General features: G+C 57.7%; 216 protein-coding genes, 1 tRNA gene, 2 other RNA genes and 1 riboswitch (2 of these 220 only partly in view). Of the genes, 93 read left to right on the top strand and 126 right to left on the bottom strand.

Translation table 11 applies throughout. From position 1 onward, the window contains the following. Nucleotides 1–95 carry the 5' portion of a hypothetical protein gene (locus ASU33_RS21270; RefSeq protein ID WP_149867164.1) on the bottom strand. 319 nt of this gene lie to the left of the window's left edge, so the window shows 95 of its 414 coding nt (coding positions 1–95); it begins with the start codon at nt 93–95; its stop codon lies beyond the left edge, outside the window. Nucleotides 96–215: 120 nt separating this feature from the next. Continuing rightward, nucleotides 216–1,307, bottom strand: a complete 1,092-nt coding sequence (locus tag ASU33_RS10870; protein ID WP_059071450.1) for a mechanosensitive ion channel family protein — start codon at nt 1,305–1,307, stop codon at nt 216–218. Between the two features lie 301 nt (nt 1,308–1,608). Between ASU33_RS10870 and ASU33_RS10875 the strand changes: the two genes are divergently transcribed. Continuing rightward, nucleotides 1,609–2,172, top strand: a complete 564-nt coding sequence (locus ASU33_RS10875; RefSeq protein ID WP_059070883.1) for a cupin domain-containing protein — start codon at nt 1,609–1,611, stop codon at nt 2,170–2,172. Between the two features lie 8 nt (nt 2,173–2,180). Here ASU33_RS10875 and pncA read toward each other — a convergent pair whose 3' ends face one another. The 3 genes from pncA to ASU33_RS10890 form a co-directional block, all read right to left on the bottom strand. Next, nucleotides 2,181–2,804, bottom strand: a complete 624-nt coding sequence (gene pncA / locus ASU33_RS10880; protein ID WP_059071451.1) for a bifunctional nicotinamidase/pyrazinamidase — start codon at nt 2,802–2,804, stop codon at nt 2,181–2,183. 81 nt (nt 2,805–2,885) lie between these two features. Further along, nucleotides 2,886–3,401 (bottom strand): 2'-5' RNA ligase family protein, encoded by a 516-nt coding sequence (locus ASU33_RS10885; protein WP_059070884.1) that lies wholly within the window; start codon nt 3,399–3,401, stop codon nt 2,886–2,888. Between the two features lie 209 nt (nt 3,402–3,610). Beyond that, nucleotides 3,611–4,474, bottom strand: coding sequence for a nuclear transport factor 2 family protein (locus tag ASU33_RS10890; protein WP_149867165.1), 864 nt, complete (start codon nt 4,472–4,474; stop codon nt 3,611–3,613). A 211-nt stretch (nt 4,475–4,685) separates the two neighbouring features. On the opposite strand from ASU33_RS10890, the gene ASU33_RS10895 reads away from it, so the two are divergent. After that, nucleotides 4,686–5,801, top strand: coding sequence for a spore photoproduct lyase family protein (locus tag ASU33_RS10895; RefSeq protein WP_286130487.1), 1,116 nt, complete (start codon nt 4,686–4,688; stop codon nt 5,799–5,801). Nucleotides 5,802–5,941: 140 nt separating this feature from the next. Here ASU33_RS10895 and ASU33_RS10900 read toward each other — a convergent pair whose 3' ends face one another. Then, nucleotides 5,942–6,223, bottom strand: a complete 282-nt coding sequence (locus ASU33_RS10900) for a hypothetical protein (protein WP_059070886.1) — start codon at nt 6,221–6,223, stop codon at nt 5,942–5,944. A gap of 141 nt (nt 6,224–6,364) precedes the next feature. Here ASU33_RS10900 and ASU33_RS10905 point away from each other — a divergent pair, with 141 nt between their 5' ends. From ASU33_RS10905 to hutI, 3 genes are read left to right on the top strand one after another with little or no spacing between them, the layout of a single operon-like run. Then, on the top strand, nt 6,365–6,808 hold the full coding sequence (locus ASU33_RS10905) for an ATP-binding protein (protein WP_059070887.1): 444 nt from the start codon (nt 6,365–6,367) through the stop codon (nt 6,806–6,808). Nucleotides 6,809–6,860: 52 nt separating this feature from the next. After that, nucleotides 6,861–7,295 (top strand): hypothetical protein, encoded by a 435-nt coding sequence (locus ASU33_RS10910; protein WP_059070888.1) that lies wholly within the window; start codon nt 6,861–6,863, stop codon nt 7,293–7,295. A 24-nt stretch (nt 7,296–7,319) separates the two neighbouring features. Continuing rightward, nucleotides 7,320–8,588, top strand: a complete 1,269-nt coding sequence (gene hutI, locus ASU33_RS10915) for an imidazolonepropionase (protein ID WP_059070889.1) — start codon at nt 7,320–7,322, stop codon at nt 8,586–8,588. Nucleotides 8,589–8,727: 139 nt separating this feature from the next. Here the strand turns inward: hutI and ASU33_RS10920 are convergent, their stop codons facing one another. Genes ASU33_RS10920 through ASU33_RS10930 form a run of 3 tightly spaced genes read right to left on the bottom strand, consistent with a single transcriptional unit; the run spans nt 8,728 to nt 11,916 of the window. Beyond that, nucleotides 8,728–9,696 carry a hypothetical protein gene (locus tag ASU33_RS10920; RefSeq protein ID WP_059070890.1) on the bottom strand — a complete coding sequence of 323 codons (969 nt, stop codon included), beginning with the start codon at nt 9,694–9,696 and terminating at the stop codon, nt 8,728–8,730. Nucleotides 9,697–9,709: 13 nt separating this feature from the next. Further along, complete coding sequence (locus ASU33_RS10925) at nt 9,710–11,371, bottom strand: outer membrane beta-barrel protein (RefSeq protein WP_059070891.1); 1,662 nt, start codon at nt 11,369–11,371, stop codon at nt 9,710–9,712. Nucleotides 11,372–11,376: 5 nt separating this feature from the next. Next, complete coding sequence (locus ASU33_RS10930; RefSeq protein ID WP_059070892.1) at nt 11,377–11,916, bottom strand: RNA polymerase sigma factor; 540 nt, start codon at nt 11,914–11,916, stop codon at nt 11,377–11,379. Nucleotides 11,917–12,160: 244 nt separating this feature from the next. Here ASU33_RS10930 and ASU33_RS10935 point away from each other — a divergent pair, with 244 nt between their 5' ends. The 7 genes from ASU33_RS10935 to ASU33_RS10965 all read left to right on the top strand — a co-directional run bounded on the left by ASU33_RS10935 (nt 12,161) and on the right by ASU33_RS10965 (nt 16,832). Continuing rightward, the gene (locus ASU33_RS10935; protein WP_078063063.1) at nt 12,161–13,060 is read left to right on the top strand and encodes a DMT family transporter; all 900 of its coding nucleotides are present in this window, start codon (nt 12,161–12,163) and stop codon (nt 13,058–13,060) included. Nucleotides 13,061–13,216: 156 nt separating this feature from the next. Beyond that, nucleotides 13,217–14,017 carry a PhzF family phenazine biosynthesis protein gene (locus tag ASU33_RS10940; RefSeq protein WP_059071453.1) on the top strand — a complete coding sequence of 267 codons (801 nt, stop codon included), beginning with the start codon at nt 13,217–13,219 and terminating at the stop codon, nt 14,015–14,017. Nucleotide 14,018: 1 nt separating this feature from the next. Next, the gene (locus tag ASU33_RS10945) at nt 14,019–14,420 is read left to right on the top strand and encodes a DoxX-like family protein (protein WP_059070893.1); all 402 of its coding nucleotides are present in this window, start codon (nt 14,019–14,021) and stop codon (nt 14,418–14,420) included. 3 nt (nt 14,421–14,423) lie between these two features. Continuing rightward, nucleotides 14,424–15,158, top strand: coding sequence for a DUF2071 domain-containing protein (locus tag ASU33_RS10950; protein WP_059070894.1), 735 nt, complete (start codon nt 14,424–14,426; stop codon nt 15,156–15,158). Continuing rightward, a complete protein-coding gene (locus ASU33_RS10955; protein ID WP_286130490.1) occupies nt 15,146–15,910 on the top strand; it encodes a class I SAM-dependent methyltransferase in 765 nt (254 codons plus the stop codon). Before ASU33_RS10950 ends, ASU33_RS10955 begins: the two co-directional genes overlap by 13 nt. Further along, nucleotides 15,894–16,289 carry a hypothetical protein gene (locus ASU33_RS10960; RefSeq protein ID WP_059070895.1) on the top strand — a complete coding sequence of 132 codons (396 nt, stop codon included), beginning with the start codon at nt 15,894–15,896 and terminating at the stop codon, nt 16,287–16,289. The genes ASU33_RS10955 and ASU33_RS10960 overlap by 17 nt, the downstream gene beginning before the upstream one ends. Nucleotides 16,290–16,439: 150 nt before the next feature. Next, a complete protein-coding gene (locus ASU33_RS10965; RefSeq protein ID WP_059070896.1) occupies nt 16,440–16,832 on the top strand; it encodes an MmpS family transport accessory protein in 393 nt (130 codons plus the stop codon). Between the two features lie 81 nt (nt 16,833–16,913). Here the strand turns inward: ASU33_RS10965 and ruvC are convergent, their stop codons facing one another. After that, a complete protein-coding gene (gene ruvC / locus ASU33_RS10970) occupies nt 16,914–17,558 on the bottom strand; it encodes a crossover junction endodeoxyribonuclease RuvC (protein WP_078063133.1) in 645 nt (214 codons plus the stop codon). A gap of 66 nt (nt 17,559–17,624) precedes the next feature. On the opposite strand from ruvC, the gene ASU33_RS10975 reads away from it, so the two are divergent. The 6 genes from ASU33_RS10975 to ASU33_RS11000 all read left to right on the top strand — a co-directional run bounded on the left by ASU33_RS10975 (nt 17,625) and on the right by ASU33_RS11000 (nt 23,292). Next, nucleotides 17,625–18,587, top strand: a complete 963-nt coding sequence (locus ASU33_RS10975; RefSeq protein WP_160328177.1) for a lysylphosphatidylglycerol synthase domain-containing protein — start codon at nt 17,625–17,627, stop codon at nt 18,585–18,587. Further along, nucleotides 18,584–19,795, top strand: a complete 1,212-nt coding sequence (locus ASU33_RS10980; protein ID WP_059070898.1) for a glycosyltransferase — start codon at nt 18,584–18,586, stop codon at nt 19,793–19,795. The genes ASU33_RS10975 and ASU33_RS10980 overlap by 4 nt, the downstream gene beginning before the upstream one ends. A gap of 10 nt (nt 19,796–19,805) precedes the next feature. Beyond that, nucleotides 19,806–20,390 (top strand): c-type cytochrome, encoded by a 585-nt coding sequence (locus tag ASU33_RS10985; RefSeq protein WP_286130492.1) that lies wholly within the window; start codon nt 19,806–19,808, stop codon nt 20,388–20,390. Nucleotides 20,391–20,472: 82 nt separating this feature from the next. Next, complete coding sequence (locus tag ASU33_RS10990) at nt 20,473–20,730, top strand: hypothetical protein (RefSeq protein WP_059070900.1); 258 nt, start codon at nt 20,473–20,475, stop codon at nt 20,728–20,730. After that, a complete protein-coding gene (locus ASU33_RS10995; RefSeq protein WP_059070901.1) occupies nt 20,730–21,902 on the top strand; it encodes an ABC transporter permease in 1,173 nt (390 codons plus the stop codon). The genes ASU33_RS10990 and ASU33_RS10995 overlap by 1 nt, the downstream gene beginning before the upstream one ends. Nucleotides 21,903–22,023: 121 nt before the next feature. Then, nucleotides 22,024–23,292, top strand: a complete 1,269-nt coding sequence (locus ASU33_RS11000) for a PP2C family protein-serine/threonine phosphatase (RefSeq protein WP_059070902.1) — start codon at nt 22,024–22,026, stop codon at nt 23,290–23,292. Between the two features lie 71 nt (nt 23,293–23,363). Here the strand turns inward: ASU33_RS11000 and ASU33_RS11005 are convergent, their stop codons facing one another. Together ASU33_RS11005 and ASU33_RS11010 are read right to left on the bottom strand one after the other, a co-directional pair. Next, the gene (locus ASU33_RS11005; protein ID WP_059070903.1) at nt 23,364–24,833 is read right to left on the bottom strand and encodes an O-antigen ligase family protein; all 1,470 of its coding nucleotides are present in this window, start codon (nt 24,831–24,833) and stop codon (nt 23,364–23,366) included. After that, on the bottom strand, nt 24,830–25,957 hold the full coding sequence (locus ASU33_RS11010) for a GumC domain-containing protein (RefSeq protein WP_059070904.1): 1,128 nt from the start codon (nt 25,955–25,957) through the stop codon (nt 24,830–24,832). Before ASU33_RS11010 ends, ASU33_RS11005 begins: the two co-directional genes overlap by 4 nt. 181 nt (nt 25,958–26,138) lie before the next feature. Between ASU33_RS11010 and ASU33_RS11015 the strand changes: the two genes are divergently transcribed. From ASU33_RS11015 to ASU33_RS11025, 3 genes are all read left to right on the top strand, one after another. Next, on the top strand, nt 26,139–27,524 hold the full coding sequence (locus ASU33_RS11015; protein ID WP_059070905.1) for an oligosaccharide flippase family protein: 1,386 nt from the start codon (nt 26,139–26,141) through the stop codon (nt 27,522–27,524). 76 nt (nt 27,525–27,600) lie between these two features. Then, the gene (locus ASU33_RS11020) at nt 27,601–28,737 is read left to right on the top strand and encodes a glycosyltransferase family 4 protein (protein WP_160328178.1); all 1,137 of its coding nucleotides are present in this window, start codon (nt 27,601–27,603) and stop codon (nt 28,735–28,737) included. 247 nt (nt 28,738–28,984) lie between these two features. Then, the gene (locus ASU33_RS11025) at nt 28,985–29,614 is read left to right on the top strand and encodes a polysaccharide deacetylase family protein (protein ID WP_059070907.1); all 630 of its coding nucleotides are present in this window, start codon (nt 28,985–28,987) and stop codon (nt 29,612–29,614) included. A gap of 60 nt (nt 29,615–29,674) precedes the next feature. On the opposite strand, the gene ASU33_RS11030 is transcribed toward ASU33_RS11025, so the two are convergent. Then, nucleotides 29,675–30,487 carry a Cof-type HAD-IIB family hydrolase gene (locus ASU33_RS11030; RefSeq protein WP_059070908.1) on the bottom strand — a complete coding sequence of 271 codons (813 nt, stop codon included), beginning with the start codon at nt 30,485–30,487 and terminating at the stop codon, nt 29,675–29,677. 63 nt (nt 30,488–30,550) lie between these two features. After that, the gene (locus ASU33_RS11035; protein WP_078063066.1) at nt 30,551–30,892 is read right to left on the bottom strand and encodes a hypothetical protein; all 342 of its coding nucleotides are present in this window, start codon (nt 30,890–30,892) and stop codon (nt 30,551–30,553) included. 94 nt (nt 30,893–30,986) lie between these two features. On the opposite strand from ASU33_RS11035, the gene ASU33_RS11040 reads away from it, so the two are divergent. From ASU33_RS11040 to ASU33_RS11055, 4 genes are all read left to right on the top strand, one after another. After that, nucleotides 30,987–32,117: a glycosyltransferase gene (locus ASU33_RS11040; RefSeq protein ID WP_160328179.1), complete on the top strand. Its 1,131-nt coding sequence runs from the start codon at nt 30,987–30,989 to the stop codon at nt 32,115–32,117. A 138-nt stretch (nt 32,118–32,255) separates the two neighbouring features. Further along, nucleotides 32,256–33,023 carry a TatD family hydrolase gene (locus tag ASU33_RS11045; RefSeq protein ID WP_059070911.1) on the top strand — a complete coding sequence of 256 codons (768 nt, stop codon included), beginning with the start codon at nt 32,256–32,258 and terminating at the stop codon, nt 33,021–33,023. A gap of 4 nt (nt 33,024–33,027) precedes the next feature. Further along, the gene (locus tag ASU33_RS11050) at nt 33,028–34,149 is read left to right on the top strand and encodes an asparaginase (protein WP_286130496.1); all 1,122 of its coding nucleotides are present in this window, start codon (nt 33,028–33,030) and stop codon (nt 34,147–34,149) included. Between the two features lie 36 nt (nt 34,150–34,185). After that, a tRNA-Ser gene (locus ASU33_RS11055) sits at nt 34,186–34,273 on the top strand. 223 nt (nt 34,274–34,496) lie between these two features. On the opposite strand, the gene ASU33_RS11060 is transcribed toward ASU33_RS11055, so the two are convergent. From ASU33_RS11060 to ASU33_RS11070, 3 genes are all read right to left on the bottom strand, one after another. Further along, complete coding sequence (locus ASU33_RS11060) at nt 34,497–35,792, bottom strand: acyltransferase family protein (RefSeq protein WP_059070912.1); 1,296 nt, start codon at nt 35,790–35,792, stop codon at nt 34,497–34,499. A gap of 387 nt (nt 35,793–36,179) precedes the next feature. Then, on the bottom strand, nt 36,180–37,235 hold the full coding sequence (locus ASU33_RS11065) for a response regulator (RefSeq protein WP_059070913.1): 1,056 nt from the start codon (nt 37,233–37,235) through the stop codon (nt 36,180–36,182). Then, entirely contained in the window at nt 37,213–38,826 is a 1,614-nt protein-coding gene (locus ASU33_RS11070) for a sensor histidine kinase (protein ID WP_059070914.1), read from the bottom strand. Before ASU33_RS11070 ends, ASU33_RS11065 begins: the two co-directional genes overlap by 23 nt. 171 nt (nt 38,827–38,997) lie before the next feature. Here ASU33_RS11070 and ASU33_RS11075 point away from each other — a divergent pair, with 171 nt between their 5' ends. Beyond that, nucleotides 38,998–39,345, top strand: coding sequence for a thioredoxin (locus ASU33_RS11075; RefSeq protein WP_216818563.1), 348 nt, complete (start codon nt 38,998–39,000; stop codon nt 39,343–39,345). Between the two features lie 318 nt (nt 39,346–39,663). Here the strand turns inward: ASU33_RS11075 and ASU33_RS11080 are convergent, their stop codons facing one another. Continuing rightward, the gene (locus ASU33_RS11080; protein ID WP_059070915.1) at nt 39,664–40,365 is read right to left on the bottom strand and encodes a Crp/Fnr family transcriptional regulator; all 702 of its coding nucleotides are present in this window, start codon (nt 40,363–40,365) and stop codon (nt 39,664–39,666) included. Between the two features lie 164 nt (nt 40,366–40,529). On the opposite strand from ASU33_RS11080, the gene ASU33_RS11085 reads away from it, so the two are divergent. After that, complete coding sequence (locus tag ASU33_RS11085; protein ID WP_059070916.1) at nt 40,530–41,249, top strand: hypothetical protein; 720 nt, start codon at nt 40,530–40,532, stop codon at nt 41,247–41,249. Between the two features lie 83 nt (nt 41,250–41,332). On the opposite strand, the gene ASU33_RS11090 is transcribed toward ASU33_RS11085, so the two are convergent. Then, entirely contained in the window at nt 41,333–41,590 is a 258-nt protein-coding gene (locus tag ASU33_RS11090; protein ID WP_149867166.1) for a hypothetical protein, read from the bottom strand. A 497-nt stretch (nt 41,591–42,087) separates the two neighbouring features. Here ASU33_RS11090 and ASU33_RS11095 point away from each other — a divergent pair, with 497 nt between their 5' ends. After that, nucleotides 42,088–42,363, top strand: coding sequence for a hypothetical protein (locus ASU33_RS11095; protein WP_059070918.1), 276 nt, complete (start codon nt 42,088–42,090; stop codon nt 42,361–42,363). Between the two features lie 55 nt (nt 42,364–42,418). Beyond that, nucleotides 42,419–42,727: a hypothetical protein gene (locus tag ASU33_RS11100; protein ID WP_059070919.1), complete on the top strand. Its 309-nt coding sequence runs from the start codon at nt 42,419–42,421 to the stop codon at nt 42,725–42,727. Nucleotides 42,728–42,835: 108 nt separating this feature from the next. On the opposite strand, the gene ASU33_RS11105 is transcribed toward ASU33_RS11100, so the two are convergent. Then, a complete protein-coding gene (locus ASU33_RS11105; RefSeq protein ID WP_059070920.1) occupies nt 42,836–43,075 on the bottom strand; it encodes a hypothetical protein in 240 nt (79 codons plus the stop codon). Nucleotides 43,076–43,341: 266 nt separating this feature from the next. Next, nucleotides 43,342–43,473 carry a hypothetical protein gene (locus ASU33_RS21805; RefSeq protein ID WP_286130497.1) on the bottom strand — a complete coding sequence of 44 codons (132 nt, stop codon included), beginning with the start codon at nt 43,471–43,473 and terminating at the stop codon, nt 43,342–43,344. Between the two features lie 283 nt (nt 43,474–43,756). Here ASU33_RS21805 and ASU33_RS11110 point away from each other — a divergent pair, with 283 nt between their 5' ends. Further along, nucleotides 43,757–45,193 carry an MFS transporter gene (locus tag ASU33_RS11110; protein ID WP_059070921.1) on the top strand — a complete coding sequence of 479 codons (1,437 nt, stop codon included), beginning with the start codon at nt 43,757–43,759 and terminating at the stop codon, nt 45,191–45,193. Between the two features lie 114 nt (nt 45,194–45,307). After that, nucleotides 45,308–45,814, top strand: coding sequence for a DinB family protein (locus ASU33_RS11115; RefSeq protein ID WP_059070922.1), 507 nt, complete (start codon nt 45,308–45,310; stop codon nt 45,812–45,814). 105 nt (nt 45,815–45,919) lie between these two features. Here ASU33_RS11115 and ASU33_RS11120 read toward each other — a convergent pair whose 3' ends face one another. After that, nucleotides 45,920–47,584 carry an amidohydrolase gene (locus ASU33_RS11120; protein WP_059070923.1) on the bottom strand — a complete coding sequence of 555 codons (1,665 nt, stop codon included), beginning with the start codon at nt 47,582–47,584 and terminating at the stop codon, nt 45,920–45,922. Between the two features lie 147 nt (nt 47,585–47,731). Then, nucleotides 47,732–48,505: an AMP nucleosidase gene (locus tag ASU33_RS11125; protein ID WP_059071457.1), complete on the bottom strand. Its 774-nt coding sequence runs from the start codon at nt 48,503–48,505 to the stop codon at nt 47,732–47,734. A gap of 131 nt (nt 48,506–48,636) precedes the next feature. Between ASU33_RS11125 and ASU33_RS11130 the strand changes: the two genes are divergently transcribed. Continuing rightward, entirely contained in the window at nt 48,637–49,119 is a 483-nt protein-coding gene (locus ASU33_RS11130) for a type I restriction enzyme HsdR N-terminal domain-containing protein (protein WP_059071458.1), read from the top strand. Between the two features lie 211 nt (nt 49,120–49,330). Here ASU33_RS11130 and ASU33_RS11135 read toward each other — a convergent pair whose 3' ends face one another. The 5 genes from ASU33_RS11135 to ASU33_RS11155 form a co-directional block, all read right to left on the bottom strand. Beyond that, a complete protein-coding gene (locus ASU33_RS11135; RefSeq protein ID WP_059070924.1) occupies nt 49,331–51,265 on the bottom strand; it encodes an LTA synthase family protein in 1,935 nt (644 codons plus the stop codon). 96 nt (nt 51,266–51,361) lie between these two features. Further along, nucleotides 51,362–51,961 (bottom strand): SMI1/KNR4 family protein, encoded by a 600-nt coding sequence (locus tag ASU33_RS11140; RefSeq protein ID WP_059070925.1) that lies wholly within the window; start codon nt 51,959–51,961, stop codon nt 51,362–51,364. A gap of 143 nt (nt 51,962–52,104) precedes the next feature. After that, entirely contained in the window at nt 52,105–53,232 is a 1,128-nt protein-coding gene (gene ald, locus ASU33_RS11145) for an alanine dehydrogenase (protein ID WP_059070926.1), read from the bottom strand. Between the two features lie 84 nt (nt 53,233–53,316). After that, entirely contained in the window at nt 53,317–53,811 is a 495-nt protein-coding gene (locus ASU33_RS11150; RefSeq protein ID WP_149867167.1) for a hypothetical protein, read from the bottom strand. 143 nt (nt 53,812–53,954) lie between these two features. Next, nucleotides 53,955–54,746 carry a DUF1573 domain-containing protein gene (locus ASU33_RS11155; protein WP_059070928.1) on the bottom strand — a complete coding sequence of 264 codons (792 nt, stop codon included), beginning with the start codon at nt 54,744–54,746 and terminating at the stop codon, nt 53,955–53,957. A 252-nt stretch (nt 54,747–54,998) separates the two neighbouring features. On the opposite strand from ASU33_RS11155, the gene ASU33_RS11160 reads away from it, so the two are divergent. Next, nucleotides 54,999–57,419, top strand: coding sequence for an alpha-ketoacid dehydrogenase subunit alpha/beta (locus ASU33_RS11160; RefSeq protein WP_059070929.1), 2,421 nt, complete (start codon nt 54,999–55,001; stop codon nt 57,417–57,419). Between the two features lie 92 nt (nt 57,420–57,511). Here ASU33_RS11160 and ASU33_RS11165 read toward each other — a convergent pair whose 3' ends face one another. Further along, nucleotides 57,512–58,057 (bottom strand): hypothetical protein, encoded by a 546-nt coding sequence (locus ASU33_RS11165; protein ID WP_059070930.1) that lies wholly within the window; start codon nt 58,055–58,057, stop codon nt 57,512–57,514. Between the two features lie 117 nt (nt 58,058–58,174). Here ASU33_RS11165 and ASU33_RS11170 point away from each other — a divergent pair, with 117 nt between their 5' ends. Continuing rightward, on the top strand, nt 58,175–59,191 hold the full coding sequence (locus ASU33_RS11170; RefSeq protein WP_059070931.1) for an acyl-CoA synthetase family protein: 1,017 nt from the start codon (nt 58,175–58,177) through the stop codon (nt 59,189–59,191). Nucleotides 59,192–59,295: 104 nt separating this feature from the next. Beyond that, a complete protein-coding gene (locus tag ASU33_RS11175; RefSeq protein WP_149867168.1) occupies nt 59,296–59,664 on the top strand; it encodes a hypothetical protein in 369 nt (122 codons plus the stop codon). A gap of 73 nt (nt 59,665–59,737) precedes the next feature. Here ASU33_RS11175 and ASU33_RS11180 read toward each other — a convergent pair whose 3' ends face one another. After that, nucleotides 59,738–60,895 (bottom strand): sigma-54-dependent transcriptional regulator, encoded by a 1,158-nt coding sequence (locus ASU33_RS11180; RefSeq protein WP_059070933.1) that lies wholly within the window; start codon nt 60,893–60,895, stop codon nt 59,738–59,740. A gap of 258 nt (nt 60,896–61,153) precedes the next feature. On the opposite strand from ASU33_RS11180, the gene ASU33_RS11185 reads away from it, so the two are divergent. Further along, on the top strand, nt 61,154–62,437 hold the full coding sequence (locus ASU33_RS11185; protein ID WP_059070934.1) for a PQQ-dependent sugar dehydrogenase: 1,284 nt from the start codon (nt 61,154–61,156) through the stop codon (nt 62,435–62,437). Continuing rightward, complete coding sequence (locus ASU33_RS11190; protein ID WP_059070935.1) at nt 62,438–62,911, top strand: c-type cytochrome; 474 nt, start codon at nt 62,438–62,440, stop codon at nt 62,909–62,911. Between the two features lie 238 nt (nt 62,912–63,149). Here ASU33_RS11190 and rnpB read toward each other — a convergent pair. The 5 genes from rnpB to ASU33_RS11210 all read right to left on the bottom strand — a co-directional run bounded on the left by rnpB (nt 63,150) and on the right by ASU33_RS11210 (nt 68,283). After that, an RNA gene (gene rnpB / locus ASU33_RS14070) (RNase P RNA component class A) lies at nt 63,150–63,551 on the bottom strand. An 18-nt stretch (nt 63,552–63,569) separates the two neighbouring features. Then, a complete protein-coding gene (locus tag ASU33_RS11195; protein ID WP_059070936.1) occupies nt 63,570–63,977 on the bottom strand; it encodes a hypothetical protein in 408 nt (135 codons plus the stop codon). 63 nt (nt 63,978–64,040) lie between these two features. Beyond that, entirely contained in the window at nt 64,041–65,927 is a 1,887-nt protein-coding gene (locus ASU33_RS11200; RefSeq protein WP_059070937.1) for a M1 family metallopeptidase, read from the bottom strand. Nucleotides 65,928–66,032: 105 nt separating this feature from the next. Beyond that, complete coding sequence (locus ASU33_RS11205) at nt 66,033–67,169, bottom strand: Smr/MutS family protein (RefSeq protein ID WP_059070938.1); 1,137 nt, start codon at nt 67,167–67,169, stop codon at nt 66,033–66,035. Between the two features lie 151 nt (nt 67,170–67,320). Beyond that, complete coding sequence (locus ASU33_RS11210; RefSeq protein ID WP_216818564.1) at nt 67,321–68,283, bottom strand: YfiM family protein; 963 nt, start codon at nt 68,281–68,283, stop codon at nt 67,321–67,323. Nucleotides 68,284–68,430: 147 nt separating this feature from the next. Between ASU33_RS11210 and ASU33_RS11215 the strand changes: the two genes are divergently transcribed. After that, nucleotides 68,431–71,262: an alpha-amylase family glycosyl hydrolase gene (locus ASU33_RS11215; RefSeq protein WP_059070939.1), complete on the top strand. Its 2,832-nt coding sequence runs from the start codon at nt 68,431–68,433 to the stop codon at nt 71,260–71,262. A gap of 236 nt (nt 71,263–71,498) precedes the next feature. On the opposite strand, the gene ASU33_RS11220 is transcribed toward ASU33_RS11215, so the two are convergent. The 4 genes from ASU33_RS11220 to ASU33_RS11235 all read right to left on the bottom strand — a co-directional run bounded on the left by ASU33_RS11220 (nt 71,499) and on the right by ASU33_RS11235 (nt 78,426). Next, nucleotides 71,499–72,359: an N-acetylglucosamine kinase gene (locus ASU33_RS11220; protein ID WP_059070940.1), complete on the bottom strand. Its 861-nt coding sequence runs from the start codon at nt 72,357–72,359 to the stop codon at nt 71,499–71,501. A gap of 273 nt (nt 72,360–72,632) precedes the next feature. Then, nucleotides 72,633–73,691, bottom strand: a complete 1,059-nt coding sequence (locus tag ASU33_RS11225; protein WP_078063069.1) for a SusE domain-containing protein — start codon at nt 73,689–73,691, stop codon at nt 72,633–72,635. Between the two features lie 99 nt (nt 73,692–73,790). Next, on the bottom strand, nt 73,791–75,401 hold the full coding sequence (locus tag ASU33_RS11230) for a RagB/SusD family nutrient uptake outer membrane protein (RefSeq protein WP_059070942.1): 1,611 nt from the start codon (nt 75,399–75,401) through the stop codon (nt 73,791–73,793). A 13-nt stretch (nt 75,402–75,414) separates the two neighbouring features. Further along, nucleotides 75,415–78,426 carry a SusC/RagA family TonB-linked outer membrane protein gene (locus tag ASU33_RS11235; protein ID WP_059070943.1) on the bottom strand — a complete coding sequence of 1,004 codons (3,012 nt, stop codon included), beginning with the start codon at nt 78,424–78,426 and terminating at the stop codon, nt 75,415–75,417. Between the two features lie 440 nt (nt 78,427–78,866). On the opposite strand from ASU33_RS11235, the gene ASU33_RS11240 reads away from it, so the two are divergent. The 12 genes from ASU33_RS11240 to ASU33_RS11295 all read left to right on the top strand — a co-directional run bounded on the left by ASU33_RS11240 (nt 78,867) and on the right by ASU33_RS11295 (nt 91,897). Continuing rightward, a complete protein-coding gene (locus ASU33_RS11240) occupies nt 78,867–80,291 on the top strand; it encodes an alpha/beta hydrolase-fold protein (RefSeq protein ID WP_059070944.1) in 1,425 nt (474 codons plus the stop codon). Between the two features lie 392 nt (nt 80,292–80,683). Continuing rightward, nucleotides 80,684–82,165 (top strand): anthranilate synthase component I family protein, encoded by a 1,482-nt coding sequence (locus tag ASU33_RS11245; protein WP_078063070.1) that lies wholly within the window; start codon nt 80,684–80,686, stop codon nt 82,163–82,165. Nucleotides 82,166–82,207: 42 nt separating this feature from the next. Next, nucleotides 82,208–82,795, top strand: coding sequence for an anthranilate synthase component II (locus ASU33_RS11250; RefSeq protein ID WP_059070945.1), 588 nt, complete (start codon nt 82,208–82,210; stop codon nt 82,793–82,795). Nucleotides 82,796–82,837: 42 nt separating this feature from the next. After that, entirely contained in the window at nt 82,838–83,830 is a 993-nt protein-coding gene (gene trpD, locus ASU33_RS11255) for an anthranilate phosphoribosyltransferase (protein ID WP_059070946.1), read from the top strand. Nucleotides 83,831–83,930: 100 nt separating this feature from the next. Next, the gene (gene trpC, locus ASU33_RS11260) at nt 83,931–84,764 is read left to right on the top strand and encodes an indole-3-glycerol phosphate synthase TrpC (protein WP_059070947.1); all 834 of its coding nucleotides are present in this window, start codon (nt 83,931–83,933) and stop codon (nt 84,762–84,764) included. 14 nt (nt 84,765–84,778) lie between these two features. Then, nucleotides 84,779–85,471 (top strand): phosphoribosylanthranilate isomerase, encoded by a 693-nt coding sequence (locus tag ASU33_RS11265; protein WP_059070948.1) that lies wholly within the window; start codon nt 84,779–84,781, stop codon nt 85,469–85,471. Nucleotides 85,472–85,485: 14 nt separating this feature from the next. Further along, on the top strand, nt 85,486–86,670 hold the full coding sequence (gene trpB, locus ASU33_RS11270) for a tryptophan synthase subunit beta (protein ID WP_059070949.1): 1,185 nt from the start codon (nt 85,486–85,488) through the stop codon (nt 86,668–86,670). 46 nt (nt 86,671–86,716) lie between these two features. Next, entirely contained in the window at nt 86,717–87,529 is an 813-nt protein-coding gene (gene trpA, locus ASU33_RS11275; protein WP_286130500.1) for a tryptophan synthase subunit alpha, read from the top strand. A gap of 68 nt (nt 87,530–87,597) precedes the next feature. Continuing rightward, a complete protein-coding gene (locus ASU33_RS11280) occupies nt 87,598–88,626 on the top strand; it encodes a bifunctional 3-deoxy-7-phosphoheptulonate synthase/chorismate mutase (protein ID WP_059070950.1) in 1,029 nt (342 codons plus the stop codon). Between the two features lie 75 nt (nt 88,627–88,701). Further along, complete coding sequence (locus ASU33_RS11285; protein ID WP_059070951.1) at nt 88,702–89,946, top strand: helix-turn-helix domain-containing protein; 1,245 nt, start codon at nt 88,702–88,704, stop codon at nt 89,944–89,946. 60 nt (nt 89,947–90,006) lie between these two features. Then, nucleotides 90,007–90,897, top strand: a complete 891-nt coding sequence (locus tag ASU33_RS11290; protein ID WP_059070952.1) for a DoxX family protein — start codon at nt 90,007–90,009, stop codon at nt 90,895–90,897. A gap of 265 nt (nt 90,898–91,162) precedes the next feature. Further along, nucleotides 91,163–91,897 carry a phenylalanine 4-monooxygenase gene (locus tag ASU33_RS11295; protein WP_059070953.1) on the top strand — a complete coding sequence of 245 codons (735 nt, stop codon included), beginning with the start codon at nt 91,163–91,165 and terminating at the stop codon, nt 91,895–91,897. Nucleotides 91,898–91,966: 69 nt separating this feature from the next. Here ASU33_RS11295 and ASU33_RS21000 read toward each other — a convergent pair whose 3' ends face one another. The 9 genes from ASU33_RS21000 to ASU33_RS11335 all read right to left on the bottom strand — a co-directional run bounded on the left by ASU33_RS21000 (nt 91,967) and on the right by ASU33_RS11335 (nt 101,788). Continuing rightward, the gene (locus ASU33_RS21000) at nt 91,967–92,113 is read right to left on the bottom strand and encodes a PID-CTERM protein-sorting domain-containing protein (protein ID WP_286130501.1); all 147 of its coding nucleotides are present in this window, start codon (nt 92,111–92,113) and stop codon (nt 91,967–91,969) included. A 147-nt stretch (nt 92,114–92,260) separates the two neighbouring features. Beyond that, a complete protein-coding gene (locus ASU33_RS11300) occupies nt 92,261–95,359 on the bottom strand; it encodes a DUF8693 domain-containing protein (RefSeq protein WP_059070954.1) in 3,099 nt (1,032 codons plus the stop codon). A 235-nt stretch (nt 95,360–95,594) separates the two neighbouring features. Beyond that, nucleotides 95,595–96,071 carry an Mpo1 family 2-hydroxy fatty acid dioxygenase gene (locus tag ASU33_RS11305; protein WP_059071461.1) on the bottom strand — a complete coding sequence of 159 codons (477 nt, stop codon included), beginning with the start codon at nt 96,069–96,071 and terminating at the stop codon, nt 95,595–95,597. Nucleotides 96,072–96,194: 123 nt separating this feature from the next. Then, entirely contained in the window at nt 96,195–97,061 is an 867-nt protein-coding gene (locus tag ASU33_RS11310; RefSeq protein WP_059070955.1) for a dienelactone hydrolase family protein, read from the bottom strand. 42 nt (nt 97,062–97,103) lie between these two features. Next, on the bottom strand, nt 97,104–97,646 hold the full coding sequence (locus ASU33_RS11315) for a HEAT-like fold family protein (protein ID WP_059070956.1): 543 nt from the start codon (nt 97,644–97,646) through the stop codon (nt 97,104–97,106). Nucleotides 97,647–97,713: 67 nt separating this feature from the next. Next, nucleotides 97,714–99,063, bottom strand: a complete 1,350-nt coding sequence (locus ASU33_RS11320) for an ABC1 kinase family protein (protein ID WP_059070957.1) — start codon at nt 99,061–99,063, stop codon at nt 97,714–97,716. Continuing rightward, entirely contained in the window at nt 99,063–99,701 is a 639-nt protein-coding gene (locus ASU33_RS11325; protein WP_059070958.1) for a TetR/AcrR family transcriptional regulator, read from the bottom strand. The genes ASU33_RS11320 and ASU33_RS11325 overlap by 1 nt, the downstream gene beginning before the upstream one ends. Before the next feature lie 45 nt (nt 99,702–99,746). Next, nucleotides 99,747–101,072, bottom strand: coding sequence for a cryptochrome/photolyase family protein (locus ASU33_RS11330; protein ID WP_059070959.1), 1,326 nt, complete (start codon nt 101,070–101,072; stop codon nt 99,747–99,749). Nucleotides 101,073–101,074: 2 nt separating this feature from the next. Then, nucleotides 101,075–101,788 (bottom strand): SDR family NAD(P)-dependent oxidoreductase, encoded by a 714-nt coding sequence (locus ASU33_RS11335; RefSeq protein WP_059070960.1) that lies wholly within the window; start codon nt 101,786–101,788, stop codon nt 101,075–101,077. 321 nt (nt 101,789–102,109) lie between these two features. Between ASU33_RS11335 and ASU33_RS11340 the strand changes: the two genes are divergently transcribed. Both ASU33_RS11340 and ASU33_RS11345 read left to right on the top strand, forming a co-directional pair. Next, a complete protein-coding gene (locus ASU33_RS11340; RefSeq protein ID WP_059070961.1) occupies nt 102,110–105,565 on the top strand; it encodes a pyruvate carboxylase in 3,456 nt (1,151 codons plus the stop codon). 27 nt (nt 105,566–105,592) lie between these two features. After that, nucleotides 105,593–106,351, top strand: coding sequence for a hypothetical protein (locus ASU33_RS11345; protein ID WP_149867169.1), 759 nt, complete (start codon nt 105,593–105,595; stop codon nt 106,349–106,351). A gap of 469 nt (nt 106,352–106,820) precedes the next feature. Here ASU33_RS11345 and ASU33_RS11350 read toward each other — a convergent pair whose 3' ends face one another. Next, nucleotides 106,821–107,636, bottom strand: coding sequence for a transporter (locus ASU33_RS11350; RefSeq protein ID WP_059070963.1), 816 nt, complete (start codon nt 107,634–107,636; stop codon nt 106,821–106,823). 192 nt (nt 107,637–107,828) lie between these two features. Between ASU33_RS11350 and ASU33_RS11355 the strand changes: the two genes are divergently transcribed. Then, complete coding sequence (locus ASU33_RS11355; protein WP_059070964.1) at nt 107,829–108,758, top strand: DUF3078 domain-containing protein; 930 nt, start codon at nt 107,829–107,831, stop codon at nt 108,756–108,758. A gap of 62 nt (nt 108,759–108,820) precedes the next feature. On the opposite strand, the gene ASU33_RS11360 is transcribed toward ASU33_RS11355, so the two are convergent. The 4 genes from ASU33_RS11360 to ASU33_RS11375 form a co-directional block, all read right to left on the bottom strand. Next, a complete protein-coding gene (locus tag ASU33_RS11360; protein WP_059070965.1) occupies nt 108,821–109,033 on the bottom strand; it encodes a hypothetical protein in 213 nt (70 codons plus the stop codon). A 220-nt stretch (nt 109,034–109,253) separates the two neighbouring features. Further along, the gene (locus ASU33_RS11365; RefSeq protein ID WP_059070966.1) at nt 109,254–110,165 is read right to left on the bottom strand and encodes a hypothetical protein; all 912 of its coding nucleotides are present in this window, start codon (nt 110,163–110,165) and stop codon (nt 109,254–109,256) included. An 84-nt stretch (nt 110,166–110,249) separates the two neighbouring features. After that, the gene (locus ASU33_RS11370; protein WP_059070967.1) at nt 110,250–110,522 is read right to left on the bottom strand and encodes a hypothetical protein; all 273 of its coding nucleotides are present in this window, start codon (nt 110,520–110,522) and stop codon (nt 110,250–110,252) included. Nucleotides 110,523–111,099: 577 nt separating this feature from the next. Beyond that, entirely contained in the window at nt 111,100–111,441 is a 342-nt protein-coding gene (locus tag ASU33_RS11375) for a hypothetical protein (RefSeq protein ID WP_059070968.1), read from the bottom strand. 73 nt (nt 111,442–111,514) lie between these two features. Between ASU33_RS11375 and ASU33_RS11380 the strand changes: the two genes are divergently transcribed. The 4 genes from ASU33_RS11380 (at nt 111,515) to ASU33_RS11395 (ending at nt 114,837) form a co-directional block, all read left to right on the top strand. Continuing rightward, on the top strand, nt 111,515–112,252 hold the full coding sequence (locus tag ASU33_RS11380; RefSeq protein WP_059070969.1) for an electron transfer flavoprotein subunit beta/FixA family protein: 738 nt from the start codon (nt 111,515–111,517) through the stop codon (nt 112,250–112,252). 130 nt (nt 112,253–112,382) lie between these two features. After that, entirely contained in the window at nt 112,383–113,360 is a 978-nt protein-coding gene (locus tag ASU33_RS11385) for an electron transfer flavoprotein subunit alpha/FixB family protein (RefSeq protein WP_059070970.1), read from the top strand. Between the two features lie 109 nt (nt 113,361–113,469). Then, the gene (locus ASU33_RS11390; RefSeq protein ID WP_059070971.1) at nt 113,470–114,096 is read left to right on the top strand and encodes a bifunctional nuclease family protein; all 627 of its coding nucleotides are present in this window, start codon (nt 113,470–113,472) and stop codon (nt 114,094–114,096) included. Nucleotides 114,097–114,279: 183 nt separating this feature from the next. Next, nucleotides 114,280–114,837: a YfiT family bacillithiol transferase gene (locus ASU33_RS11395; RefSeq protein ID WP_059070972.1), complete on the top strand. Its 558-nt coding sequence runs from the start codon at nt 114,280–114,282 to the stop codon at nt 114,835–114,837. 116 nt (nt 114,838–114,953) lie between these two features. Here ASU33_RS11395 and ASU33_RS11400 read toward each other — a convergent pair whose 3' ends face one another. Next, the gene (locus ASU33_RS11400) at nt 114,954–115,760 is read right to left on the bottom strand and encodes an ABC transporter ATP-binding protein (protein ID WP_059070973.1); all 807 of its coding nucleotides are present in this window, start codon (nt 115,758–115,760) and stop codon (nt 114,954–114,956) included. Between the two features lie 90 nt (nt 115,761–115,850). Further along, nucleotides 115,851–116,582 (bottom strand): MlaE family ABC transporter permease, encoded by a 732-nt coding sequence (locus ASU33_RS11405; RefSeq protein WP_059070974.1) that lies wholly within the window; start codon nt 116,580–116,582, stop codon nt 115,851–115,853. Between the two features lie 97 nt (nt 116,583–116,679). On the opposite strand from ASU33_RS11405, the gene ASU33_RS11410 reads away from it, so the two are divergent. Then, nucleotides 116,680–117,393 carry an SDR family oxidoreductase gene (locus ASU33_RS11410; RefSeq protein WP_059070975.1) on the top strand — a complete coding sequence of 238 codons (714 nt, stop codon included), beginning with the start codon at nt 116,680–116,682 and terminating at the stop codon, nt 117,391–117,393. A 282-nt stretch (nt 117,394–117,675) separates the two neighbouring features. Here ASU33_RS11410 and ASU33_RS11415 read toward each other — a convergent pair whose 3' ends face one another. Further along, complete coding sequence (locus ASU33_RS11415; RefSeq protein ID WP_286130556.1) at nt 117,676–118,464, bottom strand: GIN domain-containing protein; 789 nt, start codon at nt 118,462–118,464, stop codon at nt 117,676–117,678. Nucleotides 118,465–118,483: 19 nt separating this feature from the next. Between ASU33_RS11415 and ASU33_RS11420 the strand changes: the two genes are divergently transcribed. The 5 genes from ASU33_RS11420 to gldG all read left to right on the top strand — a co-directional run bounded on the left by ASU33_RS11420 (nt 118,484) and on the right by gldG (nt 123,012). Then, a complete protein-coding gene (locus ASU33_RS11420) occupies nt 118,484–119,182 on the top strand; it encodes an SDR family oxidoreductase (protein WP_059070977.1) in 699 nt (232 codons plus the stop codon). 6 nt (nt 119,183–119,188) lie between these two features. Then, complete coding sequence (locus ASU33_RS11425) at nt 119,189–119,386, top strand: hypothetical protein (RefSeq protein ID WP_059070978.1); 198 nt, start codon at nt 119,189–119,191, stop codon at nt 119,384–119,386. A gap of 56 nt (nt 119,387–119,442) precedes the next feature. After that, a complete protein-coding gene (gldA, locus tag ASU33_RS11430; protein ID WP_059070979.1) occupies nt 119,443–120,369 on the top strand; it encodes a gliding motility-associated ABC transporter ATP-binding subunit GldA in 927 nt (308 codons plus the stop codon). Between the two features lie 154 nt (nt 120,370–120,523). Next, nucleotides 120,524–121,249 (top strand): gliding motility-associated ABC transporter permease subunit GldF, encoded by a 726-nt coding sequence (gene gldF / locus ASU33_RS11435; protein WP_059070980.1) that lies wholly within the window; start codon nt 120,524–120,526, stop codon nt 121,247–121,249. 20 nt (nt 121,250–121,269) lie between these two features. After that, complete coding sequence (gene gldG / locus ASU33_RS11440; protein WP_059070981.1) at nt 121,270–123,012, top strand: gliding motility-associated ABC transporter substrate-binding protein GldG; 1,743 nt, start codon at nt 121,270–121,272, stop codon at nt 123,010–123,012. Nucleotides 123,013–123,017: 5 nt separating this feature from the next. On the opposite strand, the gene ASU33_RS11445 is transcribed toward gldG, so the two are convergent. Continuing rightward, entirely contained in the window at nt 123,018–123,281 is a 264-nt protein-coding gene (locus ASU33_RS11445; RefSeq protein WP_059070982.1) for a hypothetical protein, read from the bottom strand. 216 nt (nt 123,282–123,497) lie between these two features. Further along, the gene (locus ASU33_RS11450) at nt 123,498–123,941 is read right to left on the bottom strand and encodes a BLUF domain-containing protein (protein WP_078063071.1); all 444 of its coding nucleotides are present in this window, start codon (nt 123,939–123,941) and stop codon (nt 123,498–123,500) included. 372 nt (nt 123,942–124,313) lie between these two features. Here ASU33_RS11450 and dnaN point away from each other — a divergent pair, with 372 nt between their 5' ends. Together dnaN and gldC are read left to right on the top strand one after the other, a co-directional pair. Next, entirely contained in the window at nt 124,314–125,438 is a 1,125-nt protein-coding gene (gene dnaN / locus ASU33_RS11455; RefSeq protein WP_059070984.1) for a DNA polymerase III subunit beta, read from the top strand. 176 nt (nt 125,439–125,614) lie between these two features. After that, on the top strand, nt 125,615–125,953 hold the full coding sequence (gene gldC / locus ASU33_RS11460; protein ID WP_059070985.1) for a gliding motility protein GldC: 339 nt from the start codon (nt 125,615–125,617) through the stop codon (nt 125,951–125,953). Nucleotides 125,954–126,031: 78 nt separating this feature from the next. Here gldC and ASU33_RS11465 read toward each other — a convergent pair whose 3' ends face one another. From ASU33_RS11465 to dgt, 5 genes are all read right to left on the bottom strand, one after another. Then, nucleotides 126,032–126,529: a DUF4890 domain-containing protein gene (locus tag ASU33_RS11465; RefSeq protein WP_149867172.1), complete on the bottom strand. Its 498-nt coding sequence runs from the start codon at nt 126,527–126,529 to the stop codon at nt 126,032–126,034. A gap of 186 nt (nt 126,530–126,715) precedes the next feature. After that, nucleotides 126,716–127,252: a dCTP deaminase gene (gene dcd / locus ASU33_RS11470; RefSeq protein WP_059070987.1), complete on the bottom strand. Its 537-nt coding sequence runs from the start codon at nt 127,250–127,252 to the stop codon at nt 126,716–126,718. Between the two features lie 88 nt (nt 127,253–127,340). Continuing rightward, nucleotides 127,341–128,243: a hypothetical protein gene (locus ASU33_RS11475; protein WP_059070988.1), complete on the bottom strand. Its 903-nt coding sequence runs from the start codon at nt 128,241–128,243 to the stop codon at nt 127,341–127,343. A gap of 230 nt (nt 128,244–128,473) precedes the next feature. Next, nucleotides 128,474–129,787 (bottom strand): glutamate-1-semialdehyde 2,1-aminomutase, encoded by a 1,314-nt coding sequence (gene hemL / locus ASU33_RS11480; protein WP_059070989.1) that lies wholly within the window; start codon nt 129,785–129,787, stop codon nt 128,474–128,476. A gap of 323 nt (nt 129,788–130,110) precedes the next feature. After that, nucleotides 130,111–131,514: a dGTP triphosphohydrolase gene (gene dgt / locus ASU33_RS11485; protein ID WP_059070990.1), complete on the bottom strand. Its 1,404-nt coding sequence runs from the start codon at nt 131,512–131,514 to the stop codon at nt 130,111–130,113. Between the two features lie 138 nt (nt 131,515–131,652). On the opposite strand from dgt, the gene ASU33_RS11490 reads away from it, so the two are divergent. Both ASU33_RS11490 and ASU33_RS11495 read left to right on the top strand, forming a co-directional pair. Next, on the top strand, nt 131,653–132,093 hold the full coding sequence (locus tag ASU33_RS11490) for a nuclear transport factor 2 family protein (protein ID WP_059070991.1): 441 nt from the start codon (nt 131,653–131,655) through the stop codon (nt 132,091–132,093). A 229-nt stretch (nt 132,094–132,322) separates the two neighbouring features. Then, nucleotides 132,323–132,697: a hypothetical protein gene (locus tag ASU33_RS11495; protein WP_059070992.1), complete on the top strand. Its 375-nt coding sequence runs from the start codon at nt 132,323–132,325 to the stop codon at nt 132,695–132,697. 468 nt (nt 132,698–133,165) lie between these two features. Here the strand turns inward: ASU33_RS11495 and ASU33_RS11500 are convergent, their stop codons facing one another. From ASU33_RS11500 to ASU33_RS11520, 5 genes are all read right to left on the bottom strand, one after another. Further along, entirely contained in the window at nt 133,166–134,662 is a 1,497-nt protein-coding gene (locus ASU33_RS11500) for a TolC family protein (RefSeq protein ID WP_059070993.1), read from the bottom strand. Then, nucleotides 134,659–136,062, bottom strand: coding sequence for an HlyD family secretion protein (locus tag ASU33_RS11505; RefSeq protein ID WP_078063072.1), 1,404 nt, complete (start codon nt 136,060–136,062; stop codon nt 134,659–134,661). Before ASU33_RS11505 ends, ASU33_RS11500 begins: the two co-directional genes overlap by 4 nt. A 108-nt stretch (nt 136,063–136,170) precedes the next feature. Beyond that, nucleotides 136,171–137,907: a peptidase domain-containing ABC transporter gene (locus tag ASU33_RS11510; protein ID WP_059070994.1), complete on the bottom strand. Its 1,737-nt coding sequence runs from the start codon at nt 137,905–137,907 to the stop codon at nt 136,171–136,173. A gap of 130 nt (nt 137,908–138,037) precedes the next feature. Further along, nucleotides 138,038–138,718: a TetR/AcrR family transcriptional regulator gene (locus tag ASU33_RS11515; RefSeq protein WP_059070995.1), complete on the bottom strand. Its 681-nt coding sequence runs from the start codon at nt 138,716–138,718 to the stop codon at nt 138,038–138,040. A 199-nt stretch (nt 138,719–138,917) separates the two neighbouring features. Then, entirely contained in the window at nt 138,918–140,420 is a 1,503-nt protein-coding gene (locus tag ASU33_RS11520) for an NADP-dependent isocitrate dehydrogenase (RefSeq protein WP_059070996.1), read from the bottom strand. A gap of 250 nt (nt 140,421–140,670) precedes the next feature. Here ASU33_RS11520 and ASU33_RS11525 point away from each other — a divergent pair, with 250 nt between their 5' ends. The 4 genes from ASU33_RS11525 (at nt 140,671) to ASU33_RS11540 (ending at nt 146,864) form a co-directional block, all read left to right on the top strand. Next, complete coding sequence (locus ASU33_RS11525) at nt 140,671–142,638, top strand: ABC transporter substrate-binding protein (RefSeq protein WP_149867173.1); 1,968 nt, start codon at nt 140,671–140,673, stop codon at nt 142,636–142,638. 187 nt (nt 142,639–142,825) lie between these two features. After that, complete coding sequence (locus ASU33_RS11530) at nt 142,826–145,207, top strand: TonB-dependent receptor (RefSeq protein ID WP_059070998.1); 2,382 nt, start codon at nt 142,826–142,828, stop codon at nt 145,205–145,207. Between the two features lie 178 nt (nt 145,208–145,385). Next, nucleotides 145,386–146,495 carry a PepSY-associated TM helix domain-containing protein gene (locus ASU33_RS11535; protein ID WP_078063074.1) on the top strand — a complete coding sequence of 370 codons (1,110 nt, stop codon included), beginning with the start codon at nt 145,386–145,388 and terminating at the stop codon, nt 146,493–146,495. A gap of 39 nt (nt 146,496–146,534) precedes the next feature. Beyond that, the gene (locus tag ASU33_RS11540) at nt 146,535–146,864 is read left to right on the top strand and encodes a DUF6686 family protein (RefSeq protein WP_059071000.1); all 330 of its coding nucleotides are present in this window, start codon (nt 146,535–146,537) and stop codon (nt 146,862–146,864) included. Here the strand turns inward: ASU33_RS11540 and ASU33_RS11545 are convergent. The 3 genes from ASU33_RS11545 to guaA form a co-directional block, all read right to left on the bottom strand. Continuing rightward, nucleotides 146,861–147,565 (bottom strand): type 1 glutamine amidotransferase, encoded by a 705-nt coding sequence (locus tag ASU33_RS11545; RefSeq protein WP_059071001.1) that lies wholly within the window; start codon nt 147,563–147,565, stop codon nt 146,861–146,863. The two genes, ASU33_RS11540 and ASU33_RS11545, sit on opposite strands and share 4 nt — an antisense overlap. Nucleotides 147,566–147,568: 3 nt before the next feature. Then, nucleotides 147,569–148,327: a hypothetical protein gene (locus ASU33_RS11550; RefSeq protein WP_059071002.1), complete on the bottom strand. Its 759-nt coding sequence runs from the start codon at nt 148,325–148,327 to the stop codon at nt 147,569–147,571. 387 nt (nt 148,328–148,714) lie between these two features. After that, a complete protein-coding gene (gene guaA / locus ASU33_RS11555) occupies nt 148,715–150,247 on the bottom strand; it encodes a glutamine-hydrolyzing GMP synthase (RefSeq protein WP_059071003.1) in 1,533 nt (510 codons plus the stop codon). 245 nt (nt 150,248–150,492) lie between these two features. On the opposite strand from guaA, the gene ASU33_RS11560 reads away from it, so the two are divergent. The 6 genes from ASU33_RS11560 to ASU33_RS11580 all read left to right on the top strand — a co-directional run bounded on the left by ASU33_RS11560 (nt 150,493) and on the right by ASU33_RS11580 (nt 154,230). Continuing rightward, nucleotides 150,493–151,218, top strand: a complete 726-nt coding sequence (locus ASU33_RS11560; RefSeq protein ID WP_059071004.1) for an outer membrane beta-barrel protein — start codon at nt 150,493–150,495, stop codon at nt 151,216–151,218. Between the two features lie 67 nt (nt 151,219–151,285). Continuing rightward, nucleotides 151,286–151,382, top strand: an RNA gene (ffs, locus tag ASU33_RS21005) — signal recognition particle sRNA small type. Between the two features lie 103 nt (nt 151,383–151,485). Continuing rightward, nucleotides 151,486–152,142, top strand: coding sequence for a fructose-6-phosphate aldolase (fsa, locus tag ASU33_RS11565; protein ID WP_059071005.1), 657 nt, complete (start codon nt 151,486–151,488; stop codon nt 152,140–152,142). 100 nt (nt 152,143–152,242) lie between these two features. Continuing rightward, entirely contained in the window at nt 152,243–152,446 is a 204-nt protein-coding gene (locus tag ASU33_RS11570; RefSeq protein ID WP_059071006.1) for a hypothetical protein, read from the top strand. Nucleotides 152,447–152,547: 101 nt separating this feature from the next. Then, nucleotides 152,548–153,252: a cell division ATP-binding protein FtsE gene (locus ASU33_RS11575; RefSeq protein WP_059071007.1), complete on the top strand. Its 705-nt coding sequence runs from the start codon at nt 152,548–152,550 to the stop codon at nt 153,250–153,252. A 60-nt stretch (nt 153,253–153,312) separates the two neighbouring features. Continuing rightward, nucleotides 153,313–154,230, top strand: a complete 918-nt coding sequence (locus tag ASU33_RS11580) for a glycosyltransferase family 2 protein (protein WP_059071008.1) — start codon at nt 153,313–153,315, stop codon at nt 154,228–154,230. Between the two features lie 42 nt (nt 154,231–154,272). Here the strand turns inward: ASU33_RS11580 and ASU33_RS11585 are convergent, their stop codons facing one another. Continuing rightward, nucleotides 154,273–155,250 (bottom strand): DUF6565 domain-containing protein, encoded by a 978-nt coding sequence (locus tag ASU33_RS11585; RefSeq protein ID WP_149867174.1) that lies wholly within the window; start codon nt 155,248–155,250, stop codon nt 154,273–154,275. A 198-nt stretch (nt 155,251–155,448) separates the two neighbouring features. Between ASU33_RS11585 and ASU33_RS11590 the strand changes: the two genes are divergently transcribed. The 3 genes from ASU33_RS11590 to ASU33_RS11600 all read left to right on the top strand — a co-directional run bounded on the left by ASU33_RS11590 (nt 155,449) and on the right by ASU33_RS11600 (nt 158,641). After that, nucleotides 155,449–156,606, top strand: a complete 1,158-nt coding sequence (locus tag ASU33_RS11590; protein WP_286130505.1) for a DegT/DnrJ/EryC1/StrS family aminotransferase — start codon at nt 155,449–155,451, stop codon at nt 156,604–156,606. Nucleotides 156,607–156,670: 64 nt separating this feature from the next. Continuing rightward, nucleotides 156,671–157,477, top strand: a complete 807-nt coding sequence (locus tag ASU33_RS11595; protein WP_059071010.1) for a M48 family metalloprotease — start codon at nt 156,671–156,673, stop codon at nt 157,475–157,477. 117 nt (nt 157,478–157,594) lie between these two features. Further along, nucleotides 157,595–158,641: a Gfo/Idh/MocA family protein gene (locus ASU33_RS11600; RefSeq protein ID WP_173664840.1), complete on the top strand. Its 1,047-nt coding sequence runs from the start codon at nt 157,595–157,597 to the stop codon at nt 158,639–158,641. 3 nt (nt 158,642–158,644) lie between these two features. On the opposite strand, the gene ASU33_RS21010 is transcribed toward ASU33_RS11600, so the two are convergent. Next, nucleotides 158,645–159,139 carry a nuclear transport factor 2 family protein gene (locus ASU33_RS21010; RefSeq protein WP_078063075.1) on the bottom strand — a complete coding sequence of 165 codons (495 nt, stop codon included), beginning with the start codon at nt 159,137–159,139 and terminating at the stop codon, nt 158,645–158,647. 144 nt (nt 159,140–159,283) lie between these two features. Here ASU33_RS21010 and ASU33_RS11610 point away from each other — a divergent pair, with 144 nt between their 5' ends. The 3 genes from ASU33_RS11610 (at nt 159,284) to ASU33_RS11620 (ending at nt 163,048) form a co-directional block, all read left to right on the top strand. Continuing rightward, on the top strand, nt 159,284–160,006 hold the full coding sequence (locus tag ASU33_RS11610) for an EcsC family protein (RefSeq protein WP_059071012.1): 723 nt from the start codon (nt 159,284–159,286) through the stop codon (nt 160,004–160,006). Nucleotides 160,007–160,097: 91 nt separating this feature from the next. Next, nucleotides 160,098–160,190: riboswitch (SAM riboswitch) on the top strand. Nucleotides 160,191–160,553: 363 nt separating this feature from the next. Then, nucleotides 160,554–162,035, top strand: a complete 1,482-nt coding sequence (locus ASU33_RS11615; protein ID WP_059071013.1) for an amino acid permease — start codon at nt 160,554–160,556, stop codon at nt 162,033–162,035. 116 nt (nt 162,036–162,151) lie between these two features. Continuing rightward, complete coding sequence (locus tag ASU33_RS11620) at nt 162,152–163,048, top strand: CPBP family intramembrane glutamic endopeptidase (RefSeq protein ID WP_078063076.1); 897 nt, start codon at nt 162,152–162,154, stop codon at nt 163,046–163,048. A gap of 50 nt (nt 163,049–163,098) precedes the next feature. Here the strand turns inward: ASU33_RS11620 and ASU33_RS11625 are convergent, their stop codons facing one another. The 11 genes from ASU33_RS11625 to pseB form a co-directional block, all read right to left on the bottom strand. Then, nucleotides 163,099–164,577 (bottom strand): lipopolysaccharide biosynthesis protein, encoded by a 1,479-nt coding sequence (locus ASU33_RS11625; protein WP_059071015.1) that lies wholly within the window; start codon nt 164,575–164,577, stop codon nt 163,099–163,101. A 30-nt stretch (nt 164,578–164,607) separates the two neighbouring features. Then, nucleotides 164,608–165,996, bottom strand: coding sequence for a DUF7033 domain-containing protein (locus ASU33_RS11630; RefSeq protein WP_059071016.1), 1,389 nt, complete (start codon nt 165,994–165,996; stop codon nt 164,608–164,610). A gap of 71 nt (nt 165,997–166,067) precedes the next feature. Next, complete coding sequence (locus ASU33_RS11635) at nt 166,068–167,336, bottom strand: glycosyltransferase family protein (RefSeq protein ID WP_286130509.1); 1,269 nt, start codon at nt 167,334–167,336, stop codon at nt 166,068–166,070. A 35-nt stretch (nt 167,337–167,371) separates the two neighbouring features. After that, complete coding sequence (pseI, locus tag ASU33_RS11640; RefSeq protein WP_059071017.1) at nt 167,372–168,412, bottom strand: pseudaminic acid synthase; 1,041 nt, start codon at nt 168,410–168,412, stop codon at nt 167,372–167,374. 18 nt (nt 168,413–168,430) lie between these two features. Next, nucleotides 168,431–169,114 carry a DUF4328 domain-containing protein gene (locus tag ASU33_RS11645; protein ID WP_059071018.1) on the bottom strand — a complete coding sequence of 228 codons (684 nt, stop codon included), beginning with the start codon at nt 169,112–169,114 and terminating at the stop codon, nt 168,431–168,433. Nucleotides 169,115–169,133: 19 nt separating this feature from the next. Beyond that, on the bottom strand, nt 169,134–170,627 hold the full coding sequence (gene pseG / locus ASU33_RS11650; RefSeq protein ID WP_078063078.1) for a UDP-2,4-diacetamido-2,4,6-trideoxy-beta-L-altropyranose hydrolase: 1,494 nt from the start codon (nt 170,625–170,627) through the stop codon (nt 169,134–169,136). A 3-nt stretch (nt 170,628–170,630) separates the two neighbouring features. Next, nucleotides 170,631–171,374: a cytidylyltransferase domain-containing protein gene (locus tag ASU33_RS11655; RefSeq protein ID WP_059071020.1), complete on the bottom strand. Its 744-nt coding sequence runs from the start codon at nt 171,372–171,374 to the stop codon at nt 170,631–170,633. Further along, a complete protein-coding gene (locus tag ASU33_RS11660) occupies nt 171,359–172,123 on the bottom strand; it encodes an SDR family NAD(P)-dependent oxidoreductase (RefSeq protein ID WP_216818565.1) in 765 nt (254 codons plus the stop codon). The genes ASU33_RS11655 and ASU33_RS11660 overlap by 16 nt, the downstream gene beginning before the upstream one ends. A 14-nt stretch (nt 172,124–172,137) precedes the next feature. Further along, nucleotides 172,138–173,031 (bottom strand): aldo/keto reductase, encoded by an 894-nt coding sequence (locus ASU33_RS11665; RefSeq protein ID WP_078063079.1) that lies wholly within the window; start codon nt 173,029–173,031, stop codon nt 172,138–172,140. Next, nucleotides 173,028–174,197, bottom strand: coding sequence for a UDP-4-amino-4,6-dideoxy-N-acetyl-beta-L-altrosamine transaminase (gene pseC, locus ASU33_RS11670; protein ID WP_059071022.1), 1,170 nt, complete (start codon nt 174,195–174,197; stop codon nt 173,028–173,030). The genes ASU33_RS11665 and pseC overlap by 4 nt, the downstream gene beginning before the upstream one ends. Before the next feature lie 123 nt (nt 174,198–174,320). Then, a complete protein-coding gene (gene pseB, locus ASU33_RS11675) occupies nt 174,321–175,340 on the bottom strand; it encodes a UDP-N-acetylglucosamine 4,6-dehydratase (inverting) (RefSeq protein WP_059071023.1) in 1,020 nt (339 codons plus the stop codon). A 197-nt stretch (nt 175,341–175,537) separates the two neighbouring features. Here pseB and ASU33_RS11680 point away from each other — a divergent pair, with 197 nt between their 5' ends. Next, the gene (locus ASU33_RS11680; protein ID WP_059071024.1) at nt 175,538–177,385 is read left to right on the top strand and encodes a hypothetical protein; all 1,848 of its coding nucleotides are present in this window, start codon (nt 175,538–175,540) and stop codon (nt 177,383–177,385) included. A 129-nt stretch (nt 177,386–177,514) separates the two neighbouring features. Here the strand turns inward: ASU33_RS11680 and ASU33_RS11685 are convergent, their stop codons facing one another. After that, nucleotides 177,515–178,819 (bottom strand): glycosyltransferase family 4 protein, encoded by a 1,305-nt coding sequence (locus ASU33_RS11685; RefSeq protein WP_286130512.1) that lies wholly within the window; start codon nt 178,817–178,819, stop codon nt 177,515–177,517. A gap of 168 nt (nt 178,820–178,987) precedes the next feature. Between ASU33_RS11685 and ffh the strand changes: the two genes are divergently transcribed. Further along, nucleotides 178,988–180,328: a signal recognition particle protein gene (gene ffh / locus ASU33_RS11690; RefSeq protein WP_059071025.1), complete on the top strand. Its 1,341-nt coding sequence runs from the start codon at nt 178,988–178,990 to the stop codon at nt 180,326–180,328. Between the two features lie 507 nt (nt 180,329–180,835). Here ffh and ASU33_RS11700 read toward each other — a convergent pair. Further along, nucleotides 180,836–181,348, bottom strand: coding sequence for a hypothetical protein (locus tag ASU33_RS11700; RefSeq protein ID WP_059071027.1), 513 nt, complete (start codon nt 181,346–181,348; stop codon nt 180,836–180,838). 274 nt (nt 181,349–181,622) lie between these two features. Continuing rightward, complete coding sequence (locus tag ASU33_RS11705) at nt 181,623–182,099, bottom strand: nucleoside deaminase (protein WP_059071028.1); 477 nt, start codon at nt 182,097–182,099, stop codon at nt 181,623–181,625. A 564-nt stretch (nt 182,100–182,663) separates the two neighbouring features. Between ASU33_RS11705 and ASU33_RS11710 the strand changes: the two genes are divergently transcribed. From ASU33_RS11710 to ASU33_RS11730, 5 genes are all read left to right on the top strand, one after another. Beyond that, nucleotides 182,664–183,704 (top strand): hypothetical protein, encoded by a 1,041-nt coding sequence (locus ASU33_RS11710; protein ID WP_059071029.1) that lies wholly within the window; start codon nt 182,664–182,666, stop codon nt 183,702–183,704. A gap of 100 nt (nt 183,705–183,804) precedes the next feature. Then, on the top strand, nt 183,805–184,368 hold the full coding sequence (locus tag ASU33_RS11715; RefSeq protein ID WP_059071030.1) for a hypothetical protein: 564 nt from the start codon (nt 183,805–183,807) through the stop codon (nt 184,366–184,368). A gap of 12 nt (nt 184,369–184,380) precedes the next feature. After that, nucleotides 184,381–184,710 (top strand): hypothetical protein, encoded by a 330-nt coding sequence (locus ASU33_RS11720; protein WP_059071031.1) that lies wholly within the window; start codon nt 184,381–184,383, stop codon nt 184,708–184,710. A 93-nt stretch (nt 184,711–184,803) separates the two neighbouring features. Further along, the gene (locus ASU33_RS11725; RefSeq protein ID WP_059071032.1) at nt 184,804–185,076 is read left to right on the top strand and encodes a hypothetical protein; all 273 of its coding nucleotides are present in this window, start codon (nt 184,804–184,806) and stop codon (nt 185,074–185,076) included. Between the two features lie 61 nt (nt 185,077–185,137). Further along, nucleotides 185,138–185,548: a DUF5675 family protein gene (locus ASU33_RS11730; RefSeq protein WP_059071033.1), complete on the top strand. Its 411-nt coding sequence runs from the start codon at nt 185,138–185,140 to the stop codon at nt 185,546–185,548. 85 nt (nt 185,549–185,633) lie between these two features. Here ASU33_RS11730 and ASU33_RS11735 read toward each other — a convergent pair whose 3' ends face one another. The 25 genes from ASU33_RS11735 to ASU33_RS21275 all read right to left on the bottom strand — a co-directional run bounded on the left by ASU33_RS11735 (nt 185,634) and on the right by ASU33_RS21275 (nt 208,661). After that, nucleotides 185,634–185,816: a hypothetical protein gene (locus ASU33_RS11735; RefSeq protein ID WP_059071034.1), complete on the bottom strand. Its 183-nt coding sequence runs from the start codon at nt 185,814–185,816 to the stop codon at nt 185,634–185,636. Nucleotides 185,817–185,833: 17 nt separating this feature from the next. Further along, nucleotides 185,834–186,757 carry a LamG domain-containing protein gene (locus ASU33_RS11740; RefSeq protein WP_059071035.1) on the bottom strand — a complete coding sequence of 308 codons (924 nt, stop codon included), beginning with the start codon at nt 186,755–186,757 and terminating at the stop codon, nt 185,834–185,836. Between the two features lie 87 nt (nt 186,758–186,844). Beyond that, nucleotides 186,845–188,944 (bottom strand): hypothetical protein, encoded by a 2,100-nt coding sequence (locus tag ASU33_RS11745; RefSeq protein ID WP_149867175.1) that lies wholly within the window; start codon nt 188,942–188,944, stop codon nt 186,845–186,847. Between the two features lie 30 nt (nt 188,945–188,974). After that, entirely contained in the window at nt 188,975–189,700 is a 726-nt protein-coding gene (locus ASU33_RS11755) for a hypothetical protein (RefSeq protein ID WP_059071038.1), read from the bottom strand. Nucleotides 189,701–189,765: 65 nt separating this feature from the next. Beyond that, nucleotides 189,766–189,960, bottom strand: a complete 195-nt coding sequence (locus ASU33_RS11760; protein ID WP_059071039.1) for a hypothetical protein — start codon at nt 189,958–189,960, stop codon at nt 189,766–189,768. Between the two features lie 4 nt (nt 189,961–189,964). Further along, nucleotides 189,965–190,237 carry a hypothetical protein gene (locus ASU33_RS11765; RefSeq protein ID WP_059071040.1) on the bottom strand — a complete coding sequence of 91 codons (273 nt, stop codon included), beginning with the start codon at nt 190,235–190,237 and terminating at the stop codon, nt 189,965–189,967. A 6-nt stretch (nt 190,238–190,243) separates the two neighbouring features. After that, a complete protein-coding gene (locus ASU33_RS11770; RefSeq protein WP_059071041.1) occupies nt 190,244–190,750 on the bottom strand; it encodes a DUF6712 family protein in 507 nt (168 codons plus the stop codon). A 26-nt stretch (nt 190,751–190,776) separates the two neighbouring features. Then, nucleotides 190,777–191,265 (bottom strand): hypothetical protein, encoded by a 489-nt coding sequence (locus tag ASU33_RS11775; RefSeq protein WP_059071042.1) that lies wholly within the window; start codon nt 191,263–191,265, stop codon nt 190,777–190,779. After that, a complete protein-coding gene (locus ASU33_RS11780; protein WP_149867176.1) occupies nt 191,255–192,586 on the bottom strand; it encodes a phage portal protein in 1,332 nt (443 codons plus the stop codon). Before ASU33_RS11780 ends, ASU33_RS11775 begins: the two co-directional genes overlap by 11 nt. Before the next feature lie 14 nt (nt 192,587–192,600). Continuing rightward, nucleotides 192,601–193,503, bottom strand: a complete 903-nt coding sequence (locus tag ASU33_RS11785; RefSeq protein WP_149867177.1) for a hypothetical protein — start codon at nt 193,501–193,503, stop codon at nt 192,601–192,603. After that, a complete protein-coding gene (locus ASU33_RS11790) occupies nt 193,503–193,799 on the bottom strand; it encodes a hypothetical protein (protein ID WP_059071045.1) in 297 nt (98 codons plus the stop codon). Before ASU33_RS11790 ends, ASU33_RS11785 begins: the two co-directional genes overlap by 1 nt. Before the next feature lie 94 nt (nt 193,800–193,893). After that, the gene (locus tag ASU33_RS11795) at nt 193,894–194,448 is read right to left on the bottom strand and encodes a hypothetical protein (RefSeq protein WP_149867178.1); all 555 of its coding nucleotides are present in this window, start codon (nt 194,446–194,448) and stop codon (nt 193,894–193,896) included. 85 nt (nt 194,449–194,533) lie between these two features. Then, nucleotides 194,534–195,379, bottom strand: coding sequence for a hypothetical protein (locus tag ASU33_RS11800; RefSeq protein WP_059071047.1), 846 nt, complete (start codon nt 195,377–195,379; stop codon nt 194,534–194,536). Between the two features lie 30 nt (nt 195,380–195,409). Continuing rightward, on the bottom strand, nt 195,410–195,943 hold the full coding sequence (locus ASU33_RS11805) for a hypothetical protein (RefSeq protein WP_059071048.1): 534 nt from the start codon (nt 195,941–195,943) through the stop codon (nt 195,410–195,412). A 117-nt stretch (nt 195,944–196,060) separates the two neighbouring features. Continuing rightward, nucleotides 196,061–196,702, bottom strand: a complete 642-nt coding sequence (locus ASU33_RS11810) for a hypothetical protein (RefSeq protein WP_059071049.1) — start codon at nt 196,700–196,702, stop codon at nt 196,061–196,063. Continuing rightward, nucleotides 196,686–197,324, bottom strand: a complete 639-nt coding sequence (locus ASU33_RS11815; protein WP_059071050.1) for an XkdF-like putative serine protease domain-containing protein — start codon at nt 197,322–197,324, stop codon at nt 196,686–196,688. Before ASU33_RS11815 ends, ASU33_RS11810 begins: the two co-directional genes overlap by 17 nt. Nucleotides 197,325–197,340: 16 nt before the next feature. After that, nucleotides 197,341–200,067, bottom strand: a complete 2,727-nt coding sequence (locus ASU33_RS11820; RefSeq protein WP_149867179.1) for a coiled-coil domain-containing protein — start codon at nt 200,065–200,067, stop codon at nt 197,341–197,343. A 134-nt stretch (nt 200,068–200,201) separates the two neighbouring features. Further along, a complete protein-coding gene (locus tag ASU33_RS11825) occupies nt 200,202–202,832 on the bottom strand; it encodes a hypothetical protein (protein ID WP_059071052.1) in 2,631 nt (876 codons plus the stop codon). Continuing rightward, nucleotides 202,832–203,953, bottom strand: coding sequence for a hypothetical protein (locus ASU33_RS11830; RefSeq protein ID WP_059071053.1), 1,122 nt, complete (start codon nt 203,951–203,953; stop codon nt 202,832–202,834). The genes ASU33_RS11825 and ASU33_RS11830 overlap by 1 nt, the downstream gene beginning before the upstream one ends. 77 nt (nt 203,954–204,030) lie before the next feature. After that, nucleotides 204,031–204,465 (bottom strand): hypothetical protein, encoded by a 435-nt coding sequence (locus ASU33_RS11835; RefSeq protein ID WP_149867180.1) that lies wholly within the window; start codon nt 204,463–204,465, stop codon nt 204,031–204,033. A gap of 137 nt (nt 204,466–204,602) precedes the next feature. Further along, nucleotides 204,603–205,091 (bottom strand): hypothetical protein, encoded by a 489-nt coding sequence (locus tag ASU33_RS11840; protein ID WP_059071055.1) that lies wholly within the window; start codon nt 205,089–205,091, stop codon nt 204,603–204,605. 41 nt (nt 205,092–205,132) lie between these two features. Continuing rightward, entirely contained in the window at nt 205,133–205,951 is an 819-nt protein-coding gene (locus tag ASU33_RS11845) for a hypothetical protein (protein ID WP_059071056.1), read from the bottom strand. Nucleotides 205,952–205,975: 24 nt separating this feature from the next. Beyond that, nucleotides 205,976–207,586 (bottom strand): phage terminase large subunit, encoded by a 1,611-nt coding sequence (terL, locus tag ASU33_RS11850; RefSeq protein WP_059071057.1) that lies wholly within the window; start codon nt 207,584–207,586, stop codon nt 205,976–205,978. Nucleotides 207,587–207,609: 23 nt separating this feature from the next. Beyond that, nucleotides 207,610–208,074, bottom strand: a complete 465-nt coding sequence (locus tag ASU33_RS11855) for a hypothetical protein (protein ID WP_149867181.1) — start codon at nt 208,072–208,074, stop codon at nt 207,610–207,612. A 134-nt stretch (nt 208,075–208,208) separates the two neighbouring features. Next, entirely contained in the window at nt 208,209–208,661 is a 453-nt protein-coding gene (locus tag ASU33_RS21275; protein ID WP_149867182.1) for a hypothetical protein, read from the bottom strand. Nucleotides 208,662–209,507: 846 nt separating this feature from the next. On the opposite strand from ASU33_RS21275, the gene ASU33_RS11865 reads away from it, so the two are divergent. Next, complete coding sequence (locus ASU33_RS11865) at nt 209,508–209,693, top strand: helix-turn-helix domain-containing protein (protein ID WP_059071060.1); 186 nt, start codon at nt 209,508–209,510, stop codon at nt 209,691–209,693. Between the two features lie 257 nt (nt 209,694–209,950). Continuing rightward, entirely contained in the window at nt 209,951–210,424 is a 474-nt protein-coding gene (locus ASU33_RS11870) for a hypothetical protein (RefSeq protein ID WP_149867183.1), read from the top strand. A gap of 124 nt (nt 210,425–210,548) precedes the next feature. Here the strand turns inward: ASU33_RS11870 and ASU33_RS11875 are convergent, their stop codons facing one another. The 14 genes from ASU33_RS11875 to ASU33_RS11925 form a co-directional block, all read right to left on the bottom strand. Next, nucleotides 210,549–210,929: a hypothetical protein gene (locus ASU33_RS11875; RefSeq protein WP_059071062.1), complete on the bottom strand. Its 381-nt coding sequence runs from the start codon at nt 210,927–210,929 to the stop codon at nt 210,549–210,551. A gap of 48 nt (nt 210,930–210,977) precedes the next feature. Further along, entirely contained in the window at nt 210,978–211,637 is a 660-nt protein-coding gene (locus tag ASU33_RS11880) for a recombinase family protein (RefSeq protein ID WP_059071063.1), read from the bottom strand. Nucleotides 211,638–212,245: 608 nt separating this feature from the next. Continuing rightward, a complete protein-coding gene (locus ASU33_RS11885) occupies nt 212,246–212,500 on the bottom strand; it encodes a hypothetical protein (protein ID WP_059071064.1) in 255 nt (84 codons plus the stop codon). Between the two features lie 6 nt (nt 212,501–212,506). Continuing rightward, nucleotides 212,507–212,734, bottom strand: coding sequence for a hypothetical protein (locus tag ASU33_RS11890; protein WP_059071065.1), 228 nt, complete (start codon nt 212,732–212,734; stop codon nt 212,507–212,509). An 11-nt stretch (nt 212,735–212,745) separates the two neighbouring features. Further along, a complete protein-coding gene (locus tag ASU33_RS21810) occupies nt 212,746–212,874 on the bottom strand; it encodes a hypothetical protein (RefSeq protein ID WP_286130513.1) in 129 nt (42 codons plus the stop codon). A 33-nt stretch (nt 212,875–212,907) separates the two neighbouring features. Further along, complete coding sequence (locus ASU33_RS21280) at nt 212,908–213,093, bottom strand: hypothetical protein (RefSeq protein ID WP_160328180.1); 186 nt, start codon at nt 213,091–213,093, stop codon at nt 212,908–212,910. Nucleotides 213,094–213,188: 95 nt separating this feature from the next. Next, nucleotides 213,189–213,344 (bottom strand): hypothetical protein, encoded by a 156-nt coding sequence (locus tag ASU33_RS21475; RefSeq protein WP_160328181.1) that lies wholly within the window; start codon nt 213,342–213,344, stop codon nt 213,189–213,191. 22 nt (nt 213,345–213,366) lie between these two features. Next, on the bottom strand, nt 213,367–213,867 hold the full coding sequence (locus ASU33_RS11895; RefSeq protein ID WP_059071066.1) for a hypothetical protein: 501 nt from the start codon (nt 213,865–213,867) through the stop codon (nt 213,367–213,369). Beyond that, nucleotides 213,855–214,259, bottom strand: coding sequence for a hypothetical protein (locus ASU33_RS11900; RefSeq protein WP_059071067.1), 405 nt, complete (start codon nt 214,257–214,259; stop codon nt 213,855–213,857). The genes ASU33_RS11895 and ASU33_RS11900 overlap by 13 nt, the downstream gene beginning before the upstream one ends. Before the next feature lie 71 nt (nt 214,260–214,330). Continuing rightward, nucleotides 214,331–214,846 carry a hypothetical protein gene (locus tag ASU33_RS11905; protein ID WP_059071068.1) on the bottom strand — a complete coding sequence of 172 codons (516 nt, stop codon included), beginning with the start codon at nt 214,844–214,846 and terminating at the stop codon, nt 214,331–214,333. Nucleotides 214,847–214,888: 42 nt separating this feature from the next. Continuing rightward, nucleotides 214,889–216,406 carry a hypothetical protein gene (locus tag ASU33_RS11910; protein ID WP_059071069.1) on the bottom strand — a complete coding sequence of 506 codons (1,518 nt, stop codon included), beginning with the start codon at nt 216,404–216,406 and terminating at the stop codon, nt 214,889–214,891. Nucleotides 216,407–217,163: 757 nt separating this feature from the next. Then, entirely contained in the window at nt 217,164–218,690 is a 1,527-nt protein-coding gene (locus ASU33_RS11915; RefSeq protein ID WP_059071070.1) for a phage integrase SAM-like domain-containing protein, read from the bottom strand. 562 nt (nt 218,691–219,252) lie between these two features. After that, nucleotides 219,253–220,218, bottom strand: a complete 966-nt coding sequence (locus ASU33_RS11920; protein ID WP_149867185.1) for a PorP/SprF family type IX secretion system membrane protein — start codon at nt 220,216–220,218, stop codon at nt 219,253–219,255. A gap of 69 nt (nt 220,219–220,287) precedes the next feature. Beyond that, complete coding sequence (locus tag ASU33_RS11925) at nt 220,288–225,027, bottom strand: DUF8696 domain-containing protein (protein WP_059071072.1); 4,740 nt, start codon at nt 225,025–225,027, stop codon at nt 220,288–220,290. 799 nt (nt 225,028–225,826) lie between these two features. Between ASU33_RS11925 and ASU33_RS11930 the strand changes: the two genes are divergently transcribed. After that, nucleotides 225,827–228,108, top strand: the 5' portion of a protein-coding gene (locus ASU33_RS11930; RefSeq protein WP_078063082.1) for a SusC/RagA family TonB-linked outer membrane protein. The gene runs 754 nt beyond the window's last position; 2,282 of the gene's 3,036 nt are visible here — the first part of the coding sequence; the start codon lies at nt 225,827–225,829; its stop codon lies off the right edge, out of view.

Here is a 228,108-nt window from a genome sequence, read left to right on the forward strand (position 1 = left end):
TAACGAACCTTGCCAACGAGTTGAATGGGAAACCAGAAGCTCGGTTTACCCAATTGGCTGTTTAAATCGGGCTCGTGTACAAGTTGAGCTGACATAAAAAGAAATGCGTGGATGAAAAATAAATGGGAACCAAGATATGGGTTGGATTGCACTTCTCCTTCTAATGGAGGCAGAACCGAATCCGCGGCCGGTCAAGCAAAGGCTGCCGAGCCGGTTTAGTCTACTATTGTGGCTGGCTGACCTAGCGTGTCGGTTACGGCGCGCGTTTTGGGCAGGCACTGTGGGTAGTGCTGCTGCACAAAGCCGAGCAGCTTTTCTCGCACTTCGCAGCGCAGCTCCCAAATGTCGCCCGAGCTAGCGGCGCTTACCAGGGCGCGCAGCTCCAGGGTGCGGTCTTTGGAGTCGGTTACGTGCAGCACGCACACGCGCTTATCCCAGTACTGGCTTTGCTCTACAATCCGTTGCAGGGCCGTTCGCACCTCGTCTACCGGAATGGTGTAATCGGTTTGCAGGTGCACGGTGCCGAGCAGCTGCGAGGTGGTGCGCGTCCAGTTCTGGAAGGGTTTCTCGATAAAGTAGTTGAGTGGCAGCACCAAGCGGCGTTCGTCCCAGATGCGCAGCACCACGTAGGTAAAGGTAATTTCCTCTACGCGGCCCCACTCGCCCTCCACCACTAGCACGTCGTCGAGCCTGATAGGCTGCGTAAAGGCTATCTGAAAGCCAGCTAGCAAGTTGCTGATGGAGCGCTGCGCCGCAAAGCCCACGATAACGCTGGCAATACCCGCCGAGGTGAGCAAGCCCGTGCCAATTTTGCGCACGGTGGCAAAGCTCATCAGCACCAAAGCCACGGCCAGAAACACAATCAGCGACACCACAAACTTGCGCACGAACTGCAGCTGCGTGAACAGCTTGCGCACCCGTAGGTTGTCGCCGCTGTCGAGGCGGTAGTGGTGCTGCACCATATCCTGCACCACGCTCACCAGCCGTACCAAACACCAGGCAAACGAAGCAATCAGGCAGGTTTCGACGATGCGGCGCAGCACCTCGAACGGCTTGGGAGCCAACGGGGCCAGCGGCAACACAAACGACAGCACCAAAATGGGCAAAAAGTAGCCGCTCGGGCGCGTGAGGCGCCGCACCACTGATTGCAGCAGCTTTGGGTCGTCGGGGCGGTGACTGTAGGTGCGTAGCACCGCGAAAATGGCGAACTTCAGCAGCAGCCCGGCCGCCAAGCCGCCCAAAATTACGGCGGCCGTGCGCAGGGCAAGGTCAAGCTGATAGGGGAGGTCTAGGCCTAGATCGGACATAAGCAGAACAGCATAGGTAGGCCACTGCCGGCCAGCGGCAGGCTCCATTCTGTACCCCGTGGCAGCAGCAAAGGTTGTGGCTGCCGCACCTCGGCTACATGGCTATGCGAGGCGCAAGCAGAGCAGTTTCACATGATTATGTGGATGACAGGCCTGCTGCGTGTGGTATTTTTGCATGCTGAAGTTGGACGAAGCTCTAGCTGTTTACATACAAGCTGCCTAGTTGCCGGGGTTTACAAACCCGTCACCTAGGTCCTCCGAACTCGCAACCTCCTATCCGCCTATTTACCTGTGCAACGCCATGGCTTATCAAGGTCAATTCATCGAGAATCCCATTACCGGTCAGAGCATCTATTTCCTGACAACTACCCGCCAAAGCCAAGGTGCCGAACTGGTAATCGAGTCGAGCTACCGCGGGCATAGCACCGAGCCGTTGCCGCACTACCACCCAGCTCAGGAAGAATACTTCGAAGTGCTGCAAGGCGAAGTAACCGTGCGCCTCGATGGCGAGCTACACACCCTGCGCCGCGGCGAAGAGCTGCGCATTGCGCCCAAGCAGGTACACAGCATGTGGAACAACTCCGAAGCCCGCGCCACCGTGCGCTGGACCACCCGCCCCGCCTTGCGAACCGAGGAGTTTCTGGAAACCGTGTTTACCATGGCGCAAGCCGGCTTGGTTACTCCCAGTGGCGTGCCCGGCGTACTGCAGTCGTCCTTGCTGGCAGGCGAGTTCGATGGCGAATTTCGGTTGGCCAAGCCGCCGCGCTGGGTGCAGAAGCTGGTGTTTGGCTTGCTGCGGCCCTTGGCGCGCGTGTTGGGGCTGCGGGCCGTATACAGCCCCGTGCGCAAAGCCAAAGTGGCCTAGGTAGCTGCCTACTGGGCGTGCTGGTGCAGCACCTCGGCGGCCTTCACCAGCCGGCCACTTAAGCGCTCAATGTCAGCCTTGGCGCGCTCGTAGCCCTCGGCCGAAATGGGCCGGGCGGCGTCTTCAATCAAGTACGTCTCAAAGCCCTCGTGCAAGGCATCTTTGGCCGTGAAATACACGCAGTAGTCGCCGGCTAAGCCAGCTACATACACCTGCTGCACGCCCTTGCCGCGCAGGTAATCGGCCAGGCCCGTCGACTTCTGGTGGCCGTTATCGAACAGGCCGCTATAGCTATCGATTTCGGGGTTGGTGCCCTTCCGAAAAATGGCCTCGATGCGCTGCGTATCGAGGGCGGGGTGCAACTCGGCGCCGGGCGTGCCCTGTACGCAGTGTACCGGCCACAGTACCTGCTCCAGCCCGTGCAGCTCAATAGTTTCGAACTCCGTTTTGCCCGCGTGGTTGGCCGCAAAGCTTTTGTGCGTGCGCGGGTGCCAATCCTGGGTAGCCACTACTAAGTCGAAGTGCGGCTGCAGCTCGTTGGCCAGCCCTACAATTTGGTCGCCCTCGGGCACGGCCAGCGCGCCACCGGGTACAAAGTCATTCTGAATATCGATGAGCAGCAGAGCTTTCATGGGCATGGCAAGAATGGAGGAGCACCTAGGAACGCGCGCGGCCGGGCATGGGGTGGCCTAGAGCAGGTACGTGGCGCAAACCTAGGCGCCAAACGCAAAACTACGCAGCAGCTCCCAGGGCCCGTTGCGGTACGCCCACAGCTGCAAGCCCGTACCGGTAGCCTCGAAGGGCTCAAAGGAGGCGCTTAGCTGCTCGTGCAGCTCGCGGGCGGCGGCGGGTGTTACCTTGTTTTGGATGGTTACGTGAGGCCGCCGCCGCTGCTGATCTTGCGGCGTTAACTGCTCGCGCCACACGGCCTGCAGCTCGCGGTGCAAGGCTTCGGCCTCGGGTGCCTCAAGCGCAAACGCCACCCCGCGCCCCAGAAACTGCAGCCCCGCTACGCGCATAGCCATGGGGTGCTGCGCGTGGGCCCGAGCGGCCAGGGTAGCCGCAATGCTGTCGAACTCCGAGCCGGGCAGATGATGAAACAAGGTGAAATGCGCATCGAGGTAGTTGCGCTCCGGTGGGAAGTGCTTCTGGCGCAGGGTGTTGAAGTACTCAAACGTTTTCTCATCGAGCGAGAGGGTAAGGATAAGGGGAGCGTCGATAGCAGGCATAGTGCCTTAACTAAGAGTACGTAGTTATAGTTGTGGTTTGATAAGTACAATGTTGTTATTCAAATACTTGCTATGTAATTGTTGAAGTAAAAGTGAAAACGAATGTGGAATGAATGAAGATGACGAGCTATTCACTAGTGCACAGATAAAAACCCGCACCAGTAAGTAGTACCTACTGGTGCGGGCGAGCTAAAAAGCGGCAATACCACCTAGGGTTTAGCGGGTTTGGTAGGGTTCAGCACTTCGGCCACCAGACGCCAGCCTTTCGCCTCGTGCTTCCAAACGTGCGCGTAGCCACCTTTCGGCCCGTCGGGTGTGGCCGAGGTGTAGGTGCCGTACACGTAGCCCAAGTCGCCGGCGGTCGAAATTTGGCTACCCAAGGGTTGAAACTGCATAGCCGACTCAGCCTTAAGCTTTTCCTGCATGGCTGCGGCGGTGGTTAACGGCATTAGCCCGTCGCGGTGCAGGCGGCTTTGCTGGCTTAGCATGGCGGCGTAAGCCGGGGCCATGCCGTTCTGCCGAATGGCTTCGCTGAGCTGCTTATCGAGGGCCAGCAAATCGGCGGGGCGTTGCTTGCTGGGGCGGCTGGGGGTGTTGCCAAATGTAACTTCTGTTGGAATACCGGTTTGCTGCGGCGCGGCGTGCGGAATGCCAATGTCGGTCAGGAACTTGAGGCTGCCATCGGCCTGCCTGCCCCACACCGTGAAGTAGTGCCCGAAGGCCACGCGCCTGCCATCGGGCTGCTCCAAGTAGTACGGGCCGGTGGTGTAGCCTAAGTCGGCGCTGCGGGCGGCATCGGCAAATTCGGGGCCCCACACCAGCTTGGGGCTGCCGGCCGGGGCCTCGGGTTGCTTTTGCCAAACGGGTTTACCTAGGGCTGGCTGCCCGTTCTGGAACACGATGCCCGAGTCGGCAATGCTGCCCAAAAAGGCCACTTTCACGGAGGCCTCAACCGCCGTGCGGGCAAAGTCGCGTTCGGCTTGCACGAAGGCATCGGCGGGGCGCTGGGCCTGGGCACTGCTAGTCCAGGCCAACAGCAAGGCAGCAGGTAATAACAAGCGGGGGAGGAGCATGGCTTGGCGGTTGTTTCCGGACTGCAAGCTGGTGGCTGACAGAGGCTTCTGCAATCACACAATCATGCGGCGCGGGCTGCTCAAGCGGCTAGCAAATAGTTTAGCACGGTGGTTGGAAAATTAGCGCATAAGTTGTTGTAAGTCAATGTGTAAATATTGTGTATTTAACGTACTGGATGGAGCTTATGACGTCTGCCTGGTGTTGTAGCTAATGATGATCGAACAGCTCACGTTACCCGTTCTAAACGCTCCAGCCACCGCCCAACCCGAGCCCTTGGTGCGCACGCACAGCGCCAAGCTTTGGCTGCCCAAGCGCGTGCTCTTCACGCCCGATGCCCTCGACGAGGAGTTCGGGCAGCAGATCTATCAGCGCGTGCTGCAGCACGACCTCGAGGTGGAGGTGCTCAAGAGCAACCGCCTGACGGGCCTGCGAGGTACCGACGACCGCGACACTTACCGCCGTGCCAAGAGCACCCTGGCCGTGGTGAAGGCCCCGCCGAGTGCGCTGCGCCTGCAACCCACGCCGCCCTCGGCCGATTGGCAGATGAACCTGGCCGAAGGCTGCCCCGCGCACTGCCAATACTGCTACCTGGCGGGCTCGTTGCAGGGCCCCCCGGTGGTGCGCGTGTTTGCCAACCTGCCCAACTTGCTGCAGAACACCGCCAGCTACGAGCAAGCCGGCCGGCTTACCAGCTTCGAGGTCAGCTGCTACACCGATGTGCTCGGTATTGAGCACCTTACCGGCAGCCTAGCCGAGTGCGTGCGCTACTACGGGCAGCGCGAGGGTGCCCGCCTGCGTTTTGTGTCGAAGTACGACCAAGTGGGTTCGTTGCTCGACTTGCCCCACAACGGCCGCACGCGGGCCCGGGTAAGCCTCAACGCCGAGTCGGTAGCCCGCAAGCTCGAGGGCGGCACGGCTTCCATCGAGGCTCGTTTGCAGGCTTTGCGACAACTGGCCTTGCCTAAGGAGCTAGGCGGTGGCGGCTACCCCGTAGGCGTGGTGCTGGCGCCCATTATGCCCATTCCTAACTGGGAGCAGGAGTACCGCCAGCTGTTCGAACGCCTGGAGGCCACGCTTGATTTTGAGTGCGACCTGACGGCCGAGTTCATCAGCCACCGCTTTACGCCTGGCTCTAAGGACGTGCTGCTGCAGTGGTACCCCAACACCTCCCTCGACTTCGACGAGGCCAAGCGCGCCGTTAAGCGCAACAAGTTTGGCAGCCACAAGTACGTGTACCAACCCGACGACATGCGCCGTCTCAAGGAGTTCTTCTACAGCGAGTGGCAGCAGCGCTTCCCGCAGGCCCCCGTTAAGTACTGGACCTAGGCCCCCGGTGCCGCCAGTAGCAAATGCGCCCAACTGCAGCCGCCACAATGGCGGTAGCAGTTGGGCGTACGAGCAAAGAGGGAGGGAGAAACTGTAAAAGGTTTGCGTTAGGCAAAGCGGCGGCTGTAGGAGAAAAAGAGCTAGGCGCGGTTCATGTAATCCAAATAGAACTTCACGAACTCGTCGTACTTGTGCAGCTTGGGGTTGGAGGCTTCCGGTGGCGGGGTCGGCTCGTTCGACGAGGCTACCATGAAGCTGGTAGTAGCAGGCGAGCTTTTCGGGCTCGTGGTACTTACCTGCACCTTTAGGGAGCTAACTGTAGCAATGGGCTGATCGTCGGGGCGGATCGAGCGTTCGACGGCTTCGTTGGGCAGCGCAGAGACTATCGTGAGCAGGGGCAGAGAGTTTGCAATAGGTCTCATAGGCTCTTGCGGTTAGGTTGCTGTATAATAATAATCAGATGAGCTATTGAAAACCAAAGACGAGTTGGAAAAAGTATACGAAACTCTTCTTCAGGACTACCAATAGCTCGTCGAGGCTAACCTCCTCTGTTTCTTAACGCTATGCAAGCAGTCGTTTTCTGCGGAATTCAGGCCACGGGCAAGTCCACGTTCTACAAGCAGCGGTTCTTCAACTCGCACGTTCGCATCAGCCTCGACCTGCTCCGTACCCGCCACCGCGAGCGGCGCCTGCTGCAGTTTTGCCTCGAAACCCAAGCCCGGTTTGTGGTCGATAACACCAACCCCTCGGCAGCCGAGCGGCAGGTATACATTGCTGCCGCCAAGCAGGCCGGATACCAAGTGGTGGGGTACTATTTTCAGTCGGTGCCGCGCGAGGCCCTGCTGCGCAACCAACAACGGCCCGCCCCGGAGCAGGTGCCGGCCAAAGGCATTTACGGCGCTAGCGGCCGACTCGAGTTGCCTGACTACGCGGAGGGCTTCGATGAGCTCTACTACGTGCGCATTGTGCCTGGCGGCAGCTTTGAGGTGAGCCCCTGGCAGACGTAAAGGTCTTGTGGTACCTAGGGCGGCGCGGCGTTCTTCTGCTACCTTTAGCCTCATGAAGTCAGCCGTTGAGAAAATGCTCCTGAAGCCCGGCGCGGTGGTGCTGGTGCTCGGGCTACCCGCCAATTTGCAGCCCCTGCTTGCCGACCTGCGCACCCACTGCACCGTGGTGGAGCATGCTGCCGATAAAGTTGATGCGGCCTTGGTATTTGCCACCATGCAAACGGAAATCGATCAGTTGGCACCACAGGTAGCTGCTTTGGCTGCCGGCGACGCAGCCATATGGTTTGCCTACCCCAAAGGCACCAGCAAAAAGTACCGCTGCGACTTCAACCGCGACACCGGCTGGGCTCCGCTGCACGCCCTCGGCTTCGAGCCCGTGCGGCAAATTGCTATTGATGACGATTGGTCAGCGCTGCGGTTTCGCCGCGTTGAGTACATCAAGCAGATGACGCGCGCCACCCGCCGCGCCACCCAGCCTCAAGCCTAGGTACTACACTCGCTCCGCTCCGCAGTGCCCACCACCCAACCCTACTCGCTGCTCATCCGCAACGCCGCGCAGGTGCTCACGCTGGCCGGCCCGCCCGCCGATAAGCCGCTGGCCGGCGCTGCCATGGCAGAGTGGCGCATCATCAACCTAGGGTACGTAGCCTGCCACAGCAGCACCATTGCCGCGGTGGGTGCCATGCACGAGCTCGACGAGGCGCTGATTGGCCCCGAGACCCGCATCATTGATGCCACGGGCCGCGTGGTGATGCCCGGTTTGGTAGAGTGCCACACGCACCTGGTGTTTGGCGGCAACCGCGCCGATGAGTTTCAGCGCAAGCTGCAAGGCGAGTCGTACCTCGATATTCTGGCTTCGGGTGGAGGCATCCTGAGCACCGTGCGCAAAACCCGCACTGCTTCCGACGCTGAGCTGCTCGCCCAAGCCCTGCAGCACCTCGATGGTTTTCGGCGCTACGGCGTAACCACCCTCGAAGCCAAAACCGGCTACGGCCTCGATAAGGAAACTGAGCTGCGCCTGTTGCGCGTGGCCCGGCAAGCAAGCCGGCAGCAGCCCGTGCGCATCGTTAATACCTTCCTGGGTGCCCACGTGCCCGGCCCCGAGTACAAAGGCCGCCCCGCCGATTACCTCGATTACCTGGTGGCCGAAGTACTGCCCGAGGTGCGTGGCGCGGCCGAGTTTGTGGATGTGTTTTGCGAAGAAGGCGCATTTGGCGTCGAGGATTCGCGCTGCTACCTGCAGCATGCCCGCGACCTAGGATTCAAGCTGAAAATCCATGCCGAGCAACTACACGACCTAGGCGGCTGCCTGATGGCCGCCGAGCTGGGTGCCATCAGCGTCGACCACTGCGACTACCTCACGCCCGAAGGCGCTGCGCAGGTAGCAGCAGCGGGCCAGGGCCGCACCGTGGCGGTGCTGCTGCCGCTGGTGCCCATGTTTTTGCGGCAGGATAAATACGCGCCCGGCCGGCAATTTATCGACGCGGGCTTGTCTGTGGCCATCAGCACCGATTTTAATCCCGGCTCGTGCCCCAGCAAAAACCTGTGGCTGGCCCTGCAGGTAGCTTGCCTGAAAATGGGCCTGACGCCGCGCGAGGCTTTGACTGCCGTAACCATCAACGCCGCCTGGGCCATCGACCGGCAGCAGGACTGCGGCACTTTGGAGCCCGGCAAGCGCGCCGATGTGCTGCTGCTGCGCGTGCCCGACTACCGCGAGCTGCCGTACTGGTTGGGCGAAAACCCGGTGGCGCAGGTGGTGATTGGCGGCAAGGTAGCCTAGGTTACAGGGCGCGGCTCTGCAGCGCGGAACGAATTTCCGCGCTGCAGAGCCGCGCCCAGGGTCAACCAAAAAGGGCCGGCCCCTAGGTGCTAGGAGCCGGCCCGTATCGAACACCGGAATAGGTAATAGATTAAGCTGGCTATAGGGTGCGGATGTCGGCCACCATAGCCGTAACATCGGTTTCCGTGGGCGTTAGGGTTACGGCCGTAGCGGAGCCCACCACCAGGCTTTGCTTGGCGTAGTACACCCGCTCGTTATCAACGTGGATTACCAACACTTTCACCTTGGCTCCGGTGGGCAGTTGGTTGGCGGTGAATTTGTTGTTGCTGTCGGCGCAAAGCTGCAGCACCGCGTTCAGCTCATCGAACACCACAAACACGGCGGTTTTGGTCTTGTCAACGGTTGGGGCATTAATCGTGATGGGCAGGGGTGGCGAGGTGGGCAGGCCCACAAACCGGTCGCAGTTAATCCAGCCCAAGCCCGCGTTCATCAGGCTGCCTTGCACCGAACCCGAAAAACCGCCGCCAGTGGGGGCAAAGGCCGCCGTGGGCAGCGGTATCCAGCTAAAGCAACCGGCTGCGCCGCCACCTACACCATTACCCACGAACAGCTGCATGCCTTGCTGCGAGGTGAGCACCGGCGGTAGCACCGTCTGGAAACGCACCTGCGTGGTGTCGTTGATGCGCAGCGGCACGCTATCCTGGGTGGCCTGAATCTGAAACTCGCCGGCTGATTCGAGCAACTCGCCCTGCTGCGCCACCGTGGGCATGGCCGAAAGCACCATATCGGCCTTGCCCATCACCTCGCGGATACGCACCCGCACGGGGCTGTTCGACAGCGGCTGGTTGTCGGTTCGGATGAAATTGTTTGCCGCGAAGCTGAAGCGGTTGCCTTTGGCGGTTACCACGGTTTGCGCGGTGCGCGCCGACAGCGAAAAAAGCTGCGGCGCAGCGCCGTACCGGGTAGTAAAATCCGCAATGCTGGTGAACTTGGTAGGGTTCGTGACTGGTGGAGTTACACCGCCGTCAACTTCACAAATAACAATGTCTTCTTTGGCGCAGCCGAACATGCTAGCAGCCAGCGCGGAGAGGAGAAGGATACGCTTCATAAACCAGTCAGAATTAGTGTTTAGCAATGGCCGGGACGGGACGCTTCGGCTCTTTTAAGTTGAAAGACACACCGGTTTGCAGGCCCACCGACATGGGGCGGCGCTGCAGCAGCCCCGAGTTGGGGGCGGTGAGCGAAGTGAGTTGGTATTGCAGCGTGGGGCGCAGGAGCAGGCGCACGTCGGGCGTAAGGTTGTAGTCGACGAAAGCGCCGGCGGTGGCGGCTACCGTCCAGGTGCGGTAGCGGGCGTCGGTGGTGGGGTCGTTGTTCTGCGTGCAGTTGCAGGCGCTGCCTTCGGTGGTGCGGCCGCCGGTGTACACCCCCAGCGTACCTCCGGCCAGCCAACCTAGGGCGTAGCGGTGGTTGCCAGCGAGTTTGTATTGCAGCTGCACCGGCACCACCATAAAGCGGTACACATCGCGCTGATCTACTTTCAAAATGTTGCCGTTGCTCTTTTGAACCTGGTAACGGTAGCGGGTAGCGTAGTCGGAGTAGCCCAAGCCCACCGAAACCTTCGCCTGGCGGTTGAGGGCGTAAGCCACGTTCAGCTGACCCGAGTAGCCCACTGCCGGGCGCTCCAAGCTGGTAAGCTGCCGTTGGGCTTTGCTACCGTCGCCCAAGAGGTGACGATAGGAGTAGGCGGCGCCGGCCACCATTTCCACGCTCAACCCTTTGATGATGCGGGCTCGGCGGCTTTGCGGCTTGCGGCTGCTGCGGCGGGTACGGCGTACTTCCGGCTCGTCGGGCTCGGTTAGGGCCACCCCAGGGGCAGTAGGCTCAAGCGGCTGACTAACTCCCTTGATGCGGCCGCTAGTACCCGTGCCAGCAGAGGCTAGGTTGGTAGTAGTGCCAGCTTCCGAAAGGCTAGCCAAGGCTTGGCCGGTTTTCGGGCGAGCGGCGCGGCGCAGGCTCTTGCGCGTCAAGCCCAATTTGCGAGAGGCTGAGGCATTGGAGGCCGCGGCAAAGGTGTTGCTGCCGGCTCGGCTGGTAGCAGTCCGGCTACCCAAGCTAGCTACGCTTTGCTCTTTGCCTAGGCGCCCGGTGCGGGTACGGGCAGCCGTGCTGGCAGTGGCCGCAGCCGCCGAGCCCAAGATCTTAGCTCGCGCCGAGCGCGCAGTGCGGCGGCTGCCTTTGCCGGCCGTAGCTGCAGCGTATTCGGAGGGAGCCGCTGCGGGCGCCAGGCCGTTGCTGACTTCCGGGGCACCTAGGGCGTTGCGCTTGCGTGCCGACGCCGAGGTATTGCTTGCATAAGTACCAGTGGCTGGGTTGGCAACTGCTCCTTCCGGAGTGGCTTGTGCAGCATTGGTTTCCGCATCAACAACCCCGGCGTTGTTGCTACCCGCGGAGCCAGGGTTGCCGGGCTGCTCGTTCGGTACTATGCCAGCTTGGCCAGCTTGCCCGCTGCCATTGGCAGCGCGAGCGGCAACCGGCTGCGCAGAGCCAGCAGCACTTTTGCCGAAGGGCAGGTTGAAGCGGTGAAAGCCACCTAGGAGCGCCACGCCAAGCAGCAGAATGGCAGCCGCGGTGCTGAGGTAAAAAAACAGGCGGCGGTCTTTCTTCTGCTGGGGCAGGCGGCTCTGGATACCTGCCCAAGCATCACTGGGTGGTTCGGCACCAAAGTCGTGGAGCTTATCGTGCAGCTCCCGAAAAAAATCTTGCTGATCGTGCTCAGTCATGGCAATTAGGCGATTTTGTTGGAGGCCACCAGTCGTTCTTCGAGTAAGTGGCGGGCGCGGGATAACTGAGATTTGCTGGTGCCCTCGGAGATGCCCAGCAACTCCGCGATTTCGGCGTGCGAGTAGCCTTCCACGGCGTAGAGGTTCAGCACGGTGCGGTAGCCCAGGGGCAACGTCTGCATCAGGCTAAGCACCTCGTGCGCCGAAAGCTGCTCGAGCGGGGTGCCGTCGGGGTGGGCTTGGTCGGCCGCTTCCTCGCAGTCGACGTGCGGGCCGCGCTGCTTGCGTTGGTGGTAAGCGTTGATGGCGGTGGTAACGGCAATGCGGCGCGCCCAGGCTTCAAAGGGGCCTTGCCCGGCGTACTGGTGCAGGTTGCTGAAGATTTTGACGAAGGCGTTTTGCAGTGCGTCTTCGGCTTCGGCGCGGGTGGGGCTGTAGCGCAGGCACACGCCCATCAGCCGGTAGGCCAAGTGGTCGTACAACTGCCGTTGGGCCGCCGGGTGGTTGCGGCGACACCCGGCTAAAATCTCTTCGATTGGCGGCATACAGTACTTATAGAGCAGGGTAGCAAAGCTGATATTCCGGAATATGACAACCTTCTGCACGCTTGACCGGGCACCTGTTTGCGCGGTTGCACGGCTCCTGAAATAATTATTCAAACCTTCGAATGAAGCTATAAAGCACCGATTTATCAGTATGAATTGTCGGGCTTTGGGCACGCAGCAAGCGCGCCGCGAGAAATGTGGTAGCCAAGCCACGCCTCGGCTTGTCGCCGTACCTTCGCCCTGTATGAATCCGCGTCTGCTGCTGGTAATCGGCATTGTTTGCATCTCGCTTTCGCCGATCTTCGTGAAGGGCATGCCGGTGCCGGGGCTTACCTCAGCCTTCTACCGCATCGTGGTGGCGTGGGCAGTGCTGGCGCTGTATGTGCTCCTCGCCCGCAAGCTCAAGCCCATCAGCCGCAAGGACTTGCTTATTTCCCTGCTCGGCGGCTTAGTATTCGCCTCCGATATTGCTGTTTGGAACATCTCCATCAGGCTGTCGTCGGCTACGGTAGCAACGCTGCTGGCCAACCTCGCGCCCGTGTGGGTGGGCTTGGGCAGTGTGTTGTTCCTGAAGGCGCGACCCGGCGTTTCGTTCTGGAGCGGCACCTTGGTTGCCCTGTGCGGCATGGGGCTGCTGGCCGGGCTGCCCGCGCTGCTGGCATTGCAGTTTGACCTAGGTTTTCTGCTGGCCGTGCTTTCCAGCGTCTTCTATGGCATCTACATCCTGCTGACCAAAGACGTACTGCGGCGCATCGATACGCTCACGTTCATGTTCTGGAACATGCTGGCTGCCAGTATATTCTTGCTGCTGCTTTGCCTGAGGTATCAAGAGCCGCTGTGGCATTTCGCTTCCGAAACTTGGTTGGGTTTATTGGGCCTAGGCTTGGTGTGCCAGCTGATCGGGTGGCTTACCATCAACCGATCAATTCAGCACCTCGAGCCCACCAAAGTGTCGTTGAGCCTGCTAAGCCAGGCGTTTGTAACGGGGCTGATGGCTCGGGTATTTCTGGGCGAACAAGTTACAGGCACCACCATTGTAGGCGGATGCATTGTATTGCTCGGCATAGCCATTACCTACATCAGGCCCACGTCACCTGGGCGGTGGCGCCTGCCGAGGGAAGCTCCCAAGGCACCCCATCCCTGATCGGGCGCCGGAAGAGCTGTACGAATAGGCGGAATTTTGGCGGAAAGCAGAGGAAATAGTTGCCAGCGAATGGGTTAGCCACAAACGCCTGCTATGGGCTGCAACTATGATAAGCCGGGTGCTACATTAGCCCCGCTTAACCTGCCTTTCCCGCTCATGACGCTCCCCATCTACCAGGTCGACGCCTTTACCGATAAAGTATTTGCTGGCAACCCCGCCGCCGTGTGCCCGCTGCAAGAGTGGTTGTCCGCCGAAACCATGCAGGCCATTGCCGCCGAAAATAACCTCGCCGAAACCGCCTTTTTCGTGCCGCGCGCCGGCACTGAGGCCGAGTACGAGCTGCGCTGGTTTACGCCCGCCGTGGAAGTAGCGCTGTGCGGCCATGCCACCCTGGCCACGGCCCACGTGTTGTTTCGGCACCTAGGTGCCACGGCCGAGGAGCTTACCTTCCACTCAAAGAGCGGCCCCTTGCGCGTGCGCCAACAGCCCAACGGCCAGCTCACCCTCGACTTTCCGGCCCAGCCGCCGCAGCACCTGGAGCACCACCCCGACGGTTTGCTCGACGGCCTGCGCGCCACGCCCCTGAGCATCCACGCCGGCCCCGACCTGATTGCTGTATTCGATTCCGAAGCCGAGGTGCGTGCCCTGCGCCCCAGCATGACGCACCTGGCCAAAGTGGAGTACCGCGGCGTAATCGCCACCGCTCCCGGCTCCAACGGCGTCGATTTCGTATCGCGGTGGTTTGGCCCCCGCGTTGGCGTGCCCGAAGACCCCGTTACCGGTTCGGGCCACACGCAGCTGGTGCCGTATTGGGCCGAGCGCCTGGGCAAAACCACCTTCCACGCCCGGCAAGTGTCGCCCCGTAGCGGCGACCTGTGGTGCGAGCTGCGCGGCGACCGAGTGCTGATGAGCGGCTACGCCGTTACCTACCTGCGCGGCGAGATTGATTTTAGCTAGGATGTCGACGGCAGCTATTCGGCAAGTGCATACAGCCCTGACCTGGGGCCTGGCTGCGGTATGGCTCATCAACGGCTTGGTATGCAAAGTGCTACTGCTGGTGCCGCGGCACCAGCAGATAGTGGGGCGAATACTGGACGACGAATACGCCGCGCCGCTCACGCGCGCCATTGGGGTGGCCGAAGTAGGCATGGCCCTGTGGGTGCTAAGCGGCATTAAGCTGCGTTGGTGCGTGGCGCTGCAGATGATTTTGGTAACGAGCATGAACGTGCTGGAGTACGGTCTTGCCCTAGATCTACTGCTTTGGCACCAGCTCAATGCGCTGTTCGCTGGCTTGTTTGTACTGCTGCTTTGGTACTACGGCTTTGTGCTGACACCCGCACGCCAGCAGCTAGCCCAATAACCTATGCAGTGGCTAAAGCATCATCCGTTTGCCGTGGAGGCGGTGCTCGCTCGCACAACGGTCCTCACTTATGCCGTACCCGCGCCCGAGCTGCAGCGCTTGCTGCCACCATGCCTTACCCTCGATAACCTAGGGCAGTGCGGTTTTGTGGCTGTGGCAATGGTGCAAACCAATTCGCTGCGGCCGAAGGGCTTGCCGGCGTGGCTAGGGCAGAGCTTCTTCCTGATTGGTTACCGCATATTTGTTCGCTACACCTCCGCGGCTAGTAAGCGTTTACGCGGCTTGTACATTTTGAAGTCAGAAACCGATAAGCGGCAGATGGCCTTGCTCGGCGACGTGTTCACGAGCTACCGATACAGCACCATCGATATTCAGGAGCAAACCACCAGTGCAGGGCAACTGATTACCTCTGCTCAAGCCAACCTGCATATTGAAACTGCTACTGAGTTTGACGGTCCGGACCTACCAGGCAGTTCGCCATTCACCAGCTGGGCCCAAGCCAGGCGTTTTGCGGGGCCGTTGCCTTTCACGTTTTCCTACCACCCGACGCAGCAACAGGTAGTAATTGTGCAAGGCCTACGCGAAGAGTGGAAACCGCAACCGGTAGCCGTACGGGCCGCGCGCATCGGCTTTCTCGAAGAGCTTGGGTTTTCGGAGTTGCGGTTGGCCAGCGCCTTCACCATGTCCGATATTCCATACGAGTGGCAAAAGGGCCGCGCCGAGCTATGGAAAGCATAAGGCAACCGCTGCAAGGTGTGCGCAACATCCTGCGCTTCAACTGGCATTTCTACGCAATTGCGGGAGTAGGAGTGGGCTTGCTGTTGGCGCTGAGTTTCTTAGCTGATACATTCCTAGGTGCTTACCTAGGGCTAGTGGCCTTGGCAGTAGGGTGGGTAGTGGTGGTTTCGCTGGTGGTGTCGGCCTACGTGTACGATTTCTCGCCGCTGTACCGGCTGCGTTGGCTCACAGAATTAAACCTTGCCAGCCAACCGGTGGTAGCGAACATTCACGCCGGTTTCGACGAATCGAGTGCTTTGTTGCAGCAGCGGCTCAACCCAGCCAAGCTCTGGGTGTTCGATTTTTACAACCCCAACGCGCACACGGAGGTGGCGATTAAACGGGCGCGGCAAAAGTATCCAGCATACGCGGGTACGCAGGCCGTTGGAACCACCTACCTGCCGCTGCCCGACAACACTGCCGAATTGGTAGTGCTTATGCTCGCCGCGCACGAAATTAGAAACGAGCAGGAGCGCACCGCTTTCTTCTCGGAAGTGCGACGCATCACCGCTCCGGGCGGTAAGGTTGTGGTGATAGAGCACCTGCGTGATGCTGCCAACCTGCTGGCGTACAACCTAGGTGCGTTTCACTTTTACTCGCAAAAGGCGTGGTACCGCGTGTTTGGGGCGGCCAGCTGGCAGCACGTGCAAGAGCGAAAAATTACTCCCTTTGTTTCCGTTTTTATCCTGACAAACAATGGAGCAGGGGCTTAAAATAGCGGGCGGCCTGTTGGTGGTGCTGGCCATGGTACACGCGGGCTTTCCGCGCTATTTCAGGTGGACCACGCAGTTTGCCAGCGTAAGCCTGATTAATCGGCAGATGATGTATATCCACACCTTATTCATCGCGTTGGTGCTTCTGCTGATGGGGCTGCTGTGCCTTACCAGCGCACCCGAGTTAACAGGCACCGCTTTCGGCCGCAAAATAGCGTTGGGGTGCGGCGTTTTTTGGTTGGTGCGGTTAGTGGTGCAGTTTGTCGGCTATTCGCCCAGCTTGTGGCGCGGCAAGCCGTTCGAAACGGCCGCGCACCTAGGGCTGACGATGCTTTGGATGTATTTATCAGCCGTGTTCCTGATGGCAGCGTGTGGATAATTTAAGATTTATAATACCGCAACGCCAGGTGGTTAAAGTATATATGAAACGGTATGTTTCAGCAACTTCTCACATATTCGGCCCCCGAAACAGCTGCTCGGCTTCGGCTGAAAGTTGCTGCGACGTATTCGTTCACCCATTTACTTGCTCATGAAACAGCTTACCCGCGTACTGATTGGTAGTTTTTGCTTGGCCGCAGCAGCAGGTTGCGCCAAGGAAGACAACAGCAAGCCTACGGGCCCCAAAGAGTATCAGGTAGAATACCGCATCAGCTCGCCCAGCGCCACAACGGCCAACTTCGTGTTGTACGGCAACGAAACCGGTGGCAACACGCAACTGTCGAACGTGGCCTTGCCCGCTACTTATACGTTTAAGCGCACCATGAAGTACGGCGATGCCGTGAACGTGCTAGCCAACCTGAACACCAACTCCGCCACCGCCGAAATTACCACGGTTATCCTGCTGGATGGACAAGAAAAGAAGCGCGAAACCGGCCGCGGCAACAACGCGCAAGCCAATACGGTATTCGTGATTGGGCAGTAAGCCAAAGGTTATTCAAGCAAACAGCCCCGGCCCTAGGTTGCTAGGTGCCGGGGCTGTTTGTTAAGATGAAACGTTGCAAACCTAGGCCTTAGCCACCGGCTTCTTGCGGGCAACTACGGCTTTCTTGCCGGCTACCGGAGCGGCTACTTTATTGGGGTTTTCAGCCAAAAACTTACCCCAGCTCTTGCCGCCGGCCTTTACGTTGTTGCCTTTTTGGTAGTGGTGGCACAGGGCCACAGCCAGGGCATCGGTAGCGTCGAGCAGCTTTGGCGCCTCTTCGATGGGCGGTAGCGTAAGCGTTTGGCGCAGCATGTGAGCAACTTGCTCCTTGCTGGCCGAGCCCGAACCCGTAACCGACTGCTTTACTTTGGTGGGGGCGTACTCCACAAACGGGATGTCGCGCGAGAGGCAGGCGGCAATGGCTACGCCCTGCGCCCGGCCCAGTTTGAGCATACTTTGCACGTTGGCGCCGTAAAAGGGAGCCTCGATGGCCAGCTCGTCGGGGAGGTACTCCTCAATGAGCTGAATCATCCGGTCGAAGATCTTCTTTAGTTTTACTGCGTGATTCGAGCCAAACGCCTTGAGATTGATGACGTCGTAGCGCAGCACCTGCACCCGCTGGCCGGTGACCTCAATCACGGCGTAGCCCATAATCTGGGTGCCGGGGTCGATGCCCATAATGATCTTGGGCAGGTCGAGCGGAGCGGGGGAGGGGTAAGTAGCCATTCAGTACAAAGCTACACACATAAACCCAGTGCCGGTTCCCGCCGGCGCAACCTTAAGCCGTGGGTGGTGCTTGGCAAGCTGGCCGTAACGGGCCTTACGCTGTGGCTGCTGTGGCAGTCGGTAGTGGCCGATGCGGCTACTTCGGCGGCATGGCGGGGCCTGATTACCGATGCGCAGCGCGGCCCTGCAGTAGCGGCCTTGCTGCTGGTGCCCCTCAACTGGGCGTTGGAAGCCTGGAAGTGGTGGCGCTTGGCTCAGCACCTCGAGCCCGTATCGTTTGCCCGCAGCTTTCGGGCGGTGCTGGTGGGGCTCACCCTAGGTTTTGTAACCCCCAACCGCGTAGGCGACTACGCCGGCCGCTTGCTCGAGCTGAAAAACCGCCGGCCCGAAGCCCTAGGTGCCGTGTTTCTGGGGCGCTATTGCCAGCTGATTATTACCCTACTGGCCGGTGCGGCGGGCGTGCTCTACTTTGTGGCGCGCTACATCGGCCATACGTACCCCTTGGTAGTAGGCGGACTGGCGCTTACGGCCGTGCTGGGCTCGGGCCTGCTGCTGTTGCCACTTTACCGCAGCCGCTACCTGCTCGAGGCTGTGCTGCAGTGGCGGCCCCTAGGTAGGTTTAGGCGCTACGTGGCCAACCTGCCGCACTACCCAGCTAGGGTGCTCAACGAGGTGCTGTTGGTTTCGGGGCTGCGCTACGCGGTGTTTACGGCGCAGTTTGGTTTGTTGCTTTGTGCCTATGGTGCGCAGGCACCCCTAGGCGCCGCGCTGGCCGCCATTGCCGGCACGTTTCTGCTGAAGTCGTTGGTGCCCTCGCTCAATGCCCTTACCGATGTAGGCGCCCGCGAGCTGTCGGCCACGCATCTGTTTGGCTTGCTCGGTTTGCCGGTGCTGCCCGTGCTCAGTGCCAGCCTGAGCCTGTGGGTGCTGAATATTGCCTTGCCAAGCGCTGCCGGCCTGCTGTTTGTGCTGCGCCTGAAAGTGCTGCGGCGCAACCGCAAACGGCGCAAGCACCTACGCGTGGTATGATGCTAGCCTACTGGTTGGCTGCCGCCGCGTGCCTGCCCACGGTTGTCTACGCCGCCGCTTTTTGGCAATACCGCCACCACTGGCTGAAGCTCTCCAGAGCTGCCGATCAGCCCCAAGTACCTAGGGTACATGCCCTAGCAACAGAAGAGGCGCCCGTGGTATCGGTGCTTATAGCTGCCCGCAACGAGGCTGCGAACCTGCCGCTGCTGCTCACCGACCTAGGCCAGCAAACGTGGCTGCAGCAAGGTGGCCGCTTCGAGGTAATTGTGGTTGATGACCATTCGACCGACAACACCGCTGCCGTAGTGCAGGCTGCCGCTGCCAACAGCCCTTATGTACTGCGCTTGCTGCGCCTAGCCGAGCAGCCTGGCCAGCCCGCGGGCAAAAAAGCGGCTATTGTGGCGGCCATAGCGCAGGCTCGCACGCGGTGGGTGCTCTGCACCGATGCCGACTGTCGCGTGCCCGCGGGTTGGCTGGCGGCCTATACACAGGCGTTCGGCAATCCGCAACTGCAATTTGTAAGCGGCCCGGTGCTGCTTACCGGCAAGGGATTGTTGGCAGGACTGCAGGGCCTCGAGTTAGCAGCTTTAGTTGGTACCGGCGCAGCCAGCATTGGCGCCGGATCAGCTACCATGTGCAACGGGGCCAACCTGGCTTACCAACGAGCCGCGTTCTACGAGGTCGGTGGTTTTGGCGGCAACGCCCACGTGCCCAGCGGCGACGATGAATTTCTGCTGCATAAGATGGCCGAGGCCTACCCACAGGGCATCCGGTTTCTCAAGCACCCCGAAGCCACGGCGCACACCGCCGCACAGCCTACCCTAGGTGCCTTGCTGCAGCAACGGGTGCGGTGGGCCAGCAAATGGCAACACTACCGCAGCGCGGCCTCGAGGTGGTTGGCCGTGTTGGTGCTGGCAGCCAACGTATGTTTATGGGCGCTGGTTGGGCTGCTGCTTTGGCACGCTTCGGTGTGGCCCTGGGTGCTGGCGGGGTGGGGGCTGAAACTTGGTGCCGACGTGGCATTTCTGAACCCAGTGCTGCGCTTTTTCGAGCGCCGAAAGTGGCTGATGCTGGTGCCGCTACTGCAGCTTGTGTACTCCCCGTACGTCTTGGCTGTAGGCCTCCTAGGTTTGCGCGGCGGGTACCGTTGGAAAGGGCGCCAAATGGCCGCAAAAACAACAGAAATACCTAGGTCGGCAACGGTCTGAGGAGTACTTTTTGGCCGATCAGTATAGTGCCAATCTACTCCCCAAAACCATGTCCCGTAACGCCCTAGAGCTGGTATTTCCGGCCGCCGCGATGTTGCTTGTGTGCAGCTTGGTTGTGTTGTTTCTAACTGGTACCGGCCTGCAGCCGGGCCTTACTTTCTCCGACGAAAGCAGCGCTGATAAAAGCGAGCAAATGAATGACACTACGCAGGCATTTGCGTCCGCAGAAAGCGATTCGCTTGATACAGCCACGGTTCAATTCAGCCTACAAGATTTGGAGGCCGCTGCCGCCGGCGACGCCCTTTTCAAAAACAATTGTGCCCAGTGCCACGCCATCAACGATGTGGTGGTAGGGCCTGCTTTGGCTGGCTTAACCCAGCGCCGTGCGCAGCCTTGGGTTGTTAAGTGGGTGCAGAATTCCAGCAAGATGGTGGCCAGCGGCGACGAGTATGCCGTTAAGATTTTCAACGAATACCAAAAGCAACAAATGCCCAGCTTCGCACTAACGGAAGAGCAGATAGGGCAGATAATAAAATACATCGAAGTGGAGGGTAGCAAGGGGATGATCCGAGAAACATTTGCCGTCGCTGATTGATCCTCCAGGCCGACACCAGTGACTTTTCCTTCGCATTCAGGTTAGCTGATGATACCTTTGTTAACCATCAGCTGAGCCCACCGTGACCGACGCCGAATTCGACATCCTCGACGAACTCTACTTCGTCACTTCTTTCCGCGATTTGCAGCAGCGCACCAGCCTCGGTGCCAACGACCTGGAGCAGCATTTGCGCGACATGCTGGAGCAAGGCCTGGTCCGGTGCTTTTGGCCCGACCCCGATACGGAGTTGGCCTACGAGCCCACTTCGTTCGGCGCCGTGCGGCAAGACTGCTTTTTCTTGGCCAGCAAAGAGGGCCTGCTTCAACACAATACCCGCTAATGGCGGCTCCCGTAGCAACTAACCCGGCCGCGCCGGTTCGCACTCCCGGTTATTACGTACGGCAGCGCCTGCTCGGCAACACGCCGGCTATGGTCGGCTTGTTGTTTATTGCTCTGTGCACGCTGGTAGCGTTGCTGGGCTACCTGGTGTTGCCCGATGCCACGCCCAATGCCAACAACGGCTTGGTGCAGCTGCAAAAACAGCCGCCGGGGTTTCGGGCTACCATTCTGCGCTTGCCCCTTACCGATTCGGTTGCTGAAAGCTCTTCGTTGCTGCAGCGCTGGTTGGTAGGCACTCCCGCTCGCTACGAGGAGGTGCCCATTGGTGGCTGGCGCGTGGTAGGCGATACGCTCATTGCACAGCCCTACCAAGCCACAGGCGCCTTGGCAGAAGCTCCTCGGCGCTACCTGCTTAGCCAAGTTACTGGCCACCTAGGGCCAGCCGCCGAGCTGCGCCAGCAAATCGAGCAAGAGCACATTATCGAGCGCACGTACTGGCTGGGTACCGATAAAGCCGGCCGCGACGAGCTAAGCCGCCTGCTGCTGGGCACGCGCATCTCCCTAGGTATCGGCTTAGTGGCGGTGCTCATCTCGTTAGCTATCGGCGTGGCCGTTGGTGCCATTGCGGGCTATGCCGGCGGTTGGCTCGATTCGCTGCTGCTTGGCGTGATGACAGTGGTCTGGAGCATACCCGGCATTATGCTGGTTATTGCCATTTCGCTGGCGTTCGGCTCCAAGGGCGTCTGGACATCCTTTGTGGCTGTAGGACTTACGATGTGGGTTGATGTGGCACGCGTGGTGCGCGGCCAATTGCTAAGCCTGCGCGAAAAAACCTTCGTGGAGGCTGGCCGCGTATTAGGGTTGCCAACTGCGAGGTTGTTGGTGCGTCACTTGCTGCCCAATTTGCTAGGTCCGCTCATCGTAATTGCAACCTCCAACTTTGCCGCAGCCATCTTGCTGGAGGCGGGCCTGAGCTTTCTGGGCTTGGGCGTGCAGCCGCCAGCGCCCTCGTGGGGCCTTATGGTAAACGAAGGCTTTCAGCTGCTGGGTACCCAAGCCGGCTTGTGGCTTACGCTGCTGCCTGGGCTTGCCATTAGCCTGCTGGTGCTTAGCTTTAATTTACTTGGCAACGGCCTGCGCGACGCTTACGATCCTAAAACGCCTTTACAGTGAGGTGAGATTAAGAGTTTAAAACGATATGAGTTAAGCCTGCGCCCTGGGCACTTTTCTTCATTTGCTTAGCTCGGTTCTTAACTCTTTAGCTCGATACCTCGCTCATTCATAAACTGCCACCATGCCCGATACCCTGCGTCCGCTCACCAAAGAAGAGCACTTGCTGCTCAAGCTCAAGGAGCGGGAGTTGGCTGCGCTGCTGGAAATTACCCAGGCCATCAACGGCGAGCCTAACGACGAAAACCTTTATAAGATATTTCAGTTTACGCTGCTCGGCCAGTTAGGCGTGCGGCAGTTGGCCGTGTACGTAGTTGAGGATGAGCAGTGGCGTTGTGCCGTTGCGTTCGGCCCGGGCATGCCCGACTTCCGGGGTATTACGCTGCCCGACCAACTGCAACGCTTTCCGCCCGAGCACCCCGTCGATGTAATTGACCTGGAGCTGGGCAAGCCTTGGGATTTCTTTGCCACGGTAATGCCCGTGCGGCAAAGCGAACAGCTGCTGGGCCTCGTATTTATTGGCCCATTGCACCAGAACTATACCAGCTCGTTGGAGGCGCGCCGCGAGGCCGTCACGTTCATCGATTCGCTGAGCCAGATTTTGTTCGGAGCGGTATCGTCGCGGCGGTTGATGCGCCAGCAGGTGCAGGCAGCGGCCGTGCGCAAGGAAATCGAAATTGCGCAGGAGGTACAGGCTATGCTCTTCCCGAGCAAATTGCCCAACGATCAGCACGTGGCGGTGCACGCCACCTACGTGCCCCACACGGCTGTGGGCGGCGACTTTTACGACGTAGTGCCTATCAACAAAAACCGCTTCCTGTTTTGCGTGGCCGATGTGTCGGGCAAAGGGGTAGGGGCTTCGTTGCTGATGTCGAACTTCCAGGCTGGGCTGCGCACGCTGCTGCGCCAGCAGGTTGACCTGGCCACGGTGGTAGGTGAGCTGAACAACCTCATCTTCCGCAACTCCGGCGGCGACCGGTTCATCACGGCCTTCTTCGGCGAGTACGACCGCACCACGCGCGAACTGCGCTACGTAAACGCCGGGCACAACGACCCCATGCTGCTGCCCGACCTAGGGCACGGCCCAATCCAATTGCTGAAGGACGGTACCATTATGCTGGGGGTGATGGACGAATTGCCCATGCTGAAGGTAGGCCAAGTGCAAGTACCCATTCACAGCATGTTGTTGTGTTACACCGATGGCCTCACGGAAGTCTTTGATGCGCAGCACGAGGAGTTTGGCGAACCTGGCGTGCTCGAGACGCTGCAGACCAACCGCTACCTGCCGCTGCCCAAGCTGCACGACGAGCTGTTGCGCCGCATCGAAGCCTTCAACGTCAACGGTAACCACTTCGCCGATGATATTACCATTCTGAGCTGCCGCTTCCGTTAAGCGTAATCAGCAAGGCACGAAAAAGCCCGCCAGCATTTACGCTGGCGGGCTTTTTCGTGTTAAACCGTTGGCTATTCCGGCTTGGTAGCGTTTGTACCCATGCCGTTGGCCAGCCATTCCTGGCACTTCATCAGCACGGCCAGGCCAATGAAGAAGAACGAACCAATTTTGTCTACTTCAATCAGCTCGTTAAGCGTGAGGTGAAACACAATCACAATCAGCGAAAGCGAAGCAGCCAAAATTACTTGCCGTATTTCGGGGCGGTTGACTGCTCGGTGGTATAAGTGCTCGGCCAGCAGCAGCGTAGCCGATAGCAGCGCTACGAACAACAAGCAGCCCGGCACACCTTGCTCGGCCAACTGCAACAAGAAGTAGTTGTGCGTGGTGGAGCGTTCGGGGTTATCCGAAACAAAGGTGCGGAAGCTTTTGAGTGTGTAACGTTTGTACTCGGGGTAGAACGTAGCCGGGCCACTACCGGTAATGGGCTTGTCGCTTACCATGCGGGCAGCGGCAACCCAACGGTACACCCGCTCCATGCCCGAGAGGTCTTGTAGGTTGTAAGTGGCGGCGATGTGCTTCCCGAAGTCGTCGCCGTTGAAGATGGTCTTCTCGTAATCGGGCGCGTACAGCATGAAGTTGTTCTGCTGCACAAAGTACAGTACGCCCGCCGACACCGTGAGCAGCGTAGCAATGAGGGCCACCCGCGTATAGCGCCAGCGCAGCACCAAGTAGTACATGGCCGCAATGGGTATCGACATGATGGACGCCCGGGTGTACGACGTGAGCAACCCAAACACCATTACGCCCACCGCAATGCGCCACAGCCAGCGCCAAATGCCTTGCGTGCTGCGCGCCGCGTACCACGCGTAGGGCAGCATCATGGCTAGCACCGTGGCGTAGATAACGTGGTTGATGTAGAACGGCTGCAGCGCCCAGTTAATGTCGGCAAAGCTGAAGCCTTTGGTGGCGTGCCTAGGTGCTGCATAGATGACCGTAGCGCAGGCCGAGGCGGTGTGGCAAGCCGCGATACGCCATACATCGGTAGGCGTACGCACCAGCATCAGGGTTACCAGCAAAAAGGGCCCGATGTACCAGGTTTTTGCCAGCAGGTACTTAACCGACTTGGTGGTATCAACCGAAAACAGCATCGACACCGTCGACCACAGCAGCATCAGCAGCAGAATGATTACCAGCGGATGCGTGAGCTGCTTTGTGGTAAGGCCGCTGCGCCCGGTTAGCACCGCTACCCCCAAGCACCCCAGCAGCACCAGCATCATGGGCTCGGAGGGTACGTCGAGGCTGAGGCCACCGGGCAGCGGAATCTCGCGCGAGAAAGCCAGCGTGCACAGTAGCGTGTAGTAGGTCCAGCGCCAATCCACGAGCAGTACCCCAACGCCGATGGCCGCCAGGGCGGGGGCCAGGCCAAGGGGCGACTTCAGGCCCAGGCTAATGGCGCCGCCCACCACGAGCAGCAGCACAAAGCCCATGAAAAGGCGTTCGGCAGTATCGCGCGGGCGCAACCGCGCCAGCAGCTGCATCATAGGCTATTGGTGAGAACGGGGTCCTCGGTGTAGGTGCGGCGGTTGGCACCTAGGTTGCGGCGGTACAGCTCCAGCAGGGTAATTACGATAACCGACAACACGAACGTAATCAGCACCGACGAAGCCACGATCAGCCAGCGCACCGGCTGCGATTTACGGGCAGCCGGAATGGCTTTTTGCACCACGTACAGCGACGATACACGACCCTTCAGGGCTAGTTCGGCGTTTTCGAAAGCGGCCTGGGCTTGTACCAGGCGCAGCTGTAGATCTTCGAAACGGGCTTCGAGAGTGCTGATGGAATCGGCACCTTGCACGTAGTTTTCGAGGTTGATCAGGCTCCCGCTTTCGGCTTTGGTGAGGGCACGCAACGAACGGCGCAGGGCAGCGGCGCGGCCAGCATCGCCGGCGCTTTCGGCGCGGTACATGTCGGCCTGCGTCTGGATAATTTCCTGGGCCAGGAAGCGCGATTCGCGGTCCATGCCATAGATGCCGTAGCGCTGGCGGGCTGCGAGCAACGCACGCTTGGTGCGGGTGTACTCCTTGTTGAGGTAGTTGTAGCGCGTGCCGTACAAATCGAGCACGCGGCGGCGGTTTTCGAGCGTCAGCTGCTGGTTGATGGAATCGATCATGCCAACGAGGTCGTTGGCAATGCGCGCGGCCAGCTTCTTGTCTTCATCGAGGAAGGTTAGCTCGATAGCGTCGCGCTCGTTGTGCACGATGCTCAGGTTCTCGCTGAACTCTTCCAACGCATCCTGGTCGTCGAACTCATTGCCGGGCGTGCCCACATCGTACCGCTCGTGCAGGTTATACTTCAGAATGATACGCTCGGCCACGGGCTGCGAGTTACCGATGGTAATCAGGCGGTCGAGGTCTTCGGGACGATTACTGATTTCGCGCTTGTTGCCCTGTTCCGTGATAAAACGGTCGAGGTCCGAGGTTTCGGTGTTCGTGGGATAAACGGCGTTGGTGGGGTAGAACACCGCCGTCGACTTGTAGATATTCGGCAGAATGAGCGCAACAATCAGGCTGACAGCGGCTGCAAAGCCGACGGCCGCTAGCACCAAGCGTTTCCAACGGTTAATGATCGGCCACAGGCCTAATAGCGAATAAGTGCGTGCGGACATGCGGGTTATTGAGAGAGGGGAAGCGGCAGCACAGGGCCAACAGCCCATTTGTAACACGCAAAGCTACCATAAAAACCGTGCACGCGCGTCTTTTTGGTAGCTTTGCGGCCCACCTTAGCCTTATTGCCGCATCAAACGCTTTTTTGGAAATATTGGGCTTGCAGTACTGCTGAACCTGCTGGTGAAACCGGGTTGGGTAGTGCTCGAGAACGTGGTGCAAGACCGCATCGGGCACGCCGCGTTCGGCACGTTTGCGGCGTTGCTCAACTTTGCTTTGGTGCTGGCTTCGGTTTCCGACCTAGGGCTTACCCAGCACACCACCAAGCGCGTAGCCGCTGAACCGAGCTTTTTGCCGGAGTATTTCCCTACCGTTTTGCCCTTGCGCGGAGCTTTAGGGGTGCTGTTTTTGGGCCTGATGATTGGCGGTGGTTGGCTGATTGGCTACCGCGGGCACACCCTTCTGCTACTAGCGGTTATTGGCCTGAGCTTGTTGTTAACCCAATACGCGCAGTTTTTGCGGGGTGCCGTGCAGGCCCACCAGCACTTTAATACCGATGCGTGGCTATCGGTGCTGGAGAAACTGCTGCTGTTTGGCCTTGTGCTTTCGTTGTTGCCCATCGGCATCAACCTCGAGAACTACGTGGGCGCCCGCACCGTGGCCGCGGCTTTCACCTTTGTGTTGCTGTATGCCTTGGTTACAAGGCTGTTCGGCAAGCTGCCTTGGCGGCCTAAGTGCGAGCACGCCGGCGAAATGCTCCGGGGCAGCTTGCCGTTTGCGCTGATCACCTTGCTCTACGGCATGAACGAACGCATCGACATGCTGATGGTAGAGCGGTTGTCGTCGGCGCAGGAAGCAGGCTACTATGCCGGTGCCTACCGTTGGGTTGATGCCGTGATGATGTACCTCTGGACGGTGCTGCCGCTGTTCTTTGCCAAGTTCGCATACTCCCTGGGCAACCGCGAGGAGCAAAAGCAACTGCTCTGGTTTGGGCAGCGCGTGGCTACCGTGCCGCTCCTGTTCGTGTGCGCCTTCGTACTGTTTCGGGGCGAGCTGCTGTTTTTTCAGTACAAGCATAGCAGCTTCGAGGAGCTGCAACGCATGACGTGGTGCGCCAAGCTGCTCTTCCTGAATGTGCTGGTGCACGCTTTCTTCGCCATTTACAGCACCTTGCTCACAAGTACTAACTACGAGCGGCCGGTAAGCTGGCTGGTGGCTGCAAGCATTGGCCTAAACATTGGCCTCAACTTCGTGCTGCTGCCGCGTTATGGCGCCGTTGCAGGTGCGCTCAACACGCTTATCTGTGCCGTAGCTATTTCGGCGGGCTATCTGTGGCTGGTACAGTTCCGGGCAAAAATTGCGGTGCCGTGGGGCTGGCTTGTTCGCCTGCTGGTGGTGTTTGTACTGCTGTGCGGCGGCTGGTACGCGTTGCAAACCTGGGCGGCGTTGCCTTGGCTGATCGAGAGCGTGATGGCAGGGCTACTGTTTGCGGGGCTGCTGTTTGCCGCCGGTGTGGTGCGCGTGCAGGAGCTCAAGTCATTGCTCAAACGCAAGCAAGCAGCGCCCTAGGTGCCGCAGCCAGCGGGTGCTGATGAGAGCCTGCAGCACCCGGTTTCAGAACGTTAAACAAACTTCCACTTCGCGCGTGCACATAGCCGTTAACACCCGCTTCTTGCTGCCTGGTAATTCGCTCGAAGGTATTGGCCGGTTTACGTATGAAACGTTGCGGCACATGGTGGCCCAGCACCCCGAGCACACGTTTCATTTCTTGTTTGATCGGGCTTTCGACAAGCGGTACTTGTTTGGGCCCAATGTGGTGCCGCACGTGCTGTACCCGCCCGCGCGCCACCCGTTTTTGTTTGTAGCTTGGTTTGAGGGAGCAGTAGCGGCGTGGCTGCGGCGGCACAAGCCTGCCGTGTTTCTGAGCCCCGACGGCTTTACCACGCTCAACACTTCGGTGCCGCGCCTTACGGTGGTGCACGATTTGGCCTTCGAGCATTATCCGCAGGATGTAGGTTGGCTGGTACGCAAGTACTACCATTACTTCACGCCGCGCTACGTGCAAGCCTCGCGGTGCATCGTGGCCGTTTCGGAGGCCACTAAGCAGGACTTGGTGCGTACCTACGGTACAGCCGCTGCCAAAATTGATGTGGTGTACAACGCTGCCGATGCGCACTTCCGGCCGCTGCCAGCGGCGGAGCAGGAGGCGGTGCGGCAGCAGTTCAGCGGAGGGCGGCCTTACGTTTTGTTTGTGGGCGCGCTGCAACCCCGCAAAAACCTCGTCAACCTGCTGCGGGCTTTCGACCAATTCAAGCAGCAAACCGGCTCCAAAACCCAACTGCTGGTGGTAGGGCGCAAGGCCTGGAGAGCCGGTCCTATTTTCGACGCCTACCAGCAGATGCAGCACCAGCAAGCTGTGCACCTTACCGGCCGCGTTACCGACGAGGAACTGGTGCAGCTGTACGCAGCGGCCCGCGCTTGCGCCTACGTGCCCTACTTCGAAGGCTTCGGTATCCCGATTGTAGAGGCCCAGCAAAGCGGCTGCCCGGTACTCACTTCCGACCGCAGCTCCATGCCCGAAGTGGCTGGCCCTGGTGGTGCTTGGCTAGCCGACCCGTTCTCGGTAGCGCAATTAGCCGAAGCACTTACCAAGCTCGATACCGATTCGCAACTTCGCGAGCAGTTGATACAGCAGGGTTTGCTAAACGTGCGCCGCTTTTCGTGGGAAGAAAGTGCACGCCGCCTTTGGGAAGCAGTAGAAGCCACGGTTTCTGCTCCCTAATAACCATTCTCAAGGGTTAATACCCATGTTTACTAATTTCGTAAACTTGTTTACTAACACGGTAAATAGTTGAATAACAAGCCCTTCGTTAAGGGAAGGCGAAGGCATGCACCTAGGGTAGGTGTGAGGCGGCAACAAGTTAGCTAAAGGCGGCCCCTAGGTAGCTGGGGGCTGTAGGTGCGAGCACGGCAAGGAGGCAACTGGCTAGTCCGCTTACTTTTGTGTTTTCCACCACTCAAGCGTGCCTATGCGTCTTCACCGTTTGCCCGAAGTCATGCAGCGTTGGCTGCCCGGTGCTATTTGGCAAGGCCCAGCTTCCGCCGAGCCCACCGTGTACCTGACTTTCGACGACGGTCCCATCCCGGAAGAAACGCCTTGGGTGCTCGAACAGCTGGCGGCGCACGATGCCAAAGCCGTGTTTTTTTGCGTGGGCGACAACGTTGAACGCCACCCCGATGTAGCCCAGCAAGTAGTGGCTGCGGGGCACCGGCTCGGCAACCACACTCATCATCATATCAGCGGTTGGTCGAGCTCCCGTGATGCATACTTCGGCGAGGTAGCGCGTTGTCAAAAAGCCCTCGATGCGGTGCAGCCCAACGCTCCTAAGCTGTTCCGGCCCCCTTACGGGCGCATAACGCCGGCGCTAAGTCGGGCGTTGCAACCCACCTACGACATCGTGATGTGGGATGTGCTTACCTGCGACTACGACCGTAGCTACGACCCCGAGCGCTGCCTCCGCGACTCGTTGCGCTTAACCCGCTCGGGCTCGGTGGTGGTATTCCACGACAGCATCAAAGCCAGCCGAAACCTGCGCTATGTGCTACCTCGCTACCTAGGCGAGCTGGCCGAGCAAGGCTACCGATTTGGCCTGCTGTAATAACCCTAGGTGCTTTGGGCTACGTGAGGTAAAAGGGGAGGAGGCTGCCCGGAAAGCCGATTATTCGCCGTTCATGGAAGCCACAACCTGCTCCAGCACTGCCGCCACTCCAAAATCGTCGTTGCTGGCGGCCTCGTAGCGCGCGGCTTGCTTTACCTCGGGATGGGCATTGGCCATGGCGTAGCTGAACCGAGCTTGGTGCATCATATCCAGGTCGTTGAGGTAGTCGCCAAACACCATGGTTTGGGCCGGGGCAATGCTGTATTGCTGCTGCAGCACCGCCAAAGCGCGGCCTTTGCTGGCGAGGCCGTGGGCAATGTCGAGCCAGTGCAAGCCCGAAACCGTAACCTGCAGCTCGCCTTGCAGATGCTCGAAATGCGGTAGGATGTTCGTTTCGGCCCCTTGTTCGTTCCAAAGAGCAACCTTCAGAAACTCGTCGTTGGTTACCTGCAGCAAATCGGGCACCAGTTCTATGGCTTCGTAGTACTTGCTGATCAGAGCCAGGAAACAGGGAGCGGCGTAGTCGATGTAGGCCGTACGCTTGCCGCACAGCACTGCTTGCACGCCGGGTAGCTGCCGGGCCTTGCGCAGCAGCTCCATGGCCACGATGGGCGGTAGGGCTTGCACCAGCACTTGCTCATCCTGCTGCACTACGTAGCTGCCGTTTTCGGCGATGAACACCACCCGATCGGCAATGGTGGCAAAGCGCTGGCGTAGGTTGTGGTATTGCCGGCCGCTGGCCACGGCAAACACTACTTTGTTGGCATGCAACTGCTCAAACAGCGGAAAGAAATTGGGGCTGAGCTCGTGCCGCGAGTTGAGCAGGGTGCCGTCAACGTCGGTAGCAATCAGCTTGATGTCAGCAAATGGCATGTACACAATTCTAATTCCGGGCAAAGGAACGGCATTTCGGCGGCCCGGCCTGTAGGTGGCTTCTTAGCGCACCGGCAGCGCACGTACTTCGCCGGTGCTTTTGTCAATCTCGAAGGCGGCGCGGTTGGGCATGCGGTCGGCCCAATCGGTGCGGGGCACCAGCACTTGCCAGGTGTTATCGTTTACGTTTACTAGCTCCGCCGAATCGACGACGAACAGCTCCGCGTTTTGCTGCGCCTGAAGGAAGGTGCGTAGGGCCGCACTTGCCTCGCCTTCGGTAGCGGCCCCAGCCGTGGGCGGTGCGGCCGAAGGCACCACGGGCGTAGCGCGGGTGTTGGGGTTGGTTTGGCAACTGCCCAGCAGGGTAGCAACCATCAGCAACGCAAGTGTCGGCAACGTTTTCATGTTCCTGATACGCGCCGCTTTGCCTAGCGGCTGCCCCGTGGCGGCGGATCAGCCTATCTTTGCCCGCTCGGCACGGCGGCTACTCCCTAGGTCGATGCCCTTCTGTGATATGGTGCTGGCTCATCAGCTGCTGCTCGGTTATTTCATTCTGTGGTTTGGTATTCTGCTTACCTCGTGGTGGCTGTTTGCGCGGCGGCGCCCGCCTAGGCCGCAGCCGTTGCCGCAGCCGGCGCCCCGCGTGAGCATTCTGATTGCCGCCCGCAACGAGGAGCAAGCCATTGGCCGGTGCCTGAGCAGCATACGGCAGCTGAACTATCCGCACGAACAGCTAGAAGTACTCCTCGGCGACGACGGCAGCGTAGATGCCACGGCCGCTATTGCCGGCGCTACCATGCTGGGCTTTGCGGGCTCCTTCAAAATCATTCGCATTGAAGAGCACCTAGGCACGGCGCGCGGCAAAGCCAACGTGCTGGCCCACCTGGCCCGCCAGGCCACCACCGATTTCTTCCTCATCACCGACGCCGACATTGCCGTGCCGCCCACTTGGGTGCAGGGTTTGCTGGCGTACTGGCGGCCGGGCATGGCTACCATCACCGGCCTCACGGTGGTGCGCGGCCCTAGGTTGTTCGATCGGCTGCAGGGCCTGGATTGGCTCATGTCGTTGTCGTTGGTGCAAATGGTATCCGACCGCGGCCAACCCGTAACGGCCATGGGCAACAACATGCTCATCACCCGCGAGGCGTACCAAGCTACCGGCGGCTACGAAAACCTGCCCTTCTCGGTAACCGAAGACTACGAGCTGTTCCAGGCCATTCTGCGCCGCGGCTATGGTTGGCTGAACGTGTACGACCCCATGGTGCTGGCCGAGTCGCTGCCCATTGCTACCTGGGCCAAACTGATGCACCAGCGCCGGCGCTGGCTGCGGGGGGTGGAGCAACTGCCCCTGGGCATTCGGATAGGATTGCTGCTGTACGCGGGCTTCTACCCAGCTTTGCTACTGGCGGCTTGGTGGTGGGGCTTGCAGGTGGCCCTAGGTATATTGGGCGCTAAGATGCTGGCACAAGGGCTGCTGGCTACCAGTGCTTTTCGAAAGGCAGGTCTGAAACCGCCTTTGTACTTACTGCCTTTGTTCGAGCTGTACACCGTAGGCGTTACGGCCGGCATGACGTGGTTCCGCCTCAGCCGCAAGCCCTTCGATTGGAAGGGGCGGCAATACCGCGAATAAGCGGCTCTCGGGGCCGTCCTCCGCAACCGTCAGGCTAAAGCGCCCGACAAGCTGTTTCTTTGTGCCAGCACGCAAGGCTACTGGCAAACGTAAGGGACTACCGTACTCCGTGCAATCCGCTTAACCCGCTTTACACCCGTGATTCTTACCGATTCCCACGCCCACATTTACGCCGAGCAGTTCAAAGAAGACCGCGACGAAGCCCTCGACCGCGCCTATGCCGCCGGGGTAAGCACCATCCTCATGCCCAACATCGACCATACCAGCATCGATGCTATGCTTGAGACCGAGGCGCGCCACCCGCAGCACTGCTTTGCCATGATGGGCCTGCACCCGTGCCATGTGCACAAAGGCTTTGAGCGCGAGCTTTACCAAGTAGAGGATTGGCTGAACAAGCGCCCGTTTGCGGCAGTGGGGGAGTGCGGTGTCGATTTGTATTGGGATAAAACCACCCTAGGCTGGCAGCAAGAGGCCTTGCGCGTGCAGCTCGACCTCGCCAAGAAGCACAAGCTGCCCATTGTGCTGCACACCCGCGACGCCTTCGCCGAAACGGCCGAGCTCGTAGAGCAAGCCCAGGATGGTTCGCTGCGTGGCGTATTCCACTGCTTTTCCGGCACCAAAGAGGAGGCCGAACGCGCCATCAAGCTCGGTTTCAAGCTGGGCATCGGCGGCGTGGCTACTTTCAAAAACGGCGGACTCGACCAAGTACTGCCGCACCTAGAGCTGGAGCATCTGCTGCTCGAAACCGATTGCCCGTACCTAGCGCCAGTGCCGCACCGCGGCAAGCGCAACGAGCCCAGTTACTTGCCTTTGGTAGCCAAGCGCGTAGCCGAGCTGATGAAAAAGGATGTTGAGGAAGTGGCCGAAGCCACCACCCGCACCGCTCGCGAACTATTTAACCTGTAGCACCGTGGCCGAGCAAGTTCTTCAGCCCAGCGTGATAGTGGAGGTGGAGCCTACCACGGATGAGCTAGCGTCCATCAGATCGGTGCTGGTTATTTATACCGGTGGCACGGTGGGCATGTCGGTAAACCGGCGTGGCGAGCTGGTGCCGATGAAGTTTGGGCAAATTCAGAAGAAAATGCCCGAGCTGCGCCAGCTGGGCATGCGCGTATCGGTGCTGAGCTTGCCCGAGCCCATCGACTCGAGCAATGTAACGCCCGCCGAGTGGCTGCAGCTGGCGGCCATTCTGGAGGAGCACTACCCGCACTACGACGGCTTTGTGGTGCTGCACGGCACCGATACCATGGCCTATTCGGCTGCCGCCCTCAGCTACCTGCTCGAGAACCTAGGCAAACCTGTGGTGTTCACGGGGGCGCAGGTACCAGTGGGCCGCATCCGTACCGATGCCCGCCGCAACCTCGTTACGGCCCTCGAAATAGCCGCTGCCCGCCACCCCCGCGCTGGTACCGTGCGCGTACCCGAGGTATGCGTCTTCTTTAACGATGTGCTTATTCGGGGCACGCGCGCCAAAAAGGTTGAGAGCCAGCACTATTCCGCTTTCAAAAGTGAAAACCTGCCGCCGCTGGCCCGTGCTGGTATCGAGTTGGAGTTCAACGACAATCTGATACGCTTGCTGCCCAGTGGCCCCTTACGCGTGCACCAGCACCTCGACGACCGCGTGGCCGTGCTCAAACTGTTTCCTGGCATCACCGAGCGCATGGTGCGCGCCGTCCTAGGTGCCGACAACCTCCGCGGCTGCGTGCTCGAAACCTACGGCTCGGGCAACGCGCCTACCGCGCAGTGGTTTTTGAATTGCCTCCGCGAGGCCCACGCCCGTGGCGTTCACGTGCTCAACGTAAGTCAGTGCGAAGAAGGCCGCGTAATTCAGGGTCGTTACGAAACCAGTGCCCACCTCACCGACCTAGGCGTAATCGGCGGCGAAGACCTTACCACTGAGGCTGCTATCACCAAACTCATGTTCGTGCTGGGCCTGGGTTTGGATGTGGTAGCTACCCGCCGTTTGCTGATGCAAGACCTCCGCGGCGAAATCTCACCGAGCCAACCTACGTATACCGGGTTGCGTTTCTGAGAAAAGCCGCGTTACTTTGCGCAGCTTTCCGCATCCAGAGAGGTGTCCGAGTGGTCGAAGGAGCACGCCTGGAAAGTGTGTATGGCCCAAAAGGTCATCGTGGGTTCGAATCCCATCCTCTCTGCTAAAAACCCCATTTCTTTTCTGGAAATGGGGTTTTGCTTTTCTGGGGGTACAGCTATGTGTATACCTAGTGCAAACTCGGCTTATTTTCTACTCTTGATAGTGCTCCGTAAAGGTAGTGCCAGCGTTCAACAGGGCGCTAAAAAACGCTGCCTAGTCAATAGGAGCCGAACTCCTGGAAAAAAGATGTTTTCAAAGGTGCAGCATATTCACTAGCTGCACCTTCAATCAGTTAACTTCTTTATTCGCGGCTGAAGCACCCGCTCCAAAACATAGGCCAACGCAACGGAAGTGGCAAGACACAACACAGAGCGCAGCAAAAATGACCCTACAGTTCCTGATGGTAGCGGCAGCAAAGCAATTAAGCATACCAACGGAAAGTGGATCAGGTAAATAGCGTAAGAAATCTTCCCGGTTTCAGCGGCAGCATTCATTACGTGCTTGAAGCTGGGCTCAAGCAGACCGCCAAAGAAGTATACTGCCACTGCGGCCAAGTAGCACACAATGAACGGTAGTTCTTTCGCAAACAAAGAAGGCTCGTAGTTTTTGTAAATCGACAGGAATGTCGCTGCTGGTACTAAGAAGAGCAGTTTAATCACCCACGGGCGATAAGGGAAGTCGCGGTTGCCAAACACCGCCACGGCCGCTACACTAATGGGCAACAAGCTGAGTTCCTGAAATGGAATCACGCGTTCGTTCCAAACTTGAGTTTGGGGCAGCGTAAGAACGTTATTCAACAAGAACGGCTCGATTCGGCTCAAAACTGCAGCCAGCACATTGAATCGCCCCATGCTGAGCACCAGCAAAATCATGGCCATCATTTCCGTGTAAGAGAGATGGTGCTCTTCACGACTGGAATAGCTGGACAACCACAGCCCGCTAAGCCAAAAAACATAACCGAAGCAGATCGACGACAGCACCGCCGGACCGAGATAGGGATATAGCAACGTGTTGAGTACTCCAAAACCCAAGACTGGCAGCATCAATTTTTTGGCATTGAGCCGGTAAAGCGAAACTGGAATGAATAGGGCATAAAAGAGGATTTCGTAGGCTAGCGACCAACTCGGGCCAAACTCCGGAATGCACTTTGTAACCCAGCCCTGCACAAAGAGTAAATGACTGAGGATTATCTGCCACGAATACGCTGGTGTCGCCACCCACAAAGCCAAAGCAAGGCAGAGTAAGTAGATGGGATAGATGCGCACCACGCGCTTCTTGATGTATGCTGTGATTGTGCTAAGTTGAAGCGGGCGCTTGTTGGTGAGGCCGATAACGTATCCGCTTAGCACGAAAAAAATCAGCACGCACAAACGCGCGGGCGGCTCAACGCCCCAACTGCCACCGGGTTGATAATCGGGGTCAAGCAATCGGAAAGCAACAAAGTGCCCCCACACCACGAACAGTGCCACCAAGCCTCGCAACGCCTCGATGTTTAAATCAATTTTCTTTTTGTTGGCAACCTGGATGCCAGGTGCGGATGGGGAAAGCGCTAAGCTTGCCGCCGGGTCTTGAGTTTGCAAAGGACAGTGGGAGAATTACAGCTTTGGCCACATAATTATTTTACAAAAATACAACAGAATACTTGTCGCGTTAGCCTATCATTGACTCAGCGCCAATCCTAGCAATATCTCCTAGCAAGGTGCTCTAACGCTTATAGTTCCACCTAGAGTTGAGGATGAAAGCGCTCATGCGTTCATGCTCCTGTATCTGCTGCAGAGGGGCATGAACAAACCAGGCTCATCAATGAATAGTGATGAGCCTGGTTTGGTGGTGCAACTCGGCAAGCAGCAGCGCCAAATTCCCCTCGGGCTGGCCAGCAAGCTTCGGTAGGGTAGCTGCTCCTAGGCGCTTCGCACTAGGTTCAAGCAAAGAGGGGCCGCCCACGTGGGCGGCCCCTCTGAGTTAACTTACCAGTTGGAGCGGCGCAGCTTATCGGGCTGCAGCACCCGAATGGTTTTGTTGGTCAGCTCAATCAGGCCATCGTGCTTGAACTCGCTGAGCGTGCGAATCAGCGACTCAGGCGCGGTGCCCACTACGGCGGCCATGTCGTCGCGCGAGAGTTGAATTACGGCCGCGCCATCGGAGCCGGGTTGCTCGTTCATGCGCAGCAGCACATCGGCCACGCGGCGCCGAATGCTGTTGTAGGCCATGCCCAGCAGCTGCTGTTCCCGCTCGTTTACGCGGCCGGCCAACAGGCGAATAAACAGCTGGCCTACCTCGGGGTTGCGCAGCAGCAACTGCGTGAAGTCGTCCTTGGGGATGTACACCAGCTCCGAATCGTCGACGGCCACGGCCGAGTCGCCGTGCTTGGTTTGCTCAAGCAGGGCCATGTAGCCGAAAAACTCGCCGGCGTTGTAAATGCCCGTAATCAGCTCTTTGCCGCCGGCAGTGGTTTTCACCGTTTTCACCCGGCCCGATTTCACGAAGTACAAACGGGTGGGCTCGTCGCCTTCGGAGTAGATTTCCTGCTTTTTGCGCACGGCGTGCACTTTGCGGTCGGTCGAAAGGCTCTCGAGGTTGCCCACGGCGCGCGCGTCGTCCAAGAACTCGTTCAGGCCGCTTTCGCTCTGCAGGTCGTACTCGGGCTTGAGATGCTTGAAGCGGTTGAGGCGGCCGGTTACGGCGCTTAGCAGCTCGGCCTCGTCGAAAGGCTTGGTAAGGTAGTCGTCGGCGCCCAGCTCCATGCCCTTGCGCATGTCGGAGCGCTCGGTTTTAGCCGTCAGGAAAATAAATGGAATGCCGGCCAGCTGCGGGTTCTGGTTGAAAATGTTGAGCACGCCGTAGCCATCGAGCACAGGCATCATGATGTCGCAGATGACAAGGTCGGGGCGCGAGGCCAGTGCTTTTTCCACCCCCACCTTGCCGTTTTCGGCCGTGAGCACGTTGTAGCCGGCTAGCTCCAAAATTTCGGCGGTGTTCTCACGAATGAGGTCGTTGTCCTCAATCAGCAGGATGGTTTTCATAAGGGATGGTGATGGTAACGGTGGTGCCCACGTTCAGCTCGCTTTGCAGCTCGATGCTGCCGCCCATTAGCTCCAAGTACTTGCCGATAATATAGAGACCTAGGCCCGTACCCGGCACGTTGGTAACGTTGCGGGCCCGGAAGAACCGCTCGAACAGGTGCTCCTGGTCTTCGCGCGAAATGCCCACGCCTTGGTCTTGCACCTTCAGCAGCAAGCGGTTGCGGTTGCAATCGGCGTGCACTGTTACTACTGAATTCTCGCCCGAGTACTTAATGGCGTTGGAAAGCAGGTTGACGAGGATTTTGCGCAGCAACGACGGATCGAGGCGAACGGGCCCGGGGCAGCTCACGGCTTTGTCGATGGTTTGCCCAGCCTTCAGCATGCCCTGCACGTCGGCAACGGTTTCGTTCAGCAGGGTGGCAATGTCGAGGCTTACGGGGCGGGCCTCAATCTTTCCTTCTTCAATTTTACCCACCGATAGAAACTCCTCAAGGATGTCGTTGAGGTGGTTTACGGAGGCACGAATGCGCTGCAAGTGCTTCAGGCGCTTGTCTTGCTGGTCGCCGCCGGGATATTTTTCGATGAGCGCGGCCGAGGTAAGCACGGCCGTGAGCGGGGTGCGGAATTCGTGTGAGGCCATCGACACGAAGCGCGATTTCAGCTCGCCTAGCTCTTGCTCGGCGGCCAAGGCTTGCGTGAGTTCTTCGGAGCGTTGCTCCAGCTGTTCCAGGGTGCTGAGTAGGGCATGGGTGCGGTCGGCTACCTTTTGCTCCAGCTCGGCGTTGAGGCGCTCTACGCGCTGGCGCTGCGCCACAAGCTCGCGCTCGGCTTCTTTCTTATAAGTAATATCGATGATGTACGACACCACGTACAGCTCTTCGTCGAGGTTGAAGTAGCTGAGGCTGACTTCGACCGGAAACACCGAGCCGTCTTTGCGCTGGGCTTCTAGGTCGCCGCGGTGGGCACCCATGGCCCGTACCGAGGGGTGCGCATTAAACGACTTGCGCAGCGACTCGTGGTGGCGGCTAATCGCACTGGGCACCAGCATTTCGATGCGCTGGCCGGGCAGCTCGCCGGGTGTATAGCCGAATAGCTGCTCCGACAGCCGATTGGCCGATACGATGGTGCCGCTCCGGTCGCACACGATGATACCGATGGTGGCATTGGCTACCACTGCCTGAAAGCGGTTCACGCTCTGGGCCAGTTCACGTTCGGCGCGCTGCAAGCGGCCCTGCTCGCTTAACCTGACGAGGTAGTACGGATGTGACTCCGATTGGAAAAAGGTAACCTCGAGCAAGCCGTTGCAGATTTCGCCGGTTTGGCGGGTTATGCGGGCCTCTGCTTCGAGGGGGCCGTGTTGCTGCGCTTGTTGGAGCAGGGTGGGCCAAGTGATAGGAGGCGGCAGTTCCAGCTGCAACGCTTCGGGGGTGCGCTCCAGAAATTCCTTTTCGGTGGCGAAACCCAGCAACCGTGCACCTGCTTGGTTGGCGCGGATAAACTTGCCTTGCTCCGCATCATAAATGCCAATGAACTCCTGCGCCTGATTGATGAGCAGGTCGGTTAGGGCACTGGTATAAGGGTTGTTGGGCATGGGCAGAATAGAAGGTAGCTGTGCGGGAGGGAGACTACCTGAGCACTAGAGTACGAAGGTTTGCCGCAAAAATGCCGAACTGACCCTTGTCAACCGCAAAGCATGACGAATGTCATAGCGGAGGTTTGCCCGAAACCCCAATTTTACTTCCGCAATATTACCTCAGCCGCAATGACCATCCCCTCCTCCAAATCGATGCCTCCGCCCTCCGATGCGGCGGTGTTGCTGGTGCTGCTGCCGGTGGTTAGCGCTAAAAGTCAGCAGCATCAGACTTCGCTACAAGCTCTGCTCGATGTATTGCAAGGGCAATTGGGCTCGGCCATCAGGGTGCTGAAGATTGACGAAGTAAGCCACCCCACGGTAGTGCGCAGCTTTCATGCCGCCGAGCTGCCCTCGTGCGTGCTGGTGCAACGCGGGGTAGAACTCTGGCGCCAGCAAGGCCTGCCCGATGGCGACGGCGTTGCCGACGAGCTGCTCAGCAAACTGAATGCCCCGTTCAGCGCTCAGGCTGTGCTGTAGCGCCCGATCCTAGGTTACCGGAGCATCAGCGCCGGCAATGGTTCCACCGCTTTACCGCATGCTGGCGGCCGAGCCCTTGCGCCTGGCCCGAGGATGCAAGCAAGCAACCCGATACCGATGCTATTTCGTCCCCAAATAGCATCGGTATCGGGTTGCTTGCTGAGTGTTGATAAATAAGGCAGAAGGTATAGGCACGGGTACAACACTACCCTATGTGAGAGCAAGGCGCGGCAGCCCTCGAAGCAACGGCTTCCTTGCCTAGGTCATCCGCCATAACATTCGTCATCAATGGCTTGAATGCGCTAGCTGCTGGGCTGCCTACTCGGCTACGGCTGCCAACTCACCTAGGGTAGCGGGCTTCAGCACCCGAATGCCTTGGCGCTCGGTCGTGAGCATGCCTAGGTCCTTCATGCTCGTGAGCAGCCGGCACAGGGTTTCTTTGGTGGTGCCCACCAGCGCAGCTAGGTTGTCGCGCGAAATCACAAGGGTGTTTGGCTCGCGGGTAGCGTGCTGGTTAGTGCGCAACAACTGCAGCAGGGCCTCGGCCAAACGGGCCCGTACGGGCTTGTAGGTAAGTTGCAGCATGCGCGCCTCGGCGGTTGCCAAGTCGGCAGCCAACAAGGTGCCCAGCGCGTTGGCCAACCTAGGGCTGCTGGCCAGCACACGCCGCAGGGTGGTGCGCTCAATCAGGCAGAGGGTGGTTTCTTCGAGCGCCACGGCGGAGTTGGCGTGCGGCGTATTGGCCATTAGGCAGCGGTAACCTAGGGCGTGGCCGGCTTGGGCCAGGCGCACAATTTGTTCTTTGCCATCGTCGCTCCATCGGCTCACTTTTACCCACCCGCGCAGCAGCAAGTACAAGCCCACGGGCTCGGAGCCCGCGGTGTACAGCATCTGATCTTCGGCGTAGGTGCGGCAGGTAAGGCTGGCCTCGAGCGCGGCCAGCTCCTCGGAGCTACAACCTTGCAACACGGCAAACTGCCGGCTCAACGAAAGGGCGTCGGGGGCAAGGGCGAGCTTCATGGCACAAACATGCTGATAAGCCTGGTAATGAATATAAGCAATTGGTAATAAATACTATGTATTGGGGGTGCGGCCGCAGCGGCGGCGCTCAGATGGGAGCCTGCAGGTGTAACATTGCGGCGCGTGCGGCGGTAGACAAGGAACTGACCAACGACCTAAACACCATGGCATATTATTCTGATTACATCTTCGACGAACCCAATAATCAAGGCAACCGCGGCAATGAGCGCCGTTACCCCGACCAGCGCTACCCCGAAAACAACCGGCAGGGCGCTGGCCGCTCCGACCAGGACGATGAGTACGACCGCGGCTTCAGCCAGAGAGGCGGCAACTCGTACAGCCCATCGGGGGCGGGCTCGGGCCGCCGCACGGGCCTGGGTCCCAGCTATCAGCCCAACGAAATGGATGAGCGCTACGACGGCCGGCGCCGCGACATCGGCCGCCCCGAGGAGCGCCCGCGCGAGCACTACAACGACAACTACGGCCGCGGCGCGGCCATGGGCAGCTCGGGCTACGGCGGCTCGGAGTACAGCGGTGCCAACCGGGGCTACGGCCAAGGCTTTGCCGGCTTCAACGGCAACCTCGACCGCGGCTACGACGAAAGCGGCATTAGAGGTGGCCTAGGTAGCGGTGGCCGCGACAGTTTTTCGGACCGCAATTTTGATGTAGACCGCAACCCGTTCAGGGGCGGCTATGGCGGCGGCGATTACGACCAAGGTGGCCGCAACCGCACCGATAGCCGCAACATGAACATTGGCATGAACAGCCGCGGGCCGATGGACGAGCAAAACCGCCGCAACCAACCGCCCAATGCCGATTACCACGACCGTTTTGGCCGCCGCGACCGAAACCAGCACTACCGCCACTTCGATAATGAAGAGTAGCCCCCATAGGCCGTTTCGCCTTGCAAAAACGCGGGCCCGGAGCAATGCCCCGGGCCCGCGTTTTGTATCGGATGGCGTTGTGATTAACCCGTTTGGGCAGTGCAGGCTTCGAGCTGGAACCCGCCGCTCTCAAGGGCTTGACGGATGCCCTCGGGGCCGGGATTAGTACCTTGGGCCACGGCTACTTCGGCTTGCCCTTGCCCAACCTGATCGACCAGCAGACCTAGGCTCGTGAGCAGCTCGCGCACTCGGCCAATGCTGGTATTGTCGGTCATGTTGCCAATTTGCAGCACGTAGCGGATTAGCTGCGTGGGGGGCGGTGCAGGGGTTTCGTGTTGCATAGGCGTAGCGGTTGGTTTCAGTTGAAAGTACGCAAGCCGGCGCCCGATGATGCTACTGCCGAGCAGTTTTCCGTGCATTTACGGAGGCTGGAAGTTGCTTAGAAGACCTACCTGAGTATTTTATGGCTGCTTGTGTAAGTGCTTAGCAGACAACTGTATGTAAGCTCGACGATGACACGCAGTAAGTTTTAGTTGTGGCGTCCGTATTTGTTCAGCTTAAAAACAGTACTTACCGCCGCAACCTTGGTGTGCATTGCTCCGAATTAGGAAGCAAGCAACTGTCTGTTTCCGGGTTGTTGTCATTTTCCGGGGTGCCAAACGAGGCGCCAGTAAGTTAACGGCTACTACATCAGCTTTTGGGGTGAGAGCATACCAGCCTTGCCTTGCTGCATGGATTGGCAGCCACAAGCCTGCGAAGTAGTAGCTCAACAATATTCAATGGAACAATGACAACAAACCATTATCTTAAATTTAGAAACGAGTAACTTTTTTCGTGCATGGGCAACAGGTACACTCTGCGGGCGGTAGCCGAGGCCGACGGGCCAGTGGTGAGCCTAGTGCTCGTAACCCTCGGGCACGACCACCCCGAAGTTTGGGAGATGGACCTGCCCTACATGCTTTGGGAAAGCATGGGCACCAGGGCTGCCGCACAACTGGTGGCCCGCTTGTTTCGCGAACGGCATCCGATGGCAGCCCGTTTATTGGGTAACTGCCACACCAACCGCATCATCGCCAATGCCTTGCAGCAGCACAGCACCGAACGGGTGCGCTAGTGCAGCTGTCTGTTTTGCACCTGCAGCCTTTGGGCTGTTCCTCCACCTATTTTATATGAGCAACACCATTTCGTACGTCATTCAGGCCGATGCCGAACCCGACATGGCCATTGTAACGGTGCGCATACAGTGCAAGCTGAAAATTTTGCGGGTGCGTACTCGGTCGCACTCCTGGCGGCTCGATATGCCGCGGCTGCTCTGGGCCTCGATGGGCACCGAAGACGCAGCCGATTTTGTAACGGAGCAGTACTTCGAGGCCTACCCCGAAGAGCTGGAGTACGTGCAGCAGCACCAAATTGCGGCGGCTGTGGCTACCTCGCTCGAAGACGCCGGCTTTTTCTTCGGCGACCCAGTTTCGGATTAAACCTTCTCGTCGGTTATAAACCAGCGGGCCCCACGAACCAAGTTGTTCGTGGGGCCCGCTGGTTTTGCTATAAAGGCTTGTGAGCAAGGTTGCTGCACAAAGCCGCGCTTAAACTTTCAGGATGCGTTGCAATTCATCGAGCGAGGGCACGGGGCCCCGGTGATGAACGTTGGGGTTGTATAAGTCGCCCGAGGAAATTTCGATGTCGGAGGAATCGAGGGGTACAAACACGCGCATGGAGCCAGTGGTAGACATGCGCACGTACAACTGACCTTGGGTATAGGTAGTACCCGATGGCACCCAGTCGGCAGGATAAAAGCCGGCTTGCGCTAATTCTTCGGCAGTCATGGTAATGCGGCGGTAAGAGCAGAAGATGCGACAACTAAGTTGTGCCAGCCCATGCGCGAGGTTACCTGTTTCTGCTGCCCTTTCTACAACAGGCCTTGCTCTGCAAGGGCTCACTCCAGCGTCCCGCACACACGCAGTTCAACACGGCTAGCTTAACGCGGTATGTTACCCCTAGGTTACGTTCGTTGTAACATTTGTTGAGTACTTGATTTCTTTAATGATTAGTGCTTAAAGAGTTGGGTTAACCGTCGGCCCGCATCGCGTTCTTAACGCAAATGCTTGATCTGGCCATTTACCTGTACACCGTAGATGCCCAAATGGCCCGAAACCAAATAGGCCATGATGCAAACCAAGGGCAGATACAGCGCCGCGGCCCCACCAAACGCCTCGGTGCTCATGAGCGTGCAAGCGCCAGCACGCTTACCACCGCGCAAATCAGCAACCAGCGGCCTGCAAACAGCAGTTGCGGTACTAGGTCGGCCAAAGGCTTGCGGCGCGCAGGAGCGGAGTTCACACTGAAAGGTTGGGGCTGATAAGGCGGCAAAGTGAGCACAGCGCCGCCTAGGTGCGGGCACGTCTCGGCAACGAATGGTAGGAAAGCAGCTGGCTGACTTTACCGTGGGGCGAAGACCGCAATAAGTAAAACTGCGTAGTTTGGGCAATCTTATACTGCCTTGCTTTATGACAACTGCCTCGGCCGCGGCCGCCACACCCGTTGCGGTGCCGAAAAACGACAAGCGCATCACCTCGGGCTGGGCCATGTACGACTGGGCCAACTCCGTGTATCCGCTCGTGATTACCTCGTCCATCTTCCCGATTTACTGGAGCGGCGTGGTGTCGGAGATAACCGGCCGCGACGGCAACAGCCACGTTGATTTCTTGGGGTTCCAGGTGCCGGGTTCGTCGTTGCTCACCTACGCCATTTCGGCGGCCTTCCTCATCATTGCCCTTATCAGTCCGTTCCTCACGGCACTGGCCGACTTCTCGGGGCGTAAAAAGCTGTTTCTGCAGTTCTTCTGCTACCTAGGGGCGGCCTCCTGCGCAGCGCTGTACTTCTTCACGCCCAGCACGCTTACGGCTTCTACGGTCGTGTTCATTGCCGCCACGGTGGGCTTCTCGGGTTCCATCGTGTTCTACAACTCCTACCTGCCCATCATCGCCACCGAAGACCAGTACGACCGCCTTTCGGCCCGTGGGTTTTCCATGGGCTACATCGGTTCGGTAATTCTGCTCCTGCTGTGCCTGGGGCTGATTATGGGCCACCCCGCCCTAGGGCTGGATAAGTCGTTGGGCCTTACGGCAGGCAAAGCCACCCAATTTGCGTTCTTGCTAACGGGCATCTGGTGGGCGGGCTTTGCCCAAATTCCCTTCGCGCGCTTACCCGCCGACGAGGGCCGCGCCGCCGATGCCGGCACCGCCGATAGCGGCTGGTTGCTCAACGGTTTCAAAGAGTTGGGCAAGGTATGGGACGAGCTGAAGCACCTGCCCAATTTGAAGCGCTTTTTGCTGGCCTACTTCACCTACAACATGGGCGTGCAAACCGTGATGTACGTGGCCACCATCTTCGGTAAAGACGAGCTGCACCTGCCCGATCAGGACCTGATTATCACCATCTTGCTGCTGCAGCTGGTGGCCATCCTAGGTGCTTACTTGTTCGCGCGGCTATCGGAGCGCATTGGCAATACGCGTGCCCTCAGCTGGGCGGTGGTTATTTGGGCGCTCATCTGTATTGCGGGGTACTTCGTGCAGGCTGACTGGACGTTCTACGCCCTGGCTTCGGTAATTGGCCTCACCATGGGCGGCATCCAAAGCCTCTCGCGCTCTACCTATTCCAAAATCATCCCCGAAGACACGCACAACACGGCCGCTTACTTCAGCTTTTTCGACGTAACGGAAAAGCTCAGCATCGTAATCGGCACCGCCACGTGGGGCATTATCGGGCAGTGGTTTGGCTCGATGCGCTACAGCATTTTGGCCCTCATCGTGTTCTTCATTTTGGGCTTACTGTTTCTGCTGACGCTGCGCGGTAAGAAGCTGCGCGAGCCGCACCCACAGGAAACCATCAACCAACCACCGCCAGCGGCGCCGCACGCCGGCACGCCGCTGCAGGCGCACTAAGTGGCCGCTACCGAAAAGCCCGATCTAGCCGATCAAGCTTTTTGCTACCCAAGGGCAACCATTCCGGCTAGGAGCGGTCAAAAGCCCGTTCTTCGCCTTCTTCTTCCTACCCACATGAACCAAGCTCCGAACTCGTTACAAGCCGCCTTTAGCCAAGAGCTGAAGCGCGAACTGGCGCTTACGCGCAGGCTGCTCGAGCGTGTGCCCGATGATAAACTCGAGTGGGCACCGCACCCCAAATCAATGCCCATTGGCAAGCTGGCTGCCCACGTAGCCGGGCTGCTGGGGCTGCTCGAGATTTCGTTTAGCGGCCCCGAAACCGATATGGCGACTGTGCAGTGGCCCGCTGCCCCTACCAACAATGCGGAAATTCTGAGCCGCTTCGATGAAAACGGCGAGAAAATTCATCAGTTGCTGAGCACTGTCGACGACGCGACTTTCAACAGCCCCTGGACGATGCGCCACGGCGAGCGTGTAATTGCCAACCTGCCCCGCACCGCCGTTACGCGCACCATGGTACTCAATCACTTCATTCATCACCGCGGCCAGTTGTCGGTTTACCTGCGCCTGCTCGATATTCCGGTGCCTAGCATCTACGGCCCCTCTGCCGACGAGCGGTAGCGGGCACCTAAGGCTGATAAAACGAACGGCCCCGCCTGCAACTGCAGGCGGGGCCGTTCGTCTTGCTCTCAGTGCGAGTAGCATCTAGGATGTGACAAACAAGTGTTACTTCCGCGAGTACACTTTCTCACCGCTGATGTAAGTGCTCAGCACTTTGATGTTGCGGAGCTCTTCGGCGGGCGCAGTCATTAGGTCTTGCTCCAGAATTACAAAGTCGGCCCACTTGCCACCCTGCAACGTGCCTTTTTTCTCCTCTTCGAAAGCTGCCCAGGCGGCCCACTCCGTCATGCCGCGCAGAGCCTGTTCGCGGGTAAGGGCGTTTTCGGGCTGGAATCCGCCCTTGGGGTAGTTTTTGGCGTCTTGGCGAGCTACGGCCGCATGAAAGCCGAACAGCGGGTTCAGGGCTTCTACCGGGAAATCGGAACCTAGGGCTAAGCGGCCGGTGGCTTTCAGCAGATCCTGGTAGGCGTAGGCGGTTTTCAGGCGCTCGGCACCCAGCCGCTCGCCAGCCCAGTACATATCGGAGGTGGCGTGGGTGGGCTGCACCGAGGGCACCACGTTGTAGCGACCGAACTTGGCCACGTCGGGGCGGCTCACCACCTGCGCGTGCTCGATGCGCCAGCGGCGGTCGGTTTGGCCGCGCAGTACTTCGGCATAAATATCCAGCAAGGCGCGGTTGGCCGAATCGCCAATGGCGTGCGTGTTCATCTGAAACTTGCTTGCTGCCAGCTCTTTGGCCAAGGCCCGATATTCGGCTACCGATTGCAGCAGAAACCCGGTTTGCTTGGACCTATCGGAGTAGGGGTGGAGCAAGCAAGCCCCGCGCGAACCTAGGGCGCCGTCGGCGTACACCTTAAAGGAGTTCACCGTGAGGCGGTCGGTGAGGTAAGGGCCGCGCCCTAGGTAGTACTGCCGGTTGGCAGGCGTGGGGTTGATCATGCAGTCGAGGCGCAGCTTTAGCTGGTTGGCCTTCTGCAGGGAGTCGAGGCGTTCAATCTGGCTGCGCTCCAAGCCGGCATCAGCCAAGCTGGTGAGTCCCAGCTCCACGCACTGCTCCTGGGCTTGCAGCAGTAGCTTGGCGGCCTCGATGGGCGTGGGCTCCGGTATTTTAGCCGACACCAAATCCACCGCGTTGTCAACCAACAATCCCGTCAGGCGACCCTGGGCGTCTTTTTCAATCACGCCACCCGAAATGGGCGTGCTGGCTGTAACGCCGGCTAAGTCGAGCGCCTTTTGGTTGACAAGGGCCGCATGGCCATCAACCCGCACAATAAACACGGGCACATTCGGGAACTGCCGATCAAGCGAGTCTTTCGTCGGAAACTGCTTTACGGGCCAGTCGTTTTGGTCCCAGCCACGGCCCGTGAGCCACGCGCTTTGCGCGTACTGCCGGTGTTGGGCGCGCAGCTTGCCCAGCACCGCGCTCCACGATTCGGTGCCTACCAAATCGGCATCGCGCAAGCCTAGGGCGTAGCGGTAAAAGTGGCAGTGCGCATCGTAAAAACCGGGGTAAACGAACTTGCCTTGGGCGTCGACTTCCTCCTTGCCGCGGTAGCGCTGCCGCACGTCGTCGGAGCTGCCCACAAACATGATTTGGCCATCCTGCACGGCAAACGCTTGCGCTTTGGTAAACGCCGAATCAACGGTGTACACGGTGGCGTTGTATACGATGAGGTCGGCGGGGTACTTGGTGGTGGGGCAGGCGGTAAGGCCTGCGAGCAGTGGCAGCGCCGCAAGCGGAGCCAGTAAGGGGCGTAGTCGTTGGAGCATGAGCAGGTGAAGAAAGGCGGCAAGTTAGGGCGCGGCATGCCACCAACGAAAGCCCCCGAAAAAAGCACCGCCACGGCCGGGAAGCCGTGGCGGTGTAAGGTTGGATATCAGCCGATGCTAAGAAGGCAATCGGCCTAGGTGCGCTACCTATTCAAAGCGCATGTGCTTCACCGATTCGCCGGAATTCTTGAGCTCTAGCAACGATTCGATGCCGATTTGCAAGTGCGTAGTAACGTAGTTCGACGTTACGCTCTTGTCGCTCTCGGCGGTTTTCACGCCTTCGGGCGTCATCGGCTCGTCGGATACCAGCAGCAGCGCACCGTGCGGAATCTCGTTCACGAAGCCCACCACGAAAATGGTAGCCGTTTCCATATCCACGGCCATGGCGCGGATCTGGCGCAGGTAATTCTTGAAGTTCTCGTCGTGCTCCCACACGCGGCGGTTGGTGGTGTACACCGTGCCCGTCCAGTAGTCTTTCTCGTGTTTCTTGATCATCGAGGAAACCGAGCGCTGCAAGCGGAACGAGGGTAGGGCGGGGATTTCTGGCGGCAGGTAGTCGTCGGAGGTACCTTCGCCGCGAATGGCCGCGATGGGCAGAATCAGGTCGCCTACTTTGGTTTTGCCTTTCAGGCCCCCGCACTTGCCCAGGAACAATGCAGCTTTCGGCTTGATGGCCCCGAGCAGGTCCATTACGGTAGCAGCCATGGCCGAACCCATGCCGAAGTTGATAATGGTAATGCCGTTGGCCGTAGCCGTTTGCATGGGCTTGTCGATGCCCTTAATCTCGACGCCGAAATGCTCGGCGAACATGGTTACGTAGTTGATGAAATTGGTCAGCAGAATGTACTGGCCAAAGTCTTCGAGCGGCACCCCGGTGTAGCGGGGCAACCAGTTCTTGACGATGTCTGATTTGGTCTTCATGGTGTATTGATGGGAAATGCCGGGTACGTTGGGGTACGGATGCAAAAAAACCGTCGTGCATGGTAATGAACGACGGCTCTGCGGAGCGAAAAAGCGGGTGCAGGAGCCTGTAAGCAGTACCTTTGGAGGTGATGCAAGCGTTGAACCTGCCGCCTTTCGCCTACAAAGTTACGCAATCGGGCCCGAATCTGTTGATCTGGGACGTGCTCCGCCGCCGCAACGTGGTGTGTACACCCGAAGAATGGGTGCGGCAACACGTTGTAAACTACTTGGTTGAGCACCTGGGTTACCCGCGCGGCCTGCTAAGCTTGGAGCGAGGCCACACCTACAACCAACGCCGCAAGCGCACCGATTTGCACGCCCTAGGGCCCGACGGCCAGCCGCTGCTGCTGGTGGAGTGCAAAGCCGCCAGCGTGCCGCTCACCGCCGATGTGGCCATGCAAATTGCCACCTACAACCAGACGATTGGCGCGCCGCTTCTGCTCGTAACCAACGGCGTGCAACATTGCTGCTGGCGCGTGCACAGCATCGAGCGCACCACGCAGGCGCTTACGTTTATCCCCACTTATACCGAAGCGTTGGAGTTGCTGGAGGTAGCGCGGACGGCGGAGTAGCGTGGAGTCTTCCGGTTTGCGTCCGCAGATAGTAAACCAAATCGTCGCGCTGTGTAGGGCGAAATGTAGCGTGGGCTTCAACCCGCGATTGTTTGAACGACCTCGTTGGTGCGTTTGCCGTTCAGCGACACAGCTCTAGCAAACGCGGGCTGAAGCCCACGCTACATTTCGCCCTGCGCAGCTATTAGATATTACTATCCGGGGGCGCGGACTACAAAGTCTGCGCTACCGCTGGACCGTGCTTTGAATACAATGTGTTGTCCAATAGTCCATTGGTGAAGAATTGCACCAATGCACGAAGCTCGTTGCCGTAGGCCTGCTGTTTGTCCCTAGGTGGCTGAGCCAGCGGCTGGGCAGGCAGGTTGTGGGTGCGGTAGGGGTAGAGGCGTACCTGATTGTCGGTCGTCAGCTCGGTTACGTAGTCGCGGTGCACCAAGTAGTAGGTGTTGCCCGAAAGGAATACCGCACGACCCGTTACCCGATTGTCGAACACCGAATACCCAAACGGCAGCAGCTGGCTGGCATCGGCCCCGAAGCCTAGGTAATCGAGTACGGTGGCGGGCACATCGGCTTGCTGCGTAATGCGGTGCACATCGGCGGCGGGTAGTTGCCGGCCGGGGTGGAATAGCAGCAGCGGCGTTTTGTACGAGCCCAGCAGGTTCTGATAATCGGGCTGCAGGCTTTGCGAGGTGTGGTCGGCGAGCAGAACGAACAGCGTGTTGCGGTACCAAGGCTGCTTGCTGGCCGTTGCAAAAAAGCGCTTCAGGGCAAAATCGGTGTAGCCGATGGAGGCATGAATTGGCAACTTGCCCGGCGAAAACCGCCCTTGGTACTGCGAAGGCACCGGAAACGGCTCGTGCGAGGTAAGTGTGAACACCGTTGAGAAAAAAGGCTGCCGCTGCTGCGTTAGCTGCTGCGCGAAGTACTGCAGATAAGGCTCGTCGAAGATGCCCCAGTGCCCGTCGTAGTCGGGACTTTTAGCGCCACGAGGGTATTCTTCGAGGCCGTAGTACTGCTGAATGCCGGCCTTGCTGGCAAACACATTAAAGCCCATGGTGCCGTTTTGGGCGCCGTGGAAGACCGACGTGGTATAGCCACGGCGCCCTAATAGCTCACCCAAGCCGTGCAGCTCGTTCGTCTGGAAGTTGGAGGTGATGTAGGGCGACTCCATCAGGGCAGGCAAGCCGGCCAGTATGGCGGGCAACGACTCGATGGAACGGCGGCCGTTGGCGTAATGCTCCCGGAACAGCAGCCCCTGCGTCGCCAGCGAATCAAAGAACGGCGTGTAACTGCGCTGGCCGGGGTTTTCGATGCCGTTGTACTCCGAGGCAAAGCCTTCCACCAGCAAAACCACCACGTTATCGGGGCGGGCGGTGGGCTGCGGGCGTGGCGCGGGGTAGCTAGCACCTAGGGCCTGCTGCAACGCGGCAGAAGTCGAGAAAAACTCGCGCCGCTCCAACACCTTTTGGCCAATGCTTTTGATGAAGGTGAAGGTGCTGTTGAGGGCTAAGTGACCTAGGCTCGGCGGCGTTTGCACAAAGGCATGGCCCGGCCGCAAGGGCTTCAACTGCAGTCCGCCGCGGATGCCCAGCACGGCCAGGCCGGCCACCAGCGTCAGCTCCAGCATGGCTACCGTCATGCGGCGCAGGGCACCGCGTGGGTTGGTTTGCACCGGCGCGGCTTTGGGCATTGGGTAGAAGTACCACAACAAGCCAAACAGCAGCACAAAGGGCGGCACCAAAAACCAGTAATGCCACACCAGTTGTCCGGCTTGGCGTTCGATGTCGCCGGTAATGGTAAACAGCTCATCGGAGGTGCGCCGGCCGATGAACTTGAAGTACTGGCTGTCGATGATGTTCAGGGCCAGGCCTGGGGCGTTGAGCGTGAGGTACACGCCTCGCAAGGTGCGCTGCCAAATGCGCCCGTACGCCGGTATCAGCGACAGGAGCAAAAACGGGAAGTTCAGCAGCAGCAGCGCCGATAAATCGAACCGGAAGCCGTGCCAGAAAGCCAGCAACGTTTGCTCCACCGAAGCCTCGGCAAATACGCTGTGGTTGGCCATGTAAAACCCGCCGCGCAGCAGCAAGTAAGCGGCCAGCAGCAGCGCAAAACGCCGAAGCAGCAGTTGCAGCAAAAGTGAGGGCATAGCAGCAAAAGCGAGGTGGTGAAACGCTGACGCACCGAGCCGGCACGGTAGCCTTAACTCAGCTTATCAGCGTTTCACCACCCAACTAGGTAGTAATTAGTAATCCTTGCGCAGGCGAATCTTCTGGCCTGGCTTGAGGCGGCGGATTTGCTGATAGAGGTTTGCCAACGAGCCAAGGCGCACATCCACAGGCATGCGCGTTAGGTTGAAGTTTTCATGCTCAGCCTTGATGCAGTTGGGTGGGTACACGGCCAGCAGTTCGCCGGGCTGCAGCACCGCGCCTAGGTTGGTGAAGGTGGCTACAGCCTGAAGGTCGAGGGCTTCGGTGGGGTACAGCTCCACGCCGCGGATAAACCGCACGAAGTCGACACCCAGGTTTTCTATCTCGCCGGTTTCGGTATCGAGCCACCACACCTCGCCACGGCGGAGCAGAAACTGGTTGCCCACTGCATCCTGGGCAAAAGGAAGGTCGCTTTGCTTTACGCTGGAGTAGGTGCGCCAAAATGCGTTTTCGCCCTGCCAAGCCTCGCGCAACGAGTGCCAGGCGGGCTCGTGGCAGCAACCCCGAATGTGCAGGCCGCCCAGAAAAGCAACCATGCCGTTGTGCTGCAGCATGAAGGCTTGCATCTCAAAAGGCAGCAGCTTAAAGGTAGCCGAATCGGAAACTGGCTCGCCGATATAGGTGATGTCTTGCATCGCGGAAAAAGAAGGTATTCGAGTTAGCAAAAAGCCTTCCCGACGCTAAAGGTCGGAAAGGCTTTTTCGAAGGTAATCGTTGCGGGCGAAATGCCGAATCGAAAAGCCGATTCAGGTACCGTGCCCGCTACGCTAATCGGCGATTAAGCGTGGGCATGCTCGAGGATCTTGCTCACGTTGGTGAGCGGCAGGCCCCAAGCCTCAGCTACGCCTTTGTAAACTACCTCGCCGTTTACCACGTTCAGGCCAAGGCGCAACGAAGCGTCGCGCAAGCAGGCCTCGCGCCAGCCCAGGTTGGCCAGCTTGATGGCGTAGGGCAGGGTAGCGTTGGTGAGGGCCAGGGTAGAGGTGTAAGGCACCGCGCCGGGCATGTTGGCTACGCAGTAATGCACCACATCATCGATGATGAAGGTGGGGTTCTCGTGCGTGGTGGGGGTGCAGGTTTCGATGCAGCCACCCTGGTCAACGGCTACGTCAACCACCACAGCGCCGGGCTTCATGTCCTTCAGCATGTCGCGCGTAACGAGGTGCGGAGCCTTAGCGCCCGGAATCAGTACGGCACCGATGATCAGATCGGCCTCCTTGATGGCAGCGCGGATGTTGTAATCGTTCGAGTACTGGGTTACCACGTTCTTTGGCATGATGTCGTCGAGCTCGCGCAGACGATTCAGGCTGATGTCCATGATGGTAACCTGTGCACCGAAGCCAGCGGCTACTTTAGCAGCGTTGGTGCCTACTACGCCACCGCCCAGGATGAGCACATTGGCAGGGCGCACGCCGGGTACGCCACCCAGCAGAATGCCGCGGCCTTTCAGCGGCTTCTCGAGGTACTTAGCGCCTTCTTGCGGAGCCATGCGGCCGGCTACTTCGCTCATGGGCACCAGCAGGGGCAGCGAGCGGTTGGGCAGCTCTACGGTTTCGTAAGCCAAGCAGGTAGCCTTGCGCTCGATCATGGCGTGCGTCAGCTCCTCCGACGAGGCAAAGTGGAAGTAGGTGAACAGCAGTTGGCCTTCGCGGATGAGCTGGTACTCCTCCTGAATGGGCTCCTTCACCTTCACGATCATCTCGGCTTGGCCGTACACGTCGGCGATGGTGGGCAGCAGCATTGCGCCAGCCTGCTCGTAATCGGCATCGGAGAAACCGCTGCCTTCGCCAGCACCGGTTTGTACATATACCGTGTGGCCCGACTTGCGGAATTCGGCCACGCCGGCGGGCGTAACGCCCACGCGGTTTTCGTTATTCTTAATTTCCTTCGGTACGCCGATGATCATGGGAAATATGGTGGGATGTGATGACGGGGAAAAGTGGCCGCAAATATAGGTAATGCCCGCCGCCTACCGTTCTGTTGAGCTAACTCAAAAGGCTAGCTTGTTGCTCTGGATTTCGACGAACGTGGAGCGGTGCCCTTTGGGGCCATATACCTTGGGGTGGTAAAGCAGCTGGAGCTGATATTGTTTGCCGGCCTCGCGCCGCTCGCCTGCAAAGGCGCTCATGGGCAAATCGTAGGTGGCGCGGTAGGTGCCGCGGGCTGGTATGGTAATGCGCACATCCTTGCCGCGGCGCATGTGCATTTGCCAAGCCCTAGGTGCGCCGTCGATGTACGCTACGGGGAGGGTGGCCTGGGGCCGTGCCGGGCTGGATACCACGTAGGGCTCGTCGTTGGTATTGGTAAGCTCCATGGCTACTCGTACCGTATCGAGCGTAGTAGCCGGCGTGATTTTCGGTAGCCGAATGCGCAACTGCAAGCCGTACTGCGGCGTGGCCTGGGGCACCTGAATGTTGCGGACGCAACCGCTGCCCAGCATTGCCGCACCAGCTAAGCCTAGGAACAAGGGTAAAGAAACACGCATCGGGTAGGGAAGAGGTTGTTGAGAGAGGAAAGCGCAAATGCACCTAGGCGGGCTCTACAAAAAATGATGCCACGACTGTTGAGGTCGTGGCATCAGCAAGAAATTAGCTTGGCTTTGCGGCTCGGTATAAGCAGCCGACGAGCCTACTTAAACGGTACCGCCGCGGCACCTTCCTTCAGCATGCTTTGCTGCGAAAGATTTTGCACCACGTTGGCTTTGAGCGTAATGGTGGCGTCGGGGCCGGTAATGTCGTTGGAGTGCAGCGTAACTACATCGGCCATTTGGCCAATCTGGCGCTGAGCGTACTGCAACTCGATGGTAGCCGATTCGCCGGGCTTCAGTGCTTTGGGTTGGTTGCGCAGCGATACGCAGTAGCAGTTGGAGGTAATCGAGCCCAGTTGTAGGTCGCTCTTGCCGGTATTTTTCACCGTGAACTTGGCCGTGAGCTGCTGGCCCGATTCCATCTTGCCGAAATCGTGCAGCTTGCGGTCGAGGGTGAGTTTGGGCGACTTGGCAATTTGCGCAGCCGTGTAGCTCTTGGCCATTTCGGCTTTATCCACCACCGCGCCTTTAATGGTAAGCACCATGGTGGGCGTAGCAGCGTTGCTGGTTACCGTTACGGTTTTATTGAACTGCCCAGGGCGACCAGCGCTGTTGTAGGCGGCCCGGATAAAGCCCGTTTTGCCCGGCATTACGGGCGTTTTCGTCCAATCGGGGGTGGTGCAGCCGCACGAGGCCTGCACGTTGGCAATTACCACGGGCTGGTTGCCGGTGTTCTTAAACTTGAACTCGTGCGTGGCCATGCTGCCTTCGGCTACGTTGCCGAAGTCGTGCATGGTTTGGGTGAACTCGAGCACTCCCTGCGCCGAGGCACCTAGGGCCGTGAGGAGCAGCAGGCACAGGCCCAGCAGCGAAGTAGTAAGGGTACGGGTCATAACAGAAAGGCGTGGATGAAAAGCGAAAGGCTGCTTGCTCAACGGCTAAACCGTGCGCATTGGTGCCCGCAAAAACGGGCCAAATCAGCCTCAGCAAATATAATCAGAAGCCCGAACCTAACGCTCGTTTGCCTGGCTTCGACTTTACGTGCCGCTTTTACGTACTTTTGAGGGCCCGCCGGCCTCGGCGGGCCGCCCGCATCCATCCGGCGGGTGCCCGCTCCGTCTATATTTTCCCCGACGACCAACTGCATGTCCACTGCCGAATCGGCCGTAGCTTCGGCCGCCGCCACGCTTAGCAAAGAAGAACTGCTCCGCGACTACCGCCTAGGGTGGGAAAGCCGCCAGGCCTCGCTCACAGGCCGCAAGGAAGTGTTTATGGGCAAAGCCAAGTTCGGCATTTTCGGCGACGGCAAAGAGCTGCCGCAGCTGGCTATGGCGCGTGCTTTCCGCCCCGGCGACTTCCGCTCGGGCTACTACCGCGACCAAACCTTTATGTTCGCCACCGGCGAGCTTACGCTGCAGCAGTACTTCGCCCAGCTTTACGCGCACCCCGATGCCGAAGCTGAGCCCGCCACTGCTGGCCGCGCCATGAACGGCCACTTCGCCACGCGCTTCCTCGACGAAGACGGCAACTTCAAAGCCCTCGTCGACAGCAAAAACTCCTCGGCCGATATTTCGCCTACCGGCGGGCAGATGCCACGCCTGCTGGGCCTGGCCTACGCCTCTAAGCTCTTCCGCCAAAACCCCGAGCTGCAGCAGTTCACGCAGTTTTCGCGCAACGGCGACGAAGTAGCTTTTGGTACCATCGGCAACGCCAGCACCTCGGAGGGCATGTTCTTCGAGGCCATCAACGCGGCCGGCGTGCTGCAAGTACCCATGCTCATGAGCGTGTGGGACGACCACTACGGCATTTCGGTACCGGCCGAGTACCAAACCTGCAAGCAAAGCATTTCCGAAATCCTGGGTGGTTTCCAGCGCAACGCGCCGGGCGAGCAAGGCTTTGAGATTTTTGTGGTGAAAGGCTGGGACTACGCCGCCCTCGTCGACACCTACCAGCGCGCCGCCGAGGTGTGCCGCCGCGAGCACGTGCCCGTGCTGGTGCACGTAACCGAACTCACGCAGCCCCAAGGTCACTCTACTTCGGGCTCGCACGAGCGCTACAAGAGCAAAGACCGCCTCACCTGGGAGCAAGAGTTCGACTGCATGCGCCAAATGCGCCAGTGGATTTTGCAAGAAGGCCACGCCACCGAGGCTGAACTCGACCAGATTGAAAACGAAGCCAAGGATGCCGTGCGCAAAGCGCGGGCCGCTGCTTGGGAGGCGTTCTTTAATCCCATCGTTGCCGAGCGCAACGAGGCGGTGCAATTGCTCAACAACCTCGCTACCGAAACCGGCCGCGAAAACGAGCTGCACGAGCTGATTCACCAGCTTGAGCACAACCCCACGCCCATCCGGGCCGACATCATGCGCGCCGTGCGCCGCTCGCTGCGCCTTGTGCGCGACGTGAAGCGCTCCAGCGCCCGCGGCGAGCTGCGCCGCTGGCACGAGCAAGCCGTGGCCGAAAACGCCGACCGCTACAACTCGCACCTGTTCAGCCAGAGCGAAGAATCGGCCCTGAACGTGGAAGAAGTGAAGCCCGAGTTTGCTGCCGACGCCCCGCAGGTTGATGGCCGTGAGGTGCTGCAAGCCTGCTTTGATGCCATCCTAGCCCGCGACCCACGCGTGTTTGCCATCGGCGAAGACGTAGGGCGCATTGGCGACGTAAACCAAGCTTTTGCCGGCCTGCAGGAGAAGTACGGCGAGCTGCGCGTAACCGACACCGGCATTCGCGAGTGCACGATTGTGGGCCAAGGCATTGGAGCCGCCATGCGCGGCCTGCGCCCCATCACCGAAATCCAGTACCTCGATTACTTGCTGTACGCCATCCAGATTTTGTCTGACGACCTGGCCTCGCTGCAGTACCGCACCAAAGGCGGGCAAAAAGCTCCTTTGATTGTGCGTACCCGCGGCCACCGCCTCGAGGGCATCTGGCACAGCGGCTCGCCCATTCAGATGATTTTGGGCTCGATTCGGGGTATGCACCTGTGCGTGCCGCGCAACATGACGCAGGCCGCCGGTTTTTACAACACTTTGCTGAAGAGCGACGAGCCCGCCATTGTGATTGAGCCCCTGAATGGCTACCGCCTGAAGGAGCGCATTCCGAGCAACATCGGCGAATTCACGCTGCCCCTAGGCGTACCCGAAGTGCTAAAGCAAGGCACCGACCTCACCATCGTAACCTACGGCTCCATGTGCCGGATCGTGCTCGATGCCGCTGCTCAACTGGAGCAAGTAGGCATTTCGGTAGAGGTAATTGACGTGCAGACGCTCTTGCCCTTCGACCGCGAAGGCGTAGTGCTGGAGTCGATCAAGAAAAATTCGCGCGTGCTGTTCGCCGACGAAGACGTGCCCGGTGGTGCCTCGGCCTACATGATGCAGCAAGTGGTTGACGAGCAAGGCGGCTACCGCTACCTCGATTCGCAGCCGCGCTGCCTCGCGGCGCAGGCCCACCGCCCGCCCTACGGCTCCGATGGCGACTATTTCTCGAAGCCCAACGCCGAAGACGTGTTCGACACCGTGTACGAGCTGATGCAGGAGGTTGAACCGCAGCGCTTCCCCGACATCTACTAGCCCCTTTGGCCTAGGTGCCTACAGCAAACCGCCCCGCTGCCAGCATTGCCGGCGGCGGGGCGGTTGTATTCGGGGGCCTAAGCAGCGAGTACCTAGGGCAGCGTAAGCTCGTCGGTGGTGATGACGTTGCTCTCGTGCAGGGCGCGGTCGACGATTTGAATGTTGAACTTGATTTTGGTACCGGGCCGGAAGTTCGGGTCGGTGATGCTGAAGCCGATGCCTTTGTAGATTTCGTACGTCAGGTCGCCCCGTATGGGCTGGCTTTTCTCGTTGGGCTCGAGCATGCGCGGAAAGCGCCCGTTGAAGGGAATAAACGGCACATATTGCTCAAACACGCCGCTGCTGTTTTGCCGGAACATCGTGATGAAGTAGTTCTGGCTGTAACGGCCCGAGTTGAAGGGTGGCGACTGAATGTCTTCTTCCGATAGGCCTAGGTCGCCGTCGCCATCTTTGTAGGCAACAGTTACATAAATGCGGTTGTAAGGCGTTTCGCCGGTGGTCGGCGTTACGCGCTCGGCCGTAATGCTCTTAAATTGAATAGAGGGGGTGTCCGGGTAATCCGGCGCATCCTCGCAGGCCGTAAGCGCCGAAACAGCGGCCACTGCCAAAAAGCTCGTGAGTAAACGTATGCGCAGCATAGAGAAAAAGCTAAGCAGGTGCTGCCGATATCCGGCCCGAAAAAGTACGCATTTTACTACCACACAACGCAGCGCCAGCGCATTTGTTATGCCATTCCTAAACCCACCATCGGCCCGATGAGTTTCCGCGCTGCTTACCTCCGCGAACTTACTGCCGTAAGCCCCGCAACGGCCGAAAGTCTAGCCCTGAAGCTGTTTCGCCATCAGGCGCAATACTGCGCGGCCTACCGCAACTGGCTGGCCGCCCTAGGTTGCCAGCCTGCCCGAGTGCAGCGTTTGATTGATGTGCCGTTTCTGCCCATTGAGTTTTTCAAAACACAGGAGGTGGTTACCGCGGAGCCCGGTGATGAATGGCAACCCGCGCAGGTGTTTCGCAGCAGTGGCACCACGCAAATGCAGCGCAGCCGCCACCTGGTGCGCGACCCTGAACTATACCATCGGCACGCCCAGCGCTTATTCGAAGAGCAGTACGGTTCATTGACGGGCTGGACGTTTCTGGCTCTGCTGCCCTCGTACCTCGAGCAGGGCGAGTCGTCGTTGGTAGCCATGGTAGAGCACTTTGTCCGTGCCTCGGGTCAGCCGCAGCAAAAGGCGTTCTTCCTGCACGACCATGCCGCGCTGCTGCGGGCATTGGAGGAAGCCCAACACCTAGGCGGCCGCAACATCATGTTGATAGGGGTGACGTATGCCTTGCTTGATTTGGCCGCTGCCTACCCCAACCACCCGGCCCTGCGCATGCCCAGTGCCGTGCTGGAAACCGGTGGCATGAAGGGTCGTCGGCGCGAAATGATTCGCGAAGAGTTGCACGCCGAACTAAGTGCTGCGTTTGGCAAGGACGTAATACACTCTGAATACGGCATGACGGAGCTGCTGTCGCAGGCTTACAGCCCCGGGCACGGTCGTTTCTATACCTCACCGGCTTTGCAAGTGCTGCTGCGCGAACCCACCGACCCGTTCAGCGCCAATTTCGAACGTGCCTCGGGTGCCATCAACGTAGTCGATTTAGCCAACATTGACAGCTGCGCCTTCATTGAAACCCGCGACCTAGGGCGCCGCCACTCCGATGGCAGCTTCGAGGTGCTCGGCCGCCTGGATAACTCCGATATCCGGGGTTGTAGCCAACTGGCTGGCTAAGCATACCACCTAACAGCACGATTAATTGCTTTTTACTAGACTTTGTGATTGTAAAAGCTTATATTATAAATAGTTGTAGGTGTTGAAGTAAACTACGTGGCGACATGAAAACTCTCGGAACGGCTGTCGGCCTATCAGTTTTGCTGCTCTGCGGCACGCAGGCCCTCGGGCAAACCACTGCCACGGACACCGCGCAGGCCCGCTTGCTCATGCAAAAGCAGCGCACCGAAGCCACCAAAGAAGCCTTGGCTGCCCAGAAGCGCCAAACCGAAGCAAGCCGCGAGTCGGCCAAGGCCGCCAAAGCCGAGCTCAACAAGCAGGAAGAAGCTATGGAGCAGCAAAAACGCGAGCTGAAAGAGCAGGAGCTAGTAGCCAAACAGCAGCGCCAGCAGCAAAAAACCGTGGAGCAGCAACTTAAGGAGGAAAAGCGCCAATTGCGTGAGCAGAAGAAACGCGCGAAAAACGAGCTCTGATGTTGCCCGCATAGCACGCAAAAACGCCAGCCGCTAGGACTGGCGTTTTGTGTTTGAAAGGAGCAGCGGGCGGCTATTTGCCCGAAAAGCTGCGGGCGTCGTCTTCGCTGATGGGGTCGCCGCCCATAATCACGAGGCGCTCCACCACGTTGCGCAGCTCGCGGATGTTGCCGCGCCAATCTAGGCTTTGCAGGTACTGCATGGCATCGGGGGCGATGCGCTTGGGCTTGTTGCCGTAATCGTTGGCAATGTCAGCCAAAAACTTCTCGGCCAGCGCCGGAATGTCCTCGCGGCGGTCGTTCAGGGCCGGCACCTGAATCAGGATTACCGACAGGCGGTGGTACAAATCTTCGCGGAAGTTGCGGTCGGCTATTTCCTGCAGCAGGTTTTTGTTGGTAGCCGCCAGCACGCGCACGTTCACCGAAATTTCCTTTTCGCCGCCCACGCGGGTAATCTTGTTCTCCTGCAGGGCGCGCAGCACCTTGGCTTGAGCCGACAGGCTCATGTCGCCGATTTCGTCGAGGAACAGCGTGCCGCCATCGGCCTGCTCAAACTTGCCGATGCGCTGCTTTACGGCCGAGGTAAACGAGCCTTTCTCGTGGCCAAATAGCTCCGATTCAATCAGTTCCGACGGAATAGCGGCGCAGTTTACTTCAATCAGCGGGCCGTTGGCGCGGTTGCTTTGCTCGTGTATCTGGCGAGCTACCATCTCCTTGCCGGCGCCGTTGGGGCCGGTAATCAGCACGCGGGCATCGGTGGGGGCTACTTTGGCAATGGCCTTGCGCACGCCCTCCAACGCTGCCGAGTCGCCCACCATCTCGGAGTTCTTGGCAATCTTCTTCTTCAGCGTTTTGGTTTCGGTAACCAGCTTGGTGCGGTCGAGGGCATTGCGCACGGTTACCAGCAGGCGATTCAGGTCGGGCGGCTTCGGAATAAAATCGAAGGCGCCTTTTTTAGTGGCATCCACGGCCATTTCGATGTTGCCGTGCGCCGAAACCATAATAAAGGCGGTGTCAGGCGAAATTTTCTGAGCACGTTCCAGCACCTCGAGGCCGTCCATCTTGGGCATTTTTACGTCGCAGAGCACCACATCGTATTTGTCCTTGATGAGCATATCTAGGCCCGCGGGTCCGTCTTCGGCTTGGTCGACGGTGTAGTTCTCAAACTCCAGGATTTCCTTGAGCGTGTAGCGAATAGCTTTTTCGTCGTCGATGATAAGGATGCGGGGCATGGAATCAGGGTAAGTCAGTCGGGGCTCGAAAGTAACGAAAAGGAGGGCGTTGTAATTATACGGCGAAAACCTCCACCATCGTGGTCAACTACTACCTTCGCCTGCTGTTTGCCCGCTGGCAAGTGCCTGCAGGTGCGCTCCGACCTAGTGCTACGGGGGGGCATTTCTGCGAAACAGCCCGAAAAACTCGGCTGTTCGTTTTGACCGGCCGGCCGTATTAGTCAGCACTCAACCACCTTTTTCGAATCCTATTACCCCATGAAAAACGCTGTTTCGCGTTACCTGCTGCTGCCCGCGGCACTGGTCGGGAGCCTGTCTTTGTTTGCGCTTCGGCCCGAGGAGCGCGTAGTGGCCGATGCCAACAACGCCGGCCTTAAACTGCCCGAAGGCTTTGGTGCCTTGGTAGTGGCCGAAACTGGTGGCCGCGCCCGGCACATTGCCACCACGCCGCAGGGCACCATCTTCGTAAAGCTAAACCGCCCCAATGCAAGCGGCAACGGCATTCTGATGCTGCGCCCCAGTGCGGGCGGCAAGGCCGAAGTAGTGAGCGGGTTCGGCAAATACGGCGGCACGGGCGTCGTGGCCAAAAACGGCTACCTCTATGCCTCGTCCGACCAGGAAGTGTTTCGCTACAAGCTGAACGAGAAAGGCGAAGTAACCAACCCCGACAAGCCCGAGAAGATAGTAACGGGCCTGATTAACCGCCGCCAGCACGAAAGCAAATCCATTGTGCTCGACAACGACGGCAACCTGTACGTGAACATCGGGGCGTACTCCAACTCGTGCCAGGTGAACGATCGGCAGAAAGGCTCCCTAGGTATTCCTAACTGCCCCATCCTCGACTCGGCAGGCGGCATTTGGCAGTTTCGGGTTGATAAGTTGAACCAGAGCTACAGCAATGGCACGCGCTATGCCACCGGCCTGCGCAACGTGGTGGGGCTCGACTGGAGCCCGCAAGCCAATCAGTTGTTTGTAATGCAGCACGGCCGCGACCAGTTGCACGACATCTTCCCGGCCATGTACGACACCAAGCAATCGGCTGAGTTGCCAGCCGAGTGCATGTACGCGCTAAAGAAGGGCGACAACGCCGGCTGGCCCTACATGTACTACGACGGCTTGCAGAAGAAGAAAATGCAAGCGCCCGAGTACGGCGGCGACGGCAAGAAGGAAGCCACCGGCAACTTCATCGACCCCGTGGCGGCTTACCCGGCCCACACCGCACCCAATGCGCTGCTGTTTTACACCGGTACCATGTTCCCCGAAAAGTATCGGAACGGGGCCTTTATTGCCTTTCACGGCTCCTGGAACCGCACCCCCGAGCCGCAGAAAGGCTACTACGTAGTGTTTCAGCCTTTCAAAGACGGGAAACCTTCCGGCGATTGGGAAGTGTTTGCCGACAACTTTGCGGGCGATGCAGCCAAAGCCGCTGCCGGCCGCCCCGACCACAAACCCTGTGGCCTAGCGCAAGGCCCCGACGGCTCCCTCTACATCACCGATGATAAGAAGGGCACCGTATACCGCATCGTGTACAACAAAAAGTAAATGGCTTCAACTAAGCTGATCATTGCGGCCCTAGGTCTTTTGGCAGTAGGTGCTACCTCGGCAGCCGCTCAACAAAAGCCGGCCGTGAAGGCCAAGTCAACCGCTACCAAAGCTAAACCCGCCGGGGCAACTGTTTCGGCGGCTACCCTGGCCGCGGGCAAAACGGTGTACACCCAAAACTGCCTCACTTGCCACATGGCCGATGGGGGCGGGGTTGAAACCATGAACCCACCGCTAGGCAAAACTACATGGGTGCTGGGCGATAAAACCCGTTTGGTGAAGGTGCTGCTGAACGGCCTCGAAGATGTTGAAATCGACGGCGAAGAATACCGCAACGTGATGCCCGCGCAGCCCCACCTCACCGACCAACAGATTGCCGACGTACTGACGTACGTGCGCAACAGTTTCGGCAACAAAGCCTCGGCCGTAACGCCCGCCGAGGTAAAAGCCATTCGCGCCGCAAATAAGAAGTAGTGTGTTAAGCTACAGGCTAGTTCCCCTCCTCAGATGAGGAGGGGTTAGGGGTGGTTGACCTAGGCGCTGAACGTTAACTAGAGCTAGTTCTTAATCCTAGCTTTTCAACCACCCTTGCCCCTCCTCATCTGAGGAGGGAAACTAGCTTCTTAGCTTCGTTAATAGTGTTAGTTCCCCCTACTGCCGCTAAACCAAAACCGGCCGCCGCTGCACTTGCAACGACGGCCGGTTTTGTGTTTTTGGTGATGCGCCTGTAAGCCGGGTTCTGTCCGCCACCCCGAAGGGCAGCGGCCCCACCATTTATCTAGGCCCACACTCGCGCGTGGGCTCCATCAGCCTACCCGCCGACAACGAACGAGCCGCCCGTTGCAGGGCCGAAGCCCCGCCTGCCGGCCTATTTGGCCTTTCAACCCCTGAGGTTTACCCAGCCGGAACGGTTGCCCGCCCGCTGGTGCGCTCTTACCGCACCTTTTCACCCTTACCGGCTGCCCGAGGGCAGCTTAGGCGGTAGTTTTCTGTGGCACTGGCTGTCCGGCGGCCGTCTCCCGCCGTCGTCCTTCCCGTTAGGAAGCAGGGTGCTCTGCGTTGCCCGGACTTTCCTCTCCGCCCTTGCGGGCGCAGCGGTGGGGCGGCGCATCACTTGCAGGCAAAGGTACGGTTACTCTTCGTCTTCGTCGGCATCTTCGCCCTCATCGGGAGTAGGATGGTAGTAGCTGACTTCCAAATCGGCCTCTACTTCAGCCAGCAAGAGTAGAAACTGAAAGGGAAAACGAATGCTTTCTGACCATACATCTTCGCTGAAAAGTGTTGACTCCAGGCCAAAGTCAAAGCAAAAGCTTACGCGGGACGCAACTTTGCTTAATGTCAGCAAGGACTGTTTGTGCTCCGTAACAAAGGCAGTCACGTCTGCCAGCTGACCTTCAAAATTGTCGAAATCGGCTTCGCTCACGGTGGCCGTGAAACCTGGGTGTTCGACGATGAACGTTTCCACCGGGTTTTGCACGTAATCCCCCGGTTTGTTTATCGTGTGGGGTTCAAACGTCAGCGTCGGCAGCGCGGCATCCACGTCAAAGCCTCGGGCAGAAAATCGGAGTTGGCAAGACATAGGCTTGTGTTAAACAGTACCGGCCTATTTCCCCTCCCACACATTATCCTTCGGATAGCTATCTGGCACGTAGGTGCTGCCTAGCTTCACCTGCTTCACGGCTTTGTCGCCGGGCACGTTTACGGTTACGGTGCGGGCGCCCGATTCCCATACGCTAATGTTGCGGTGCACTTGCTGGGTGGTACCGTCGGCGTAGGTGATGGTGAGGTCGACGGGCACGGGCTTGCTGCCTTTGGCTTCCACTACCACGTCATAGCCCGCGCCTTGCTTGGTTACGCTTGCAATGCCTAGGTCGGGGTAGCCGCCGTCGAAGAACCAGCTCTGCCAGAACCAGTTGAGGTTGCGGCCCGCCCCGGCGTTCATCGAGTTGAAGAAGTCGTAGGGCATGGGGTGCTTGCCATTCCAGTTCTGGATGTAGGTGTGCAGAGCTTTCGTGAACAGTTCGTCACCTAGGAGGTCGCGCACGTAGAGGTAACCCAGGGCCGGCTTGGGGTAGGAGTTCAGGAAGAACGCCGTGCCGGTTTGCTGCGTGCTGAGCGTGGTAATGGGCATGTCGGCTTCGGTGGCGGCGGCGCGGGCGTACGGCAGCACGCCGTAGTCGTCAACCAGCTTCGGATCGATGATGCTTGAAATAACCCACTCGCCGATGGTTGCCCAGCCCTCGTCCATCCAACCGTACTTCGTTTCGTTGATGCCCATGTAGAAGGGGAACATCGTGTGGAAGATTTCGTGGTCGGTGAGGGTGATGGCGTCGGCGCGGGTTTCCACGGGGTTGTCGTTCACCATCATGGGGTATTCCATCTGGTCGAGGCCGTCGAACACGGTTTCGTGGGAATAGGGGAAGGGCCACTTCGGAAAGGTGTAGCTCATGGCCTCCACGGTTTTGCGGCCGAACTGCACCACCTCCTCAAAGTCCTTGTGCTTGGGGTTGTACACGGCATCTACGCGGGTGCGGCGCTTGGTTTTGGGGTCCACTACCAAGCTTGTCGACTGCCACACGTAGTGGTCGGAGGCAGCGAAGGCGAAGTCGGGCACGTTCTTGGCCTCGAAGCGCCAGGTGTTTTGGGCGTTGCTGGCAGTAATGTCGCGGCGCTGGGCATCGGCTTCGTCGATGATCTTCACCACGTCGTCCTTTCGTTCGGCATCGCGCAGGCGCTTGGCGTACTTTTTCGTGAGTACCTCGTTCGCGTTCTGCAGGTCGCCGGTGGCCCACACCACGTAATCCTTGGGCACGGTTATGGCCGCCGAGAAGTTGCCGAAGTCGTTGTAGAACTCCTGCTGGCCATTGTAAGGCAGCTTGTTCCAGCCGTCGATATCGTCGTACACGGCGATGCGCGGGAAGAAGTAAGCCAGGAAATGCGAACCAGGCTCTACCTCGCCGGTGCGCGTGTGCGAGCCTTTGTTCAGCGTGTAGGAGTATGTTACCGATACCTTGGCCTGCTGCCGGGCACCTAGGGGCTGCGGCAGCATTACCTGCATGTTGGTGGCACTAATGTTCAGCTTGGTAAGGTCGATGGCCTGGCCGTTGATGCTCAGCTGCTCAATCTTCACGCCTTCGCTAACATCCTCGGGTTTGATGTTGCTGGCCCGCGCCGCGCCCTTTTGGTAAAGGTTGGGGTAGAGCTTAAACCAGAGCTGGCTGAGCTCATCGGGGCTGTTGTTGAAATAGGTAATATCAACGGTGCCGGCCACCAGGCGCGTGTTCGGGTCAAAGTTGATGCGCAGGTTATAATCGGCCGCGTTCTGCCAATACTTGGTGCCGGGCTTGCCGTCTTCGGAGCGGGTGCCTTTGGCGTAGGTGGCCTGCAGGTTGCGCGGCACTGGCAGCCTAGGTGCTGCGGGCTGCTGCGCTAAAGAGGGGATGGTGCTGAGGGCAAGAAGCGAGGCGGCAAGCAGGCCGGGTAAGTTCATGAGCGGGGTAGGGATGAAATGCTGTAGCACTAAGTAAAAGTAACGGCCAGCAAACGTTGGTTGCTGGCCGCTTTCTTGGTGTTAGGAAGGAAAGACCTAGGAGGCTTACTTCAGGCGCACCAGCGTAGCGCCGTAGCCGAATTTCTCCTTGCGCGCTTCCTCGAAGAACTTGATGTCGCGGTTGCGGCTCAGGCGCTTGTGCAGCTCTTTGCGCAGCGTGCCGTTGCCGGTGCCGTGGATGAACACGATTTCGTGCATGTTGGTGGCGAGGGCACGGCTCAGCGCATCCTCAAAGGCGTTTACCTGCAGCTCCAGAATGGCCGTGTTGCTCAGGCCTTCGGTGCCGCCTTCAGGCTTTAGGGCCTCCAAGTGCAAATCAACTTCGTGAGGCGGTGGCACAATGGCTTTCACGGGTTCCTGCTTGGGCGCGGGCACCACGGCTTTGGCGTCGCCGCGCAGCTTGTCGGCAATTTGGTCGCGCAGCTTTACGGGGTCGACAACAGGTGCGGCAGCGGGCTTGGGCTCGTCGGTGGTGGGCACCGGAATGGGCGCCACGGGTTTTTCATCGAGCTGAAACAGGAACGCCTCGCGCTTGATAACCGGCGCCTCGCGGCGGCTCGAGTAGAACGAGCTGGCCTTAAACGACACGCGCTTCACCAACGTCTCGAACAGCGTAGGCGCGTTCTGCTGCGAGGGCAGCAATTGCACCACCGCCGTGCTCCACTGGTCGAAGTCCTTAAGGTGCCGATGACCTAGGGGCTGGCTCACCGCTTTGGGGGCAAGCTTATCCGAAGCCAAGGCGCGGTATTGCCCGTTGCGCTCCTCGCCAAACGTAAAGAGCACGTCGGCATCGGTGTTGTTGATGAGGTGCGCCACCAGGAGCTCCGAAGTTTGCTGCACCAAGGCCAGGTACAGGCCCTTGGGTGCGGGCGGGGCCGGGGCCGGCTTGGGCGGCACCGGCGTGCTGCCGCTGGGCGACGTAGTGCTGGTAACCGGAGCCGGCGTAGCCTTGCCACTTGGTTTGCCCGGCTTTAGGGGGCGCGGAGCGGCCACTTGCGAAGGGGCTAATTCGCTTCCGCCAAACGCCTTGAACTCCTCGGGGGCTACCAGCACCAACTCCGAGCGCAGCACCGGCACCGGAAAGTCATCGATGGTTACCTCAACGAGGTTTTGATCGAGGATGCGGGTAACAATACCTTCTTCACGGCCCGACATCAGGCGCACTCGGTCTCCAATATTCATAATCAGCTGATTTTTCGTGGGGTTGCCTTGCAGCGCTACTCGAACAGGGCAAAGCCCAAGCGCAGGCAGAGGTAAAGGTCGCGAATGAAACGTGAAAAGCGGCTTTCGCAATTCCATTCGGCCATTATCCGGGCAATACGCAGCTACCAGCTCAGTGATACAGCCCGTGCAGCACCAGTCCGCGCTTGCGGTTCAGCTCCAAGGCAGGCGCGGGCAGGTGAAAGATGCTGGCCACGTAAAACACCGTGCGCAAGGCTTTGCTGCGCGTTGGAATGTGGCGCAGGTCGATGTCGAACGACAAGTAATACTGCCGGTAGGCATCGAGGCCGGCGGCACGGTTGGTGTCGGGGTCGTTGTACAGCATTTGCTGAGCGCCGTAGCCTAGGGTCGGTTGCAGCCAGCGGGGCCAACGGTTGCCTTCGGGCAGAAAGGCGCCCACATCGGCGCATAGCCAGTAGGTTTGGCCGTTGTAGTCTTTCAGCAGCCGTTCACCTAGGTTCTTGCCGAGCACGTTGGGTCGGCGCTGGGCGTAAGGCGTGGTCCGGAACGATACTTTGGGCATCAGGCGTACTTCGCCCCAAGTAAGCTGTTGCGCTATCAGCCCCGCCGAGCCCGCAAAGTTGGCTGCCAAATCGGTGGCCGATGCGCCGTAAGCCGGGTCGCGGCCATCGAAATACTCAATGGGGCTTTGCAGCAAAAAGCCTACGAAGCCGCCGTACCAAATGGCCTGCTTGGGCGTAAGGCCGGCCCAGTGGAGCAAATCAACGGCGCCGCGACTCTCATGAAAGGCGCCCCATAAGTGGCCTGCCTTGTCAAGCTGTTTCCACTCACGCGAATCATCAAACCAATGAAAGCGACTGCGCGGCCCTGTGTACCAACCTTTGCTTAGGGTATAATAAGTGCCCGCATAACCCGTAGCAAAGGTGCCGATAACCAGCGGCAGGCGGTGCTTAGGCGCCGGCACCGGCGCGGCACCTAGGGCTTGGTGGGGTGGTAGGGGGCGCGCTACCGAATCGTTTGCGGAGGGGGCAGGCGGCGCTACTTGCGCCACGCCCCAATGAGCCAGCCAAAGGCAGCCAAAAACGATGAAAAAACCGCGTTGAAGAGCCCGCATTCGATGAAATTTGTGCGCGGGCCAAAGCTACGCACAAAAGATAGGAGCAAGGTTGGTAACGTTTGCGGCAGGCTAGTACCTTTACTCAGTTTCTTGCGTCTTTTTTTTAGGTTCGTTCACCTCAATCATCTCTACTACTCACCGTTTATGAAAAAACTTCGACTCCTAGGTGTGCTCTGGCTGATGCTGATTAGCATAGCAGCAGTGCGTGCCCAGGTGGTTACCACGCAGCCGTCGTTTTTCACGGCCGACGACCAGGTAACTATCACTTTCGATGCCACCAAAGGATCGGGTGGCCTGAAGGATTACACGGGCGACGTGTACATCTGGACCGGCGTTATTTCTGATAAGAGCGCCAACGATACCGACTGGAAAGCGGTAGTGGGCAGCAGCTTCTCCCAGCCCATCGCGAAGGAGAAGATGACGCGCAGCACCACCAACGCCAACCTGTACACCATCACCTTCGTGCCGCGCACCTACTACGATAAGCTGCCGGCCGCCGACAAAATCCTGAAGTTGGCCATGGTGTTTCGTGGGGCCAACGGCTCGCCCGAAGGCAAGGACACCGGCAACAAGGACATCCTGATTGAGGTACAACAGAGCGCGGCTCTTTCGGTGCGCTTTACGCAGCCCGCCAACAGCCAGAACGTGCAGCTGGTAGAGAGCGGTGCCAAGGTGCAGGTGGTGGCCGAAGCCTCGAAGAGCAGCAACCTAAAGCTGTACCTGAACAACACCTTGCAGGCCGAAGCTACTGCCAACAGCATCAGCAAAGAGCTGACGATTGCGCAAGCTGGTCGCAACGAAGTGAAAGTGGTAGCCACCGACGGTTCGCAAACCGCGGAGCAAACCATGGTATTCTTTGTCAGAGGAGCAGTAGTAACGCAAGCGCTGCCTGCCGGCGTGCGCGACGGCATCAATTACCTACCCGGTGGCACCTCGGTGGTGCTCGTGCTTACGGCGCCCCAAAAGCAGCACGCTTTTGTAGTGGGCGAGTTCAACAACTGGGAGCCCACCGATGCGGGTTACATGAAAAAGACGCCCGATGAAAAGCAGTGGTGGGTGCAAATTGATAACCTGCAGCCCGGCCAGGAGTACGCATACCAGTACCTTGTTGATGGCACGCTGAAGGTAGCCGACCCCTTTACCGAGAAGGTGCTCGACCCCAACAACGACCAGTTCATCAACCCCACCAACGGCCCGGTGGTATACCCCGGCCTGAAGCCTTACCCTACCGGCAAAACCACCGGTATTGTATCGGTGCTACAAACCAACCAGCAGCCCTACAACTGGCAGGTTACCAATTTCCAGCGCCCGGCCAAAAGCAAGCTGGTGATTTACGAGCTGCTGGTGCGCGACTTCATTGCCCGCCGCAACTACCAAACGCTCGTCGACACGTTGGCTTACCTGCAGCGCTTGGGCGTAAACGCCATCGAGCTGATGCCCGTGAACGAGTTTGAAGGCAATGAGTCGTGGGGCTACAACGTGTCGTACTACTTCGCGCCCGATAAGTACTACGGCCCCAAGGATCAGCTCAAGCGCTTCGTTGATGAGTGCCACCGCCGTGGCATTGCAGTGATTGTTGACGTGGTACTGAACCACTCGTTTGGCCAGTCGCCGATGGTGCAGCTGTACTTCGAAAACGGCAAGCCTGCAGCCAACAGCCCGTGGTTTAACGCAGATGCCACGCACCCCTTCAACGTAGGCTACGACTTCAACCACGAAAGCCCCTACACCCGCGCTTTCTCGAAGCGCGTGATGGAGTTCTGGCTGCAAGAGTACAAGGTTGATGGCTACCGCTTCGACCTGTCGAAGGGCTTTACGCAAACCAACGCCGGTGGCGATGTGGGCAAGTGGGGCCAGAAAGACGACTCGCGCATTGCCATCTGGAAGGACTACAACAACCACATTCGCAGCGTCGATCAAAACGCCTACGTGATTCTGGAGCACTTTGCCGACAACAGCGAGGAGCAGATTTTGGCCGCCGAAGGCATGATGCTGTGGGGTAACCTCAACCACAACTACAACGAGGCTACCATGGGCTACGTGGAGAACAACAAGTCGGACCTGAGCTGGGGCTACTACGGCACCCGCAATTGGTCGCAGCCGAACTTGGTAACCTATATGGAGAGCCACGACGAGGAGCGCCTGATGTTCAAGAACCTCAGCTTTGGCAAGCAGGTAGCCGGCCACGACGTGAAAAACCTGAACACGGCCTTGGCCCGCAACGAAGCAGCTGCGGCTTTCTTCTTCACGGTGCCCGGCCCGAAAATGATCTGGCAGTTTGGCGAAGTTGGTTACGACAAGAGCATCGACGAAAACGGCCGCGTGGGCAACAAGCCCATACTCTGGGAGTACTACAACGTGCCGGCCCGTCGTAAGCTCTACGACACTTACCGCAACCTCATTTCGCTGAAGAAGAACAACCCGGTGTTCGACAACCCGTCGAGCTTCACGCAGGATGTAGCGGGTGCTACCAAAACCATTCACCTCAGCGACCCGAACCTGAGCGTAACGGTAATCGGTAACTTCGATGTGGTATCAACTACGGTTAACCCCAAGTTCCAGCGCACCGGCAAGTGGTACAACTACCTGGCCAACGACAGCATCACCGTAACCGATGTGAATGCCGCCATTACGCTGCAGCCGGGCGAGTACCGCGTGTATACCTCGCGCCGTTTGGCCCGCGTTACCTCGTCGAAAGCCGCCCAGCAAGTAGCTGCTATCGGCCTGACGGTAGCGCCCAACCCCGCTAGCTCGCGCGCTACGGTTCGCTTCACCCTGCCTTCGGCTGCGCCTGTACAAGTAACCGTGCACAACATCATTGGCCGCGAGGTACGCCGCGTGGCGCTGCCTGGCCGCCAAGCTGCAGGTGCTGTTGAAGTAGGCGTGCCATTGGCTGGCTTGGCCCCGGGTGTGTACCTAGTGAAGGTGCAAGCCGGTGCTACCGCTGCCACTACACGCCTCGTGGTGCAGCCCTAGGTGCTTGTAACTGCCTTCGGGCAATCAGCCAACAAAAAGCCCCGCCAAATTGGCGGGGCTTTTTGTTGGCGTCGGGTAACGCCTTGATTAGAGCTGTGTGCTTTATGTTGCAACCTTCCTTATAGCTGATGCTCTGTAAGAACTTAGCGATAAGCAACAAGACCTAGGTGGCACCAAGCACAACGGGCCGCCCCATAGCTTGGGGCGGCCCGTTGTGCTTGGTGCCACCTAGGAGCCTACTCGGCCTGAGCTACCTCCACGTGGTAATCCACGAGGCTATCGATAGGGGAGCGGATGATTTTGCCTAACTGCATGCCGTGGGCGCGGGCAACTTGCGAAAGAGCATCGCGGAAATTGTACCCCACCGAGCCAACGCAGTTGAAGGTGTAGTTCTGATAGTCGGGGTACCGAATTACCAGGTTCCGGAAGAATGCTTCGAAGCCTTCTACAACGATGTCGCGGCAGTAGCTAACGTTGTTATGCTCGTAAGCAAACTTGCTGAACGATGCCAAAAAGCGGTTGGGCAGGGGTTGGTTGTAGATGCGGTCGAATATCTGCTCGTTTTCCAGCCCGTATTCCTGCTTGAAAGCTTCTTGCAAGCCGTCGGGCAACAGGCGGCGCATATAATCGCGCAACAAGCGTTTGCCGATCCAGGAGCCCGAGCCTTCGTCGCCCAAAAAGTAGCCCAACGAATCGATGTTGTGCGCAATATCCTGGCCGTCGTAGATAGCCGAATTGGTGCCAGTGCCCAGGATAGCCGCAAAGCCAGCCTGGCTACCTAGGAGGGCCCGCGCAGCCGCCAGCAAGTCGTGGCCCACGTACACGTTCGCATTCGGGAATACCTGGCGCATGGCCTTCTCCACGGTACCTACGTTAGCGGGGGTAGAGCAGCCCGCGCCGTAGTAGCTCACCTGGGTTACTTGCTCCCGCAGCAGGGCTTCCGGCAAGCTACCATCCAGCGACTTTACGATGCCCGCTGTGTCGATGAAGTACGGGTTGTATCCTTCGGTGTTGAAATGGATACGCTCCTGCGGGTCGGCTAAGTCGAGCTGGCACCAGCTGGTTTTGGTAGAACCACCGTCGGCAATTAGAATCATAAAGCAGTTTTGGATTGCGGGAAGAACCGGATAAGAGCCGGATTGTCTGCGAAAATAGACAGGTTATAGCAAGTACCTAGCGTTGGCGTTGCAATACAGCGTCAAACTTCTGAAAAAGTGAAGCGCAGCATGGCTAAGTATTGGCTACCAGCAGCCCTAGGTGAGTGGTGGTTTAAAAATAACCAGCAACAAAAAAGCCACTGCTACAGCAGTGGCCTTTTGAGTATAATCCGCAAGGCAGTGCTAGCGCAACCGCTCACGATTTAATCAAAACTATTTCACTGAGAAGGTGTAGTTGCCGGGCTTGCTTAAGTCGAGCGTTACAGTGTAAGTGCCAGCCGTAGCAATTTTGATGTTATCTCCGCCGTAATCGAGGATAGCATCTACGGGAGCACCGTTGCCGCCATCACCAAAGTTTACACCCCAGTCGCTGTTAGCGCGGAATTTGATTTCACCTACCTTCAGCGCTACACGGGCGCTCCAAGTGCCAGTAGTGGCGTCGTAGGTCAGGGGGGTGTCGCTGTTCCACTCGTTAGGAGTAGCCGAGCCAATCACGCCCCAAGTAGTTTTCAGATTTTCCCAAGTCAAGCTCTTGGTGTTTACCTTCAAACGATAGTAGCCCGGGCCCGTCAGCTTAAGGTTACCTGCGCCGCCACTAACTGAGAGCGTGCCCGCCGCACCGCCGTCGCCGTAGTTCGTGCCATCCCAGTTAGGGTTGCTGGTGAACTTAAACTCGGGCGAAGCATCCGTGATGTTCACGAAGCCTTCGTAGCTGTCGGGGTTGCTAGTGAAGGCTGATACCTTTGGTGCCGTTGCCGGCGACCAGCCTTGGTAGTTACCCGGTACGTACAGCGAGGGGTAGTTGATAACTACCAGGTAGGGAGTAGCCGTGAACGAAGATACGCCTGAGTTCAGAGGTGCTACTTTTTCGCCTACACTCGACTTAACCCGCACTTTCACTTGTGCCGGCGAGCCTGCAGTAAACTTCAGACGGCTGATGAGCAGATCGTTAATTTCTGCTACCGTGAACGCCTTAGTCGTTGCAGTGCCTACTGCTACTTCGTAAGGGGCTGAGAAGTCGCCAGACTGTTTGTCGAACTGAAGCGTGTACGTAACCGCAGCGTTGTAGCCGAAGGTCGGGGGCGTCCAGTTGTACGTCACAGCCGTTTGGCTGGCGTTGGCCATGGTCAGGTTCAGCGTGGTGGCTGAAGCCGTCAGGCCGGGTGCATCTTTAGGGGCTAGTATTGCGCGTTCTTCGTCCTTGTCGCACGAGGCGAGCAGCAACAAGGCAGCGGCGCAGAGCCCAGTAAGTTGGGTAAGCCGATTATGCATATGATGTGAATTTGAAGATGCTTGTGTGATTTAGCAATTAAGTTCCGGTGCCCTAGGTGGTTAACCGTTGCTAGGGCACCGGAACTTGCCAGCTACAGATTAGTAGCCAGGGTTTTGCTTAAGGTTTGGGTTAGCCGTGAGGTCCGTCGTCGGAATCGGGAAGATTCGCAAGTTGTCGGATACGCCACGGCCTTCGGGCGTGCCGCCCTTGAAAGGCCAAACGTAGTTGCCACCCGTGAAGCGACCGAAGCGAATCAAGTCGGTACGGCGGTGGCCCTCCCAGTACAGCTCGCGGCCACGCTCTTGCAGAATATCATCGAGCGTAAGGCTGGTTACCTGATTTGCTTGGGCACGCGTGCGCAGTAAGTTCACGTATCGCACAGCATCAGCTTGGCTACCGCCAGTACCGCCGCGCAGCACAGCCTCTGCATACATCAGGTACACATCGGCCAAGCGGAACATCGGGAAGTCGGTATCCGGGAAATCACCCGTTGCATCGGAGCCAGCTTGGCCCGTCGAAGTCACGTTCTTGAACTTCGTAACGGCGTAACCGTCGGTGAACGTGAAGATGTCGCTGATTTCTTTGCTCTGACCAGCCGTGTAGAACATGGCGCGCTTGTCGCCAGTGCCGTTCGGGTCGGGGAACAGGTCAACCAAGTTCTTTTTGGTGCGCAGACCAAACCAACCACCGTTTACACCGAAGTCCGACGCCTTCATGCTACCGCCAATGGCAGCGTGTACGATGAACGTCATGCCACCAAAGGTTTTGGTACGCACGCCGTCGAAGTTGATCGGGAAGATGATTTCGCGGTTGGCTGCCGAACGGTCGTTGTCGGCAAGAAACAGTAGGCGGTACTCGGGAGCCAGCTGGTAGTTGGCAGCAATTACCTTGTTGCAGTTGGTAATAACGTCCGACCAACGGTCTTGGCTCGAGTTGCCTAGGTAGGTTTTCGAGTTCAGGTACAGCTTAGCCAACAGCGTCCAGGCGGCAGCTTTGGTAGCGCGGCCATAGTTGACAACGTTCGGGCCGGCGTTGGGCAGATCAGCTTCAGCAGCCTGCAACTCCGACTCGATGTAGGTAAACAGCGCGGCCGGATTGGTTTGCGGAGGTAACGTAGTGCCTACCGATGATTCTTCGGTAGCAAACGGCACATTGCCACCAAACATATCAAGCGCATGGTAGTAGCTCAGAGCGCGCAGGAAACGAGCTTCGGCACGGTACGTCTTGATGGTCGCCAAATTGTCGCCGCTGATACCTCGCTCGCTCAGCTTCGCATCAGTAGTCTGACGAATGAAGTCGTTGCAGAGCGCCACTTGGTAGAAAATACGGTCGTACATAGCGCGTACGAACTCGTTATTAGCGTTCCAAGTCAGGCGGTTATAGTCGGGTAGGTTACCGTCGTTCCACGCGATAATGGCTTCGTCGGTGGTCAGTTCCTGGGCTTTCCAGTACTGACGCAGGTAGTTCGAGAAGCCTTCATCGATACCAGTGATATCAGGTAAACCTGCTGGGCCCTGCTGACCGCTGATAGCTAGTGTAGCGTAAAGGCGCGTTAGTGCTTGTTGAATCTGAGCAGGGTCGCGGTACACCGTATCGGTGTTGCTGAGGAACGAAGGCGACTGCTCCAGCTCGCCTACGCAGGAGGAAAGCGGTGCCAGCGAGGCCGCAAGCATTACGGCTGCCAGACTCCGGATAAACTTGTTTTTCATTTTCAGGAATGCGTTAGAAGCCGAAGTTCAGACCAACCGTAAAGGTGCGCGGACGCGGGTAGATTGTGTTGTCGATGCCTTGGTTATTATCACGCTGCGGCTCCGGATCCAGACCCGTGTAGTTCGTGATAGTGAACAAGTTCTGAACAGCGAAAGACACGTTGAGGTTCGCACGATCTTTATAGATGTTGCCGAAATTATAACCCAACGTAATGTTCTCCATGCGCAGGAACGAAGCGTTTTCGATGAAGTAGTCGGAGAAGTACTGAGCCGAGCCGAAGCGCGAGTCGTTTACCTCCGAAGTAGTGTTGTTCACGAAGCCGTTCGAGTTCTGCACGAAGAAGGCCTGTGAGCGTACGTTGTTGTACACGTAGTTGCCCAAGTGCGAACGGAGCGTGGCAGCCAGGCTGGCCTTGCCGTAGGTAACGTTGGTGCCGAAGCCCAAAATGGCGCGCGGCTGAGCCGACTGGTAACGGTAGCGGTCGGAACCGTTGATGATGCCGTCGCCGTTGCGGTCAACGTACAAGCCTTCTACCGGCTTGCCTTCGCTGTTGTATACCTGCTGGAACACGTAGAACGACTGCGGGCGGTAGCCTACCGAGTTGATCTGAATGTTGTTGCCCACGCCGCCAGCGATGACGCCCGTAGGGTTACCCACGAAGTTCGGGTTGTCGACGTTGGTTAGGCGCGTGATTTCACTGCGCAGCACGTTCGCGTTAGCGTTGATTGACCATTCAAATTTTTCGCCGCGAACGAGACCCAGATTCAGGTTGGCTTCGATGCCGCGGGTTTCCAGGTCGCCTACGTTAGCGAAACCTTCGTTCGAAAGATTGCTCAGGGCAGAGAACGGGATGAAGTTCAGCAGGTCGGTAGTGTTGCGCTGGTACGCATCAACTGCACCGCTGATGCGGCCGTCGAGGAAACCGAAGTCCAGACCAGCATTGTACGTGGTCGAAGTTTCCCACTTGAGCCCTTCATTGTAAAAGCCAGGGCGCAGCGTGGTGTAGAACTGATTGCCTACTTGGTACTGAGCCGTGTTGCGGCTGGGCGTGTAAAGCGCAAGATATGGGTAGTAGTTCGTGCCAATATCCTGCTGGCCCGTCTGGCCTACGCTCAAGCGTAGTTTCAAGTCAGAAACAGCCGACGAGTTTTTCAGGAAGCCTTCATCTTTCAAGCGCCATGCCAAGGCAGCCGACGGAAAGTAACCCCAACGGTTGTCTTCGCCGAAGCGCGACGAGCCGTCGGCACGGAACGTAGCTGTCAGGATGTACTTGTCTTTCAGAGTGTAGTTGGCGCGGCCGTAGAACGAGAGCAGGCGGTAGCCGGGGTCGTAATAATCCTTGCCATTGATGGGACGGTCGGCGGCTTGCTGGAAGATCTGGCCGAATACGTCGCGGTCGTCAAACACATACTCTTTGTAATCGAAGCTCTGGTAGGAGTGGCCACCCAGTACTTCGAGGCGGCTGCTGCCAAACTGCTTATTGTAGCGGAGGAAAGCTTCGAGCAGACGGTTGTTATTGTCGCGGGCGTATTGCTCAAAAATACCACGACCAAGGCGGGCGCCCGTAAGGGTAGCCGCATTGGGGTCGGTTACGCTGGTACCGCGGCTGCGTTGGATGTCGTAGCCTAGGTTCAAGTTAGCGCTCAAGTCGCGCAGGAAGGGCAGCTTGTAATCAAGCTGAATATTACCGATGCTGCGCTTAACGGTGCTGCGACGGCGCGTTTGCTCGATCAGAGAAACGGGGTTACGCGTGGCAAGCGTGTTGATGCTACCGTCGTTGTTGAGGAACTGGAAGTAGCCTCCGTAAGGCGAGAAGCGGCCCTCCGACGAGAAGATGGGCTGCGTGGGGTCGTAGTACACGGCCGCACCCACGGCATCTTGGTTCGAGAAGTTGTTATCAATCCACGAGCCCTTCACGTTCATGTCCACGCGCAGGTTGCCGTCGAGCAGAACAGGAGTGAGGCTCAGGGCACCGGTGTAGCGCTTCAGGTCGTTACGAATCAGCAAACCTTCCTGATCGAGGTAGCCGGCCGAGGCACGGAAGGGCAGTTTGCCAACAGCACCCGTCAGGCTTACGTTGTTGTCGGTGGTTTGAGCCGTGCGGAAAATTTGCTTCTGCCAGTCGGTGTTGGCCGTACCCAGAGTAGCTTTCTGCTGTGCATTGCCACGTTCGTTAACCAAAGCGCGGAACTCGTCGGCCGACAGCACGTCAACGAGCTGGGCAGCGGTGGCTACTGAGTTTTGGCTGGCGACATTTACGCGCAGCTTTTCGCCTTGCAAACCTTTCTTGGTGGTTACAATGATTACACCACCCGAAGCGCGGGAGCCGTAGATTGCGGCGGCTGAAGCGTCTTTCAGTACGCTGATGCTCTCGATGTCGTTGGGGTTGATCAGCGACAGAGGGTTCGAAGCACCAGGTAGGTCGCGGTTATCAATCGGAACACCGTCGATTACGAACAGCGGATCGTTGCTGGCGCTTAGCGAGCCACCACCACGGATGCGGATAACCGAACCGGCACCGGGGGCACCACTGCTGGTAGTTACCTGCAAGCCGGCCACTTTGCCCTGCACCAATTGCTCGGGGTTGGTTACCTGGCCCTTGACGAATTGGCGTTCCGAAATTTGCTCCACCGAACCCGATAAGTCCTGGCGGCGCTGGGTGCCGTAGCCAATTACTACTGCTTCGTTCAGCAGGGTAGTGTTCTCACCCAGTACCGTATTGGGCACCGTAGCGGTTTGGCCTGCCGTAACCGTTACCGGAATGCGCTGAGTAGAGAAACCTACAAACGAGGCAACCACCACGCGCGGACCAGCCGGTACGTTTTGGATCAGGTATTGGCCTTCAGCGTTGGTGGAGCTGCCAAGCTGCGTACCCTCAATTAGCACGGTTACGCCCGGGAGGCCTTGTTGATTTTCGTCCAGAATGCGGCCGCTTACACCACCGGTTTGGGCGGCAGCGCTCAGGCAGCAACTGACAAGGAAGAAAAGCAGAAACCAAAGTTTCGGCAGGTAGGAGTGTTTCATGTTAACATGAACTGGGTTGAGGGAGATGTTTGCAGGCGCTTGGAAAGTCAAAATGGGGGATGGGAGTTGAGGCTGTGGCAACGGGTTGGTGTGAAATGTAATCCGACCGGTTTCGGTCGGTGTCATAAATAAACTCCGCAAGATAAAGTAATCAAGGCAGGTATCGCAAACGTTTGCGAGAGTTGATTTTTTAGTACTATTTACAGGAAGAATTTGCCTCAGGGTTGGTGCAAAGGATTTCGGTCGTGCTAGGTGCTTTTATTCCCGAAATCGTTTGAAGTAAGTGATTGTTTAGTAGATAAATAACTTTTGTGTGTTAAAATATTCTAAGCAACTTATACTCAACTGTTAGCTACTTAGCTAAGCACAATTTTATGGAAGGCAAAAATTGTAAATGACTATATTCTTTACTTGCGTTGTTTGTTTATCCAGCTGCTCTCATGCGTTTCTTGCTAACCGCTTGCCTTGCTTTGTTGCTTAATCGCAGCGAGGCCCAAACCATCTTGCGCCTTACCGAAGTGCCGGCCAATACCCCTGCCGGCGCCAAGGTTTACGTAGCCGGTACCTTTAACAACTGGAACCCAGCCAGCGCCGACTGGCAGCTGCAGGCCAATGCTTCGGGCCAGTACCAACTCACGTTGCCGGCCTCCGTTGTTGGCACGGTCGAGTTCAAGTTCACGCGCGGCTCGTGGCAGGCCGTGGAGGCCGACGCGCAATTTGCAGATGTGCCTAACCGTAAGCTGACGGTTGCCTCGGGCCCTGCAACCGTCGATTTGAAAGTGCAAAGCTGGAAAGACCTAGGGAGCAACGCGCCAGCCCTATGCCAGTCGACGGCCCTGCAGCAAGTGCGCGTAATTAGCACCGAGTTTGAAGTACCGCAGTTAGGACGCAAGCGGCGGGTGTGGTTGTATTTGCCAGCTGGGTATGCTGCTAATCCGCAGAAGCGCTACCCCGTGCTTTACCTGCACGATGGGCAGAATGTGTTTGATAAATGCACCAGCTTTTCGGGCGAGTGGGGCGTTGATGAAACTTTGGCTCAGCTGGAGCAACAGGGTGTGGCGGCAGGCAGCTGCATTGTGGTAGCCATAGACAACGGCGGCGCTACCCGCCTCGATGAATACTCACCTTGGCGCAATGCGCAGTACGGTGGGGGGCAAGGCGCTCCGTACGCTGAGTTTCTGGTTCAAACCCTAAAGCCCTACATCGACGCCAATTACCGTACCCTCACCGACCGCGCCAATACAGGCATTGCCGGCTCCAGCATGGGCGGGCTGATTTCGCTGTACGCCGCCACGCGCTACCCGGGCACCTTCGGGCGGGTAGGGGTGTTTTCGCCAGCGTTTTGGTTTGCCGAGGCCGAGCTGAAGGCTTACCTGCACCAGCACCGCGCCACCGCGCCCACGCTCTTTTATTTTGTGGCCGGGGCACAAGAAAGTCAAACCATGGTGCCATTGATGCAGGCCGTGCGCGACTCCCTGCAACGCGCGGGTTACGCTGCCTCCGATCTTAATTATCAGGTGCGCGCCGATGGCCAACACGCCGAGTGGTTTTGGCAGCGCGAGTTTCCGGCAGCACAGCAATGGCTGTTTGCCCCTGCTACCGTTAACAGCCTAGGTGCCATTGCAGCCAAGGCAGCATTTAGCCTCTATCCGAACCCCACTAGCCAGCAGCTTGCAATACAACTGCCCGAAGGCGTGAGCGAAGCGCGCCTGGAAATTTCCGATACAACGGGGAGGGTTGTGCTGCGTCGCTTAATCCGTGAGAATAAGCTTGTGCTCGATGTAAGCCATTTGGCCAAGGGCAGCTACTCGGTACGGCTCAAAACCAAGAAATACACCGGCACGCAAACATTCGTTAAGCAGTAAAGCTTATTAGCATTATCAGATTCGTAGTGAAAATCTAACCGCAACCAGATTGTTTATGACATGTGTATGAAATATGCTTCTTTATTATGATATGTATAAAAATTAATGGTTGGACTGATGATTTCAAATTGAAACACTTGTCTTTTTGAAAATCTCTGTACTTTTGCAGCGTCAAACAGACACAACAATGAATTTCTTCTCGACTTCGCAGCAGCTTTGGTGGTGGCACGGCCGAATCCTCGGACGGGTCGCACCTGCGTCTGTAAGCTAGTCGAAGCAGCAACCGCTGCTACAACCAGATACAAAGCAACAAGCCCGGCCGACCAAGCCGGGCTTGTTGCTTTTAGGGCCCGGCCGAAATCCTAAAGCGCCAGCTCCGAATCTTCTTAGCCATGTCAGCACCCATCAAGCTCCGCACCCGTCACCTCAGCCTGCCTGCCGATACCGTCACGCCCGTAGGCTTGTACCTGCGCCTGCGCGACCAGTACCCCGGCTGCCTGCTGCTTGAAAGCTCTGATTACCACGCGCAGCAAAATGCTTTTTCGTATATCGCATTTGATGAGCTGGCCCGCTTTGAGCTGCGAGGCGCCGAGTTGCTGGAGCGTTTGCCAAACGGCGCCGAGGAGCGGAGCACCCTAGCCAACCCGCGCCACGAAGCGCTGGACCGCTTGCGCCAGTTTGCCCGTCGCTTTGAGGCACCTGCTGCTAACTTCCCCTTCATTACGGGTGGGTTGTTTGGTTACCTGGGCTACGGCGCGGCGCAGTACTGCGAGGATGTGCAGTTCGATGCTACGAAGCCGGTGGCCGGTCCGCTGCCCGATGCGCGCTATGGCCTGTACCGCTACGTGTTGGCGCTTAACCATTACCGGCAGGAACTGCACATATTTGAGCACACGCCGGCCGATAGTGAGCCCGGTGATGCGGCTTTGCAGCGCCTGCTAAGCGTGGTGCGCAGCCCCGTACGCCCCACTTTCGGCTTTGCTATGGAAGGGGAGGAGGAAACGAACCAAACCGACGACGAATTCCGCCGGGTGTTGGCCGCAGGTCAGCAGCACTGCCTGCGCGGCGATGTGTTCCAGATTGTGCTGTCGCGGCGCTTTGCCCAGCGTTTCCGCGGCGACGAGTTTCAGGTGTACCGCGCCTTGCGAGCCATCAACCCTTCGCCGTACTTGTTCTACTTCGACTACGGCCAGTACCGCCTGCTGGGCTCGTCGCCCGAGCCGCAACTGCGCGTGGAGGGGCGCGAAGCCAGCATTTTCCCGATTGCCGGTACGTTCCGCCGCACCGGGCACGATGCCGAAGATGCTGCATTGGCGCAGAAGCTGGCCGACGACCCTAAGGAGAATGCCGAGCACGTAATGCTGGTTGACCTAGCCCGCAACGACCTAGCCCGCCACGGTCGCACCGTGGAGGTACGCCGCTTCCGCGAAATCCAGTACTACTCGCACGTAATCCATTTGGTGAGCCACGTGGCCGCTACCCTGGCCGATGGCACCGACCCGCTGCAAGTAGCGGCCGACACCTTCCCGGCGGGTACGCTCTCGGGCGCGCCCAAAGTGCGGGCCATGCAGCTGATTGATGAGCTGGAGCCCACGGCGCGTGGCTTGTACGGCGGCTGCATCGGGCACCTAGGACTGAACGGCGACTTCAACCACGCCATTTTCATCCGCTCGTTTGTGAGCGTGGGCCGCACGCTTTACTTCCAGGCCGGGGCCGGGGTAGTGGCTAAGTCCGAAATCGAATCGGAACTGAACGAGGTGCACCACAAGTTGGCTGCGCTACGTCAGGCCCTCAAGCAAGCCGCCGCAGCCGGCGATGAAGTGCTGCCCGTGGAGCTTGGTGCTGCCGAGCCTAACGTTGCTACTATCCGCTAGCCCTAGGTTGATAAACTGCCCACCTGTAGAAACTGCCGACCGATGTCTATTCTCGTTTTCGACAACTACGATTCGTTTACCTACAACCTAGTGCAGGTGCTGCGCGAGCTAGGCTACGGCGACCAGATTACCGTGCGCCGCAACGACCAGCTCGATTTGGCTGAAGTAGAGCAGTATGATGCGGTGCTGCTGTCGCCCGGCCCGGGCATTCCATCAGAAGCAGGGCTGATGCCTGAGCTGATTCGCCGCTACGCGCCCACCAAGCGCATTTTGGGTGTGTGCCTAGGTCATCAGGGCATTGCCGAAAGCTTCGGGGCAAGTCTGATTAACCTGAGCACCGTGCGCCACGGCGTGGCTACCGACGCTACCGTGGCCGTGCCCAACGAGCGGCTTTTCAACGGAATTCCTGAGCGCTTCCGGGTAGGGCGCTACCATTCGTGGGCCGTTAAACCCGATACTATGCCCGACTGCCTGGAGGCTACGGCTTTCGACGAAGAAGGCGAAATCATGGCGCTGCGCCACCGCGAGTACGACGTGCGCGGCGTGCAGTTCCACCCCGAGTCTATCCTGACAGAGCACGGTCACCGATTGCTGCAGAACTGGTTACACGACCTGCCGGCCGCCAAGTAACCAATTCGCAAGCATCAACCGAGCCCACGCTCACCCGCATTTATGAAACAACTGCTCACTGCCCTGTTCGAACACCACAACCTAAGCCGCACCGAGGCTCACGAGCTCATGCTGCGCCTAGGTCAGGGCGAGGTGAACGACGCCGAGGCCGCCGCGCTGCTTACCGTGTTCCGGATGCGCCCCATTACAGTGCCCGAGCTGGCCGGCTTCCGCGACGCGCTGCTCGAGCTGTGCCGCGACCCGGAGCTGGGCACCCACGAGGTGCTCGATATTGTAGGCACTGGCGGCGACGGCAAAGAAACCCTGAACATCAGCACACTGGCCAGCTTTGTGGTGGCCGGCGCTGGGTATAGGGTGGTGAAGCACGGCAACTTCGGCGTATCGTCGTCGGTGGGGGCTTCCAACATTCTGGCCTACTTCGGCTACGACTTCGATTCGCCCACCGACCGGCTACGCCATCAACTGGACGCAGCCAACATCTGCTTTCTGCACGCGCCGGCGTTTCACCCGGCCATGCGCCGCATTGCCCCGGTTCGGCGCGACCTAGGCGTGCGCACCTTCTTTAATATGCTGGGGCCGCTCATCAACCCTGCGCGCCCCACGGCGCAGCTGCTGGGCGTGTATAGCCTCGAGCTGCTGCGCCTGTACCAATACCTGCTGCAGGAAAGCGGCACCCGCTACGCCGTGGTGCATGCCCTCGATGGCTATGACGAACTCTCGCTTACCGGCGACGCTAAAATTGCTACCTCCGAAGAAGGCGAGCGGCTGCTGACCGCTACCGAACTAGGCCTACCCGTGTGCCGCACCGAAGACCTTGTAGGTGGCCGCTCCGTGGAAGGTTCGGCCCGCATCTTCCGCGATGTGCTCGATGGCAAAGGCACCCGCCCGCAGTGCGATGTGGTGGCCGCTAATGCCGCCCTAGGTATCACCTGCATCAACCCCAACATCAGCCTGCCCGATGCCTTAGATGCCGCTTACGAGTCGCTCGATTCGGGCCGGGCACGCCAAGCCTTCACCACCTTGCTGAACACCTAACCAAGGGGCAGCTTACTTCTGATTTTTCAACATTTCACATACGCCTTTCAGCGGCCGCCAGCACACCATAGGCACGAGCACGCAAGCCAAGGCAACCGATATGAGCACTACCATTTCGCCCCCCGATGTACTCGCCCGCATTGTGGCCCACAAACAGCAGGAGGTAGCCGAGCGCCGCAGCCTGGTGCCCACCACGCTGCTCGAGCGCAGCCAGTACTTCAACTCGCCTACGTTGTCGTTGCTGGGCTACTTGCGCCGGCCCGAGCTCAGCGGCATCATTGCCGAGTTCAAGCGCCGCTCGCCCTCAAAAGGCTGGATCAACGAGTTTGCGAAGGTGGAGCGCACCACCTTGGGCTACATGCAGGCCGGGGCGTCGGCGCTGTCAATCCTCACCGATACCGAGTTCTTCGGCGGCAAAAACGAGGATTTGGCCACGGCCCGCAAGTTCAACTTGTGCCCCATCCTGCGCAAGGACTTTGTTATCGACGAATATCAGCTGCTGGAAGCACGCAGCATTGGCGCCGATGCCGTGCTGCTGATTGCCAGCGTGCTCGAGCCTACCGAGGTACGTCGCCTAGGTCTGTTTGCTAAGGACATAGGGCTGGAGGTGCTGCTCGAAGTTCACGACCGCGAAGAGCTGCTGCGCACCCTCGATGTAGCCATTGATGCTGTGGACCTGGTAGGCGTGAACAACCGCGACCTGCGCGACTTTTCGGTGAACATCGACCGCTCGTTGGAACTGGCCCAGTTGCTGCCCGCTCGCCTAGGTCGGGTAGCCGAAAGCGGCCTGCGCACTGCGGCCGACATTCAAGTGCTGCGACAAGCAGGTTTCGATGGCTTCCTGATCGGCGAAACCTTCATGCGAAACAGCCGCCCCGAAAAGGCCTGCGCCGCGCTTATTCAGCAACTGCGCGAACTGCAAGCCGTGCGCTAACTGTTGCCGAGGCCATGACTGCTGCACACTCGTTGCTGACCACTGCACTGCCTACCGCATCGGCTAACCGGCCGCGGGTGAAGGTTTGTGGCCTGAAGTACCCCGACAACGTGGCCCAAGTGGCCGCGCAAGAGGTGGATATGCTGGGCTTCATCTTCGCCCCAAAGTCGCCGCGCTATGCGCTGGATACCCTGGATGCCGCCCAAATGCGCAGCCTGCCGGTTACCAAAGTAGGAGTGTTCGTGAACGAGCGTACAGCCATAATTCGGCGCATTGCTTTGCACTTCGGCCTCAGTGCCGTGCAGCTCCACGGACACGAAACGCCCGCCGAGTGCGCCGAGCTAGCCGCCGCTGGCTTGGCGGTAATCAAAGCATTTGGAGTAGGGGAGTCGTTCGATTTCAACCAGCTTGAGGCCTACGTACCCCACTGCAGCTTGTTTGTGTTTGATACCGCCGGGCCGGCTGCCGGCGGCAACGGCGTAGCCTTCAATTGGGAACTGCTGCGTCGCTACCACCTGCCCACGCCCTACCTGCTGGCCGGCGGCCTAGGGCCCGACAACGCTGCCGAAGCCGGGGCGTTAACCTTGCCCGGTTTAGTTGGTTTCGACCTCAACAGCAAGCTCGAGCAAGCACCCGGCCTCAAGAACATTGCCTTGCTCCGCGAAACGCTGGCTCAGCTACGGCTGGCAGCATCTACCACTCGCTAACACCACACCGATCTATGTCCTTTCAACCCACTGCCCGCGGCTACTACGGCCAGTTTGGTGGCGCTTTCATTCCGGAAATGCTCTACCCCAACGTGGAGGAGCTGCGCGAGCAATACCTAAGCATTCTGGCTGATCCGGGCTTTCAAGAGGAGTACCAGCAGCTGCTGCGCGACTACGTTGGTCGGCCCACGCCGCTGTTCCGGGCCAAGCGCTTGTCGGAGCGCTACGGAGCTACCATTTACCTGAAGCGCGAGGACCTGTGCCACACCGGCGCCCACAAGGTGAACAACACCGTGGGACAGATTTTGCTGGCCGAGCGCCTAGGTAAAAAGCGCATCATCGCCGAAACAGGTGCTGGCCAGCACGGCGTAGCTACCGCTACGGTGTGTGCGTTGCGCGGGCTGGAGTGCATTGTATACATGGGTGCCGTTGATATGGAGCGGCAGAAGCCCAACGTGGCCCGCATGCGCATGCTGGGGGCTGAAGTTCGGCCCGCCACCAGCGGCAGCAAAACGCTGAAGGACGCCACCAACGAAGCCATTCGCGACTGGATTTCGAACCCCACCGACACGCACTACATCATCGGCTCGGTGGTGGGCCCGCACCCGTACCCCGATTTGGTAGCGCGGTTGCAGTCGGTGATTAGCGAAGAAATCCGGAAGCAGCTGCTCGAGCAAGCCGGCCGCGAACTGCCCAACTACGTGGTAGCCTGCGTGGGCGGTGGCTCAAATGCGGCCGGCGCGTTTTACCACTTCCTCGACGAGCCCAGCGTGCAGCTGGTGGCCGTAGAAGCTGCTGGCCACGGCGTGCACACCGATAAATCGGCCGCTACTTCGGTGCTGGGTCGGCCGGGCATTATTCACGGCAGCCGCACGCTGCTGATGCAGGACGAGCACGGGCAGATTACCGAGCCGCACTCCATTTCGGCTGGCCTCGATTACCCCGGTATTGGGCCGTTGCACGCCTTTTTGGCCGATTCGGGCCGCGCCAAGTTTGTGGCCGTTACCGATGAAGATGCCCTGCAAGCTGCGCAGCTCTGCAGCCGCCTCGAAGGCATCATTCCGGCCCTCGAAACCGCGCACGCCTTCTCGGCGCTCGATCAGCTTGAGTTGAAACCTACTGATGTGGTGGTGCTAAACCTCTCGGGCCGCGGCGACAAGGACCTCGAGACCTACTTGCGCGAGCTGCACTTAGCCTAGTACATGCGCACTGCCGCGCCAACCCTCAACTCAACAATCAGGCACCGTGCAAACCGCAACTCAGCCCGATAACGTGGTTCAGACCAACCGCTTCGCCGACCTCTTCGCCCGCAAGCCGCAGGGGCTGCTCAACCTCTACATCACGGCTGGCTACCCCGGCCTCCACGACACCGTACCGCTGCTGCGCACCTTGGCCGAGGCCGGTGCCGACATCCTCGAAATCGGCGTGCCGTTTTCCGACCCCTTGGCCGATGGGCCGGTAATTCAGCAAACCAGCACCGTGGCTTTGCGCAACGGCATGACGTTGCGCCGCCTGCTCGATGAGCTGCAGGGCGTGCGGCAGTACTTGCCCAATACGCCGATGCTGCTGATGGGCTACCTAAACCCCGTGATGCAGCTGGGCATGGAGGAATTCTGCCGCCGGGCCTCGGAAGCCGGTATTGATGGCGTGATTCTGCCCGACTTGCCCGCCGAGGAGTACGCCGATTTCTACCAGGAAACCTTCCGCCGCTATAACCTGCGCAAAGTGTTCCTCATCACGCCGCAAACCTCGGAAGCGCGCATCCGTCGCCTCGACGAGCTGACCGATGCGTTTCTGTACCTAGTGTCGGGCCCAGGCCTGACGGGCGGCAACCAAACTGCCGATACCAGTGCGCAGGAAACTTACCTGCGCCGCATTGCCCAGATGAACTTGCGCAACCCGCGCCTAGTAGGCTTTGGCATTGCCGATCGGGCCTCGTTCAATCAGGCTTGCCAGCACGCCAACGGCGCCATCATCGGCTCGGCTTTGCTGCGCGCCATCGAAGGCGCCGACGACCCGCACGCCGCCGCTCGCCAATTTGTGCAAAGCATCCGCTAGTACCTAGGCAGGGGCCAACGGGCTTCTACAATCACCTGAAACTTTCCCCAGACCCACATCAGCGGTCCATGATAATTCACCTCGACCCCCAGCTTACGTTTGCTGCACAAGAAGCCTTGGTTGCCGAACTGCGCCAGCTGCGTTTCAAAGTCACTCCGGTTCATACACAGCGCGCGGCTTACCTCGTGGCCCTAGGTCCGCAAGACGTTGACCTCCGCCGCATTGCCTCCCTGCCCGGCGTGCGCGACGTTCATCGCGTATCCGACGACTACAAGCTCGTGTCGCGCAAGTGGCGCGTGCACCCCACCGTGCTCGACCTCGGCGACGGTATTCACCTAGGCGAAGGTTCGCTGAGCATCGTGGCTGGCCCCTGCAGCATCGAGAACGAAGCCCAAATGGAGGCCGTGATGCAGCACCTCGTGCAAAGCGGGGTGCGCCTGATGCGCGGCGGAGTGTTTAAGCCCCGTTCGTCGCCGTACTCGTTCCGCGGCTTGGGCCTCGCCGGCCTGCGCGACTTCTACCGTTTGGCCCGCCAGCACGGCTTGCGCATCGTAACGGAGGTAATGCAGGTGTCGCAGGTAGAGGAGATGTACGACTACGTCGACGTGTTCCAGGTAGGCGCGCGCAACACCCAGAACTTCAACCTGCTCGATGCCCTAGGTGGCGTCGACAAGCCCGTGCTCCTAAAGCGCGGCGTATCAGGCACCATTGAGGAGTTGCTGCATTCGGCCGAATACATTTTCTCGGGTGGCAACGAGCACATCATTTTGTGCGAGCGGGGCATTCGCACGTTCGAAACGGCCTCGCGCAACACGCTCGATCTGAACGCGGTGCCCATCCTGAAAGAGAAAACCCACCTGCCGGTGTTCGTCGACCCTTCGCACGGCATTGGGTTGCGCGAGCACGTGGCCCCGCTGGCTTTGGCCGGCATCATGGCCGGTGCCGATGGCATTTTGTACGAAACCGCGCCGGTGCCCGAGCGCGCCGCTTCGGATGGCCAACAAACCCTCGATTTCGACGAATCGGCCAGGCTGGTGGAGGCCATGCGCCGCACCTATGCGCTGCGCCAAGAGCTGATAGAGCGCGAGCTAGTGTAGCACCGCCGCCGCAAACAATGCAAAAAGGGCCGGGTTGAGGTTGGAAATAGCCTCATCCGGCCCTTCCTTCGTTTTATGTTGTTTGAGTTCAGCCTGTACAGCTCGCTGCTGCTGCCGTTTTTTGTGCAGGGCATCGTTTTCGGGGTGCTGCTGCTAGTGCGTAGCTGGCGCCTCGAAGAGCCCGCCGACCGTTGGCTCGGGCTACTGATTTTGCTCTACACGGCCAACGTGGCGCAATGGATGTTGGGTTTTGCCGGCTGGTACGACTCGCACGACGCCTACTCCACGTTTATGTTCTACTTCCCGTTTTCCTTCTACCTAGGAGCGGGGCCGTTGTTCTACTTCTACTTCCGCAGCCTTACCAACCAGCAGTTTCGGCTGAGCAGGCGACACCTGTGGCACTTTGCACCTGCGGCAGCCTACTTGGCCTGGTATGGGGTATGCTTTGCGGTTGATGTGCTCGTGCGGCACCGTTGGTTGGGGCAGCCGCTGCCCGAACATTACGGCACCAAGGTCGCGCTCATCAGCATACTGGCGGTGCACGATGTGGCTAGCCTGCTCAACTATATTTCCCTAGGTGCCTACGGGTACCTTGCGCTCCGAGAGTTCCGGCAGTACACCCGCTACCTCAACGATAACTTTTCCGATACCGAGCGGCGTCGCTTTCGGTGGCTGCGGCATGCGCTGGTGGCGGTGCTGGTTGGTACGGTAGTTTCTGTGGCTTTTTCGTTGGTTGATTTCGGCGCGGGGCTGTCCTACGTGCAGTTCTGGTACGGCTACCTGTTTACGGGCCTCATCATTTACTACCTCAGCATTGGCGGCTGGCAGGCGCAGCACCAGTGGCGCGTTCCGTTGCACTTCGAGCCGCAGCCAGTGGGGTATGCCCCGGAAGTAACCGAGCCAGTAGAAGAGAAGCCGGTCGAACCCAAGACCGACGCCCCAACCGCCGAGCAGCTGCGCTGGGCCGAGCGCCTCGAGCAACTCATGCTTACCGAGCGGCCTTACCTCGAGCCCGATCTTTCGCTCGCCGACCTAGCTGCCCGGCTGCAAACCAACACCACCACACTGTCGAAGGTCATCAACTCGGGCTTCGGGCAGAACTTCAACGACTTCGTGAACACCTACCGGGTAGGGGAGGCCGAGCGGCTGCTTGCCGACCCAAAGCACCAGCATTACACCCTGGTGGGCATTGCTTTAGAGTCGGGCTTCAACTCCAAGTCAACGTTCAATAGAGTGTTCAAGAAGCTCAAGGGCGAGACACCGAGCGAAGCGGCTGTACGGCTCAAATCACAAATTGAGTCGTCCCGAATCATAACCTAAAGCGCTTCCGAAAGGCAGCAAAGGCAGTTTTGGGCTGTTCAATTAACCCACTGCTGCACCATGAAAAAGCTACTGTTTTCCGCCGCTGCCTTGCCCAACCGCGCTATCGACGCGGCTTGGCTGCTCTTCCGCCTGCACCTAGGGCTATCCATTGCCGATGGCGCCGGCTTGCCCAAGCTCACCAACCTCGCGGCCGTAGCCAGTGCCCAGGTGCCCGGCCCACCCGATTGGTTTGTGCAGCAAGTGGCGGGGCTCGGGTTCACGTTTCCGTCGCCGTACTTCTGGGCTGGAGCTGCCGTGTGGGGCGAGTTTGTTGGTGGCCTGCTGATTGCCCTAGGTTTGTTCACGCGCTGGAGCGCGCTGCAGCTGGCATTTCAATTCTTCGTGGTAGCATTTCTGTGGTACGAAGACCCGTCGCCCATCACCGGCATGTACTTCCAACAGCTGTTGTTTTGGGCATTTGTCGTAATTACGGCCGTCGGCCCAGGGCGCTACTCGCTCGATTACTGGCTGCTTCGGCGCAACAGCACCAATGTGCAACAACAGCCAACAGTGGTTCTGCCTAAGCCACAGGTTGCTACAGCTGCGTTGGCTTGCTTGCTGCTGGCCGCTACGGCTTGCTTGGCCGGCACGGTGCATTCCGATTTGTTTATTGAGCCAAGTAAGCAATTTGTGCTGGGCGGCTCACAGGGGGGTAGCTTCCGCGTGGTGGCTTACAATAAAGGAAAGGTGTCGGTGGAGGTGAAGGAACGGCCCCAAGGTGGAGGCATTTTCGGCAGGGCCACGCTGCAGCCGGGGAAGCGAGCAAGCTTGCAATTCATGGCGGGCTCGGCGGCCGTGTTGCTCAATTCTTCGACCAATCAGCAAGCTAATCTGGCGCTGACTATCACAAGGGGCGAGAGACTGAGCATGACCTCCGAGCCAGTAGGGCAGTTGCGGAAAGTGGAGTAATGCCGTCGGCTTCTGCCGAAAAATATAGGCTCGAACCTAGGCGAAGTTGCATTGTTGCGAAAACCTGCTATTTTTGTGGTCATTATGCTGCTCCAGACCATTAAATGCAACTTTATGCTGTACGTCCAGCCCGCGTTTCGGGCCGGAGTCGTGCCGTTGCATGTCAGAAAATGAAGCCTAAGCAGCTAACTTTCCTTCTCTGATTTCAACAAAGCCCGGCTCCGCCCAACGGAGGCCGGGCTTTTTTTCTGCCTAAGTAGTTCGTATGCAAGCCCCTCACTACACCGCCGAAGACCACCTCGTGTGGAAAGTTCTCTTCGACCGCCAAACTGCCCTGCTGCACCGCCGGGCTGCGGCGCCGTTTGTGGCTGGGCTCAATCGCCTGGGCCTAACCCGCGACACCGCACCTAGCCTAGAAGACCTAGGCCAACGCCTGCGCCAACACACCGGCTGGGGCGTAGTGCCCGCGTCCGGCCGCGTCGACGACCGCACGTTCCTGGCTTTGCTAGCCGAGCGCCGGTACCCCGTTACGCAGTGGGTGCGCTCCATGCAGCATTTCGACTACATCTCGGGCCCCGACTTGTTTCACGATGCTTTCGGCCACTTACCCTTGCTTACCGATCCGGAGTGGGCAACCTGGCTCGAACATTTTGGGCAAGTAGCGCGCCGCCACCTCAACGATGCATCGGCCGTGCAGCAATTGGTGCGCTTGTTTTGGTACACCGCCGAGTTCGGGCTAGTGCAAGAAGGTGACAACCTGCGGGTGTTTGGTGCTGGTTTGCTGTCGTCTGCCTCGGAGCTGCACCATTGCCTCAGCGAAGAGGTAGTGCGCCAGCCGCTCGACGTAGCCGCCGTGATGGATGCGCCCATCATGCGCGAAGGCTTTCAGGCCAAATACTTTGTGTTGCCTAATTGGGCTGAACTCTCCGATGCCACCGCCGAGCTGGCCGTATTGCTTACCGGCGCCACGGTGGCCGAACGCATTAATGCAATGCCCTAAGATGTAGCTACCCCTAACAACAAAGGCCCGCCGAAAGCGGGCCTTTGTTGTTGAAACGAGTGCCATTGGTTAGCGCCGGCGTTTGGTGAGCTGCCGGATACCTAGGGCGCCAGCCGCTGCTAACAGCAGTGATACGCCGCCATCAATCGGGATTTCGGTAGGGTTGGGGCCGCCCGAGCCGGGGCCTTGTGCCAGCGCAGCTTGGCTGAGGACCATCAGTGCGAGCAGTAAGAGGAATCCTGTGGCTCGACCAAGCCGAAACGTATGCATCATGACTACAAAGTAGGTAAATGGCTTTGGGGAGTGGCGGTAATTACGCAAAGCCCGGTTAGCAAAGCAAGTACTCAATGTTCTAAACCAAGCCTACTGCACAACCAAGCGCTTGGCCACTACCTCGTTGCCAATTTGGAGCCGCAAGGTATACACACCTTCGGGTAGCTTCTGCAGGGCAATAGCTTGGGCCTCTGCGCTGCGGTTGGCGGGCAGAGTGTGGCGTAGCACCACCTGGCCTAGGGCATTAAACAACACGGCTTGGATAGCTTGCTTGGTAGCAGGCAAGCGCACCCACAGCTTATCGTGCGCAGGGTTTGGGTATACAGTAACTTGCGTAGCCAACTGTGTTTTGCTGGTAGCCAATGGCCGACCCGGCGTGAAAAGCAAACTAAAGCGGGTACCGCTGCTGCCAGCTTTGGCCTCAAACGCGTATGCTGTTTGGGGTTTCAGCTCCAGTGAGGTGCCCGTAAGGGCGTCGCGCAACTGCACCGAAGTGCCGGCAGGTAAGTTCAGCAGTTCATCAATTTGCAGCGAGTAGCTACCTGCTTTATCAGCGTAAACCAGCAGCGGTACGGTTATGGGCTCTGTACCCAACACCGGCAGGGCGCTCATGGCTAGTAGGTTGGAGCCCTCGTTACCTAGGGCCAGCATGCTGCCGCCTGAATGTAGTTTATAGGCATCGTAGGCCGCATCGTAGCCAGCAGTAGCCGCCGCTTCAAAGTACACGGCTACTTGGTCGGGCGAGCCGCTGCCGTTCAGGCTGATTTTAAGCAGCGTGCGGGTTTGGGTAGTGCGCTCCAGAGGAGCATCGACGAAGGCCGTGAGACGTGCGGCGTTGGTAAAGTTGATGCTACCTGTGGCGCCGACGGCACTCGTGCGAACAAAAAAGCCTTGCCCCAACGGGATAATACGGGTGCCGCCATTGGTACCTACTTGCGTTGTGGCATTGTACGAAGCATACCGCCCCGGATCGTATTGCCCCGTCGACTTGAACACGTAGGCAGTGCTGCTCAGGTTAGTGGCGCCTAGGTAGGCCACATCCCAATCGATGGGCGAGGGGTAGGGGTTGCCCAGCAGGTGCCATCCGCTTTGCTCTTCGGCAGTGCGCCCCAGGCCCGTTCGGCTGATGGTGCCGTTGTTGGGCTGGCCTACGAAATCAAGTGTTTGGTTGGCGGCGATGTTCACGGTGTAGCCTTGCCCGGGCACCAGCGGATCGGCAGTGTTGCTCGGCGAGACCCAACCCCGATCAAAATCGGCCACCGAGCCAAAACCGGTGCTGCTTACCCGCGACTGATCGTAGAAAAATACATTGGGAAAAGGCGATACCACTGTTCCGACAGGTGCGGTATTAAACGCGGGGTTAACCACCGGTGCAAAAGAGCCCGTCGATAAGTCGGCTACGGTAGTGTTGCTTACCGGCGACGATAAATGGCGGTACCCTGGGCCCGGGTTTTGCGTGCCGCTGATGAAGCGCTGCACCGTGGCGTTGCCGGTCACCGAGGCCGTTCCAACGTTGGCAATCATGGCTGTGCCCGCGCCCGACGATACCAGCGTCAGGTTGCCGTTTGAGGCCAAATTGCCGGTTAAGGTTACAAGGCGGGTTACGGCAACCGGGCTGGTTAATTGCGCACCGGCCGCGCCTACCGTGAGGTTGCCGATGGTAATAAGGCTGCTGCCACCTAGGGTTTGGGCGCTTGGGCCAGCCGTAAGTATCGTGCCGCCACCGCTGATGGTGCCGCTGTTGGCAAGGTTGCCGGTAAGGGTAAGGGCCCCCGCGTCGGCAATGGTAAGGGAGGCGCCGTTGGCCACTGTAAGGTTGTTTACAGCCGCTAACGTATTGAGCACCGGCATGCGCGGCACGCCTGCGGGTATGGTTGCATTATCGGTAGCTGCAGGCAGTACGTTATTGCTCCAGTTGGCCGGGTCGTTGAAGGCCGTACTCACCGCGCCCGTCCAAGTACCATTGGCTGCGGCGCCTGGGTTTACCACCACTGTAACCGTGTAGGTTTGCGACTGCGCCGGGCTGCCGTTGTCTTGCACCTGAAACGTAACGGTGTTGCTGCCCACGTTGCACGGGGCAGCCGTTACGCTGAAGTTAAGGGTAGGGTGCGCAGTATTGTTGTTGGCTATGTTGGCCGTAGCGTTGCACAGGCTACCTAGGGAGGGCGTTACCGTAACATTCTGGTTGCCCTCCGAGCCGAAGAATTGCGCGGTAAGGTTGCGGGTTTCGCCTTGGTTGAGCGTGATGGTACTGCTCGGGGGCAGGCCTACTGCAGCCGGAGGATTGTTGCGGCTACGTACCTGAAAGCTGATGCATTGGTTATCAAGCCAATCGATGCCACCCGGGTCGTTGGAGGCAGGCAGGTTGGGCGGTGCACTGCCCGCTTGGTTGAAGCGCCCGAACTGAAAGAAATTCTGCTGGTCGCCCACGTTGCCGCCTACTATCGCGCCTTCGCCCCCAAAGCCACCCGTGCCGCCCGAGCTGCTGGCGGTGGTCCACTGCATGTCGCCGTAGGCAAAGGTTACATCATCGCCGCTGAAGCTGCTAGCCGTGTTGGCTCGGATGATAACCTGAAAAGTATTCACTTTATCGGCCTGTTGCTGGTAATAGCCCACCCGATCGTAGGTTACCACCAGTCGATCGGGGAAAAGCCGATACCAAATGGCCCCGCTGTTGGGGTTGTCAGTATCCACGTCAGCCCAGAACGGCGCGAGCATTACAATGTCTTCCTCGCCTTGCTCCCTGATAGGAAGACCGGATGAGTTGAAGGCGGGGTACAGTTTATTAAAGGTGATGTTGCCGTTGGTGTTAATGTAGACTTCGGTGTAGGTGTTGCCAAACAGCTGAAAGCTAAAACCAAGCGGAATAGGGCCGAGCGAAGCGTCGTCTCCCCGGTCTACTTGCGTCCAGCCCGCAGGGTTGGCAGCGTCGAAGGGTTCGGCGCAGGCCGGCAGGGTAGCCGTGGTGCGGCCAAGCACCTGAGGTTTGGAACTCGGTGCCGGTTTAAGAGCGGGGTATTTGCCGCGCAACGATTCGGCCAACTGACGTTTGCGGGCATTGTACTGCGGGTCGGATTTGGCCGGATCCCAGATGCGCGGTGTTTGTTGCCCCAACACCGAGGCAACTGGCAGGGCCGCCAGCAGCCCAACCGTAAGCCATTGTTGAAGAACGCGTAAAGTTGGTAGCATAATCTGAGCAAAAAGCGCTTGTGTAAGCAGAGAATAGAAGGTACGGATACCCTGATTTTTGTTTGGCGTTTAAGCTATAAAATTTTGCATTGTATGGGGCTTGAGCTTGGCTAATGTGCAAGTCATCAGCGATAATGAAATTTTACAAACCAAACGGGCCGCTGCCTCACCTTGGAAGCAGCGGCCCGTTTGGTTTGGCCGCTTAGCGCGGGTTTGCGGCTTGCTAACTAGCTCATCAGTAGGCCCAACCCAAGCGGCGGTAAATAAAGTGAAGCAACCATAGAGGTCCAATCAGCAGAAATTGTACATCCTTAAGAAAGCTAGGCTTCTTGCCTTCCACCTTGTGTCCCCAAAATTGGCCTATCCAAGCCAGCACGAAGATGATCAGGCACACGGCCCAAAGGGGCAAGCTAGCTTGGGCCTCCACCAAGCGCAGCGCTAGGGCAATGGCCGTGCTAACCAAGACCATGCCCAGGGCCAGCGGCAGAGAGAGCCGTACATAGTAAACCACCGCTAACATCATTACGAGCATAGCCCAATTCAGCCATGGGCTTACGTTCTGCACCGCCTCCGGCACCGGAACCGACCACAACAGCCCCAGAAGCGAGAACATGATCAGCGGCACGCATATCCAATGCACAAACTTGTTGGTGGGGTTTTGGTGGCTTTCGCCGTACTCATTGAGGAGGGATGAGAGGGCAGCAGTAGGCATGGCGAACAATGAATTGGGTGAGAGAAGAAGCCTGACGGAATATAGCGTTGCAGGTGGTCCTCGCGCAACAAAAAGCCGCCGAAACCTAGGGCTTCGGCGGCTCAGCGGGCAAGCAAACGTACCTTAGGCTTTCACCTTTAACTTCTTCCTCAGGTAATCCAAAACCAAGGCGTTGGCCTTTGTGGCAGCGGTGGCGTCGTACTTGGGGTTGCTTGGGTTGGCGAAGGCGTGTACCGCATCAAAATTGTGTACCGTCAGCTGCTTGCCAGCCTGCTTCATATCGGCCTGAAACTGCTTTACCACAGCGGGGCTGATGCTTTTATCCTGCGTGGCAAAAATGCCCACCACGTCGGTATTTAGGCTTTTCAGCTTGGCTATATCTTTCTCCGGCATACCGTAATAAATTACGCAGCCAGCAGCCTGCTTGCCCGCCAGCAAAGCCGCTTGCAATGACCAGCCGCCGCCAAAGCACCAGCCAATGGTGGCTACTTGCGCCTTGGGCCCGGCGTGTTGCAGTGCTCCGCGAATGATGTTTTGGGCGCGCGTTTTGTCAACGGATTGCACCAAGCGGCTGGCTTCTTCGGCGGTAGTGGCCAGCTTGCCGTCGTACAGATCAATGGCCAGTACCGTTGCGCCCGGCAGGGCCGCGGCAAGGCGGTCGGTTTCGCGCTTGATATAGTCGTTCAGGCCCCACCACTCATGAATGACAAACAGGTACTTGCCGTTGGGCTGGGCGGGCTTCACTTCGTAGCCGTAGGCGGTGCTGCTATCGGGCGTAGTAAAGCTGATGGTCTGGCCGGTGGCCTGCTGAGTGTAGTCGAAGGGCAGAGGAGATTCGTGTCCGCTCATAAAAGTTGGGTCGGCGGCTATTTGGGCAAAGGCTAGCATGGCATCGGGTGCAGGCTTGGCGCAGCACGGTGCCGATTGTTGAGCCAATACCGCGGCCGAGCCGAACAGCCAGGTCGTGAGCAACGCGAAGAGGTATTTCATAGGTTGTGGGTGAGGTTGGGATAGATTGGAGCGCTTAAGAAACTATGATACGACGCTGTAGGCCAAGCGTAAACGACGCAGCTTGGGTAGCTCCTTTTGAGCTCGGCTACGAAGGGCTGCGCGGGCTTGGGGCAGCAGCGGCTCAATAGCAAGTAGCAGCTCCTGCGCCAGTCCAGGCTGCTGTTCGCAAAGGCGCGTAGCCGCCGAAAGGGCAAACGTTTGGGTGGCTACGGGCAAAGCCTGATTGCCAAGTACGCGCAAGCATACATCGAATGCCTGCGCCTGGCGCTCGGGCGGCACCGGAGCAAATTGCAGGGCCCGCATGGTGTTGCGCAGCACGGCATCGGGTAGGTTGGGCTGCTGGCAAAAATGCAGCAGTGCCCCTAGGTGCGCACTGAGCAATTCGGGCGCGGCTTCGGCGCAATGGCCCAGCAGCCCGGCCGCCATTTGCGTCAGGCGTTTGGGGCCGGCAAACAGCAGCCGCACTAGCTCGGCAAAACGGGTTTCGTCGGCTCCGATGTAGGCAGTAAGGCGTTGGTATTGCTGGCGCGAATGCTCGCGCAGAAGCTCGTCTTGCAGGTTCATCAGCCACAAATAACCGCAAAAACCAACGCTGGTTTTGGGAGCCTAGGTACGCTGGTGCCACCAGCACCTAGGCAGCGGCGCCAGTGCGCACAAAAGCACCCAGCTCGGTAAGCAGCGCGTACAGGCCTACGTAGGTACGGTTCAGGTAGATAAAGTGCTCGGAGCCACGTGGCTCGCGCTCTTGCCGCAGCTCGGGCTTCTGCAGCAGGTCGTCGCCTAGGGCGTAAAGCGACTCTAGAAAAGCCGGGTTGCCGAAGTCGAAAGTAGGCTGGCGGAACGGCTGGCCTACCAGCGTAAGCGAGTCGTGCAGCGTGCGGAGGTACAACTCGCGCCGTGCGGCAGAGTCGGAGGAGCGCAGTACGCCGGCTTCTTCGAGCAAACTCAGGAGGCGGGCTGCGTCGTCGAGGGTTTCGGGGGCGAGCAGGGCCGTGAAGATGGCGTGCACCTCGGTGGGTATTTCCTTCACGCAGCCAAAGTCGAGCACGCCCACGGTGCCGCCCTCGTCGGCGCGGAGCAGGAAGTTGCCGGGGTGCGGATCGGCGTGTACCTGGCGCAGCTCGTTTAGCTGAAACATGTAGAAATCCCACAGCGCCTGGCCCAGCTGGTTGCGCACCTCCTGGCTGGGCTGCGTTTGCAGAAATTCGCGCAGGTGCTGGCCCGGCAGCCAATCCATACTCAGGATGCGGGCCGACGATAACTCAGGGTAGTATCTCGGAAACTCCAGGTGCGGCAAATGGGCGCACTGCTCGGCAATTTGCTGGCCGCGGCGCAGCTCTAGGGCGTAGTCGGTTTCTTCGAGCAGGCGGGTTTCTACCTCCTCCAGGTAAGGGCGTACCTGGGCTTCATCGAGGCCTAGGATGCGCAGGGCCACGGGCTTCACCAGCCCTAGGTCGGATTTAATGCTGGATGCCACGCCGGGGTACTGCACCTTCACGGCCAACTCCTTGGCACCTAGGCGCGCAAAGTGCACCTGCCCGATGCTGGCAGCTTGCCGGGCAGTGGGCTCAAATTCATCGAACAGCTCAAAAGGTGACTTGCCGAACGCATCACGAAAAGCCTTTACCACCAGCGGGCCGGAGAGCGGCGGCGTTTGGTACTGCGCTTGGGCAAACTGCTCGGAGTAAGCCGTGGGCAAAATGTTTTTCTCCATGGCCAGCATCTGCGCCACTTTCAGCACCGAGCCTTTCATTTGGCTGAGGGTGCCGTAGAGCTCGGCCGCGTTGGCGGCGTGCAGGTCGTCGGCGTTAACATCGGCACCGGCGGCGCGCTTGGCGTAGTGCTTCACGTAGTTGGCGCCAACCTTTAGGCCGGTTTTGGCGAAGCGTGCGGCCCGCGCCACCTTGGTAGTGGGCAGCGACACCAACGGCTGACCGTTGCTGAGCTCGGGCGCAGCACCATCGGGGGGTAAGTTGCTCATTAGCGGCGGCGCGATTGAAACAGGAAGCGGGCTAGGTCGAGCGCCGAGTCGAAGGTGTTGGGGCCTACCAGATCGAAGCTGAGGCGCACGGCTTTTTCCACGGCCGCATCGGTGCGCTCAAAGTTCAGCGAGTTGTCTTTGGCAAAGAAGCCGAGCACGAACAAGGCCTGCTGCCAGAACAAGCGCGGGTACCGCTCTTGCAGCACCGGGCGGTTGGCTACCTCGTCGGTGTTTTGGCCGGCGCGCAAAATGCCGCCCACAAAGGCTTGGAAGTCCTGCCGGAAATCGTCGAGCACGCGCGGGGTGAGGCCGGGCACCTCGGGCATGTAGCGCCGCAGCGACTGCAGGGCGTAGCTGCGGTTCTGCTTCAAAATTTCAAGCAGCGTGAAGTAAAAGCCGAGCAGCTTTTCGCGGGCCGAGTACTCGGGCCACACGGGCTCCTTGCTGGCTTGCTCGCGAGCCTGGCGGCCAAAGTCGGCCCATATTTCGCGGTCAATAGCTTCGAAGTTGGGATAGAAGCGGTAGAACTCCGCCTCCGGTATGCCGAGCTTTTTGGTGAGCTTGAAAACCGAGGCGGGCGGCGTGTTCTTGCGCAGTACGTAGTCGAAATACGCCTGCTTGATGCGGTCTTTCTCCATGGTACAAGCACAACCAGCGGCTGCGCTTATTGGTTGCTGAAAACCCTAGGTTACCGGCAGGTTCTGGTAGGCTTTGCGGAACACCGCCACCGCCCGCTCGCGGGCAAACTTGTGGTCGACCATAGGCGCCGGGTACTTCTTGGTGCCGTACTCCGGCACCCAGCGGCGCACGTACTCCAGCGTGGGGTCGAACTTCTTGAGCTGCGACTCGGGGCTGAACACCCGGAACCACGGCGCGGCCACCACCCCGGTACCGGCTACCCATTGCCAGTTGCCCACGTTCAGGGCCAAGTCGTAATCGAGCAGCTTATCGGCGAAGTACCGCTCGCCCAGGCGCCAATCAATCAGCAGGTGCTTGTTGAGGAAGGCTGCCACGGCGATGCGGGCACGGTTGTGCAGAAAGCCGGTTTGGTTTAGCTCGCGCATGCCGGCATCAACCAGCGGGTAGCCCGTTTGCCCATCGCACCAGCGCTGGTATTCTTCCTCGTTGTTGCGGTACTCCACGTGGCGCAATCGAGGGTTGTAACTTTCGTGTGCGGTGCCAGGGAAGTGCCACATCAGCATCATGTAGTAGTCGCGCCATACCAGCTCGGCCAGCAGTTTGGGGTTGAACTCGTGGGCTTGGCGCATCAGCTCGCGCACGCTTAGGGTACCAAAACGAAGGTGCACCGAGCGGCGGGTGCTGCTGTTCACCAGACCCAGCCGGTCGCGGGTAAGGTGGTAGTCGCGCACCAAGCTTTCGGGGGGTACCTCGGCCGCGGGCACGTACTGCTCGTAGCGCTCAAAGCCCATTTGCTCGAGCGTGGGCTTAGGTGGCGCATCGGCCAGGCGGCCTAGGCGCTCGGCCTTGTACAGCTCCGCCGAAGGGTAGGGGCGCAGATCTTCTTCGCGCAGTTTGGCTTCCCACGCGTCGCGGTACATCCCAAAAGCCTTGTGCGGCGTGCCCGATTTGGTAAGCACCTCGTTTTTGGCGAAAACGACCTGATCCTTATACGCTTTGAAAGGCACGCCACGGACTTGCAGCAGCTGGGCTACTTCGGTGTCGCGCTGGGTGGCGTAGGGCTCGTAATCTTCGTTGGTGAAAACCGCCCCTAAGTCGTAAGTATCAAGCAACTGCCGAAACACCTCCACGGGCTTGCCATAGTAGGCCAGAAAAGTGCCGCCCGCAGCTTCGGTCTGTTTAGCGAGTCGCTCTACCTCATCGTAGATAAACGTAAGGCGCGCATCCTGGGGGCGCGGCACATAGTCGAGGATGTCGGTGTCGTAGATAAAAAGCGGCACCACGGGCAGGCCGCTTTGCAAGGCCGCAGTCAGGCCGGCGTTATCGTGCTGCCGGAAGTCGCGGCGGTGCCAGAACAGCGCAATCTTCATAGCTATTTCAGGGTTGAGTAACCGCCGTCGACGCGGATGATCTGACCGGTAATAAAGTTTGCTGCATCGGAGAGCAGGAATGCGGCCGACTCAGCCAAATCGGTGGCTTGGCCCACGCGCTGCAGGGGGTGGCGCTTAGCCCCGGCTTCTTGCTTTTCGGGCGTGTTCAGCAGGGCGGCGGCAAGCGGGGTGTTGGTAAGCGAAGGTGCTAAGGCATTCACCCGGATGCCACTGCCGGCGTACTCCGAGGCCAACGAGCGGGTAAGTCCCTCCAGCGCCGCCTTGGCCGTGGCAATGCTAGCATGAAACGGCATGCCGTTGTAAGCCGCCACGGTGCTAAACAGCACCACCGCGGCGTTGCCAGCTTTCTTCAGGCGCTTCATGCAGGCTTGCAGCACTTGCACGGCGCCCACCACATTCAGCTCAAAATCCTGCCGGAACTGCTCGGCACCTAGGCGCTCGAAGGGCCGCAGCAAAATGGATCCGGGGCAGTACACCACGCCGTGCAGCACCTCGGGCAAGCCGTCGAGGGCAGCGGCCTCAAACTGGGTTACATCGAGTGGCAGGTGCGTGGCACCTAGGGCTTGAAGCTCTTCGGATTGGTGGCGCGAAGCCGTGATGAGCGTGGCGCCTTGCTGCTGTAGGAGCTGGGCAGTTGCCAAGCCGATGCCCGACGAGGCACCGACGACCAAAATGGTTTTGCCGGAGAAATCCATGCGGTGGGATTGGGTTGCGGAACCCCGAAACAACCTCCGCAAGGCTGTAAGGTTTGCCGCCGCAGCCCTTCGCTTACTCTTGCACGCGGCTGTAGTGTTACCAAATTGTTGTGTAATAGCATCTTCGAGCAAGTATGTGGCTGATGCAAGCAAAAAAATAACAGCTACATAAATAGCTTTAAGTCAAGATGATCTTGCTTAGTTAGTATAAATTAAAAGCGCAATATTGTTCGGCTTGCCTACCAACAAGCTCGACTGAAGCATGCCGTTTTACGTAGCTTCGGACCAATCCCTGCATTCCCCCACTACCACAACCGAGTTATGAACATCCGCAAACTACTCGTCGCGAACCGCGGTGAAATTGCGATTCGCGTGCTGCGCGCCGCCACCGAGCTAGGCATCCAGACCGTCGCGATTTACACCTACGAGGACCGCTATTCGTTGCACCGCTACAAGGCCGACGAGGCCTACCAGGTGGGCCGCGACGAAGATCCGCTGAAGCCTTATCTCGACATTGAGGAGATTTTGCGGGTGGCCAAAGCCAACGGCGTCGATGCCATTCACCCCGGCTACGGCTTCTTGTCGGAAAACGCCAACTTCGCCCGCCGCTGCGGCGAGGAGGGCATCACCTTTGTAGGTCCGCGCCCCGAGGTAATGGAAGCCCTAGGTGATAAAGTGCGCGCCAAGGAAGTGGCCGTGCGCTGCCAAGTGCCCATCATCGAAAGCAGCCAGCAACCCCTCACCAGCTACGAGGTAGCCCTCGAAGAAGCGCACCGCATTGGCTACCCGGTTATGCTGAAAGCCGCTGCCGGTGGCGGTGGTCGCGGCATGCGCGTAATCCGTGACGACGAGCAGCTGGAGAAAGGCTTTTTCGAGGCGCGCAACGAAGCCAAAAAGGCCTTCGGCGACGACACCGTGTTCCTCGAGAAGTTTGTGGAGCGCCCCAAGCACATTGAGGTGCAGCTGGTGGCTGATACCCACGGCAACATCATTCACCTGTACGAACGCGACTGCTCGGTGCAGCGCCGCTACCAGAAAGTGGTAGAAGTGGCCCCGTCGTTGAACCTTCCCGACCACATGCGCCACCTGCTCTACGAGTACTCGCTGCGCCTAGGTAAGGCCGTGGGCTACAATAACGTGGGCACCGTGGAGTTCTTGGTGAATCCCGAGCACGACCGCATCTACTTTATCGAGGTGAACCCCCGCATTCAGGTAGAGCACACCGTAACCGAAATGATTACGGGCATCGACCTGATTAAAACCCAGCTGCACATTGCCGACGGTCGCCGCCTTTCGGACCCCGAAATTGGCCTGGGCCCCGACGTGAAGCCGCTGAAAATTGGCTACGCCATTCAGTGCCGCATCACTACCGAAGACCCCGAAAACGACTTCAAGCCCGACTACGGTACCATTGTGGCCTACCGCTCGGCCGGTGGTTTTGGCATTCGCCTCGACCAAGGCTCGGTGTACCAGGGCGTAAAGATTTCCCCCTTCTTCGACTCGCTTTTGGTGAAGGTGTCGGCGCACGCGCCCACGCTCGAAGGCGCCGCCCAGAAGATGCAGCGCACCTTGGATGAGTTCCGGGTACGCGGCGTACGCACCAACATTCAGTTCCTGCAGAACATAATTGCGCACTCCGAGTTTGTAGCCGGGCAAGCCAATGTCGATTTCATCAAAGACCACCAGGAGCTGTTTAAGTTCAAGCCGCGCCTCGACCGCGGCACGCGCTTGCTCGAGTTTCTAGGTGATTTGATTGTGAACGGCAATGCCGATGTGAAGGGCAACGTCGACCCGAAAAAGGAGCTGCCTAAGCCCAAGCTGCCGCACTTCGACCCCAACGGCGAAGTGCCCGCCGGCACCAAGCAAATTCTCACCGACCTAGGGCCAGAAGGCTTTGCCCAGTGGCTGCGCAACGACCCGCTCATTCACTACACCGATACCACCTTCCGCGATGCGCACCAAAGCCTGCTGGCCACGCGCATGCGCAGCTTCGATATGCTGAAGGTGGCCGACCGTTACGCCCGCTGCCATCCGCAAACCTTCTCGCTTGAGTGCTGGGGCGGCGCCACGTTCGATGTGGCCATGCGCTTCCTGAACGAAGACCCGTGGGACCGACTCGCGAAAATCCGACAGGCTGTGCCCAACATTCTGTTGCAAATGCTCATCCGCGGGGCCAACGGCGTGGGCTACAAAGCATACCCCGATAACCTCACGGAGCGTTTTGTGCAGCAAGCCTGGGAAACCGGCGTCGATGTGTTCCGCATCTTCGACTCGCTGAACTGGATGAAGGGCATGGAGGCCTGCATTGGCTTCGTGCGCAACAAAACCCAGGGCCTAGCCGAAGCCGCCATTTGCTACACTGGCGACATCCTCGACCCCAAGCGCAACCAGAAGTACAACCTCGAGTACTACCTGCGCCTGGCCAAGCAGATTGAAGAAGCCGGCGCGCACATCTTGTGCATCAAGGACATGGCTGGCTTACTGAAGCCATACGCTGCTACCGAGCTCATCACGGCGCTGCGCGAAACCATCAGCCTGCCTATTCACCTACACACCCACGACACTTCGTCGCTGCAACCGGCCACGTACCTAAAAGCAGTTGAAGCCGGTGTCGACGTGATTGACGTGGCCCTGGGTTCGTTGTCGGGCCTTACTTCGCAGCCCAACTTCAACTCGGTGGTGGAGATGCTGCGCGGCACCGAGCGCCACCGCGAGTACGATCAGCACAGCCTCAACGAGTTCTCGAATTACTTCGAAACCGTTCGCGACTATTACTACCCATTTGAATCGGGCCTGAAAGCGGGCACCTCGGAGGTGTTTCAGCACGAAATTCCGGGCGGGCAGTACTCCAACTTGCGTCCGCAGGCAGCAGGCCTAGGTCTGCTCGATAAGTTTGAACTCATCAAGGAAACCTTCGCCGAGGTGAACGAGCTGTTCGGCGACATCGTGAAGGTGACGCCCTCGTCGAAGGTAGTGGGCGACATGGCGTTGTTCTTGGTGTCAAACAACCTCACCACCGAGGATGTGCTGACGAAAGGCCACACCATCAGCTTCCCCGAATCGGTGCGCGAGTTGTTCCGCGGCGACATTGGGCAGCCTGAAGGCGGCTGGCCGCACGAGCTGCAGAAGATCATCCTGAAGGACGAGCAGCCCTTCACCGACCGGCCCAACGAGCACCTCAAGCCCATCAACTTCGACAAGGAGTGGGAGAAGTTTCAGGAAAAGTTTGGCCCCGGCGCCCGCTTCACCGATTTGCTCTCGTGGCTGCTCTACCCCAAGGTATTCGAACAGTACTGGAAGCACCTGCAGCAGTACGGCGACGTATCGGTGGTGCCCACGCGGGTGTTCTTCTACGGCCTGCGGCCCGGCGAAGAAACCATCATCGACATTGCCCGCGGCAAGAGCATCATCGTGCGTCTGCAATCGGTTGGCCCCGTAAACGACGACGGCTGCCGCACCATCTTCTTCACCCTGAACGGCCAGACGCGCAACCTCGAAATCCGCGACCGATCGGTGGAGGTAAAAACGGTGTCGAACCCCAAAGCCGACAAAGGTAATCCGCGCCAAATTGGCGCCCCACTGCAAGGCTTGCTCTCGAAAGTGCTGGTGGAGAATGGCCAAAAGGTGAAGCGTAACACACCGCTGTTCATCATCGAAGCTATGAAGATGGAAACTACCATCACGGCCCCGAGCGACGCCAAAGTACAGGTAGTGAACCTGAACGAAGGCACGCTGGTGAATGCTGACGATTTGGTGCTTACATTGGGGGAGAAGTAATCTAAGATTTATTCCACTCTCAGCACCATGAAACGATTGTTGATTGGTTTGCTAGCCACCGTTGCTCTCCCTGCGGTGGCGCAAACTAGCCCAGCTTCCACAGCAATTACCACAGGAGTTGGAGCCAATGAGAACTTAGCCGCAATGGGCCGGTTGGGAAGCTTTAGCATGGCCGTGCCGTTCGACAACCGCTACATAGGCATGAAGGGCACCCCTTATACCGTGCCACGGTGGCTACCCGGTACCATTTACATGCGCCGTGGGATACAGGCTTCAGACTTACCACTGAAATACGACTCGTTTGGACAGCGCTTGTTGGCACTGCGTCCGTCGAAGGATTCGATTATGGTTGACCTGAATCAAATCGACAAGTTCGTGCTGCGAGAAACAGTTCCGAGTAGTGATGGTAAGCCTGTGGTGCAAACCGAGCGATTATACCAACGCCTGGAGAATCCGCCGGCAGCCATCCGAGATTCGTTTGTTGAGGTATTGTACGCCCGCGACAATGGCAAATACGCCCTATACAAACTGCCACGGAAAATCTTTATCAAGAGCCAACCCGATCAGGGATACAACTCGGGTCGTGACTATAACGAAATCATGGACGTATCTGAGCTATACCTGAAACTGCCTAGCGGTACGCTTGCAAAACTAGCTAAGCCCGGTAACAAGCAACTGGAGGCAGTATTACCAAAGGAGGAGGCAGAGCGCCTAAAAGCATTAAAGCTCAACATCAAGAGCGAGGATGATCTGCGCAAAGTAGTAGCACAGCTCGACACTAAGTAGCGGTTTACGCTGTTTTCTGAACGCGAAAGCGCCCACTGCATTATGCAGTGGGCGCTTTCGCGTTCAGTAAGGCTACTAATTTGTTTTACGTCGCTTTAATGCAAGCTTCCAAGTGTTTGAACTGGGTTCGGATGCAGCAGCTGTAGGCGTGGGCCAATTATCCGGCGGTGCATCTGTCGGCGTCAGAGTTTTATTGGCCTCACCATTATGCAACACCAACTGATCAACGACGCGTGGGTCAGCAGGCTCTGGGTCGCCTAGGCCAGTGATAGTGCGGTTGGGTACCGATGCTAACGTTTGGGCTTGAGCCGCAGCTGAACCAAGCCAAATCAAGCCAACTGCTAACAATGCACGTGAAAACGAGAGGAGCATGCGGCTTGCCTTTATCAATGGTGGGATAGGACAAACCTAGGGGCAGCGCACCAAGCCGTCAATCACACAATGATGTGGTACAGCCAAAAAGGAGGAATTAGTGCGGTATGCGCATGCTTAAGCCCCCGCCAAAAGTGGTACGCTCCGAACCGCCAAGGCTGCGGCCCGCCGTTACATCAAGGCGCAAACCGGGCAGGGGGCGCCAATTTAGGCCTAAGGTAGTACCGTGGGTATAAGTGCCCCGACCAGTACCGTAGCCCTCTGCAAAAAAGCCAAAGCGGTTACCTAAGGGGCCGTTCAGCGCCAGCGTATATAGGAATTGTCCTTGTTTGGTGTCGGCTGCCCGAAAGCCGCTTTGGCTAAAACCCAGGTTGGCCTCAAGCCCGTAGCGCTGCCCAATTTGCTGTGACACCAGCGCCCGCGCGGCGGCTAAGGGCTTTGTTAAGTGCAGGCTCTGGTCGCCGGTTTTCGGTAGGGTAAGCTCCGTCAGGAACACGACTTGTGAACGGGCGTCTTGCTGCGTTGAAGCCAGCCATTTGGCACCTAGGGTGAGAGGAGCTAAGCCGTAAGCTGCTGTCGGCATGCCTTCTTGCACAGGACGAGGCTGCAGATGCAAATAGCTTTGGGCAAGGCGCAGCTCCATGTGGTTGAAAAAACCCACGCGCAGCAGTCCTAGAGAGTTGGTGCTACCTAGTCCAGAGCCCGGCAGCACGCGCTGGGTACCAACCTCCACCTGAAATTGCCCCGGGCGCAGCATGCTGGTGGTTACGGTTTGACCGGGGCGGTCGGGCCGGATGTTGAGCACAAACGGGGCATTCTCGTTGTCGTGCGTCTCCAGCGTTTGGGCCTGTAGGTAACTTGGGGCAACCAGCAGCATCGCGCCGGCGAGCAGGGGCAAGGTGGTCTTCTGCATCCACCCCCGACAGCCAAACCCAACGCAGAGTTCAAGAATGAGGATTGTGAAGAAGCATTTAGCAAAAGCAGTAAACTAAGGCAAGTTTGTTTTGGCTTATTCCGGACTATGCGGGCCTAGCTCCTTTCATCAGCGCACAACCTAGGGGCACGTGAGCCGAAGCTCGGCTGCGCGCAGCATATTTGCAGCGCTATGAAATGGATTTCTACCCGTTGGCTATTGGCCGTAGCCTTGCTCGGATGCATCAGCACTGCCCAAGCACAAATTACCCTCACCGCCCCAGTCGATACTATTTCGCCATGGCGCACCAAGCTGAAAGCTTCGTTGAACATCAGCGAGGCGCTGCTTTCCAACAACTGGAAGGGCGGGGGCGTGAGCTTTGTGGGGTTGAACGGCTTGTTCAACACGCAAGCCAACTACCGCTCGGGCCGCAACAGCTGGGACAACCAAGCCGATTTACTCTTTGCTTTCGCCCAAAACAAAGGCCAGGGCTACCGGAAAAACCTCGACCGGTTGTTTCTGGACACCAAATACGGCTACAGCATCAGTTCCGATTGGGACTTGTTTGCCTCGTTGAACTTGCTGACGCAGTTCGCGCCCGGCTACGAGTACAGCAAAGACTCGACGGGTACCGAGCGGGCCCGCTTTGTGTCGTCGTGGTTTGCGCCGGCGTTTATCACCTCCTCGTACGGGTTCGAGTACCACCCCGCCACGTTCTTTAAGCTGCGCCTCTCGCCGTTTTCGCCGCGCATTACTGTCGTAAACGATCCGCAGCGGTTTTTAGCAACTGTAAGCGACAGCCCATACGGGGTGCGGCCTCCTCGCCAGGTGCGCTACGAGATTTTGGCGCTGCAGGTACTCTCCGAGTTCGACAAGCAAATTATGGAGAACGTAACGCTGAAAGGGCGCTACCTGCTCTTCGCCAACTACGAGAAGCTGAACTGGCGCAAAATCGACCACCGCCTCGAACTGGCCATAACCGCCAAAGTCAATAAGTATATCAACGTTGCCATCACGGGCATCAGCCTGTACGACTACGATCAGGATACAAAAATTCAGGCAAGCCAAACGCTTTCGCTGGGCTTCTTGTACACCTTCCAGAATTATACCGAGCAAAAGTAGCCGCTGCCCTAGGTACTGGGAGGACACCACTGCTCGGACAGCGGCTGTACCGCGGCTTGGCGCTACTGCATGGAGTGCGTTTCAGATTTGGTGGCAAACCGGTTGAGAATGAACTCGGCATCGTCGGCAATGCCTTCGCGCAACCGAAGCACGGCGGCATCCTGCCACTGCCGGAGGGCAAGCGGATCGGCGCGGCGGCCGTTTACCCGATCGGGGTGGCGGTTTAGCCATTGTTGCACATAGGCGCGAGCTTGTTTGTCATCTAAGTTTTGCATGGCTTAGCCCGGGCAGGGAAGGGGTTGCTCGAGCAGGTATTAAGTTACGCTCTTGTGCGAGCAAAGTCCAATGTCAATAAGCTGATAATGATCATGTAATAGGGCGAATATTGTTGATGGTCATCAGCGTTTGACTACCTAGGTGCTTGCGGCCACCAACAACTAAAACAGCCCGGCGCAGCAATGCGCCGGGCTGTTGCGTTTCGGCTCGATAGCGATGTTAGCGCTGGCGGCCGCGGTCATTCGTGTCGTTGTAGCCGCGGCCCTGGTTCCGGTTGCGGTCGTCGTCGTTGGGGCGGCGCTCGTCGCGGTTGTCGTGGGTGCGGTTGGTGCGGTTACGGCTGTTGTCGTCGTACAGCGAGCTGGAGTAGTCGTTGCCGTAGCCAAACTCCTGTCGGCTGTTGCGGTCGTCACGGTCGCCGCGGCGGTCGTCGCGGTCTTCGTAGCCGCTGTAGCCACGCCGGTCTTCGTAGCCGCTGCGCTCGTTGTTGCCGCCGCGGTTGTCTTGGCCGTAGTCGCTGCCGTAGGGGCTGTGGCCGCGGTCGGAGAAACCGCGTGAGTATTGGTCGCGGCCGCGCGAGGCCTCGTTGCCACGCACGCGGGCATCGTCTTGGTTGTAGTCGCGCGGGGTTATGCCGCCGGGGCGCTGGTGCTGGAAGTGCACATAGCTAGGTGCGTCGTCTTGCCGGGTAGCATACTGGCGCCGGTCGTTGTCGTCGGGGTAGCCCCGGAACTGATCATTATCGCGGGTGTAGTACTGAAACTCGCCGCGCTGCTGCGCGGCCCGGCCGTAGCTGCGGCCTTGGTCCTGATCGAAGTTACCCGAAGTGCGGCGCCGGTCGTCTTCGTCCTCGTAGCGGCTACGGTTGTTGCGGTAGTCCTGCTCGCGGTGTTGGTCTTGGCCGGGGTGCGTCTGGTCGCCTTGGTTGCGGCCCTGGTTATTTTGGCCGTAGGCGCCTATGCGGCCCGACGAAGCATAAGAACTACGTCCCGATTCGCCTTCGCGGCTGTGGCCGTAGTTGCGTTGCTCGTAGGTGTCGCCTTGGCGGCCACCGCGGCTATCGTTGTGTTCGTATTGGTTGCGGCCGCGTTCGTCGAAGTCTTCGGTCCGGAGCTTTTGATGATGAGCCATGGGTGCGAATGGGTTTTGGTTGACCCATACTTTTACCCCGCCGCAACGCAGCAGGTTGCGGATAATTACAAGCTCAACAGGATGTTAAGAGTTGTTTACCTGAGCCGAATCGTGCTCCAGAGCCATCTGCAAATTGGCCGCGAAGCTAGCCCTGAACAACGCATTATCGGCTAGCTCGGGGTGCTCCAGAAAAAAGGCGTCGGCCAGCAAATCAGCCGTGTCCTCGGGGGGCAGCATCTCCCACAGTACCGCCGGAAACCGGCGCTGCCAACGCTCCTCGCCCGTGGCGAGGCAGCCAAGCACCACCGTGAGGTAGCCCGGGCCATAGTCGATGCGGACGGAGATGGGGGAGGCCATTATGCACTGACTTACGAGGGCGTAAATAACGCAGAAACTGCCGATGATTGCCCACGCATGACAAAATGGTAACACGCCCAATGGCAGCTAAAGCCTTCTGCTGCTATACCGCAGCCACAACAGTGTTCAAGATGGTAGTTGGCTGAGCCGCCCTCCTCGAGGCAAGCCTGTGTCAACGAGTTAAGGTTGGTGCCTAGGTGTCCCACCTTCATTTAGATATAAGGCAACAAACGCCCCGGAGCAATTCAGCCTGCGACCTAGTGCATTACTTTTTAGTAGGCCTTGCTATCCTCGCACAGCTGTACAAGCAGTGGCCGAATCATAGCTAACGTTGGGTGCAATACTATCACTAGTATCACTTAGTAAGATAACAAGCAATGCTGATGCATAAGTGAGGAGAAAGGCTTTAACTCGATGGTTATCAGTAGCACTAACTCAGTGCGCAAAAGCTTGCAAGCCGGAAACCGGTAGCAGTAGATCATTGCATTATTTCTATGGGCTTATCATTTTCGATGCATCAGGCATGAAAAAAACCGGCTGGTTGGCCGGTTTTTCTGGATTGGATACCCAAGGGCGCTTAGTCATCCTCGTAATCAAGCCCCAGGAGCTGGTTTAAGGCTTGCTGCAGCTCCGATGCCGCGTGCATTTGCCCGGCACGGCGCGCCACAACCAAGCCCGCCCGAAATATTTGTTCGGCTTCGGCTGCTTCGCCTAATTGCTGCTTTAGCTTGCCAGCGTGGTAGTAAGTGCCCACGTAATCAGCATGTTCGGCAAGCAGCTTTTGGTAGAATTGCCAAGCATTGTCGAGGTTGCCAGCCGAACGATACTCGGTGGCAATGGCGTATAAGGTGAACGGGTCGTTCGGATCTTCTTCGTAGAAGGCCAGCAATTGCTGGAGGCGGCTCGGGGAGGTTTCCATCGGCAGGATTTTCCAGTATCTTCGGCCCGAAATTAGGGGCTTCCCCGCATCTTTTGACTTATAAGCAGACCTGATGAAGTTCCTCGTTTGCATCAGCAACGTTCCCGACACTACCACCAAAATCACGTTCACGCCCGATAACAAGGAGCTGAATAAAGCTGGCGTCCAGTTTGTGATTAACCCTTGGGATGAATATGCCCTCACTCGCGCCATTGAGCTGAAGGAACAACTCGGCGGCTCTGTTACGGTGCTCAACGTAGGGGAAGCTGACACCGAACCCAACATCCGCAAGGCGTTGGCCATTGGCGCCGACGACGCCATCCGCGTAAATGCCAAGCCCACCGATGCATTCTTCGTAGCGCAGCAGATTGCTGCCGTTGCCAAAGATGGCGGCTACGATGTAATCCTGATGGGTAAGGAAAGCATTGACTACAACGGTTTCCAAGTACACGGCATGGTAGGCGAACTGCTCGGCATTCCGACGGTAGCCCCAGCTATGAAGCTGGATATGAGCGGCAACACCGCTACGCTGGAGCGCGAAATTGAGGGTGGCAAAGAAATCGTGGAGGTGCAAACGCCGTTCGTGGTTTCGTGCCAAGAGCCCATGTGCGAGCCCCGCATCCCGAACATGCGCGGTATCATGACGGCCCGCACCAAGCCGCTGAAAGTGGTAGAGGCTACTGGCCAAGGTGCTGCTACGCAGGTTACGGAGTACGCGCTGCCGCCCAAGAAGCAAGGCGTAAAGCTGATCGATGCCGAAAACGCTGGCGACCTGATCCGTTTGCTGCGCAACGAAGCCAAAGTCATCTAACAAGTTTAAGAGTTTGTGGGTTAGCAAGTTAATGAGTTGTTCTTCCATCGATAGAGCAACCATTCGGTGCACGCAATTTCCCACATCACCTCGTTCTCTTAAACTGCTTAACTCTTAAACTCGAAAGACTGTGTCTGTACTCGTAGTAGTAGAATGCGATAAGGGCGAAGTAAAAAAGTCTTCGCTCGAAGTGGCCTCGTACGGGGCGCAAGTAGCTCAAGCCCTAGGCACCACCGCAACGGCCATTGCCGTAGGCGAAGCCTCCGAAGCTAGCTTGGCTAGCCTGGGTGAGCAGGGCATCAGCAAAGTGCTGTACGACAACGAAGCCCGCCTGAAAGAATTTGTAAACGGTGCCTACACCAAGCTCATCGCGGCAGCTGCCGAGCAGGAGCAAGCGCAGGTAATCGTGCTGGCCAACAGCAACATTGGTACCTCGGTAGGTTCGCGCCTGGCTGTGCGCCTGCAAGCTAGCTTGGCTACCAACGTAGTAGAGCTGCCCCGCGTAGAGGGTGGCAACTTTATCGTGAAGCGTGGTGCTTACTCGGGCAAGGCTTTCTCGGATGTGGTGCTGCTCAACGACCGCAAAATTATTGCGGTGAAGAAGAACAGCATCGAAGCGCTGCACAACGCCGGCCAAACCGCTCAGGTGCAGTCGTTCTCGGCTCAGCTGGCTGATACCGACTTTGCCGATGCCCCCAAGCAGGTGATCATGCAGGAGCAAACCGGCGGTGTGCCGCTGCCCGAAGCCGACAAGGTAGTATCGGGTGGCCGTGGCATGAAAGGCCCGGAAAACTGGCACCTCATCGAGGACCTGGCCAAGGCCCTCGGTGCTGCTACTGCCTGCTCCAAGCCCGTGTCGGACGTTGACTGGCGCCCTCACCACGAGCACGTTGGCCAGACGGGTATCACTGTATCGCCGAACCTCTATATTGCTTGCGGCATCTCGGGTGCTATTCAGCACTTGGCGGGTGTTAACTCCTCCAAAGTCATTGTCGTTATCAACAAAGATCCGGAGGCTCCTTTCTTTAAAGCGGCTGATTATGGCATCGTAGGCGACGTATTTGACGTATTGCCCAAGCTGACCCAGGCCGTTAAGGAGCTTGGTTAATGTGCTGATGTGCTAAGGTGGGGCGGGGTTGGCGCATGCGCTGTTCCTGCCTCACCAGCTCTTAGCACAGGCAGCCATTAATCCATTTGCACATTCCTTCTCCCACTCCGTGAAGAAAATCCAGCTCGAAATACTGGGCTTATCCTCCAGCCAGTCGCAGTCGGGGTCGTTTGCTCTGATCCTGGGCGAGCGGCACGGCAACCGGCGCCTGCCCATCATCATCGGCATGTTCGAAGCACAGAGCATTGCCATCCAGATCGAGAAAATCAATCCGAACCGTCCGCTCACGCACGATCTGTTCAAGTCGTTTGCCGAGCAGGTACACGTGAGCATTCTTGAAGTGCTCATTTCCGACCTGAAAGAAGGCGTGTTCTACTCCAAAATTGTGTGCTCCGACGGAGCTACCACATTTGAGTTGGATTCGCGGCCTTCCGATGCCATTGCCATTGGCTTGCGTTTCGGAGTGCCGATCTACACTGTGGAAAGCGTGATGAGCGAAGCCGGCATTATCCTTTCGGATCTCGACGAAGGTGCCGAATCGGACGATGACGACGATGACGACGACGAGGAAACCACCAGCAACCGCACCGAGGTTGCCGAAACCCGTGAACCTAGCGGGCAGGTTTCGCTCGACGAACTAACTAAAATGCTGGCCCAGGCATTGGAGCGCGAAGACTACGAGAAAGCGGCCAAAATCCGCGACGAGTTGAACAAGCGCAACGGCGGCAAAGAGTAATTTGCATTAGTGCAACCAGCCTGCTGCGGCCTGCTTCCGAATAGGGAGCAGGCCGCAGTTTTTTGGAAGTTCAGGCTGCTTGTGTTGCCTCTGCGCACCTAGGTGCCCCGGCCACTGCTGCGCGCACATGCAGGTAAATCATTAGAATTGCGCCTTCGTTACCAAGCCACTACTTCAATCCCTATGTCCGCCCCCGAAAACACCGCTGCCGACCAGGACCTGCGTTACCCCATTGGCCACTATACCTTGCCCGATCAGCCGCTTACCGCCGAGGAGCGTGCCGTGTACATTCAGCAGCTAATGGCGTTGCCAACCGAGCTACGCCAAGCCCTCGATGGTCTCAACGGTATTCAGTTCGATACGCCGTATCGCCCGGGTGGGTGGTCGGTGCGCCAGGTGCTTCACCACGTGCCCGATTCGCACCTGAACAGCTACATGCGTTTCCGGCTCGCACTTACCGAAGACAACCCCACCATTAAACCTTACGACGAGGCCGGCTGGGCCGAACTGCCCGATATAGCCATTGTGCCGCCCGATGTGTCGTTGATCCTGCTCGATGCCCTGCACGCGCGCTGGGTAGTGCTCATGAGCCAACTCACCGACGAGCAGTGGCTGCGCACTTGGTATCATCCCGGCATGCAGCAAACCATTCGCCTCGATCAGGCCTTGGTGATGTATGCGTGGCATGGCCGCCACCACGTGGCTCACATTACCAGCCTGCGTAAGCGCATGGGCTGGTAGTGCACCAAGGCAATACGGCCCAGTACAGCGCTGCAAACGAGAGCGGGGCACCCGAACTTGGTTCGGATGCCCCGCTCTCGAATTTCATCTGCTAGGGCTATTGGGCCACTATCCCGTTACTCGCCTTGGATAGGCTCGCCAACTGAGGTTTCGATGGTACCACCTTCTTGCTCCACCTTTTTGGCGGCCCGTACAAGGCTGCTGCTGAAGATAAAGTCTTTTAGCTCGGGTACTTGGGCGTTGAGAATTTCATCCTTGGTGCCATCCCACAGCTTCAGGCCCTTGTGCAGAAATACGATATGGTCGCCAATTTCCACCACCGAGTTCATATCGTGAGTGATGATAACGGTAGTGATACCGTACTCGTGGGTGATTTCGTAGATCAGCTCGTCGATTTTGATGCTCGTGAGCGGATCGAGGCCGGAGTTAGGTTCATCGCAGAATAGGTAGGTGCAATTGGGAGCAATGGCCCGTGCAATGCCCACCCGCTTTTTCATACCGCCCGATAACTCGGAAGGCATTTTAAGGCCGGCATTTTCAAGGCCCACACGCTTCAGGCAAAACTCTACCCGGTCGCGGCGCTCTTCCTTGCTCATGTCGGGCGTGAGCATCTGCAGTGGAAACTCCACATTCTCGAACACGTTCATCGAGTCGAATAAGGCAGAAGCCTGAAACAGCATTCCGATCTGCTTCCGGATTTCCTGCCGGATTTCGATTTTGTTGTTCGTGAAGATAGTGCCGTCGAAGGTGATGGAGCCAATATCGGGCTTCAGCAAACCCACAATGCACTTGAGGAGCACTGATTTGCCAGTGCCCGAGCCGCCTAGCACAAGGTTGCACTTGCCCGTTTCGAAGGTGCAGGTGATGCCCCTAAGAATCGGCGTATCGCCGAAGTTCTTGTGTACGTTGTGTACTTCAATCATGGTGGGTAGGGCTTAGGTAGTAGCGAGTTGGGGCTTGGGAGCTGGGTAGTTAATCTGCCGCCAACCCAAGTTCCTCAGACCTAAAACCTCTTACAAAAGCGTGTAGGCCAGTACAAAGTCGCCGACAAGTATGGCAATAATGGAGTGGGTTACAGCCGTGGTGCTGCTGGCGCCAACCTCGAGCGCACCGCCCTCGGTAAAAAAGCCGCGGTACGCCGAAATAGACGACACCAGAAAGGCAAACACCACCGACTTGATGAGGGCAAACGTAATGTTGTAGGGAATGAATGCGTCGCGGATTCCTTCAATGTACTCTTGCGCCGACAGTGCTCCCGAGAGCGTACCGGCCAGGTAGCCACCTAGAATAGACAGCACCATGGCCAGGATTACCAGCAACGGAAACGTGATGATGGCTCCCAGGATGCGCGGAAACACTAGGTAAGAAGTGGAGTTGATTCCCATTACCTCGAGGGCATCGATTTGCTCGGTGATGCGCATGGTGCCCAACCCGCCCGCAATGCTGGAGCCCACTTTGCCGGCCAGCACAATGCTGGTGATGGTGGGGGCCAACTCCAGAATTGTCATTTCGCGCACCATAAAGCCGATCGTAGCCTTTGGGATAAGCGGATTGGTGAGGTTGTACGCAATTTGCACGCACGTTACGGCCCCAATAAACGCAGCCACAATGCTGACGATGAACACTGAATCGATGCCGATGCTCACGGCTTCGTCGAGGGTGCGGTTCCAGAGCACGCGCACGCGTTCTTTGCGCACGAGCATGCTCTGCAGGAAAAGCAGATATTGGCCGAAAACTTTGACCATAAACCTTGGCTGACAAAAAAAATGAAGAGCAACGTGCCACAGCTGCGGCACGCTTCCCGCTCACATACGTACGAACGGCGAAACAATCTTACGGCTTATGCAGAAAACAATTGTAGTGACGGGTGGCACCAAAGGCATTGGGAAGGCAATTTTAGCTCGATTTGCCCAAGCAGGCTTTCAGTTGGTGACGTGTTCGCGCTCAACCGACAGCCTTGATGAGCTGCGCGAGGATTTTCAGGAGCGCTTTCCGCAAGCAACACTGCACGCCTTGGCCGTCGATCTGAGTCGCCCCAACGAGGCTCGCCGCTTCGTGGATTTTGTGCTGGGCCTAGGTACTACCGTTGATGTGCTGGTAAACAATGCCGGGTACTTTATCCCCGGTCGCTTGCAAGATGACGCCGCAGACGGTTCTACCATGCGTGAGATGCTGGCTGTAAACCTGCTTAGTGCCTACGATGTTACGCGCGGCCTGCTACCGCACATGTTGGAGCAGGAAGCAGGGCATATTTTCACGATGTGCTCCACGGCCAGCATCACGGCATACCCCAACGGTGGGGCTTACGGAGTAGCCAAATTTGCCCTTTACGGCATGACGAAAAACCTGCGCGAGGAGCTAAAGCACTCCAATGTGCGTGTTACGGCCATACTGCCTGGCGCTACCCTTACTGCCAGTTGGGAAGGCGTTGACTTACCCGCCGAACGATTCATGAAAGCCGAAGACGTAGCCGAAGCTGTGTACGGGGCGTACAGCCTTTCGCCGCAAGCTGTGATTGAGGAAATCCTGATGCGCCCGCAGTTAGGCGATATTTAACGCTACGCTGTCATAAAGGCACTCATTGGTCCCGCTGAGCCTCATTGAAGCTGTTCTGCCGCTTCGCCTCGGCCGCTAACTCCAGAACGTTATTCCGAGCTTGTCGAGGAATCTTGCGTGCTGATGCTAGGCAGTTATTACTATCCAGCGAATGTCTCGCCTGCCGCTCAACATGATGAGCTGGAGTAAATGCAGCGAAGCAGGAGGAATGCTTCGGCGGAGCTCAGCATGACGTTCGGGCAAATACCGCGCGTTACAAACAAGTGGGGACGCGGTAGCAGTCTACTCCGCTACGGCTTTGCCTTTGCCAGTAACCTTCACATCCTTTTGCGCAGGTGGGCCACTGTAATACAACGTGCCCGTACCGGCTACCTGCGCACCTAGGAAATCAATAGTACGCACGTAAGCGTCGCCGTCGCTGAGCTTATCGAGATGCACGGAGGCGCGTTTGGTGGTAAGGTCTTTGGCGAACAGACGCCCTAGGTCGCCCACGGTGGCAATCAGCTCAGTGGAGTGGCCGCTAAGCTTCATGTCGCCCAATTCGTACAGATCAACCCACAAGTACTTGCTCTCCACGTTGAACTCTAGGTCGCCGGCGCGGGAAAGGTGCAGAAAGAGGGTATCCTGCCGGAAGGTACCTTCGGTGCGCATGGTTTTCTCCCCCACATGAAACACGTCGGTGAGGCGTGGCACGTGCAGTGTTACCTGGTGGGGTACATCGTAGCGGCGTACCCAGTTGCAGCGGCTGGTGTTGCTGATGGTGAGGGTGCCATCCTGCACTTTCAACTCCAGGTCTTCTTGCAGATTGCGGCCGGTACGCACCTCTGCGTAGGTTTCGGTATCCTGCACCACGGTTACTTCTACGTTGTCGTAGAGGCGCAGCACGTTAAAGGCGGGCAGCTCGCGCCGCTCGGTGCTTACGGAGCCGCTGCTTTTAAAACAGTCGCCTTCGTGGTCTTTGCGGCAACCTAGGAGCAGCAACGGCGCCCCCAACAGCAGGGCCTTAGCTGCGTATGCCCTTACCCATGGCCGTGCTTTATCTTGCGCGGCCTTTACCAACGAGCTCAACACTTTTTCCAACCAGAAGTCTATGGATCTGAACGGCAAGGTAGCCATTGTCACGGGCGTCAGCAAAGGGATAGGCCTGGCCACGGCGCAGTTGTTGCTTGAGCGCGGAGCCATAGTAGCCGGCTGGGGCCGCCGCGCGCCGGAAAACTTCAAGCACGAGCGGTTTCAGTTTTTCGAGTGCGATGTGCGCAACGAGTTGTCGGTGCAGGAGGCGTATACCAACACGCAGCGCGAGCTAGGGCAGCAGGTAACGGTACTCGTGAACAATGCTGGTCTGGGTATAGTAGGTGCAGTCGATGGCTTTCGGTCGGAGGATTGGCACACCATGTTCGATACCAACGTGCACGGCATGTTTTACTGCACCAAAGCCGTGTTGCCGCAAATGCGCAAGCAGCAGTTGGGCCACATCATCAATATTTCGTCCATAGCTGGCCTCAACGGCATCGAGATGATGGCGGGCTACTGCGCCACCAAATACGCGGTGCGCGGCTTTTCGCACTCGCTGTTTAAGGAGGTGCGCCAGGATGGCATTAAGGTTACTTGCCTCTATCCCGGCTCTACTCAAACCAACTTCTTCGACGACATCCCTGGCACCACCGCCAACCCCTCGATGATGCAACCCGAAGACATTGCCGGTGCCATTGTGTACGCTATCGAAACGCCGTTCAACTTCCACATCGTGGATATGGAAATGCGGCCCTTGCAGCCGAAAAAAGGCTAATGCACGATGCTCTGGATCTGGGCTTTATCGTGGGTGCTGCTGTGGTACAACCTGCGCCAGTGGCGCCGGGCTTTGCCGGAACGAAGGCGGGTGCAGGCGCTGTTTGTGCTGCTTGCGGCGGCATGGCTCGTGCTGCTGGGCTTGTGGGTGATAGTGCCGCTGGTGGCGTCGTGGATAGGGGAGGCTTCCTTGCACCGGCGCTAACTCGCTAGGTGCCCAGTGCAGCAATGAGCAACTAACGCAGTACTTTCGCCCTTCCTATGGTTGAAATCCAACATTTGACCAAGCTTTTTGGTACCCAGGCCGCCGTCAACGACATCAGCTTTTCGGCCGGCCGGGGCGAAATCCTAGGTTTCCTGGGCCCCAACGGCGCCGGCAAAAGCACCACCATGAAAATTGCCACCGGTTACCTGCCGCCCAGCGCAGGCACGGTGCGCATTGCCGATTTCGATGTGGCGCAGCACCCGCTGGAGGTGCGCCGCCGCGTGGGGTACTTGCCCGAGCACAACCCGCTCTACCTCGATATGTACGTGCACGAGTACCTCGATTTTATCGGGCGGGTGCACGGCTTATCGGGTGGTGCGCTGCGCGAACGGGTGAAAGAGCTGGTGGCCCGCGTAGGCCTCACGCGCGAGCAGAACAAGCAAATCGGTGCCCTTTCCAAAGGCTACCGGCAGCGCGTAGGGTTGGCCCAGGCGCTGGTACACGACCCGCAGGTGCTTATTCTCGATGAGCCCACCACCGGCCTCGACCCCAACCAGATTGGCGAAATCCGGCAGCTTATTCGCGAGCTAGGGCAGGACAAAACCGTCATTTTCAGCACGCACATTTTACCCGAGGTACAAGCCCTCTGCGACCGGGTGGTCATCATCAGCCGCGGACAGCTCGTGGCCGATTCGCCGGTGCGCGACCTAGGAGCTCTGGCTAAAGGTGAAACCATTATCCGTGCCGAGTTCGAAGGTGCTATTGACCCAACGCCGCTTCGGCAGCTACCGGGCATCAAAGCCGTGGAGCAAGCGGCGGGTGGTGTATGGGTTATCCGCACCGATGGCAAAGGCGACCACCGCCGCGCCATTTCGCAACTGGCGGCCCAACAAGGGTGGTTGCTCCTAGGTCTGCGGCAAGAAGAGCAGTCGTTGGAGCAGGTGTTCCAGCAGCTAACTACCTCCACCAAATCAGAAAAGTGAGAACGTCATGCTGAGCTTGCCGAAGCATCTCTACCGGCTTCGTTTAAGTTGGTATCCGGCGAAGCGGTAGAGATGCTTCGGCAAGCTCAGCATGACGACCTGATGCTATTTGGCATCAGCCAAGTCCCTCCTTATCAGTGCTAAACAGCGGTTCATGTTCGCCGTCCTTCGCAAAGAATTCAACGCCTTCCTCAACTCGCCGGTAGCCTACGTGGTGCTGGGCGTTTTTCTGGTGGCCACAGGCTTGTTCGTGTGGGTATTCCCCGATAGCTCCGTACTCGACTATGGCTTTGCCGATCTGCAAACGTTGTTCAACCTGGCCCCCTGGATCTTTCTGTTCCTGATTCCGGCCATTACCATGCGCACGTTTGCCGAAGAGAAGAAGGCCGGCACCATTGAGCTGCTGCTTACCCGCCCGCTTACCGATGGGCAATTGGTAGGAGGGAAGTACCTGGCTTGCCTGCTGCTGGCGTTGCTGGCCCTGGTGCCCACGCTGCTCTACTACTACTCGGTATACCAGCTCGGTTCGCCGGTAGGCAACATCGATTCGGCGGCGTTTGCTGGCTCGTTAATTGGCTTGGCGCTGCTCGCGGCCATTTTTGCGGCTATTGGCGTGTTGGCTTCGGCCCTCACGCGCGACCAAATCATTGCCTTTTTGGTGGCCGTGGTAGGGTGCTTTCTGGTGTACTCGGGCTTCGATTCGCTGGCCTCGTTGTTCGAAGGCTCCACAGCTTACTACATCGGCCAGTTGGGCATTGCCGCACACTACCGCGACTTGAGCAAAGGCCTCGTCGACTCGCGCGACGTGCTGTATTTCCTATCGGTGGTAGCGGGCATGTTGCTGGCTACTCGCCTCGTACTCCAAAGCCGTAACTGGTAACCTGCCGGACCCTCTGACGCATGGAAACGACTCCCGCCGCCACGCCCGCACCCGTTACCGCAGCTGCTCCGGCCTCGCGCAAGCAGCGCGATTTGCTGCGCTTCGGCCTGGTTCTCCTAGGTCTGGTACTGCTCAACTTTATCGGGCAGCAATTCTTTTTCCGCCTCGACCTTACCGAGGACAAACGCTACAGCATGTCGCCGGCAACGGAGCAGCTGCTGGAGCAAATGCCCGAGCCCGTAACCGTTACGGTGTACCTGGCCGGCGACTTCCCGCCCGCGTTTCGGCGCCTGTCGCAAGCCACGCGCGAAACCCTCGACGAAATGCAGGTGCACGCCGGCACCAAGCTGCGCTACGTATTCGTCGACCCTTCGGCCGCAACCTCCGAAGCCGACCGCCAGAAGGAGTACCAGCGCCTCATTCAGAAAGGGCTGAACCCAACCAACCTAGGGGCCAACGAAAACGGCAAGCGCGTCGAGAAGATCATCTTCCCGTGGGCTACCGTAACGGTAGGCAGCCGCGAAGAAAACGTGCTGCTACTGCGCGGCAACCAAGCCGCCCCGCCCGATGTGCGCCTTAACCAAAGCATCGAAGGCTTGGAGTATGAGCTAGCCAGTGCCATACGCCGCCTGGAGCCGGGCCAGCGCAAGCTCATTGGCATTGTGGAAGGCCACGGCGAGCCCGACAACGCGCAACTCTACGACCTGATTGCCACGTTGCAGCGTGACCACAACGTGTACCGCATCGACCTGAACAAGGTAACCGAGCAGAACATGAAGTCCTTGTCAGCGGTGATTGTGGCCAAGCCCGAGCGCGCTTACACCGAGCCCGAGAAATACAAGCTCGATAAGTTCATCACCGAAGGCGGCCGGGCCTTGTTCTTCGTAGATGCCATGCGCGTGAACCTCGACAGCGCCAACCGCGGCGGCATGCTCTCGTTCCCGCTCGATCTGAACCTGACCGACCTGCTGTTCACGTACGGCGCCCGCGTTAACGGCGACTTGATTCTGGACATCAACTCGGGGCTGATTCCGCTGGTAACGGGCATGACGGGCAACAAGCCCAACGTAGAACCCATGCCGTGGCAGTTTTACCCGATTGTCAACGGCTACAGCCCGCACCCCATCGTGCGCAACCTCGATGCGGTGTACCTGAAGTTTGTCAGCACCATCGATACGGTGAAGGCCAAGGGCATTCGCAAAACGCCGCTGATGTACACCTCGCGCTACACCCGCGTGCTGCCCGCGCCCGTGCCCATCAACCTGAACGACGCCCGCCTGCCCCCCGACCCAAAGCTCTACACTAGCGGCCCCAAGCCCGTAGGCTACCTGCTCGAAGGCCAGTTCCGCTCGTTGTTTGCCAACCGCGCCAAGCCCGGGACCACGCAATTTGTGCCGGTGCAAAGCCCACAAGCCAAGCCGAGCAAAATTATGCTCGTGTCGGACGGGGATTTGGTGCGCAACGATGTGGACCCCAAAACCGGCCGCCCCGTACCCTTGGGCTTCGACCGCCTGGCTACCACCCGCTTTGCCAACCGCGAACTGGTGCAGAACGCCGTGGACTACCTGCTCGATGAAACCGGTCTGATTTCGGTGCGCGGCAAGGAAATCACGCTGCGCCCGCTCGATAAGGTGAAAGTGAACTCAGAGAAGAGCAAATGGCAACTGCTGAACCTAGGCGCCCCATTGGCGCTGCTGGCTGGCTTTGGGTTGGTGCGTGCTTGGTTGCGCAAGCGCAATTACGCATCGTTTGCGAGCGAATAGGTCTGCTACTTGGCTTTCAGATTGGCAATTGCCTTTAAGAACTTTGCGCGGTTGCGGGCGCTGGTCATCCAAGTAAGCAGGCGACTCTCAAAGCTTTGGTTGGCCCAGCCGTACTTCGTTGAGCCACGGCTGCGCAGCTTCGCGCCGATGAAGTCTTCCAAGAACTGCAGGTGCTCGTAGTTGTAGGCAAACAGCACGTTCTCAACTATTGCGGTACGCAGCCAAAGCGGTAGCCTGAAAAACGGATCTACCGGCGCGCCTATCAGCATACCCGAAATTCGCTGCTTGACCGGCTAGGTGTACGAAACACTGGCCTTGCTGCTCGACGCCTAGCTCAGCCTACGTGCAAGGCGCGTGAAGCTGCGGTTTTGTGCTTCGGATTCGATGATGGCTTGCCTTCGCACCTAGGGCACTCCACGTAAATGGTGCTCAGAAATGCACCTAAATACGTTGGTACGGAACGGTATCAATCAAGGCTCATGCCGCTACAGCCGCACCGTGTCGCAAACCACAAACGAGGTGAGCAATTCGTGCAGCGAAGGTCCCTCATGATCGGCCACAACGGCTAAGGGATGCTTGCCCTTGGGGTTGAAGTAGCCAGTAAGGTTGGCTAAGTCGTCGGCGTTTACGGGCACATACCCCATCGACCATTCCGTGAAGCTACGCTCGGTAATGGGGCCATCGGCCAGGCGTGTTACGTTATGGTGGCGGGCATCGCGGCTGATCCGGCCGAAGATGTACGCAACTTCTTCCTCGGTGCCTTCGAGTACTTGCAAAATGTTGCCACCACTGTAGAGCAGCACGCCCGTGAGGCCATGCGCCGCATTCCAGGCGCGCGACTGCATGAGTAATGCCTGCAGCTCCTGCTCGCTGAACTCGTTGGTAGCGGAGCTTTGGTACACTAAATGGTGAAGAGTAGGCTCGCTCATGTGATGAAAAAAGGCTTAGGAGGTCATTGATAAGCCGAGGTGTAGCAGCTTAGTGCAGTGAAGTGGTGTGGCCTAACAATAACATCAAATTGCTGCGCTTTTCAGCTATTCGCAAGGCAAGCAGTGTGCAGCAAGTGCTCTTGTATATTGATTTTTATATGTTTTGTGGCCTTCTACCGAACTAAACCAGTAATGGTTAGCATATTGTCGAGGTTTTTTTGTTTTGTTGTTCTACATTAAGCCTCGTCAGCAGCCCTTGGGCAGCTTCAATGCCAGCAAAAACGATTGCGGAGCGTGTTTTTACTTTCTGAAAACTCCCCGCCAGCTTCCTATCTTTGCTCTCTACAGTCAGAACCCTTCCCAAACCCCCGTATGAAGTTCATCGTCTCGTCTTCGGCGTTGCTAAAGCAGCTCCAGAGCATCAATGGTGTCGTCACGAACAATCCCGTGGTGCCCATCCTAGAGAACTTTCTGTTTGAAATTGAGAACGGGAAGCTGACGATTACCGCCTCCGATTTGGAGACGAGCATGATTACCGAGTTGCCGGTAGAAGCCCGCGAAAGCGGCCGCATTGCTGCGCCGGCGCGCATCCTGCTCGACACTCTGAAGAACCTGCCCGATCAGCCGGTTACCTTCACCATCGACGAGGAAACCTACGGTATCGAAATTGCCTCGGCCAACGGTCGCTACAAGCTCGCGGGCGAAAACGCTACGGATTTTCCGCGAGTACCCGTAGTGAAGGGTTCGGCTCCGGTTGAGATTCCGTCGCAGGCACTGCAGCGGGCCATCAACAAAACCATTTTCGCGGTAAGCACCGACGAGCTGCGCCCCGCCATGACGGGCATTTTGGTGCAGCTGGCCGATGGGCAAGTAACCTTTGTGGCTACCGATGGCCACCGCTTGCTGCGCTACCGCCGCCAGGATGTGAACCCCGGCCAAACGGCCAACCTCATCATCCCGCGCAAAGCCTTTAATCTGCTGAAGGGTGCGTTGCCCTCCGAAGCAACAACGGCGCGCATGGAGTTCAACCAGTCGAATGCGTTCTTCTCGTTCAACCAAATGCGCCTCGTGTGCCGCCTCATCGACGAGCGGTATCCCGACTACGAAAATGTTATTCCGGTTTCGAACCCGAACAAGCTAATTATCGACCGCGCCCAGTTCCTGAACTCGGTTAAGCGTATCGCCATTTACTCGAACAAAACCACGCACCAGGTACGCCTGCGCTTGGCCGGTTCGGAAATGACGGTTTCGGCCGAAGACCTCGACTTCTCTAACGAAGCCAACGAAAAGCTGCCTTGCCAGTACGACGGTGAGGATATGGAAATCGGCTTCAACGCGCGTTTCCTGATTGAGATGCTCTCGAACATCGACTCGGAGGAAATTACCCTCGAGCTGAGCACCCCGAACCGTGCTGGTTTGCTAATGCCGACCCTGGCCGACGACAACGAGAACATCCTGATGCTGGTAATGCCGGTGATGCTCAACAACTACGTGTAACCGCACGCAAGTACTACCTCTGTCATCCTGAGGCGTTAGCCGAAGGCCCCTCTCACGTCGGATTGTATCCATCCGGTCCTAGGTCGTTCAGACGTGATAAGGTCCTTCGCTGGGGCTCAGGATGACAGCCTTTTTTACCCGCCACTTACCAGACGACTTTCAACCGTCTTTTTACCATGAAGAAATCCGAAATCCGCTTCAGCATTGCGCTTGACGACCAGAACATTCCGGAAGCCATTAGCTGGAGTGCTACCGATGCCGGCGCCGATATCAATTTTGCCAAGGCCATGAATATCAGCATCTGGGACCGGGAGCAACTTGGTACCATGAAGATTGACCTTTGGACCAAGGAGATGCCTGTGAACGAGATGAAGCGCTTCTACGTGGACATGATTGGCTCTTTGGCCGAAAGCATTGTGGCCGCTACCAACGACGAATACATGGGCGCCAAACTGCGGGCCCTAGGTAAGGAAATGGCCCAGCACGTAGAGCAGGAAGAGCGCAACCAGAAATAGGCTCTCAGCCTAGCAACACGCAAAGAAAAAGCCCGCTTAGCAGCTGCTAAGCGGGCTTTTTCTTTGTATCGGCATCAACTAGCGCCCACCACCCGAGGTAGGCTTGTTGTTGTCTTTGGTCTGCGTAATGGTAGCACCTTTGGCGCTAGCCGGAAGCGGGTTCTGCACGGCTTTTACGAGCATGATGTCGGTGGCCTGAGCAGCGTAGTCCTTGTCGTATTTGTAGTACATGGGGCGGCGGCCGTAATAGTCGCTGTACTGATCGGTAGTTAATACGGCGCGCAACTCTTGGTCACGCTCGCGGCACACGCCCTGGCATTGCTCATCAATCAGTTTGTTGTTGCCAGCATACCGCGTTTCAATGGCGGCCATCTTGGCAACTTTATCCTGATTGATGGCGCGGAGCTTGGTGGTTTGGTAATTGTTCAGACGCAGCTCGCGGGCCATCTGGTCGGAAAGACGCTCGGCGCGTTGCTGCACAACGGGGTTCTTTTTAGCCGATGGTTGCTGTGCTTGCGCACCGAGTGCCATACCCGATGCCAGCACAGCCGTAGCAATCATCTTTATGGTAGTCATGGCAAGTATCGTTGAGGGCCTAAGCCGCTGAAACAATGGTTGGGCCGCCGAAGCAACCTACGCTTCTTCCTAACGAAAAAGTGTGCCAGGCAGTTCGGCTTTCACCGGCAAACTAGTAAAAACCAAACCGGCTGGCTTCTGCTACATACGTGCAAAACGCCAGCCGGTTGACGGTCAAGTACTTAATTAGAACTTGTTCATCCACATCATCGACTCCACGGGTTTGTCGGTGCGGGCGTTGTACTTAGCATTGGGCTTGCGGTTGTAGTAGTTTTGGATGGCTCCTTCGACCGCAAAGTAGATAAGCTGGCCAATGGGCATACCGCGGTAAATGCGCACGGGCTGCGTTACGCTGATTTCGAGCGTCCAGGTGTTGGAGAAGCCCACGTCGCCCTTGCCAGCGGTGGCGTGGATATCGATACCCAGGCGGCCTACCGAGCTTTTGCCTTCCAGGAAAGGCACGTGTGCGTGCGTCTCGGTGTACTCCTCGGTTACGCCCAGGTACAAGGTTTCGGGCGTGAGCACAAAGCCTTCCTCCGGAATTTCAAACACATCAATCTGATTGTGCTTGCGCGCATCAAGCACATGGTCGCGGTAGGTAGCCAGGTAACGGCCTAGGTGCACATCGTAGGAGTTGGTGCCCAGGCAAGCGCGGTCGAAGGGTTCGATTACGATGGTGCCGCGCTCCATCTCGGCTAGGATTTGCTCGTCGGTAAGAATCATTGGGGGAGAGGTATTGAATCCGAAAGGGCAGAAGCTACATTGATACAAGCATTGCTTCGGCCCCTGGCTTCAGGGTGTGGCGAAGCACCTAGGCTTCGTCGTCTTCGTAACGGTCGGTGGGCAGCACCATGGCGGTGCGGCGTTTCGGGGCAGCCTCCGCGGGTTCCTCAGCGGCTTCTTCCTCGTAGTCGGGCTCGGTTGTGAGGGCATTGATCTGAGCCCGCATGCCAGGGATTACCGACATGGTGAGGTAAAGCATCAGCGCCAGCGAAAATACCGAGCACAACAGGGTGGTGTAATCAACCCAGTCGTGGGCCGGCTTAACAGTGTTCTCGCCGAAGGTGCGTGCGGGGCGGCTGATCATTGGGTTGCTCAGGCTCTCTTCCGCTACGGCATCGGGGTTGGGCTGCGGGTCCTCAAGGGGTTTAGCAACGGACTCTTCAGCCTGGGCATCTACATCGGCCGGGGGCACATTGGCCGCATCGGCCATAAGTTCCTCCGGAGCGGGGTCTTGCGAGGCGTTGAACTGAGCGCTGGCCTGCTTGATGTAGCGCTGCAGCGAATGGATGAGCGCCACGCGCTCGTCGCGCGGCAACACCCGGATGAAGAACTCAAAGTTGCGGTCGACCAGCACGCTGTTAAGCTGCTTCTCGAACTCAGCCAAATCGGTGCGGCCTTTGCCAAAACGCTGCTTGTACCGCTCGGCTACGCTGTTGTAGTTGCGGAACAGCGTTTTCAGGTCTTCGCGGCCGGCGTAGTCGTCGAACTCCTTGCGGGCCTTGGCCGTGCGCAGATTGACTGGGTACTTGCGGCGCGTAAAGGACTTGTCGTAGACGGTTTCCATCGTGCGGAAGTTGATTTCGTCTACGGCGCGGTCGAAGAGTTGCTTGTTTTGCGCAGCGGTGTTCTCGGATTGGGCACGCAACCCCATCGGCACAACCAGCAGCACAAGCAGCAAGCTCCAAAACCCAAAACAGTAACGGTAAGGCATGGGCAACAGGCAAACAGTTTTCCGGGCAAAGGTAAACTGCTGAGCCTATTGATGCAGTGCTTTATTTGATTCCTTGCCGGCGCGGGAGAAATTCAATGCTGGTGAGCCTGACGCCCTAGGTGCGTAAAGCCGTCATCCTGACGAAGGAGGGCCTTATTACATGGGATAGTTTTCACTACCTCATGTAATAAGGCCCTCCTTCGTCAGGATGACAAGGTTGGTGGGCTTGCTTACAGGCCGTGTGCTTCGCGCATCGATTCGCGGCAGGCGCTTAGATAAAAGTCAACGAGGTCGTCGGTAACGGCGGTGCTCACAAACAGGGCCTCGAACTGCGAAGGGGCCAGGTACACGCCGCGGTTGAGCATGGCCCGGAAGTAGCGGCCGAATGCCTCCAAATCGGAGGTTTTAGCCGAAGCCAAATCAGTTACGGGCTGCTGCGTGAAGAATACGCTCCACATCGAGCCCACGCGGTTTACGGTGTAGTTAAGGCCCAACTCGGCGGCAATTTCGTAGGTGCCCTCGGCGAGGCGGGCACTAGTGCGCTCCAGTTGCTCGTACACCTCGGGGTGCTCGTTGAGGTAGCGCAGCTGCGCCATGCCGGCGGCCGTGGCAATGGGGTTGCCCGAGAGCGTACCTGCCTGGTACACCTTGCCGGCCGGAGCTACGTTGTCCATAATCTCGGCACGGCCGCCGTAGGCACCCACCGGCATGCCACCGCCGATGATCTTACCTAGGGTCGTCATGTCGGGCTGAATGCCGAACAGCTCCTGGGCGCCGCCGCGGGCTAGGCGGAAGCCCGTCATCACTTCATCGAAAATGAACACGATGCCGTGCTTGGTGCACAGCTCGCGCAGGCCTTGCAGGTAACCTTCGGCGGGCGGCACCAAACCAATGTTGCCTACTACCGGCTCCAGAATGATGGCGGCAATTTGGTTGGGGTTGACAGCAATGGCCTGCTCCACGGCGCCTAGGTCGTTGTAGGGCACCGTAAGGGTGTCTTTGGCAACGCTCTCGGTTACGCCGGGCGAATCGGGCGTACCCAAGGTGAGGGCGCCCGAGCCAGCCGAAATCAAGAACGAGTCGCCGTGGCCGTGGTAGCAGCCTTCAAACTTCAGGATTTTGTCGCGGCCGGTGTAGCCGCGGGCTACCCGAATGGCCGACATAGTGGCCTCGGTGCCGGAATTTACCAAACGCACTTTCTCTACGCTGGGCACCATCTCGCAAATCAGCTCGGCCATTTCAACCTCGCGGCGCGTAGGTGCACCAAACGACAACGAATCGGGCAAAGCACGCTGCACAGCTTCCAGCACGATCTGCGGCGCGTGGCCCAAAATCATAGGGCCCCACGAGTTGATGAAATCAAGGTAGCGGTTGCCGTCTACATCGGTCAGCCACGCGCCCTCGGCTGATTTCATGAACACGGGGTGGCCACCCACGGCGCGGAAAGCGCGCACGGGCGAGTTGACGCCGCCCGGAATCAGGTCTTTAGCGCGGGTGAAAAGCTGGTCGCTGGTAGCGAGGTTAAGGTCGGTTGCTTGCTGCATAAGTAGGTAACAACGTACGGGCGCGGTTTGTCCCGCCGAAGTGCAGGCAAAGGTATACGGTAGGTAACTTTATTAAGGGCAAATAGAGCAGCCGTTCCCTTAGCTGTCATTGCGAGCAAAGCGAAGCAATCGGTCCTGGGCAGGGTACGACCTTTCACCCAGCGCTAAACGAAAACCTGTACGCGGACTTGCAGAGTCCGCGCTACATCGTTCGACTACGCCCTAGGTCGTTTACGCTTGGTGCTGGCTGAAGAGCCGAGGCTCAGACGGGACCGATTGCTTCGCTTTGCTCGCAATGACAGCTAAGGGAACGGCTGCTTTGGTTAAAACCCTTTCGGCAAATCGATGCCCTTTATAGTGCGGTAGATGCTAAGCGCGTTCTGGTCGGTGAGGGAGCCCACGTAGTCGGTGAGCAGGATGATTTGCTCGTAGGCGGATAAGCCCAGCTGCGGACCCACAGCCCGAAACTGCGGTGGTATCAAGTCGAGGAGCTTGCGCGACCTAGGGCTGGCAGCCGGGTCGAAGATGCTGTGCAGAAAGGCATCTAGTAAGCCGCCGAGCACCTCGAAACCGGCGGCCTCGATTTGCAGCACGGGGCGGCTGCGATACAGGCGCTCCACCGATAACAGTGCTACTTGCTGCAGCTCGTGCCAGCAGCCCAGCTCTTTAATCAGGCTCGAATCGTACTCGCCGCGTAGCATGGCGGGGGCGTGCTGGGCAAACAGCTGAGCCGCTTCGGCTACCAGCTTGCCGATGAGGCGTGCGCGTACGTAGCCTAGTTCTTCGCGCCAGTCGCGCCATTCCACGCTGCGCGGGCGTGCGGGGGCGTCGGCGAGCATGTCGCGGAGCAGCTCCAAGCCTTCCTGGTGCGGAATCAGGCCCAGCTTCAGGCCGTCTTCAAAATCGATGATGCGGTAGCAGAGGTCGTCGGCGGCTTCTACCAGAAAAGCCAGAGGGTGGCGGTGGTAGAATCCCGACTCGTCGGATTTGGGCAGCAAGCCTAGGTCGTGGGCTACGTGCCGGAAACGCTCGGCTTCGGTTTGGAAGTGGCCGTACTTTTTCTCGCTGGCACCGCCGGTTTTGTCGTGGTCCTCAACCACCGAGGGGCGCGGGTACTTGGTGAAAGCGCCCAGTACAGCGTAGGTAAGGCCCAACCCAGCCGAACCGGTGCTGTGCGCCGCGTAGGTATGGGTAAGCACCCGAAAACCAGCCGCGTTGCCCTCGAAGTTTTGCAAGTCGGCGCGTTGGGCGGGGCTGAGTACGCGCACAAACGGCTCGGCCGCAGGCGAGCGGAAGTAGCTGGAAATGGCGTCTTCGCCGGAGTGGCCAAAGGGTGGGTTGCCGATGTCGTGGGCGAGGCAGGCGGCGGCCACAATATCGCCGCAATCGGCATCGAAGTAGGGGAGTTGCTGGGCCAGCTCATCGTCTTGCTCCATCAGCAGGCGGCCGCTCATTCTACCTAGAGAGCGGCCCACGCAGGCGGTTTCGAGCGAGTGCGTGAGGCGCGTGTGCACGAAGTCGGTTTCGGGCAGGGGCATCACCTGCGTTTTGCGCTGCAGGCGGCGGAACGCCGAGCTGAACACCACGCGGTCGTAATCGGCCACGAAGGCGCCGCGCACGGGAGCGGCGTCGGACACAACGTGCAGTTGCGGCTGCTCGGGGTAACGGCGGCGCGAGAGCAGCCGCTCCCAAGTCATGGAGGCGGTAGTAGAGGAGGCGAGCTTCATGCAGCCCCCAAGATAGAAGGCTGCAAGCAAGCACAAAGCACCTAGGCGGGCAGTTGTGCGTACACGGAGCGCAGTACCCGGCTGAGCCTAGCTCGGCCTGCCTGTTTCCTGTGCTTTACCGCTAAACTCCGCCCGGTTATGCTGCTGCTCACCGAACTCAACGCCGTGGTGCACGATCTGTACGACTGCATCAGTTTTGGCCCCGGCAAGCGGCCCAATTTCCGCCTCATGCGGCGCATATTTCTGCCCCAGGCTCACCTGATAAATGCCAACGGCACGCAGCCACAGCTGCTCACGCTCGATGCCTTTATTAACAGCATCGAGGCTAACTTAAACGCAGGAAAATTCACGGCCTTCGAAGAAACCGAAGTAAAGCACACCACCGAAGTGTTCGGCAAGGTGGCCCACCGGTTTAGCACCTACGAGGCGCGGTTTACACCCGGCTCCGTGGAGCCCGATATTGTGGGCATCAACAGCATTCAGTTTGTGCACGCCGATGGCCGATGGCAGGTAAGCTCCATTGCCTGGAACGACCAAACGCCGGAGCGCACGTTGCCGGAGCAGTACCAGCCGGATTGAGTTTGTGAGGAGTAAGTGCTGTTGTATTTATCGGTTGACATAAACGCACTTGTAACAACAGGTAGCGGAACCAATCAACCCACTGAAGCGACTCGCTCCTTAAACTGCAGCAGCGGGCAAATGCGGCCGCGCCTGACTTACTGCAATTTCTAGAACGGTAGTTTATAAAAGTATTTTTACAACCATTGCTGTACCGCAATAGCGGACTGCACCTGTGCTATCAAATCTTATGCTTCCCATTGATACTGCGCTACATAACAAATTCCTGAAGTCCTTGAGCTACTACAATTTAATAGGTGGCATTGTAGGCCTGATTATTCTCGCGTCTAATCTCCCTGAGCTAGGCCAATCATCTTTAAAGATTGGTGGTGGCATATACGCGACAATTTTCTTCATGCTCTCGATTGCCTCTTTTGGTATTTACCAGAAGCGGCAAGACCCAACATTGATGGGCGTTGTAGCCATTATGCAGCTACCGGCAATCGAGTACGAAGGGCTGAAGTATGTACTCAGCAACGGGATGCTAGCCATCTTTGGTTTAGCTTCCCAAGGCAAGGTAAGCCTGACCCTTGATGCCCTCTACGAGGTCAAGTTTAAGTTTTGATTGGTGAATGAGGATGGCTGGTTTTTTGGTGTTAACATAGCTGCAGCAATCACGCTCTGGTACCTGTTACTGCGCTATCAATGGGCAGAGGCAACCGAAACCACGAAACCGAGCACGAAGCAAATGTGAGTAAAGTAGATCAAGCTCATATACCCTTATCTGTAATAGTAAGACAACAGCCCGCCTGAGCGTAATAAGCTGTTTGGGTTGTGGCTTATAAAATTTGCAGTCGAGCTGGATTGAAGATAGATGAGTTTCATAGTTAGACGAGAAGCCGCCTTTAACGCGAAAGTTGCTTCACATAATTTTAACTGTTCAGTGCTCCTTGACAATGTTCTCTTTTGTAGCTCTAAGTAGTTGTATCTTACAAATGTATTTATGCAGGTGAAAGCAACTCTCGAGCAGCCCAGAATACAAAAGCCCGGCAGCCATAAACTGCCGGGCTTTTCATTTATCCCTAGGTACTAACTACTCAGCAATCGGTGCAGAGCCCGCCGCAAAGCGCAGGCCTGCCAGGGTTTGGGCGTATTTGGCTTGCAGCTCGGCCAGCTTAATGCGCGCCGACAGGAGAGAAGCCTCACGCGAGTTGAGCAGGAACACCGAACTCTCGCCGTTTTCGAAGCGGATTTGCTCGCCGTTGCGCAGGCGCTCGGCGTTGGCTACCACCTGCTCCTGCACCTGCAACTGCTGGCTTAGGGCGCGTTGGTCGTTGGCAACGGTGCGCACGCCGGTGGCAATTTCGCGGGTGGTTTGCTCGATGCCCAGGTTGGTGTCGCGGATTTTTAGCTGGGTGATTTGCAGCTTGCTGCGCTCCTGGCGCAGCAGCAGCGGATAGGCAAAGCTTACGCCCAGCTTGTAGTTGTTGTTGTAGAGCGGGGCGGGGCCGTAGCCGGTTTCGGGGTTGTAGGGCCGGCCGGTCATCAGCAGGTTATAATCAACCGAAAGCTTGGGCAGCAGCTTGTTTTGGGCCAGGCGGCGCTCTACCTCCAACTGGCCCAGCTTGGCGCGGGCTTTCAGCAGCTCGGGGTGTTGCTGGCGGGCTTGCTCAACCAGGGTTTCGAGGGGTACGGCGGGCGGGGCGGCCCAGGCCTCGGCCGGCGGCAGCGGCTGCGGGCGCACGGTAAGGGGCAACTCGCGCGGGCGCTGCTGGGCATCCCACAAAAAGTTGCTGAGTACCAGCGTGGCATTTTGCCACTCTACCTCGCCTTGTACCAGCTGGGCGCGGCGGTTTTGCAGCTCGGTAAGGGCCTCCACCGAGTCGATGGCGGCCAAATCACCTAGGCGCACCCGCTCGCGCACGGCGTTGTAGCGCACCTCGGCCAACTCCATGTTGGTTTGCAGCAGGCGGCGGCGCTCGTAGGCCAGCGTCCAGTCCCAGTACTCCTTCACGGCCGAGAGCAGCAGCTTGTTGAGGGCGCCAATGCGCTCGGCCTCGGCCAGGTTTACCATGGCCTGGGCCTGGCGCACGGCGGCGCGGCGCTCATCAATCAGCAGGCCCTGGCCAATGGGTAGCGACAAGCCCACGTAGCTGAGGCCTTCGTTGGGGGTAGCCTCTTGCTGGCTGATGCGCGGGCCTACGTTGCGCTCGTAGCCCAAGCGCACATCGGGGCCAAACCAGGTGGGCAGGCGCAGGGTATTGTCCCAAAGGTTCCAGTAGTCTTTGCCGCCGAACTCCTTGCGGTAAAACTTGCTGCTGGCGGCGGGGTCGAACAGACCGCGCGCCTGCCGCACCTCCTGCCGGGCGCGCTCGGGCAGCAGGCCGGCTTGGCGGGCTATAGGGTGCTGCTCGCCTACCATCGTGAGCAAATCACCTAGGGTAAACACCGAGCTCGTATCGGGCTGCGGGGTGGCCCTAGGTGCCGTGGGTGCCTGGGCTGCTGCCGGGGTAGGCAGGGCCGTGGAGGTGGTTCCGAGCAGCGCAGCGCCTAGCAAGGTGGTCAGCCAAAAACGGCGCTTAAGTATCATAGCTCGGTTTCGTCGGAACTGCTAGCAGATTTGTCTTTGGAGGCTTTGGCTTTGTCGGCTTTGTCGTCGGCACCGCCGCCGCCGTAGCCCACGAAGTTGGGCGGGAAGCCGTTGAGCTGACGCCAGAGCTCGTACCAAATGGGTACATCATCGAGCAGGGCCCAGCCGTACACGCCCGAGCCCACGCGCAACGGTTTAGGCCAGGGTTCTTCGTCGGGGTCGGGCGTTACCAGAATGCGGTAGCGGCCCTGCGAATCGAGGTTGTCGATTACGGCCACCACGCCGCCGAACGTACCAAAGCTGGTGCCCGGCCACCCCGAAAACACCAAGGCGGGCCAGCCATCGAACTGCAAGCGCACCTTGCGGCCCACCTCGAGCAGCGGAATATCCATGGGCTGCACGTACAGCTCGGCGGCCAGCTGCGGCTTATCGGGCATTACGGTTACAATCGGTTCCCCTTCCTTAATTACCTCGCCCAAGCCAGCTTTCAGAGCGCGCACCACGTAGCCATCTTGCGGCGCCGTGATGCGGTAAAAGCCCGAACGTATGCTCAGGTTGGCGTATTCGTTGCGCATTTTGGAAATCTGGCCCTCGGTATCGAACTGGTACGCCAGCGTGCTGCGGCGGTCCGATTCGGATTTGGCCAGCTTATCCTGGTACTCGGCCTGCAACGAGTTCAGCTCCAACTCGGCGTTTACCAACTCTTGGCGGGTGGCAGCTACCTTGTTTTCGACAGCTTGGCGCTTGGCCGTCGATTCCTGAAACTTCAGGCGGCGCTGTTCCAACTCGGTTAGCGACTTAAGGCCCTGGCGGTACAAAGCCTCCTGGCGCTCCAGCTGCTGCTGGGCAATGGCAAAATCGTTGTTGGCAGCCTGCAGCTCGGCTTGGTCGCTGTTCAGCTTTAGGCGGGTTTGCTCCACTTTGTTGCGGGCCTTATTAAGGCTTACCTGCAAACCGGTGCGCAAGGCAGCCTGCTGATCTTCGAGGGCTTCGCCTTTGGCTACGTTTTCGCGCAGCGAGGCCTCCTTGGCCGCCAACTGCTCGCGCGTGCGGGCCAGGAGTTGCGGGTCGAAGTACTTGTCCTTGATTTCGGCAATTTCCACGAGCGTATCGCCGCGCTTCACCAGCTGGCCCTCGCGCACACGCCACCGCTCAATGCGGCCGGCAATGGTGCTGGGTACGGTTTGGGGGCGGTCTTGCGGGCGCAAGGTGGTGAGGGTACCACCCGAGCGAATGTTCTGCGTCCAGGGCAGGAAGCCTGCCAGGAATATACCTAGGCTCAGTCCGGCGCACCAGCGAGCCAGGGTGCGGCCGGCCGTAGGCGTTTGCACCAAATCGAAGGAGCGGAAAACTCCGGCCGAGGGGTGCGTTTCGGGACTTGGTTTCTCAGCGAAAGGCATGAGGTTATGAGCAATGAGGAATTGAATGACTGCGGACCGGAGCGCGCCTTGCGGAAAGGACGGTTTCGAAGGTCCGGGAATCCAGTTGCGCTCAATGGCGCCAGGAGGTTATTGGGCAAGCAAGGAGCGAAGCTCTGGCTCGCGCGATACTTCTGCGTACGGGCCATCGGTTACGATGCGGCCGTCGCGCAGCAAAGCGGTGCGGGGGCAAAGCGCCAGCAGGCGCGGGTCGTTGGAGGCTACGAGCAGCGTCCAGGGTTGATCGGGTGCCACCAAGCGTTGCATTACCCGCAGGCGCTCGGCGGGCTCTACGTTGGGCAAAAAGTGGTCGAGCAGCAGCAAGCGGGGGCGGCGTACTACCGCACGGGCAAGCAGTAGCTTTTGGTGGACGTGGTCGGGTATGGCTACGCCGGCCCCAAGTTGGGTGGCAAGCCCTGCCGGGCGGGCAAAGAAGAAGTCGCGCAGGCCAACTACCTCGAGTGCCCAGGTAACATCGGAAGGGCTGATGTTGGGCTGATCGAGCGTGATGTTTTCGAGTACGGTGCCCGAAAACACGTGCTGGTGCGAAATATTTTCGCCCACGGCATCGGCCAGAGCAGACGGCGATAAGTCGCGCAACGCTACGCCATCGTAGGCAACCACACCTGTGTAGTCGTGCAGCAAACCGGCTAGCACGCGCATCAGCGAGGTTTTGCCCGAGCCATCGAAGCCCGCAATGCCTAGGTGCTCGCCAGGAGCCAATTGCAACGAGATACCATCGAGGGCAGGGTTGCGGCCATCGGGGTAGTGGTAGTGCACATCGCGCATCTCCACGGCCAAACCTTGCTGCGAGCGGTTGAGCTCGAGGCCGGCCCCGTTGTATTCGGGTACCAAGGGCAAATCGAGCACATGGCCGATCTTATCGAGCGAGGTAAGCGCATCGTAGAGCACATCGAGCTTGATGAGGACCTTCTCGACGGCGTTGATGGTAAGAATGATAACGATTTCGGCCGCTACAAACTGACCAATGTTGATTTGCTTGTTGATCAGCAGCCACGAGCCGATGATGAGCAGCGCGGCCGTAATCAGGGTTTTGAACGCCACAAAGCCAAAGTACTGCGTGAGCAGCACCTTAAAGTGGCCGCGACGAGCCGAGAGGTAACCACCCACTAGGTCGTCGGTGCGGCCGAGCACCAGGGGGCGGCGCGGCGCCAACCGGAAGGTGTGCACCGTGCGGGCTACATCTTCGAGCCAAGCAACCACCCGGTACTTGTATTTCGACTCGGTAAGGCTAGTGCGAAGACCACTGGGCCCGGTAGCGCGCAGCAATATGGCGAGCAGCCCCACCAGCAGCAGGCCAAACGCAATGAAAATAGGGTGGTAAAACGACAGCAACAGCAGCCCGAACAGGATTTGCAAGCCGGCCGCCGAAAACTCAAGCAGCAGCGTAGCCAAACCTTTTTGCAGCGTGGGCGCATCAAGCAGACGGTTCATCAGCTCGGGTAGGTACTGGCCACCTAGGGCCTCGGTGCGTACGCGGGGCAGGCGCACGGCAAAGTCGAAGGCCACGCGGGCAAACAAGCGCTGCTGCACAAACTCAACCAAGTAAGCCTGCATTACTTGCAGGCCCCCCACCACGAGCGTACCCAACACAATGAAACCGATGAGCACAATAAGCGAAGTGCTTACCGCGCCGCTCGATACGAAGTTGACGACGCTTTGCACCCCCAGCGGGAGCGAAAGGTTGATGACGCCGGCCAAGGCAGCGTACACATATAAATAAGTGATGTCGCGGCGCTCGGCACCGAGAAGGCGCCACAAGCGTTGGCCCGGCGTAAGCGAGGCGTAAGGCTGCGAGTCGGCCATGTTGGAAGAGACGTATTGCTGGCGCAAGCCGGCAAGTGGTTGATGGGGCTAGGTGGGGAGCACTGCGCGGCAACGCAGTCCGAAAAGGGCGGCATCAGAAACGACCCATAACCAAAGCGCTAGGGCAGGCCTATTGTTGGCGAAGTGCCGAAAAAGCGATGTTTTCGAGAAAGTACAGAATGTGCGTTTCGGCCTTTTTGGCGTCCGATGCATCGCTGAGCGAAGGCAAATGTTGGGCAAAAAACAGCTGTTTGCGTGCCGACTCCAGCAGCGTACTTACCAGCGAGTGCGGGAAGGGGTACGTGGGGTTTATTTCGAGCACTACCTCCACGATATCGGCCGCCAAACGCTTGTATTCGCGGTAAAAACCCTCGCGGTTCACCTCGTCTACCTCCTTCGTTAAGTACGTTTTGGAGGCTTCCGTTACGACTATGCGGTACAGCGCCGCTTCATCGAGCTCGGTAGTGGCGGCGTGGTCGCGGTGAGCCCGCGTGATGATGCTCAGGATAAGGCGCAGGCGGCCTTCGGCATCGGGCACGTTGTGCGTATGAAACCGAATTTGAAAGCGCAGCCAAGCCCAGTGCCACGACACCAAGTACACCAGCAGGCGGTGCTTGTTTTCGAAGTAGCGGTACAACGAAGCCTCGGTTGAGCCTATTTGCTGCGCAAGTTTCTTGAAAGTGAACTGCTCAAAGCCGAGCTCGTCGATCAGCTGAACGCTTTCCTGAATGATCTTGCGACCTAGGTCGGTTTCCTGCGGGTCGCGCAGGTACAGCTTTTCGTTTAGTTCTGGTCGTAGGGTGGTAAACATAAGCGGGGTGTGGCAATGGTAGGGGGCTGACACCTAAGCAGGTGCGGTTACAACCGGTAGCTTGTGATACGTACTGAACCTCGCAGTATCGGCAGTTTGAGGTTCAGGTCTGGCCGGCCGCTCTTCTCCATTTTCGTTTGCAAAGAGCGGCCGGCGAGCTTAACCTCGAATTAAGTTGAGCTTAAATTCTTGTTAAATTCTATTCGCCTTGCCCAAGTGAAAAACCTCGTTCGCCGTCGAACAGGTACAAGTTTTCGGTTTTCACAATCTCGAAGCCGGCATCGGAGAGGCGGTGCTGCAGCGCCAGCACATCAATAAATGACACAGCACCGTACCCAACGGCAGGTACCGAGCCAGGGGCTACAAATCGGCAGCGCCAGTGGTCGGTGCAATAGGTTTCGGGTTGGCCATCGGGGTACACCTTAACTCCGCGGTTCGTAATAAGTTTTAGTTGCACCCGTTCGCCGGCAAGCGCGGTTAGCTGTTCGCCTAGTTCGTGGGGCGTGCCTTTATGCCACCGCAGAAAAATATCGACCCCCACGAGCTGCTGCACGGGCTGGGCTTTGGTCGAAGTGCTGGTTGCGGCCGATACTGCCGGCGCTGCGTTCACAACAGTTTCAAGTGTCTGCGCTTTGAAATTGCTGGGCTCCTGACCTAGGCGGGTAATTACCGCATCGGCAAAACCTTTGGTGCTGACCTTCTCGAGGCTGTGGCCGGGGCGGAAAATGTCGACGGTGTGCAGGCCGTCTTCGAGGGCGCACAACCAGGCATTTTGCACGCGGGCGGCTACCTGCGTTTGGCCTAGGTGCTGCAGCATTAGCACCGCGGCCTGCAGCAAGCCCGAGGGGTTGGCCATGCCCTTGCCGGCAATGTCGGGTGCCGAGCCGTGAATGGCCTCGAACATGGCGCAGTCGCGGCCGATGTTGGCCGAGCCTGCCAGGCCCACCGAGCCCGTCAGCTCCGCCACCACATCCGAGATAATGTCGCCGTAGAGGTTCAGGGTCACTACTACATCGTAACGCTCGGGCTGGGTAGCCAAGCGGGCCGTGCCAATGTCAATAATCTGGTGCTCTTGCTGAATGTCGGGGTACTCGCGGCCGATTTCGTCAAACACCTTATGAAACAAACCGTCGGTCAGCTTCATAATATTGTCCTTGGTCATGCACGTAACCTTACGACGACCGTGGCTGCGGGCGTACTCAAAGGCGTAGCGCACAATCCGTTCGCAGCCCGAGCGGGTAATCAGCTTCAGGCACTGCACCACATCGGGCGTATGCTGGTGCTCGATGCCAGCGTAGAGGTCCTCTTCGTTTTCGCGAATGATTACTACATCGAGCTGGGGGTGGAGCGAGCTAACCGCCGGCGCCAGCGAGCGGCACGGGCGCACGTTGGCGTACAGGCCTAAGCTTTTGCGCAAGGTGACGTTGAGCGACTTGTAGCCGCCGCCTTGCGGCGTGGTAATCGGGCCTTTCAGCAACACGCGCGTTTGGTGCAACGACTCCCAAGCTTCAGGCGCAATGCCCGAGGAGTGCCCCGCGCGGTACAACTGTTCACCCACCTCAATGTACTGCGGTGCCAACGATGCACCTGCGGCCTCCAAAATGCGCAGTACCTGCGTCATGATTTCGGGACCGATGCCGTCGCCGGGGGCTACGGTGATGGGTGCGGGCTGCGGATGGTCGAGGTCAGCAGAGGTAGGCATGGGAGCGGGTTTAAGGGAAGAGTGCGGCATGGTGGTGTGATAGTGTTTTGACGGCGCAATATATACATGCTTCCTGTAATGATAGTTTTACTATCGTGAAAAATAGTTGCTGTGCTGGGCTTGTATCGTTGGGTGCGGCAACTGCGTACCTTTGCCTGTCGGGCTACCCTGCATGGCCCCGTTGTTCCCCCTTGCCGACGTTTTTTGTATGCGGTCTTTTCTTGCTTGCCTTCTAGTAGCCTCTTGGCTGGTGTTGCCCACATCGGCCCAGCAGCCCACCCGTACGCAGCCTGCTCCGGCTAAGCCTGCTGCTACCAAACCAGCAAGCACTGCCAGCACCGCTCCAAAACCAACTGCGCCCGCTAGCAAAACGGCCACCGGCAAAGCATCCGATAGCGCAACGCCCGCGGCCAACACGGCTGCTAAGCCCGGCACCGGCAATGTCACTACCAAACCTGCTACTAAGCCCGGAACAACGGGTGCTACCACCAGCAAGCCTGCTACAAGCACTGCCGCCGGCACGCCCGCTACTCCGGCCGCTAAGCCTGCGTCCGTTGCCAAGCCTGCTCCCGCGCTGCCCGCCAACCTAGGCTCTCAAGACCCCGACACACGCTACCGCAACGGCAAAACGCTCATCGATCAGAGCCGCTTTGAGTTGGCTATGGATGAGTTGCTGCCACTTACGCCGCCATCGGCTAAGTACGGCCGGGGCCCTGAGGCCGCTTACCTGTATGCAGTGGCGGCCACCCGCGCCCGCAAATGGGCCGAAGCCGAGCAGATGCTGAACTTGCTGCGCACCGAGTATCCGCAGTGGCCGGGCCTGAGCGAGGCGTATTTTCTGCAAGCGCAAGTGTCGTTTGAACAGGGCGAGCCAGATAACGCGCTGCGTGTGTTAGGCGAAATACCTGCCGGCCAATTGCGCCCACAGCAGCAAGCCATGAAAGCCACGTACCTGGCCCGCCTGCGAGACAAAGCGTTGTGGCAAAACCTGATGCGCCGCTACGCGCAGGATACTGCCGTGGCCCGGGCTTACGCCGAGCAGCTGGTATTTGGCGGCCTCTACACCGATGCCGACCGCAACCAACTAGAGCAAGTAGTAAAGCAGTTCAACCTCGACCGCACGCGCTACACGCCGCGCCCCCGGCCGCAGCGCAAAAGCAGCTACAACGTGGCCGTGCTGCTGCCTTTCGAGTTCGACGATACAAGCTGGGAAACCCGCCGCCGCTTGCAGTTTGTAACCGATCTGTACGCCGGCATGAAGCTGGCCTCCGACTCCTTGCAGCGGGAAGGGCGTAGTATCAACCTGTTCGCCTACGACACCGGCGCCGATACCATTGGCCTGAAGCAAGTGCTTGCCTTGCCCGAGGTGGCTTCGATGGATATGATCATCGGGCCGGTATACAAATCGGGGGCAAAAATCCTGGCTCGTTATGCGCAGCAAAACCAGATCATGGCCATCAACCCGTTGTCGCAGGATGCCTCGTTGGTGCAGGACAACGCATGGTACTACTTATTTGAGCCGAGCTTGGCTACGCAAGGGCGGTTGGCTGCCGAGTATGCCTACCGAAGCCTAGGTGGCCGCCCGGCCATGATTTTTCATGAAGACACCAAAGACGAAGCCGCATTCAGCGAAGCCTACAAACGGGCCTACGAAGGCTTGGGCGGGCGCGTACTCGCAGTACGTCACTTCGATTCTAACAACCCCGAATCGTTGAACGCGGGTTACGGCGGGGTTGACCTGAGAAGCGCTGGCCACCTGGTAGTAGCTTCTGACAACCGCAAGGCCGGGCCCTACGCCTTAGGTGTAATGCAAAGCCAAGGCCTCACGGTACCCTTGCTCACCTACGCTTCCTGGATGGATAACCCCAGCATCAGCCTAGGTCAGCTCGACCGCCGCGACATTCATTTCGTGCAGCCCAAGTACCTCGATGCCACGCAGCCGGGTGTACGGCGCTTCCGCCAACTCTACACGCAGCAGCAAAACATTCCGCCTTCGGTATTTGCGGCTACAGGATTCGAATTGCTGTACTACTTCGGAAACCAACTGCACCAGCACGGACCGGCTTTTCAGCAGCAGCTAGCCAACTCTGGGCCGATTTCGGGCATGCTTTTCCAAGGCATCGGCTACTCCAACCAAGCCCACGACAACCAATACGTGCCGATTACCAAGTTGGAGCGCCTGGAGGTGGAAGTGCAAAACCCGGTAGGTGTGCGTTAGGCAGCTGCCCAGAATAGCCTAAAGGAAACCTCAAACGGTAAGGGCCGGCGCAGATGCGTCGGCCCTTACCGTTTGAGTACATGGCGGCTGGAGTATTTTAATTAGAACTAATCTAAATAAAGCTTGGCTCCATTGGGCTTGAGCTATACCTTTGCGGCATATTTGGAAGAGTTCTAAACCGCTGCCAATGTCTTTCCGCTTTTTCGCCCGCTTGCTGTTTACCCTAAGCGGGCTGCTTGTTTCCTTATCTGTACTGGCTCAAACCCTAGGTACCCTGCGCGGCAACGTGCGCGATGCCAAGGGGGCCAGCTTGCCAGGTGCCACCGTGCGCCTGCTCAATACCAACCTAGGCGCGGCTACTGATGGCAGCGGCACCTACGAAATTGCCAACGTACCCGCTGGCCAGTACACGCTGGCTGTAACTGCTGTAGGCTACACCGCTACCCAACAGCAGGTGCAAGTGCAGGCCGACCAGGTGCAAACCGTGTCTGATGTAGTGCTGGCCGAAAGCCGCGCCGAGCTGGGCGAGGTGATTGTGTCGGCAAGCCGTCGGGCCGAGCCCATCCGCGAAACGCCCGTTTCGGCCACCATTCTGAACGCCCGCGAAATTCAGCTACAAGCTGCCGCCACGCCCAACAACCTAGCTGCCGTAGTTGGCAATGCCGTGCCAGGCCTGGGCCTCACTACCAACCAAACCGGCAACGTAGGCCAAACCCTGCGCGGCCGCAACGTATTGGTGCTCATCGATGGTATTCCGCAAAGTACTCCGTTGCGCGCCGGTGGCCGCGACATCCGCACCATCGACCCCACAGTGATTGAGCGGGTTGAGGTAATTAAAGGGGCCACGGCCATTTTCGGCAACGGTGCCGATGGCGGCCTCATCAACTACATTACCAAGCGTCCGGTGGCCGGCCAGAAGTTTGGCGGGATGACGACCCTAGGTGTAAACGGCAACGTGGCACACCCGAGCAACTCGCTGGGCTACCGTGCTATGCAGCAGTTCTATGGCAAGCCCGGCAACTTCGACTACGTGGTTAGCGGCACCTTCGATCAGAGCGGCGTGTACAAGGACGCTCGCGGTGAGGTGATTTCGCCCCGCTACGGCCTCGGCGAAACCAAAACCTACAACGGCTTTGGCAAGCTGGGCTACGATGTAAACGAAAAGAACCGCTTGGAGCTGATGTACAACTACTTCAGCTCGCGCCAGAACTCCGATTACGTACTGCGCACTGGCAAATATGGCCAGTACCCCACCATTGGCGTGAAGGGCGACCGAGGCGGGGTTGATGAGGGTACCCGCCACAACCACAACGCCTACCTAACCTACCGCGGCCAGGAAGTGCTGCCGCTGCGCAGCAGCGTGGAGGTAACCGGCTACTGGCAGGATTTCCGCACCGTCTACGACGCCGAGCCTACGTTCTTCGAAGGGGGTGGGCAGTCCGAAATCAACTCCAACAAGCTGGGTTTGCGCCTGAACCTGAACACGCCCATCCTGACGGGCGACCGGTTTAACGCCGATGTAACCTACGGCCTCGATTTGCTCGGCGACGAAACCGTGCAGAACCTCGTGGACGGCCGCCTCTGGACGCCGCGCATGCAAATGCGCAACCTGGCGCCCTACGCCCAGCTGCGCGCCACTTTGCTTGAGCACTTTATCCTGAAGGGCGGCGCCCGCGTAGAGAACATTCGCGTGGAGGTACCCGACTACACCACGCTGCGCACCCAAAGCGGCAACACCTACGTGGGCGGTGTGGCAGTACAAGGCGGTACGCTTAAGTACAATACCACCGTGTACAACGCCGGCCTGCGCTACGCCCGGTATAAGTGGCTGAACCCCTTCGTGAGCTACTCCGAGGGCTTCTCGCTCTACGAGCTGGGCCGCACGCTGCGCACGGCGCGTGCCAACACCTTGTCGCTGCTCGAAACCGAAGCCATTGTGGTGCGCAACTACGAGGCCGGCGCCAGCAGTGAACTGGGCCCGCTGACGCTGAGTGGTGTGTACTTCGTGAGCAAATCCGACCTAGGCGCCAACCTCGTCGACCAAGGCAACGGCATTCTGGTGCCGCAGCGCGCCCCCGAGCGCGTGTGGGGCTACGAGCTAACGGCCGACTTCGCCCCGCTGAAAACCCTGAGCTTAGGTGGTTCGTGGTCGTGGGTGGAAGGCCGGGCTACGCTTACCTCGCGCGTAAACGGCCAGGATGTGCAGCAAGGCGTGTGGCTGAACGGCAACCGCATTGCGCCGCCCAAAGCCACGGCTTACGTGCGCTACCAACCCATCGAGCCCCTGAGCCTGGCCCTGAACTACGTGTATTCCGGCACCCGCACGCGCTTCAATGCCAATTCCCGCACCGGCGCCTACGCTTCGGGCGAGGGCCCGGTGAACTCGTTTGGCCTGGTCAACTTCACCTCGACGTACAGCTTCACCGAAAAGCTACGCCTCACCTTGGGTGTGGAGAACCTGCTGAACAACGTGTACTACGCACCCATTGCGCAGTTCAACGGCACCGATGCCAACTACACCCGCGGCAACGGCGCCCGTTTCAACCTCACGGCCGGCTATTCTTTCTAACCCTCCGAACTGCTTTCGGGCATCCTTCTTTCCGCTCTGGTGTTCGCTCAGCCAAGGCCTGGTTGCCGACTTTGATTTGGTACCTAGGTGAGTGAATGGCATCAGCAAAACCTGCCAACCGGGCCGCGACTGGGCGAGCACCTAGGCGGAACAAGGAACACCCCGAACGCTCTTGTATATGAACCTTAAGCGCCGCCTCTTTACCCTGCACTCTTGGTTGGGGCTCATTTGCGGAGCCTTTATCCTGGTGTTCTTCTTCACGGGCTCCCTTATGGTGTTCCGCGAGGAGCTGAACAAGCAGCTGCACCCCGAGCTGTTTCGGGTGGCAGTAGGGGAGCGGCGCCTCGGTTACGACGAGCTGTACCGAAGGGCCAAAGCCGCCGAGCCAGCAGCGCAGTTCTACTCGTTCCGGTACATACCTCAAGCCCCCGACGAGTCGCTCGAAATCCGCATCTACGAAAAGCAGGAGCCCGGCCGCTTGTTCATCAACCCCTACACGGGGCAAGTGCTGGGCAAATCGTTCGGGTCGTTTACCGATCAGCTCATCATTCTGCACTACAGCTTCTTTATCGGCAAGCTGGGTGAGGCGTTGGCGGGCGTTTTGGCCATTGCCTTGCTGGGTTCGGTGCTCACGGGCTTTGTGGTGTACCGCAAGCACTTGCTTCATGCCTTGCTGTTTCGTACTACCATTCGTTGGAAAAACTGGCGCACCGCATCCTCGGGCCTGCACCGCGTGCTGGGCTCGTGGGCCTTGCTATTCAATGTGGTGCTTGCCGGCAGCGGCCTCTGGATGAGCTGGGATGCTTTCGATCTGAAGAAGATTTTCGCCGACGATAAGGATAAGAAGGAAAAAGCCCTGCCTGCTGTGGCTGCTAATATTGATGCGCTTATTGCCGAAGCGCAACGCTTGGAGCCCGGTCTGGAGTTGGTACGGGTAAACTTCCCCCGCAAGCCCGATGCGCCCGTTACGGTGCTTGGCCGCGCCCCCGGCAGCGCCTGGATTTGGGGCCGCACCGCCAGCAAGGTGGAGTTCCGTAACCAAGCCGGCGTGGTGCAGGTGAAGAAGGTGTTTCGCGAGCAGGACTTAGGCCCCGCCGAACGCTTCGACTTTGCCCTGCGCACCTTGCATTTTGGACAATACGGCGGCTTAACCGTCAAAATCATTTACAGCCTGCTGGCCCTCAGCAGCGCGGTTATTACCATCACGGGCTTTATGCTGTGGTGGCGCCGGCTGCGGCCGGCTAAGCGTTCGGCGCCGGTGCGGCGTTCGGTGGCCGTCTCGGCCTGATCCTCATTCTTGCTACGCGTTTACACTCGCTGATTAGGTATGGCGCAGCTACTTCACCACAACACCTTTGGCTACACGGCTCGCTGCCCGCGGGCAGCTGGTTTCGTGCACCTGTGCTTCGGCAACCTAGGGCTGGCACTTACCCCCGCCGAGCTGGCCGATTTTCGCACGCGCATTGCCAGCACCTACCGGCAGTGCACCACCGGCTCGCGCCCCTGCGACCTTGATGCGCGATGCATTGCCGTGCCCACGCCCGCCACGCGCATGGCCATGGTATTTACCCTAACCGAGCTAGCGCAACTGGTGGAGCTGCTCGATTGCACGGCGCTGTTTCTGGAAGCCGAGGAGCTGCTGAAAGGCGAAGCTTAGGCCTCCTGCTGATGCGCCAGCGCATCGAGCAAGCCGAACAAAAACGCTTGGCTTTGCCCTAGATGCTCCATGCCGGCACGAAGCTCGGCAGCCGTTTGCACGTAAGGCCCTGGCACCAGCTCGTGCCCGTCGTGCCGAATCATCTGCTCCAGAATATCGGCCGTCATTTCGGGGTGGAACTGTAGGCCGACTACCCGCGTGCCGTACACAAAGCCCTGTTGTTGGCACGCCTCCGACGCACCTAGGGGTTCGGCACCTGTTGGCAGAGCAAAGGTGTCGCCGTGCCAGTGCAGAAACGTAGCCTGCCCGCCTGCGTGGGCAAACAGCGGGTGCTGTTGAGCCGCCTCCGAGAACCGTACCGGATAAAAGCCAATCTCGGGCAGGTGGTTCTGCGTCACCGCAGCTCCCAAGGCATTGGCTACTAGCTGGGCACCTAGGCAAATGCCAAGCACCGTTTTGCCAGCCACTATAGCTTGGCCAATGAACGCCTTCTCGGGCGCCAACCACGCCAGCCGTTCGTCGTCGTGCACGCTCATGGCACCGCCTAGCACCACCAGCCAGTCAACCTCGGCCAACGGGGGCAACTGCGGGGCTGGCTCATCGAAACGGGTGACGCTGAGCTGATGGCCGCGCTGCCGTGCCCAATCAGTAATCAGCCCCGGCGTTTCGAAGCTGATGTGTTGAAAGCAGTGAATGCGCATGGGCTACTTCAGGTCCTCGTGCTCGAGGTAGAGGCTTCCGCTAGCCCGCAACGCGGCCTTGCGGCCCGCAACTTCGCCGGTAATTGTAGCCGGGGTCGTGATTGGCTCTGCGCTGGCTGCCAAACGGGGTTGGGTGAGTACCAAGCTGCCTTGCTGCGCCAGTTGCTTGCGGGTACGGGCATCGGGCAGGCTCACGCGCAATACTTGGTCGAAGTTGGGCCGGGCGCCGATGCGGTGCACCAGGAACTGCTCCTGCTCGTTGCCTACCAACACGTACTCGGCCTTGGTTTCGGGGTCGGGATTGGCTTGTAGCTGCTTGGCGTAAAGTACCTTGGCAATGCGCACCGTTACGCCGCCGGCAATAGGAGTGCCGCCCCGCTCGAAATGCCCCCGGTACAGCGTAGCCTTAAACGGCCGCGGCTGCTGCAGCATGGCCGGCAGCACAAACTTCTCCGGCTCCAGGGTATACACCTGCTCGTCGGGGAATTTGCGGCGGCTGGTAGTGTACGCCGCGCGCGCCGAGTCGCTCAGGATAATTTCCAGCAGCACCTGGTAGTCGTGCGGGCTGTGAAACATGGGCAGGTGCGAGGCATACACCCGGCCGGTACCAAAAACCAGCATGCCGTGTACGCCGGGGCGGTCGGGGGTGCTAAGCGGAGCGGGGGAGTGTTGGCTGTGCTGCGCGTGGGCAGTAGCCTGTACGAACAGGAGCGCTGCGGCCAGAGCTACACAGTGCTTCACCCGGCGAAGGGTAGTAACCATTTGTCAGAGGTAGACAAAAAGGGGGATTGCCAATACGCGGCACCAAAGCAAAGATAAGGTTTGTATGGATTTGCCTGCATTTCATAATGCACTTGTAAACGGTCCTGTACGCTCAGCCCGCTCATAGAGAGAAGTTAAAGCAGTCGTCAGCAACGACACCGTTCAACGATTGCGGCGACTGCGGCTAACGCCTTCGCCGCCGCGCCCTAGGTGCTTATGGTAGCAAACGGCAAGCAGAGCACATCATTAGCCCGGACATCCACTGATGACAGCGTTGCCTGCAGTAGTCGGTTACGCATCAACGAGGAACAGGACACAATCAAGAAGCCGCCCCAGAGAACTAGGGCGGCTTCTTGATTCATTAACTCACAATTTCCTAAACTGAGCTTATTCCCACTCGATGGTTGCTGGCGGCTTCGACGAAATGTCGTACACCACGCGGTTGATGCCGCGCACCTGGTTGATGATGCGGTTCGATACATCAGCCAAGAACTCATAGGGCAGGTGCGCCCAGTCGGCCGTCATGCCATCAACGCTGGTAACGGCACGTAGGGCCACCACCTGCTCGTAGGTGCGCTCATCGCCCATTACGCCCACGCTCTGGATAGGCAGCAGAATAGTACCGGCTTGCCACACCTTGTCGTAAAGGCCGGTTCGGTGCAGCGCGTCGATGAAGATGGCGTCGGCTTCTTGCAGCAGGCGTACCTTCTCGGGCGTAATGTCGCCCAGAATACGGATGCCCAAGCCCGGGCCGGGGAAGGGGTGCCGGTGTAAAATGTTGTGCGGCAGACCTAGGGTGTCGCCCACTTCGCGCACCTCGTCTTTGAACAGCATGCGCAGCGGCTCCACCACTTTAAGGTGCATTCGCTCTGGCAAGCCGCCTACATTGTGGTGGCTCTTGATAGTAACGGCCGGGCCTTTTACCGATACCGACTCAATCACATCGGGGTAAATAGTGCCTTGGGCCAACCACTTGGCGCCTTCTACTTTGTGCGCCTCGCGGTCAAACACCTCAATAAAGGTGCGGCCAATGGCTTTGCGCTTGTGTTCGGGGTCGGTGAGGCCTCGGAGCGCAGCGTAAAACTCTTCCGAAGCATCTACGCCCGTTACGTTCAGGCCCAGACCTTGGTAGGAGTGGAGCACGCTCTCAAACTCCTCTTTCCGCAGCAAGCCGTTGTTCACGAAGATACCGTGCAGGCGCGGACCGATAGCGCGGTGCAACAGCAGCGCCGCCACCGACGAATCGACTCCGCCCGAAAGACCTAGGATTACCTGGTCGTCGGGGCCAATGGTTTGCTGCAGCGCAGCCACGGCGCCATCCACGAAGTGCTCCGGCGTCCAGTCCTGGGCGCAACGGCAAATGTTCACCACAAAGTTGGCCAGCAACAGCTTGCCCTGGGTGGAGTGCGTTACCTCGGGGTGAAACTGAATGCCGTAGGTGGGCTGATTATCGATCTGGAAAGCGGCCACCCGCACCTCGGGCGTGCTGGCAATAACGTGGTAGTTATTGGGCAGCGTCTTAATCGTGTCGCCGTGCGACATCCAGACCTGCGAGTTGAGGCTTATGCCGTGCATGAGCGGGTTCTCGTCGCGCAGGTCGGAGAGGCGTGCCCGCCCGTACTCCCGAATGGTAGCCGGCAGCACCTCGCCGCCGGCTTGGTGGGCCAGCAGCTGTGCCCCGTAGCACACGCCCAGCACCGGCACCTTGCCTAGGTACTTGCTGAGGTCGGGGTTGGGAGCTTCGGGGTCGCGCACCGAGCAGGGGGAGCCCGAAAGCACAACGCCCCGGATGTCCTCAGTGAGGTCCGGGGCGTGCGTGAAGGGGTGGATTTCGCAGAAGACGTTCAGCTCGCGGATGCGCCGCGCTATCAGCTGCGTGTACTGCGACCCGAAATCAAGGATCAAAATCTGTTGAGGCATGGGCAAAGGTAGGATGCCAGAGCCGAGCTATCCAACCCCTAGGTGCTAAGCCTGCCGCAAAACGAACTAGCAAACGCCAGCAAGTGGGTGGGCGCTTTAGCTATATAGTACCAAATTAGGATAGTGCCAATGGCTTGTTTTAATTTATTGATAAACAGCTGGTAAATGCGGTTTATTGGTTGCATGATGAAAGCAGAATTAGTTTTTTTACAGAATACCCCGAACTCCGCTTTACCACCTGTTGCTTGAAAAAACTTCTACTTCTGCTTCTTTGCCTGCCAGCGTTTTCCGAGGCGCAAACACTGCCCGATAGTTCTGCCACGGCCACCTCGCCGAAGTGGCAAGGCGGTATGCTCATCGGCCACGATTTGTTTCGCGTCACCAACCCCGAGCCGGGCTTTGTGGTAGGCCAGTACCAGATAATTCCGCGGCTTACTACCCCTTCGGCGGGTTTCCGGATTGGGTTTTGGGCGCGCCACAACTTTGGCGGCCCCGAGCGTCGCTGGTTTGTGCAGCCCGAGTTCACGTACTCGCGCAGCCAAAGCTGGCACCACATCAACAACACCGCCAAGCAGCCCTCGAACAATGATTTCTGGTCGATGTCATCGGCGCAGGATTGGCAGCGCCTGAACGTAGCCGTGCCCGTGGGTTACCGCCTAGGTAAGCGGCTGCGCGTGCTTGGTGGTGTTGCTTATGCCCTGCGCATCCCAACTGGCTACGAGCGGGCCGAGCAGGACTACGAAACCCGCATCGTGAGTAGCATTAACCGGAGCATGCGCCGGCAGGGCTTTGCCTTGCAAGCGGGCCTGGGCTACGATGTGGGCAGGGTGTTGCTGACTGCGCGCTACGAACGCGGGCTCACCAAAGCCGCTACCAAAATTAATCTGGATGGGCGGGAGTACAACTTCGTGCACTACGTGAGCCAGTTGAGCTTTGGAATGGCCCTGCGGCTGCTTCCGTTTAAGCCCTAATAGCAGCAAAAAAGCAGAAAAAACGCGCTGGGCTTGCAAATCCGCGGCTAGGCGTGTTACCTTTGCAACGGCGAATCAGTACGACCAGCTCCTGCTGAACTCCCCCAGGACCGGAAGGTAGCAAGGGTAGGTGGTTGAGCGGTGCGATACTGGTTCGCTTTTTTTTGTGCCTGCCCCAACTAGCCGAGGCGAAGGTTCGTTTCCTTCGCCGCCAACAAACGGTTAGCTTTGGGGCATCTTTTGTTTTAGGGCTTTAAGCTTTTTCGAATGAAGTTTTTCATTGATACCGCCAACCTGAAGGACATTCAGGAAGCTGTGGAGCTGGGCGTGCTCGACGGCGTTACTACCAACCCCTCGCTGATGGCAAAAGAAGGCATCGGCGGCCACGACAACGTAATGGCGCACTACAAGCGCATTTGCGAACTGGTAGACGGCGACGTTTCGGCGGAGGTAATTGGCACCACGTACGATGAGATTGTGCGCGAAGGCGAGGCCCTGGCTGAACTGCACCCCAACATTGTGGTGAAAGTGCCCATGATTCGGGAAGGGGTAAAGGCTATCAAGCACTTCTCCGAAAACGGCATCAAAACCAACTGCACGCTCATCTTCTCGGCAGGCCAAGCCTTGCTGGCTGCCAAAGCCGGTGCTACCTACGTGTCGCCTTTTGTAGGCCGCCTCGACGATATCGGGCACGATGGTTTGCAGCTGATCGAGCAGATCGTGAGCATCTTCGGTAACTACGGCTACCCTACGCAAGTGCTGGCTGCCTCGCTGCGCCACGTGCCGCACCTTATTCAGTGCGCCGAAATTGGTGCCGACGTGGTTACCTGCCCGCTTAATGTAATTACGGGCCTGCTGAACCACCCGCTTACCGACAAAGGCCTGGCTACCTTCCTGGCCGACCACAAACGCGTTAACGCTTAGTTATAGCTGAGTTCTGAATGCTGGATTCTGATTCGCGCTTCGTTTCCTAAACAATAAGCCTGCTTCAGAATTCAGCATTCATCATTCAGAACTCCGAAGGATGTACATTATCAAAGTCAAAGGCAAGGCCAAGATTCCGGATTACATTCAGCTACGCGACAACGATTTCGTGCTGATTGCCTATTTCCGCGCCGACCGCCCCCTGAAGGACCTGCACCGCTACGGCCTCGAAGGAAAGGAAACCGAGTTGGCGGCCTTAATCGAGCAACTCGAGTTCGGCAAGCTGCAGCCGCTGAATTTGTAACGCTGCTTGCCTAAGCGGTACACTCCGCCGCTCACCATTACTTTACAAGCCTGCCCTAGATAGCCGAATGCAGGCTGCCGGAATAGCCGCTTTTCATCGCCATGGACAACTCCGCCGTTATTGAGCTCCGCGACGCCTACATTATGCAGGACGTAAACACTGTGCTGCAAAACGTGTCGTTCGAGTTGGGCAAGGGCGAGTTTGCTTATTTGGTGGGCCGCACCGGTTCGGGCAAAAGCTCGTTGCTGAAAACTCTGTACGCCGACTTGCCGCTGCACGAAGGCATGGGCACGGTGGTAGGGTATACGTTGCGTAACCTTGCTCCCGAAAAAGTGCCTTACCTGCGGCGGAAACTGGGCATTGTATTTCAGGACTTTCAGCTGCTCTACGACCGCACCGTGGCCCAGAACCTGCTATTTGTGCTGCAAGCCACCGGCTGGCGCGACAAGGCCAAAATGAAGCAGCGCGTGCAGGATGTGCTCATACGCGTAGGCCTCACGGGCGTAACCGGCAAAATGCCGCATCAGCTTTCGGGCGGCGAGCAGCAGCGCGTGGTAATTGCCCGCGCCCTGCTTAACGAGCCGATGCTGCTGCTGGCCGACGAGCCCACCGGTAACCTCGACCCCGACGTGACCGACGGCATTATGCGCTTGTTCATGGAAATCAACAACGCCGGCACGGCCGTGTTCATGGCCACCCACAACTACGAGCTGATTCGGCGTTACCCCAAGCGCGTTTTCCGCTGCGAAGAGGGCAAGCTGCGCGTTATCAGCAACGACGACCTACGCGTAAGCACCTGGCTCTAGCCGAGGCCGCCCCAGCCGCCTAGGTTTGTATTGTTGCCTTTTCTTCAGCCCCTTGCTACCATGCCTGGCCTGTCGGTACTCATACCGGTGTACAACTGCGATGTGCGGGCGCTGGTGCAAGCATTGGTAAGCCAAGCCGCCGCTTGGCCTGGCCCCGTGGAGCTGCTGTGCTTCGACGATGCCTCCGAAGAACCGTTTAGAAAGCTTAACCGCGAAGTTGCGGCCTTGCCTAGGGTGCGTTACCACGAGCTGCCGCACAACCTAGGGCGCTCGGCCATTCGCAACCGCTTAGCCGCCGAAGCTGTCCACCCGTGGCTTTTGTTGCTCGACAACAACGTGCGCATTACAAGCCCCGAGTTTTTGGCGCGGTATGCTGCCGCGCTGCTCCAAGTTCCGGTAATTGTGGGCGGCTCGGTGTACTCCGAAACACCGCCCGCCGACGTGCGCCAGCACCTGCGCTGGCACTATGGGCGCACTCGCGAAGCCCGTCCGGCCACGGAGCGGCAGCAGGCACCCTACGCGCAGTTCAACCTGAAGAATGTGCTGATTAGCGCGGCCGTGTTCCGGCAATTTCCGCTTGATGAAACCCTGACCCAATACGGCCATGAGGACACCAAGCTAGGTTGGGAGCTGCACCAACACGCGGTGCCCGTGTACCACATGAATAACCCCGTTGAGCACGCCGCGCTTGAGCCAGCCGAGGTGTTTCTGCAGAAAAGCCAAGCGGCGGTGTACAACCTGCTGCAGCTCTACCAAGCCCATGGTCTAGGTGCCGAAACCAAGCTGCTGGCTACGGGTTTGCGGCTGCGACGCCTAGGGCTGGCAGGTGTGGCTTTGCGTGCCCTCAGACAAGCCGAACCGTGGCTGACGCGCAAGGCACAGCAGGCAAATCCCAGCTTGCGAAGCTTCGACTTGCTCAAACTTTTATGGCTGCTGCAAGCGTGGGAGCCAAACTCTGAAAACAAAAAGCCGGCCTAGGTAAGGCCGGCTTTTTCATGCAATAGGCAATGGGGTAGTAGCTTAATCGTTGTCGGTGTTTTTCACTTCCGATTTCACTTCCTTGTAGGCGCCCTTCACGGCACCGCCTACCTTCTGACCAACGTTCTTGGCGCCTTGGCCAGCGTCTTTGCCAGTTTCGGCGGCGTCCTTGCCTACTTCTTTAGCATCGGAGCCAGCATTGCGAGCCGATTGCTCGAGGCGTACGCCCGAACCTTTGGCCGCGGCTTCTTCGCGGTTGCCGGTGGCCAGATCGGCGCCCTGCGATACGCGGGTTTCGGCTTTGTCGTACGATTTAAAGGCGGCGTATTTCACCTTCTCCTTGGCAATTTCGGCTTTGTCGCTGCCGCTCACGTCGCCTTTGATCTGTTCGTACTTCTGGTCGAGGGCGCGCCACTCAGCGTTAATGTTACGCCAGTCGTTGATGTCGTAACGGTCTTCGTTTTGCTTCACCATCTGCACGAAGTCTTCGTAGGTCTGGCGGGCATTGGTGGCCGTAAGGTTAGCAGCAGGGTTGCTGGGCTTGTAGTACTTGCCCATGGTGCCGGCGGCCGATGAGGTGTTCATGGAGCTGCTGCCCGAAGCCGAGCTGCCGCCGGTGGTCGTGTTCATGGCTACCGCGCCGCGGTTGCGATACGCTTCTTCGCGACGCGTGTAGGCCGTGGTGTAGCGGGTTTTTAGCTGCTCGTACTCGGTTTTGCGGTTGTCATCCCAAGTGGCCATGTCGGCCTCAGCAGCGGCCACTCGGCTGTCGTAGTCGCTTTTGAGCTGGGTCGTTTCTTCGTTGAACTCAGCCTCCGTCATTTCGCCAATGTTTTCGGCACGGGCTTCGGTGTTGGCTACAAACGATTTGAAATCGTTGTAGGCATCGTTGGTAGCGGCAGCCGTTTCGTTAGCAGTTTCCTGGCGTTCGGCGCGGTTGCAGCTAGCTTGGCTGAAGGCAATACCCCCGCCCAGCAACAGCAGGGCTAGGGCGTGTGTGGAAATGGTTTTCTTAAACATGATGGTCAGGAGTTTGGTGGGAAGGAAGCCACCTGCGGCAGCGGCTATCTTGGCCCGCTTAACGCAGGGCATACATAGTAGGTTACGCATGTTTAGTAGCCAGGATGCCTGATTTCACCGATTTTCGTTGCGTCAATCCAGCTTAAAAACTACTGCGGGGCTATATTTCGGTTTTCCTGCCCTGTTTTGCCCCCTTCCTTGCCTACCGTAGTTCCTGCTTCGCCTATTCGCCTGCTCGATTTACCAGCGCAGCATGCCCCTCTGCAGGCCGAGTTCGACGCTTCCCTGCAACGCGTTATGCAAGCCGGTGATTTTATTCAGGGAGCAGAGGTGCAACGGTTTGCCGACGAGCTTGGCGCCTTCCTTGGCGGCGCGCATGCGGTTCCTTGCGCCAACGGTACCGATGCCTTGCAGCTGGCCCTGATGAGCCTGAACCTGCAACCCGGCGACGAAGTGCTGGTACCGGCGTTTACCTACGTTGCTACCGCCGAAGCCGTGGCGGTGCTGGGCCTAAAACCCGTGTTGGTCGATGTGCGCCCCGATACCTTTACGCTCGACCCAGTTGCCGCGGCCACTGCTATTACCCTCCGCACCCGCGCCATTATGGCCGTGCACCTCTACGGCCAATGCGCCGACCTTACCGCATTGCAGCAACTCTGCAGGCAGCACGGCCTCGCCTTAATCGAGGACAACGCGCAAGCCATCGGAGCTACCTGGCAACTGCCAGATGGTGGGCACGTAGCAGCCGGCACGGTTGGGGAGGTAGGTACCACTTCTTTCTTTCCCTCCAAAAACCTAGGTGCTATGGGCGACGGCGGCGCCATGCTCACCCGCGACGCCTCCAGGGCTGCGCAGCTCCACGAGCTTGCCAACCATGGCCAGCGCCGCGGGCAGAAGTACGTGCACCACCGCATCGGGCTTAACTCGCGCCTCGATACCCTCCAAGCTGCCTTGCTGCGCACCAAGCTGCCACACCTAGGAAGCTGGACGGCCGCCCGCCAGCACATAGCCGCTCAGTACGACGCTGCCTTAGGTGGCCTGACACGCTTACACATACCCGCTCGGCAGCCGGGCAGCACCCACGTATTTCACCAGTACACCATTACGCTTGCTAACCAAACCGAGCGCGATGCACTGCAGCAATACCTGCAGCAACACGGTGTGCCCTCGGTGGTGTACTACCCCACGCCCCTTCATTTGCAACCTGCTTATCAGTACCTAGGGCATCGACCGGGCGAGTTTGCGGTGGCCGAGCACCTGTGTGCCACGGTGCTTTCGTTGCCCATTCATCCGGTTATGCCACCCGAGCAGGTTCGCTACGTTGGGGAGGTAGTCCAAACTTGGGCACGAGGGTAGGGGCTACTGGCACTGTTTTTTCTTGCGTCCGTACAAGTCGTCATCAACCCGATTACCTACGCTCATGACCCGCTCCTTTCTTGGCCTGCTGGCGGGCCTTACGGCACTAGCCGGCCTTACCACCGCTGCTATCAACAAACCCCACCAAGGCTTCAATATTTTTTCCGTCGATCAGGACATTGCCCTGGGGGCGCAGGTGGCTCGTCAAACCGACTCGCTCTACCAAGCCAAGGGCCAGCTGCTCGCGCGCGGCAGCAACGCCCGCGCTTACCAACTGCTCGATGGCGTGGTGAAACGCGTGCTCGACAATGGCAACATCAAGTACCGCAACCAGTTCGTTTGGGACGTCAAGATCATCAAGGACGACCAGATGCAGAACGCGTTTGCCACGCCCGGAGGCCACATCTACGTGTTCACGGGCCTGATTAAATTCCTCGACAACGAAAGCCAGCTGGCCGGTGTGCTTGGCCACGAAATTGCCCACGCCGACCGCCGCCACAGCACCCAGCTGTTGCAGCGCCAGTACGGTATCAGCCTGCTCATGGGCGTGGTACTGGGTAAAAACCCCAACATGCTCGCGCAAATTGCCTCGGGCCTGGGCCAATTGAAATTCAGCCGCACTTTTGAGCAAGAGGCCGATAAGTACTCCACCGTTTACCTGAACGGCACGCGCTACTACGCCTGCGACGGAGCGGCGGGCTTCTTCATCAAAGCCGAAAAGCAGGGCGGCGGCCGTTCGCCCGAGTTCCTGAGCACGCACCCCAACCCCGGTTCGCGCGTTACGAGCATCCAAAACAGTGCCCGCCAGTTGGGCTGCACCGGCCGCTCGGTTGGCAATGGCAACTTCGAAGAGCTCAAGCGTATTCTCTAAGCATTGACAGCCTAGGTATGTAAAAGCTCCGCTGCTTACCTGCAGCGGAGCTTTTTTTATTGGTTACGATATGGTTAACACGGCCGCAACGAAGCTGCTTTTTTCGGAGCTTGCGGCGTGTTTTCTGCAAGTACCTCTGCTACCGAATCGGGCGCGGCTGCGTCGTCGGTTGTTCGTTTTGTAATTTGTGGGGTTGGCCACATTGGCAGGCGCCACGCCACGCTGGTGGCGCGCAACCCAGCGGCGCGTTTAGTAGCGCTTATCGATACAAACCCCGCGTTGCAGGTGGAGTTTCCGGGGGTGCCCTTTTTCACCTCGCTCGATGAGTACCTAGGTAACGGCCCCGCGGCTGATGTGCTAACGGTAGCCACGCCCAATTACCTACACGCCGAGCAAGCCATTCGGGGGCTGCGCCACGCGCTGCACGTAGTGGTAGAGAAGCCCATGGCCCTGCGCCGTACCGATGCTGAGGCCATTGTGCAAGCGGCGCAGCATACCAATCGGCTAGTGTTTGGGGTGATGCAGAACCGTTATTCGCCGCCCGCTGCCTGGCTAAAGCAGGTGTACGACGAAGGCCACTTAGGACAGATTTACCTGGTGCAAATCAACTGTTTCTGGAACCGCGACGCACGCTACTACCGCCCCGGTAGCTGGCACGGCACGCGCGCCCACGATGGCGGCACCCTGTTTACGCAGTTCAGTCACTTCGTCGATTTGCTCTACTGGGTTTTTGGCGACGTTACCAACCTAGCAGCCCGTTTCCGCGACTTCAACCACCACGATTTGACCGAGTTCGAGGATTCGGGCTTGATTACGTTCGACTTGGTACGAGGCGGCAGCGGCACCTTGCAATACAGCACGAGTGTGTGGGACCGTAACTTCGAAAGCTCCATTACGGTAGTAGCCGAGCACGGCAGCCTGCGCATTGCCGGCCAGTACATGGATCAGGTGGAGTACTGCCACATCCGCAACTATCAGCTGCCCGAGTTAGCCCGCACCAACCCCGCCAACGATTACGGCACTTACCAAGGCAGCGCCGCCAACCACGTGCACCTTATCGAGAACGTGATTGACACGTTGCAACTGCGTACCGTAGCCACCACCAATGCCCAAGAAGGGCTAAAGGTGGTGGAGATTATCGAACGGATTTACAGCCTTAAATAAGGCTTACTGCACAAACGTAACGCGCCGAATCAGGCCGTTTTCAACCTCGTAAATGGCCACCGCTTCCAACACTTGCCCGTTGGGCAAGCCCGTAACACGCTCGTGGTCTATTACTTTATTGCCCAGTACTGTACGATGCACAATCTGGCAATTCAGATCGGGCGTTTGGGCAAAAAACTGGCTGTAGCCTTCGCGCAGCTTGGCTATGCCTTTGGAGCGCAGCGTGGCCGGAAAGGTGAGCAACTCTACCTGCTCGTGGTATGTGGCCGCAAAGGCCTCGAGGTTGCGGGCGTTATACGCATCGAGCTGTTGCTGCACCACCTGCTCAGCTGCTGAAACTGGAGCAGCTGGTTGTAGAGCAGGCTGCGGCGCTGCGGTGGTGGGCGCAGTAGGTTGGGCAGGCTTTTTAACAGGAGCCGACTGCTTGGAAGGGCGTTGCTGGGCATGCACGGCCGGAGCGCCTAATAACATCAACAAGCAGAGGAAAACAGGTTTCATGAAGCGGTGAGTAAGGTGTAGTATTCTGCAATAGCGGCTCGCTAATAAACGGCTTAATAAATTAACTTTTGACCGCGATGCCCTGGTGCGCACTTGCTCGCAGCATCGGAACACGGCTTCTTCCTCGCTAACCTTGCCAGTGCCATGACTCCCGACGAACAGCAAGCTTACCAAGAATTGCGGGCTTGGCAGCAGCGCATGCAGCGGCCGCCGTCGGCGATGAGCCGCTTTGCTCGCCACGTGCAAACCCGCCTGAATGGCCTGCTGCCCGAGCGTGTACACCAGGCCCTTACCACCGCCATTAAGCAAATGGTGCGCGGGGTACTGTTCGGCTCGATGCACACCACGCGCCAGCCACTGCAACAGGCAACTTTGGCCCAGCGCGAAGCAGCCGTTCGCATCCGCATCAAGTACTACCGCAACACCGCCGCGGCCGAAGGCGCTGTTACCGGGGCTGGCGGTTTTTTGCTGGGCCTTGCCGATTTTCCGCTGCTGCTGGGCATCAAGCTCAAGCTGCTTTTCGATGTTGCCGCGCTTTACGGCCACAACGTGCACGATTACACCGAGCGCCTGTACCTGCTGCACGTATTTCAGTTGGCCTTCAGCAGCCAGCAAACCCGCAACGAGGTGTACCAGCGTTTGGCTAATTGGGATGCATACCGCCAAACCTTACCCACCGATGTGCAGGCCTTCGACTGGCGCACGTTTCAGCAGGAGTACCGCGACTACATCGATTTAGCCAAGCTGGCACAGCTGCTGCCTATAGTTGGCGCGGCGGTGGGGCTGGTAGCCAATTACCGCCTGCTCGAGCAACTCGGCGACACGGCCATGAACTGCTACCGTATGCGCATGCTGCCGGCCTCCTAGGTGCCCCAACGGGCACCCAAGCGTTGGTGTTTGCACAATCAGCCATTTGCGGGCTACCTTTGCGGTATCAATTCTTTACTCTGAAGGATTGTTTTTATACAGAGGCGTGGAGAGACAGGCTCTACGAAGCGCCGGCAACCCTCCGGATCATCCGGAACGGTGCCAATTCCTGACCATATAAAAACAAGTAGCTGTGGGCTTTACCTGCCACTTTCCCGCTTCTAGCTTCCATTGTGCACCTGCACACCGCCCGTTTGCCCGCTCTGCTTCGGCTGCGCAATTGCCAACGCGCGCCTGTTGCTGTTGTTGTTGAGGCTAGTTGGCGCAGCAGTGCTGAGCCACTAAGATAATGCCGCGCCTGAAGCCGACTGCTCGGGCCACCTACGCGCATTACTTCCTAGGCTACGCCCGTCCTGGCGCCTAACTCCTGTGCTAACCATTTCTTTTCTGGCTGCTGCAAGCCTGCCCAAGCTCTGGTGCTGAAGGGTGGTGTGCGCGGCGCCTCATTTTCGTTCGCACGCGTTGAAGCGCGTGCAACAAGCTGATTATGCTAAAAAAATCACTGGAGCTGCTGCGGCAAGAGGCCGCAGAGAGCGGCTCGCACACGCTTAAGCGTAGCCTAGGTCCGCTCAACCTTATTGCTATCGGGGTAGGGGTAATTATTGGGGCAGGCTTGTTCTCCCTTACCGGCATTGCTGCCGCCAACCACACAGGTCCGGCCGTTACGCTGTCGTTTGTAGTGGCCGCTGTGGGCTGTGCTTTCTCGGCCTTGTGCTATGCCGAGTTTGCCTCCATGGTGCCGGTGGCCGGCTCGGCTTACACCTATTCCTACGCCACCATGGGCGAGCTGTTTGCCTGGATTATTGGTTGGGATTTGGTGCTGGAGTACTCCGTGGGCGCTGCCACGGTAGCTATCAGCTGGTCGCAATACCTAGGTAAGTTTCTGAGCAAATACGGCATTCATTTGCCGCCGCAGCTGATGATGTCGCCGTGGGAAACGGCTACCCAAGCAGATGGCAGCACGGTAAGCGGGCTAATTAACCTGCCGGCCGTGCTGGTGGTGTTGGCCATTACGGCCATTATCGTACGCGGCACGCAAGGTTCGGCGTGGTTCAATGCCATCGTGGTAGCCCTCAAGGTGTCGGTGGTGCTAGTGTTTATTGCCTTGGGTTGGCAATACATCGATCCGGCCAACTACCAGCCTTACATCCCGGCCAATACGGGCACCTTCGGCGAGTTTGGCTGGAGCGGCATTTTGCGCGGTGCAGGCGTGGTGTTCTTCGTGTTCATCGGCTTTGATATCGTAGCTACCATGGCACAAGAAGCCAAGAACCCGCAGCGTAACATGCCCATCGGCATTATTGGCTCGCTGCTGGTGTGCACGGTGCTATTCGTGCTGTTTGGCTACGTAATGACGGGCCTCGCCAACTATACCGAGTTCAAGAACAGTGCTGCCCCAGTGGCCATTGCCATCGAAAAAACGCCCTACGGCTGGCTGAGCACGGCCATCATCGGCGCTATTCTCATCGGCTACACGTCCGTAATTTTGGTCGATTTGCTGGGCCAGAGCCGCGTGTTTTTCTCCATGTCGCGCGATGGGCTCCTGCCGAAGGTATTTGCCCAGGTGCACCCCAAATTCCAAACGCCGCTTAAGTCGAATCTGCTGCTCGGCTTGTTCATCAGCCTGTTTGCCGGCTTTGTTCCGATACACGTGGTGGGGGAAATGTGCAGCATTGGTACGCTGCTGGCTTTTGTGATGGTGTGCGTGGGCGTCCTCATCATGCGCAAGCGCGAGCCCAACGCCCCGCGGGCTTTCCGCACGCCTTGGGTGCCCGTGGTGCCGATATTGGGCATTGTTACCTGTTTGGTGATGATGTTCTCGCTGCCAGGCGACACCTGGCTCCGACTATTTGCCTGGTTGGCAATTGGCTTGGTTATCTACTTTGCATACGGCAAAAAGAACAGCAAGCTGGGCCAAGGCCAGTTGGTGAAAACGGCCGTAGAGCCGGCCGGCAACACGGTTGCCTAGGCTGGCCCAGGCCCTGGCTACCTAGTACGTTTCTATCAATTTGCACCGGGCCCGCGGCAGTGCCGCGGGCCCGATTTGCTTTTGCGTGTATTTTGTGGCCTTATATTCTTAACCCAATGGAACACATATATCCGCAAGAACCCTACATGATGGCCGCGCCCGCCACTCCGCGCCGCCCCAAGAAAGCCTATCCGACCTACGCCGAAAGCTGGGGGGCGCTTGGCTGGTTTTTGCTTGCCTCCATCGTAATGGGCATTCCGCTACTGGTACTACCGCAGTGGTTGCCCCAAGCCCAAGCCGAAACCTACGGTATTGCCATTGGCTCATTTGCTACAGCCGTAGTTGTGTGGTTTTTAATCAAGCTTGAGGGCCCGAAACGCATTGTGCCGGCTAGTTGGAGTGGGCAACACGATAACGCTAGGTTGTACGCGATTATAGCCGTGGCAACGTTGGCACTGCTGTACGTGCGGATACCCATTCATTGGCTGAATCTGCCCTCTTGGTCGTTGCCCGATATGCTGCTGAAGCTGATGGCACAGCCCGCTCTAGGTTTTGTGGTACTGTGCGTATTGGCGCCCGTGTTCGAGGAGTGGTTGTTCAGGGGAATACTGCTGCCGGGCCTGATGCGCAACTACGGGCCTACCAAGGCCATTCTGCAAACCAGCCTGTTGTTCGGTATCATCCACCTCAACCCAGCGCAGTCGTTGTCGGCGGCGTTGTTGGGCGTGTTTTTAGGCTGGCTGTATTACCGTACCGGCTCGCTCCGGGCCTGCATTCTGGTACACGCCGTAAACAACTTCGTAGCCTGGGTGGGCCTGTTTATGATTCGGACCGACAAAGATGCCATAGCCCAAATGACGAAGTACGAGGCGCCCAGCTGGCCCTTGGCTGCAGCAGCATTAGTTGGCGCGGTGGTGCTGGTGTTGATCATACGCTACCTGCAGCGCCTAACCAAGCCTTCTGAGGATTACGCTATTGTCGAAGCCAGCCCTGTTGCTGAAACCGCGCGGTAAATTCAGCGCCTGCGCTTAAGCGACTACTCACAATCCTGGGCCGGACGAAGCTATGCTTTGCTCCGGCCCAGGATTGTGAGTAGCAAGGGCGTTGCCTCTGGCACTGCCTGTGTTGCCAGCACCAAGCCCCCGTATACTGCAGTAAGGGCTGCCGAGCGCACGAACATCGTTAGCCACACGGAGGGGAACGTGGGCACCAGCCAACCTACCAGGCCCGCCAGGGCAGCAATGCCCAGCAGCAGCGGTATGCGCTTATCGAAGGGCTGCAGCCGGTAGCTGTGCCATACAAACCACGTGCGCGCCACGTTGATGAGCACCAGAGCCAGCGAGGTAGCCGCTGCCGAACCACCCAACCCGTAGCGCGGAATCAGCACAAGGTTGAGCAGCACGGTAAGCACTGCCAACGAGGCATTGAAGATGAGGTCGTAGCGGTAGCGCGGTGAGGTTACCACAATCAGCGCGTTTACGCCGGTAATGCCATCAAACAGGCGGCCTAGCAGCAGCAGCAGCACGGCCGTAGCCCCGGCTGCGTACTCTGGTTTCATCAGGGAGTAAATAAAATCGAGGTTGAGGCCAATGCCCAGCGCCAGGTAGCAGCCCAGCACGGTGTTGAGGCGCGTGGTGCTGCGGTAAAACTCGGCCATGCGCCCTAGGTCGTGCTGCTTCCAGTAGTCGGCCAGCAGCGGAAAGGCAATCTTGTAGAGCGAGCGAAACGGAATGGTTAGCGCCGTGCTGATAAAAAACGCGACCGAGTAGACCCCCGCGGCTCCTAGGTTAAGCTTCGAGCCAACCATTAGGGCATCAATGGAGCTGATGACAGTGCCTGAAATGTTCGAGAGGAGGGCAAAGCCGCTAAAGCCCAGTAACTCACCTAGGGGCCGTACTTGCAGCACTTCGCGCTGCGGGCGCAAATGCAACTCGCCGATAAAGGCCAAGTAAGCCGTGAGTAGCAGGGCAATGCCGCTGTTCAGGCCGATATACAGCAGCACAAACTGATGAAAGTTTAAGTAGCCGGCATCGAACGCCAATGCTGCTCCTGCCACCAGCACCCGCAGTAGCACCTCCTGCACTACTGAGGAAAAGGCAGTGTGGTACAGGGCTTTCAGGTAAGCATCCTGTAGGGAATAGAGCAGCGTAAACAACGCCAGTACCACGCCCCATTGGTAGTAAGGGCCAAGCAGAGCTGCGTCAGAAGAATACTGCTCCATTACCAAGGGCTTGCCCCCTAGGTAGAGCACCGTCATCAGGGCAAAGCCCAGCAAGGGCAAACCCAGCAAGAAAGGCAGAAACCCGTGGTGACCGGCTTCGCGGTTGCGGAAGTAGGGAAAGAACCGGATGCCCATGCTCGCAAAGCCCACTGCCGACAACTGTGCGTAGATGGTGGCAACGGAGATGAGCACCCGGGTGAGCCCAAGTTGCTCGTCTTCGAGGATGCGGGGCAACACGAAAACCGTGTTGACGAACCCCAGCCCCAGGCCGATATAGGAGATAGCAGTGTTGCGCAGCCCTTGGCGCTGGACGATGCCCAAAATCAGTGCGGAGTTGACAGGTGGCGAAAGTCAGGCCGACGTAGGGGCAAACCGGGTCAGCACATCGGACCCTACCACAAACGCGGCATGACGGCTGCGAAGGTAGCGCACCAACGCGTGGAACTGCCTAGGCCCGTTGAGCTGATTGCGCCGCGAAAAATTTTCGTTGTGCCACAGCAGCGTAAATACCCCGCCAAAATGCTCAATCTCGGCCAGCATGGGCCGCACGGCTGGCAGGATGTCGTCGGGGCCAAGCTGCAGGTAGTTGGGGTGGTGCAAGGTGGCATCCATCAGATTCAGTGGGATTTCCAAGAACCCATGGCAGCCGCCTGTGGCAAAGTTGTGCGGCCAGAACGGCAGGCAGTAGCTGTGCCGAAAGCCAAAGTGCTCGGCAAAACCCAGGGTGGTATCAAACTGCACGCCTACCTCGTCGAGCACGGCGGGCGTGCGCTGCGGCTCCCAGCTGAGGTAATGAAAGCGGTTGCCCCGGATAGGAGGTGGCAGCTGCTCGATTTCGCGCTGCAGCGCCTCGGGGCTGGCGCTGGTGCCAATGCTGCCATGCACCCCAATTTCGGCGCCGCCCGAGCGCAGCCGCTGCAAGCAGCGCTGGTAGCGGGGGTGGCGCACATCGTAATCGGCATTGGGTGTGCCGTTGGGGGCGGGCTTGGCGTTGCCCAGCATGAAGAACGTGGAAGTTTGGCCGTGCACGGCAACTTCGCGCTGCACCGTGTCAAGATTATCCCAGGCATCGCGCCCACCTAGGCGGCGCGTAAGCAGCGACATAAACGTGCCTACCTTACCGGCTTTGAGGGCTTTTTTTCCTTCGGCCTTCCAACCACTGCGGCAGTTATCTACGTCGTGGGTTATCCAGCAGGCAAACGGGGCTTGGTGTGGCCAGGGCCGCCGAGGCAGAGTATAACCCAGTACATGCTCCACAGCCGTTCGCAGCAAATCGAAATAATAATTAACCACCGGCACCGCCACAAAACCGTAGCGGAGTTGCACGCTAGCCCGGTATGGAAAGCGCCCGTGGTGGTCGCGCTCCGGCGAAAAATATTCCTGCCAACCGCTGAGCAGGTAAAACGCATTGGCTACCACATCGGCGTGGATGGTGGCGCGGCCCGGCGCCAGCGTAAGCAACTCGGCAGCGAGCTTCGGCTGAAAGAAGAACGGCAGCTTACGCCCGGCCCACTCGCGCCACACGGGTTCGGGAGGGTAGGGCGTGGCCTGCCCAAAGAAGCCCGTTTGTTGCGCTACTACCTGAACGGCGGCCTCGGGGTACAGTCCACCGTAGCCAATCGGCAGCGGCTCGGCATCGTAGGCCGACCAGAAATGCCGCAGCACATAGGCCAGCATGTTTTGCTGGCTCTCGCGTGCGGCAACGGGCTGCGTAGGCAGTGGTGAGGTAGCGGTTGGCATTGGACCTAAAGTAATGGCTTTGCCCTAGGTATGCCAGTGTTGAGCTTGCACGTGGGGTGCTTAAATTGCAGCTAGTGAGTTGGTTGACTTAGCCAAAAATTGAGTTGTTGCAAGGCCAACTCTTGGCTGCGGCCTTCGTGCGGGGTACCTAGGGTAGCGCAGTAATACGCGGCACGCTGGTAGTGCTCGAGCGGTTTGTGCTGGGCGTAGCGCTTTAGCAACTCGCCTAATTCGGGTAGGTTGTGGGCCCGCTCCACCAAGCCTTGGGCAGCATATCCGTAGTAATCGTCGGCTACGCCGTGGTTGCTGAAACGGTAGTACAGGCTGGCGAGGTTGAGCAAGGTAGCCTCGAGGTGCGTAGAGGTGTCGGCGGCAATAAGCGCATCGTGCTGCTGCAGAAACTCAAACACCGACTCCTGCCGCGCGTCGGAAAATTGCAGTTGTGGAAAGCGTTGGCGCAACTCGGCAAAGCTGCGCGCATCGCTGGGGTGAGCCCGGAAGGTGAAGCTGAGGTGCGGAAAGTTAGCGAGTAAGTACACTACGGCGGCCAGCAGCCCATCGGTATCGTCGAGGGTATTGGCCGCAATGGCTACGCGCTGCACCCTAGGGTGTTGGTTGCGCTGCCGGATAAAGGCATCGGCCTTGGGCATGCCTACCAGTTGTACTTGGCCCCGCACCGGTCCGCATTGGCGGTATTTATCCAGCGCGTCCTGTCCTTCGAGCAAGCTTAGGTCGAAGCCCAGGGGCGGAAAGTTGGTGCTGACACTGGCATGCTGCACGTAGGCCGTGGGTATGCCTTCGGCTACGCAGGCCAGTAGTAAAGCGCGGGCATCGTCGTTGTGGTCGTTGGCAAAAACCACCGCTTTGGGTTGATAATGCCGCAAGGCACGGCGGTACACCTCGTAGTAGCCAACGGCGTTAAAGATCAAGTCGAAAAAACGCCACGCCCTAGGTCCTTCGGTGCGCCACAAACCCAGCAGTACCTCGGGTAGCTGCCAGTAGTACAACAACTTGCGGCGCAACGAAAGGCGGTTTACCTGCTGGTTGTAGCGGCCAATTTGCTTGGCTTGGCCGGCTACCAGTACTGCGTCGGGGCGCTGCTCCCGAATGAAGCGCAGCGAGTCGTAGTTGTTTTGGCTGACGACGTACAGCCAGACGGCGCCACGCAACTGCTCGGGGTTCCGGATTGGCCGAAACACGTTACCTACCAGCCGCACGGCCGCGTAGCCCAGTACTTTAACCAATCGCTTTAGGGGGTTGGCCGGCGAGATAGACGCGAGGGTTGTGGCCGGTAGCGAGGCAAACAGCGGCGTAAAACGCAGCTGCAGCGTATCGCGCAAGCGAGCAACGCGGTTGGTAGGCGGCCAAATTGCCATTAGAGCACGTCCCAGGTGAGCGGCGTACCAGCTTTCAGGTCGTGGCGGGCCGTGCGACCGAGCACCTGCTCGTAGAACCTGGGAGCCAGCCCATCGCCGGGGCGCACCACCCGGATGTTTTCGGCCGTAAACGGCTCCCCAAAACGAATGTCTTTGGCCACGTAGATGGAGCGCTTAAACAAGCGGCTTTTCTCTTCGGCTCGTTGCACGCCGTATTGCACCTGACCTAGGGCCTGCCAGGCGCGTTCGGTTTCGCTAACCAGTTGGGCCACTTCCTCGGGCTCAAGCGAAAAAGCTGAATCGACGCCCCCATCGGCCCGGCGCAACGTTACGTGCTTCTCCACCACGCAAGCACCTAGGGCAACAGCGGCAACGGCAGCACCTACGCCCATGGTATGATCGGATAGACCGACGAGGGTATCGGGGAAGAGTTGCTGCAAGTGCGGAATGGTACGCAGGTTGGTATTTTGGGGCGTAGCAGGGTAAGTGCTGGTGCATTTCAACAGCACTAGGTCGCGGCAGCCGGCGCTGCGGAGCACATCTACCGCTTCGGCTACTTCGGCTAGCTTGCTAGCGCCTGTGCTCATAATTACGGGCTTGCCCGTAGCGGCTACCCGGCGCAGCAAGGGCCAGTCGGTATTCTCAAAGGAGGCAATTTTATAGGCCGGCACATCGAGCGTTTCCAGAAAATCGACGGCTGTTTCATCGAACGGTGAGCTGAACGCCAACATTCCATGCTGCCGGGCACGGTCGAACAGGATCTGATGCCATTCCCAGGGAGTGTGCGCCTCTTCGTAGAGCTCGTACAGCTCGCGGCCGTACCACAACGAGCTGGGGTCTTCGATGCGGTGCGCTCCGCGCAGCGTCATGGTTTCGGCGGTGTACGTCTGTAGCTTAATAGCGTGTGCACCAGCTGCGGCCATGGCATCCACGATGGCCAAACCACGCTCCAACGACTGGTTGTGGTTGCCGCTGAGCTCGGCAATGATGAGGGGCGGCTGATCGGGGCCAATCAGGCGGGAGCCAATCTGTATGTTCATTCCGCTGAGGGAGGAATACTATTGTTGTAGGGTAGGAGTATAAGCATCTTCGGCAACAACCACCGAAGGTGCTGGTTCACCCAGGTTCGAAACTTTGGTGCGTATCTGCAGCACGGCCTCGGCGGTAGCTACGCGACGAATTACCACGACCGTAAGCACGGCCATGGCAATCGATAAGCTGTATTCCAGCACCAAAAGGTTGGTATAGGCCGAGCTGCCGGGTGCCGCATCGGCGCGGCTTGATACTTGAGCCGCGCCTAGGTGCAACACAAACATCAGCCACCAGGCACGCAACAGGCCGTGGGTCTGCACAGCGTCGTACGCCAGCAGTTGAGTGTGGCGCCATACTTCCTTCATCATGCTGTAGGGCCTGAAGAAGCTTACAATTGGTACAAACCAAGCACCGGCCGCCCAGCCATCGGAATACTGCGTTGGCTCGCCGGCCCGCGCAATATTGGCATAAGCTCTGCGAAACCAGCGAATCAAAAACACATAGCTGGCAATGCGAATAAGCAGGTAAAGAATTGCGAACGAAAAAACGCCTAAGCCCAGCAGGTTTAGCTCGTCTTCGGCGGTTGCATACACCGATTGCGGATTGGCAGCGTCGAGCAAGCCCAGCAGCATGTTGAGGCCGGCCGCAACGGCCGTTAGAACGAAAAACCAGACTGCCTGGGTGGCGCGCTGGCTGTTGTCACGAATCATAAAGAGAGGTAGAGCAGGTTTAGAACACCCACGCAAAAGTAACCGATTCGGGGTGGCTTGCCTCGGCTTCCGACAGCTCCGTAAAACCAGCTCGGCGGAACGACTTAAGCGAAGCTTCGTTGCGCAGCTGCACATGGCCCAACACACGCTTTACCTGCGGCTGCAACTGCTGCACGGCCTCGGTGCCGGCAACGAGCAGCGGCGCCGAAAGGCCACGGCCGCGGTGTTCGGCCGCAATCTGGTAGCTAAGAGTGGCGTCGGGGCCTGCTAGAGCGAAGCGAATGAGCCCTTGGGGGCTGTTGGTTGCAGCATCTTCGGCAATAAGCAACACGGTCTCGGGGTTGCCCAGGCGGCTGGCAAACCAAGCCTCGTGCTCGGCGCGCCCGATGGGGTTGGGATTGAAGGAGAATTGCCGAACCGTCGGGTCGTTGCTCCAGGAAAAAAGCAAATCGGAGTCGGCAGCGGTTACTTGGCGCAAGCCGAACGCGCGAGCTGGTAGCTGCAGGGCTGCAAAGGCCTGCCGCAGGCGCTGCGGAGCAAGTCCGTCAAACTGGCGCCGTTGTGCAAGGCGCATTTGTTCTGATAAACGGCCCGCTTCGGGTGAGGTAAGCACGTTAGTAGCTGCGTGGAAAGGCAAAGCCAACCCCGAGCTGCGCAAAAACAGATCGATGTCGTGTTGGTTATCGGCCACAGGCTGTACAAACAGCAACCCGCCCCCAGCCGCGCAGTACTCGTAGCTGATGGTGCTGGGCGAGCAAACCGCTGTGCCGCATTGTTGCATCAGGGTGCACAGTTCGGCGGCGCCTAGGTTGCGGTGCAGCAACAGGCGTGGTTGGTCGTTGGCCCAGTTTTGCAGCGCCTCCCAGCCAGCAAAGGCGCTGCCCACTACGGCGTGTACCTGCCGAATGGGCTCAAGCTCGAGCAACATATGGGTAATGCGCTGGGTTTGCTGCGTAGGGTCGGCGCCACCTAGGCAAACCAATACCGTGTGTGCCGATGGTGCTTCGGCGGTTGCTTGTTGAGCTGCTTGCTGAAAAGCCGGCCGCAGCGGCGCGTAGCGCGGCCCCGATAGCACCCGCGCACCGGGCTGGCGCAGTTCATAATCCTTGGCCGAAATACCACCGGCAGGGTTGATGATGAGGTCGGCGGCCTGCGGGAAGGTGTGCAGGTCGTCGATGTACACCAGGCGGGCTACGTGGGGGCGCAGGACTTGCTGGTAATTGTACTCAAAGCCGTAGCCATCGAGCACTAGTACATCGGTGGGCTGCAGCACTTGCTGCGCTAGCCAGGCCGGCTCGCCCTCGTAGGGCATGGGCGGCGCTTCCACTACCTCGTTACAGGTGGCGCGCAGCAACTGCAGCAGCTCGGGCCAGGGTTCCTGCACCACAAATACGGTTTGGTACTGCTCGCCCAGGATATCGGCTAGGGCAAGCAACCGCATTACGTGGCCCAAGCCAATGCGTGGGTTGCCATCGGCACGAAATACCAACCGGGACGAAGCAGTAGCAACCATAGCTTACACTTTTACTTGCGAGTTCTGATCGTTGATGTGCACCAACCACGGGTGCTGCTTAAGTAGCTCGCCCGCCTCTGCCAGATCAAAGCCCGACGGCAAAGTGCTGAAAAGAAGATGCAGCAAGGCGTAGTCACTCGGGTAATCGAGGGTAAGCCGTAAGGTAGTTGGTACTTCGGCCATTCCGAAGTCGAGCGTCTGCAGCCGGAACAGTTCGGGGTGCCGACGAAGATAGGGAGTTACGTGCTCACGCTCTTCGGGTGCTGTGGCCTGCGCAAAAGCTGTTGCTAGTGCCTGCTGGTTGACTACCTCGAGGTTGGTACCTAGGGGCAAGCCGGTGGTAAGGGTATAATCGGCACCGGCTGCGAGGTGAGCTAATATGGCGCGGTCGAGGTAACCGGGGTCGATGGCCGGGTTATCAGCAGTTAGGCGAACCACCACATCAAGCTGATGCGCAACTGCGGCTTCGTGAAAGCGGCGGAGCACATCTTGTTCGTCGCCGCGGTAAACGACTACCTCACTAGCTTGCGCGGCGTTAGCAATGGCGTCGTCGGCAAGCAGGGTAGAGGTAGCCACTACTACAAGGTGCACCTGCTCGGCGGCCTGAGCCCGGGCTATTACATGGCCTAGCACAGAGGTAGCGCCACCCAGCGGCAGCGGCAACAGCGCCTTGCCGGGCAGGCGCGTCGAGCCCATGCGGGCCTGCACCAAAGCGCCCACGCGGGGCGAAATTAGCGTATGGTCCATCCGCCGTCGACAACCAAGTTGTGCCCCGTTACGAAATCAGAGGCGCTGGAGGCCAGAAACACGAAGGCACCGGCTAGGTCCTGTGGTTGCCCGATCCGGCCCAGCGGAATGCGCTGCTCCAGTTGCTGCATAAACTCGGGGTGCTGCTGCACTCCGGGGCTTGGAAATGCGCCCGGCGTCACGCAGTTTACCTGGATATTTTGTGGACCCAGGTAGGAAGCAAAGTACTTAGTAAGCTGAATAACGCCCGCTTTGGCCGCACCGTAGTGCGGCGGATTGGTAAACTGAGGAGTTGCCTCGTAAGCTGCAAAATCGGGTGCTACCACGCCGTACATCGAGGCTACATTGATGATTTTACCGGCGCCCCGCTCGCGCAGGTAGGGCAGCACCTCGCGTATGCAGCGGTAGGCACTGCCCAACGACCCATCGAGGCCAAACGCAAATTCGTCGTCGGTGAGGGCGTCGGGCTGATTACCTCGGCTGTAAAAGGCGTTGTTCACGAGCACGGCCGGCAAGCCCAGTTGCGCCCGCACCTGGGCATAAGCTTCTTTTACCGACTCCGTATTGGCTACGTCGCATCTCTGAAAGTGCAGGTTTTCAAGCTCGGGGAAAGCCTCTGCAAAAGAGTCTTCGTTGCGACCGAGTACCATCACTTTAGCTCCGTGGGCGGCAAGCCCAAGCACAACGGCCTTGCCGAGGTGCCCGTAGCCGCCGGTTACCATCACCACCTGCTCGTGCAGCGAAAACATGTTTGCGTAAGACGCTAGCGCTGGGTTGGCCATGCGTAAGGGAGAATGTACGTGTCGGTAGGTTCGGCTAAGGCCTGCAGCTGCTCACGCAGTTGCTCGACCTGGGCTAAGTAAGCGCCCGCGGCAAGGTTGGCTTGCAGGTTTTCGGGCGAATCTACGCCAATAACCACGCGTGCCATGCCCGGCGCGGTTGCTGCAAACAGTAGCAGTCCAGCTTCGAGCGGGATACCAGCTTCGGCAAGCATCGCACGCATCTGCACCAGCTTAGGCCTCAGCGGCTCAAAAAAAGACGGCAGCGTATGCAGCGGGCGCAGCAACAAGCCCTGCAGAAACGCCGAACGACCATGCACTTCTATCCCGGCATTGGCTAAATGCGGCAACAGCGCGGCAAAGCGCTGGTCGAGCACGTTGTATGGCACTTGCAGCAGCTGCGGTTTGTAGCCATGCTCGAGTAGCCACTCGGCTTGCCAAGGGTGGTACAGCGAAATGCCGATGCGCTGGGTATAATCGGCAGCTTGGGCTGCTAGCAACCCTTGCCAAGCCTCGGGTTGTTGCTGAAAGGCCCCGAAGTCGTGAAACAGCACCCCATATACCTGCGGTTGCTGCAAGCGAGACAAAGAGGCCTGTACCGAGCTGAGCACCTCGGCCGCCGAAGCGGCACCTACCTTGGTTACCAGCTCAAAAGCCCCTGTCGGCTGCTTGCTTAGCCAATGTCCCAAGCGGGCTTCGCTGTCGCCGTAAGCCGCAGCGGTATCCAGCAAGGGAACCCCGGCGGCATGGGCGTCGGTGAGGATATGTTGCAGCACCGCATCAGTGGGCCGACCTAGGGTGTTGTTGATGCCATACGCCAAGCCAAACTGCGCAGTACCTAGAACAAGCCGCTCCGTAAACGCCTCGGCCGTCATCATGCCCCTATAAACTCCCGCACGCTCGCAATAACGTACTGCTGTTCCTCATCGGTGAGGGAAGGAAACATGGGCAGGCTTAAGCAACGGGCATAGTACGCTTCGGCTATCGGAAAGTCGCCGCGCTGCCAGCCAAGTTGTTGGTAATAAGGCATGGTGTGCACCGGAATGTAGTGCACCTGCGCAAAAATCTGCCGGGCGCGCAGAAAGTCGTAGAGCCCACGGCGGTCTTCTACCTGAATGACGTACAGGTGATAAGCATGACCAGCGGAGCCAGCCAGCGGAGTAATGCCAGCCATGCCGGCAAACGCGGCATCGTATTGCCGGGCCAGTTGGCGGCGGCGTTCCAAGCCCTCGGCGGCGCGTTGCAGCTGCGTTATGCCTAGGGCGCAGAGCATATCGGGCATGCGGTAGTTGTAACCGAGCTCTTGCATTTCGTAGTACCAACCGCCTTCGTCGGGCAGCGTGAGGCGAGCCGCGTCGCGGGTGATGCCGTGGGTACGCAGCAGCAACAGTTGCTCGTAAAGGTCGCGGCGGTTGGTGGTAATCATGCCGCCCTCGCCGGTGGCAATGTGCTTTACCGGGTGAAAGGAGAAGATGGCCAGATCGGCCAACTGCCCGTTGCCGCAGCGTTGTTGGGCGCCGTTGCTGTCGAGGAAGTAGCCGCCCGGAGCGTGGCAGGCATCCTCAATTATCCATAGGCCAAACTCGTCGGCCAGTTGGCGGGCTTCTTCCAAATTCACTGGTAAGCCGGCAAAGTCCACCGGAATCAGGCCGCTGAAGTAACCCTTGGGGTGCTGCTCCAGCAAGCGGCGTACTTGGCCTAGGTCGATGAGTGCCGTGGCTGGGTCGATATCCACGAAGTGTACTTCGCCGCCGCAGTAGCGCACGCAGTTGGCCGAGGCTGCAAACGTGATGGGTGTGGTAATGACGCGCTGGCCCGCCTGTACACCTAAGGCCAAGGCGCACAAGTGCAAGGCGGCTGTGCCGTTGCTTACGGCCACCGCGTAATCAACCCCGATGTACTCGGCAAACTGTTTTTCGAACTCGGCCACTTTCGGGCCCTGCGTCAGAAAATCAGACTGCAGTGTTTCGACAACGGCTTGAACATCGGCCTCGGTGATGTGCTGGCGGCCGTAGGGGATAGGGCGAATTACAGGAGTGCTCATGCGGTTTCAAAGATAGGCGGCTCGCTTCTTAGCTGAACGCCATTTCCATAGGGGTTGGCTAGTTCCTTTAACAACGAAGGCCCGCGTGTTGGCGGGCCTTCGTTGTGGCAATGAGAAATGAACCTAGGCGGTAAACTCCGGATCGACGTGCAGGCGAATCTCCTCACGCAGCTGCTCGGCCGAAAGCCATTCGGTGTTGTTGGCCGAGTCGTAGTGGAAGCCTAATGGCACACGCTTGCCGCCGAAGTGCTGGATAAACTTCTCTTCGCTCCACGGCGGGGTGGAGGGCAGAATGACGTAGTACTTCTCCAGCTCCACCGTGCTTAGGGCATCGGTTTCGGTAATCATTTCTTCGTGCAGCTTCTCGCCGGGCCGGATGCCCACAATCTTCTGCTCGCAATTGGGAGCAATGGCCGTGGCCAACTCCGTGATTTTGTACGAAGGAATCTTCGGCACGAAGATTTCGCCGCCCCACGCGTGCTCCAGCGCGTACAGCACTAGGTCAACGCCTTCTTCAAGCGAAATGTTGAAGCGCGTCATGTCGGGGTGGGTAATGGGCAGCACGCCTTTTTGGCGCTCCTGCAAGAAAAACGGCACCACCGAGCCGCGCGAGCCAATTACGTTGCCGTAGCGCACCACCGAAAAGCGCAAGTCGCGCGAGCCTTTCATGTTGTTGGCCGCCACGAACAGCTTATCCGAGCAGAGCTTGGTAGCGCCGTAGAGGTTGATGGGCGCGGCGGCTTTGTCGGTGCTCAATGCTACCACGTCTTTCACGCCGCAGTCGAGAGCGGCATTAATCACGTTTTCAGCCCCGAAGATGTTCGTTTTGATGCACTCCATCGGGTTGTACTCGGCGGCGGGCACCTGTTTCAGGGCCGCGGCGTGTACAATGATATCGATGCCCTCGCAGGCGCGCTTCATGCGTTCGGCGTCGCGCACGTCGCCGATGAAGTAGCGCATTGCGGGGTATTTGCTCTGCGGAAACTGCTGAGCCATTTCGTACTGTTTCAGCTCATCGCGCGAAAACACCACGAGGCGCTTCACCTGAGGGTACCGATCAAGCACCAGCTGCACGAACTGTTTGCCAAACGAACCGGTGCCGCCGGTCAGCAGAATAGATTTATGGTTGAGGTCGAGGGCCATGCCTTGCGTTTTGTGGCTTGCCGACCTAGGCCGGCAAGGGCGCAAAAGTAGGCAATCGGGGCGGGGTTTGCGTAGTTTTGCAGGCACGTACCCACGTCGTAAGTTATCCTGAGCGCAGCGAAGGACCTTGCGACGCGGGTACGGCTGACGTCGGATAACTACCGTCTGACGTGATAAGGTCCTTCGCTGCGCTCAGGATGACAGTTGCACCCCCTATTTTTCCCGATCCCGTCAAGCTCGTTATCTGGGACCTCGACGATACCTTTTGGCGCGGTACACTGTCGGAGGGCGAAGTGGAAGCCATAACCGACAACGTGGAGCTGGTGCGCGCAACCGCGGCCCGGGGCATCATTCACACCATCGTCAGCAAAAACGACCTAGGGCCCGTTGAGGCGAAACTTACCGAGCTGGGCGTGCGCGAGTTGTTTGTGTTTCTGCGGGTAAGCTGGCAGCCCAAAGGCCCCATCATCAAGCAATTGCTTGAAGACATGCAGCTGCGGGCGCCCAATGCCTTGTTCCTCGATGATAACTCGATGAACCGGGCCGAGGCGTTGCACTACAACCCCCAGCTGCAAGTGGCCGACCCCGCCGATTTGCCCCGCCTGGCCCCGCAACTACTCACCTTGGGTAAACCCGACCCGAGCTACGCGCGCTTGGAGCAGTACCGCCTGCTCGAGCGGCAGCAGCAAGCCCGCGCCGAGTACCAAGGCGACAACCTCGCTTTTCTGCGCGATGCCCAGGTGCAGGTGGAGGTGCGCGAAGGTGCTGAAGCTCTGCGCCCCGACCTAAGCCGCATCGACGAGCTGATTAACCGCTCCAACCAGCTGAACTACACCAAGCGCCGGGCAGCGGTGCCCGAGCTGGAAGCCAGCTTTGCCAATGCAGCGTTGCGTTGGGGCACTGTGCGCGTGCACGACCGTTTCGGCGATTACGGCTTGGTGGGCGTGTATTGCCTGAACATCCAAACCAACGAGTTGGAGCAATTCACGTTCAGCTGCCGCATCCTGCACCTAGGCGTTGAGCAGTGGACCTACGCGCACCTAGGCTATCCGCAGCTCAAGGTGCAAGCCGACGTAGCTACCCAACTCAACAATACCAATAAGCCCGACTGGATAACGCTGGCAGCGCACAGCCCCATCGAGGATGTGTCGCAGCACAAGTCAGCCAAGCCTCGCCTTCGCATTCTGCTCAAGGGAGGCTGCGACCTAGGGCAACTGACACCGTATCTGCAGACTTACCAGGTCGACGTGGTAGAGGACTTTAACTACGTCAACGCGAACCAGATTCCGGTGCACACCGAGCACACGGAGCTGTTGCGTCTCAGCCGCACATTGGCCTCCGAAGAACAGCAACGGCTGGTCTTATCACTTCCATTTCTGGATGCCGAAGCCTTCCGGCCGCTGCTGTGGCAGGGGGGCTTCGATGCCGTGGTGTACAGCCCACTGATGGACTATACCCAGGACTTGTACCGCGAAAACAGCACCGGTATTGCCATTCCCTTCGGCGGTTATCAAAACCTAACCACCGTCGATCCGCAGCAGCAGGCGCAGCGTTACCAGCAGCGCAAGTTTAGCGGCATGGATGAAGGTTTTCTGCAGCGTTTTCAGCAGGCGTTTACTTACCAGGGGCCGCTCACACCCGAGCAGTTTCAGCAGAACCTCGCGTGGCTGCGCGAGCAACTACCCACGGGCGTGCCCTTGTTGCTGCTAACGGGCGCGGAGGTAGAAATACCTGGTTCAGTGGAAGCAGGCGCGACTGAGCGCCACCGGCTGATGAACCAAGCTCTGGTAGAGTTCGTGGAACGCACGCCGAATTGCTACCTCATCGATGTGCGCGTCATCGTCGAAACTCGAGCCGATGTCACCAATAACATCCGCCATTACCAGCGCCCGCACTACAAGGCTTTGGCCGAAATGCTAGCCGATGTGCTGGCACAATGGCAAGGTCAAAAGCTCAACCGCTCAACCCTAGGTCGGCTGCGCGCCGGTCTGCTCGATGCGCTGCCCAAGCCCGTGCGGAAAGTGTGGGAGCGGCTGAAGTCGTAGCGCTGTAGCGCGGACTTTGTAGTCCGCAGCCCACAGATAGCAATACATCAACGCTAGTACGCCTGGTAGTTCTTTCGATAGAGAATACTATCCGGGGACGCGGACTACAAAGTCCGCGCTACAGCATTGTTATCCCCTTATCAGCCCCGCCAACCGCTGTGTAAGCGCGCGGCGCGAATACCGCGAGTGGCTAAAGGCTGGCAGATCCAAATTCGGGTTCTGCAGCCAGGCACTTACCAGCTGCTCCAGGTGCTCCTGCATGTCGCGCCGGTCGTCGTAACCGAATGCTACGCCTGCGTGGCTTTCGTCGAGAATGTGGGCGGCGTCGCTGGCTGTTGGGCCGATGCAGATAATCGGCTTATTGGCAGCCATGTACTCGAACAGCTTACCCGGCAAGATGCCTAGGTTGTGCGGCACATCGGGAATGGCCAGCAGCAAGGCGGTGCTACGTAGCAGGTAGCCTACAGCTTGATCGTGGGGCACAAACTCAAGCAAGTCGGTGCGGTCTTGCAGGCCAGTCTGGGCAATTTGCCGCTCTACTTCTTTGCCCACCCGGCCCACAAAGCGCAGCCGCAACGGCACCTCAGAATGGCGCTGGACGCAGGCCGCAACTTCCTCTAAAAAGGGCTGCACGTGGTATTGGCCTGTAATAGTGCCCACGTAAGTAATAAGCAGCTGATCGGCGGGTGGGGCAGAGGGCAGCCGGAAGTCGGCCTCGTCGTAGCCGTTGGGCAGCACCACAAACTTGTTGGTAGGCAGGCCAGATGCTTTGCCCAACAGCAAGCGGCGCGTATCCGAGCTGGTGGTGATGACCACATCGGCGCCCTCGAGCACTTGCCGCTCGTAGCGGGCATCGATGCGGCGGGCCAGGGCCGTGCGGTGCAGGGCTTGATTGTAGTAAATATCCGTCCAAGGGTCGCGCATGTCGGCCAGCCAGCGCAAGCCGTAGCGGCGTTTCAGCTCTAGGCCGATAAGCTGCGTAGAGTGGGGCGGCGACGAAGTAAGCACGGCATCAAACCGCTCACCGGCTTGCATCAGCTCTTCTACTTGGCGCAACACAAAGCGGTTCCAGCCCCGGCGCGGGTCGGGCAAAAAGAGGTTGCCGCGCACAAACCGGGCAGCTCGTTGGGCAAAAGAAGGGCGGCCTTCGTTGGCAAAGCCACCGTGCGGAATAGGCCGGTTGGTCAGTTTCTGGTAAGCACCAAATGGCTCAAGCGTGCCCGTGCGCAGCACTCGTACGCTGGCCGGCACGTCGGCTTCCAGCGAAGCATCCAAAACGGGGTAGGCCGCTACCTCCGGGTCAACGGTGATTACCGTGGGCTCCACGCCCATTTCGGGCAGGTGCTTAACCCATTTCAGACAGCGTTGCACGCCTGCCCCGCCCGATGGAGGCCAGTAGTAGGTAATGACCAGCAAACGAAGCGGTGCGGGCACGGCAAGGCACTTTTTGGTGTTACTGAAACGCGAAAGTAAACCACCGAACCGGCATTCATGGTTTTGTGGCTATTTTTGTGCTTGGTACCGGGTAAGCAGCTCCTCCTACGGAGTGCGCGAGCGGCACCAGGCTCTCAGCCCGAAGCATTCTTTTGCTACGCACAACCCATGTTTGATAATTTATCTACCAAGCTCGACCGCGCCTTCAAAACCCTGAAGGGCCAAGGCAGCATCACCGAAATTAACGTTGCCTCGACCGTTAAGGAAATCCGCCGCGCGCTGGTTGATGCCGACGTAAACTATAAGGTGGCCAAAGAAGTCACCGACAAGATTAAGGACGAGGCCATGGGCCGCGAGGTACTCACCGCAGTATCGCCGGGCCAGCTCATGGTGAAAATCGTGTACGACGAGCTGACCCAACTGATGGGCGGCGAAAAGCAGGACATCGTCATTAAAGGCGAACCTGCTGTGGTGCTGCTGTCGGGTTTGCAGGGTTCGGGTAAAACCACCTTCGCCGGCAAGCTCGCGTCGTTTATCAAAAAGCAAAACCGCACCGTACTGCTAGTGGCTGCCGACGTGTACCGTCCGGCCGCTATCGACCAGCTGAAGGTGCTCGGCGAGCAAATCGGCGTGGAGGTGTACTCCGAAGTGGAGAACAAAAATCCCGTTCAGATTGCGCAAAACGCCATTCAGTTTGCGAAGCAGAACAATAAGAAAGTAGTCATCATTGACACCGCCGGCCGCTTGGCCGTGGATGAGGAAATGATGCGCGAAATCGAGCAGGTGAAGCGCGCCATCAACCCGAGCGAAACCTTGTTCGTGGTTGACTCGATGACCGGCCAGGACGCCGTGAACACGGCTAAGTCGTTCAACGAGCGCATCAACTTCGATGGCGTGGTGCTCACCAAGCTCGACGGCGACGCCCGCGGCGGTGCTGCCCTCTCGATTCGCGCCGTGGTGGAGAAGCCCATCAAGTTCATCTCGACGGGTGAAAAGATGGAGGCGCTCGACTTGTTCTACCCCGATCGTATGGCCCAGCGTATCCTGGGCATGGGCGACGTAATCTCGCTGGTAGAGCGCGCCCAACAGCAGTTCGACGAGGAGGAGGCCAAGCGCATCAACCAGAAAATCCGCAAAAACCAGTTCAACTTCGACGACTTTCTCTCGCAGCTCGAGCAGATCAAGAAGATGGGCAACCTGAAGGATCTGGTGGGCATGATTCCGGGCATGGGCAAGGCCATGAAAGACGTGGAGATTGACGACGACGCCTTCAAGCCGATCGAAGCCATCATCCGCTCGATGACCCCGCAGGAGCGCGCCAACCCTGATTTGCTCAACGGTTCGCGCCGCAAGCGCATTGCCGCTGGTTCGGGCCAGGGCATTCAGCAGGTAAACAACCTGATGAAGCAGTTCGATGAAATGCGCAAGATGATGCGCACTATGAACAAGATGAGCCAGACCAAAGGCGGTATGCTGCAAATGGCCCGCATGATGGGCATGCGCCGCTAAGCCTCGCGCGAACTCAAAAGCCAACGGGCCCGGATGCAACATGCGTCCGGGCCCGTTGGCTTTATGCTTATTGTAAACAAACTAGAGAGTTCCTTGCGGCCGCCGGCCAGCGGCTATGTCGGCCAATTGAGCCGGGGCATAGGGAGCAGAACATACTTGCGCTTCCGAATGAAAAACTCGAAAAAGGGTAAATACATACCGCATTCGCTCCTTGATACGCGTCCAATCATGGGCAGCAGTGCCCGAATGAGGTACTACTGCGTCGACGGCAGTGCCGCCCACGGTGCGAAGTAATGCAAGGGGACCGTGTTTTTGGTCAGAAAGATTGGGTAGCTGCAAAGCCGCTTCTTGTAAGGGAACGTCTTGCGCCACAGCTAGGCGTCTAGCGCCAATGTCAAACTGGAGGAGGCGCTTGGTAACGCAACGCCGAATGATGAGCGGCATGGCGCCGCGGATGTACGGCTCCAAGCGCAGATGCTCGTGCCACACGGCAAAGCAGTTGCCCAGCTAAGTAGCCCGCTGCTTTTCGGCAGGAGTAAGGACCGTTAAGGCTTCAAAGTATTGAGTAAAGGCATAGCGCAGCAGATTGGGGGACCCAGAGCGCCCCGCAGGTATGTCGGCCAAAAATAACTCAAGGTCGCTGGACTGAATCTTCTGGAGGGAGCCAAACTGGCGAATGAACCGGACAGTTTGCATGCCGATATCCTCAAGTACTGTGCGGTTGCCGCCCAGAATCAGCTGAGCAGAAATTCGCCGACTACGGCTTATGACGTACCTGCCAGCAGCCACACCACAGCCTAGGCCGAGCAGAGCCGCAGCAGGCAGTAATAGCACTGGAAAGCTCAACAACCAACCACATCCCATGCCTACAAGTCCGCCCACAAAGCCGCCCACCGCGGTGCCATCACGTCTGGCTTGGTCCAGATCTTCTTGGCGGATAGTCACGCCTGCTTTCCTGGAGCCCCATACCGCCCAGGAGTGAAAATTAGCTCCAGCTTCAGCACCCAAAAGAGCTTCCATTGCTTGTGCGAGCAGGTAATGACAACGCGTAATGCATAGGTTAGCTAGTACTGGGTCTGAGATTTTAAGAGCTGACTGAATCTCTGCTTCAAGCTCATTTGCACTCAGAGTGGTAGGTGTGTCGGGCATTATTTGATATGAAGGGTCATGGAGGATTCTAGTAGCTTAAGGTATAGCAAAAGGCTTATAATCCGAGGCTGCTTCCGCCGAATGCTAACAGCCCGACCACACCTGTAGTCGGGCTGTTGCTAAGTATGGCTATTGTTGAGCCTAACTAGTAATCGGTACGGCCTTCGTGTTTCTCCCAGGCCTGAAAACCTGCAATGGCCTCATCACGCAGCAACTGCTCCATCGGAATCTGCCGGTCGGAGAGGGGCTTCTCGATTTCGTCGTAGATGAACTGGTCATCGAAGCCGATGGCGGCGGCATCTTGCTTGGTGTTGCCATAGAACACCCGCCGAGGGCGCGCCCAGTAAATGGCACCTAGGCACATGGGGCACGGTTCGCAGGAGGTATACAGGTCGCAGCCGTCGAGCTGGAAAGTGCCGAGCTCCTTGCACGCTTTGCGGATTGCATCAACCTCGGCGTGGCAGGTGGGGTCGTTGGTGCTGGTTACCTGGTTAAAACCGCGGGCAATGATGCGGCCGTCCTTCACGATTACCGCACCAAACGGGCCACCGTGGCCGGCTTGCATTTTCTCTATTGAGAGGCGAATGGCCTCGCGCATGAATTCGGGATTGGGAGTGTCCATAGCTAGGTACTGAACGGGAAAAGGCTGCAAAAGTACACGTCTCGTTGCAATACTGCCGTTTCAAGGTTTTGTCCTGCTTACGGCGCAGCGAAAAAAATCTAAGCTAAGATGAACAAGATGGGCACCAACTGAAATGTATGTCTGTTATGACGTGACGTTCTTTCGCAGCAAAGCATTGATGCAACTTTTTAGGGCATTAATTGCTCTTGAAGTAGGAATCAGAGGCACAGAGCACATTTTTTTAAGCAAAATGTTTCTGGCACGAAGATTGTCTTTACCTTTGTGAAAGAATAGTTTTTTAGGTGTTTTGGTTGTGGAAAAGAGGCGGTGCTATGCTCCGCCTTTTTTTATTGCCTCAAAATCAGCGTTTTGACGCAATCAAGGCCGTTTTTACAGGGTAACAAATAGAGGTCTGTACTGAAGTATGTACTGAACTCTGTACTGAAACCCGCGAAATCAGTACAGACTTACACCCCGTCAGTACAGAGTCCGGGCGCCCTGAGTTTTGTGTTTTATCTTTAAATCCTACTATTCAGGTTCTCCGGAACTTGATATTCCTGAGTTATGAACCGAATGGAAGAAAGGCTGGCTAAGGCAGCGGCCTACGAACGCGAAGAAGCACGGCGGGAGCTGGAGGCTAAGGCTGACTTGATAGCAGCATTCAAGGAACATTGTGCCCAGTACGATGTCATCCTGACCGACGAACATTTTAGTTACCAGGACCGCATCGGTGTCGTGGCTACGTACCCCAATCTGGTACACCTCATTTGCCCAGAACTACCACGTGATAAAGATGGCTTGACTAGCTACGGGGAGTTACGTAGCCTCTATAAGTGTCACCCTTTCGCAGCCGGGTACTTCTTCGGGGAGAAGTTTGTGTTAATGGCACATACGTACTTCCGTCGGGGGTACCTTGGGGTAACCAACTGGGCGCCAAACTTTCTTGGCTACTTCGGCGCCACGGATGACCCTGCTATTGTTTCAAAGCTTGCCCTGGACAACGACAGGGTAAGGGTTAACGTCGATACTAGTGCATACCTAGAGCTTGATGCTTGGTACGGGCCGAAATTCAATCCTGACATCCTCCAGATGGCTGACGGAATCGTTCGCCACATACCTCCGGCCTGGATGTCCGAAAACCGTATCCAGTGGTACTTCAACGGTGTTTACGCCTTGGATGTGAAGTGGAGTACCGCAGGCAACATCAAAACTTTCCAGGCGGAAGAATTCCGAACCATTGATGTTACCGTTGACCTTGACGGTGAAACCTATTTTCCAGCCAGGTACCTCCACGCAGAATTCGACCTAGAACGGAACTACTTCCGCCATTTTGACGGAGCGTTGCACCTCTACAACTTCGATGAGTACTGCGAACGCAGGGACAGCGACTTCAACTACAACGCGAAGCACAACAAACAAATCAAGTCCGGGTCACAGAAATTGTTCCGATTAGACGGTGCCTTCGGGGTAGAACTTTGGATGGAGTTAACCAGTCAGTTCCTGACGGGTAATCCACTTATTCACGAATACTTCACAGGCCGGATGCCTGAATCCTACGACCGCATTTTAGAAGCGTTGAAGAACATTCCCGAGGGAGAAGACTAGCCCAGGTAACTACGCTAGTGTGGAAAACTTTCGGTAGAGTTTTCGTTTGGCGTGGTTGGGCTTGCTGGTAACTTGCTTCTTCACTTCAACGCCACCAACGATGTTTGTCAAGCTATCTAACGGTAACCTCGTTCACACTTCGGTTATCCAACGTGTTGAGCGATATACGGCCAATGTTCCTGACCCATCCTTACCGGATACCCGTACCGAGTCGGAAAAGCACTGGGGATGGGATGAAGACAAGCGCCCGAAGGTTAACCGTCCAGGTATCCGGGTAGTGATGGGTGAAAATCTAGTGTTCAGTCCTTACTTCAACACCGAGGCAGAACGGGAAGCCGAAATGTCACGGTTGGAAAGCGCCCTGTTGCCCGCAACGAAGGCGGTGTTCCCGAACCTTGCCGTTCGGTACGAAAGCATCCAGGTAGTTCATTTCCTCTGGGAGTCTAAAATAACGGACTACGTGTTGAAGGCTTCCATTCAAACAGCCAACGCAGAACCTTACGTGATTCTTGTAACTGAAGACTTGTGGCCGATGGCTGAAGCTTTAGCGCAAGCCTTTGACCTCACCATACCGCAGAAGCCAAAAACCGTTTCCGAGATGATTCGGGAACGTTACGCCAATAAAGAATCCGACCTGCCCTGGGACACCAACACCGAGAACTAAACCTACAAACCAATGAGCACTGTACTAGCAACGTTCGGCACCTGGGAAGTGACCCCAGACGGTATCAACAGCACCCAGGAAGACCGGTATGAGTTGGGGATAGATGAAATCTTCCGCACCAACCACGAAGACGGTTACAAGGTGTGGGATTTTCCGGTCCACCTGACACACAAATCTTGGTTGCTCGGTGAGAATGATTACCGTCTTGATGAGTTCAACGAAGCGTTCAAGTATGCGCAGAAGAAGTTTGCGCATCAGCGTCCAGAAGGTACCGAGGACGTATCCGAAGCGTATACATACCAGCTCCAGCGGGATTTACGGCAGGCTATGAACCGCCGTTAACAGCCACGTCATTACACAAAAACATCCGCCGCCGCAACGTTTCCTTTCCCTGGGTTCGTGGGTATCTTGGTACACACAACAAAACCCAACCCAATGTTCATCAACATTCAGCTTTCCGAAGAGGAAAGTGTACTGGTTAACACCGCAGCCGTAAAAGCCATTTCGCCCATCGCTCCCGTTGATTCGCGTAGACTGTACGGCATTGAACTGGAGTTCATCAACCGCAAAGAGAAGAGTTACGTCATTCAGTTCAAGACCAGCGCCGAACGCGACAGGGCTTTGCAAGCTATAATCGAAGCGGTAAACCCGGATGTCTCGTTTGCTGCTGACAATGTAGAACTTCGGGAAAAGGGCTGGAACGACTAGCCGCTAATAACCAGGTACGGGTAGGGGTGATTCTTATTTATCGGTGTAAGCTATACCGATAATGACCAGAGAATTCATCCTTACCCGTACTGATTTTACCTCCGAAAGCACCATTGGAACGCTTACGCACAACGGCAAACACGTCTGTTACATCCTAGAGGATGTTGTTCGCGGCGAAGACGATGCCAAGGTTCACGGGAAAACAGCCATCCCCAGGGGCCGTTACGAAATCGTCATCACCCCGTCACCGAGGTTTAAGAAAGACTTACCCAGGCTGCTGAAGGTGCCTGGGTTCGCGGGTATCCTGATTCACTCCGGGAACTCCGCAGCGGATTCCGAAGGGTGCCTGATTACGGGCAGCGCGAAGGCGAAGAACTGGGTATCCGGTTCGAAGGTCGCACTAGCGAAACTCCAGACGATGTTGAAGACCTACCTGGACGCAGGCGAACAGTGCTTCATCACCATCCGGTAACCGCGAACATTTTTAAGAATTAAAAAAGTAGCCCCAGCCGGAAGCGATTCTGACTGGGGTTTTTTGTTGCTGCTCAGCAGCGGGGTTATTCGTCTTTGAACATTGTTCGGGTCTTCATCACCAACCACGTAGCCAGCGGAGCGAAGGCGTACAGGCGGTCAATGCCTTCGGCGGGAATGTTCAGGCCCAGGTTGATTTGCCAAGCCAGGACGAAGAGGATAACACCGATGATGAAGAACCAATACGGATGCGTTAACAGGGATTTCATAGAGGTAATAGGGTTAATTAAATGACGGAGGTTTTATCCAGGATGGTGTAGCTTCCTGGGGCGCCTGGGTTGTTGCGAACCCGGAGGTCGTAGTAGGTATTCGAGTTCGGCAGCGGCAACGTCGAAACGTGGGTGGTATTCTTCACGCCCAGGTCAACCCATTGGGAGGTACCCACGGGGCGAATCTGGAACAGCGTACTAGTAGGCGCCGGGTCACCACCGAAATCCAGTTCTATCGCGTTTCCAATGACAGGTTTATCCAGGGTGGCGTAGACTTCCACCCCAGGGTCAGCGTACCAGCAGTAACCACCGGAGTAGTCACCCTGGTAGTATATCCAGTTGCCGGTTCGCGCCCAGTTCTCGGTATCTTGCCACGACGAACCCGGCGCGTAATGTTCGGTACCGCTTCCACCTTTAATCGGGTCACCGTACAGGGTAGCAACCCGGTCATTACCGCTGAGGTCGGGCGCCGTGGTTGACGTAGCGTCTTTAAAGTCGTAACGGGCAACCAGACCGGTGTTCTGGTAGGTACCCGTCTGGATTTCCTGAGGCGTCAGAATGCGGTCATACACGCGAACATCGGCGTACTTCGCTTGGAAGATGTATTCGTTGTGGGTGTGACGGGCGTTGAAGAAGATGTTACCCGCTGTGTTCGCTCCTGTGCTGGTAAACACCAACCGAATCCATTGGTCTTCAACCAGGGTCGCGTTTAGGGCGCCGTTACCCTGGTTGATGCCGTTCACGTGGTACGCCCAGCCACCACCCACGGCAATAGACGTCGCGTAGCTTTCCGGCAGAATATCACGGGCGTCCAGCATATACCTCCAGTTACCGTCGAAGAACATCGGGTCTTCGATGCGAATCCAGAACGCCACCGTCATCACCGACATCTGGGGTACCGGAACCGTGAAGTATTCGTTGTACTCGGTGGCATTACACATCAGGTAATAGGCGTACGGTGACACCGGGGTTTGATTCCCGATGCCACTGAGCCGGTTGGAATAGTAGGTTGTGAATAATGCCATTGATTAGCCTTTCAAGGTGACCACCGAACCCAGGGCGGAATCAGTTCTGGTCACGGTTACTTTCAGGGTATCCCCAGCAGCCAGGGTAATCGGAAGGTTCGCGGCCACCCCGTTCTTCTGATAGACTGCGGTACCGTTGCTGAGCGTTACCGTGTAGTAGGTACCGGCCTGACGGGTACCGATGGTGGCCGTGAAGTCATCGGCGTAACCCGAGGCGAAGACGAATTCCAGGTTCTTTTCCTCGTTCAACGGGGTATCCGGACGTACCAGGGTAACCACCAATTCACCGTTGACTTCGGCCTGGAAGCCATCCAGGAGCAAATAGACCTGAACTTCTTGCCCAGCAGTCAGGTACATCGTCCGTTGGTTCAGGACGCCTTTGCGGTTGGCGCCGTTTACCGTTGGGATGGCTGTCCAGAAGAAGGCCGAATCATCGATGTTCTGAACTCCGGCGCCGATGCCGTAGGAGTTACCCGGCGAACCGTGACCGTCACCCAGGCGGGCCTTCATCGTCATCTGGTAAGTACCGCTGACGGGTACCACGTACTTCCCGGTGGTGAGGTTCCAGCCACCGGTTGTACCCGCAGGCTTCATATCTACCGAACTGGTCACAACGGGTACCTGGTTGAACGCTCCAGCGCCCAACAGGGCCGAATAGAAGACACCCACGGCCACGACACCCAGACCATCGATAACACTAGTGGTAACACCACCGGAACCCAACGGCTGACCGTTTACCGTCACTTGGTCGTGTTCAATGCGCAGGTTACTACCGGAACCGTCTTCGTGGCTGTAGCTGAGTTGAAGCGCACCGTTAACCAGTGCAACCTGACCGTGAATTGGCGTACCGTCCTCCAATTCACCGTCCAGGTTGATTTCCGTCACGGTGGCGTTACCACCGACTTCAACCCCGTCCACCGTGAGTTTTCCGGCGTCGTTCAGGGCTACCACCTTCCGGGTACCGTTGGTGCTGACCATACTGATACCACCTCCGTTCTGCATTAGGTACGCCTGGGGCAGGAACACCATATCCGACAGGTTGGGCGTGGTGTAGTTGAAGCCACCGATAGCTACCGAGCGCAAGCCGTATCCCACAATTCGGTCACCGCCGATTACGGCAGCGCGTTGGCCGAAGACCTTGTTATTCGTACCGGCTACGATAGCGGAGAAGTGAGAACCTTCGGGCGCTTCGTTCGTGCCACCGGCAATAATGGCCGTGGCGTAGCTGCGAACTTTGTTGTTATCACCGGCAACAATAGCGGAGTTGTTCGGCTGGGAACCACCTCCGATAAGGTTATTATTACCACTCACGATACCCGAACGGTCACCGGATACGCTGTTGCTGGTATCACCCAGAACGAAACTGTTGGTACCCGTGGCGCGGCGAACCGGAACGTCAACCCGTGGGTCAGAATCGGTCACGAATTTGTTGGTACCGCTAGGAGTTCCCGAAGTACCAGCCAGGGCAGCTTCCTGGTCTGCGGTCAACGAGCTACCGGCGCCTTTGCCGATTAGCTTGACTTCGTGGGTGCCGTTTTGGTCACCACCTCCGACGTTATCACCGACACGAACAATGCTGGTAACAATGAAATCCGCTGTAGCGTGGTCGTAATCGAAGGTGATTTCGTGTTGGTGACCGTCTCGAAGTTCGGACAGCGTAGTGACCGTAGCATCTAGGTTTTCAACCAAAAAACGAACTTGCTCAATGCTCAGTTGAACAATGTGGTAATGAAGCGGGTCATCGATGGCGTTAACCTGAAAGACGAACGGGTTACCACTACCACCACCACCGGTTTCGAATTCTTCCCAGCGCCCGTTGTCCGTCAGAGCTATGTAGCGGTCTGCGTTGTCCAGTCCAGGGAACTCCGGAATGTTCAGCCGGTAGATTTTGCCGTCTTCCACCACGGCCACCAACATATTTGGTTTGCGTTGGCCGGAACCGATTCCGTCTGCATCCAGGGTATCACCGACTGGGATGGCGTCTCGGAGGGCCAGGGTAGCAACCACCCGGTAACCACCCTGACCGAAATCATCATAATGGGTTGCGTTGGCGCCTGCTGGTACGATAGCATCAGCGACAACGGTACCTTGATTCTTACTCATTTATAGTCTGATAGAATAGATTAGTTAGGGTTACTTCAATTCGACCGCTAGTGGAACCGATGCGCGGCCACCGCTGCGGTACAGGCGGAACTTTGTGCTGTAACCCTGGGAATTGGTGTAGTCAAATGACCGGAGTTGGTAGGCTGTATTGGGCAGGCCACCGACTTCGAACGAGGCGTCACCGTAGTCGTCCAGGTAGGCGAAGTAGATGTATTCGTTCGCGGGGCTGAACTCCCGAGACTGCTGACGTCCGCTGCTGAACTCCTTATTGACGGGGCCGTTCAGAATGCTGGACAGTTCGTCTTCGGGTTTGCTCAGCACGTCTTCAGCGGAGGTAAACCAGAACCGTAGGTGACGGTAAGCAACCTGGGCCTGGGCCGAAATTGATTCCGACTCGGTGGTGACGGTCATACTGAACGTCGTGTCCGTATTGGGCGCCGTATTGGCTTCCTGGGCGCCTGCTGTCGGGGTCAGGGGTTTGGATACCCCGTTCACGGTGACGCTCAACACCGGGTTCGTATTGGCTTGAAACGAGTAATTGAGGGTAACCAGGGTAGAAGCCCCGAATTCACGAACGGCGTTCTGGGCCGTGAGGCTTGCCGAGGGTGGTACATCAACAAAGAAGGCTTTGTCCAGGAATTCCACGACGTCATCGGCGCCGGTATTCACGCCCTGGAGTCCGGGAACGGCGCGGGTAATGGCCCGATTGCCGTTGAAATAGGTGTTACCACCTCCGGTTCGTTTTGTCTGATTCATACGTAGGTAAATAAGAAGCCCGAACCTTTGGAGTCCGGGCCGGGGTAATGGGATAACTGGGGTAATTATTCGGTGACGTCGGATTTCTTCTCCTTCATTATGTCCGTGAACATTATCGGGATGACGATAGCGGATAGGGTAGCGTAGGTTTCGGTTTCGATAATGCCCTGGGCTTTGCAGATGGTGAAGCCCACTAGTAAGAGGATAGCCAACAGCGTCGATTTCGGCGCCCGATAGAGGTTCTGGATAACGGTCTTCATTGGCTTATTGCTTGCGCTTCAGGTCGTAGGTCTGGTAGAACACTCGAACCCGTTCTTCCTGGTCTTTCCACCGTTGTTCGTTCTCCGTTTTGGCGGTTTCCAGGACGGTGATGCGACGGTTCAAATCCTGCTGTTGAACCAGGATGGTCGTCAGGGTTTCGTTCATCTTATCCTGACCGTCGATGATGCGGTTTCCGAAATAGGTAAGTAAGGATATTAGAATACCGATGACACCTACGGTTAACCAGTTAGTGAATTGTTTAAAGGTTGCGAACATTGCTTATTACATAAAGTATTGCTTCGGGCCGTAGTCGAACACAATACCAGATGAATAGGCAGGTGTGGAGGTCGGTTCGGGCTTGCTTGATTCGGGAAAGAATTCAGGGAAATCGGCCTTGTTACTCTGGAGGTAACCCAGAATGTTCTTCTTCACAACCGACGCATTGGCTTCGATTTCCTGTCGTTTGAAGTTCACGATGTCCATATTGGCAACGTGTTCTTCCTGGGTTACACCCTTGTTATTGATAGTTAAGAGATTGCTCAACATTGCGCGTTCCGTGCGCAGCGCCATCCAGTACTGAATCTGGTCGAACAATTCGACCTGTTTCGCGGTCAGGGTGGTTCCGCTGGTTACGTGCGTTTCATAGACCTCGTAAAGCGGCTGGGACAGCAGCGGTTTCACGTCGGCAATGGTCACCTGTTTCAAGGCTACGCGAATCAATTTCGCGTCGGTATCCTTGTGAACTCCGGTGTTGCTGGTCAGGTAACTATCGGTAATGAGATATTTCATAGCTGGTATCAGTAAATAAGTATCGGTTACCCGCTGTTTTGGTCACGGATGTTAAAGTCGGACAGACGGTCAACCCACTGCTGACGCTCGAACGACCAGAGTTGGGTCATAATGCTGAAGGTGTTCGGGCGGAAGCTTCGCCACTGACCTCGGTGGGCGCCGTTGCCGGTGATTTTGCCCGGAAGACCTCCGCTAGTAATACCCTGGGTAACCGTGGTACCAGCCCTGGACACATCGTAGTAGCGTTTGATTTTGGAGTTACCTCGGGATTTGGGCCGGTCTTCGCTGGGAATCAAATCCAGGTTCCGGGTACCGATGCGCGTACTGCTGATGCGGCCTACGCGCCCAGCTTTGCGGTTGAATTCGTTATCGGCGTACGTGAAGATGAAGCGTACCCAGGTCTTCCGAGAAGCCAAGTCCCAAACACCTTGTTCAAAAAGTTCTACCTGACGGCGACGGTCAGCGTCCGTCAGGGTATGGTAGAACTGAAGCTTCTTCTGAGCTTTAGGCAACATCGGCAGGGTAGGGATTACGGGGTAACTCCGGTTCGACTTCTTCCGAAGCTGGGTTCGGAATTGATTCCGACTGCGGCTGAAGTTCCGGGCGCAGGTCTTCCACGGTGTACCCGTAGTAGATGGCAGCGCATTCAGGTTTCAAAATGTCTAAGAAAACCCAGTCAGGAATGTCCTGAATCACCAGATTCAAGGGTTCCACGGCGAATTCCGCGTCTGCATACCCGTTGAACTTCAGCACCTTTTTCAGGAAGGCCACCATCGGTTTCTGAAGGTGGCTGATAACGTTCTTCTGGAACTGTTCCTGGGCCGATTTGAGAAGCTGGGCTTCGCTGCTGAAGCCGGTGTTACCCTGCACCCCAGCCAGGGCCGGATGACAACGGTGGGCCGTGGCTATTGCCTGCTGGGCCTTGCTGCTGAGGGCTTCCATCATCGGCGTATTGTCACCCGCGTTAATCGGTGTTACCTCAACACCACCTTCCTTCGTTTCGCTGATGTTCACCAGCAGCTTCGAAGCGTTTTCCGAACCCGTGAAGGAGTCCCGAACGGCGCGTTTGAAGGCTTGCTTCTGTTCGTCCGTCATCGATGCTGTCACCGACAGGATGGCCGAAGCGAAGAAACCGTTTAGCATCGTGTTCAGGCCGTACTTCGACATTTCGTCCTCCATCTGGACGTAGTTCAGGCAGCTCACATAGGAGACTTCTGGAAGCCAGGGTTGGCCGTTGGCGCGTTTGTGGTAGAAGTGAAGCTGGGTGGTTTCGTTGATGTCCGAGGGGTTGAAGCGTTCGTAGAACACCGCTGGGTTCTGCATCAGGTTCGACCAGTCTGCGGATACCCAGTACCCGCGAAGCTTCAGCGTCGGGTTACCGTCTTTGTCCAGGGCGTATTGTTTACTAGGACGAACCTTGCTGCTGTCCAGGTAATCGATGGCGACGATGGCTGTCTTCGTGCGGTTGTAGCGAACCAGGGCCGCAAACGTTTCCAGGATGCTCATATCCGTAGCCCAGTCTTCCCAGAGGTCTTCCACGGTGGTACCTTCTTCGTCCAGGGACTCCAGGAAGGGTTTCACGTCATCGCCGTAGGTCAGCGCGGCGCCTTTGATGAAGTTTTCGCGCAGGCTGATGAAGGCGGAATGATTCTCGGACTTCTTCACCGAGTCCATCAGGAATTCCGGGAAGGCGTTGTTATCTCCGTACCGAACCCAGTCGTCGGGTGACATCCGAACCTGATTGGGGTTAACCTTCGGGATTCGGACTTCGGCCAAATTCACCACGAAGGATTCGTTTCCGCTAACGGCGGGTATTGCTTTACGTTTATTCGTCACTGTATAGTAGGTAATTATTCCACGAAGGCCGATACCAGCCAAGCGTTGTTATTGAAGGTGAACGTGGCCGAACCGTAGTTGGAATTCACCTTGAACTTTTCGGCGCCGTCAATCAGCTTTCCGTTGCCATCGATGGTAATCGGGGCGGTTTCCGCTAAGCCGGTGTAATCCTTGACGGTGTGCTGTTCACCGTTCTGGGCCGCTACTGGGAGTTTGATAATGGTGCCAGCGGAGGCGAAGACGACACCGATGGAATCCAGGATGACGTAGCCCGTAGGCGGCGCCGTAATCGTGTTCAGGAAGTTGTTCGGCAGATTGTCACCACCACCGGGGGTACCCGTGGAACCACCGGTGGTGGTAGCCACCCGAATATCCAGGGTGACGCCATCGATGGAATCCAGGACGGGGTTGAACGGCTGGTTGAATAGCTGGGCTACGAACTCGGTGTTCAAGCCTTTCACGTTCTGGCGTTGCCGGTTCTGAAGCTTCACCGAGTACTGATTCCCGTCTTTGTCAACCTTCTGGTCTTGCTGGGTGAGGCGAAGCGGTTGTTCGTGGCCGATTAACCACCAACGGCGGTTGTTATCCTGGACGACAGCGGCCAAATCGGTTTCGCGCATCGCGTCGAACATTCGGTTTTTGGCGTCCGTCTGGATGGTGACGGTGAAGCTGATTTCCACCCCGTACAGGGTGCCGTTTTTGGTGGTTTCGGGTACCACGGTGTAGCGGAGGTCTTCCAAATGTTGGAACATATTCCAGCCTTCACCCACCCGTAGGACGACTTGTTCCACTAGTTCACCGTCGTAGAAGAGGGACTGGATAGCGTCTCGGTTCACCAACATCAATCGGGCGGCGCCGGGAACGTTGAAACCCCGTCCGTTGTCCAGACCGGTTTTGAGGTAATTGGTATAAGGCATTAGAGATTGTCGATAAGAATCGATTCCGGTTCACGGAACTGAATGTGGGTGGCGTACACCACTTGGTTATCCTGGACGACCTCCAGCGTCCCGTTCAGGCCCAGGCGCGGGAGTTCCGCAGTCGCGGGCGTACTCAGGATGTAGCAGTTGGTCAGAATCGATACCGTGGCCGGTAACTGAACCTGGAGTTCATTGAACCCGGTCAGGTACACGTCACAGGTCAATCCTAGCGGAACCGTTACCTGGTTTTTGGGTAGCTGGAATAGGTTATCCTTATCGGTGAATAGCGTAATCATCAGAGGTAAATAAGAATGTTCGCCTAGGTGGCGCCGTAACGAAAAAAGGTACCCACCCGTGAGGATGGATACCTTTCGTTCAGGATTGAATCGGTTACGCGATTCGGGTCAACAGCGCAGACAGCGCCGTGTTATCCATAATCACTTCAACGGCGTGGCCGTGGTTCGAACCCGTCAGGGTAAACGAAGCGGTAGCGGCGTCTTCCTTTGCAGCACCGGAATTCTGAGTCGATTCCGTAGCAGCCAGACCATCGGTCAGGCCCAACAGGTAGTATTTGCCGTCCGACTTGCGCTTCACCAGGGCCGCGTGTTTCGGAGTCAGGATAATTTGGTTGGCTACTTCACCAGCCGTCTGACCACCTTCGTTCACGGAGAACTTCAGGGTTTGGGTCATAAACTTGTTGGCGCCGGTAGTGAACACGTCTTCGTAGCTAGCGGTACCTTCCACGAAACCGATTTGGACGAACTTCGTGGTGGCTTCTACGCTCATACCCGAAACGGCCACGACGTTACCACGGGCGTCCAGAACGTCGGTAGTGGAATCCAGGTGATGACGGGGAATCAGGTATAGTTCAGAAATACCACCCGTGGTATATTTCTGGGTGGCAGGGTTACCGAATGCAGCGGTAAGGAAAGGAGTTGCGGGCATAGTTTATATCGATATAAATCAGCTTGTTATGAAAAATGGGGTAGGCGGAAACCACCCACCCCATTCCATTCATCACTAGGATTAATTAGGCTTTGTAGAGAACCTTCTGGTTCGGAACGCATACAGCGGCGCCCAGGGAGTAAGTAGCCTTCAGGAACATTTCGTCACCGATGTTATCCACCTTGCCAACTTCAAGCTTAGCGAAGTCAGCAGCCAAGTCGGTACCCAGGATAAGGTCTGTCGAACGACCAGCTACAATCGTGTTAGCAGGGAGCGGAACGAATTCCACCGGTACACCGAGGTATTCCACCTTGTCAGCCGATACGCTGAAGATGTCGCGGTAAGTCTGCTTCAGGTTTGCCACCTTGATAAGCTGCTTCGCGTTCTCTGGGGCGTAGATTTTGGCTTCGCTCAGGGTTTCACCCGGCATTGCGCTGTAAATCTTTTCGAATTCAGCCACGATGTTCGAGGCGGTCAAGGCTACACCAGCTACACCGATTTCGCTAGCAGCGGCTTCCAGCTTGGCAACCAGCGACGTCCAGAAGCGGCGTTCGATGGCTTTGCCAACTTTCGGGATGGCGAATTCCAGAACGGCCTTCAGGAACTCACTCGATTCCATCTGGGCAGCGCCGGACTTCATATCAGCACCGAAACGGGTACCGCGCAGCGCGAACATATCGAACTTGTGAACGACTTGACGAACCTCGGGTTCAATCACCGCGTCAGCGAAGTTCAGGTTACCAGCGGATACCGGATTTACGGCGTACGGCTGGTCGGTCAGGTCACCGCCGAGGGTCGTTACCGTTTGTTTGTGCTTGATGTTTTCAAGTACACGAACCAACGATTTCGCAACCGTATCGTTGGCGTACAGCATTTCGCTGAAGATAGGGCCGAGGGTATTGTTTTCCCAGGTCTGAGGGGTATAGTTCATATAGAGTTTAGAGGGGATTCAGTAGCGTTATTAGCGGTTCTGATAGCGTTCCCAGGCTAGTTGTGCCGGGGTTTTCACGGCGCCCGTTTGGGCAGATAGAATCACTTTCTTATCGGCTGGCTTCGATTCGATTTCGGCCAGTTTGGTAGTCAATTCGGTGTTCGCCTTGCTCAATTCGGCGTTACCGTTCAGCAGCGTTTCAATCTGCTTTTTGAGTTCATCGATTTGGGTCTGGAGTTCGTCCAGTTTCGATTCATCCTCAGGGGTTACTTCGGGTTCGGTAGGGGTATCCTCAGCAGCTTGTTCCTCTTCCTGGGGCGCCTCAGGGGCGTCCTGGATGGTTTCCAGCTTGCCTTCGGTGATTACCAGGATTCGACCGTCTTCCAGTTCGTATTGACCGTCAGCGATTTCACCCTGGACTTCCAGAGTATCGTCGTTCACGCTGATGACCGAACCTTCTTTGGTTTGATAATCTGATAGGGTTACTTCCTTTTCCGAAAGCCGAAGGATTTCCTTTGCAATGGCCGAGAGTTTAGCCAACGTTCCGGTTCCTTTGTCTTTCATTCGGTAGCGATAAGATTAATAGTCAAGAGTAAATAAGACCGGTGCCGAACTTTTTCGCAGACGAAAAAACCCCAGCCGAATTCACGACTGGGGTTTGATTCAGAATTGATTCCGGTGTTACCTAGTGGCAGCGGCGCCGATAACGATTCCGATACCTAGGGTTATCCATTTCCATCCTTTCCAGGGTTTCTTCTCGGGAGGTATCAGCGCATCTACGTCAGCGTTCTGAACCATTGGGTTCGTGTTGCGGGCCGTAATTCGGATACTCCCATCGGATTCCCGGTGATGCGTCACTAGCAATCGATTCGGAATGTTCAGCGAATCGATTCGGAGGGTGTCACCCTGGGTTCGGATGCGGTAACTCAGGGTATCCGAGGCGTAGGCCCAGGTATGCGTCTCAGAGGCTCCAGGTTGAACGCTGACGTGTTCGATGACCTTCGTTGTCTGCTCAATGCTGGAGGCTGTCAGCAGGCGTTTACGCTCCTTTCTGGGCAGCGCCTTGACGTCCTGGACTAGGGCCTTCTGATTTCCGGACAACAGGCGGTAATTGTTGCCTACTTCCCAAAGGGTCGCTTCCAGTGCCTTCTTTTCCACGACTTCACGCCCCAGCTTATCACGGTAGGTATGAAGGGTATCCTGGAGGGCAGCGGTCAGGCGCTCGTTGCGCGTAACCTCTGACTGGAGTTCCTTGGCTCGGTGGCAGGTGACAACCAGCAGCGCCACCACGGCAATCAGCAGCACCTTAATCCAGTTTGCCATCGGTGCGCAGCTCGTTCAGGATGGCGTTGATGTCGTCTTCGATGGAACTCCAGTCGATTTCCTTCGGGGTTGCCTCGGACATTTTCACCTGGGATTCGCGGAAACGGCCTTCCAGGCTGAAGCCGGTCACGTTGCCGGTCATCACCTCGGATTCCCAGAAGGTTTCGTCCAAGATTTTGTACGTAGCCATCATCGTCCCTTTGGGCAGGTGGAAGCCTAGGGCCGCAGCTTTGTCAACCTTTGGGTCTTCGATTATCCAGGATTCAATCAACTGGGCCTGGACGGTATCCGACTGGTCGTGGTTCTTGTTGCTCAGGCGCAGGTTGCCCGTCTGCTGGAAGAACTTGTTCCGGATTTTCTCAATGTCGTCACTAGTGAACTGGATGTAATGTTCGCCCTGCTGGTCATCGTTGCGGTATATCAGCTTATCGGGAATGATTACAGCTGACGTTAGGTACCGCTTCATCTGGTCGGTGGCCTTCAGGGTTACTTCCTGGGGTTCCGACTCCGAGAGTTTAACCGCCTGGACTTGCATCGCAGGACGGTCAACCATTGAAATCAGGAACATTCCGGTGTTATCATCGAATTCGTCAACCTGAAGTTGGAATACAGGGAGTTTCATAAGGTATTGGATAGGGTTAATTCAAATAATGGTCGCTGATGCGGGTGCGGTCAGCTTCGTAGGTCACGATGTCCGAGGGACGAACCGTGATAGGTTTCTGGAGGGCTGCGGCGGTCTGCTGCTGTAGCGTCTGGATGTTCTGTTGCATCGCTACCAGGACGGTCATATCAACGCCCTGCTGAGGCGTCGGAACCGCTACCTGGGCGTAACCACCCTGGGCGTAACCGGTGCCGCCGTTTTGACGGGCAACCTCCAATTGAGCAATCGTAGAACTGAACTTCGGGCTGGTTACCATCCATTTCGGCGCCACCCATTCGTTTTCGTGAACCACCCCAGCCACCCGGAACCCGCTGTCGTCCGGAGTTCCGAAGCCCGAACCGGTGAAACCACCTTCATCGAACCCGTTGGCTAACTGTTTCGCAGAGGCAATAGCGGAGGCCGTAGCAGCCAAGGCCACCACGATAGCGGCGAGGTTACCAGGGAAGGGGATGCTGTTGGCGCCTACCGTGGCCTTCACCGCAGCCTGGATAGCCAGACCAGCCGTGACAGCCTTATCGATGCTAGCAGCGGCCAGGGCCAGACGGTTCATCTTCTCCTGTTCCTTCTGCTGTTGCTGCTGAAGGGCAATCTTTTCCTTCTCCGCTTGCTTTGCGCGGGCATCTTCTTTCTGCTTATCGGCAGCTATAGCGGCGTTCCGCTGACGTTCTACCTCCAGTTGTTTGATGATGCGTTCACGCTGGGCGCCTTTCGCGTTCAACAACTGGTCTTCCAGGGAATCGATTCTGGATTGGGAATCTTCCAACTGGGCATCCAGGGCGTCGGCAGCATCTTTCGCAGCGCCCAAGATGGAATCCGCTTCCTCCATCTGGGCCTGTAGGGCTTCCATCCGGGCCTGACCAGCCATCGTCAGGAGTTCCAGCGTCGTGTTCATCGCGGCGTCCGCAGCTTCGTTCACTTTCGCCTTGACTTCATCCAGGTCGTCATCGCTGACACCAAACAGTTTCTTCAGAATGGAGTCACCGAGGTCAGCCGTAGGCGCCGTGGCGATTTGCGTCACGATTTCCCGACGTTGCTTCGCGGCTTCGGCCACGATTTTCGTCCGTTGGGCTTCGTTTTCCTTGGTATCCTTCAACTGAGCCAAGGCGAGACGTTCTTCGGCGTTGACTTGTTCTAGGAGAGCCTGGAAATACTCTTTGGTGCCTTCCCGGAGTCCCAGAACCTTCACCTGGGCCAAATCGGCTTCGTTCTGGGCAGCCTTCAGGGTTCGTTCCCGTTGGAAGTCGGCTTCAATCTTCTGCTGGGCAGCGTTACCAGCGGCCTGAACTTCTTTAACCTGCTGAACCAGGGCGTCCTTTTCCTTCGGCCCAGCCTTTTCGTACTTCTCGGTGATGCTGGCTAGCTGGGTTTCCGTCTCCAGTTCGGCCAATTGCTTCCGGAGTCGCAGTTGTTCAGTCGAACCTTCTTCAGCCAGGGCCAATTCTCGTTCCAGGGCGGCTTTCTGGTTGGCGAACTTCAGGGCCGTAGCAGCCGAGGCGTCTGCGGCTTCCTTCTCCAGGCGGGCTTTGTTTTCTTCCACGGCCTTATCGGCAGCGGCTTTCCGTTCGTCGGCAGCGGTTTTGTCTTTGTCCTTTTGCTCCTGACGCAGGCCGTTCAACGTGTTCTGAAGCTCGGTCTGGAGTCCTAGGGATTCCTGAAGCACTTCGGCGCGTTGAACCTGGAGTTCAGCCAGGGCATCCTTATCGGCGCTAGTGATGTCACCCTTCAGTTTGTGTTCGGCCTGGAGGTTCTGAATCTTCTGGTCGGTCAACCGAAGTTGTTTCTGAATCAGCGCGTCTTCGATGGCGGCTGCTTGCTTGCTGGCTTCGATGCGGGCCGTAAACGACTTCGTAACGTCCTCACTGGCCTTCTTCAGGGCTTCGATGCGGGCGCGGCTGTTGGCGCGTTCCACGTTCAGGGCGCGTTCCTGGGCGGAAATCTGCTGGTTGCTCAGGGCCAGACGTTCCGCTTCCTTGGCAGCGGCGGCGGCATCTTTGCCGAACTGCTGGAGGTTGGCTGAAAGGTTACGCGCCTTCTGAGAAGCGTTTTCGATGCCGGTACCGAACTGGATAACCCCGTTGGTAACCTTTTCGAAATCCATATCACGGATACCCTCCAGTACCACGGCGAACGACTTCAGCCGGTTCATCAGGTTGGTTTGGATGGCGTCAACCAACTCGGTCAGCGTCTTCTTCGGATTCTGGAAGGCTTCGAAAAGGAACTTCCCGACCTTGGCTACCTGCTGGCTCAGGAGGTTGAATACAGCCTGGAGCGCCTTCGTTTTGCGGTCTAGGAAGTTCATCGCTTCCTGACTGCGGGTGAAGTAGGTGACCAGGGCGCCGAACGCTAGCAACAGCAACCCGATACCCGTACTGGCTATAGCACCTTTCAGGGTACTGAAGCCTTTGACGACGGTGCCGATGCCACCCTGAACCGATTGGAATCCACCCTGGAGGCTTTGCAATGCCTGACCGGTGTTACCCGCAGCCAGGGACGCAATGTTGAAGGCATCCTGGAACTGGGAACCCATCTGTTGCGCATTCTGACCGGCCTGATTTGCACCAGCCGAGGTCGCTTGCGTCTGCTGTTGTACCTGGGCCAACGCACGACGGGCCTGCTGAAGGTTCTGGGACAGTTGGGTGAACTGCTGGGAACCGAATTGGGCCTGATTCAACTGCTGTTCAAGCTGCTGAACCGTCGATTCCAACTGGGAAATGTTCGTTATCGCAGTCTGGACACCGTTGATAGTTAAATTGAATACTCTGCTATTAGCCATAAATAATTACTGGTACCCAGGGTTAGCCAGGTACCAGTAAATAAGAATCGATTCCGAGGGCCGGATTACGGCGCGTCCGGGTCACGGATACAGGATAGCTGGGACGTCGCATCGTCCAACGCCATTTGATAGGCAACGTCATCGGCGTCCTGTTGGCTAACGCTGGACGTGTACGTGGCCGTAGCTTCGGTACCGGCGCCGATGTAGCCATCCGGGCAGTAGGCGTACGCTGTCTGGGTTGACGTCCAGGTTTGGGGAGTTCCACCACCGTTATCACCCGTACCACCCGAGGTCGGTGGGTTGCCGGTGCCACCCGAGGTCGGTGGGTTACCCGTTCCACCCGAGGTCGGTGGGGGCGTTGTCGTACCTCCACTAGTGACCGGTATCGATGGCAACCCGGTTTGGGTATCGTGACTAACGAACTTGTACAGTTTCACCGTGGCGTATTCCTTTCTCAGGTCGTAATTCCGGATGGATTCCAACAGGTACAAATCCGATTCGAGGCGCAGCAATTGTCGTCCGGTCAGGTGGGTGAACAAATCCGGATTCATTCGGCTGACACCCTGCACGTAGTTCGATAGGTTGCCTATCAGCAGGTCATTCGAGTACAGCAGGTAGAAGATACCCTTCGGGTTCTCCGAACTTTCCACATTGGGGGCCAACGATACGGTGTCGAGTTCCGGAAGGCGGGCAACATCCCGAAGGATTACCCCGTCGCCTCCGCTGCTGTAGATGGTGGCGCCCGTGGCTTCCTCCAGGTCGTAGCTGCGGAGGGTGGTATTCTCGGTCAGGCGGTAACTGGGCTGGTTGTTGACATCGAAGAAGCTAACCTTCGGAGGCAGGCCCGTGAATTCGTAAGTTCCTGGGGTATAACCACCCATCACGTTGCCGCTAGCGGGCGTGAAGCGACCGAAACCCGTACCTAGGCCCAGTTCCGGGCGTAGCCAGGTATTGCCGTGGTACAACAGCAGGCGCGGAACCCAGCTTCCGGGTTGGGTGAAGTTATCGATGTCGTTCAACACCGACAGGTCTTCGGAATCCTGAGCCGGAAGGATGGCCGGAAGCAAATCTTCACCCGTGAACGTGGTACCTCCACTGGTTTGCCCGCTGTACGTAACCCGCACGAACGGCAGCGGCGCGAACGGAAGCTGGGTGGTTTCCTCCGGTTGGAGTCCGTTCACCTTCTCCAGGTAGTCGGTGTTCTTCAGGATGTGGTCGTTGTCATCCGGAAGGTAACTCAGGTAGGTTTGCCCGATTTCCGCTTCCGTCAGCGGAAGGTCGTCCGTCTGGTTCACGTCCAGGTAGGGCGTCATATCAACGATTTCCTGAAGCGATTCCTGAATGAAGTCGTCCCGAGTCAGCAGGGTTACCGTCTTTTCTTCCTCGTTCAGTTGGTAGAAGAGGTTGAAGATTTTGAAGACAGCCTGGACGAATTCAGCCTGGTTCATATCCGGCAGGAACAGCGCCGGGTTTACTAGTAGCGGCCCATCTACGGTAGAAATCCGGAAACCTCCGGTGGCCGGGTTGTAGGTGAAGACCGGCGCGGCGTCGTGGGTGGCTTTATCTACCGAGAAGTACCGCTGAATCTGGTACTGTTTCCCTTCCTCCAGGCGGGCCGTGAACGAGAAGGTTCCGTCACCGACTCCCAGGGTATCCATATCCAGGAACTCCAGTTGGGGCGTTGCGAACGATGACGACGCAGGTAACATATCCTCGGGGATGGTTTCCGCGTCGGTGATGCAGCGGAAGGCCGTGAAGGCTGGGCTGGTCAACACCGTTCCGTTGGTGCGGGAAATAACGTGTTCAGCCCGTAGGCGGAAGGAGTACATACCGGTGAACTTCGCGGTATAGACGCCATCCCCACCGAGGGAATTACACAGGTCGCCTTCGAACGGCGTCCAGGGGTACACCATCACGTACACGTAGTCGTTCTGACGGTCAATCCGCTTCAGAATCGAACTCTGGTAGCCGCCACCCAACCACAGCGGAGGGGTATCGGCGCCCAACGGGGCTAACTTGCCGTAGTTCCACGCCTGGGGCTGGCTGCTGGAATACAACATCACCAGCTTCCGGAAGGTACCGTTCTGGAGGATGTCACCAGCCAGGGTATATCCGGCATCCGCGAAGATGTTCTTCAGTACGGCGCCTACATAGTGGCTAATGCCTAGGTCTTCGTAGCTGATGCCTAGCTGACCGTGTTTGAGCTGATAGAAGCTGTTTAACACCGTTGGGTAACAAACCTCGGAGTCCGGGAAGGCCACGGTGTTCGTCCAGGAGTCCATCACCGACTGATTGCCGGAGAAATCCAGGCGCGTGAATGACTTGATGTCGGTCAGTTTCTTATCCTGGAGGATGTCACCGAGCTTCGGGTTCGTGATGCGGGCTTCCCCAACAGCACCTTCGAAACCCTTGCCGGAGTTCTTCAGGTGAAGGAAGGTACCATCGACAACCAATTGGTCATCGACAATCAACTGGGCCGCGTAGCTGCGGCGAAATTTGCCCAGGATTTGTTTGTCGTTTTCGCCCTGGAAGATGCCGATGTTCTTCTGGTTGTACGGCAGCACTAACGGCAGGCTGAACGTGCCCGTCTTTTTCAACGGGTCACGGTATTCGCTCACGACTTTATCCAGTTGGATAGCTACGTCCTCGTTCAGGTCAGCTAATTGGCCGTTGATGTATAGTTCGATACGGTTCATTACAGGTTGATACTATTTTCTTCCACGGCAGGCGACACCGTAAGGTTGATGACGCTCAGGCCCAGGCTGGAATCGATTTTGAAGGTGTCGTCCTGGGGCCGCTGGTATTTGCCACCGATGTAGATGGCTGGGGAGTGCTTCAAATCGTCCAGCCACCGAAGTTCGGCCTGGGTCAACCACTGGCTGTAGTAGGTCACCGACTTCTGGCTGTTGATTTGGTAGGCGCGGGTGTTGCTGACGCTGCTGAAGGTGTTCACCTTCGTCTTCACCTCGGTATCGGTGTCACGGCGGAATTGGATGGAGTCCCAGCCACCCTTCCGGTTCATAAACAGCACCGGAATCGGGAGGGGGATTTCCTCCGCTACCTGGAATTCCTGCTGGTTGCTCAGACGGATGGTTCCCTGTTCTTCGTCTTCGTAGTCGAGGTAAACCGAATAACTAGTGATGTGGCTGTAATTGATGTGGGCTACCAGCCGTTCGGGCTTTACGTTAATCAAATACAGACCTCCAGACGTGATTTCCTCGGTATGGAGAGTGTAGCCCTGTTCCGGGGCTGCGGACTTGAACTGAAGGTCTGCTTTGACGTGAATCTGGACGTTGCTGCTATCCGGGTTCGTAGCCAGGAAGAAGGCCAACAGGGTGTCTTCGTTGCGGCGCCGTTGGATACCATCGGGCATATTGGTGAGGAAGTTCACGGGTTCGCCGTCGAACTGGTACACGTAGCCCAGCATATCACCGGATTCATCCAACGGCAGGGCCGCACGTACGGCCACCTTCACGGGTGATTCGTGACGGTAGTTTTTGACCTGCTGATTCTGGGTGTTGTAGGTGATGTAACCCGTCCGGAAGTAGTACGCCACGTAGGCCGTTTCGTCCTTTTGGTACACTAGTAACGGGTTCGGTACCCGCTGGGTATCGTGACGGAACTGCGTCTGGAGGGCGCTACTCAAATCGAACGAACACGTTCCATCACCGGGGCCGTTCTTGGTCAGGGTGCGGAGTAGGGTAGCACCGGTTTTGGGAGTTCCGGAAAGCTGGATGTTCTTCGTTGGAAGTGTCCAGATTTCCACGAAGAACAGTTGGCCGATGGAATACGGGTCTTTGGTAACACGAACCGTCATCGGGTTACCCACGGATTGTATAAAGGACGGTGATTCGGTTACGGAATAGGTGATAGGGGTAGCTACTGCCATCGGGGTTAATTTTTATCAGAGAAGGTTACTTCCAGAACGCTGACGATTTCTGGAATCATTATTTGGTCAACCACCTCGGCAATGAGTAGCTGTTGGAAGTCCAGGGTGGCTTCGATGAAGGGCCGGGCCTTGATGCCGTTGCGGTAAATGCTGCGTTGGATAGCCACGGCAGCGGAGTTCACCGATTCGGCGCTGGCTTTGCGGAACACGCCCGTTCGCTTCACGCGCCCCAGGATGCGGTACCGCTTTACCCAGGCAATCAGCATATCCAGCGGTACCATCTTCGTTCCGGGCTGACGTCCGGCGTCCAGGGCTTCGCCGTACTCGGGCAATTGAATCAGGCCACCGTCCGTCGTCATTGTAACCTTCGTGTTGTGCCACAAACCCGACTGGTCACGACGGATGTTGTGGCGTCCGCTCAGCTCCAGTTCCGCGAACATAAATTCCTTGATGGCGTCCGCTACCTCCTGAAGTTCTCTGTCCAGGTAGGGTTTGACCTGTTTGCTGGTGAAGACGTTGCCGGAACCCGAACCCCGTTGGATAGACCGGATAATCTGGGGTATAGACTTCTTTTTCATTAGCTACCGAAAATCTTCTTCAGGTCTTCTAGGGGCGTATCCTGGGCTTCCACTTCTATTGTGAATTCACCGCGTAGGCGCTTCAGACGGGAATCCTGGGTATCGTTGAACACTAGTACCGAGGCGGGGCCGATGTTGGCTTCACCGAAGACTTCCACCCGTTCGAGGTAGTTCAGGATTTCGAAGAAGGTTTGTTCCAGCCGGTCAGCAATGTTCACCGACTCAGAACGGGCGCCTTCCTGGGGTTCTCTGTCCAGGATGTTCAAGGCCACGGAATAGGTCTTCGAACGTTTCCGTTCGCCCTGCTGGATGTCGGTGATGGTTTCCAGGTATGCCAACGGGAATTCGTAGCTGGAACCCGAGTCACCGAAGGTCTGGAGTTCACCCGTATCGTAGCTGGCAATACTGAGGTGACGACGGCAAACGTCACCCAGGGTATCGTATAGTTTCTTCAGCGTTGCCTTCCGCTGGGCGTAATGTTCAGTCATTAATTATTTAGTCTTTTCGTATTGCTCACGGCGGAAGTCGTTTACTTCTTTCCGGTACTGGAGTACCGTAAGGACATCTGCAATAGGCGCAGATAACAACGCAGGATGTTTGAGAACATCCGGTTCCAAATCGTAGAGGGACGCCATCCAGCCGTACGTTGCGCCGATATGCTGTCCGAAAGTCCGTTCAGCAGCGGTTGAATGCGGGTTAGCTTGGAATAATGCTGGGTAACTAGTTTGAATGCTTCCGATTTGTCCAAAAAAAAACCTTCCAGGGCCTTCACTTGGCAGGGATTGAGGTGCTGACGGAAGAGTTTGGCCCTGGATTCAATCCAATCCATACTGTTTTCGGCCTGCTCGTACACGTCTTCGGCTTGGGTAACCTCGGTTTTGCGTCCCAGCAGGCGCCCAAACCAGCCGATGTTATCCTGTTTTTCAGCCGTTTTCCGCTTCTTCCGCAGCAACAGCGCCATCAGATAGGGCATCTGGGCGTTTACATCGTCCGGAAAGGCCGTGGTTATCTTGTCGAAAGCGGCCAATTCACCCATCGTTTCAATCGGACGGGCGTAGTATTCGGTACCCAGGATGGTTACCGAGTCGGTTGGAATCAATTCCGGCGCCGTTTTCAGGAACTCCAGGTGGCTGAACAACGGAATCACCACCCCGAACCCAGCTTCCTCCAGCAGTTCCACGGGGTAACCGGTCAGGATGGAAACAATCCGGGTTGCCTTATCGGTACCCGACAGACCTTCTTCAGCGTCCAGACGGGCAATGTTCAGGAATTGGTCGAACGTGACTTCTTCCCAGCAGGTCGGCAGGTAGCGGGTATCGGTATTGAGGGTGACGGGTATCTTCTGCATTGTATCGGTAAATAAGAATTGGGGCTACACCACGGCGTAGTAGAAGCTGGACTGACGGGCGTTCAGGATGGCGTACACCAGGGCGTCCAGCGCGTCGTCGTGGCCTTTGCCGGTACCATCGGTGAAGGCGGTTACCTCGTCAATAAATTCATCGTTCCAGGCGCCTTTCAGCAGCCAAAGACGGCCACCTTCCACGAACGGAACGGCCTTCAGGGCGCGGCCTGCTTTGCTGACGCCTGCTGGGTCTAACGGCAGTACCGGAGTATTCACGTCCTGGGCCTTCACTAGCGACAGCAGGGACGAACCCACGGATTTCTTCTCGATGAAACAGCGGCGAATCGGCGTCGTGGTCAGGTCGTAGCTGCGCAGGTAGGTAACCAGGTCACGAACCAGGTCAGCGGGTTCCTTCCGAACCCAGCGAACATCCTTCACGAACAACTGATTGTCCAGGCGGGCGCACAGCAAATAGCAGGTGGCGTCATTCTTTGGATTCGCGGTTTCGGCGCCGTCAACAAACAATTGCCACTCCAGGCCGCGTCCGTTGACCTTGGCTTCGAATTCGCCTTGGGTGATGATGTTCGGACGCATCCAGTCCGCTTTGAACATTCCACCCTCGGTATCCCTGGGTGTCTGAAGGTGCTGCTGGGCGTACACCCGACTACCCATCATTTCCTTCTGTTCGTCCAGGTCGTCACGGCTGAAGCGGCCTGGGGAATCCCAAATCAGGCGAGTTCCGTCGTCTCGGCTGTCGTCTAGGTCGTAATACTGGAACCAGTCACGGGGGCTGACGTCGTGTTCCGACTTGGCTTCACTAGGAAGCTTAATCAGGCGCCACCGTTGGGGTTGCTTCTCCAGTAGGAAACCCGTCATATCCTGGACGTGAAGGCGCTGCTGGATATTGATGATGACACCCACCTGTTTGTTGTCCAGGCGCGTGTAGATGGCCTTCTGGAATTGCTGGATGGCTTCTTCCCGTTTGGCGTTGCTGTCCGCCATTTTGCTCGACATCAGGTCGTCGCACAACACCAGGTCAGCATTGTTACCCGTGATGGAATCCGAGTTCACCCCGAACGCCTTCCGGAACCCACCTTTGTCGTTGCCGATTTCGGCGTAATTGTGGGTGGTCAGTTTGAATTCCTGACCGTAAAGGCGCTGGAACCACCCGGATTTGATGATGTTCGCGGAGTACGACACCAAATCAGCGGCCAACCCTTCGGTGTGGGTAACCGTCAGGATGCGAAGGCTGGGGTTGTGCAGCCACAACCAGACCGGGAAGAAGACCGAGAAGATGTAGCTTTTGGCCGAACGAGGCGGGATGTTGACAATCAGGTGTCGGTCACGGGGTAAACCCTGAGCTAGTTTTAAACCGACTTCCTGGAGTTCATCACATAGAAACCTCTGGTACCACGCGCCTTCCTGGAAGTTCTGGCCTTCGGCGTAGGAAAACGCAGCCTTGAAGAACTCCCAATACGACTTCCGGTATAGTACCCGCTGAAGGTTCAACAACAGGTCAGGGTCTTCCGCTAGCGGGTTTACCTGGGGTTTCACCTTCCGGGGGCGCCCACCTTTGTTTTTGGGTTTGTGTTGTTCGACTACCTGGGGTTCGTTCGATAGGTTTTCAGTTATGTCAGACACGTATTAAGCACTAGTAATCAGTATTATTTATTGGGGTTGGATAGCTTCGTCGTCAATTCCAGGATTTCTTCCGGACTGAGGTGGCTGTAATCGTGGGTAACCTCGGTTTTCTGCATAATTGCCATCGTCTTCGGCGCCTCCATACCCTTGAGTTTGATGTACTGGTCAAGAACCTTCGCAGCTTCTTTCAATTGATTGCTGGCGTATAGGTCACGGTAGAGCTGCCAGAGCTTCGTCACGACGTCCGCACGGTCTTTCTCCTGTTCTTCACCGAGTTCCTTTCGAATCTGGTCTTTGGTTTCCTTCACGTAGTTCTTCGCCTGACGTACGGCCACCCCATACTTCTGACGGATGGCGTCAACCATCTGCGTATAGGTGAAGCCACGACCAATCATTGTCCGGGTGAACTCGATGTATTCGCGGCGCTTTTCCTTCAACTCGGTTTTGGACATCGAATTGATGACCTGGAGTCCTTTGGCTCCTTTCATTGGAGCCGGAAGGTTCGGGTTGTTTGTATCCATAAGGGTATCTATCACTAGTAAATAAGAGGCGGCGTTACCCAGGGTGAAACGCAAACGACCAGCGGGTTCAGGGCTGGTCGTTGCTAGTAGTAATTCCGGTATTATTCTCGGGGTCGAAGGTTCCAATCCACCGTTTTCAGGTGGGTTTTGATGCGCTTAATGGCCGTATAGACGAAGGTTTGTTTGAACTCCGACTGGGCTACCAGTTGCTTCATTGTGAGGTTATCCAGTACGTAGGTTTTGTACAGGTTTACTTCCTCCAGTTTGAAGATGTTATCCTGAACGCAGTCGTCCAGGTAGTTGAAAAGTTTCTGGTATAATTCCGAATAGTAAGCGTCGGTCAAATCCTGGTCGGTTTCATCCCGAGGTTCCTGGGCTGCGAATGCTGGGTGGGTATCGGCGTCTTCCAGGTTATCCAGGCTCACCACCGAGGTACGGATTTCGAAGTAGGTGTCAAACGTCAGCATTTGGGCGCCTTCCCGTAACCAGTCTTCTTCGTGCTGAACTTTCTTCCAGTCCCGGTTCCGCTTGTATTCGGCACTGACGTTCTTCATTCCCTGGGTTCGGTAGTTACACCAGCAGGCGAAGAGGATGTACCCGATAACCTTGGCTTCGGATTCGAATTGAATCAATCCGTCGTGGTGGCGAAGTACGGTGTTGGTAATTGCCTCGCTGACCAAATCCTGAAGGTCTTCGCGCCCGATGTTATGACGAAGTTTGTATTGGATTCCGTCTTTGACCTTCTTCTGGATTTCCTTTCGGTTTGATGTGATTACGTCATAGACCTGTTGCTGGGATAGGTAGGTGGTGGTACTAGTATTGTTCTCAGTATTCATATACGTGTTGTGTATATAAATACGTCCGTTTAATGCCAGAACCGATTCTGTCGATAAGTTTCTGCTACTATTCTCCCATATACCGACAGCAGTTAAGTATTATTCTACAAGTAGCAGGAAAGGGATATACTAGAGGCATAGAAGAGTATATATATACTCCCTTGCGATGGTACACCTAGAGCTTACATACTGGTATTGATTCCTGGGATAGACTGGAGGTAGGAGGGAAGGGAATGTTCTCCTTCTTCTATTCCCTTACGATGGTACACCTGGACAAAGACAGTGGATAACGTATTGATATACTGTGTAGTACAACGTCAATCTGATGTTCGCTGATGGTCGAACTCGGTGGTGTGCAGTACCCAGGTGAAAAATTATTTTCTCAAAAGTGAGGGAAAACACGTCGTTCACCGATGTCCGGCACTATTTACTAGTGAAGCCCGAGGGCAGGCGCCGAACACCACGAAAAAATAGTTTGGAAATAAACTTATCTAATCCAACTAGGGAGTGTATGTTTGGTCAGAAGCCTGGGAATCCGGCCTTACTGAAAATAATACTGAACCAATGAAAATCGAAGACTTCATCAGCACCCACGGACTGAAGCAAAACCACCTAGCGGAACTCCTGGGCATCAGCAACGCCACCTTCACGAAGAAGATGCAAAGCCGGATTGAATACGGATTCACCGAGGCGCAACGCCAGACAATAATTGACTACATCCGAAGCTGGCAAACGGTTGAACTCCGCTAGTCAGTGACGATAACCACGACGACAATGAACGAGCCTTGAATGTTCTGCGGAGAATCGCAGAATCCAGAATTGGAACTGGATATAGAGAATACGGGATGCGGTAACCCGAATGAATTACGCGCACGGAAAGGAACAATTCTTTCACAGGCCCCAGGGCCAATAACCTCTTTTGAAAATGACACGCACTAGTGCAACCCCAAACCAAACCGTTCAAATCGTTAGACGAGAAAAACGCAAAATTCGCCTACTACAGCTTCGTGGAACGCTACTTCCTCCACAGCGCCCAGCATAACCTAACCGAGGTTTCCGACCTGGAATACACACCTGTCATCGGGTTCCAACAACACGATTTCGAATACCGACGTTGGGGACATATGTTCATCGGTGAAATCAAAGTACGCCACGACAGAGACTTCAACTACACCGAAGGTTCGCTGATTGAGGTGAAGAAGTACAACGCCCTGATGAAGCTGCATCGGGAAACCGGGAAGACTCCGGTGTACCTTTGCTTCTGGAAGAACGGACAGGTTACCATTCAAAACCTGCTCCGCTACCCGAACCCGGAACTAGTGCTGATGCCCTGTCCGAAGGATACGGCCAACGGCGGCGCCTATATTGAGAAGGAATGTTACCTGCTGAGCTTCTTCCGAGGTACCGAGGTGGAACAGTACGACAAGCCGGATATGGAAGTGATACGCGAGAAGTTCAAGCGCAAGTACGTCCAGCAGTAACCAACCGCAGCCACTAGCACATAGGTCAGCCCCAAGCTGGCCTTTGCTGTTTTTAGGGTAAGCTGAAAAAGAAAAACCCCGATGTTGGGGTAACACCGGGGCCTGAGTAGGTGTGGCGTGAAGGTTAGCGCCAATGATGGAATTGCTTACTACCAGGGTTCAGCAGAATGATGTATTTACCCTGACGGATGAAGCCTTGGTCTTCGTCGTAATTCTCATCGTCTTCAGCTACTTCGGTAGAGTCGGTTACGAACTTTACCTTTTCGGCAATGACTTCCACAGTACCGTCAACTTCGTGGTCTTCGAACCCGAAGTGGCTGTATGGGAAATCGACATTGTAGTGGTCAACCTTGTCAGCGTCGTATAGGTCGCCGGTAACAGCGCCTACGTACAGGATTTCTTCGTTGGCGTCGTAACCCCAAGGATAGGATGTCAAATCCTGTACTTCGTATTTCGTCTGGGGCGTTTCCTGGATGAACTTAGGTAAGCGGGTTTCAGTAGGCATTGCTAGCAGGTTAAATCCAGCAACAAAATAGCAAGAAAGAAGCTCAGGTTACGCTACCTGTTGGTTTGAGAGTCGCATCACCTGTACGGCCGTGAACTCCTTGCCTCGTCGGGTTCGGTACCCGGTGGAATTCAACTGGGCAGCGACATCACGTAAGGTCTTACCCTGGGCCAACAGTAGGTTGACCAGTTGGGCAGCTTGAACATTCTCCTTTGCCGTACGTGCCTTCTCCTGTTGCGTCTGACGACCTTTCAGGCGCCCGTCATCGCTGAAGTTGCTGGGGTTGCCAAGGGACTCACCTCGGACCTTCTTCGCCTTCAGGGCTGACTTCGTACGTTCGGAAATCATTCGGGCTTCCTGCTCAGCCAGGGCCGCGAAGATGTGCAGCGTGAACGGGGTGGCTGTCGGGTTATCTACGCAGACGAAATCGGCGCCCGTTTCCATCAGGGTAGCAATGAAGGCGACGTTACGCGCAAGTCTGTCCAGCTTGGCTATGACCAGCTTCGCGCCCGTACGCTTCGCCTCGGTAATAGCAGCGGCCAACTTCGGACGGTCAGACTTCTTACCGGATTCGACCTCAATGAACTCACTAGTGATAACACCCTGGGTGCCGACAAAGCTGGTAACCATCGAACGTTGTGCTTCCAGGCCCAGACCGGATTGACCTTGACGCTGGGTAGATACTCGGAGGTAGGCGACGAACTTCATCGGAAATTGGATTTGTCCTGCTGAGGTATGCGAAGTTAATCGGTTTGTTACAACATTACAACGGGCGTACTACCAATGTAACAAATGAATCCGAACATTTTTCGATGCCAAATCCTGACCGGATTCAATATGTATCCGACGATATGCGTCTAGGCGAATGTTCATCACATCCAGCATCGATTCGCAGTATTCGGAACAGTGTTTGGGTCATTCGAATAAGAAAACACTGGGAAAACCGAGGGTATGACCGGAGTGAAGTCAGGGCTACAGGCAGAGGTAGTCACTAGGGCAGGGTAGGGAATTGATTCTGAGAACGGGAAAACCTACGGGCATCAAAACCGGGTTCTGGGTAGCTTTAGGGCCGATTCTGAGTACAGGTAGTATTGAATCCAGCGTCTCCAGGCGGGATTTCCAGGCTCAGGGGGTAACCTCGGGTATAGGGGCCGCTGGGGTTGGATTGTGTGTCTGCGTAGGCTTCAGATGTCGTTACACCCACGGGTAGTTTCAGCCAGGGTAAAATCGGTACCCCAGGAGGTTTTCAGCGGCCCCGTAGGAGTTGTTACCAATGAAAAACCCACCCAAACGATGAAGTTCTGGGTGGGTAGGGGTTACGCTGGGTCTGATTCGGTATCAGTACCGGTAGTTGGGTTGGTTGGAGTTTCGTTGTTCGAGGTGATACCCAGGTGAGGGTTTTCAGCTCGGTAAGTATCCAGCAGGTTGACGATACTCTGGACGGCTTGGGCTTTACGTACTCGGAATTCGGCCTTCTGGTCTTCGTGAAGGTGTTCGTCAATGAACCAGTCGGGAGTCAATCCTTCCTGGGTGTGCTGATAGATTTTGCTCAGCAGTTCTACTTCGGTCATATAAGGTTAGTTGTTGTTTTCTAGGTTACTAGTGGTGGTGTTATTGTTATCCGTATCGGTGATGTACACGTGTGCGTCGCCTCGGCTGATTTCCAGGAATCCGTTCCGCTGTAGTTGCTCAGAAAGTTCTTTGGTTTGTTCCGGGTAGCGGAGGAAGTGACCGATTACGTCCGCTAGGATTTCTTCCGGGTGAATGTCGGTGATGCCGGGTTCGAAGATGATTTCTATTTCCATTAGGGTTACTCTCAGTTCTGGTTATTCTCGAATACGGCGGTTACCTGAACGTACTGCTGGATAGCTTCCAGCATTGCCGGTACATCGTGGTTCTGCTGGGCGTACTTGTAATGGTCTTCGATGATGTTCAGGGTTTCCATACACATCCGGTTGATTGCTCTGTATGTGTTCATCTAGTTGTTATTGTTTTCTTCTTTATGGAACTCCGGATGTTCTTTCCGGTAGGCTTCCATCTTGCTTTCGTAGTCTTTCCGACATTTCCGGATGAATTCCCAGTATTCGTTCTCGGGTAGGCGGCTGATTTGGGTTACCACGGCTGTCAGCAGGTCTTTCGGGGTTACTGGGTTATTGCTTGACATCACAACCTTCTTCGGAGTTTGTTATGAATGTTACCAGGGCGCCGAATACCATCAACATCAGGCCGATGATGGCTGCGTATATCTTCTGTTTCATACTAGTAAATACGCTGGTATTCCCGCTGGATGGAATCCGTGAGTGATTTTATCGCCTCGGTGTTCTTCTGGATTTGTTCCAGGAGTCCGTCCAGGCCCAGTTCTTTCCGGAGGGCGTTTCGGTGTTCGCGGCGTTCCTGTCGTTCGGCGGCTTCCACGGGAGTCAGGATAACCCCGTGTTCATCGGTTTCGACGTGTACGGCCACTAGGCTTCGGAATGGGTTTCGTTTGGTCTTCATTGGTATTGCTTTCCTCTAAATAGTCCGAGGGTGGTACCGAAGACCTGGTTTTACCCGGTTTTCCAGAACTTTTTTTCGTTTTAGCTACCGGATTTGCAGCTTCTTCCGGAATGATGGTTATCTGGTAGGTATTATGAGCCAACTCCAGGTTGGGTTCGATGGATATACCTTTGTAGATGTGTTTGTTATCCTCTCGGATGATACCCAATTCGCGCATCGTGTCCACTAGTACCTTCGTGCCTGCTGTCAGGTTATCGCAGTCCATTCGGCTGTTGTATTCGATGCGCAGGCGGAACGCAGGAAGTTCGGGTATTCGGGCGCCCAGCAGCATCGTTCGGAAGCGTTGCTGGTATTCTTTCTTGACGATGTTGCGTTGGTGGTGGTGTTTGGTATAGACGGCGTTCAGGGATAACCATTGGCCTCGAAACTCTAGCTGGTACATACGTAACTGAATACGGAAGCCAGGGCGCCTACTAGGAACAGCACCAACCGAGTTTTGAAGTTGAATTCCAGCTTTGCCGTACTGGTTGTACTGGAATACCGGATGTCGAACGGCTGGGAATCGATTCTGGAGCGGCCCCAGTAATAGGCTGTGTTGTGCGGTAGGGAGAACATCAGCGCGTAGCTCAGGACAGCACAGAGGGCCTGTAATGCGCTCAACTGGGTACAGAGGATAGCCACGGCTACCAGGGTTATTCGTTCCAGGACGAATACGACGTGTTCATTCCAGCGGAACGCTTCGGCGCCTTTGCGGCTCCACAGGATACTGTCTTTGAATCCGGACAGCAGGGCGTAGGTATTCAGCAGGAGAATGAATAGGAGGTAGTATAACACGTGGGTAAATAAGAAACCCCGTCCAGACGAATCCAGACGGGGTTTCACTAGCGGAAATGTTCTCCGTACACTTACTTGTTCTTAGCCTTGGTACCACCACCGGTCACCGGGCCGTCTGCTCTAGCGGCTTTGTTACCACCACCGGTCACGGGGCCGTCAGCGTTGTCCAGTTGGGGATGATTCGGGTAATGCTGGGCAAACAATTTTTTGTTTTCCTCCGTGGCTAACGTTCCGTTCGGTCTGTTCGGCAAACCTGTAAGTTTCGACCTACCAAACCAGGACACATTCAGCACAGCTTCGGGGTGCTTCGGGAACTTGCGTAGGTTTTCGATGTACTTGGCCGATTTACCTTCTTCCGATTCGGAATCGGTACCGCTGGAGTTGTTACCCGCCTCCAGGAGTTCAATGGCCTGCTGAAGGAACTTCTGGGATTCCTGTAAGGCTGCTTGGCTTTGCTTGAAGAGCTTCAGGGCGCCTTTGACATCAATCTTCTGGGTGTCTTCCTTCTTCTGGTTAGCCAGCGATTTGATGTACTTGAAGTAGTCTTCCAGGTTGATTTCCTGTTGTTCGTTGGTTCGCTTCGCCATTGTTATCCGATTTGGGTTCGAAGCAAGTATAGCGGGTTTCGATTACGCAGCCAACAAATCCGATTCCGGTTCCCAGGAGTTCATCAATTCCATCGCTAGCGAGTAGATGTCCGTGGTTTCCATTTGAACCGATTTCGGCCCCGTGGTGAAGACATCTTCTTCCACGGTAGGAGCAACCCCGACTTCGTTGAAGAACGCTTCCAGAATCAATTCTTTCGCCTGCTGGGCATCTTTCGCCAGTACCACGATGCTGTCGTGAATCGTCTGGTACCAGATGTCACGGCGCTGGAGTTCCTTACCAATGGTTTGAAGAATGATTCCGGCTTCCCGACGCTGCATCAGGATTGCAAGGTTCGCGTGGTTACCCTGCTTGTTGCGTTCCACTAGTGCGGCCACGTTGGGGAATTGTTTCCGGAACCATTTGCCTTCCTCGGTGCGGGCGCTGTAATGATTGGTACAGAAGAAGACCGAAGCGAAGAACTGAACCTTGAACGCTTTCCGGTTCTCGGTTACCTCCAGGGAATCCATCACGAAGTCGTAGAATTTGCCGGTGGCCGTCAGGTGAATGTACTGCTGAACATCCTCGGGTAGTACCTGACCTCGGTAGTGGTCAATCAGCAACAGGCTCAGCAGGTAGGGTTGGGAATTGCGGATGTCCAGGTTCACCAGCGCGGCGCCGTGGTCGTCCTGATGACGCAGGAAGTTGCGGAGGTCGGTGCTGAGGTTGCTCAGGTTCGTGTACACCCTGGACAACTTATCGGGCTGATGGAAGAAGTACTTCTGGGTGGCAATCTTCCGGATGGCTTTCTGGTCGCTGCTGTGTTGGTCGTGAAGGTTGGACAGTAGGAGGTCGTAGGCGTTCATACCCTCGTTAACCTTGCGCTGTACAGCCTTCTGGAGCTGCTGTACCATCGTAAGAGAGTAAACCGGCGCCTGGGCGGATTTCCACGTGGTTTTCAGGGCTGGGTAGGTGCTAGCTACGGCGTCAACCGTGGTTACCTCCGTCAGGGTGGGTTTCCAGGATTCCAACAGCTCCAGCGAACATTCCAACTTGGCATCGATGTACGCCTGGGCAGCGGCTTCCTCAATCGTGAGCTTCTTCAGGTTGGCCCAGTACCGGTTCTTCAGGTGTTGCTTCGTGTAATCCAGTTGGTGTTTGCGAAGCTTGGCTTCAAACTTCTCGTTCAGCACCATCCGGAAGACACCCTTGGATTGATAGGCTGGGGCAATGCGGTAACCCAGGGCTTTGCCTTTGATACCTTTCTTCTCGTTGGTCTGGATGTAGTAGCCGTCTGTCTGGATGTAGCCCCAGGTCAGGAGGTTCTTCACGATGTCGTCTGCGTAACGACGGCCCAGGAACTCCCGCTGGTTTTTCATCGGCAGGTTCGAGAAACCATCGGCGCCGATGCGGTTGTAGATGCGGGTTTCGTAAATCTTATCCAACACGTAGTTGTATTTGTCTGCGTGGTGGTTGATGTATTCGTCACTGAACCCGAGGGAATTCAGGACTAGGGGGATGTCAATGGCTGACGGTACTAGTAGTTCTTCTTTGAATGGCATTTCATTTTGGATGTTTAGGGCATTAGCGGCGTTCCACGGCCACCGATGACATCCGGTCATCACGGGTATCCGTTTTGAGTGGGTTGGAACGCGCCCTGGGTAAAATGAACAAAACCCCAGGGCGCCCCAGTCGATTCTTTGGAAAGCGTTCGACTTCGCTTCTGTATGTAAATAGTCGGAGGCACGGGCAAAAGCATCGAATTCGACCGACCGATTGAAAATATTTTGTAGGGCAACGTTTTCCCTACTTACCAAATATGATGTTTTCTTTCCAATAACAGAAGAGTATCGATGTTATCTTATTGTTAACCGAGGTATAACAGAGTGCCAACGGGGGCCTGGAGGAAGTACGTAATGTTCTCCGGTACTAGTGGAGGTATAGGTAGGGGTATGGTATTCCTTTCAGTGTTATCCATCTACTTCCTTACGATGGTACACCTGTAGGTATTGGTGAAACATCTTGTATTCCAATAGGGTATCTATCCGGTTCCTACTTCTATTCCCTTACGATGGTACACCTGGACGAAATGCACGTATAACGTACATAATACCAATAGGTTACGGGCAAAAAAGAAACCCCGTCTGATTCAGACAGGGCTTCCCGACAGTCACAAAAAAGTTCATTGGGTAAGTCGGTATGGTGGCCGAAACATCTTACCCGACATCAGTACCGAGTTCATAGCAAAACGGAGGGTAGTACGGTATGTCTGTCCAAATATATCCTCGGTTCCACTAGGACGAAAACAAATCGTTTCGGTTAGATCAATTGGAACAACGGAATCTTCTGCACCTCGGCGCCCAGGTTATCCGTTTTGTTTGCGTACTTCATCAACGTCTGGACTTCGATGTGGCCGGTCATCCCTTGAATCTTCGGAATCGATAGAGCCTGCTGGAAACAGTAATTGATGAACGTTCTGCGACCTGAGTGACTTCCCAGATATTGCCATTTCTTCGTCCGTTCGTCCCGAATCAATTCCTTACCGCAGTATTCGCCACGGATAACCTCGGTCTGGAGTTCGGGAATATCCTGGGCAAACTCCCGAAGCAATTGGATGAAATAGAAGTCTTCCATCATCGGGATTTTGTAATCGTACTTCCGAAGAATCATCTTCACTAGCGGCGTCACGGGTATCACGCAGCGGATACCCTTTTTGATGGTTTTTACGGGCGTGACGTGAAGTTCTTCCTGACCCTGGGCGTTCTTCTTCACCAACGGTTTGAAGTCCTGGAAGGCGTCAGAAATGCGTAATCCGGTGGCGCACATAAACACCATAATATCCTTCGTCCGCTCGTAGTCCGGGCCGCTAGTGCGGTTGGGTTGGTGCGCGTACTTCTTCAGGGGCTTCTGGTAGCCCATAAACGCCCGAAGTTCGTGGTCTTCCAGGTACACCACGTCGTTGTCGGCCATCGGTAACTGGAACTTGTACTTCTTGTAATTGGGGTTCACGGGGGCGTCATCGGCCCAGTAGTTCAGAATCGATTTTACCTTGGTGATGTAGTTTTCGATTGAGGGGTTCAGGATGCCTTCGGAAATCATATGGGCTTCCAGGCCGTACAGCGCCTCGCGGTTCACGTCCTGAAGCTTCAGGTTCGCGTCGTAGCGGTTCAGCAGGTTCACAATCGACTGGTAACCCCGAATGGTCGCTTTACCCAGGCTGTTCTTCCGGGTTTCCAACATCCTCTGAACGTAGGTAACGAAGAGGTCAGCGGTCTGCTCGGGCTTCTTCAGGGTCTTTCTGCCCATCACCTCGTTGAACGTCTGGGCGTACAGCGGGTCTTTGCTCAGGGTGATGAAGTTCTTCGGCCTTTCCAGGGTATCCGATTGCTCAATCAGGGATTTCGTCTGCTGGCGTTGGGCCGCTAGTTGTTGTTCTAGGTCACGAATTCGTTCCTGAATATCTTCCTCCGCTAGCTTTGACTTAATCGTGGTGCTCGTATGCTCCAGCACGTTCGTCCGCTTCTCGAACTGGTCACGTTTCTCCTTTGCTAGGCGGGTGGTCTTCACCCTCTCGTACTCTTCCCGAAGTTCGTGCTTATCGAAGCCGATAACACCACGGTCACAAATCTGGGTGTAGGCTGACATCAGGTCGTTACAGATGTCGTTCACCAAGTCGTTCAGCGGCGAACGGTCACCGACTACGCGCCCGTTCTTGAAGATTTTGGGTTCAATCTGATACCCCGTGGGTACCACTAGTTCGACTTTGCCGTGGCGGAAAATGACGTTCAGCGGTTGTTCCGACTTGCTGGTGTTGACCTTGCGGAGGAAGGGCGTACAGGTTGCCATCAGGGGCCTGGAATAGGGGAGTGGAAATTGGATTCTCCGGAACGGTGGAAAACCTCTCGTAACTGACTGCCCCAAAGGTAATAGTCTGTACTGAACTCTGTACTGATGTCTGTACTGATGGCAAGAAAAAATCCTCTCCAATTGCTCAGAAAGGGCATTTTTAATTGTTACCTGTTTTGGTTGTGGAAAAGAGGGCGGCTCCTAGCTGCCCTTTTTTTATTGTTTATACCTGAGTGACTGAATATACCGCGAATAAGCTGGACGAAAGCGTTAGGCTCATCCGGGAAATACACAATATAGTAGGGGTTTCAAGCCAGCCAATACGTACACATTGTCAGGTGGAGGTTTACAGTCTAGTCCTGAGATATGTGTTGTACCTGACAAACTGCTCACTGCTGACATTTAGCGCAGCCGTGAACGAAAACGACCAGCCGATGCCAGCTGGTCGTTTTCGTTCACGGCTGTGTGTTCTTCGGTAAATCTAGTACAGGCTGATTATGGAATTCGGTTAATCTCGCGGCGGCATTTTATCGCGTTCAAGCACGGATGCTTGTGGCGGACTTTACCAAAAACGGTTGGTGCACACTACTTGGGCTTTCTTCTTGATACGCAAGCCTACGAGCACTTCGTGGCTGCCACCGTGGTAGCCTGCCAGCTCTGAAAGGCCTGCGTCGTAAGCGTAACCGACGGTGAACTGCTCGTAGCTAAGGCCTGCCATAGCTACCACCGAGTCGAAAGCCCGCCACGATACACCTGCCCACAGTAAATCCTGGTACTTCACTTTGGCGTTGAGATCGAGCGAAAGCGGAGCCGGGCTAACGGCTTTAACCAGCACCGATGGCACAAAGGACCAGTCGTTGCTAAGCGGCACCCGCACGCCACCGGTCAGGAAGTAATGGCGTTTGAGTACGTTGCCGGGAGCACCAGATTCCAGTTGGTTGGGGCCGTAAGCGAAGTTGAGCTTGTTGCCAAGCAATTGCGCGCCCGATAGCCCAACGTAGAAGCGCGAGCTGTATACCCACAAGCCCACGTTTACGTCGGGCACCCGAGAGGAGGCGCTTGGCGCAACGGTAGTAGGATCGAAGAACTGCAACTGCGACCCATCGACGGCAAACTGCTGCAGACCCACCGTGGCACCTAGGGCGGCCCGTAAATCGGGGCGCAGCACAAGGTTGTAGGCGTAGGAGGCATAAAAACCCGTTCGGCTGGTAGGGCCCGTAACGTCGCGGTACATTATGCCGCCGATGGCGTGAAAAGGCCGACGCCGGTCGCGAAGGGTACGTTTGCTGGTGCTGCGCCACTTGCCCAACGAGGAGTTGGCCGTGAGGTAATACGTTTTGGGTGCTCCTTCGAGGCCGGCCCACTGGGTGCGGTAGCTGGCCTTCACATCGATGTAATCCTCCACACCGGTAGCGCCAGGGTTCAGGAGGTAACTGTTGAGCATGTATTGGCTGTACTGCGCCTGTTGTTGGGCCAGGGCTGGCGCTGCGGCTAGTAGCAGCACCAGCAGTGGTAGAGCTCTTGTCATAACCGTGATGGTCTTTAGGCCTGTCCAGAAAGGGTTGTCCTGCTGCACAAGCTGCAGCAGGACAGTTAATTAATACAGGATCGTAATCGACCCGCTATAGGACCGACCCAGCGGACCCTTCGTGACGATGACGTAGTAGTACGTGCCGACCGGCGCGGGCTGGCCGTTTATGTCGCCGCGCCATTCGTTGGAGCGGCCGTAGTTGCTGGTTGAGAAAACCCGGTTGCCCCAGCGGTTGAACACGCTCACGGTATTCTCGGGGAACTGCTCGATAAACTCAATCTGCCAGGTATCATCGCGGCCATCACCGTTGGGCGTGAAGGCGTTTGGAATGCGAATGGGCGGACGCACCGTCACCGTAACTTGGTCGCTATCAGCGCAACCATCAGCCCCGGCCGACAGGGTGTAGGTGGTGGTAACGGTGGGCGAGGCCAACGGCCGCAGCGGGTCGTTGTCGGGGAAGGTTAGCCCTGTAGTAGGCGTCCACGTCACGGGGTAATTACCGTCGGCGCGGCCTTCCAGCCTAACAGAAGTGCCTGCCAGAATTTCCTTGTCGGGGCCGGCATTTACATCAACTGGCGGCTGAATGCGTACCGGTACCCCGTTGGAAACAGCCGTGACGGGTTGCCCGCAAACGTTGGTGGTGCGCAGTCGCAGCGTTACGGTTTGCCCTTCGCGCAGTGTGGTGCTGGTAAACACCGGGCCCGTGGCGCCGGGTACGTCGGTGCCGTTTACCTGCCATTGGTACTCGGGCGTGGGGCCCGGCTCTGTTACGTTGGCAATGCTGAAGGTAAGCGGCGCACCTAGGCAAACCGGGCCGCCGGGCTGCACTGCAATGGTAAGGGTGGGTTGCGGCGTTGGCGTGCGCGTGATGGTAACGGTAGCGGTGGCCGGCCCTGTGTTGCATAGCCCAGCAGTAGGTGTTACTTCCACGCGTACTTGGTCGCCGGTAACCAGTGTGCTGCTCGTAAACGTGGGCCCGGTAGCTGCGGGCGAGTTATTCACAAACCATTGATAAGTGGGCGAGGCGCCCACGTTAGTAGCCACGGCCGTGAACGTCAGAGGCGTACCCGGGCACTGCACGGGCGGCGGCGTCAGGCTCACCGTGGGCGTTACCAGGGGTTGTACCTGAACGGTTACCACATTTGTAACCGCTGAGGCGCATGTGCCGGTACCCGAGGTAACCCGGCGGCGGAAGAAGGTGGTAGCCGAAAGCGGGCCAGGAGCAAAAGTTTCGCTGGTAGCGCCGGCAATGGCGGTCCAGTTCGTGTTGTCGGCCGACGATTCCCACTGGTAAGCAAACGTACCCGTGCCACCGTTGGCTCCGCTAGTGCTGCTGAGCGGCGCAGGCGTAGTACCAGCGCAAATGGACTGATCGGCAGCGATACCGCCCGGGGCCAGAACTGGTAACACCCGTATCACAACTGGCTGCGAGGTTTCGGGTCCGCAGGCGCCGGAGCGCACCTGGCGGCGGAAGTAGGTGGTGGCCGAAAGCGGGCCGGGATTGTAATCGGCCCCAGTAGCGCCGGGTATGGCCGTCCAGGTGTTGTTGTCGGGCGACGACTCCCACTGATAGGCGTAGCTACCTAGGCCACCACTCGCAACTGCGGTGCTGGTAAGTGGTGCAGGGGTTGCCCCAATGCAGATTGTCTGATCGGCAGCTATGGAACCGGCTACCAATGGTGGTGCTACGGTTATGGTAATAACATTGGTGTAAACCGGACCGCAGGCGCCAGCTGTAGCCCGGCGGCGGAAGTAGGTCGTAGCCGTTAGCGAACCGGGCGCAAACGTTGAGCCGGTAGCGCCGGGCAGGGCCGTCCAGTTCGTGTTGTCGGCCGACGATTCCCACTGGTAGGCAACGGTGCCCCCGCCGCCTGCCCCCGGAGCCGTGCTCGTGAGTGGCGCCGGGGTAGCACCCGAACATAGCGTTTGGTCGGCGGCGATGCTGCCGGCCGTCAGAGCCGGTAATACTGTAATGGTAACGGTATTAGAGGCGGAACTGCTGCAGGTGTTTGTGCTTATCCGGCGGAAGTAGGTGGTAATAGAAAGTGGGCCGGGTGCGAGAGTCTCGCTGTTGGCGCCGGGGACAACCGACCATGTGCTGTTATCGGTTGACGCTTCCCACTGGTAGGTAAACGTACCCGCACCACCCGATGCTGGAGCCGTGCTCGTCAGGGGCGCCGGGGTGGCGCCTGCGCAAATCGTCTGGTCGGCGGCGATGCTGCCAGGTGTTAGGGCCGGCAGTACCGTTATTGTTACTGCAGACGAAGTTTCGGGTCCGCAGGCGCCGGAGCGCACCTGGCGGCGGAAGTAGGTGGTGGCCGAAAGCGGGCCGGGGGCGAAGGTCTCGGCGGTGGCACCAGATATGGCCGTCCAGGTGGCATTATCCGGCGACGACTCCCACTGATAGGTGTAGCTGCCCGTGCCGCCCGTGGCCCCTGTGGTGCTAGTAAGCGGAGCAGGAGTAGCACCCGGGCACAGCGTTTGGTTGCTGCCAATGGTGCCAGCTGCCAACGCTGGCGCTACCGTGATAGTAACCACGTTGGAAAAGACCGGAGAACAGCTGCCTGAGCTAGCTTGCCTGCGGAAATACGTGGTAGCATTCAGCTGCCCCGGCGCAAACGTTGAGCCGGTAGCGCCGGGCAGGGCCGTCCAGTTCGTGTTGTCGGCCGACGATTCCCACTGGTAGGCAACGGTGCCCCCGCCGCCTGTCCCCGGAGCCGTGCTCGTGAGCGGGGCAGGCGTGGCGCCGGCGCAAATGCTTTGGTCGGCAGCAATGGTGCCAGCTGTGAGGGCCGGCAACACCGTAATCGTAACGGTATTAGTGGGTGGAGCAGGGCATGTTCCGGAGCGCACCTGGCGGCGGAAGTAGGTGGTGGCCGAAAGCGGGCCGGGGGCAAAGGTCTCGGCGGTGGCGCCGGGTACCGACGACCAAGTGCTGTTGTCGGTTGAGGCTTCCCACTGGTAGGCGAACGTGCCCGTGCCGCCCGTGGCTGGGGTCGTGCTCGTGAGCGGGTCAGGCGTGGCGCCGGCGCAGATGGTCTGGTCGGCGGCGATGCTGCCCGAAGTCAGGCCTGGCAGTACTGTAATAGCTACCGAGGCAGTGAAGGTAGGTGTGCAGTAAGGGCCTGATTGATTGGGAAGCAGCAATTGAGCGCGCCGGCGGAAATAGGTTGTTCCGACGGGAAGCGAAGCCGGGGGTTGGAAAGTAGCACCGGTAGCCCCGCTGATAGGCGTGAAAGTGGCGTTGTCCGTCGAGGATTCCCACTGGTACACTATCGGCAAGCCAGCATCGCTCGCGGCGTCGGTAGTGCTGGTAAGTGGCGCTGGCGCTGTGCCGGCGCACAGCGTTTGAGAAGCCGCAATGCTGCCAGGCTCGGGCAGGTTCGGCACCCGAATGGTACCACGGGTTTCGCGGCAAAAGCAATCATTGGTGATGCGCAGCGTAACGGTATAGTCGCCGGGCGTTGCGTAGGTATGAACAGGGTTTTGCTCCGCCGAAGTAGTGCCGTCGCCGAAGTTCCAGGAATACACCAGATTGTTGGCTTGCACGGCGAAACTTGCCTGGAAGGTTATCTGCCGGCATCCCGTAATTTCTGCTCCGATACCAGCCCGTAGCAACGAGCTTTGGTTGAAGTTCGGCAGACCTAGGCCCCCGCGGCGGCCGCCCAGCGCCAAGCTGTCGTCGGCGTAGGCAATGGCTTCGCCCAACGAGTCGGGGTAGGTGATAAAGCCAATAGCAGGCTGGTTTTCGCGGGCCACGTAGATCTTCCCGTCGGGGCCAGCCTGCATCGAGCCTAGGTTAACCGGGGTAGTCTGCTTGAGCGGAATGCTCAGCTTGCTGGCCTGCACATTGGTGGCCGTCAGATCGAACTGCAGCAGCTGAGGCGGGCTCAGTACCGTAGCATAAAGCCGGCTGCGGCCCGGCGAAAACTCCACCCCGTAGTACCGCCCTGCGCCGCTGTCGATTACGCGCGGGTTGCTGACCACGCCCGTGGCAGCATCGAAAGCAAACAGCTCTACGGTGCTGCTATTGTCGCCGAGGGTTTCGCTGTAGCGGGCCACGGCCAGCTGCTCGCCATCGGGCGTTACTTTCATTTGCCCGCGGTACCCCTGCGGGCCAGCGTGCACGGAGCCAACCACAGAAATTACGGGATTGGGCTGTACGCCAGCCGGCGTTACCTGATAAGCCAGAAATGCGTCGCCGCGGTTTTCGTTGCCGGAAGTGGCGTTGCCGTAGCCGTGCACAATCAGCCAGATGTCGCAGCCGTTTTTGTGCTGCACGGCGGTCATCTTCTCGGCGGTGCCGCGCGTGAGCAGCGTGTTTTTGGTGGCCGCTACTACTTCGCCTTGCTGCCCGTTGGGAATTACAATTTCGGAGTAGCTGAGCCCTTTGGGGCCGCCTTGCGCATCCTGAGTGAACAGGTAGTAGGTGCGGGGGCCTCCCGGCGGTACAATTCCCGGCTTGCGTATGGCCAGCGGCCCATCGGTTGTTTGGCGGTTGCCACCTAGGCCCGTGCCGTTGGGCATGATGCTGTGGTTACGACTCCATACCGTGTCGCCGTTGCTGTAGAAGAGCAGGTTGCCCGTGCCATCCGACATCACACCCGAACCGGCCGGGGCTACCATCTGGCCGTCGGTGAGCACCTTGGGCGGAATAGAGTCGGTGGCTTCGTTGAAGTCGAGCCCGGCTTTGTAACCGAAGTACCAGTTGTTGATGTACTTCTCGTCTTCGCTACACTCGGGGGGCGTGGTGGGAGCTTGGGCGAAAGCTGAGGTGGCTGCACCGCTTACCAGCAACAACAGCATCAGCAGCCAGCTACGCGCCGGCCACCTCCACTTACCTAAATGCCTATTGCTGGCGCGGCTTGGCCAGCCGCGCCGGGCAGTGGAAGGCGAGGGCGTACAACTATCCGTTTGGGCAGGGGGGTAGAGCGCTGCGGGCATAGTAGGGCAGGTAAGTAGCCGGACAAGGAAGCTGGTACTCAGCAGAGAAAGTACTGCTTACTTATCTCATAGGGGTCAAAGCACGGTAAGCGCGAACTACAGCGAAGTGAGTTGGCTACCGGCTTCACTAAGCTACTCACTGCCGATTATGTTTCTGCAACACAATGTTTAAATAGTGACAAAGTCACCTATAAGCCAACGTTGCGCCGCCCGCATTTCTTGCTTCGGCTGTATAGTTTAAGCGCGGTCGGGGCACACTGTGCCTTATGCTATGACCGCAAATCCTGCGTGTGGTTGCTTTTGGTGAATTAAAGCTGCCGGTTGTGGTACCGTGGCTTATAATTATCCCGGGCTTGATAGCTATTAGGGATGTAAAGAAATTGGCTAATGAGTAGCCAAATGTGGCCGCTGCTTGCGGCTAGTGCAGCTGGGTATCTGGCTAATTAACAGCTACAAGCGACTCATAAACAATGGCGCAAATAATTTGGACCATTGTATATAGTCTTTTGGCAACGTTCCCGGTAACGATTGCATAAAAAAAGGTGATTTCTGGAGGATAAAGAGACTGGATTGGACGCACCTTATGCCCACTGAAGCTGGCTAGGTTGCTAGTCGACCTCGGCGGTGAAGAGCTACTCCAACTCCAAAATACCTCCAGTAGATGCGACAAGGTTTACTCTCAGGAGCTTTGCTAGCCGTAGCAACGGTAGCAAGTGCTCAGGCCCAACAAACCCGGCCGCTCAGTGGGCGCGTCGTTGATGCTACCAACGGCGACGCATTGCCCGGTGTAACGGTGGTGGTGAAGAACTCTACGATTGGCGCTACCACAAACGAGAATGGCGAGTTCTCGCTTAATGCACCTGCCTCGGGCGACGTAACGCTGGTGCTCAGCTACGTAGGCTACATCACCGAGACGGTAAACGCCGGTACGCAAAGCAGCATCAACGTGAAGCTGCGCACCGACCAGAAGGCCATTGATGAAGTGGTGGTGATTGGCTACGGCGCCGTGAAGCGCAGCGACGTGACCGGCGCGATTGTGTCGGTGAAGGAAGAGGACATGAAGAAGGTGCCGGTGGCCAACGTAATGGAGTCGTTGCAGGGCCGCCTGCCGGGCGTCGACATTACGCGCAGCAGCGGCTCGGCTTCGTCGGGCGTGAACATTACGGTGCGGGGCAACCGCTCGCTCACGGCCAACAACGGGCCGTTGTTCATCGTGGATGGCATTCAGTACAACTCCATTCAGGACATCAACCCCAACGACATACAATCGATGGAGGTGCTGAAAGACGCCGCGTCGACGGCCATTTACGGTTCGCGCGGAGCCAACGGAGTAATCATTGTAACAACCAAAAAAGGAGCCGCCGGCAAAACCCGCGTAACGCTCAACAGCTACATCGGGCGCAGTGATGTGGAGTACTATCCATACGTGAACGACGGCCCCGGTTACGTTGCCCAAAAGCGCGAAGCCAACCGCACAACGGGCCTGTGGAACAGCCCCGCCGACGACGCCAAAATTTTCACGCCGCTGCAGCTGTCGGCCATCCAAGATGGCACTTGGTCGCGCTGGCCCGATTTGTTTTTGCGCAACGGTGTGCAGCAGGAGCACCAGGTAGGCCTGGCTAGCGGCGGCGAGAACACCAAGTTCTACGTGTCGGCCAACTACTACGACGAGCAAGGTATTTTCCGGATGGATAACCTGAAGCGCTACGCCACCCGCTTCAACCTAGAGCATGCCGTAACGGATAAGTTTAAGGTGGGTATGCAAAACCAGCTTACCTACTACAACCAAAACAACCGCCGCGACCCGCTCAACATTGCCAACAAAATCGACCCCCTAGGTGCGCCGCGCGACGAGAACGGGCAGGTGGTGGTGTTTCCCAACAACGGCAAGGACATCAACCCACTGGCCGACGAGATAAACGGCAACTACCAGAACAACTCGCGCACCACCCGCACCTTCCTGACGGCGTTTGCCGAGTACCAGCTGCTGCCTTCGCTTAACCTGCGCAGCAACGTGGGCCTTACCCTAGGTAACTCGCGGGTAGGCACCTACTTCGGCTCCAACACCGTCGACCGCAACGGCAGCGTACCGCTAAGCTCCTACGGCACCCAGATGGATACCAACTGGAGCTGGGAAAACATCCTGAACTACAACCAAACCTTCGGCGACCATTCGTTGGCCGTTACGGGTGTCACGTCGCTGCTGACGTTTAAGACCGAGCAAGCCCGGGCGCAAGGCGCCAACCAACTGCTCAACTCGCAGCAGTACTACGCCCTAGGTAACGCCAATCAGCAGGTAGTCATCAACAGCGCCTACGTGGCTAGCAACTTGGTGTCGTTTACGGGCCGGGTGCAGTACGGCTACAAAGGGCGGTACTTGCTCACCCTAACGGGCCGCGAAGACGGCTCCTCCAAGCTGCCGGGCAACCCGTGGGCATTTTTCCCATCGGCGGCCGTGGCCTGGCGCATCGTCGACGAGGGCTTTATGAAGAACCTCACGATGCTGAGCGACCTGAAGGTGCGGGGCTCGTACGGCCTGGCCGGCAACTACGACATTGCCGCTTACTCCTCGCAAACGCCGCTTACCAAAGTGCCCTTCGCGTGGGGCGATGCTTCGGCTCCGGGCTACGCCCTAGGTGCCCGCCTCGGCAACGACAACCTGCAGTGGGAAACCTCGCGCACAGCCAACGTGGGCTTGGATTTTGGCCTGGTGCGTAACCGCGTTACGGGTACCGTTGACGTGTACGACACCCACGCCGATAAATTGCTGATTGACGCTTTCCTGCCCATGACATCGGGCCAGAGCTTTAGTACCCGCAACGTGGGCAAAACCCGCAATCGCGGGATTGAGGTGGGCGTGAACTCGGCCATTATCGACAACGGCTCCTTGCGCTGGAACGTGGGCTTAAGCTGGTTCAAGAACAAGGAGGAAATTCTGGAGCT

Source organism: Solirubrum puertoriconensis, assembly GCF_001483135.1.
Lineage (GTDB): Bacteria > Bacteroidota > Bacteroidia > Cytophagales > Hymenobacteraceae > Solirubrum > Solirubrum puertoriconensis.

Bases quoted from the DNA above. Each gene is read 5' to 3' on its own strand.
- ASU33_RS10870 (WP_059071450.1), bottom strand. From the start codon at position 1,307: ATGTCCGATCTAGGCCTAGACCTCCCCTATCAGCTTGACCTTGCCCTG.
- ASU33_RS10875 (WP_059070883.1), top strand. From the start codon at position 1,609: ATGGCTTATCAAGGTCAATTCATCGAGAATCCCATTACCGGTCAGAGC.
- pncA (WP_059071451.1), bottom strand. From the start codon at position 2,804: ATGAAAGCTCTGCTGCTCATCGATATTCAGAATGACTTTGTACCCGGT.
- ASU33_RS10885 (WP_059070884.1), bottom strand. From the start codon at position 3,401: ATGCCTGCTATCGACGCTCCCCTTATCCTTACCCTCTCGCTCGATGAG.
- ASU33_RS10890 (WP_149867165.1), bottom strand. From the start codon at position 4,474: ATGCTCCTCCCCCGCTTGTTATTACCTGCTGCCTTGCTGTTGGCCTGG.
- ASU33_RS10895 (WP_286130487.1), top strand. From the start codon at position 4,686: ATGATGATCGAACAGCTCACGTTACCCGTTCTAAACGCTCCAGCCACC.
- ASU33_RS10900 (WP_059070886.1), bottom strand. From the start codon at position 6,223: ATGAGACCTATTGCAAACTCTCTGCCCCTGCTCACGATAGTCTCTGCG.
- ASU33_RS10905 (WP_059070887.1), top strand. From the start codon at position 6,365: ATGCAAGCAGTCGTTTTCTGCGGAATTCAGGCCACGGGCAAGTCCACG.
- ASU33_RS10910 (WP_059070888.1), top strand. From the start codon at position 6,861: ATGAAGTCAGCCGTTGAGAAAATGCTCCTGAAGCCCGGCGCGGTGGTG.
- ASU33_RS10920 (WP_059070890.1), bottom strand. From the start codon at position 9,696: ATGAAGCGTATCCTTCTCCTCTCCGCGCTGGCTGCTAGCATGTTCGGC.
- ASU33_RS10925 (WP_059070891.1), bottom strand. From the start codon at position 11,371: ATGACTGAGCACGATCAGCAAGATTTTTTTCGGGAGCTGCACGATAAG.
- ASU33_RS10930 (WP_059070892.1), bottom strand. From the start codon at position 11,916: ATGCCGCCAATCGAAGAGATTTTAGCCGGGTGTCGCCGCAACCACCCG.
- ASU33_RS10935 (WP_078063063.1), top strand. From the start codon at position 12,161: ATGAATCCGCGTCTGCTGCTGGTAATCGGCATTGTTTGCATCTCGCTT.
- ASU33_RS10940 (WP_059071453.1), top strand. From the start codon at position 13,217: ATGACGCTCCCCATCTACCAGGTCGACGCCTTTACCGATAAAGTATTT.
- ASU33_RS10945 (WP_059070893.1), top strand. From the start codon at position 14,019: ATGTCGACGGCAGCTATTCGGCAAGTGCATACAGCCCTGACCTGGGGC.
- ASU33_RS10950 (WP_059070894.1), top strand. From the start codon at position 14,424: ATGCAGTGGCTAAAGCATCATCCGTTTGCCGTGGAGGCGGTGCTCGCT.
- ASU33_RS10955 (WP_286130490.1), top strand. From the start codon at position 15,146: ATGGAAAGCATAAGGCAACCGCTGCAAGGTGTGCGCAACATCCTGCGC.
- ASU33_RS10960 (WP_059070895.1), top strand. From the start codon at position 15,894: ATGGAGCAGGGGCTTAAAATAGCGGGCGGCCTGTTGGTGGTGCTGGCC.
- ASU33_RS10965 (WP_059070896.1), top strand. From the start codon at position 16,440: ATGAAACAGCTTACCCGCGTACTGATTGGTAGTTTTTGCTTGGCCGCA.
- ruvC (WP_078063133.1), bottom strand. From the start codon at position 17,558: ATGGCTACTTACCCCTCCCCCGCTCCGCTCGACCTGCCCAAGATCATT.
- ASU33_RS10980 (WP_059070898.1), top strand. From the start codon at position 18,584: ATGATGCTAGCCTACTGGTTGGCTGCCGCCGCGTGCCTGCCCACGGTT.
- ASU33_RS10995 (WP_059070901.1), top strand. From the start codon at position 20,730: ATGGCGGCTCCCGTAGCAACTAACCCGGCCGCGCCGGTTCGCACTCCC.
- ASU33_RS11000 (WP_059070902.1), top strand. From the start codon at position 22,024: ATGCCCGATACCCTGCGTCCGCTCACCAAAGAAGAGCACTTGCTGCTC.
- ASU33_RS11005 (WP_059070903.1), bottom strand. From the start codon at position 24,833: ATGATGCAGCTGCTGGCGCGGTTGCGCCCGCGCGATACTGCCGAACGC.
- ASU33_RS11010 (WP_059070904.1), bottom strand. From the start codon at position 25,957: ATGTCCGCACGCACTTATTCGCTATTAGGCCTGTGGCCGATCATTAAC.
- ASU33_RS11025 (WP_059070907.1), top strand. From the start codon at position 28,985: ATGCGTCTTCACCGTTTGCCCGAAGTCATGCAGCGTTGGCTGCCCGGT.
- ASU33_RS11030 (WP_059070908.1), bottom strand. From the start codon at position 30,487: ATGCCATTTGCTGACATCAAGCTGATTGCTACCGACGTTGACGGCACC.
- ASU33_RS11035 (WP_078063066.1), bottom strand. From the start codon at position 30,892: ATGAAAACGTTGCCGACACTTGCGTTGCTGATGGTTGCTACCCTGCTG.
- ASU33_RS11040 (WP_160328179.1), top strand. From the start codon at position 30,987: ATGCCCTTCTGTGATATGGTGCTGGCTCATCAGCTGCTGCTCGGTTAT.
- ASU33_RS11065 (WP_059070913.1), bottom strand. From the start codon at position 37,235: ATGAAAACCATCCTGCTGATTGAGGACAACGACCTCATTCGTGAGAAC.
- ASU33_RS11070 (WP_059070914.1), bottom strand. From the start codon at position 38,826: ATGCCCAACAACCCTTATACCAGTGCCCTAACCGACCTGCTCATCAAT.
- ASU33_RS11075 (WP_216818563.1), top strand. From the start codon at position 38,998: ATGACCATCCCCTCCTCCAAATCGATGCCTCCGCCCTCCGATGCGGCG.
- ASU33_RS11080 (WP_059070915.1), bottom strand. From the start codon at position 40,365: ATGAAGCTCGCCCTTGCCCCCGACGCCCTTTCGTTGAGCCGGCAGTTT.
- ASU33_RS11085 (WP_059070916.1), top strand. From the start codon at position 40,530: ATGGCATATTATTCTGATTACATCTTCGACGAACCCAATAATCAAGGC.
- ASU33_RS11090 (WP_149867166.1), bottom strand. From the start codon at position 41,590: ATGCAACACGAAACCCCTGCACCGCCCCCCACGCAGCTAATCCGCTAC.
- ASU33_RS11095 (WP_059070918.1), top strand. From the start codon at position 42,088: ATGGGCAACAGGTACACTCTGCGGGCGGTAGCCGAGGCCGACGGGCCA.
- ASU33_RS11100 (WP_059070919.1), top strand. From the start codon at position 42,419: ATGAGCAACACCATTTCGTACGTCATTCAGGCCGATGCCGAACCCGAC.
- ASU33_RS11105 (WP_059070920.1), bottom strand. From the start codon at position 43,075: ATGACTGCCGAAGAATTAGCGCAAGCCGGCTTTTATCCTGCCGACTGG.
- ASU33_RS21805 (WP_286130497.1), bottom strand. From the start codon at position 43,473: ATGAGCACCGAGGCGTTTGGTGGGGCCGCGGCGCTGTATCTGCCCTTG.
- ASU33_RS11110 (WP_059070921.1), top strand. From the start codon at position 43,757: ATGACAACTGCCTCGGCCGCGGCCGCCACACCCGTTGCGGTGCCGAAA.
- ASU33_RS11115 (WP_059070922.1), top strand. From the start codon at position 45,308: ATGAACCAAGCTCCGAACTCGTTACAAGCCGCCTTTAGCCAAGAGCTG.
- ASU33_RS11120 (WP_059070923.1), bottom strand. From the start codon at position 47,584: ATGCTCCAACGACTACGCCCCTTACTGGCTCCGCTTGCGGCGCTGCCA.
- ASU33_RS11125 (WP_059071457.1), bottom strand. From the start codon at position 48,505: ATGAAGACCAAATCAGACATCGTCAAGAACTGGTTGCCCCGCTACACC.
- ASU33_RS11130 (WP_059071458.1), top strand. From the start codon at position 48,637: ATGCAAGCGTTGAACCTGCCGCCTTTCGCCTACAAAGTTACGCAATCG.
- ASU33_RS11135 (WP_059070924.1), bottom strand. From the start codon at position 51,265: ATGCCCTCACTTTTGCTGCAACTGCTGCTTCGGCGTTTTGCGCTGCTG.
- ASU33_RS11140 (WP_059070925.1), bottom strand. From the start codon at position 51,961: ATGCAAGACATCACCTATATCGGCGAGCCAGTTTCCGATTCGGCTACC.
- ald (WP_059070926.1), bottom strand. From the start codon at position 53,232: ATGATCATCGGCGTACCGAAGGAAATTAAGAATAACGAAAACCGCGTG.
- ASU33_RS11150 (WP_149867167.1), bottom strand. From the start codon at position 53,811: ATGCGTGTTTCTTTACCCTTGTTCCTAGGCTTAGCTGGTGCGGCAATG.
- ASU33_RS11155 (WP_059070928.1), bottom strand. From the start codon at position 54,746: ATGACCCGTACCCTTACTACTTCGCTGCTGGGCCTGTGCCTGCTGCTC.
- ASU33_RS11160 (WP_059070929.1), top strand. From the start codon at position 54,999: ATGTCCACTGCCGAATCGGCCGTAGCTTCGGCCGCCGCCACGCTTAGC.
- ASU33_RS11165 (WP_059070930.1), bottom strand. From the start codon at position 58,057: ATGCTGCGCATACGTTTACTCACGAGCTTTTTGGCAGTGGCCGCTGTT.
- ASU33_RS11170 (WP_059070931.1), top strand. From the start codon at position 58,175: ATGAGTTTCCGCGCTGCTTACCTCCGCGAACTTACTGCCGTAAGCCCC.
- ASU33_RS11175 (WP_149867168.1), top strand. From the start codon at position 59,296: ATGAAAACTCTCGGAACGGCTGTCGGCCTATCAGTTTTGCTGCTCTGC.
- ASU33_RS11180 (WP_059070933.1), bottom strand. From the start codon at position 60,895: ATGCCCCGCATCCTTATCATCGACGACGAAAAAGCTATTCGCTACACG.
- ASU33_RS11185 (WP_059070934.1), top strand. From the start codon at position 61,154: ATGAAAAACGCTGTTTCGCGTTACCTGCTGCTGCCCGCGGCACTGGTC.
- ASU33_RS11190 (WP_059070935.1), top strand. From the start codon at position 62,438: ATGGCTTCAACTAAGCTGATCATTGCGGCCCTAGGTCTTTTGGCAGTA.
- ASU33_RS11200 (WP_059070937.1), bottom strand. From the start codon at position 65,927: ATGAACTTACCCGGCCTGCTTGCCGCCTCGCTTCTTGCCCTCAGCACC.
- ASU33_RS11205 (WP_059070938.1), bottom strand. From the start codon at position 67,169: ATGAATATTGGAGACCGAGTGCGCCTGATGTCGGGCCGTGAAGAAGGT.
- ASU33_RS11210 (WP_216818564.1), bottom strand. From the start codon at position 68,283: ATGCGGGCTCTTCAACGCGGTTTTTTCATCGTTTTTGGCTGCCTTTGG.
- ASU33_RS11215 (WP_059070939.1), top strand. From the start codon at position 68,431: ATGAAAAAACTTCGACTCCTAGGTGTGCTCTGGCTGATGCTGATTAGC.
- ASU33_RS11220 (WP_059070940.1), bottom strand. From the start codon at position 72,359: ATGATTCTAATTGCCGACGGTGGTTCTACCAAAACCAGCTGGTGCCAG.
- ASU33_RS11225 (WP_078063069.1), bottom strand. From the start codon at position 73,691: ATGCATAATCGGCTTACCCAACTTACTGGGCTCTGCGCCGCTGCCTTG.
- ASU33_RS11230 (WP_059070942.1), bottom strand. From the start codon at position 75,401: ATGAAAAACAAGTTTATCCGGAGTCTGGCAGCCGTAATGCTTGCGGCC.
- ASU33_RS11235 (WP_059070943.1), bottom strand. From the start codon at position 78,426: ATGAAACACTCCTACCTGCCGAAACTTTGGTTTCTGCTTTTCTTCCTT.
- ASU33_RS11240 (WP_059070944.1), top strand. From the start codon at position 78,867: ATGCGTTTCTTGCTAACCGCTTGCCTTGCTTTGTTGCTTAATCGCAGC.
- ASU33_RS11245 (WP_078063070.1), top strand. From the start codon at position 80,684: ATGTCAGCACCCATCAAGCTCCGCACCCGTCACCTCAGCCTGCCTGCC.
- ASU33_RS11250 (WP_059070945.1), top strand. From the start codon at position 82,208: ATGTCTATTCTCGTTTTCGACAACTACGATTCGTTTACCTACAACCTA.
- trpD (WP_059070946.1), top strand. From the start codon at position 82,838: ATGAAACAACTGCTCACTGCCCTGTTCGAACACCACAACCTAAGCCGC.
- trpC (WP_059070947.1), top strand. From the start codon at position 83,931: ATGAGCACTACCATTTCGCCCCCCGATGTACTCGCCCGCATTGTGGCC.
- ASU33_RS11265 (WP_059070948.1), top strand. From the start codon at position 84,779: ATGACTGCTGCACACTCGTTGCTGACCACTGCACTGCCTACCGCATCG.
- trpB (WP_059070949.1), top strand. From the start codon at position 85,486: ATGTCCTTTCAACCCACTGCCCGCGGCTACTACGGCCAGTTTGGTGGC.
- ASU33_RS11280 (WP_059070950.1), top strand. From the start codon at position 87,598: ATGATAATTCACCTCGACCCCCAGCTTACGTTTGCTGCACAAGAAGCC.
- ASU33_RS11285 (WP_059070951.1), top strand. From the start codon at position 88,702: ATGTTGTTTGAGTTCAGCCTGTACAGCTCGCTGCTGCTGCCGTTTTTT.
- ASU33_RS11290 (WP_059070952.1), top strand. From the start codon at position 90,007: ATGAAAAAGCTACTGTTTTCCGCCGCTGCCTTGCCCAACCGCGCTATC.
- ASU33_RS11295 (WP_059070953.1), top strand. From the start codon at position 91,163: ATGCAAGCCCCTCACTACACCGCCGAAGACCACCTCGTGTGGAAAGTT.
- ASU33_RS21000 (WP_286130501.1), bottom strand. From the start codon at position 92,113: ATGGTCCTCAGCCAAGCTGCGCTGGCACAAGGCCCCGGCTCGGGCGGC.
- ASU33_RS11300 (WP_059070954.1), bottom strand. From the start codon at position 95,359: ATGCTACCAACTTTACGCGTTCTTCAACAATGGCTTACGGTTGGGCTG.
- ASU33_RS11305 (WP_059071461.1), bottom strand. From the start codon at position 96,071: ATGCCTACTGCTGCCCTCTCATCCCTCCTCAATGAGTACGGCGAAAGC.
- ASU33_RS11310 (WP_059070955.1), bottom strand. From the start codon at position 97,061: ATGAAATACCTCTTCGCGTTGCTCACGACCTGGCTGTTCGGCTCGGCC.
- ASU33_RS11315 (WP_059070956.1), bottom strand. From the start codon at position 97,646: ATGAACCTGCAAGACGAGCTTCTGCGCGAGCATTCGCGCCAGCAATAC.
- ASU33_RS11320 (WP_059070957.1), bottom strand. From the start codon at position 99,063: ATGAGCAACTTACCCCCCGATGGTGCTGCGCCCGAGCTCAGCAACGGT.
- ASU33_RS11325 (WP_059070958.1), bottom strand. From the start codon at position 99,701: ATGGAGAAAGACCGCATCAAGCAGGCGTATTTCGACTACGTACTGCGC.
- ASU33_RS11330 (WP_059070959.1), bottom strand. From the start codon at position 101,072: ATGAAGATTGCGCTGTTCTGGCACCGCCGCGACTTCCGGCAGCACGAT.
- ASU33_RS11335 (WP_059070960.1), bottom strand. From the start codon at position 101,788: ATGGATTTCTCCGGCAAAACCATTTTGGTCGTCGGTGCCTCGTCGGGC.
- ASU33_RS11340 (WP_059070961.1), top strand. From the start codon at position 102,110: ATGAACATCCGCAAACTACTCGTCGCGAACCGCGGTGAAATTGCGATT.
- ASU33_RS11345 (WP_149867169.1), top strand. From the start codon at position 105,593: ATGAAACGATTGTTGATTGGTTTGCTAGCCACCGTTGCTCTCCCTGCG.
- ASU33_RS11350 (WP_059070963.1), bottom strand. From the start codon at position 107,636: ATGCAGAAGACCACCTTGCCCCTGCTCGCCGGCGCGATGCTGCTGGTT.
- ASU33_RS11355 (WP_059070964.1), top strand. From the start codon at position 107,829: ATGAAATGGATTTCTACCCGTTGGCTATTGGCCGTAGCCTTGCTCGGA.
- ASU33_RS11360 (WP_059070965.1), bottom strand. From the start codon at position 109,033: ATGCAAAACTTAGATGACAAACAAGCTCGCGCCTATGTGCAACAATGG.
- ASU33_RS11365 (WP_059070966.1), bottom strand. From the start codon at position 110,165: ATGGCTCATCATCAAAAGCTCCGGACCGAAGACTTCGACGAACGCGGC.
- ASU33_RS11370 (WP_059070967.1), bottom strand. From the start codon at position 110,522: ATGGCCTCCCCCATCTCCGTCCGCATCGACTATGGCCCGGGCTACCTC.
- ASU33_RS11375 (WP_059070968.1), bottom strand. From the start codon at position 111,441: ATGGAAACCTCCCCGAGCCGCCTCCAGCAATTGCTGGCCTTCTACGAA.
- ASU33_RS11380 (WP_059070969.1), top strand. From the start codon at position 111,515: ATGAAGTTCCTCGTTTGCATCAGCAACGTTCCCGACACTACCACCAAA.
- ASU33_RS11395 (WP_059070972.1), top strand. From the start codon at position 114,280: ATGTCCGCCCCCGAAAACACCGCTGCCGACCAGGACCTGCGTTACCCC.
- ASU33_RS11400 (WP_059070973.1), bottom strand. From the start codon at position 115,760: ATGATTGAAGTACACAACGTACACAAGAACTTCGGCGATACGCCGATT.
- ASU33_RS11405 (WP_059070974.1), bottom strand. From the start codon at position 116,582: ATGGTCAAAGTTTTCGGCCAATATCTGCTTTTCCTGCAGAGCATGCTC.
- ASU33_RS11410 (WP_059070975.1), top strand. From the start codon at position 116,680: ATGCAGAAAACAATTGTAGTGACGGGTGGCACCAAAGGCATTGGGAAG.
- ASU33_RS11420 (WP_059070977.1), top strand. From the start codon at position 118,484: ATGGATCTGAACGGCAAGGTAGCCATTGTCACGGGCGTCAGCAAAGGG.
- ASU33_RS11425 (WP_059070978.1), top strand. From the start codon at position 119,189: ATGCTCTGGATCTGGGCTTTATCGTGGGTGCTGCTGTGGTACAACCTG.
- gldA (WP_059070979.1), top strand. From the start codon at position 119,443: ATGGTTGAAATCCAACATTTGACCAAGCTTTTTGGTACCCAGGCCGCC.
- gldF (WP_059070980.1), top strand. From the start codon at position 120,524: ATGTTCGCCGTCCTTCGCAAAGAATTCAACGCCTTCCTCAACTCGCCG.
- gldG (WP_059070981.1), top strand. From the start codon at position 121,270: ATGGAAACGACTCCCGCCGCCACGCCCGCACCCGTTACCGCAGCTGCT.
- ASU33_RS11445 (WP_059070982.1), bottom strand. From the start codon at position 123,281: ATGCTGATAGGCGCGCCGGTAGATCCGTTTTTCAGGCTACCGCTTTGG.
- ASU33_RS11450 (WP_078063071.1), bottom strand. From the start codon at position 123,941: ATGAGCGAGCCTACTCTTCACCATTTAGTGTACCAAAGCTCCGCTACC.
- dnaN (WP_059070984.1), top strand. From the start codon at position 124,314: ATGAAGTTCATCGTCTCGTCTTCGGCGTTGCTAAAGCAGCTCCAGAGC.
- gldC (WP_059070985.1), top strand. From the start codon at position 125,615: ATGAAGAAATCCGAAATCCGCTTCAGCATTGCGCTTGACGACCAGAAC.
- ASU33_RS11465 (WP_149867172.1), bottom strand. From the start codon at position 126,529: ATGACTACCATAAAGATGATTGCTACGGCTGTGCTGGCATCGGGTATG.
- dcd (WP_059070987.1), bottom strand. From the start codon at position 127,252: ATGATTCTTACCGACGAGCAAATCCTAGCCGAGATGGAGCGCGGCACC.
- ASU33_RS11475 (WP_059070988.1), bottom strand. From the start codon at position 128,243: ATGCCTTACCGTTACTGTTTTGGGTTTTGGAGCTTGCTGCTTGTGCTG.
- hemL (WP_059070989.1), bottom strand. From the start codon at position 129,787: ATGCAGCAAGCAACCGACCTTAACCTCGCTACCAGCGACCAGCTTTTC.
- dgt (WP_059070990.1), bottom strand. From the start codon at position 131,514: ATGAAGCTCGCCTCCTCTACTACCGCCTCCATGACTTGGGAGCGGCTG.
- ASU33_RS11490 (WP_059070991.1), top strand. From the start codon at position 131,653: ATGCTGCTGCTCACCGAACTCAACGCCGTGGTGCACGATCTGTACGAC.
- ASU33_RS11495 (WP_059070992.1), top strand. From the start codon at position 132,323: ATGCTTCCCATTGATACTGCGCTACATAACAAATTCCTGAAGTCCTTG.
- ASU33_RS11500 (WP_059070993.1), bottom strand. From the start codon at position 134,662: ATGATACTTAAGCGCCGTTTTTGGCTGACCACCTTGCTAGGCGCTGCG.
- ASU33_RS11505 (WP_078063072.1), bottom strand. From the start codon at position 136,062: ATGCCTTTCGCTGAGAAACCAAGTCCCGAAACGCACCCCTCGGCCGGA.
- ASU33_RS11510 (WP_059070994.1), bottom strand. From the start codon at position 137,907: ATGGCCGACTCGCAGCCTTACGCCTCGCTTACGCCGGGCCAACGCTTG.
- ASU33_RS11515 (WP_059070995.1), bottom strand. From the start codon at position 138,718: ATGTTTACCACCCTACGACCAGAACTAAACGAAAAGCTGTACCTGCGC.
- ASU33_RS11520 (WP_059070996.1), bottom strand. From the start codon at position 140,420: ATGCCTACCTCTGCTGACCTCGACCATCCGCAGCCCGCACCCATCACC.
- ASU33_RS11530 (WP_059070998.1), top strand. From the start codon at position 142,826: ATGTCTTTCCGCTTTTTCGCCCGCTTGCTGTTTACCCTAAGCGGGCTG.
- ASU33_RS11535 (WP_078063074.1), top strand. From the start codon at position 145,386: ATGAACCTTAAGCGCCGCCTCTTTACCCTGCACTCTTGGTTGGGGCTC.
- ASU33_RS11540 (WP_059071000.1), top strand. From the start codon at position 146,535: ATGGCGCAGCTACTTCACCACAACACCTTTGGCTACACGGCTCGCTGC.
- ASU33_RS11545 (WP_059071001.1), bottom strand. From the start codon at position 147,565: ATGCGCATTCACTGCTTTCAACACATCAGCTTCGAAACGCCGGGGCTG.
- ASU33_RS11550 (WP_059071002.1), bottom strand. From the start codon at position 148,327: ATGGTTACTACCCTTCGCCGGGTGAAGCACTGTGTAGCTCTGGCCGCA.
- guaA (WP_059071003.1), bottom strand. From the start codon at position 150,247: ATGCCTCAACAGATTTTGATCCTTGATTTCGGGTCGCAGTACACGCAG.
- fsa (WP_059071005.1), top strand. From the start codon at position 151,486: ATGAAGTTTTTCATTGATACCGCCAACCTGAAGGACATTCAGGAAGCT.
- ASU33_RS11570 (WP_059071006.1), top strand. From the start codon at position 152,243: ATGTACATTATCAAAGTCAAAGGCAAGGCCAAGATTCCGGATTACATT.
- ASU33_RS11575 (WP_059071007.1), top strand. From the start codon at position 152,548: ATGGACAACTCCGCCGTTATTGAGCTCCGCGACGCCTACATTATGCAG.
- ASU33_RS11580 (WP_059071008.1), top strand. From the start codon at position 153,313: ATGCCTGGCCTGTCGGTACTCATACCGGTGTACAACTGCGATGTGCGG.
- ASU33_RS11585 (WP_149867174.1), bottom strand. From the start codon at position 155,250: ATGTTTAAGAAAACCATTTCCACACACGCCCTAGCCCTGCTGTTGCTG.
- ASU33_RS11595 (WP_059071010.1), top strand. From the start codon at position 156,671: ATGACCCGCTCCTTTCTTGGCCTGCTGGCGGGCCTTACGGCACTAGCC.
- ASU33_RS21010 (WP_078063075.1), bottom strand. From the start codon at position 159,139: ATGAAACCTGTTTTCCTCTGCTTGTTGATGTTATTAGGCGCTCCGGCC.
- ASU33_RS11610 (WP_059071012.1), top strand. From the start codon at position 159,284: ATGACTCCCGACGAACAGCAAGCTTACCAAGAATTGCGGGCTTGGCAG.
- ASU33_RS11615 (WP_059071013.1), top strand. From the start codon at position 160,554: ATGCTAAAAAAATCACTGGAGCTGCTGCGGCAAGAGGCCGCAGAGAGC.
- ASU33_RS11620 (WP_078063076.1), top strand. From the start codon at position 162,152: ATGGAACACATATATCCGCAAGAACCCTACATGATGGCCGCGCCCGCC.
- ASU33_RS11630 (WP_059071016.1), bottom strand. From the start codon at position 165,996: ATGCCAACCGCTACCTCACCACTGCCTACGCAGCCCGTTGCCGCACGC.
- pseI (WP_059071017.1), bottom strand. From the start codon at position 168,412: ATGAACATACAGATTGGCTCCCGCCTGATTGGCCCCGATCAGCCGCCC.
- ASU33_RS11645 (WP_059071018.1), bottom strand. From the start codon at position 169,114: ATGATTCGTGACAACAGCCAGCGCGCCACCCAGGCAGTCTGGTTTTTC.
- pseG (WP_078063078.1), bottom strand. From the start codon at position 170,627: ATGGTTGCTACTGCTTCGTCCCGGTTGGTATTTCGTGCCGATGGCAAC.
- ASU33_RS11655 (WP_059071020.1), bottom strand. From the start codon at position 171,374: ATGGACCATACGCTAATTTCGCCCCGCGTGGGCGCTTTGGTGCAGGCC.
- ASU33_RS11660 (WP_216818565.1), bottom strand. From the start codon at position 172,123: ATGTTTTCGCTGCACGAGCAGGTGGTGATGGTAACCGGCGGCTACGGG.
- ASU33_RS11665 (WP_078063079.1), bottom strand. From the start codon at position 173,031: ATGATGACGGCCGAGGCGTTTACGGAGCGGCTTGTTCTAGGTACTGCG.
- pseC (WP_059071022.1), bottom strand. From the start codon at position 174,197: ATGAGCACTCCTGTAATTCGCCCTATCCCCTACGGCCGCCAGCACATC.
- pseB (WP_059071023.1), bottom strand. From the start codon at position 175,340: ATGGCCCTCGACCTCAACCATAAATCTATTCTGCTGACCGGCGGCACC.
- ASU33_RS11680 (WP_059071024.1), top strand. From the start codon at position 175,538: ATGACAGTTGCACCCCCTATTTTTCCCGATCCCGTCAAGCTCGTTATC.
- ffh (WP_059071025.1), top strand. From the start codon at position 178,988: ATGTTTGATAATTTATCTACCAAGCTCGACCGCGCCTTCAAAACCCTG.
- ASU33_RS11700 (WP_059071027.1), bottom strand. From the start codon at position 181,348: ATGGAAGCTCTTTTGGGTGCTGAAGCTGGAGCTAATTTTCACTCCTGG.
- ASU33_RS11705 (WP_059071028.1), bottom strand. From the start codon at position 182,099: ATGGACACTCCCAATCCCGAATTCATGCGCGAGGCCATTCGCCTCTCA.
- ASU33_RS11710 (WP_059071029.1), top strand. From the start codon at position 182,664: ATGAACCGAATGGAAGAAAGGCTGGCTAAGGCAGCGGCCTACGAACGC.
- ASU33_RS11715 (WP_059071030.1), top strand. From the start codon at position 183,805: ATGTTTGTCAAGCTATCTAACGGTAACCTCGTTCACACTTCGGTTATC.
- ASU33_RS11720 (WP_059071031.1), top strand. From the start codon at position 184,381: ATGAGCACTGTACTAGCAACGTTCGGCACCTGGGAAGTGACCCCAGAC.
- ASU33_RS11725 (WP_059071032.1), top strand. From the start codon at position 184,804: ATGTTCATCAACATTCAGCTTTCCGAAGAGGAAAGTGTACTGGTTAAC.
- ASU33_RS11730 (WP_059071033.1), top strand. From the start codon at position 185,138: ATGACCAGAGAATTCATCCTTACCCGTACTGATTTTACCTCCGAAAGC.
- ASU33_RS11735 (WP_059071034.1), bottom strand. From the start codon at position 185,816: ATGAAATCCCTGTTAACGCATCCGTATTGGTTCTTCATCATCGGTGTT.
- ASU33_RS11740 (WP_059071035.1), bottom strand. From the start codon at position 186,757: ATGTGTAATGCCACCGAGTACAACGAATACTTCACGGTTCCGGTACCC.
- ASU33_RS11745 (WP_149867175.1), bottom strand. From the start codon at position 188,944: ATGAGTAAGAATCAAGGTACCGTTGTCGCTGATGCTATCGTACCAGCA.
- ASU33_RS11755 (WP_059071038.1), bottom strand. From the start codon at position 189,700: ATGAATCAGACAAAACGAACCGGAGGTGGTAACACCTATTTCAACGGC.
- ASU33_RS11760 (WP_059071039.1), bottom strand. From the start codon at position 189,960: ATGAAGACCGTTATCCAGAACCTCTATCGGGCGCCGAAATCGACGCTG.
- ASU33_RS11765 (WP_059071040.1), bottom strand. From the start codon at position 190,237: ATGTTCGCAACCTTTAAACAATTCACTAACTGGTTAACCGTAGGTGTC.
- ASU33_RS11770 (WP_059071041.1), bottom strand. From the start codon at position 190,750: ATGAAATATCTCATTACCGATAGTTACCTGACCAGCAACACCGGAGTT.
- ASU33_RS11775 (WP_059071042.1), bottom strand. From the start codon at position 191,265: ATGTTGCCTAAAGCTCAGAAGAAGCTTCAGTTCTACCATACCCTGACG.
- ASU33_RS11785 (WP_149867177.1), bottom strand. From the start codon at position 193,503: ATGCCTTATACCAATTACCTCAAAACCGGTCTGGACAACGGACGGGGT.
- ASU33_RS11790 (WP_059071045.1), bottom strand. From the start codon at position 193,799: ATGATTACGCTATTCACCGATAAGGATAACCTATTCCAGCTACCCAAA.
- ASU33_RS11795 (WP_149867178.1), bottom strand. From the start codon at position 194,448: ATGCCCGCAACTCCTTTCCTTACCGCTGCATTCGGTAACCCTGCCACC.
- ASU33_RS11800 (WP_059071047.1), bottom strand. From the start codon at position 195,379: ATGAACTATACCCCTCAGACCTGGGAAAACAATACCCTCGGCCCTATC.
- ASU33_RS11805 (WP_059071048.1), bottom strand. From the start codon at position 195,943: ATGAAAGACAAAGGAACCGGAACGTTGGCTAAACTCTCGGCCATTGCA.
- ASU33_RS11810 (WP_059071049.1), bottom strand. From the start codon at position 196,702: ATGGCAAACTGGATTAAGGTGCTGCTGATTGCCGTGGTGGCGCTGCTG.
- ASU33_RS11815 (WP_059071050.1), bottom strand. From the start codon at position 197,324: ATGAAACTCCCTGTATTCCAACTTCAGGTTGACGAATTCGATGATAAC.
- ASU33_RS11825 (WP_059071052.1), bottom strand. From the start codon at position 202,832: ATGAACCGTATCGAACTATACATCAACGGCCAATTAGCTGACCTGAAC.
- ASU33_RS11830 (WP_059071053.1), bottom strand. From the start codon at position 203,953: ATGACGGTTCGTGTTACCAAAGACCCGTATTCCATCGGCCAACTGTTC.
- ASU33_RS11835 (WP_149867180.1), bottom strand. From the start codon at position 204,465: ATGTTCGCGGAACTGGAGCTGAGCGGACGCCACAACATCCGTCGTGAC.
- ASU33_RS11840 (WP_059071055.1), bottom strand. From the start codon at position 205,091: ATGACTGAACATTACGCCCAGCGGAAGGCAACGCTGAAGAAACTATAC.
- ASU33_RS11845 (WP_059071056.1), bottom strand. From the start codon at position 205,951: ATGCAGAAGATACCCGTCACCCTCAATACCGATACCCGCTACCTGCCG.
- ASU33_RS11855 (WP_149867181.1), bottom strand. From the start codon at position 208,074: ATGAAAGGAGCCAAAGGACTCCAGGTCATCAATTCGATGTCCAAAACC.
- ASU33_RS21275 (WP_149867182.1), bottom strand. From the start codon at position 208,661: ATGAAGAACGTCAGTGCCGAATACAAGCGGAACCGGGACTGGAAGAAA.
- ASU33_RS11865 (WP_059071060.1), top strand. From the start codon at position 209,508: ATGAAAATCGAAGACTTCATCAGCACCCACGGACTGAAGCAAAACCAC.
- ASU33_RS11875 (WP_059071062.1), bottom strand. From the start codon at position 210,929: ATGCCTACTGAAACCCGCTTACCTAAGTTCATCCAGGAAACGCCCCAG.
- ASU33_RS11880 (WP_059071063.1), bottom strand. From the start codon at position 211,637: ATGAAGTTCGTCGCCTACCTCCGAGTATCTACCCAGCGTCAAGGTCAA.
- ASU33_RS11885 (WP_059071064.1), bottom strand. From the start codon at position 212,500: ATGACCGAAGTAGAACTGCTGAGCAAAATCTATCAGCACACCCAGGAA.
- ASU33_RS11890 (WP_059071065.1), bottom strand. From the start codon at position 212,734: ATGGAAATAGAAATCATCTTCGAACCCGGCATCACCGACATTCACCCG.
- ASU33_RS21810 (WP_286130513.1), bottom strand. From the start codon at position 212,874: ATGGAAACCCTGAACATCATCGAAGACCATTACAAGTACGCCCAGCAG.
- ASU33_RS21280 (WP_160328180.1), bottom strand. From the start codon at position 213,093: ATGTCAAGCAATAACCCAGTAACCCCGAAAGACCTGCTGACAGCCGTG.
- ASU33_RS11895 (WP_059071066.1), bottom strand. From the start codon at position 213,867: ATGTACCAGCTAGAGTTTCGAGGCCAATGGTTATCCCTGAACGCCGTC.
- ASU33_RS11905 (WP_059071068.1), bottom strand. From the start codon at position 214,846: ATGGCGAAGCGAACCAACGAACAACAGGAAATCAACCTGGAAGACTAC.
- ASU33_RS11910 (WP_059071069.1), bottom strand. From the start codon at position 216,406: ATGCCATTCAAAGAAGAACTACTAGTACCGTCAGCCATTGACATCCCC.
- ASU33_RS11915 (WP_059071070.1), bottom strand. From the start codon at position 218,690: ATGGCAACCTGTACGCCCTTCCTCCGCAAGGTCAACACCAGCAAGTCG.
- ASU33_RS11920 (WP_149867185.1), bottom strand. From the start codon at position 220,218: ATGACAAGAGCTCTACCACTGCTGGTGCTGCTACTAGCCGCAGCGCCA.
- ASU33_RS11925 (WP_059071072.1), bottom strand. From the start codon at position 225,027: ATGCTGTTGTTGCTGGTAAGCGGTGCAGCCACCTCAGCTTTCGCCCAA.